Here is a 195,066-nt window from a genome sequence, read left to right as displayed (position 1 = left end):
CTCTTCGGCCAGCCGGTCACGGAACTCGCTCAGCACCGAGAAGTCGAAGCCCGCATCGTCCAGCTCCAGGCCCAGGCAGTACTTCCAGTCCAGGCGGCACCGGACGGCCTCTGCCGCCTGCCGGTCGGTCAGATTCTCCGTGTATTGCAGCACCGATACCAGCGCGAGCCGAGCCGGCGACAGACCCCGGCGCCCGTCCGCCGGATACCAAGCAGCGAAGTCCTCGTCGACGAACAACTCGTCCAGGCGGTCACGTATCCACATCGCTGCCGTGCCCCGCGGATTGCTCGCCCGGGCCATCTTCACCGTCAGCGGCGGAATCACCCGACCGGAACCACACCCCATTGCCATCCCGGCCCCCTCCGACCGGCAGAACTACCCCGCTCGACAACAGCAGCACACCAACCGCCAGCACGAAAGCACGTCGAAGGGGGTTCACCCCACCGAGCGAAGATCACCAACAGCATCCAGAAGTTGAGCCAGAACCACAACCCGTGAACAAAGCCAGCTGCGAGACCCCCAGCAGACCGGCAACGGCTTTGGTGGAGCCCTTGTGCTGCTTGACCAGGTACCGCATCTGCGCACCTGCGCTGCGCGGGATCGACCGCGTCCCGACCGCTTGCGCGGCCCGCTCACACCAGGACACCGGAACCACACCGCCACAGTCGTACCGGCGGCACGCACACGACTCCCCCGAGGCCGCGTACGGCACCCCATGCCGGACCACCCCGCCCGCCGACCCTTCCGCAGCAGCACAGGGTGCCCGGAGATCGCTTCCCCCGCGCACGATTGCTTCCCGGGGGTAGGGATGGGCGGCCGTGGTGGTGTGGAAGATGATTAGGTCCCGGCGACCGCGCCGCCGCGCGAGCGGCACGGCGATCCCGGTGCAGCCGCGCACCGCGGGCAGGGGTGGCGCTCGACGTCGTCGGCATCGGCCGGGGCGGGGTCGTGAGGGTCTGCCGCTGGGTTCTCACAACTCGGTTCTCAGGACGGGGTGTCGCCCGCTCGTGAGTGAGAACGGGCTGTGAAAACCATTCCGGTGCCCGTGGGGCCAGCCTCCCACGCCTTCCGTTGATCTTGCTCTCGGAAAGGACCGGTAGTGAGGGGACGCGAGGGTGGAGTTGGGCGATCTGCCTCCGTCGGTGCCGCAGAGCCGATAGCTTGATCATCTGTCGACAGTGGGAAGAGGATTGATCATGGCTAAGAAGAAGACCGAGGCCGTGCCGGGTCTGACCCCGGTCCAGGCCGACGACACCACCAGCAGCAACGGGGAGCAGCCTGCGCCGGCGGGTTCGGGCCTGGTGCTGACTTCCGTGCCGCAGACGCGCGCCGCTGACGCCCGCGAGGAACTCCTCAAGGCAATCGCCAGCGAAGCCACTGCCATCAGCGCGGCCAAGGACAAGGGCAAGTCCTCTGCCGCGCTGGAGGCACTCGCCCGCGCCTACACCCTCGTCGCCACAGGCCAGCCTCAAGCCATCAACGCTCCGGTCGCAACGAGGGCCGGGGAAATCGTTGCGGTCGGCAGTGCCTACGGGTCCCTTACTGTGTAGGTAGGACCTCATCACGATGGCTGTGGCCCCGCTGAAGGCGGGGCCACAGCCATCCTCAGCCCCAGACCTGGTCAGCGAGGAACCGCTTCCGCAAGCGCTCCGCCGAGGAGGTCCAGGGCGTCGTCCACGCGACGCCAGATACCGCACCGTCGCGGTCTTCCGGCTCTCCTCCAGGTCCCGCAGCGTCGGCGCCTTGGAGCCCATCCCGTACCGGGCCAGCCCCGCCATTCGCGCCGCCGACACCACCGGGGTGGGCACCAGGTGCGCCCCGAGTCCACGAACGTACTTGGCCCGCTCCAGGGCGGCCGTCATCGCCGTACCGGACACCCGGACCGGGGGTGTCCGCAGCCGCTCCGGCTCCGAGAACCACTTGCCCTCGGGCACCTTCAGCAGGTCCCGCATCGACTGCCGCAGCTCGTCGGGGACCGCCTCGTCAAGCGTCCACGCCACCAGTGCCGACACACCTTGGCTTTGTCCGCGAGAACGGGGTTCTGGCACACATTTCGTGAGGACGATCAACGACGCTGGAGTTCGTCACCACCCGCAGGCCATGGCGTTCAATCAGCCCAGCCCTCGGTGTTGGAGCAGGATTCGTAGGAGTAGCGGGTATCGCGGTCCCACTCCTCCCCGGTGATTCGCTTGTATGCCCGGTCCGGTGTGTAGAGCAGGGGCTCGGCCCAGATGAGGTCGATGGCGTAAGGAGTGAAGACCGAAGGGTCTTGGAGGACGCTGTCGAACTCGGTGCGGCCGGCGGCGACGACCGCGGCACGGGTGTAAAGGAAGGCGTCATCGGACAAGTCGTGTCCGTACTCCTTGCGGTCCAGCCGGTAGAGCGCCCATGACAGTTGTTCGGCAAAGCCGATGACCAGCGACAACGGGGACTGGGCAAGCCGCTCGGTGAGCGTGGCTGCAAGGAGTTCGGCGTCCGGGTCAGGTTCCGTGGGCCTGCAGTCCTCGATGAGCTGCCAGAAGGCGTCTTCGTTCATGCTGGCGAGCATGCCGCAGCGGTCTGACACTCCTGGCTCCGGGTCACCAGTTTGCTGCGGCTGTGAGAAGGACGCGTTTGCGGAGCAGGGGGAGCTTGGCGCGTCCGAACATCTGGCGTTTGACCATCTTGATCTGATTTACGCGGCCCTCGACGGGGCCGGAGTTCCAGCGTGTGCTCAGGCCCTGGAGCACGGCATCCCAGTCCCTCTCCAGACCGGTGGCGAAGGCATGCAATCGGGGCAGGTCTGCAGTGCGGACGGCGGTGATCCAGTCTTTGAGGTGCTGACCGGAGCGGGTTTGAAGGATCTCTGCGAAGCTGCGGACGTGCTCGTGGAGGGCCTTCAGCTCAGGGCAGTGGGCAAGTAGGGCGACGAACTGTTGGCGTTCTGCGTCAGCGAGATGCTCGGGGTGCCGCATCATCCATCTGGTGATCCGGCGGACTCCTGGTGGTGCGGGTGGGACAACGCGGATGCGTCGGCGGCGCCTCGGCCGCAGATAGTCGCTGATGATCTGGTAACTCCCGCGGTAGCCGAGGATCTGGAGCTCGGCAAGCAGCTGGATGGCGTTGGTGTGTCCTTCGGCCCAGCGATTGTCCAGGTGGGACTTGTAGGGGTCGAGCTGGCTGGCCCGGGGCTGGTGCCTTCCGGTCAGCAGCTGTTCGGGGACTGCCGCGCGGGCGTTCCGGCGGACGGTGTTACCGCCCATGTGCAGTTCCCTGGCGATCTCCCTGATCCCGTGCCCCTGGGCCAGCAGGGCATGGATGGTCGCGTGCCGCTCTCGGATGCGAGCTTCGATCGGCGACATCGTCTTCGTTGCATCCGCGCTGTCGCCATCGCTCGTAGGGCCATCTGAGCTGGTGAAAGCCGTCTTGAGGCACGTGCTGTGGAGTCTGACTGTGGCTTCGACGGCGGTGCCGAGGTTCTGCCAGAGGTGGAAGCGGTCGGCCACTTGGATCGCGTTCGGTGCACCGGTCCGGGCGCCGTCGGCGTAGGAGCCGGCCCGGTCACGACAGATGATCTCGGCGCCAGGATGCTCGCGCAGCCAGCCCGCGAGGGTGGAGGCGTCCCGGCCCGGCAGCAGGTCGAGAGGCCGGCCGGTCTCGCAGTCGATGAGGACAGTGCCGTAGTGGTGCCCGCGACGGGTGGCGAAGTCATCGACACCCAGGACCTTGGGAACGGCCCAGAGCGGATCAGGCACGGCCATGATCGCCCGCAGCAGCGTTGTCCGGCTCGCCCTCGTCTGCAGGACTGCTGCCAGACGGGCCCCGGCCCGGCCTGCAAGGGCAACTGCAACGACTGTAAGGACACGGCGCGAGGCCGGAGTCCTTCTCCCGTACCTGAACGTCAGACCCGCGACCTGCTCAACGAACGTACGACGCCCGCACAAGGCGTTATCGCAGTACAGCCGCCGCACGGTCAGCGCGATCACCACCGGCTGGTCACCGACCGGAGTGTCGGCCAGTCGGCGTTCGTAGCAGCTGTGCACATGGCTCGACGGAAGCTCGCAATCCGGGCACGAAGCCGTGCCATCGAGGGTTCTCGCAACGATGTGCACCACACCGCACTCCGTGAACACCCGCTCCACCAAGACCGACCTGAACTGCGGAAACAGCACCCCTATGAGGTCATCACACCGCACCACGGTCCCAGATGACGCGACGTCACCGTGGCAGAACGCCGGTGATCGTCCTCACGGAATGTGTGCCAGAACCTCTTTCTCGTGAACAAAGCCAGGCCGGCCCGGTCGCTGCGTTTCAGGGGCTCGGACATGACGCGGGGCCATTGCAAGCCAGCGGCCCCGCTACGAGTTCCTGAGATTTGCATTTCAAGGCGTGGGATGCCGCTCCGGCCAGTTACGCCGACTAGCTACGGCCCGGTCTTGGGCGGCGCTCCGACGTCGAATTTCGGATGCGAATCCTCCGTACTGCTCGGAGAAATCGTAGTGATCAACTCTGATTCCCGGCCTGGCGACTAGAGCGAGGAGTCACTCGTGGCCTGCGGCCAGACGGCGTGCGTCCTCCAGGCGGGCCGAGGGGTCCTGCCGCCGCCCATGCGGACATCGTCGACACAGAGGCCTGACCTGCGTTGCAGAGTCTGCAACCCTCCACACTCTGGCCGGTTTCCGGGTCGAGCGGGGTGGGTCGGTTTCACCTTGATCAGGGCCGCTTTCCACGCTTAAGCCCGCCATATTCATGATCAGTGGAACGTCCGTCGATCACCTTCGGATAAATTGGAAACTGCGCAATTTCTGCAACTCTTGATTGCAGAATGTGCAATGCTCAGGATTTCCCCCGGTCGCCCGAGCGAGGCGACCGAAAGGGGTTTTCCAATGCCTGGTATGCGAAATCTGGTGCCCAGCATTCTGTTCGGGGTTAGCGGTTTGGCGCAGGCGTTGGTCGGTGCCCCGGCGTGGTGCATCGTTACGTGTCTGGCCCTGAGCCTGGGCCTTGGCTTGGCACAGGCGGTCTTCCCGCAGGAGTCGGCCGACCGCCTGGCGTGGTGGGAAGGGCGGCGGTCGTACCTGACGCGTCGCAGGCAGCTGCGCAACTCACGGGCAAAGGAGCGCGATGAGCGCAAGGAGCGGGCCCGGCTGCTGCGCCGCAGCGGCAGCTGAAGGTTGCGGGGTGCGGCTCGCAGGAGCCGCACCCCTCGGCGCGGTGGGCCCGGTCCACGGGCCGGGCCCCCGCGTTTCGGCAACTGCTCCCCCCACCATGTGCTGTGGGTCACAATTTGTAGGACCGGGCCGTTCACGGCGTTTGCCCGGAGGGCGAGGGGGAGGCGAGCGATGTCGCAGCCAGAAGAAGCGATCACAGACGCCAGGGTCTACGCAGAAGCACTGCGGGAGGCTCTACAGAAGGGCAAGGCCCAGGGTGCCACCCAAAAGGGCCTCTCCGAGTCGTCGGGGGCGCACACTTCCACGGTGTCGCGATACCTCTCGGGGCAGCTCACGGCTCCGGAAACGTTCGTGAACGAGCTGGTCTCCTACTTGGCCGCTCTGGGCGTTCGCCTGTCCGCAAGCGAGGTGAAGCAGCTCCACGAACGGCGGAGCGCGGCGCAGGAGAAAAGTCTGGAGACCGCGGCCCAGATCGCCTACTGGAAGGAGCAGGTCAAGCAGCTGCAGCACGCCGCGAAGACCGGGTCGAGAGCAGAAGCGGCCTTGTTGCAAGAGGCGGCCGAAGCCAAGGCTGAGCTCGATGTCCTGGTCGGCGACTTGGCTGGTGCGCTGGAGCGTGCCCGTCGGGCCGAGCTTGAGCGCGGCGCCTGGCATCTGGCGACCTTGCAGCAGCGCAAGCGGCACGAGCACACGCAGCGCGAGCTGGCGAGTACACAGGAGGCGGTAGAGCTGCTGCTGCGAGAGATCGAGGTGCTACGCGCGCTCCTGGAGGAGCAGGTCGTCTTCGTAGAGGTGGAGGTCTACGAGCTGCGTAGGCAGCCTGGGTTCGCCAACTACATCATGGAACCGTTCAGGGCAAGGCGCTCCCTGGAGTACCGGAAGGTCGACACCGCGCTGAAGATGTTGCGCATGGAGTTCGATTCCGCACGCCAGTACTACAACCTCGATAACCGCAAGGGCACGGTCCAGATCAGCGAGAAGATCGCAGAACTGACGGGCAATAAGCACTGGATCACGGTTGGCAAGAACGTCGACCACCTCACCACGATCGGCAGCGCTATCTACGCGAGCCAAGAACACGGCTTCGCCGGGACAGACAACAAACCGCCCATGACGCCTACCATCGAAAGCGTCAACTCGTTCGTGGCCGGCGCCGAAACTGTACTGGCACAGATCAAGCACCTGCGGCAACTGACCGTCCTCTGAGCCCGAGTTCAGACCCGAGTCCGCACGTGACGCCGGGCTGGTGATGCTCAAGCCGGCTCCGAAGCATGGGGCGCCATGCCACCTCGCTCACACCGAAGCGGGCCAGATGTCAGGCGGTGGTGCTCCGGCCGGCTCCCACCACACGACCGACCGTGCTGGCTTGAAGCGCTACGGCCCGGTAGCCGGCGCCGGGGCCTCATCGCTCTGGCCGGTCTCGGTGGCACCGATGGCCTGGAAGAGCGCGGGAATGTCGCCCGTGGCGGCCTTGTCGACAGGCCGCCCGACCCCGACCGGAACCGGTCGATCACACCCGAACCTCGCCGAGCACCGCCAACGGCCCCCTGCCCGGAGCGGTCAGCCGGTTCACAAACGTCCCGAACTCTCCGGCGGCCAGCTCAGCCAACGCGTCGGCGTCGTCGGTGGACCAGCCGGACAAACAGTCCTCGCGGGCGGTGGCGCCAGCCTCATAGGCGGCAGCTTCCGCCGCCGCTGACCGCCACCACCGCGCACGGCGCGGGGGTGAACTCCACGGTGCCGCCGCAGCCCGCCGCGATGTCGAGCAGGCGGTCCCGCTCCGCTGCGTCGACTGCCAGGCCCCAGCGGAGCTTCGTCGCGGTCCACTCCGCGCCGTACCGGCACAGGGCATCTCCCGTCGGCGGGAGCCACTGGGACGGGTCCTGGTCCGCCTTCGACCGGTTCGAACGGGCCGAGACCTCCACCAGCGACGCCTCCTGACCGAGATCGTTGGCGTACGCCTCCCGCCGGGCTGGCGTCCACGCCGAGGCTCCAGCTGGCGGGGAGCGTCATTCGAGACGTGCGGTATTCCTCTGCTGTTGTGCTCCCTGCGGGGTGGGCATCCGACCGGGTGGGCATCCGACCGGGTGGTTCATCCGGGGAATCAGTGGACTACCCGTTGCGGGCGGGCTGCCGCCCGCTGGCGTCCGGTATCGGTGGGGTCAGCGGGTGAACTGTCATCCGACATCGTCGCCGGCGAGCCGAGCTTGCCGGCCGGCTTCCCCGTGGAGGGACATATGACGAGCACTGCGGGTTTCGCAAGTTCATCAGTAACGGCCCAGTCGTGGGAACCCCACGTTGAGGACGGCCGGGCAACGGGCGAGGTTCATTGGCTCGTCCAGTCAGAAGACGGCACGATGTCGGGACTGTGGAGGATTGGGCTCGAGGAGGGCGCAGAGTTCCCCTACAAGCCCGAGGCCAGCGACACGTTCCACGCCATCGAGGGTGAGGCGGAGCTGGAAACGCCCGACGGCGAGAAGATCGAGCTCGTCGCCGGGGGTATCTACTCGTTCCCGGCCGGGTTCACGGCCACCTGGAGAACCCGCTCCCCGTTCTTGAAGTTCTTCGTCGTGGCCTAGGAACGGGCCCTGTACGTGGCGCGACGTTTTCCCCCAGGGCAGTCTTGTCGTGGGCCCCGGATGGGCGTACTCAGTGCATCACCCGCAACGCGGTTTCCCAGGTCAGGACCGGGGGCTTCCTGATTTTCCAGGACAAAGCGTGGCGTGCGGCTGGCTGCTGCCCGTTCCCGGATAGTGGCTCGCGAGTCAGGCGAGACGACGGTAAGGGAGCAGATTGTGGCGGCGTCAGATTCTGAAGTGGATGTCGTGATCGTGGGCGGCGGTTTCGCCGGTGTGACGGCCGCGCGTGAATTGTCGGCGCGCGGGCGTCGGGTGGTACTGGTCGAGGCGCGTGACCGGCTGGGCGGCCGGACCTGGACGAAGGACCACGACGGGCATCCGATGGAGTTCGGCGGTACGTGGGTCCACCCGCTGCAGCCTCACGTGTGGTCTGAGATCGAGCGGTACGGGGTCGAGACCGAGACGTTCCCGGTGATGGAGGGGCTGCGGCAGGCGGTGGTGTCCGAGGGCCGCATCGTGGAGTTGTCCGACGACGATGTCGTACGGGCGCTGGAGACGTTCGACCAGTTCTGTGCCCCTGCCGTGGACCTGTTCCCGGAGCCGTTCTCGGAAACGCTGGGCCCGGACCCGGACGGCCTGGCTGACCGGTCGTTGCGTGAGCAGTTCGACAGCTTCAAGGCCGAGCCGGCGCTGCGTGACTGGGTGGAGGGCATGTGCTGCACGATCGTGTGCGGCCCGCTCGATCAGTGCGGCGTGACCGAGGTCTTCCGGATCTATGCCCTGTCGGGGCACGACGCTGCGCAGACTATGGCCGCCGTGTCGGCAACAAAGCTCCTGAAGGGGACACGGGAGCTGATCAATTCCATCGCGGGACAGGCCACCCTGGCCGATATCCGTCTCAACTCGCCCGTGCAGCGTGTCGCCCAGACCGATGACGGAGTGCGGGTAGAGCTGGAGAGCGGCGAGACCGTCAGCGCGCCGACCGCCCTGATCGCGCTGCCGATGAACGTCCTGAACAGCGTGGAGTTCGAGCCTGCCCTGTCCGAGATCAAGCGGACCGCGTCGGCCGAGCGGCACGCGGGCGCCGGCGTGAAGTGCTTCGTCCGCGTCAAGGGCGACATCGGCAACGTGAGCATCGCGGCCCCCGAGCCCCACGCGGTCAACTGGGTGGTGACCTACGCCCACGACCCGCAGGGCTCGTGGCTGATCATGTTCTCCAACAACCCGGACAAGCTGGAGATGACCGCGTTCGACGACGTCCAGGGCATGCAGACTGCGCTGCAGCCGCTCCTGCCGGGCGTCGAGGTGGAAGCCATCGTCGGCTGGGACTGGAGGCACGACCCGCACGCTCTCGGCACGTGGTGCATCTACCGGCCCGGACAGCTGACACGGGTACTGCCGGACCTCCGTACCACCGAAGGACGGCTGTTCTTCGCCGGCAGCGACTCGGTGAGCACGTGGCGCTGCTTCATCGACGGGGCGATCGCGAGCGGCTACTACTCCGCCCGCGACATCGACGGCTATCTGACCGCCGGCGGGACTACGGCCGCCCAAGGCTGAAATCGAACTCCTGGGATTCAGCTGACCGTGCGCTGCTGACGGACATGCCGCCGTACGGGGACGGGTCGGCCCGGCGGTACTGCCCCCAACGAGTGGGCACCGGGCCTGACCCGCGCACGCCATATCGGCACGGGCTGCAGCGACTCTAACCGGGCCCTGCCCGGTGTCCCACCCGCCTTGTGGGCCCCGGGCGGGACGGCCCCGGGCGCTACTGCGGATCATCCGAATCGAAAGGGCCGCTACCCCTTGGTGGGTGGCGGCCCTCAGCCCGTCTGCGTTCGGTCTACGGGGCGGGCGTGAACTCCACGTCCGTGCCGCCGCAGCCGGCCGCGATGTCAAACAGCCGGTCCCGCTCCAGCTCGTCCACCGCGAGACCCCACCGCAGCTTCGTCGCCGTCCACTCCGCCCCGTACCGGCACAGCGCGTCCGCGGACGGCGGCAGCCACTCCGCCGGGTCCTGGTCCGCCTTGCTCCGGTTCGAGCGTGCTGTCACCGCGACCAGGGAGGCCGGCTGGCCCTGATCGTTCGCGTACGCCTCCCGCCGCGCCGCCGTCCAGCCGGAAGCGCCGCTGTCCCAGGCCTCGGCGAGCGGGACCATGTGGTCGATGTCCAGCGCACCGGCCGGCGTCACCTCACGCTCGTCGTAGTACGACCACCAGGTCCCGCCGGTCAGAGTGCAGCCCGGCCCGATCTCCGGGTACACGACCGCCTCGGCCAGGAGGACCTCCTGGCGGGTGTTGCAGCCGTCGGCCGGGACGTCGCCGGCATTCCAGTGCTTGAAGGAGGTCCGCTGGTAGCCGGTCCGGTCCTCCACCGCCAGCGGCAGCGCGGACACCGCGACCCCGATGGGCAACACCTGCGGCACGGCAGCAGCCGGAGCTGGGGCGGCGGGTTGTGCGGCGGCGTGTGCGGCCGTGGGCAGAGACAAGGTCAGGGCGAGAGCAGCGGCGACCGCGGCAGCGGACCGCGTCATGATCATCATGAGCCGGTTGTACCGGCCGCCGCACCGTCAGTAACAGGTCAGCCCGGCCCGGTTCACCCGCCCGAGCACGCCGGTTCACCGGCGAAACGCCACTGCACCCCCGCCCGGTCAGCCGGCGGCCGTCGCCGGACCCTCGCCGAACCGGGGTACGTCTTCGAGCCCAACGTCCAGGCGCAGCCGTTGGAAGCGGAGTGGGTGGCGGTAGATGCTGCCGTGGTCGATGGCGCGGTCGGCGCTGACTTCGGCGACCAGGGCGGGGTGGACGGGGGTGGTGTCGAGGACGTCGCGGCTCCCCCACGTCGCCGAGAAGCGCACGCCCTGCCACGGGTGCCCGGGCGCGGCCGCGGTGAGGTGCTCGGCGACCTGCCGGGCGGCGTCCGGGCGCAGCGGTACGGTCCGGCCGACGGCGCGCAGCCGGCCGTTCTGGTCGTGGCGGCCGAGAACGAGGAGCTGCGGGCGGGTCAGGGTACCGGTGATCGCGCCGACGATCGTCTCCGTGGTGTCGCGCCTTCTGATCTTGGTCCAGCCTCGATATCCGGGCTGGTAGCGGCTGGTCAGGGGCTTGATCAGGATCCCCTCCACCCCGGACACGTCCGTCCAGGACTCCAGCCATTCCCGCGCCTTGGCCAGGTCCGCCGTCTGCGGGCAGAGCGTCCACGGGGCCGTCAGTGCATGCTCGGCGAACAGGTTCTCCAGCAGTGCGCGCCGCTCGACGTACGGGTGGGTGAGGAGTTCCTGGCCGTCGTGCTGCAAGAGGTCGAAGGCGACGAAGTAGGCCGGCCACTTCGCGGCGAGGGCCAGGGCGCCGCGGGCTCGGGCGGCGGCCCGGCGCTGCAACGCCTCGAAGGACAGGCGGCCGGCTTCGGTGTCCCAGACGACCAGTTCGCCATCGAGGACCAGGCCGTGCGGCAACTGCGCGTCGGCGGCTGCCACCAGGTCCGGCCATCGGTCCTGGACCAGCGCTCCGCGACGGGTCTGCACCAGCACGGTGCCGCCGGGGGCGGACGCGGTGAACAGCAGCGCCCGGTGGCCGTCCAGCTTCTGCTCGTAGGCCACCCCCGCCCGCAAAGCTGCCGGGCCCGGCACGGCTTCTGCGGCCTGTGCCAGCATCGGCTCCACCGGCGGTCTGAGCGTCACGGGGCCTCCCTCACGGCTGTCGGCCCCCTCTTCCAGGGTCCGCCCGACCAGCCGGAGGCGGCCCTGCAGGACGGCCGTCGCGTCATCCATCCGAGGGGCTCAGCGGGCCCGTCTAAGGCGTCCTGCGGGGCGTGTGCGGCACGGTGACGGCATGCGTCGCTGGTCCCTTCCTCTGCTCCTTGTCGCGCTGCTCGCGGCCCCGGGATGCGTCACCGTCCACCCCGCACCCACCCAGCCCGCCGAGGCCTCGCCCGTCACGGTCCCGGAAGACCACAAGCACCCCGTCGACCCCCGGCCCGCACGGCCGAACACGGAAGCAGCGCTACCCCTCTCACCCATGCCCGAGTCTGCGGCCCCTTCGGCCGACGCCGTTCCGGAGGCCGGCCGTGCTCCCGCGCCGGCCCGTCCCGCGCCCGCGGCCCGGGAGACGGCCGCCGAGACTCAGCCCGCCCGCCGGGCTCCCGAGCGCAGGGCCGAAGGCCCGGTTCGGCCGCGCCGGACGACCCCGCCCCGGCCCGCCGTGCGCCCCGCCGCCAAGCCCAAGCCCAGGAAGGCGAAGGGGCCGAGCCGTACGCCCGCACCGCACCGCCCGGTACGCGCCCCAGGGGCGGGGGCGGCGGACATGAGGGAGCTGTGCCGCGCCGCGCACGGCGTCACCAGCCCCGCTGTGGCCGCGCTCTGTCACCAGACCTACGGCCGATGACCGGAGCGTGGCGCTCTCGGCATCGCTGATCAGTGGGTCTGCGCTGCGGGCGGCCGGTGGCAGGGTAGGAGTGGGTGATGACCGCTTCTGGTTCTGCCCGTGAGGTGCCGGCGTCGAGTGGGTGGGAGCCCCGCCTGTACTGGCGCTGGATCGTCTACAACTCGATCGCATTCGTCATCGTTCTGAGCGTGGGCATCGCGCTGGCACTCCTCGGAAGTGACGTGCTGCACCTGCGCCTGGCCAGTGGTCACGTGTGGGTGGCTCTGGTGATCGCGACACTGGGAGCTGTGCTGTTCGGGGGCGTCCTCGGCTCGCTGCAGTGGCTGGTCGTGCGGGAGCGGGTGGCCGTTCCCCGCAAGGCGTGGGTGACCGCCAACATCGGCCCGGCGTTGCTGGCCTGGCTGCTGGTGATCATGCCTGCGGTGATCGGCGCCCAGAAGTCGGACCAGGACGTGTCGATGGCCTATCTCCTGGCCGCCAGCCAGAGCCTGGCGCTGGGTCCCCTGCTCGGCCTGTCGCAGTCACTGGTACTGCGCAAGGTCACCAGCCGCTGGGCGTGGTGGATCGGCGCCAACCTGGCCTCATGGCTCATCGTCGACATCGCCCTGCTCCTGTTGTCACGGCTGTCCGGCGACCTCGACGTCCTGCGGGGCGACGGAGCAGTGGCCGAGGTCTACCTCTCCCTCATCGCCACCACGCCACTCACCGGCCGGGCCCTGCTGTGGGTGCTCGCCCCCTCCGCCCTGACCCCGTTGCCCGAGGACCCGTAGCCAGAGCACGGTGCAGGGTCTGCGGCAGGCCCCGCCGCCGGTGATCAGCTGGTCAGGTAGCTGCGCTGTCACGGGAACAGCAGTGTGCCAACCGGATAGGCCGTACATCCTCGGCATCTCCAGGACCGGGCCGTGGGGTGTGAGGTGGTCTGCGGCGGTGAGTTCGGCGGCGTCGCTTCATCTCGCACACGGTGAGGATGACCCAGCAGTACGGGAAGTCGGCCACGTGCCGTCCACACCGGCGCCGCCATGCCGGCGACCCCATGGTGCGCCTGCTGCGCGGCAACCGGTTCACCCGAGAGGCTGGCGGCGGAGCAGGCCCAGCGGAGCACCCAGGCCATCTCCGGTGCGATCGGGGAGGAACCCTTGAACAGGACAAGTGGCCGTAGACAGGCGCTGTTCGCCTCGCTGCGTGCGCTGGTGACAGCCGGCGCACTCGTCGCCTCCTACTACCTGTTGCCGCTGGGTTCGGCCTTCACCGCCGGCCCCGTCCTTGCGCTGGTCGGCGGCATCGCGGTGCTGGCCCTGCTTCTGGCGTGGCAGATCCGCAGGATCACGCTGTCCCCGTGGCCCGGACTGCGCGCCATGGAGGCACTGGCGGTGACCGTCCCGCTCGTCGTACTACTGTTCGCAACGACCTATTGGCTGATGGAGCGCAGTGTCTCGGGCAGCTTCAGCGAAGAACTCTCGCGGACCGATGCGCTGTATTTCTCCATGACCGTGTTCAGCACGGTCGGGTTCGGAGACATCACCGCGCGCAGCCAAACCGCCCGGCTGCTCACCACGGGGCAGATGACGGTCAACTTCCTGTTGGTCGGCGTGGCAGCCCGGCTCCTGCTCAACGCGGTTCAGGAAGGCAGGCGGCAGCGGGACCGGTCGGCAGCCGGTGGGGACGATGCCCCACCCGCCGCCCGGTGAACCCGCCTTGGACCGCACCCCGTGGGATGGTCTGCCGTCTCGGCCCTGGGCCGCAGCCCCGTCTCAGGTCAGGTAGTTGTCGATGTCGCGGGCGGAGCGGTAGCCGCTCTCGATCGCCCCGTCGATGAAACCGCGCCACGTACTCGCCGAGTCGGCGCCCGCGAAGAACAGCCGGCCTTCGGTGGTACGCAGGTCCGGCAGCACCTTCGCCAGCTGCCCCGGCCTAAAGATGCACCACGTGCCCAGTGCGTGCGGGTCGCTGGCCCAGTCCCAGCCGACGATGCTCTCCACCTCGACGCCCGGCAGGAGCGGCTGCAGCGCTGTCTGCATGCCCTGGACGTCGTCGAACTGGCTCATCTGCAGCTTGTCCGGGTTGGAGGAGAACACGATCAGCCACGAGCCTTCCGAGTCGTGGGTGTAGGTCACCAGATAGTTGACCGCCTGGGCCTCGGGGGCCACGACGCTCACGTTGCCGATGTCGCCCTTGACGCGGACGAAGCACTTCCTGCCGGCACCCGCGTGCCGGTCGGCCGACGCAGTCCGCTTGATCTCGGACAGCTCAGGTTCGAACTTCACGCTGTTCAGGACGTTCATCGGCAGCGCGATCAGCGCGGTCCGCGCGCTGACGCTCTCGCCGCTCTCCAGCTCCACCTGCACGCCGCCGTCGGCCTGGACGACACGCCGCACGGGCGAGTTGAGGCGGATGTCGGCGAGCGTGGCCTGCCCGGCGATCGAGTTGATCAGCTCCCGTGTCCCCTTCACCAGCTTCGTTGCCGACAGGGAGGCCATGGCCTGCGCCGCGCTGTACCCGGCCAGCGCGTAGCAGCGGAAGATCTCGGAGGCGCCGGACTTCTCGAGGGGACCGAACGCGACCAGGCAGCACATCCCCTCCACCCAGTCATGCAGCACCGGCTCGGTCTTGAAGGAGTCGAGCAGGTCACGCATCGACCGTCCGCCCAGGCCGTCCGGGTCCGAACTCACCGTTTCCAGGAACGGCTCCGGGAACAGGCTCATGCCCGGGGCGCAGAACTCGTCGAACGCCTCCAGCGCCCGCTCGACGTCCTCGTCGGACAGGTCCACGACGCGGCCGTCGGAGACGACCATCTGCCGCAGCCCCTCCAGCACCGGGAACGTCTCCGTCTCGACCGCGTACCGGTCGACCTCCGACCACACGTGCGGCTGCATGGGATGGACCCACGTACCGCCGAACTCCATCGGATGCCCGTCGTGGTCCTTCGTGTACGTCCGGCCGCCCAGCCGGTCACGCGCCTCGACCAGGACCGCCCGCCGCCCGCGCGCCGACAATTCACGCGCGGCCGTCACACCGGCGAAACCGCCGCCCACGATCACGACATCCACTTCAGAATCTGACGTCGCCACGATCTGCTCCCTTTCGTCGTCTGGCCTGACTCGCGAGCCACTATCCGGGAAGGGCCCGCAGCTGGCCGGGCGCCACGCTCTGCCTGAATTTCGTGTCTTCGCGGTTGATCTCCTGTGGGTACGCCGACGCCGGTGTGCTGCGTGCGTGCCGTTTTCAGCCCACGACGAAGAACTTCATGAACGGCGAGCGGGTTCTCCAGGTGGCCGTGAACCCGGCGGGGAAGGAGTAGATGCCCCCGGCGACGACCTCGATCTTCTCGCCGTCAGGGGTCTCCAGCTCGGCCTCACCCTCGATCACGTGGAACGTGTCGGTGGCCGCGGGCTTGTAGGGGAACTCCGCGCCCTCCGCGGGGCCGATCCTCCACAGCCCCGACAGCTGGCCCTCTTCCGCCTTGACGAGCCAGTGAATCTCCCCCGTCTCCCGGCCATCCTCGAAATAGGGCTCCCACAACTCAGCCGTTACCGATGAGCTTGCATAACCCTCATTGTTCGTCATTTGTCTCTCCACGGGATGGAACTCTCGGCCGCCGGAGACGGCGATGCCGAGTTGCTTTCATCCGATGACATCACCGATACCGGGCCTTCCCGCGAAGGCGCGGGCGGCGACCCCACCAGGTGGGGCAACGGATGAGCAAATGAATTTTCCGGTCGGTTCCGCACACCGCCCAGACCACCGTCCCACGCCTCGGGGCGTCGAGCCCGCTGGGCCCGGACCGTGCCGGGACGCGGCTGTCGCCGAGGGTCGGTGCTCGGCCGCCGACATCACCGCGGTCACGTTCGGCACCGGCCGCAGCGCCACCAGCCTGTCGTGCACCGCGACCTCCTTGACGCCCAACGGCCCGGCCGCTTCGTCTATCTCCTGCCACGCCCGGTAGTCGGCCCTGATGGGCACTCCCGCGCCTCGGAGCGGGGCCATCCGATGACATCCGGGGCCGTTCGGCGGCAGTCCAGGCCCTCCGTAGCCGTCCGCCCCCGCTCGCGGCGTGGAGGGAACGGCCTGCCGGGGAAGGCGTGCCAGGTACCCGTACACCCGAGAAGGGACGGACACCATGGCACGACCGAGGATCGTGGTCGTCGGCGCGGGATTCGCCGGCGTCTCCTGCGTACGCCGCCTGGAGCGGACGCTGACACCCGGAGAGGCGGAGATCCTGCTGGTCACCCCGTCCTCCTACCAGCTCTACCTGCCCCTGCTCCCACAGGTGGCCTCCGGGGTACTCACCCCCCAGTCCGTGGCGGTCTCGCTGCGCCGCAGCCGCCGCCACCGGACCCGGATCGTGCCCGGCGCGGCCGTGGGCATCGACACCCGGGCCAAGGTCTGCGTCATCCGGAAGATCACCGGGGAGCTGGTGGACCAGCCGTACGACCACCTGGTGCTCGCACCCGGGAGCGTGACCCGCACCTTCGACATCCCCGGCCTGGCGGAACACGGCCGCGGCATGAAGTCGCTCGCGGAGGCGGCCCACCTGCGCGACCACGTGATCGCCCAGCTCGACCTGGCCGACGCCGCCGCACCCGGCTCGTCGGAGCGGGCCTCACGGCTCGGCTTCGTCGTGGTGGGCGGCGGCTACGCGGGTACCGAGACGGCCGCCTCCCTGCAGCGGCTCACCACGAACGCCGTCGGCCGCTACCCCCGGCTGGACCGGCGCGAGATCAGCTGGCACCTCGTGGACGTGGCCCCGAAACTGATGCCCGAGCTCGGCGACCGGCTGGGCCGGGCAGCCCTCGACGTGCTGCGCGGCCGCGGCATCGAGGTCTCGCTCGGCGCCTCCGTCGCCAAGGCGGGCCCCGAGGCCGTCACGCTCACCGACGGGCGCGTACTGCCCTGCCGCACCCTCATCTGGACCGCCGGCGTCGCCGCGAGCCCACTCATCGCCACCCTGGGCGCCGAGACCGCCAAGAGCGGCCGGCTCGTCGTCACACCGGACCTGCGGGTGCCGGGGGCGGACGGCGCCTTCGCGCTCGGCGACGCGGCCGCCGTACCCGACCTCGCCGCCGGCGGCGACGACGCGGTGTGCCCGCCCACCGCGCAGCACGCCGCGCGCCAGGGCAGGGTCGCCGCCGACAACGTCGTCGCCACGCTGCGCGGCACACCGCTGCGTCGGTACGTCCACAAGGACCTCGGACTGGTCGTGGACCTCGGCGGCCGCGACGGCGTCTCCCGGCCGCTCGGCATCGACCTGCGCGGCATGCCCGCCCAGGCCGTCGCCCGCGGCTACCACTGGGCTGCCCTGCGCACCGGCGCCGCGAAAACCCGCGTGATGACCAACTGGCTCCTGAACGCCGTGGCCGGCGACGACTTCGTCCGAACCGGACTCCAGACGAACAAGCCACCGACACTGCGCGACTTCGAGCACACCGACCAATACCTCACCCCAGAAGAGGTACGGGCCCGCACCGCGGCCCACGGAGGCGGACAGTAGCTCCGAAAACCGGGAGCCCTCCGGCGTCTTCAGCGTCGCCACCAGGTCACCAGGCAACCCGGGGTCCACCCGGCGGGCGTACCCGCGACCGTGACGTGCAACCGCTTCTCCGGTACGCGCCCCAGGGGCGGGGCCATGGGCATGACGGAGCTGTGACGGAGCTGCACCGCGCCGCTCACAGCGTCACCAGCCCTGCCGTGGCCGCGCTCTGCCACCAGACCTACCGCCGATAACGGAGCGTGGCATTCGCGGAGAAAATCGAACACGTGTTTCACTAGAGGTGTGAGACCCCCGTTCCGCTACCCCGAGGACCTGATCACGCTCCAACGGGCGTGGCAGCAGACGTACGTCGAGCTCGCGCAGGCCGGGGCCGGTACGACCGTGCTGCGGCGCCGGCTGATCACCCTCTCCGGAACCTTGTGCACCCACCCCTACTGGGCGGCCCCCGCCGGCAGCGTCGAGCTGCGGCGCGCCGCCCGCACCCACACCTCCGCCCCGGCGGAAGGGGAGGAAGCAGCATGAGCGAGCAGACCATCGCCAAGCCCCGCCCGCAGGTCGTCACCTGGGCTCCCAGCCAGACCGGCCCCTGCGCCCGGTGTGGTACCCCGACCTGCCGCTACGGAGTCGGCGCCTCGCCCTTGTGCGCGGCTTGCAAGGCCGCACGGAAGGCGCAGTACGGGGGCTGAACATGTCCGAGCTCCCTCCGGACCTGCCGCGCCTGCGCACCGTCGTGACCTACCTGCGCGGCGAGCTCGGCCGCGCCGAGCGCGCGCTGAACATCGCAGAGGAGCGCGAGGCTCTCGCCGTGCGGCGCCAGCCGCTGCCCGAGCCGCCCGCGTGGCTGATCGAGCGCGGTATCGGAGCGGGCCGGCTCCCGGTCCGCGTCCATGCCGGAGGCTGCTGGGATGCCCGTAGGCGCTGCACGGCCATGAGCATGGAGGAGGCGCGGCGGGCATTGGCCGAGGGCGTGCAAGCCTGTCCGCACTGCCGGCCCGACGCCGCACTCGGCATGGAGTGACGCAGTCGCCCGACACGGCGAACAACGCACCCTGCTGCCTGTTTCGTGCGGGCTAGCGGGCGGTTCGCTGCTGGTCGGTGCGGTGGGCGAATGCACGATCGGCACGGCGACGGTGGTAAACGGCCTCGGGCCGGATGCCGGCGGCAAGAGCAGCCTGCCGCAGGGCGACGCCGGGGTGCAGGTTGCCGAAGAAGGCTTCCCAGTCATCGGCGCCGGGTGTCCTGTCCGGGGTGCGCGGGTGCGCGTGGTGGGCGGCGTCCATGGCGGCGGCGAACGCGCGATCGCGTTTACGGCGCTGGTAGATCACAGCGGTGGTGATTCCGACCTCGGCCGCCGCGGCGGTGACGGACAGCCCCGCTTCCAAGTGGTCGAGGAAGGCACGCCGGCGCTCGGGCGTGAAGCGGGGCGCCCGAACGGGCGCGGGCTGCCCGGCACCAAGATCCTTGACCGCGTCGCAGGCCCTCGCGAACGCCGGATCATCTCGGCGCCAATGACTCGCCTTGCCAGCGCCGTCGAAGAGGATCTGCGCGGCCAGGCTCGGGGTGCAGCCCAGAGCGAGGAGCCGCAGGTATTCGGCGCGGTCGGTGATGCCGGTGGCGCCGACTTCGTCGGGGTCGGTGCCAGCCAGGAGCAGTGCGAGGGCGGTGTCGGTGCGGGCGGCGGTGAACACCTCCCGCACCTCGAGGCCCGCGGCCTGCGCGGCGGTGGGAACGTCCTGCCCGTTCCGCAGCCGGTCGAAGAGCGTTGACCGTTTCCGGGCGGGCAGGGCATCAGGCATGACCGCACGCTACGGGCGCCCTCACCGGTGCACCCCTACGACAGGCCGATGACGGCGATGCCGTGGATGCAATCGCGGTGCGCGCGAGCCTTGCGGTCACGGTGCCGGGCTGCAAGGGCTTGGTGGTCAGAGCCGCGGCCGGGGTGTCAGGGGCGGCCGAGGGTGCGGGTGAGCCAGCCGGCGGTACGCCACTGGTCGGTGTCGAGGGTGCCGCGGGCGTCGATGACCTTCGGGGTGTGAGTGAGGGTGGCCAGCCGCTTGGGGTCGATGTGGGAGTAGTGCGTCCACTCGGTGAGGTGGAGGAGCAGGTCAGCGTCCTGGGCGGCGGCTACGGGGTCCTCGATGTAGTCGAGCCGGGGGCCTTGCGGGCGTTGTCGAGGGCCTTGGGGTCGGTGACGGTGACGGTGGCGCCGAGGTCGTGGAGGGCCTGGGCGACGACGAGGGCACGGGAGTCACGGATGCCGCTCCCGTCGCGCTCCCGGTCCCCCGCTGGAAGCAGCGTCCAGCCCCCTGTCCAGCTCCCCCTCCGGTACAACTCTCTCCACCGCGCGCTACCCCTCCCGAACTCACGCCAGCCCATCCCCCTGCACCGTCTGCGCCCGCCTCCCCACGCACCTCAGCCCCAGCCCCGCCCGACACCCAGCAACAGCCTCCACAACCAGCACCCCACCCCCTCCATAGATATAGGTCTGAGAACTCACCAGTCTGGAAATGGGGCCTGACCTGCATGAACGCAGAGCGGATCCCGGATGCGGTTCCCCCTATGTCTCCCTTCCAGGTTCCCCCCTTGTTTTCCCCTCTGGGTTCCCCCGATGTTTCCCCCCTTGTGTGCCCGGTTCCCAGCGCGGCAGGCCTGTTCCCCGAGCCGTCTCGCGAGTGCGAACAGCGAGCGGGACCGCCGTCGTTCTCGGAGGCGGCTTTGCCTCCCGCCCGCCGGGTTCGGGCTTCCACGAACTCCCCGGCTGACCTGCGATGGGGAGGTGTAGTGGTGACTACAAAACCCGTCACTCACCGGTGGGTGACTGGCTTGCCCACTCACCCACCGGCGCGCGGAGCGCCTGGGCCTGAGAGCCCCCTCCCGCACGGGAAGCGGTCGGTGCTCAGAGGGAGGGTTCCCACTCCTCGGGGCCAGCGCCGCGCCCCTCCACGAAGTCGGGGTCGGTAAGGTCCACGTCCTCGGCGTTCTCCAGCCCGGCGGTAGCGAGGAAGACACGGATGCCGGCCGGACGGTGGGCGACCCCGATGGCGACGCCGTCGTAGCGCACCCGGCGCCATCCCCGCTCGTCGGGCGAGCTGTGATCATCAGGCGAGCGGACCGGTGTCCTCTGCAGCGCCGTCGAAGTTGGACCGCCGGCGGGTGTTTGCTCTGAAGAACCTCAGATCCCCCGCACGTGCCGCGAGGCTGGGGTGCAATCGGCTCATGCTGGTTCATCGTCCCCAACGCCCGAGCTCGCCCGAAGGTCCCTTTCGGTGGCTGAGGCCACGCGTTGTGCTGCCGGGCACTGTGCTAGCGGCCACGGCTGTCGTACTCGGGCTGTGGTACGAACCGATATTGCACGCTCTGTTCCCGATGGCTGACAATTCCTGGTCGTCTCTCCCCGCAGGCGACCGCGCTCAGATCATCGGGCAGTGGCGGCTGTTCCTCATTCAGGGCATCGCGGCCCTCGGGGCCGCTGTCGCACTTCTGTACACCGCCCGGAACTACCGGCTTACGCGTCGCGGCCAGGTAACCGACCGATTCATCAAGGCCCTCGAGCGCATCGGCCACACCGAGGAGTACGTGCGCAGCGGTGGGGTTCTGGCCATGGAGCAAGTCCTCAAGGACGATGTCGGCCACACCGCCGACGCTGCTCAGGTCCTCACCTCCCTGGTACGGCAACGCACAGCCTCTGTTGCCGTGCGAAAGAGCCCGCCACGTATGCCCAAAGCGGCCAGTTACGTTCGGCGTCCGTTGCCAGATCCTCCGCGGCCTGACGTTCAGCTTGCTTTGACCGTCCTGGGCCGCAACCCCACACCAGCCATGGATCTCAGCGGACGTTGCCTTGCCCGGGCTGACCTTTGCGAGGCAGACCTGCGCGGCGCCGACCTGCGAGCGGCCGACCTGCGAGGGGCAAAGCTCGAGCGGGGCGTGTCAGCGATCTTGTGTAAGTCGGTTGGTGTCATTGGATGCTGAGCCGGTCCTCGAAGAAGAGTGAGAACTGGTTCAGCGCTTCCTTCCAGTGTGGGGCGACGTGGTTGGCATCGCGCGCTTTGGGGTTGATCTGCTCGCGGACTGCGAGGTAGAGGACCTTCAACGCTGCCTGTTCCGAGGGGAAATGGCCGCGGTTGCGGGTGGCTTTGCGGAGCCGCGAGTTGATCGATTCGACCATGTTCGTGGAGTAGACCACCGTCCTTATGGCCGGTGGGAACGCCAGGTAGGGAGTGAACTCCGGCCAGGCCGACCGCCAGGTCCGCACGATCGCCGGGTAGCGTTCGCCCAGGTCAGAGGCCTCGAACGCGTCAAGGGCCTGTTCGGCGGCCGTCTCGGTCGGCGCTGTGTAGATCGCTCTCAGAGCCGGCACCAGCTTCGGGTGGTCCCGCACGGACGACAGTCTGAGCGAGGCCCTGGTCAGGTGAATCACGCACGTCTGGACCGTGGCCTTGGGCCAGGTCGCGGTGACGGCGTCGGGCAGGCCCTTCAGACCATCGCAGACGACGATGCACACGTCCTCGATACCCCGGTTCCGCAGTTCCGACAGCACCGCCATCCACGTGGTCGCGCCTTCACCCTCGGCTCCAACCCACAAGCCGAGGACGTCTTTGCGGCCGTCCATGTCGACGCCGACGGCCAGGTAGACCGGCTTCGATGTCACCGAGCCAGAACGGATCTTCACCCACAATGCGTCGATGTAGATGATCGGCCAGACCGCGTCGAGGGGCCGGTTCTGCCAGGTCACGAGCTCGTCGATCACGGCGTCGGTGACCTTGCTGATCAGGTCTGGGCTGACCTCGACTCCGTAGATCTGGGCGAGGTGGGAGCGGATGTCGCGCACGCTCATCCCGCGCGCGTAGAGCGAGAGGATCCGGTCGTTGAATCCCGCCAGCCGGCGGGCGTTCTTCGGGACCAGACGCGGCTCGAACTCACCGTTGCGGTCTCTGGGCACCGCCAAAGTGACGGCGCCGGCATCGGTCAGGACCGTCTTGGGCGACGTCCCGTTCCGGGAGTTTCCAGAGCCGTGACCTGCGGAATCTCCGCGTTCGTAGCCGAGGTGTTCACTCATCTCGGCTTCCAGAGCCCGCTCCAGAACAGCCTTGGTGATCTCCGTCAGGAGCCCGCCCTCGCCGAGCAGGGCCGCTCCCGAGGAGTCAGCTTTGTCGAGCAGCCGCTCGACCACCTCGTCGACCGTCTTGTCGCCGGCCACGGACGCGGCCGCTTCGTCTTTGTCTGCCATGACTCGTCCGATCCGCCTGGCCCACAGGCCCGAGGCCGAGCCCCGGGCCAGGCTGTCACATCACGGACTTACACGATCTTTCAGACACGCTCCTCGAGCGTGCCGACCTGAGAGAGGCCGACCTGCGTGGGGCCTGCCTCCGTTACGCGGACCTCAGCAACGCGGAGCTGGACGGATGCGACGCGCAGGGCGCAGACCTGGTCGCAGCCACGATGCGTGGGTGCAGTCTCGTCGATGCTGTATTGGATAGTGCTGATCTCACAGCAACCGACCTGTGGCAGGCCGATCTCTCCAGGGCGCGACTTGATGAAGCGCTACTCACAGGAGCCTCTCTATCCGATGCCAAGCTCAGGGAGGCCGATCTCAGCGGGGCATGGCTGCCTGACGCCGATCTACTTGGCGCTGATCTGACCGGAGCGAAACTTCTGGGCGCGCATCTGACCGCCGAAAGCTGGGGTGGCCGTCGCCTGCTGAGTGCTTGGAGGGCTGCCAATCGCTTACTGAAGATTTCAGGGTGGGGTCGGTGGGTTGATGGCCAGACCGGTGGCGGTGAGGCAGCCGTCGACAAGGTGGGGCCGGAGTTGGATTCTGCGTAGCTCGCGGCGGAGTGTGCGGTCGAGGTCGTCGGGTGTGTCGAAGGCGGTGTTGGCCATCGCTCTGCGCACGAGTGACCAGACGGCCTCGACCGGGTTCAGGTCTGGTGAGTATGCCGGGAGGCGGATGGTGGTGAGCCAGTCGTGCTCCGCCTCGTACCGCTTCAGCCCGGCGGCCAGGTGGGTGTTGAGATTGTCCCAAACCACCACGATGGGGCCGTCGAGTTGGATGTGCGCGCGGACCAGGAGGTCGCGGTAGTCCTTCCAGGAGAAGCTCTTGCGGGCGCCCTTGAGCAGGAGATGGTTGCGGGGTCGGTGGATGAGGCGGCTCTTCTCGCCGAGTTTGTAGCAGCACAGCGCGGCGACCGAGGTCCGGCGGCGGGAACGGCCGCGGACGCGGATGACGGGGGTCTGTCCGCGTCGGCCCCAGGTGCGGGCCCGGGGCGGAGTCATCGAGAAGCCGGCCTCGTCCTCGAAGACGAGCCATGCCCCGGACGCCGCCGCGAGGCTTTTACCCGTGGCCAGACCTCCTTCTTCCACAGTTCCACCGCGTGCTCGTCACGCTCGAGGGCTCTGCGGGCGGGTGCCTGCCAGGACCAGCCGTGCCGTTTCAGCAGCCGCCACACCGTCGGCACCGACAGGGTCAGCCGCAGCCGGCGGCGGATCAGCGTCTGGACCCGGGCCAGCGTCCAGCGTTCGTCGTCGAAGCCGTGCGCCGAGGGGCCTTTGCCGAGTTCCTCCTCGAGCACGGCGAACTGGGCGTCGGTGACGGTCGGGGCGTTCGCCGGACCCGCCGAGCGCAAGCCCTCCATGCCGCCCTCGCGCCAGGCACGACGCCAGCGTTCCACCGACCGCACACTCACCCGCAGATCCTTCGCGATCACCGCGGTCTTCTCACCCGCCGCGAACCGCATCCCGGCCTGAAGCCGGATCCCCTCACGAAACGCCCGACGCTCAGCCGTCAGGCCCCCACCCTCTGGATACCTCACCTCACCGGCATACCGCAGGGATCATGAACCGTCACTACCCGACGACAACGCGAAATCCTCAGTAAACGGGCAGCCTGACTTCACCGCGACCCCAGCCATATGGGCGAGCCTGCTCTTGCGCGACGAACAGCGCCTTGATGCCCACTTGGCTGCCTGGGTACGGAGCAAGATGGAACGGCCCAACGAGGAGGAGTCTGTACAAGGGGGTCGTCTGCTGATGGCTCTGCGGGCGCTCGTGTACCAAGCCCGCTACCCTCGGCCTGCCCCTCGGAAAATCAGCCTCGCGCAGCAGCGCGAGTGGAACATCCATCATCCGGAATCCTTCGGACGTACCAAGCTGACGAAAGCGGTGCTATCGAACGCCGAGTTGGCGGGCGCCGACCTTGCCGGAGCTGATCTCACGCAGGCAGTTCTCAAGCAGTGCAACCTGTCAAAGGTGAAGGGTCTGACCGTCGAACAAGTCCAAGCGGCGCAGGTCGACGCCACTACCATCCTGCCGTCTTCCTTGTCGCTCCCCAGCCGGTGAGCCAGGCTGCCTCCACGAGGCCAAGGCCACAATCCTATGTTCTGTGGACCGCCTCACAGATGGGCGGTATGTCGCATGTAGAGAACCTGGCCAAAGGGAAACGCTCCCCGCCTGAACGGGGACAAGGGACTTGCTGCTCACCGTTGATGCGCAGACTCTGTCCACATGCTCCTCTCCAAAATCGATCTTGAGGTCGCCGCGATCAACGCGGCGGCCTGTAGGTGAAGAGTCATCCATGTCCCAGACGCCGTTGCTCCGCAGCTCGCCCCGATGACCAGCCTCCACGGCGTTGGGGGTAGCCGCAGTGCCCGCCTCGTGCGGCTGGCACGCCCGTTCGGGACGCAGTCGGCGCCCTCGCCCGCGTACAGGCATCGATCTTGTAGTAGAAGGTGAACGTGAGGGGCGTGTCGACGCCGGGGTTCAGCGCGAGGAACGCGACGAGTTTGGTCCCGATCTTGAGCCGGTTGGAGTCGATGCGGCCGGTGGCGCCAGTGCGGCTGACGGGGCCAAGCAGCAGGGTTCTCTCGTGGTGTCTTCTTCGGTCGGCCGACGCCCTTACCACCCGCTCTCAGCGGAAGTAGGCGCTGGCACATGCATTTCAACCCCCACCGCCCTTCCCCCCATCACTCCCCCTCTGCCCTTCCCTACACCCGCTCCTCTCCCCCACTTCCTCTCCGCTCGGCCCCCCCTTTCCCTCAGCCCTCACATCTCCTGCAACGTGCCTCCCTCACTCACCCTCTCCTCTCTCCCTTGCCCCTCCTACCTATAAGTCCGGCTAGTCACCAGCTGTATTTTGGGGCCTGTCCAGGGGCGATGCAGCCAGACCCCAGAAACCGTTTCCCCTCTTGTTTCCCCCCATGTCTCCCCCCTTGTTTGCCCCTATGTCTCCCCCTGCGTTTACCCCTCGTGGTGCATGCCCGACCAGGCCGCAGGCAACGCTCCAAGCGCCCCCCGCCAGCTCTCCCGATGGGGTGGACTGCCGAGCCCACCGACGCGGCGACACTCCAGGTATTGGCTGGCTGATCTTCGTCACGCCGTCTTCGAGCGTCCGCACCCAGCAGGGTTGGCCAGGTGGGCATTCCCTCGCTTCCTCATTCCTTCCGGCTGCTCGTGACGGGCGGAGGAACCGGTGGTCACACCTACCCGGCCCTGACCGCGATCCGTACCTTGCAAGGGCGTCTCACGGCCGCAGGAGCGTGTCTGAAAGATCGTGTAAGTCCGTGATGTGGAAGCCTGGCCCGGGGCTCGGCCTCGGGCCTGTGGGCCAGGCGGATCGGACGAGTCATGGCAGACAAAGACGAAGCGGCCGCGTCCGTGGCCGGCGACAAGACGGTCGACGAGGTGGTCGAGCGGCTGCTCGACAAAGCTGACTCCTCGGGAGCGGCCCTGCTCGGCGAGGGCGGGCTCCTGACGGAGATCACCAAGGCTGTTCTGGAGCGGGCTCTGGAAGCCGAGATGAGTGAACACCTCGGCTACGAACGCGGAGATTCCGCAGGTCACGGCTCTGGAAACTCCCGGAACGGGACGTCGCCCAAGAGGGTCCTGACCGATGCCGGCGCCGTCACTTTGGCGGTGCCCAGAGACCGCAACGGTGAGTTCGAGCCGCGTCTGGTCCCGAAGAACGCCCGCCGGCTGGCGGGATTCAACGACCGGATCCTCTCGCTCTACGCGCGCGGGATGAGCGTGCGCGACATCCGCTCCCACCTCGCCCAGATCTACGGAGTCGAGGTCAGCCCAGACCTGATCAGCAAGGTCACCGACGCCGTGATCGACGAGCTCGTGACCTGGCAGAACCGGCCCCTCGACGCGGTCTGGCCGATCATCTACATCGACGCATTGTGGGTGAAGATCCGTTCTGGCTCGGTGACATCGAAGCCGGTTTACCTGGCCGTCGGCGTCGACATGGACGGCCGCAAAGACGTCCTCGGCTTGTGGGTTGGAGCCGAGGGTGAAGGCGCGACCACGTGGATGGCGGTGCTGTCGGAACTGCGGAACCGGGGTATCGAGGACGTGTGCATCGTCGTCTGCGATGGTCTGAAGGGCCTGCCCGACGCCGTCACCGCGACCTGGCCCAAGGCCACGGTCCAGACGTGCGTGATTCACCTGACCAGGGCCTCGCTCAGACTGTCGTCCGTGCGGGACCACCCGAAGCTGGTGCCGGCTCTGAGAGCGATCTACACAGCGCCGACCGAGACGGCCGCCGAACAGGCCCTTGACGCGTTCGAGGCCTCTGACCTGGGCGAACGCTACCCGGCGATCGTGCGGACCTGGCGGTCGGCCTGGCCGGAGTTCACTCCCTACCTGGCGTTCCCACCGGCCATAAGGACGGTGGTCTACTCCACGAACATGGTCGAATCGATCAACTCGCGGCTCCGCAAAGCCACCCGCAACCGCGGCCATTCCCCCTCGGAACAGGCAGCGTTGAAGGTCCTCTACCTCGCAGTCCGCGAGCAGATCAACCCCAAAGCGCGCGATGCCAACCACGTCGCCCCACACTGGAAGGAAGCGCTGAACCAGTTCTCACTCTTCTTCGAGGACCGGCTCAGCATCCAATGACACCAACCGACTTACACAAGATCGCTGACACGCCCCCTCGTCCGGCTTGCTCCGGGCCACGGGGCCACGGGGGGCCCGGGGCCGGTGTAGTCCGGTACTGAGGTTTTCAGGGTGGGGTCGGTGGGTCGATGGCCAGATGTATGGCCGTGAGGCAGCCGTCGACCAAGTGGGGTCGGAGTTGGATTCTGCGTAACTCGCGGCGGAGTGTGCGGTCGAGGTCGTCGGGTGTGGCGAAGGCGGTGTTGGCCATCGCTCTGCGCACGAGTGACCAGACGGCCTCGGCGGGGTTCAGGTCGGGTGCATAGGGCGGGAGCCGGACGGTGGTGAGCCAGTCGTGCTCGGCCTCGTAATGTTTCATCCCCGCGGCCAGGTGGGTGTTGAGATTGTCCCAGACCACCACGATCGGGCCGCCGAGCTGGATGTGAGCCCGCACCAGCAGGTCGCGGTAGTCCTTCCAGGAGAAGCTCTTGCGTGCACCCTTGAGCAGGAGATGAGTGCGGGGCCGGTGGATGAGACGGCTGTGTTCACCGGGTTTGTAGCAGCACAGGGCGGCGACCGAGGTCCGGCGGCGGGACCTGCCGCGCACACGGATGACAGGGGTCTGTCCGCGCCGGTCCCAGGTGCGGGCACGGGGCGGAGTCATCGAGAAGCCGGCTTCGTCCTCGAAGACGATCCAGGCACCGGACGCCGCCGCGAGGCTTTTACCCCCGGCCAGACCTCCTTCTTCCACAGCTCCACCGCGTGCTCGTCGCGTTCGAGTGCTCTGCGGGCGGGTGCCTGCCAGGACCAGCCCGTTTCAGCAGCCTCCACACCGTCGCCACCGACAGACTCAGCCCGAACCGGCGGCGGATCACCGTCCGCACACGTGCCAGAGTCCACCGCTGGTCGTCGAAACCGTGCGCGGCCGGACCCTTGCCGAGTTCCTCCTCGAGCACGGCGAACTGGGCATCGGTGACGGTCGGGGAGTTCACCGGACCCGCCGATTGCAGGCCTTCCTGGCCGCCTTCGCGCCAGGCACGGCGCCAGCGTTCCACCGACCGCACACTCACCCGCAGATCCTTCGCGATCACCCCGGTCTTCTCACCCGCCGCTGACCGTTCACCGGCCTGGAGCCGGATCGCTTCCCGAAACGCTCTACGCTCAGCGGTCAGGCCCCCACCCTCCGGATATCGCATACCCCCGGCATACCGCAGGGATCATGAACCGTCCCTACCCGACGACAACCCGAATAGCTCAATAGTGGGCGCAGCCGAGTCAGATGTACGTCGGAACCTCCTGCGGGGCCGCAGCTTCGGTCACCTCCGGCCAGACAGCACGGTGCCGGCGCGTTCGGCCGCTGCACGGCGGCGATGCAGCGCCGTGCAGCGGATACCGCCGCCGGGTGCCACTCCATCACCGGCCCGACAGCCCGCCCGTGCTCGACCCTGGGCGGTGCCCGGGTCGGCTGCCGACCCGGGCACCCGGTTCACGCCTCTACTCCATGAACTCGAAGGTCCACGCCTGGCTTCGGTCGCTGACGTCGAGTGGCCTCAGGGCGATACGGGGCGGGAAGATCCGCAGCAGGCTGAGGTCCAGGGCCAGCTCCACGCCGTCGACGGGGCCTCCGGGGACGACGACGTGGAAGGTGTGCGGCTGGTCGCTCTGGTAGAGCGCCCACTCGCGGGGCTCGGGGTATCCGACGACCGGCTTGTTCGTCTCCGGGTCGCCATCGTAGGAGACATAGGTTTCGCTGCGGAGATTGCGGATCGTGCAGTTGCCGTTGCTGAGTTTCTCCAGCTGCCATTCCTGCTCGCCGGGGTTGCCGGTGGGCGGCAGCAGGACAACGGGTGTCTTGGGTTCCGATGCCCCGTCCAGCAGCGTGAGCAGTTGCTCACGAGGGCGGGTGATCGTGTAGGTGCCGTTCGGTACGGGTGCCATGGACGACTCCACTTCTGACACGCGGCGCCCGCGCGGGTCGCCGCTGATCTTTTGGGCCAGGCGAATCCCTTCCCTGCCAACGTGCGACAGAGGGTCGGAAAGGCTTGCACCACCCTTCAGGAGTACAGCGAATGCCTTCCCGACCGGAACCGGTCGATCACACGTGCCTCACCATGGACGGCAAGGGGCGCCGTCCCGGGCGCGGACAGGTGCTTGACGGGCAGCCCGAACGCGCCCGCGGACAGAGCGGCGAGCGCGTCGGCGTCCTCGTCGGTGGACCAGCCGGACAGGCGGTCCTCGTCTTCGGCCTCGTTGGCCAGGAGCAGGTGCGGGTCCTCGAGCCGGAACCGGCGCGTCCCGCCGCCTGCTCCGGCGACGACGGGTGGACGGTTGTGCAGCCGCGTGCGCGGCTGTGGGCAGAGACAGGGTCAGGGCGAAGGCGGCGGCCGCGACAGCAGCCGGTTCTTCCGGCCACGACACCCTCAGCAACAGGCCGTGCGGACCGGGTTCACCCGCCCGAGCACGCCGGTTCACCAGCGAAACGCCACTGCACACTCCCCTGTCCGTCACCCTGCGGCCGGGGACGGACCCTCGCCGAACCGGGGCACGTCCACGAGCCCGACGTCCAGGCGCAGCCGCTGGAACCGGAGCGGGTGCCGGAAGACGCCGCCGTGGTCGATGGCCCGGTCGGCCCTGACCTCGGCGACCAGAGCGGGGTGGACGAGGGTGGTGTCCAGGACGTCGCGGCTCCCCCACGTTGCGGAGAAGCGCACGCCCTCCCGCGGGCGCCCGGGCGCGGCCGCGGTGAGATGTTCGGCGACCTGCCGGGCGACGTCCGGGCGCAGCGGTACGGTGCGGCCGACCGCGCGCAGTCGGCCGTTCTGGTCGTGGCGGCCGAGGACGAGGAGCTGCGGGCGGGTCAGGGTGCCGGTGATCGCGCCGACGATCGTCTCCGTGGTGTCCCGCCTTCTGATCTTGGTCCAGCCGCGATATCCGGGCAGATAGCGGCTGTTCAGGGGCTTGACCAGGATTTCCTCCCCGCCCGACACGTCCGTCCAGGACTGAAGCCATTCCCGCGCCTTGGCCAGGTCCGTCGTCTGCGGGCAGAGCGTCCACGGAGCTGTCAGGGCGCGGCTGGAGAACAGGTTCTCCAGCAGTGCGCGCCGCTCGATGTACGGGCGCGCGAGGAGTTCCTGGCCGTCCTGCTGCAAGAGGTCGAAGGCGACGAAGTAGGCGGGCCACCGGGCGGCCAGGGTCCGGGCGCCGCGGGCGCGGGTGGCGGCTCGGCGCTGCAATGCCTCGAAGGACAGGCGGCCTGCCTCGGTGTCCCAGACGACCAGTTCGCCATCGAGGACCAGGCCGTGGGGCAACTGTGCCTCGGCGGCCGCTACCAGGTCCGGCCACCGGCCTTGGACCAGCGCCCCGCGGCGGGTCTGCACCAGCACCGTGCCGCCGGGGTCGGCTGCGGTGAACAGGAGCGCCCGGTGGCCGTCCAGCTTCTGCTCGTAGGCCACCCCCGCCCCCAGCGCGGCCGGGCCCGGCACGGCTGATGAGGCTTCGTCCGTTCCCCACTTCGTTGACTTGTCATCGGTCTGCCGGCGTCGCCCGACCTGAGCCGGTCCGGACCGTTCCTCGCCTTTGGCGTTAACAGCTTGAAGCACCCCCGGACCGACCCGGGATTCCACCGCGAACGGGGCCTCCCGCGGGCGGGATGATCTCTCGTGACGGACCCGAGCGACACGGAATGCCAACGGTTTGTGCGGGGAATGCTCCACCCTTCCGTGAGGTTGACCGTGCTGGCAGACACTCACCGACAAGCGGGGGCCAACAAGGTGACACAGACAAGGGAGCTCTACCTCAGCGTGGCGGACACGGCGGCAAAGCTGCTGGGCGCACCAGAGATCGCACTCCGCTGGCACCAGCCCTCGGCACTGGCGAAGCTCAGCGTCAAGGGGCTGGCGGGCCACCTGGCCGGTCAGGTCTTCTTCATTCCCGCGGTGCTGGCCGAGGCGGTCCCCTTCGAGCCCGCCATCTCGATCCACGAGTACTACGCGCGGGTGAGCTGGATCGGCTCGGACCTCGATACGCCGTTCAACCAGGGCATCCGTTCCGGCGGCGAGGAGGAGGCAGCTGACGGCCCCGCCGAGCTGGCAGCGAGGGTCGCGGGGTGTGTCGAGGAACTGCGCGGCACTCTGCCCACCGCGCCGCATCGCCTGGTCCGCCGCCCCAGCTGGGGGCCCTGGTCGATCACACTCGACGACTTCATCACCAGCCGGATCCTGGAGATCGTCGTCCACTCCGACGACCTTGCCTTCAGTGTCGGAATGCCGACGCCGGAGTTCCCCGCACAGGCCGTCGAGACGGTCGTGGACGTACTGTCGCGGATTGCGCTGCGACGGCACGGCGCGACCAACATCCTGCGCGCGCTGAGCCGCACCGAACGCGCACCGGCGTCCATTTCGGCACTGTAGGTCAGAGTTCGCCCGGCTGGCTCATGGCTTAGAAGTCATCTCATTTGGATGATTGGGTAGGCTGCCGGTCGTGGTGGGGATTGTTGAGCGGCTGGTGCCGGATGAGTTGTGGGTACTGTTCCAGCGGGTGGTGCCGGAGGCGCCGTCGCGGCCTCAGGGCGGCGGTCGGCGCCGGCATGGTGACCGGGAAGTGCTCGCCGCGATCGTGTTCGTCGCCACCTCGGGCTGCACCTGGCAGCAGCTGCCCGCGGCGTCGTTCGGGCCGTCGGGGGCGACAGCCCACCGGCGGTTCTCCGAGTGGAGCAAGGCCCGGGTGTGGGCCAGGCTCCACCGCCTGGTCCTTGACGAGCTCGGTGCCCGCGGCGAGCTGGACTGGTCGCGCTGCGCGATCGACTCGGTGAACATGCGGGCCCTGAAAAGGGGGACCTGACGGGTCCGAATCCTGTCGACAGGGGCAAGTTCGGATCGAAGATCCACTTGATCACCGAGCGGACCGGTCTGCCCCTGTCCGTCGGAATCTCTGGCGCGAACCTGCACGACAGTCAGGCCCTCGAGCCCCTCGTGCGTGGCATACCGCCCATCCATTCACGCCGCGGGCGCCGTCGGCGCAAGCCGGCCAAGCTCCACGCGCACAAGGGCTACGACTATGCCCACCTGCGGAAATGGTTACGTCAGCGCGGTATCAAGCACCGCATAGCCCGCCGTGGCATCGAGTCCTCGCTGCGACTGGGCCGTCACCGCTGGACCATCGAACGCACCATGGCCTGGCTCGCTGGCTGCCGCCGCCTCCACCGCCGCTACGAACGCATGGCCGAACACTTCCTCGCCTTCACCAGCATCGCCTGCACCCTCATCTGCTACCGCAGACTCGCCAAATGAGATGACCTCTAAAAGCGCGCTCGCAGCCGCCCCGAGCTGGCGTTGCCACCCGATCGGCAGCGGTCCCGATGCGCCGACCGGAGGGGTGCTTGACCCTGGCTTCATGGAGAACAAGCCCAGGGTGGTCGTGGAGCCGCCCGATAGGCGGGGGCTACGCCAGATCAGCGTCGGTGGCGAGACCGTGGGAAGCGCTTGGTCGCTTCAGGGGCTGCGGAGAACCCTCAAACACCTCGGGTACCCGAAAGATGTGGATGTGCATGACAGGGCATCCGTCTGCTGGCGAGGAGGGGGCAGTCAGACGTGGCCCGATCGCAGATGGCCGAGACGGATCACCGGCGCCATCCTGATCATCGGACTCCTTTGTTCGATGGTCCTACTCGTCCTCATTGGCTTGCCGGACGCATTCGGTGCAGTTACTTTTTCCCAACGAATTGCTGGCGGCATGTTCATTGCGGCCGGTGCGTTGGCGGGAGTGGCGGCGCTGGCGGTCCTCGACTTCTGGGGCAAACGTGAATCGAAATTCTCGGGAGCTGCGGTTTTGCTCGGGGTGCTCGTTACGCTGGGCACGACCTCACTACTTCTTTTCTTGTGGCTTGAGGAAAGGGAATACACTCGCTATCTCCTAGCCTTTCTCCCGCTCTGGTTCTGGTCCGCTTGGGCACTCCGACCCCTCCTGCGGGAGAAGGCGTGGAGGGGGATACCTCACCCGAAGCAACTTGCTGCTGGAGTAGCGGCCACGGCAGTTCTAGCCGCAGTCAATCTGTCCTACTCCGTCGTGTACCAACCCAGCTCTGCGCCTGCCCTTTTCGAACTAAAGACCCATTTCGGAACGCCAACCCAGGACACTAGTCACCAGATGCTCCAAATCCCACTGACCATTCATATGAAAAATATCGGGACGGTTCCCGTGTACACCCTCGGCGCCGATTTCAAGGTTTGGGGTGGGACGGCAGAATTCTCTGAAAGCCCCGAGGGCGGACTCAAAGCGCGAAAGGAAGCCGTCGCAGGAGATGCGGTCACCGCGGACCTCTACGCCGGGCCACACGAATGGCAGACCATAAGTGCCGGACAGGCCGCCGATCCAGGAGCCCCCTTCGAACCCGGCGAAGAATTCAATTACGAGGCGCTGATCCAATTGCCAAGGGGCGCTAAGTATGACTCACTGTGGGCCCATCTCGACATCACATTCATGAGGAAAGATCACGGAAAGATCGACAGCGAATTCGCCATTCCGTATTACTCGTGGGAAGGGGAATCGAAAGAGTGTCCACCTGAGGATTGCGGGGAGTTTGTCACTCACCGGGGCAGGCTGCGCCATAACAATAATCTCATCAACGTAACGCGTAGGCCAGTATACGTCAATACAGTCTGGGCGGTGAAGCCCGACGGCTCATACACGGATACGTACTTTTCATCCTCCCCTGATTTCATATCCTCAGATCCGGCCAGGGCGGCAAGGGAAACCGGTATGGAAGCTGAGAGGTACGGCGTTTTCTCGGGTTCCGCCGATGCGGTGCTGCCATTTTCGGCTCTCTTAAAGTCTGCGGCGAGGTAGCCCCCAATTCCACCCCACCGCCACTCCGTAGAACCTGGTGGCCTTCCTTGGCCTCGCAGCAGCCATCTGCTGTCACACACGCCTACTCAAACCCACTACATAGGGCACGGCCTTACTGAGCTTTTCGTTGATTCAGTGGGTGTGGTGGCGTTGTTGGTGGGAGGCTGTCGGGGTGTCCTACAGGTCTTCGTCTGGTGTATCCGGTTCTCCTGTTCCTCCTTTGAAGCGGCCTGAGTTGGCGGAAGCTCGCCGTGTTCATGCGGTCGAGTTGTTCGGGCAGGGCTGCTCGAACGCCGAGATCGCGGGGATGGTGGGGGTCCATGCGGAGAGTGTCCGAAGGTGGAGACGCGCGTGGGAGAACGGCGGGGCCCAAGCACTGAGGCGGCGGCCGGCACCCGGGCGCCGGCCGAAGCTGGACGACGCCCAGGTGGAACAGGTGCGGGCCGCGTTGGAGCGGGGTGCTCAGGCGCATGGGTTCGAGGCAGATCTGTGGACCTTGGAACGGGTTGGCCTGGTCGTCGAGCGGGTGACGGGCGCGTCGTTGTCGCGGGCGTCGGTCTGGCGCCTGCTGACCGGCCGGCTGGGGTGGAGCCTGCAACGGCCCGAGCGCCGGGCGGTGGAACGGGACGAGTCTGAGATCGCCCGCTGGATCGCGCACGAATGGCCGCGCATCAAAAAGGGGCGGTGAACACGCGTGCCTGGATCGTCTTCCTCGACGCGGGCTGGCAGCTGGCCCCGAGGGCGGCATCGCGGACCTGGAACAGGCGATGGGGCTGGTCCGCGGCACACCGTTCGACGGCCGGACCCTGCCCTGGGCCGACCCCGTTACCCAGGACATACTGTCGCGGATCACCGATACCGCCCACACCCTCGCCCGCTGGCACACCGACGGACCCGCCCCCGACCTCGACGCCGCCCGCCACACGATCCAGCAAGCCCTCGACATCGAGGAATCCTCCGAAGTCCTCTACCGCGACCTCCTCCACATCGAATGGGCCGCCGGCAACCAGGCCGCCATCCGCAAGACAATCGCCCGCCTGCAGCAGATGGCCCGCACCTACGAAATCACCCTCGACAGCCTCACCGAGGACACCATCAGCCTCGTCCTGTCCGGCCGCCCCACCCCCACCGTTAGCATCACAACAACCTGACAAGCAGCGCGGCAGAAATGGGTGTGGGCCCTGCAGAAAGTGCAGGGCCCTCGGGCGCGGGTTCGACTAGGGAGCGCCCCAGCATGGAGCAGGTGCGGCGTCGACTCGTTCCGGGGTTCTACATCGAGCTGCGGTTCCAAGCACCCCCGCAAGCGCGGGGTCGACTCGGGCATGAGGGCGCCGGCTTGGTCGAGGAGCGGACCATCCCCGCGGGCGCGGGGTCGATGGGGCGGCTGCCGGTGCAGCCGGCCGCTGGCTCGGACCATCCCCGCGGGCGCGGGGTCGACACTGACTGATCTGGGGTTTTGTCGGCCCAGGCGGCTGTTCTCGTTCAGTTGCTTCGAGGTGGAGAGGACCGGCCCCGACGTGGTGCCACCACGTTACCTCCCACTCTCAAGGACCGGAATCCGCTCCGTCGAATCCTGAAGCCAACCGGGCGGATCGTGTGCGTGCCGTTGCCGTAGTGCCCTGTCAGAAGCGCGGACCAGGGCCTTGCCTCGATCCGACCCACCGCGTGCCGGGCCGCCTCCACCGTGAGGCGTCATCAGCCGCGCCATGGCCTGCCTCGTCTCAGCCCGACTCGTCTACGTCGTGGGCCGCGGAAAACTGCAACTGAACCCCGTGTTCACCGCCTACCCGACGGCGCAGGATCGGCATGCGGCTCTGGCCGCTCTCGCTCCCGAGGACCGCCTCGACGCGAGCCACTTCGAGGACGAGTATGAGCGTCGCCTGGCCTTCTACATGGAAGAGTAGGCGCGCAGGAAAGCCGAACAGCGCAAGGGTCAGTCGGCATTGGGCACTTGCGCAGGGTGTGCTGATCCAGATCACTGCACACGAAGGGGCCGCATCCCCGTACGCGCCTTCGCGCATGAGACTTCCTTCATGGCATGACGGAACGGGAGTCGGGCGACAACAGACCTCCTGTCCATGATCTTGGGTACCGGAGAGCCCACCAAGAGCCAATCAGGCAGGTCTCATGGCCGTCGCGGAAGACGGAACTGGTGCGCATGCCGAGGGCAGGGGCGGTCATAGCGCCTTCTCCAGCACGGCTCGGAGGCCGTAGGTCAATGATCGAGTGTCAGGCGGCAGCCACAGCGAGAAGTTCGGGGACACCGGGAGCGTGCTGGTATGGCTGGAAGTCAGGCAGGAGTTCCTGTACGAGGTATTCGCATCGGGGTGCTCCGATGCGGCGGGCGAGCTGTAGCGCTTCGCTGGCCGCGTGGGCTGCCAGCTCGGGTTCCTTGAGTCCCAGGTGGCTTGCTGCCTGATAGGCGAGGAAGACTCCTCGGGTCTTGTCGCGCGCAGGTGGCAGGAGGGCTTGACCTTCGGCGATGAGCTGGTGGGCGCGGCGGGTGTCGCCGAGGTCGAGGAGAGCCTGGCCGGAGTCGACGGCGAGGTCGGCTTCGGACATCCACGCGCACCAGGCTGGCAAGGGGCGGCCAGAGGTGGCCCCGAGGTGGTGCTCGGCTGCTGCGAGGGCGCGCAGGGTTGCCCGCTTCTCGTTCTGGGCAGCGAGGGTGCGGGCGAGACGTAGGTGGAGGAGGGAGCGGGCGGCCGGGTGTTCGGTGCGGGTGAGGGCGTGTTGGAGGATCCCGGTTGCTGTGGTGTGGTCCTTGCGCCACGCGGCCTGGTAGGCGAGGTCGCCGAGCATGGCGGCGCCCAGGTCGGGGTCGTTGGTGGCGTGGGCGCTGTGGAGCCCGGCGATCCAGAGCTTGGTGGCGGCTGTGTGCTGGCCGTGGTCGAAGCGGGACCAGGCGACAGTCTGGGCGAGGAAGGCTGCCAGATTGTGGAGGCGCAAGCCGGTGGCCCGGTCATAGCGGCCATGGGCGATGAGGTCGGTGACCGTGGCCAGGTGGGCATCCACGAGGGCGGAGACGTGCTGACGTTGGTCGGTTGCCAGGCTGTTCAGCTGTCGGCTGGTGTTCTCCAGCAGGGTAACCATGTCGTCGCCGACGAGTTTGCCGCCCTCCATCTGCGCGGCGAGTGGGGTTCCTCGGCCGGTTGCCCAGGCTGCGGCCAGGGCGGTGATGGCGGTACCGGAGATGGTCAGGAAGGCACGGCGTTCCAGGCGTTCCATGGCAGTGATGAGGGCCTCTCGCAGGGCTGTGACGGTGCTGGATGGTCCGAAAGGGACGACTCCTCCGTCGCTGCCGGCGAGCCAGTTCGGCCAGTCGTCGGGGTCGACTAGCTCGACGGGCAGTTGCAGGGCTTCGGCGATGTAGACCTGTGTTTCTGCCTCCGGGGTGACCCCCAGGGCCTCCCATTTGCGGACCCGGTGTTTGTCGGTGCCCGAGCGCAGGCCACGGCGCTGCGCCGCCGCGCAGATGAGGTTCGCCAGGTCGACCCGGGTCTGTCCCTTGAGCGAGCGGCGATAGGCCAGTGGATGGGTGTGCTCAGTCACGTGGCCAGTCAAGCACTCTGCGTGGCCGGGCGGGGCCTGATCCGAAGGGCGGGACCCCCGGGGGACCCCCGCCGACCCGTCGCATCGTCCGTACGGCTGCCAGACACTCGATCTCCCAAGCGACTGCGTCAGCCGGCCTGATGGTGAGTTGGCTTTCTCGTCCTCGCTTCCCTGCGAAATGAATGGACACCCCATGCGATCCGCCACCGCTCGTCCGCCCACGCTGCCCCTGCTATCCGGCCAGTACCCGGTAGAAGCCGCCGGTGTGGCGGTGCTGCAGACCTCGCCGTACCTCTCGAGCGTCCGGCCCGGCACCGACCCGCTTCTGGTGTACCTGTCGGACACCGCCGGTCCCGGGGCCCCCACTGGCGGGCCTCCTCCGGATGGAACCGCGTTCGGGATCGTGGGGCTGGATCGGACGATCGTCTGGCAGGACGACCCCGAGATCCTCCAGCTCCTGCGGTACGCCGCCGGTGCCCCGCGGCCGACGGGTGCACTCGCGGCCCGGTTCGGGGCCCTCCGGGTGGCTACGGTCGTCGGCCGGGGGTGGCTGCAGGACCCCGCGGAGCTGTGCCGGGAGTACCGGCTCGTCTCGGGGGAGGTCGAGGTGACGGCCCACTGCAACTGGGGCTGCCTCTCCTGCCCGGTGGCCACCGATCCCAAGCCGCGCCGCACCATGCCGATGCCGTTGTTCAAGGAGATCATCGGCAAGCTCGCCGCGGCTGGCGTCGCGTACGTGACGTTCCAGTTCTTCAATGAGCCCACGTTGGACCGGTACTTCTCGGAGCGGCTGGAAGTTCTGGCCGGGCACGGGATGCCGCTGGCCCTGTACTCGAATGCCTCGGCACTGACCGCGGCGAAGATCGCCGACCTGAAGCGGACCGGGGTACTCAAGCACCTCATCGTGAATATCCCTTCCGTCAACGAGGCCGAGTTCGCGGAACTCACCGGGTCGCGAAGCTACCGCCACTGCTTGGGCAACACGGAGAAGGCCTTGGAGGCGGGGCTGCCCGTGCAGGTGGTCGTCAACGGGGTCGGTGAGCGGCTGGAGCGCAACCTCGCCGGGGTTGAGCGGCACTTCACGCGGCTGGGCGCTGAGGTGTATCCGAGCCTGACGTGCGACCGGGCTGGCGAGCTGGGCGGCGAATACGCCCAGGGCATCCGTGTGGAGGGTCGGCTGTCCGGCTGCGGCTGGCCGGTGCAGCACATAAACGTCTCCGTCGCCGGCGACCTGTTTCTGTGCTGCAACGACTACTACCAGCGCGAGGTCTTCGGGCATATCGGCGACGGCACGATCGACGAGCTGATGTCCGCCGAGCGGGCGGTTGTCCTGCGCCGGAAGGTCTTCGGTGTCGACGATGCCCCGGACGATTTCCTGTGCCGGCGTTGCCACAACCAGCAGTCCGACTTCCCTGGCCGGGACTTCCGGCCGATCGCGACCTTCGGATAGGAGGGGCTACCCATGCGTCGTCCGGTGCGGTTCTGGTACGTGGCTGGCCAACGGCTGTGCAACCTGGAGTGCGAGTACTGTGTGTCTATCGGCGACTGGGCCAAGAGTCGACGGCACGACTGGAAGAACCCCGAAGACCGACACACCTACGAACAGGTCGTGACGTGGATCGGGTCGCGCCCCTACCCCGTGAAGGTCCGGCTTGGCACTCTCGGCGAGCCGTTCGCGAGCCCGTTCTTCCTCGAACGCGCGGCCTGGCTGACCCTGCAGTTAGGCGTCGAGCACGTCGAGCTGCTCTCCAATGCGGTCCTGCTGCCGCGGCGGCTGCCCAAGCTGGAGGCGGCGGCGAACCTTGGCAAGCTTTCCCTGTGGTTGACGTGGCACGACGGCCAGGCGGACCTGGACCGGTTCATCAAGGCCGCCGCGTTCGCTCAGGAGGCATACGGGTGCTTCGTCGTCATCAACGCTCTGCTGTTCGAGGACAACATCGACGCCGTGGCCCGCGCGCGCGACGCCGCCCGCGCTGCCGGGCTCCGGTTCAATGTCGACCTCGGCTACGACCCCAGCGCTCCCGCTAAGAACCAGCGGGAGACTTCCGCGGCTGTCCCCGCGCTCAAGGCCGAAGGCGCCCTCGACACTCTGGCCGAGCTCGGCGGAAACCGAGCGCTGGCCGAAACTGCCCTGATCGGGCTGACCTCCTGCCAGGGAATGCTCTGCCGGGCCGGCTACGACGCGGTGTTCATCGACATCCACGGCCAGGTCTTCCGCTGCTCCAACTACTCCACCCAGGAGCACCCGCCGCTAGGCAGTGTTCTCACCCCTGAATTCGAACTGCCGCTGCGCGCGGAGCAGTGGGCGCCCTGCGCGGCAGCCGGCGGCTGCGGCAACAAGGAGGACTTCCTCAACCTCCAAATCGCCGCCCCGCTGCGTCCTGAGACGGTCCCCAGCCTCGGATGGACCGACGCCTGACCACCCCATGCCTCACGGAGGGAAACTTCTCGTGTTCATCAGCGACATGACCTGGCCCGACCTCACTCCAGGCCCCGGCGATCACGTCATCGTGCCGATCGGTACGCTCGAGCCGCACGGACCGCACCTGCCGCTCGGCTCCGACACGATGATCAGCGACCACTTCGCCCTCCGCCTCGCCGATGACATCGGCGGCCACATCGCACCGACCATCTCGTACGGCGTGGCCACCCCTACCCGGCGGGTCGGGGGCGCCTTCCCCGGCATCATCAACATCACCGGCAGCACCTTCACCACTCTGGTCACCGAGATCCTCGCCTGTCTGGCTCAGCACGGCTACCGCCGCGTGGTCCTTCTCAACTCAGCCATCGACAACCTCAGCTTCCTGTGCGAGGCAGCCCGCGAACTCACCAACCGCGCCCCCGATGTGCGGATCATGATTGTCAGCTGGTGGGACGTCGTCGGCGAGGACTTCCGCGACGCCCTCGCCGAGGAGACCGGCACCGCCCGCCGAGACGACCACCACGCCGGGATGGTCGAGTCCAGCCTGGTGATGCACATCAGCCCCCACACGATCCGCCCCGATCGGCTACCCGGCGACGGCGGCACCGAGCACCCGCGCCGGATCAGCTACCACGTCTACCCGCAGCCGGCCGACACGACCACCACCCGCGGCATCGTCTACACCGCCGCCCATTCCAGCGCCGAGCTCGGAAAGTACGTCGCCGACCAAGTCACCCGCGAACTCGCCAACGCCGTACGCCGCGAGTTCGCTGCGCCGATTCCCAGCTGACCCGAGCAGCCTGACCCCTCGGACCTCACAGAAGGAGAACCCTCATGCCGTCCTCCAACGACAACCTGTTCCTGTTCTCCCCGTCCGCTTCCTATCCCCGCCCGTTCGCCTGCGTCATCGACGACCAGGCCCGCCTCGTCCACGCCTGGTCCAGCCCTATCGGCCAGCCGGACATCGAGACCAGCCCGCCGACCTACCTGCGTGGCTGGAACCACGTCGAAGTCGGCCCCGACGGCAGCCTGTACGCAATGGTGCCGCTGCATGCCCTGCTCAAGCTCGCCCCGGACTCCACCCTCAACTGGCGGGCCGACCTCCCTGTCCACCACGACCTCGACATCGGCCGCACCGGCGAGATCCACGTCTTGACCGAGGAACCCCGGCCAGTCCCCTGCACCGGCGGCACCCACCTCCTGCTGGACAACTCCATCACCGTCCTCGGCGCGGACGGGCAACTACGCAACGCGTACTCCCTGTACGAGATCCTCACCACCACGCCCCAGCTGGAGATGCTGATCACCGGCGCGATCGACCAGCACCGCTCCGCCGGCCGGACCGCTAGCCCGGTCGCCCTCGCCCCTCGGCTGGAGGGAGCGGACGGCTGGACGCGGGGCCGCGGCGTCTCCCGCTTCCTGCGGTCCCGTCCCGGATCGCCCAGCGATATCCTCCACACCAACACCGTCGAGATCCTCACTATCGCCCACCCCGCCGGCCTGTGGGCAGCCGGAGATGTGCTGATCTCGCTGCGCAACCTCGACCTGATCGCCGTCATCGACCTCCGTGCCCGCGCAGTGCGATGGTGGTGGGGACCCGGCGAGCTGTCCGGCCAGCACCAGCCCTCAGCCCAGCCGGACGGCACCATCCTAGTTTTCGACAACGGCCGCGCCCGCGGCCGCTCCCGAGTCATGGAGATCGAGCCGCTCACCGGCACCATCCTCTGGCAGCACGAGCCCGGGCTGTTCTGCGAGATGGCCGGAGGCTGCGAGCGGCTCGCGAACGGCACTGTTCTTATCAGCGACGCCCAGGCAGGGCGGGCCCTGATCATCGACCGCGACGGCTGTGAGCGGTGGAGTATGCAGGTCTCCACCAGCGCCCCGGCGGCCAGCCGATCCCGGGCGGAGTTCTACCGCCTTTCGGCGATCCCCCCTTCCGCCGCCCGCTTCCTCGGCGCCGGCGACCGCCCGGCCCGCGCCCTGGCCGAGTCCCGCGTCAGCTACCGCCTCGGCCAAACCGGACGGAGTGCCCAGTGATCAGCGTGATCATCCCAACCCGGGACCGCCCGGGCCCACTGCACCGCGCTCTACGCAGCCTCGCCCGCCAGACCTACCGCCGCTTCGAGGTCGTGATCGTCCGCGACGGCGGCGCCCCCATCGAGCAAGTCGTGGGTCGCTGGCAGCGCGAGATGCCCATCACCCTCATCGACACCGGCAACCGACACGGCGTCTCCCACGCCCGCAACCTCGCACTGGCAGCGGCCCATGGCGACCACGTCGCATTCCTCGACGACGATGATGTCTTCCTTCCCCACCACCTCCAGGCCGCCGTCGACGCCCTGCGCACCGGTCGTGCAGACGCCGTCTATGGCCAGGCACTCATCAGCCCCACCTGGATCGAGGACCTGCCCCGGAGCCCGGGCGGCCTCCCAAGGAAGGACTACGCCTTCGACCCGGTGTTCCTCGGCATCGCCAACACCATCCACACCGGCTCCCTCGTCACCCGCAACCCCGCTTCCACCCGGGTCCGCTTCGACGAGACCATGCACCACTGCGAGGACTGGGACTTCCTCCTCGCGCTCCACCACACCGCCGGCTACCAACTCGCCAGCCTCGACGACGTCACCTGCGTCTACCACCAAGTCCCCCGACCCGGAGCGGTCACTACCGCCTACCAGACCAGCCCAACCCCCTTCACCCGCGCCCGGGCCACCGTCTACAGGCGCTGGCCCGTGACGGAAGATCGGGCCGAGGCATACCGCGAGTGGTTCCGCAGCTTCGATCAGCGCCTGGACACCCGCATCGCCCTGGGCCTGCCCGTCCCCCTCTACGTCTACGAGCGGGCTGTCCGCGGCCTGCACACCGCGTTTACCGCACGCCGCGGACCGGATCCTGCCCTCCTCGACCGCCTGTTACCCAGCACCGCCGCGTCCTGGCCCGTACAGAGTTCCGACACCGTTCCTATCTCGGCGCTGACGGGAGGAGAGCATGCCGCCCACTGACGCACCGTACGACGGATTCGCCGACACCTTTGCCCGCGAGGCAGCTGCCAGTGCTTACAACGCCCATTACGACCGGCCCACCGTCCTCCAATTTCTGGGCGACGTGAACGGGCTGCGCGTCCTCGATGCCGGCTGCGGCCCCGGCCTATACCTCGCGGAACTCGCCGTCCGCGGCGCCGACCTGGTCGGCATCGACCAGAGCGCGGATATGGTCCGCCTCGCCCGCGACCGCCTCGGCCAGCACGCCGAGATCCGGCAGCACGACCTCGACGAGCCCCTAACCTGGGTCGCGGATGCAACCTTCGACATCGTCCTGCTGACTCTGGTCATCCACTACACCCGCAACCGCGTCCGCACGCTGACCGAACTCACTCGCGTCCTGCGACCCGGCGGCCGGATTGTCATCTCTACCAGCCACCCCACCGCCGACTGGCTCTCCGGCGGCGGCAGCTATTTCGACGCCCGGTACGTCGAGGAAGCGTGGTCTGACGGCATGACCCACCGCTACTGGCGCCAGCCCCTGCAGGCGTGGGTCGACGAATTCACTACGGCCGGCCTCTTGGTCGAGCGCCTCGTCGAGCACCGACCCGCCGCCTCAATGCGCCGACATGACCCGACCGCATACGAGAAACTGACTCACCAGCCCGGGTTCATCGCTTTCCAACTGGTCAAGAAGCCGGGTGCCTCGTAGGCTCCGCCCGCCCCCCTCCGCCCGTTCCGCTGCATCCGATACCGGAGAACCGCAAATGCCAACCCGCCCGACTCTCGTCGTGGTCAGCGGCCCGCCCGCTACTGGCAAGACCACCCTTGCCCACATCCTCGCCCATGAGCTGGGCTGCCCCGCGATCATCCGCGACGAAATCAAACAGGGCATGGTCATCAACGTGCCCGACCACCAGGCAAACGGCGACGACACACTCAACATCCCCACCATGGCAGCCTTCTTCAGGACCATCACCGTACTCCTCGAGGCGGGCGTCACTCTCGTCGCTGAGGCCGCATTCCAGGACCGGCTCTGGCGCCCTGGCCTCGAACCGCTCATGAACATCGCCGACCTCCGAATCGTCCGCTGCACCACCGCCGCCCCAACCATCGTCGAACGCATCACCGAACGCGCCCGCACCGACAGCCACCGAACCGCCCATGGCGACCACGCGCTACTCGCCGACATCGCCACCGGCACCTACAGCCCAGACCACTTCGTCCCCATCTCCCTTGATGCGCCCACCCTGCTCGTGGACACATCCGACGGATACCAGCCGAGCACGAAGGAAATCACCGCCTTTATCCAGACAGCCTGACCGCCGGCTGGCATACCGCGCCGTCGACAGCAGGGCTGCCCTTCGCCGCGGCCGCGAAATACAGTCCTGCCGAAGATCACCTGTGGCACAGTCCGCGCGGGCGGTGCCGGGCGGCCCGCCGCTTCCGTGGTCAGTGCCCTGCCGGGGAACTCTCCATATCAGCGGTCCCCGGATAGCTCACCAGCCCTGGCACGGCCGCGCCTCGCTTCCGTCGACCGGTGAGCACGCTGCCAGGCACCAGGCATGCTGTCCCGTCTCAAATGATCTGGTCCGGATCCAGGGCCGTGACCTGCGGCGATCAGATCAACTGAGACGCCAGGCCGCCGGCAATCTCAAGCGATCTGGTCCTAGAAGCCTGACTGTTGGGTTTTATCTCAGTTGATCTGGTCCATCCCTGATGTCCCGGCGCCCGGCGTGTGCGGACCCGAGGCCAGTGACTTGGGAATCCGCAGCTGGGATTCTCGCAGTAGACAGCGACGTCAGGCTTGGCGGGCAGAGGCTGTGAAACGGTCGGCGAGCGCGATGACGAGGTCTCGGAGTTCGTCCGGTCGCTCGATGACGAACGGCCGGTCGAGCGAGGCGAGTACAGGAGGCAACCAGTCGAGCCGCTCTGCCCGCAATTCAACGTGGATCCAACGCTCGGTGTGCGGATCGGTGTCTTCCACGGGCGCGGGCTCCTCCAGGCTCGCGACGCTGGCGGGAAGGCGGGCGCGGATCTGTTCGACCGTCCCGTGGATCCGCAGGGTCACTTCGTGCTGGTACGCGGCCTTGGCGAGCCCTGACAGGACGCGCTGTGCCGGATCGAGTCCGGCGGGCGGCTCGAAGGAGCCGGGCAGGGTCCTCGCGTCCGCGATGCGATCGAGCCGGAATGTCCGGTCCTGGCCGATCCCGGGATCGGTGCCCGTGACGTACCACCGGCCCGCATGGGTGACGATCCCGTACGGGTGCAGCGTGCGTTCGCTTCGTCGGCCGTCTCGGGTGGTGTACCTGATCGAGATCGGGCGGCGATGGCGTACCGCATCGGCAATGGCGAGCAGGATCCCGGTCTCCGGGGTGGCCAACTCGCCAGGCGGAGTCGTGAAGGCGAGGGATTCCATGACAGCGTCGAGCCGACGGGCCAGCCTCTCGGGCAGAGCCCGGCGGATCTTGGCCGCTGCCGTCTCACCCGCGGTCTCGGTCGCCGTCAGCAACCCCGTCCTGCGGCCGGCGACGAGCCCGAGCAGCACGGCGAGCGCCTCGTCATCGTTGAGCATGAGCGGAGGCAAGCGGTACCCGGGGGCGAGCCGGTACCCGCCATAACGGCCACGGACCGCCTCAACGGGGATGTCGAGATCGACCAGGTGGCCCACATACCGCCGCACGGTGCGCCCGTCGACGCCGAGCCGGTCGGCGAGTTCGGTCACCGTTCTGATGCCGCCCGACTGCAGGAGTTCCAGGAGAGCGAGCACGCGGCCAGTAGGTCGAGCCATGTCCACCAGCCTAGCGCTGATACCGGACCGATTCTGTCCACTATTTGCTCTAGCGTCCGAAGCGCAACGGCTCCACCAACCCCGAGGAGAGCACCATGGACTTCGTTTCGACCCGGATCATCACAGGCAACGTCGCGCGCCTCGTCGACTTCTACGAGCGAGCCACCGGAGTGCGGGCGGACTGGTCCACCGAGGACTTCGCCGAACTGCGAACCGCCAGCGGGACCCTCGCGATCGGCAGCACCCGCACCGTGGCACTGTTCGCACCCGGCTCCGCCCGTCCGGCCGACAACAACACCGTGATCATCGAATTCCTCGTCGCCGACGTGGACGACGTGCACCGGAACCTGGCCGATTTCGTCGCCGACTTCGTGACCGAGCCCACCACGATGCCCTGGGGCAACCGGTCCCTCCTGCTCCGTGACCCCGACGGCAACCTCGTCAACTTCTTCACCCCCGTCACGCCGGCGGCCATCGAGAAGTTCGCTCGCTGACATAGCGCGGCCCCCTGGCGGGGCCAGTCCCGGCGGCACGCTCGATAGGGACCAAATCATCTGAGACGCCGAGCATCGGACCAGGTCAAATGAGCCGGACACATGCACCGATGTAGGGGGTTGGTGACTTTGGAAGATCGGTCATGACCGATGACCGATGGAGGTCGGATCGGTCACCGGTCATCCTGACATCGGTCATCGGTCATCGGTCAAACCGCAGGTCAACGGGGTGCGGCTGTTGGACCGGTCACGGCGGAAACAGCCGAGCACGACGACATGCCGGGCCTCGCCCACACGGGGCTCGCGGCGAATGGGGCTCCGGACTCGGCGTGCTGGTGACTCGCACCGGTGAGGTGATAGGCGGTCACTCACCGATTTAGTCACCGGATAGGTCACCGAATCAGTCACCAGTCGCGCCGTCACCAGCGCCGGTCAGGCGGTGACCGGTCACGAGTTCAGCAGTCGTCGGCCACCGGTCGCGGAGGCATCGGTCACGCCGGGGGCGGTCAGCCTCAGACCGAGCGGAGGTGAGACCGCCCCTGCTGCCGGCGCTGCTCGGTGAGGTGCTTGCCAGCGTCGATCACGCGGCGCTGACCTGTCTTAGGGGATACCCCCAGGCGGCGGCCCACTTCGGCTCCGGAGAGTTTCACGCCGGTCTCCTCGGCCTCGGTGAGCCAGGCGGCGACGGTGAGGATCTGCTGCTGGACCGGATCCAGGACAGGCTCCTCGGTCTCCTGCTGCGGCAGCCGAGCAGCGGTCGCTCCGGTGTCGGTGACCGTTGCCTCCCAGCGCTCGGTCTCCCCTGCAGGCGCCGGGACCGGATCGGTCAGCACGTCAGGAGACATCTGCTCACGTCGTGCGGCAGGCAGCCGGTCACCGGCCGACGCCAATGGCGCCGGTACCTGACCGGACAACGGGGCCTGCACGGCGGGCGCATGAACGTCGCCTCGGGCCGAGAAGGGTTCAAAGAAAGGATCGGGTTCGCCACGGTGACCGGTCACCGAATCGTCACCGGTCACAGCCGTCGGGCTTCCGGGGAACCGGGCGAGTAGCTCCTCCACCTGTGTCGCGGGCAGCGGCCCACCGGTCACCGGGTCCACCAGCCCGTACGCCTCGGCCAGGTGCACGACGAAAGCGGCAGCATCAGGGGCAGCGCCGGTGCGCGCCGCGTACGAGCGGCATGCCTCCCAGAGCTCCGCCTCCGTCATACGGGCCGGCTCGGCGGCCACCGGAACGGCCGGCTGCGCCGGGGGCAGCGCTCCGGGGAATTCAGGACCATAGGGATGATCCTGACCGAACTCGTCAGGTGCGGGGCCGACGTCCGGCTGCAGCCCGTGGGCGAGGCTCTCACCCATATCCGCGGACCTCTCCAAGGCCTGCTCCCCCAATACGGCTGGTGCCCCGAGCGGAACGCCCTGCGGTGCATCGGCCCGCTCCACCGCCAGGTGTTCGGCCGTTGTCGGCGCCGGGGGCAGCAGCGCCGGGTCGATGCCCGCCGCCGCCAGGCCTTCCGGGGCCGTCTGGGAGAGGGGGACGCCGATCCGGGCCAGCCGGAGCGGCATCAGCGCCTCCACCGGGGCCTTGCGGCGCCAGGCCCGCCCGTACCGGGCCTGAAGCCGCGCCTGGTAGATCAGCCGGTCCTGCTCCATGCCGACCGCCTGCTCGTACGACCGCAGCTCCCACAGCTTCATCCGGCGCCACAGCTTGAACGTCGGGACGGGGGAGAGGAGCCAGCGCGTGATGCGCACGCCCTCCATGTGCCGGTCCGCCGTGATGTCCGCGATCCGGCCCACCGCGTGCCGGGCCGCCTCCACCGTGACCACGAACAGGATCGGGATCACGGCGTGCATGCCCACGCCCAGCGGGTCCGGCCAGGCCGCCGCGCCGTTGAACGCGATCGTCGCCGCGGTCAGCAGCCACGCCGTCTGGCGCAGCAGCGGGAACGGGATCCGGATCCACGTCAGGAGCAGGTCCAGCGCCAGCAGCACGCAGATGCCCGCGTCGATGCCGATCGGGAACACCAGCGAGAAGCTCCCGAACCCCTTCTGCAGGGCGAGCGCGCGGACCGCGGCGTACGAACCGGCGAAACCGATCCCCGCGATGACCACGGCTCCTGCGACCACGACGCCGATGAGTATCCGGTGCGTACGAGTCAGCTGCATGCGAGTAGGGCCGCCTCTCTGCCGGTCGGATCTGCATGCTGATCACGATCACCGTCTCACGAACGGCTGACAGGTGGACCAGATTCCGAGCCCAGAGCGTTTTCTATGCAGACCGGACGCCCGAACTCTGTCGGCAAGGGCTCCGCGAGCGGCTCGCATAACTCGGTTGCCGCTGTGCAGGGTTCCGCGCAGGATGCGCTGACTCGATCCCCGATGAGCGGTTCACCCTCGAGCGCGGGCGGAAGATGTACCGAAGGATCCGACGTGGCTTGCTCGCCAGCAATACGATCGAGCTGCAGCAGCGGACCCTCTCTGGCATCGCCCGGCAGAGCCCGCCGCTCCAGAGCCAAGCAGCCTTGCAGAGGGGAAGCCTTTGCCCCGTTTTAGCTTGGCGCTTCAGTTCGCCGTTGACTGCTTCATCTGGTCATCCCTGCTGGAGCCTTCAGCATGGCGAACCGGCTCCTGAGCAGTCACTCATGGGCCTGCGAACCTTTCTGCCTCGAATGCCGACTGTCCCGGTGAGTCGTGGCGCGAGACAGGGAGGCGCGGTGGGCGGGGACGGGCGTCGCGACGGGCTATTGGCAGTGCGCTGCCAGCTCGGGGAGCGGGAAGCACTTCGCGATCTGGTGCGGGTCTGGCAAAGCCCGCTATGGCGCTACATGCAGGGCGTGGTCGGCGTGGGTCACCGTGGTACGCAGGCTGTCACGGCTGCGGCAGCCGGAGCGGTTCGCCCCGTGGCTGTTCACCATCGCTCGCCGCACGGTGGCCAGCCACCTGCGGCAGGTGTACCAGGCTTCGGAGTCGTCCGTGGAGGAGGCGGGTGCCGTCGTCGATGACGATGACTCTCTCAGCGGCGTGCTGACCACGATGCAGGTGGAAGCGGGGCGGGGCGCGGATCCTCACCGGTGACTCACCGGCCGCGCCGTTGCCCGGCTGTGATGCCACGCTGGGTGCATCGGTGATCAGGCTGGTGGCATCGGTGCCGTTGTGTAGGGCGTGACGATGCTCCCGAACATGCGAGCCCCGCCATGGGTGGTGGGGCTCGCATGTTCTCGTACAGGCCTGGACCGTCTGCACGAGGAAGGGCACCCAGTTGCGTGAACTGAGAGGTGCGCTGAGCCATGAGCGTATGCGGAACGAGCCCGAGGCCGCCACAAGCCCGCTTGCACGACGTCAACGGGTTCGCCCTGGATGTGGTGGTGCACGGTGGCGCTTGAGCCAATCCTGTGGGCTTTGCATGACAGCCCCGTGAACAGTACGACGGACCGGATGCTGCTGGCCGGCCTGGCAGAGAAAGCGGATCCGGACGGTACCAATGCCTTCCCGTCCCGGCGGACGCTGGCCCGGATCGCGCTCTGCGACGTCAAGACCGTGCAGCGGCGTCTGGCCTGGCTTGCCGAGCGGGGTGTGATCACGCTGGGAGACCAGGAAGCCGCCCGATACATCCCCGCGCACGCCCGCCCCAAGGTCTACGACCTGCAGATCCCGGCATCCTGGTACGGACCTGAAAGGCTGGCACGGGTCAACGAGGACCGGGCACACCGCGGCCTGCCCCCACTCACACAGCACACCCGCCCCACGCTGCCGCCGGCACCGCCGCGAACAGAGCGCAGCGACAAGGGAAGGCCGCGCCAGAAAGGAGGGGACTCTCAGTCCCCTCCCGCGAAACCCCTCGAATCCGGCGGACGGGGGGACTCTGAGTCCCGGGGAAGGGGGGACTGTCAATCCCCGCAGGGGGGACTGGCAGTCCCCCAACCCTCCCCTATAACCCTCCCCTCTCCAGAAACCCCGATAGCGCCTGCGGCGCGTAGCGCCGATGACGCCCGCAGGGCCACTACAGGTAGTAGGCCGCGTAGAGCCGCCGGCTGCGCCGCGTCCCCGGGCGCTGGCGCGCCCATCCCGGCAGCCAGGTCGCGGAAGAGGACCCGGCTGCGGATGTCTCCGGGACTGGCCGACTCGGTCAGAGCCGTTGAGGCGGGATGGCCGCGGGAGCTGGCAGCTCTGCTGCCGCCCCACCTCCCGGCCGTGCTGCGTGAGGCGATCCTGCACGCCCTGGACGCAGGACGGACCCCCCCGCAGCTACTCGAGCGGATCCAACGCCGTTGGTGGACACACGGCTACGCCCGTGATCTGGCCGAAGGAGAGCTCTCCTCCCCCGTCGGGGTCGCCGTGGGGTTGGTGCGCCCGTCCACGGACTGCCCTGACCCGATGTGCGAGGACGGAGTGACTCTGCACCTGGAGGACGCATGCCCCAAGTGCGCAGAACGCCGGGCGGACCGCCGACGAGGCCCAGTGCCTGCGCAACGGGAGAACGCCCCTGAGCTCCGGTGGTGGGAATGCGAGGGCAAGGACTGCTCGGCGGCTGGCAAGGGACCACGACCCGACGACGGGCTGTGCCGGCAGTGCCGGGACCGGGCGGAGCAGACTGAGATCCGGCGCGCGACGCCAGGACTCGTCGCCGAGGCCGAGGCAGCACGGGAAGCCGAACGGCTACGACCGGCAATCCGGTGGGAACGCATGCTCGATGAAGCCCATGCCGAGCAGGCCGAGCGGTCCCGCTCAGCGCAGGACCAGACCAAAGCCGAACAACGCGCCGCCGCCGAGGCCGCGGAAGTACGCCGACTACGCGAACAACTCATACGGGAGCACCCCGAACTCGCGGCCTACGCCCAACAACAGACATGACCGCCACAACCCCGAACACGCTGCTGGCGCATGGACTACGTCACACCCTAATAGGACTCCGTTAGGTCTGCCGGTTCGGGTTGTTCGTGGGCGGGCATGTCGGATGTATGGATGCACGCGAAGTGGAGCGTGTACGAGTTGAGTTGGCGTCGTATGTGGCTGACGTGTTCGTCTCTCTGAGGCGCAAGGACCAGCGGGCCAAGAGGGCTGTTACCTGCGTGGCCTGATGCTGGACGGTCGCCGAAAGTCGATCCAGGCCATGGCCGCTCGGCTGCCGGACGGCAACGAGCACAACCTGTAGCAGTTCGTGAACCAGTCCACCTGGGATCCGGTGCCGGTGCAGCGTCGGATCTGTGAACGCGTGCTGCCGCTCATCGCCCCGTCGGCCTGGGTAATCGATGACGTGTCGCTGCCGAAGGACGGAAGAATGTCGGCCGGGGTGGCCCCCAGTACTGCGGGGCCCTGGGTAAACGCGCCAACTGCCAGGTCGCGGTCAGCGTTCACGCCGCGACCGACAGCGCCTCTTGCCCGCTGCTATGGAGGCTGTTCCTGCCTCGTTCATGGGAAACAGACGACGACCGCAGGACGTCCATCCATACGCATTCCGTCCGAGGTCGCGCACCGCGAGAAATGGCGGTTGGCCTTGGACATGCTCGACACGCTGGCCGAGTGGGGCATGAGGCCACCGGTCGTCGTGGCCAACGCTGCCTACGGCACCTATGCACACCTGCGGGCCGCCCTCACCGACCGGGGAATCCACTAAGGCGGGAGGGGGCCGTGTTCAGCAAACTTGCGGTAAAGGTCCATCTCCTCGGAGGTGAGTTCTCTGGGCCGGTCGCGGTCCTGCGGGCGCTGCAGTGCGGCTGTTTCCATGTCGCTGCTCTCTCGTTCGCATCCGTCGCGACCGCGATGCTAGAAGACTCCCGGCCGCTGCGGGGCACAAGGAACCTGTATCGGACACGCTTCTCCGGCGGGGACGGCGTTCCGGTGAGGGCATCAAATCCGGCCCTCGGGCGGGCATTTGGCGGGCAGAGCAGGGCGACCGAGCGGACGGCGGCCCTCCGGACGGTTGGCCGGGATCCGCACAGAAAGCGGCTGAAAATTTCTGAAAGAGCTTGCTGTCATCTTTCCGACAGTCCAGAAGACGACGGTCGGACCCGGTTGGCGGCGGCGATCCGCTCCCCGATGCTGAACGAGGTTCTCCGATCCCGGGACGTGCCGCACAGGAAAGGCGCACCGACGTGAAGCTCAGACGACCAGCCGAATCCGTCCCGGCCGTGCGGTTCAGCCGTTCGCCGGATGGACCACCTCGACCCCCAGCTCCCTCAGCGCTTCGACCGCTGGGGAGTCGGCGGGGGCGTCCGTGACGACGAGGGCGATCTCCTCCATCGAGCAGATGCGGCCCAGCGCGGTGCGGCCGATCTTGTCGGCAGTGGCGACCAGGACGACCCGCTGCGCCGCGGCCACCGCGGCCCGCTTCACCTGCACGTCGTCGAGGTTGTAGGCGGTGGCGCCCTGTACCGGGTCGATACCGCAGCAACCCAGGACGAACGTGTCGAAGCACAGGTCCTTGAAGGTCTGCACAGGGGCGTGTCCGTAAAACGACAACTCCTCGGGGCGTACCTGACCGCCGGGCATCACCAGTTGGATGCCGGAATGCCCGGAGAGGGCGAAGGCGGCATGCAGGGAGAGAGGGGCGACCGTGAACTGGCGGCCGGCCATGGCCTTGGCGACGGCCACAGCGGTGGTGCCGGTGTCCAGGGCGACGGTCTCGCCCTCGGTGAGCAGATCGACCACGGCGCGAGCCAGCCGCTCCTTGGCCTGCGCCCCGGACATGGCCCGGACCGCATAGGGCGGCTCGACGCCGCCGGGCAGGCTGCTCACGGCGCCGCCGCGCACCCGGCGCAGGGCGCCCCGGGACTCCAGCACCTCCAGGTCCCGCCGGATGGTCATCTCGGACGCCCCGGTGGCCTGGGCCAGCTCAGCCACGGTCGCGCGGTTCTGCTGCACGAGCAGCCCCACGACGAACTTCTGCCTCTCCATCACGTTCATGTGTCTGCTTTTAGCACAGACGGAGCACGCAAGCGCCCCTGATATGCGTTCCGCACATCGCAACTGTTGAAACGAACATTTGGAATGAGTAATGTGAGCGAGACAGTGTGAATTTCAGGCTGTTATGAACGTTGAACATGTTCATTCGACTATGACCGATGAGGAGAGCGATGTCCTCCACCAGTGAGGCCGACCTGCCGGAAGCGGGGAGGCCCCTCCTCACCACCGTCGCGATCATCGCCTCGTGCGTGGCGTTTGTGGTGATCGGCGCCCTGCAGGCCCTCTACGGACCGGCGATCCCGGCCCTGCGGGAGGAGTACGGCATCAGCCCCGCCGTGGCCGGGCTCAGTCTCAGCGCCCACTTCGTCGGCGCACTGGTGGGCGTGCTGGTCTACCATCTCCTGCGGGGCCGGCTGAACAACCGGATGCTGCTCGGCGGCTCCTACGTGCTCATGGCGGCCGGTGCGGCCGTCTTCGCCTTCTCGCCGAACTGGGCACTGGCGCTCGCCGGCACGTTCGTCATCGGCCTCGGCTTCGGCGGCATCGACTACGGCCTCAACCAGCTCTTCGCCGTCGGGTTCGGCCGCCGCAGCACCGCCATGCTCAACCTGCTCAACGGACACTTCGGTGTCGGCGCCATCGCCGGCCCGGCCCTGATCGGCTGGCTCGGCGCGGACCACTACCCCGAGATCTTCCTCGGCATCGGCGCGATCAGCCTGCTGATCCTGTTCACCCTGGGCGGAGTGGCCCTCCGGGAGCCCCGACCGGCCCCGGCCGAGGACGCCTCGACGGGCGGCGCCCGGGTGCTCCCGATCATCGCGGTGTTCATCGGCATCTACGTGCTCCACGTCGCCATCGAGACCGGCGTCGGCGGCTGGGAGCCCACTCACCTCGAAGCCGTCGGATACGGTGCGGCCACCGCCGCCACCGCGACCTCCGCCTATTGGGCGGCGATGACCGTCGGCCGGTTCGTCGTCGCGCCCCTCAGCCTGCGCTGGTCCGCGCCTTCGATCCTGATCGTCTGCTGCGCCGGCATGGCTGGCTTCCTGCTCCTGGCGACGGTGCCCGCCCTCGCCCCGTACGCGTACTTCGGCGTCGGCCTGATGATCGCGCCGATCTTCCCGACCTGCCTGCCCTGGCTGAACCGCGCCGTCCCCAGCGTGGCCGCGGCCGGTGCCTACGTGATCGCCGCCTCGATGATCGGCGGCGTGGCCTTCCCGCCGCTGCTGGGCGGTGTCATCGACACGATGGACGTGAAGACGGTGCCGCTGGTCCTGTTCGTGCTCGCCGCGGTGTGCGGCGTCCTGAGCCTGTGGCTGCGGCGCAACGCCCCCGATCCCGGTGGGGTGGACCGCCCCGGCACGACCGAACGCACCGACGCCGTCGCCGCCCCCCGAACCTGAGGAAGACGAGGACCAAGAGGACCATGCGGAACTTGCGGAACACGAGCAGCACCAGCGACACGAGGAAGTCCGAAACATGAAAGCCGTTCTCTTCGACATGTTCGGCGTCATCGCACGGGTTCAGTCAGCCGAGTCGCAGGGCGTACTCGAGCGCACGGCCGGCGGCGACCCCGGCCGCTTCTGGGAGGCGTACTGGGCGCAGCGCGCCCCCTACGACCGCGGGGAACTGACCGGCCCCGGCTACTGGCAGAAGGTCTGCGCGCAGCTGGGACTCCCCCTCGACGCCCGCCTGACCGCGGATCTGATCGCCGCCGACCTCGCCAGCTGGAGCGAGATCGACCAGCACACCGTGGACCTGCTCGGCCACCTCGCCGACCAGGGGTTCATCCTCGGGCTCCTCTCCAACATCCCCGAGGAACTGGCCGCCCGGTACGAGGCCACCCAGCCCTGGCTCGAGAGATTCGCGGTGCGCGGACTCTCCTGCCGGATCGGCAGCGCGAAGCCGGAGGCTGCCGCCTACCAGTGGTGCATCCGGGAACTCGGGCTGCCCCCCGAGGAGATCCTGTTCGTCGACGACCGCGCGGACAACGTGCGGGCGGCACGCGAAGTCGGACTTCAGGGACACGTGTTCAGCTCCCCGGAAGACCTGCGAGCCGCCTTGGAGGCCGTGTCGCCGTGATGGCGACACCGCAGCTCTTCGTCCTGTGTGCCACCGTGGACGGCTGTTTTCCGCCCCCGCGCCGGGAGATCGAGACCGGCCGGGGACTCGTCGGCGCGCTGCTGGTCCAGGGCGCGCTGGCGGGCCGGCTGGAACTGCACCGTGACCGCGCCCGCTTGACCGGGCACGGCCCTGGTACCCCGGCGACACCATGTACCGCAAGCACCGGGAAGGCATGGTCGTGCACGTCCAGACCACCCGGGGCGGTGTGGTCGAGGCCGTGGACGAGGCCGCCCTCGCGCGGATCAGTGCCCTCGGGACGGTGCAACTGGCCGTACCGCGGCTGGCCCCCGGGGACCGGATGCGGCCCACCACCGATCTGCTGTCCAGTCCGCTGCGCGTCTTCCTGACCGGGGACAGCCAGGAGCAGCTCCTCGCCGACCACCGCCGGATCCGGCTGCTCGCCGACGCCGTGTTCCGGCTCACCCCCCGCTGACCGGCCGACACCACCGACCGACCATCCCACCCCGAGGAGCCCCGTGGCCGTGCCCGTCCGCGCCGACCTGGTCGCCGTCCCCGACTACAACATCCCCGCCACCGCACCCGACGCCGTCCTGCTCAACTCCAACGAGGTGCCGCTGCCCCCGCCGCCCTGCGTGGTGGAGGCGATCGCGCGCGCCGCGGTCGACGGCCACCGCTATCCCGAGTGGTTCTCCGACACCCTGGTGAGCCGGCTGGCGGCCGAGCTCGCGGTCCCCCCCGGCTGGATCGCCGTCGGGTGCGGTTCGACCAGCCTGTGCCGCGACCTGATCCAGGCCTTCTGCAGCCCCGGCGACGAAATCCTCTGCGCCTGGCGCTCCTTCGACGCCTACCCCGTCTTCGCCCGGGTCGCCGGGGTCCGCGCGCGCACCGTCCCCCTCGACGCGGAGCGCCGGCACGATCTGCGGGCGATGCTCGACGCTCACGCCGGCCACCCGTATCGTCTTCGTCTGCAACCCGAACAACCCCACCGGGACGGCCGTGGGCAGCCGTGAACTGCTCGACTTCCTCGACCGCCTGCCGGAGCGGATCCTGGTCGTACTGGACGAGGCGTACCGGGAGTTCGTCGACGACCCGGACGTGCCGGACGGGCTCGCCCTGGTCCGGGAACGCCCGAACGTCGCGGTGGTGCGCACCTTTTCCAAGGCGTACGGGCTGGCCGGAGTACGCATCGGCTACTGCGTGGCGGCACCTGCGGTGGTGTCCGCGGTGCACAAGGTGTCCGTCCCGTTCGCGGTCAGCAGGCTCGCCCAGGCCGCACCCCCTCGACCGCCCCGAGGACGTACGCGCGCGCTCAGCGGCGGTGATCCGGGAGCGGAACCGGCTGTACGCCCGGCTCGTCCGGACCGGGCAGCTGGCGACCCCCTCGCAGGCCAACTTCGTGTGGATGCCCCTGGGGGAACGAGCCGCCGAGTTCGCCGCGTTCTGCGCCCGCCACGGTGTGTTGGTCCGCGCGTTCCCGGGAGCCGGGGTACGCGTCACGGTCGGCCTCCGAGAGGAGAACGACGCCTTCCTCTCGGCCGTCGCCCGCTACCGGGAACCCTGAGCCGCCGGAGCGCGTCGCAGCGCTGCGCCGCCTGCCGGCTGCCCGTCGGCCCCCGGCAGGCACGGTCTCCGGCGGCGCCGCCGGTGTTCCTCCGCGACGTCGCCCGCGGGCGCGACGGGCTCCTCAACGTATTCACCCCGCACGCGACGGCCGGGCTCGCCGTCATCGAGACGGGCGCCGGGAGCGACGACGACCTGCTGGACGCCCTGCGCACGCTGCTCCCCGCCGACGACCGCTGGCGCCACCGGCACGGCTCCCCCGGCCACGGCCGCGACCACATGCTCCCGGCGTTCGTACCGCCGCACGCCACGCTGCCGGTCGTCGGGGGCGAACTCGCGCTGGGAACCTGGCAGTCGGTCGTCCTGGTGGACACCAACGGGGACAACCCGCAGCGGGGCCTTGACCCCGGATTTTGAACACCTCTATGCGGCTTGGGCCAGGGTACTTGCTGTTGCTTGGAAGTCGTTCTCGTGGCGATCGGGGACCACTGGCCGAGGCGGGAGGGCCGGCGTCGGGTGTTGTATCGGGTCAGCCATCGGAAGGCGCCGAGCCTGGCCTCGCGCTTGCTGGACCAGCCTTTGCGGCTTTTGACCATGCCTAGCGACTACCGAGATCCGTCCGGTTCGTAGCCAGCGAGAAGGAGTTGGCGCACGGACTCCGTGCGCGCCTGGAGCTGGTACCGGGCAGGGCCGGTGATGACGGAGCGGTTCCTCAGTGATGACGCGGTTCCGGCGCTTGAAGGTTCACGGCCTCAGGGTTGCTTGACGAGACGGCCGAGACAGTGCAGCGGCGGGGAGTCCGGCGAAGGCTGTTGGCTGCCGATCTGGACGTACCCCCAGCCCTCGTAGAGCCTCATCACCTTGCCGTCGCCAGCGGCCGGGTTGACGAGGAGGGACACGTAGTCCTCGTCGCGGTGCCTTAGGAGTTCGTCGTGCATGGTCTGGGCGAGTCCTTGGCCTCGCCAGGGCTTGACGACGCCGATCTCCTTGATCGCCAGGGACGTCGAGCCCGCGTACTCGGCAGGGGCTGGAGCATCCATTCGAGTCCACCAGCGGTTTCCGGGCTCCACCGTGTTGGCGTAGGCGTAGCCGATGGGTTCGCCGTCGGGAGCGTGGGCCATGACGGCTTCCCAGCCGGGATCGTTGCCGTGCCGGTCGAGTCGTTCGGTGAACGTCTCGACCTGGTAGTTCGGCAGGTGAAGCAGGTCGCCTCGTACGCTGGCGTAGACCTTGATCAGGTCTTCTCGCACGTCGTCGAGGTCGGTGTGGTGCTTCAGGATGACGGAGTGCGTCATTTCGTGGTTCCTTTCAGCGACCTGGTGTACTCCGTCCACAGTCGGGCGTGCGGGGTCCTCGGCGCGTTCTTGCGCAGTTCGCTTCCGAGGGTCGCCAGCATCTCTACGACGCGGGGATGGGATGTGGCCGCGTCCCGGGGGACGCGCATCGCGGAGGTCACGGCCGGCTCCAGGTCGCCTTGGCCCAGTTGGGCGAGGGCGAGGCGCGAGGTGGTGATGGCCCGCGACCTGTGCATGTGGGGTCGTAGGTTCGCCAGGCATCGGTGGGCGTGTGCCTCGGCGGCGTCGTATTGGGCTAGGGACATGAAGGCGGAGAGGGCGAGGCTGTCGAGTTCGGCTTGGTCGTAGAAGGCCCGCATCCAGACCGGGCGGTCCGCGTCGGGATCTGCTCGCTGCATCGCTTCCTGTGCTGTGTCGAGTGCTCGGCGGGTGGCTTTGAGGTCGCCGGCGGTGGCGTGGATGGCTGCGTGCCGGGCGTGGCCGAGGGAGGCGAACATGGGGTCGCGGCGGGTGATCGCGAGGGTGCGGGCGACGTCGTTGGCCGCTGCGGCGTCGGCGGGTCGCTTCATGTGCCGGTACATGGTGCCGGCGTGGGACCAGATGCGGAATTGGATGGCCTGGTCGCCGGACATCGCGGCGAGTTGCTGGGCGTGGCGCATGTGCTCGATGGCTCGGTTGTACCGGCGTCCGTCGATGGCGGCCCACATGGCGGAGGAGCGGAACGCGGCGGCGCTAGCGTAGAGGTATCCGCGTACGCGCTGGCTGGCGGTCCCACTGGCTTGTAGTCGAAGGGCTTCCTCGCTGAGGGCGGCGGCCTGCTGTTCGATGGTCTGCTGGCCGCCATGACGGTGATCGCTGGCGACGACTTCGGCGAAGCGTTGCTGGAGACACTCGACGTCGGTGACGCCGATGCGGGGCGAGGCCGCGTAGCTGGGCGTGGCGGCGGTGGCCGCGATCGCGGCGGCTCCCTGGATGAGGTGACGGCGGAGCACTGGCGGTTCCTCCTTCGCTGGTGCGGGTGCCGGGGTACGAGTGCGGCGTTCGAACCCTAAGTCGGTGGCTGACTTTCCACTGACGAGTTCCAGGGCTCGCAGTTGCACGTTCTTGGGGCAGCGGACACGTCCGGAGCGCCAGGCGCGGATGTTGCTGTCGTCCAGTCCCCCATGCCGGCCGGTGAGTTGGGCGACAGCCCCGTTGACCAGCTCAGCAAGTTCACGGGAGCTCAGTTGCTGGTCGTGCATCCATGCGACGAGTACGTGGTTCGGCAGCACGCTCATCGCTCCACAGTAGGACCGATCGCGACCCTCATGCAGGTAAACGAATGACCAAATCGCCCTAGGGTACGCGGAGATGAAGGAGTCACATCGCCCTACTCGCGGCCCGGCAGAAGGCGTTTATCTGAGCGAGCTGACGACGGATACTCCGCCGAAAGGACCGATGATGACCAGTCTCAGGGTGCCGAACACAATGCGTGCCGGCGAGGCCCCGGAGCCAGCCCACGTTGCGCCGTTACCAGCCACCGCCGTCCTGTCCTCGGATCGGGTGCCGCCGACTTTGGGGTTCCGCGACGGGGCGGAGACCGTTGTCTGGTGCGCGCGCCCCGCTGGGCCCGGCTCGTTTCGCCCGGAGGATGCCCGGTACGTGCAGGACGTTCGGCGCTTTACGACGTCCCATATGCGCCGCTGGGGCGTCGAAGGCACTGTGGCGTCGGCTGCCGAGCTGATGGCGAGCGAGCTGCTCACCAACGAACTCCAGCACGGTTCCAGCAGCTCGATCCGTGTCCGGTTGGTCGTCGCCTGTGGCGCTCTCATGCTGGCCGTGACAGGTGGCGGATCGTACGTTCCCAAGGTGAAGATGGCGGACCCGGAGGATATCGGCCAGCGAGGCCTCTTCCTGGTGGATCATCTCGCGCATGAGCACCGCGGATGCTGGGGCGTCTCCGCGGATGGCACCACCTGGTGCGTACTGGGCTCGGCCACCCTCTGGGAGTAGGCATGAGCCCCGGCCACCGTATCTACTTCTCCGTCGAGCGACCGGTATCCGACACCTGCCACATCGCCGTTGTGGTTCGCCGACTGCTGTACCTGGAGGCCAGCGGCGAAGTGGAGAGTCGGCTCGCTGCGCTACCTCTACGTCGTGCACCTACCCTGGCCCCCGGTCCCTCCCGGCGCTGGCCTCTCCACTTTGGAAGTGGCAATCTCCAACAACCCCTTCCCCTGGAACACGCTCGCTCCGCCGTCGGCGCGTGCTGAGCGCCCATAGGGGGTGCGATGCGCCGCGCTGCCACTGCCTTCGTTGCCAGGTTGCGCCCCAGCCTCCCATCGCCATGCATCTCGGCGGTCGGCCAACCGCTTCGAGGCCAGCGCCGCCGCACGCTGCTGCGGCAGGCAGTCTCCCTGTCGGTGCTCGCGCCGACTCCGACCACAACCTCACTATTCAAGGTCCCCATGTATGTGATGACGCTGCTGACCTCCGACCACGTCCCAGCTGTCGACGAGTTGATCCGCTTGCGCATGTACTGGCTGTTGGATCATCGGCTCCCGTTGAGCGGGGAGAGCTCCAACCTCGTCGATCTCGTCCGCCTCCCGGAGCCCGAGCCTGGCATGCTGCCCGTCGGGATGTGGGACGGCGAGACCCTCGTTGCTGCACTCGCGGTGCAGTCCGCAGCTCCCATGGCCGGCTGGACACTCGAGGAGCGGCAGGAATCGAGCCTGACGGTCTCCCTGGCTCACACCCACCCCGAGCAGCAGGGCCTGGGGCGACTGCTGACGCACTGGCTCTGCGACTATGCCGCACGCAGGCCTTCTCCCCCGGCGTGGATTCGCTGCACCGTGCGGGTGAAGAGTCTGGCTGACTATCTCGAGCATGCCTGTGGCTGGGAGAAGGTCCGCGAAGTCACAGGCTGGAAGGGTGACTCCCACCTGTTTCAGCGCGCCCCGCGCAGAGACCCGCACATGCGGTTATTGGTCCGCGGTGAAGGCGAGTTGGCGTGATGGTTCAGGCGCTCTCTCAGGAGGTGCGGCAAGCTGACTCTATTGATCTTGCTGCTTCGAAGGTGACGGTCGAAGAGGTCTGTGAGCTGATCACCTCTGATATTGAGCTCGGCCGCTACGTGCCGGGGATGGTGCTGTCGGCTAAGGTCGTCGCCGCCGACCTCGGTGTGCCTGCGGCCCTGCTGCCGCGCGCATTCGCAGACCTGGCGCAGGCCGGGACATTGGCCCGAAGCGGCCACCACATCGCCGTGCCTCATACGTCGGATGAGCGGGCCTTGCGGGCCCGCCACCTGGCCGACCGGTTCCTCGACCAGGTCGCGGCCAGGCTCTACCCTCCCGAGGCGCCGCTGCCGGGGATCGCCGAGCTCGCCCGCGACCGCGTCACCGAACCATCGCTCATGCGCATGGCCCTCAGCCTCCTCGAGGAGGGGGGATGGGTAGGACGAAAGCCGGGGCGGGGCCGCGTAGTCCTGCCCTCAGGGTGGCTGCTCGCCCCGCCCCGGACCGAGGCCCTTCCACCCTGCGCCACCGGGACAGCGGGGCTGGCCGAGCACGCGATCCGGGATGCTGTCAGGTTGGCGTATACCCGGTGGCGCAGCCGGCAGTTCCTGCCGCCCGAGGACGTCGAGCGGGCATGGCAGGAGATGCGCGTCATAGCCGCTCATGTCCTGCCGTCCACCCTGCCCGGGACTCTTCCTTCGGCTTACCGCGGGGATCGGGCAGTGGCCCTTGTGCGGGAGGCGGCGTCGGCTCCGCTCCCCGACACCGCCCTGCTGGGCCTGTGGCACACCGCCTGTCTGGCCATGGCCATCAGGGGCCTTCTGGCCTACTCCTGCCGGAGGACGCCATGACCGCAAACCGCGGCCACCGGTTGCTCCGGCTGCTTCGCCGGCTGGCCGGTGTGCCGCTGGTGGGACCGATCGCAGCGGGCATCGCGGCTGCGTACGGCAGATGGCGTGTCCGGCAGATGCTCTCTCGCACCCGCCTCCGGGTCGATCCGGAGAACGGTGGGGCTATACGCCCCGGCCCTTCGCGGCGCTGGCCTGGGGAGTGACCGGCGCCGACGGCCGGCGCAGTGTGCGGTCACGTGCGTGGTTCTCGGGACGGGACTGGGGATGCTTGCTTCTGACGCGGGGTCCCGCCGGGCTCTTGGGTTCGGGGGTGGCTGATGGCGTTGCGATCCGCCCGCTTCTGCAGCAGCCGGGCGCGCTGGGACTCCACGATGCTGGGGTGGTTGAGCGTGCGGCTGAAGGTGGCGATGACTTCGTTGAGTGGGGTTGGGATGGGCTGCTTTGTGGGTGGTTGGGCGAGTGTCGCGGTGGTGCGGTCGCTGGTTTGCGATGTCAGGACGGCTGGGCTTGCACCGTGCTCGTCGGCGGCCTGGTCGAGAAGGCGGCGGAAGTGGGTGGCATCTCCGCCGAGGAGGTCGACGAACAGCTTCAAGACGCGCCAGGCGGGAAGTTGGGTGCCCTCGATGAGGTGGGCGACTTCGTCGGTGGTGAGAGTCCAGCGGCTGGCGACGGCGATGTCCTGGGCCGCGGGCTGGCCGGCTCGTGAGTGGAGGGTGTGGACGGCTTTGTGGAGCGCGTCGGCCGCAGGAACGGGTGATTCCTCATCCTCGGTGAGAGTGATGTCGCGGGTTCGTTCGCTGCACCGCTCGGTTACCCATACGGTCCGCAACACGCCGGGGTCGGCTCCGCAGGCGTGCGCGAACTTCTCGGTCATGGGCCAGGTCGGGAGGCGCTCGCCAGAGAGAATCCGTGACAGGAATGAGGGAGAGCAGCCGATCTTGGCGCTGACCTCGGTGTTGGTCTGCTTGGACGTGCGCACCAACATCGACAGGACGGGGGCCAGTCTGTTGTACGCAGCCCCCGACGGCGTGGGGGTGGTGGTGGGAGTGGGTTGATTGTCGGGGGATGCGGGCTGCGGGGCTCGAGCGGCGGAGGTGCGGTGTGGCCTGGGGCTGACCGGCGGGGAGTTCTTGGGTGAGGTTCGTGGGGCGAGTGCTGGGGTGGGGTTGCCGGTGAGGCGGGCGAGGCGGCGCGTGATGAAGTCGTCGGAGTAGCGGTGGCGGGCGGTGTCCTGGCTGATGCCGAGGACTTCGCTGACACGGCCCCAGGTGACTTGGTGGTTGCGGGCGCGCCCGACGAGTCCGGCGGTGAGTCCTTCGAGTTGCTGCTGCATCTGCGCCGCGAGTTTGAGGGGCTCCTCGCCGTCGGCGTCTGGGAGCAGCCGCAGGAGTTCGCGGGCGGATTCCCTCAGGTCATGGGCGATCTCGGTGACGGGGTCCTTGGTGGAGTTGCTTCCGATGGCGGGTGTGGGCGGGGTCGGGCGTTGGGGGGTGTCGGTTGGCTGCGGTGAGGCTGGGTCGGTGCCGACCGGCTCGGGTTGGGTCTTGCGGGCTCGGTGGGCGGCCTGTCGGCAGGCGGCGCCGCAGTACTTCTGAGGGCGCCCTGCCCTGACGCCGGAATGGGTAAGTGGGGTGCCGCAGTGGTCGCAGGTCATGGTGTCCGTCCGTGTCACGAAAAGGGTTCAAGTCGGCGGTGTGCAAGCGCATGGTGTGGAAGATTCGCCGGATTTCGTGACGGCTCTCGGGCCGCGGGAGTGGTCCTGGAGCCGTTTTTGCGGTTGCACGCGGGGTGCGTGGGCGGGGGCGTGGCTCCCGCCCACGGTGGTACTAGCGCCGGCGGCGGCGAGCCTGGTGTACACCGGCGAACGCGCCGGTCGTGGCTGCAGCGACGGAGTAGAGGGCCCCTGCGGGGACGGTGACTTGAACGGACGTCTGGTTGATCAGGATGAGTCCCAGAACGGGAATCGCGAGAAACGCGAAAGTCACGCCCTTGCCAATCCGGTTCATGGAACGAAATGTTTCGTGACGGCGGATACGCTGGCTTCCAGCCGAGCGGCCAATGGACGGTTTCGTTCGGCGGCGCCGACGGGTACGTGCCATGTGCACAGTCCTTTCGGTGTTGCGTGGAAGGCGTGCGGGGCTCCGAACAGAGGTTTCCAGGCCATGTAATGAGGCCCCGCACGCACCTGCGAGTGACCGTACAGACACGATGCGCTAGCCGGGAAATCTACTCATACGAGACGGCAGCGCTCTTTTTGCACGTTGCTGCAGGACAGGTTGACGTTTCGTCACCCGGCTGGCCGAAATCTTCCTGAAGTCGAGCAAACGCGCCCCGCGCGCGCCCGCGCACTGGTAAAGCACCCAATCCGCCGGAGAGTCCAGGGGCGTCCGGAAGGCAAGGGGTAGATGTATCTAGGACCGCCACACGGCTTCAACCCGTGGCCGGAGGATGACGCCGTTGTCTCACGTGCGGAGCCGATGAAGCGATCCGGGTCAGCCCGCAACCGCCGGTCAACCCGGCGACTTGGCGACCCGGCGACCCGGCGCCCGATCACGATCGGTCGCCGAATGATCCGAAATCATTCACAAGCCATCTCTTGTGGTCTTCTGGTGTGTGCCCTCCTGCGTTGCTCCGAGGATGGAGCGGGGCTTCGCCATTCGGTTGAAGCCGAGCCCGCCTGACGAAGGGGAGCCCATGCAGCGGTGCACTGGGATCTGGACTGCGCCCGCAGCCTGCATTCGCGTACAGCGACGGGCGTCGCCCCGCCGTACGCGCGGCTCGTACCCGTCGAGGCCGTCCGATGAGCGACGTCACTGACGAGGCTGACGGCGCAGTCCGTTTGCCCGAGCCGCCGGCTGCCACGCACCGGTGGGCGCCCGAGGAGTGGGACCGGTTCCTGGCCTTCGAGCAGACGCACCGGGCGCGCTTCACCCGCTACGCCTGGATGGACCTGGACTCCCAGGTCGACGCTGAGGAGGCAGTGGAGCGGACTTGGGACGAGTTGATCGAGGAATGGCCGAGCCTGGCCTTCGGGTTGAACCTCAACCATCATGCCTGGCAAGTCCTCAAGCGGCACGTTGCCATCCAGATGCGCCTGCGCCATGACAGGTACCCGGTCGACCCTCAACTCCTCCACGCCGTCGCCCCCGACGGCTCGGATCTTCTGGACCAGGTCCGGCTGGCCATCGCCCGCCTGCCGGAACGGCAGCGCATCACCCTGCGCATGCGCTACCTCCTGGACTACAGCAACGACGAGATCGCCGACATGATGTCCATCCCCAAGGCCACCGTGCGCTCAAATCTGCGCCATGCCCACAACCGGCTGGCCCGGATCCTCGATCTGCCCACTGACGACACCAGGAAAGGCAAGGCCCGGCCATGAGCGAGACCCACGGGAGCTACGGAACCGTGGAGGAGCTTCTCGCTGCCGCGCTGAAACCAAGCCTGTTCCACGGCGAGGAGACCCTCTCCCCACCCGTACCTGCCGAAACGCCGAACCGGGCGGGTCAGATCCGTCTCGCAGCAGCCAGGGCCCAGCTTCGCCAGGCACGCCACGCATACGGGTTCGCCGGACAGGCGTGGCAACAGCTTGTGCACAACGAGGAAGCTGGGGAGGAGCTGGAGGCGCTGTGTGCCGAGACCGTCTCCCACCCGAGCGCCGGCCCCAGCATCGCCGTGTTTATCAGCAGCCACCACACCGACGGGACTGGAGCGCAGGTGTTCGCGTGCCTCCTGCACGCCGCCGGGGACAGCGAAGGGGCACGCTTTTGGTGGCAGTACGCAGCCGGTATGGGTATCGACAAGGCCGCCTACTGCCTGGTCCTGGATCACTCCCGGCGTGGTGAGTACGAGGACGCCCAATTGTGGGCGGACCTTTTGGCCCACTCCGACTTCACCCCCGACCCGCGCTGGCGTCAACGCCCGCTCTCTCCCGGCGTACGGGACGTACTCACTGGCCTCCTCGCGTGTATCCGGCAGGAGTCTCACGAGGATCTGGGCCTAATCCCGCTACCGGCAACGAGGTTCGCGAAGGCAGTGTTCGCCCTCGCCCTTCACCCGCAGCAACCCCGCCCCGGCTACTGGATGATCCGCCCGCCCGGCACCCCTCACCCGACGCCCCCCGGCGCCAAGGCACCCAACCGGCTCGCACACGAGCAAGACCTCCCCTTCAGCCCCAGCCCCAGCCCCAGCCCCAGCCCCAGCCCCGAAGCAAACAGGCGACCGGCCCACATCGCTGCGGCGGCTCCATCCGAACCAGAGGCACCCGGCTGGGTGATGGGCACCCCGCACCTGCTGCCCAGGAGCGGAAGGCAAGCCTCGGCTGACGACAGCGCCGCCATGCGCCAGGCACGACACGCCCACAACGTCGTTGGCGTACTGCAGAAGCACCGCCTCGGGATCAGCGCGAGCCAGATCGCCACGAAGACCGGCCTGGACGATGCTGCACTCGCCCCGCTACTCGAGATGCTGTGCGAGGAAGACTTCGCAGAGCCCGTCCACGGCGCCGTAGGCGTCTACGCACCCGGGCTGGCCCTGGACCGGCTCGCCTTGCCGGGCGGAAGCGGCATCGGAGCCCAGCTCCAGCGCACTCTTGCCATCGCCCGCGACCACATCGGCGCCGCGATCTACCTCTCCAGATACAGCGATGGCGACGTCCTCGTCACGCAGGCTTCCACCAGCACCAACGCCCCACCCGTCGAGGAACACACCCCCTTCCACCAAGCTCCGCACGCCAGCGCCCTCGGCAAATGCCTCATCGGCCAGCTCCGCCACGACCAGCAAGCCGAACACATCACCCGCTACACGATGGAGAGCTTCACGGCACGGACCTGCAAAGACCCCCGTACCTTCCTTGAGCGCCTAGGCCGAACCCGCCCAGGCGACCCCGCTTACGACATTCGCGAGTACGACCAACTCGTCGTCTGCTCAGCCGTACCCGCCAGCCTCAGCAGCCAAATCGGAGGCCTCGCACTGTCCCTGCCCTCCCACCACGCCCACCGCCTGAGAGAAGCAACGAAAGCCCTCCAGGCCAAAGCCGTCCCCATCCTCCTCGTCCTCCTCCTCACCGGCGCCATCCCCACCAACACCTCTGCAGGCGACCTCCACACAGCAGATCTCCTCGCCACCCCAGGCGACGCCCCGCTCAACGAACGCGGCCTCAACCACCTACGCCGCATGTTCGCCACCCCCCTCACCAGCCCGGCTGCTATCCGCAACGCCGCCGGCACGACCGCGCCCCACCTCGTGACCGACACCGCCTCCAGCACCTTCTACCTCTTCGATGCTGCACCCCCCGAATCCGTCAACGCCCTTGCCCTGCCCCACCCCATCACCGCTCCCATCCCCGGCACCCAGCTACTCGACAGCGTCACCACCTTCCCTAGCCCTCCGGGAGACCTCCTCGTCTACAGCACCTGACCGCCACCAGCCATGGACGCCGAGAGCACGATGCCCGTGAGGTGGCGCGCCCGATCACCCACAAGCGACGCTCCTCAGCATCGCCAGCAGATCGGAGCGATCCCCTGCCTTCCTGGGCAAGGGGCGGACGCAGGACATGGCCGCCTATGGGCGCTCATTCACGATTGCGGGTGGCGAGGAGGACGGGGTGCTGTTGGAGACGCCAACCCGCCAGGCCCAGAAGCGCCCGTAGACCGCGGAGAGCATCTCCCGCCACTTGGCGCTGGTCCGCAGCCGCCAGACCAGCCCCTCGAACTGCGCCCGCAGTTGGTCCGGGTACCGTCCTTGCCGCGCGGCGGCCGCCCCGCCCCGCCCCGCCCCGACTGAGCGACGGATTTCAGCCACTCATGAAACGTGATCGCCGCAGGTGGTTCGTCGGGCGGTGGGGTGTTTCACAGGTGACATCACCTATGAAACAGCCACCAAGCCCACACCATGATCAATCTCAGCGCCAACCACGATGCCCTTAATCCCCGAGGCCGAGTGACGGATCGGCCATGCGGCCGCATCCTCCAGCGGGTGGCCTGGTTCCCGGCGTACTCCACCGAAGAGCCCGCAACGGGGGGCCTCAGCGCAGGACGCTGGCCCAGTGGGCCAGGACCGAGGGAAGCTCGTTGGCGTCCACCCATGCCCGGAACAGTTGGTCACCTTCGACCCGCCGCTCTGGAGTGCCGGTGTACGCGGCGACAATCGCTCGGTCGTGCATCAGCGCGTCCCCCCTCTGTCCGTCCAGCTCCTTCCACACGATCACGTACCCCTGGCGGTACGTCAGCGGTCCTACCTCGTACACGTCTTTGACCTCGGGGGCCCCGGGATCTCCGTTTATGTTCATGGACCCGGAGCCTATGCCCGCTCCGCGCGCTTCGGGGCGAGATCAGCAATCGAGGGGGCTAAAACGGTCGTCTGCGCCCCCTCAGAACCGACTGAAGCAGCAAAGTCCGAGCGGCTGGCCAAGGGGGCGCCGTACGCGCTCTGGAGTGCCGTTTCTGCGGTGAATCCGTGCCCCCGCCCGGGTGACGGGCACGCTGCCCGCCTTCCGGACAGGCTGACGGGGCGGCTACAACCCGGGGCGTGATTAAGAACCTGTTGCTGCGCGGTCTGCCCGCGCTCGCCCTCGCCGCCCTGCCCCTACTCGCCACCGCCGCGCCGGCCTCCGCTGACGGCCCGGCCTCGGCCGTCACCCTGCCCGCCGCGCTAGAGACGACGTCCCTATTCGAGGGCATCGACCGCATCCCCGCGGCCGCCGAATCCCGCGAGGGATACGTCCGCACCGCCTTCAAGCACTGGAACGCCGGCGCCATCCCGGACGATGGATGTAACACTCGAGCCGAGGTCATCCTGCAGGAAGCCGTCGAGTACCCCGAGATCGCCCCGGGCTGCAAGCTCACCGGCGGACGCTGGTTCTCCCCGTACGACGACACCTGGGTCACCTCCGCCTCCGGCCTGGATGTGGACCACCTCGTCCCGCTCGCCGAGAGCTGGGACTCCGGGGCCTCAGCCTGGACCGCCAAGCGCCGCGAGGCCTACGCCAACGACCTCGCCACCCCGACCTCGCTGATCGCGGTCACCGCCAAGTCCAACCGCGCCAAGGCCGACAAAGACCCAGCCGAGTGGCTGCCCCCGACCGCCACCTACCACTGCACCTACGTCACCGGCTGGGTCGAGACCAAGCTCCGCTGGTCCCTGACCGCTGATGACCGCGAGCGCGAAGCGCTCCTGGGCCTCGCCGAAGACTGCCCCGGCGCCACCGTCACCTACGAGACCGTCCCCTTCGACACCGCGAAGTAGGCACACCCCGTCTACAGGGGCACAGCCAGGCGGGACCCGATGCGAAAGCGCATCTCCCCGGCCGCATGACGGACCTCCTCAGGCTGCTGCTCATCATCGAGCATTCCGAGGAGGACCATCAGAGCTCTCGCCTCGTCCTCGCTGATCAGCCTCAGGCGCGGCTCGGTGACCCCGTCGAGGAGTACATAAAGCAACTCGTTGTCCATGCCCGGAACAACGCGAAGCCGGCTCGGCCGTCACGACGGGGCACCTAGGCAGCCCGGCCGAGAGTGTGAATCGATCACGCGTGCGGGCGTGTGACGTCCTGGGTGGTAGTCGGGCAGATCACCATTCGGGCATGGCGGCGAATATCTCGTGGCGGATGTGCAGTGTGACGGCGTGCCAGAACGCGGCGCAGACGCGCGGATGGTGCCCCAAGCACTACTGGAGGTGGCGGAAGTACGGCGACCCGGACGCCGTGGTGCGCGTATACGCGACCGCTCCGGAGGCGCCGCGGTCTCGGCAGTGCACGGTTCCAGGTTGCGAGCGGCCGCGGCGGACCAGGCAGTGGTGTGGCACCCACTACGCCAGGTGGCGCAGCGAGGGTGACGTCGTTGGAGGGCGCCGCATCCGCGAGCGCTACGCGTCGGACGTCTGCCGGTCCCCGGTGTGCGACCGTCCGCGTCGCACCAGGGGGCTGTGTCTCGCGCACTACCAGCGCTATCAGAAGCAGGGGGAGGTCGGGCTGGCCACGCCCATCACGGTGGCGGTGCCGGCGGCGGTGCGGGGGTGCGACGTCGAGGGCTGCGCGCGGCCCCACCAGGCCCAGGGCTTCTGTGCCGGCCACTACATCCGCTTCCGGAACACGGGTGATCCGGGGGCGGCGGAGTTGCAGCCGAAGACGAAGCAGACGGGCTGGTGCCATGCCCCGGGCTGTTCGGACCGGGCCCGCTCGAAGAACATGTGCGCCGCCCACTACCGGCGGCTCGCCCTGGGGCAGCCGCTGGGCGAGAAGAGGAAGTACGCGGCCGCTGGCAGCGGGTACATCAACGGCGGCGGCTACCGGGTGATCCGGGTCGACGGCAAGAGCGTGATGGAGCACCGGCACTTCGTGCAGGAGCTCCTGGGCAGGCCCTTGCTGGCGACGGAGACGGTCCACCACGTCAACGGAATCAAGACGGACAACCGGACGGACGGTCCTCTGGTCGAGGACTCGCAGGGGCGGCGCAGGTCAGGGAACCTTGAGCTCTGGTCTCATGCGCATCCGTACGGACAGGAGATCGGGCCGAAGTCCGACTGGGCGCGGGGCTGGCTCGCGGTGTACGGAACCCCCGAGGAGTAGGCGGCCTACGCCAGCTTCGCCGACCGGCTGGCCGAAGAGGGACCAACACCGGGCCCGACTCGGGGCTAGAGGAACATTGAACCGGAAACTGGCGCTAAGTCAGGTCGGTCCTCACCGACGAGCTGGGCTTTCGACTTCATGGCTCGCTGCCGTCCGCGCGCAGGGCGCCCGCCCAGCCCCCATGCGACGGCCCGTACTCCTCGCTCTTCCATCCCATAACCGCTCTCCTTGCTCAACCGGCCTGAGACGGGCTGCCAGGACGACGTGCAGCCGCGGGAAGGTCTTGGAGCGGGTGTAGCGGTGGCGCTGCCAGAACGGGTACGTCCCGCCGATGGTGCCGCGGGCTCCCTCCCAGACGCGGTGCCCGGCGTAGCGCTCGTAGTCCCAGACCTCCTTGGCGAGGCGGGCCTGGGACATGGTGCCGTTGTCGAGTTCGAAGGGGCGGACCTCGCTGGTCGGGGTCGGCACGGCGAGGACGGCGTCGGTGTTGAAGCTCAGGCCGGTCTCCTTGATGGCGTGGTTGACCTCCACCTGCCAGTCGGTCAGGTGACCCGCAGCACCTATGCGCGGTGTTCAACATCACTCCGGAGACCGGACTCCGCTACACCCGCTTCTTCCACCCCGACCCCACGGACAGCGACGACGTATCCGGCTGCAACATGGAGACATCGTGACCGACCACCACGCTCACCTGGCGCCGCCATCGTCGAGGTCGGCGGTGAGCTGGAGCTCCCAGCTACCCGTAACGGGCGCTTCAGGGGGCGGTCATCCCAGAAGGCTGCGCGGTCAGCGCCGGCCGCCGCCGATGCGGCGATCGTCGGCCAGTGCGGTCAGCGGGCCGAACTCGCGGGCAAGCTGGTTCCACGTCAGAACCTCGCCACAGCGGGCCGGGAACTCCTTCGGGTTGAACTCGGGCATGGTCCAGGTGCCAGTGCCCCGGTCCCGCAGCCACAGGTCCCCGTCACCGTCGACCACAGTCGGCGGGACCGGTACGGGCTCGGCCTGATCGGTGGGCTCCCAGGTGACCCGGCCCGGGTGGGAAACGCGGCGCAGCTCGGTGGTGGCCAGCCGCGCGGCCAAGTCACGGGTGGACTCTTCGGCGTCCTTGACCGACGCGAGTCGGAATGCGTCGTCAAGTACGGGCAGGGCTGGATTCTTGCTGCGCTTTGAACTCATACGCTGACTACCTCCGGCGGGGGGCGTCACATCCGTTATGGCACCCCGTAGAGGAACACGGTATCCGAGGCGGGAGCCGGGCCGGCTACGACCACTGTCCAGGTGGAGGCGCTGGCACACCGGGCGGTGGGGCTAGAGCGTGTCTCTCAGGGCTGCCTGTGAGTCGGTCAGCAGTGGGCGTACCCAGTCCGTGGCCGGTGGGCAACTCGCTCGACAGGTCTCGGGAGGCCATGGCCCGCTACACGGGGTCGGGTCAAGCGGGCCAGCCTCTCGCGTGATGGTGCGGTCGCACCAGTCGCAAAGCACCGTTGCGTGGGCACCTGCGGCCTCAAGGGCACCGGCCGCGTCCTGGGCGGCTTCGAGCCAGTCGGGTTCTGTGACCGCTACGGGCGCACTGTCCAGCAGGAGCTTGCTGTTCCAAAGGCTGAGGCCGGTGATCGTTCGGATCGCACGGATCGCCTCCGCCTTCCGGTCTCCTGACTCCGTGAGCAGAACTCGGAATCCTGGCTCTTCCATACACCCTCCCCGGCGGCCTTACGCTGTCCAGCCAGTGAACCATCCCCGCAGCTGAGCGCGATGGGGCGGACTATCGCCGGGCCCAGACAAGGATGGCGACGAGGTGGAGTGCGGCCTGGAAGGCGATGGCGAGCTTGTCCGTCCGCATGGCCAGGCCGCGCCACTGCTTGAACCGGTTGATGCATCGCTCGACCGCGTTGCGCTGCTTGTATGCCTCGGCATCGAAGGCGGGCGGGCGGCCGCCGGTGCGGCCTCGCCGCAGACGGTGACCGACCTGATCGGACGGCTGGGGAATGACAGCCCGGATTCCACGACGTCGTAGATGCTTTCGGATCGCGCGGGATGAGTACGCGCGGTCCGCCAGGACGGCCTCCGGCCGAGTCCTCGGTCGCCCCGGACCGGTACGAGGAACACGGATGCTCGCCATGACGATCTCGAAGGCCGGCGCGTCACCCGCCTGGCCTGCGGTGACCCGGAGGGCCAGAGGCCGTGCACGGCTGTCGCTGACGAGGTGAACTTTCGTACTCAGGCTCAGGCCGCATGCGCACCCCGCCCGCAGGGCCTCGGCGCGCGGGCAGCGGGCCCGGCCGTCGTAGGCCGACCAGTGCGTGGTCGACGGCGCGGTCGGACCGCTCCCGACGTCGAAGTACACCGGACCCGGCTCGCGGCCGCCGACAAGGACAGTCGCCGCACCTGCGTGCGCGTCCCCGAACTCCACCGTCCACTCGCGCAGATCGCGGCCGGCTTCGGCATATATGTCGGCACCGCCCACACTAACGTCAAGGCCGTCGTCCAGCACTTGTCCGGCCAGGCACCCGGGCTGCTGCGGATCCTGCGTGAGACCGGTCCTGATCACGTCCTGCTCGACGGGACGCTCGCCGAGTGCGACCGTGTCGGCGACAGCCAGGCCGACTTCTCGCAGCTGACGGGCCTTACGGTAGTTTATGTGATACCGGTCATTCGATTTGAGTGACCAATGGAAAAAGTGGGCGGCTCCGCCAGGTAGATGAATTTCGATCCAATTCATACCCGGCGAGAGCCGCCGCCCGTTCATTTCGTTCACGCCGAAAATGGTGAGCGAAAATCAAGCTTCACAGATCGGCGCGTGCTGACGTTCTCCTCAGAGGGTGTCAGCACCCCTTGTAGATGCCTACCACGTCGTCGATGAGGCCCTTGCTGAACTTGTGGTAGCTCTTCGTGTTGGGGTAGGCCGTGACACAAGGAGAGATGCGTGTCACTCGGTCCTTCGTGTTGAGGATCCGCAGGTGGTACTTCACCTGGTGGCTGCAGTGGTTGTTGAAGTAGACGGTGACAGAGTTGAGGCCGGACGAGTACGACGTGTTGAAGGTCTCCCACGCCGGGCTGGTGCAGGCCCACGAAGACGTCGCGGTGGCCGCAACGGCGCCAGGCTGCGGCGCGGCGTAGGCGGTGCTTCCGAGCATGGGCACGGCCAGCACTGCAATGGCCGCGGCCTTGCCTCCGATACGAATAGCGCTCATTGTGAAAATTCCCCCCCGGGAAAGAGATTGGTTGCGCCCGGTGTTTTCCGGGCCGAGGTGGACTCTCGCACGCAGAGAAGGTCGTTAGCAATCCGTTTTAGCGGAACTCGAGGTGCTAATTTTGGCCGAAAATTGTGCATAGCTCACCGACCTCGTTCCTGACGTGCTCATGCCGGATATACGTAAAAACGCGGATCACACCTCCGACTGGAGGTGTGATCCGCACTCTCGAACACGAAGGGGCTAGCCGCGCAAGTCCAAGAAAACCGCAGGTCAGAGCACACATGCGTGAAAATCGCGGCACGTGATACACCATCAACCCCCAAGCCCGACAAGCCCCTTCAACGAGACCCCGATCACATGCCGGACATACCCGCGGCTCCACCGACAGCGCGAAGGACCCCCACCCCGGCAACCCGATGGGAGCCCTTCGGTCTGTACGGCTCAGCTACGGGGCAGGGGTGAACTCCACCTCCGTGCCACCGCAGCCGGCGGCGATGTCCAGCAGCCGCTCCCGCTCCGCCCCGTCCGCCGCCAGGCCCCAGCGGAGCTTGGTCGCCGTCCACTCCGCGCCGTACCGGCACAGTGCGTCCGGCGTCGGCGGCAGCCACTCGGCCGGGTCCTGGTCCGCCTTGGAGCTGTTCGAGCGGGCGGTGACCGCGACCAGGGAGGACAGCTGGCCCTGGTCGTTGGCGTACGCCTCCCGACGCTTCGCGGTCCACGCGCTGGCGCCAGCTGGCGGGGAGCGCTATTCGAAGCGTGCGGTATTCCCCCGATGGCGGTACGACTCCCCTGGGCGACGACGTCGGTGTCCGGGAGGGCCGAGAGCGCACCCCCACGAAGCCAGACGTCAAGTTGACGATGTCTCTCGGGAAGGCGTTGGGGTCCGGCGTCGACTCGAAGCTCGCGGGACGGTTCAATGCCTGGGTGGTGAACTGGGCACTGATGTACGACGGTCACTTTGACGTAGATCGTGTCCCTGAGCTTCTCGCTCGGGTGGAGCGTGGGTACGACTCGGAAGCGTGGACGGAGTTGGGACACCGGCTGATCCTCGAGCATGACCTGGTCTCGCCCGCCAGCATCGCTGCCCTGCCCTGGCTGGTGCGCCTCGCATCGGGGAGCAGGGAGGCACGCCACCTGGCCGGAAAGATCATGGAGCGTGCGGCGAGCCACCATGGCAGCGACGAACTGCTGGCTGAGGGCGCCGACGTGATCGCCGAGTTCGGCGCTCTCCTGGACCGGCACCTGCAGTCGCGACCATCCGATTACCTGGTTACCTTCCGCTCACTGCTTGCGGTCGAGGAGCAGTACCACTGGGCCAACGTCCTGGGGGACTTCGCGGACGACTTCTACGACCTGCAATGCCCTCACTGCGGTGTGGAGGTGACCGTCGCCATCGGCGACTACGGGCGCTACTCGGCGATCCGGGACTGGAACCTGGGCGACGTGGACCGGCGTGATCTGCGGCCGAGGCCCGGCGAGGAGCTCACGGGCGTCGGCCGGTGGATGCACGAGATTGCTGTCCGCGACGAGGAAGTCGCACTCGCTGAAGGAATCGCGCATCTCTTCGGCAAGGCCGAGTGCCCCAGATGTGCCAGCGTCTTCACCATCGCGGACGAGTATGAGGCTGCCAACTGCCCAGTCCTGCGCCAGCGCCATTGCTGCATTGCCTCTGCGCCCCACCGGAACCGGCTGAAGCGGCTTCTCCTCTCACGCCGCCTGCGAGACCTGGATGACCGAGGCCGGCAACGATCACGGCCCGGACGGTCGTCTGTCCGCGAGCGCGCGCTGGCGTGCCTGGAGGTAGGCGGTCCAGTCGGTTGCGGCTCGGCGGCGCCATTGCAGCGCGGTGATGACGTGGAGCCCGAGGAGCGGGGCCAGGACCGCCGGCGGCATCTCCTCGGCGAGCTGGACCAAGGCGTCTCGGCCCACGCTGGCTCTACATGCACTGGAAGATGCCCGCGGAGACAGGCACCCGAGACGAGTGCCTGTCCACAATGACCCGGGAGTACGCCGGGCATCGCTACTTCTTCCCCACCGTCGCGGGCCTGCCACGTGAACTCCACACGCTAATGGCGTGGTGGGCAGTGCTGTACGCGCTGTCGATGCTCGCCCGCTACCAGCCCGCCCAGTGGGCGAACCACATCAACGTGGACGGCAGCCGACACGCGGTGCCCGTCGAGAAGATCCTGAAACGGGCCAGGAACACCTACCCGTACTGATCGCGGACACCATCGAGGAAGTCGCCGCCTGGTCGTAGACGCCGAAAGCGAAGCTCACGCCCTGCCCCACCGACCGACTCCTCCAGGGCGCGGCGCTGCTGTTGTACGGTCCCGGCCACGGACGGATGGGCGCCCCCGGCAGCAGCGAACACCCACCTTCCCTGCGGGCCCAGGGGCTGACGGGACTGAAATCCGGGATTGTGTTCACGGGCGCGGGTGGCGCCCCCTCCCGCTCATCACCACCCCCCTGCAACCGACTGCGGCCACCGCCGTCCAGCTGACGCGGCCACCCTCCCACCCTGTCGCCCCAAACCGCACTCCCCGTCACCGCCGGAAGTCCCGCCCCCTTTCAAGGGCGCGGCTACGGCCGGTTCGGCGGACTCGGCAAGGACCCCGTAGGCGCCGAGCGGCGAGCCGCCGCCCTCGCCGCCATCGGCATCGGCTGGGCGCAGCCTTGATTGCGCAGATAGGTCGCGTGAATGCGCGCATGGGTAGCGATGCGGTCCTGGTTCATGGCCTCCGCGTCATGAACCAGGACACTGACGGCAAACGCCCTCGGGGGTCCTTGGCCGGCCACCCGGCCAGGAGGACCCTGGTGGTGTGGCAAGGAAGATCGTTCGACGGTGTTCTCAGTGCGGTAGCACGCTTCCGCCGGAATCGAGGAAGTCGCGCCGGTACTGCTCGGCGACATGCCGCACGCGGGCCTGGCAGCGATCGACGCCGGCGGCGAGGCGATGAAGGCCCTGCTCGCAGGCCGCCCCCACCCCTGGCCCCGGTTCACCTGCCCGGAGTGCGGCTCGACCTGGTACGCCAGCGACACCCCGTTCGAACTGCGGAAACGATCGGACAGCCGGTACTGCTCACCGAAATGCAGAACAAGAGCCTGGCGCCGGCGACAATCACGTTCAGGAGAATCACGGCGTGACGCTTCTCAGTGACGCTACTGCGCCATCCCAGCAATCACTGAACTGATCACCCGGCTGCTGTCCTGTCTCAGCGAAGGTTCACCGCTCTCACCGAAGATTGACGACCGCCCTGTCCGTCTCATCGAAGTTTGACGAGCCAGCTGGCCGGCCGCTGTTCCGTGGCGGGCGATCTGGGGCTGAAGCCGATGAACTGATTCGTCTTGACGGGCGAAGGCTGGAGCCCGCGGCGCGCCATACTGCACATCGTGAATCGCGAAGACCTGGCTGCTGCCCTCGAACAACATGCCGCGCGGGAGATGACCCAGTCGCCCTGGGACGAGTCGATACCGCTGAAGGCACCCACGTGGTCGTCCTGGCCGCCGATCTGAAGTCAGTCGTTGCCGTGCTGTAGGGGCGGGCACTCGTGACGGTGCTACTGCCGCCCGCCGGCCCGTCGCAAGCGCAGTAGCCCCGAACTTGGAGCAGCAGGCGGTCAAACTTCGGTGAGGACGGTCAATCTTCGTTGAGACAGGACAACAATCACCGCATGATCCGCAACCGCGTCACCTATCGCACCGTGGACGGCGTCCGTATACCCGGAACCTGGCGGCACGTCTTCATCCGCAACGGCCGCTACTTCCTGACCGACCTCAGCATCTATGCCGACGGGCTCGTCGACTGCTGGGGCCTGGTCACCCTCGAGGAGTTCGGGGAGAAGCTCCGCTCCGGATGGGTCGCCACAGACCTGCCGGACGGCGCCCCGGCGGCCGCACACGGCATGGCGCGCTGGAAGTTCAGTGAGCCCCAGAGCCAGCTCACGCCTGAAGTGCTCCTCTCTGAAGTCCGCGACACCATCGACCAGCTGAACAATCGGCCCGACTCGACCGGTCGTTGCCTGGCCGCCGTCCTCGCGTTCCTCGAGGACCGGACGGAGGAGAACCGGGCCGTGGCCCGCGAGGCGTTCCTGGCCATCCCCGTCACGAAGCGCCGCTTTGCCCTGAGCGACATGGACCGCAAGGACTGGCCGCTGCGCGTGCTGGTGGCCGGGCCCGGAGGCCGGACGTACCTGTCCTTCGACGAGCCGGTCACGCAGGAGGACTACGACAGGGCCCTCGCGTACTTCGAGGAGCGTTCCCGCTCGAAGGCCGAGTGGCGGACCCGCACCTCGGCGGGCGGTCCGACAACTCCGCATACTCCGGCGGTCTACCTGCCCCCCCTTCGCGGCGGAGGAGCGGGCGACAGAGCCAGGCCTGCCCGGTCTGCGCAACGACTACCCCGCACGGATCTCGATAGGCGAGGTCGACTACCCCTCGGTCGCACACGCCTACTGGGCCCTGTCGCTCGCACGCCAGGAGGACCACGACGCGGTCGCGTCGGCGGATTCCGGCGCCGCCGCACAGGAGATCGCTGCCGACGCGCCGCGGCGCGATGGCTGGGAGCACGCCCGTACCGCCGTCATGACCAGCTTGCTCCGAGCGAAGTACGACCAACATCCCGAGCTGGCCGAGATCCTGCTGGCGACGAACGACGCCACCCTGCTCTACGAGGACGTGTACTCGAGCTTCTGGGGTGAGAGCGGCGGTCGGGGCCGCAACTGGCTCGGCCGGCTCCTCGAGCTCGTCCGCTCCGAACTCCACACGCACCGATCCGGGATGCCAGTGCTGTAGGCGGACCGCGGTACCGGTCGTCCCTCAGGGAGACGGGACACCGGCACCCCTCCCGGCGTGGCGGCGTCGCTCACAGGTCCTCGACGAGCACGTTGACGGCTCGGCCGCGCAGGCCCTCGGCAAGGTACGCCATCTCAACCGCCGTGCCCATCAGGCCCGCTCCGGCCAGGTCGGCGGCCGCCCGTCGTGCCTCGCCACATCGTCTGATGCACGAAGCGACTGACCGAGCGGGGTGAACGTGAACACCTCCGGAAGCAGTGTGCCGCCGACTCGGGAAGCGATTACGGCCGGCTGTGGACGGCCGGAGTCGTAGTCGTTCCACAAGTGAAGGACGAGCATGGGGTCCTCAGGTCTGGCGGTGGCGTAGGCGAGAGCCTTGCTGGTGCGGGGGTTAGGGCCGCCGAAGACGGCGGAAGGTTGACCGAACGCCGCTACGACGTCAGGCCATTCCCGGTCCGCTGCGCACCAGCCGGGCAACGTTTCCCGCATGGCCTGGTACTCCGTGTCCGACAGCACGCGGTCGAGGGTCAGCCACCCGCGGCGGTGGGCGAGTTCGGCATAGACGGAAGCGGTGTGCGTATCGCGGGCCGACTCCTGCGGCAGCAGCCTCCCGAAGGCGCCCTGGACCCCGTCCGTGTACCAGGCACCGCACTCGGCGAGACGAGACTGCTCTTTCTGCCATGCTCCAGGGTCCCCTTCGATCATCAATAGATGGTCCATCAGGAACCAGATAGCAGTGTCGAGGTCGCCGTATGCGGCTGGGCGACGCAGGACGCTGCCCAACTGCTCAACGAAGTGAGCTCGTATCTCATCAGCGGATGCAAGGTGCGGAGTGCTCGGCATAGGTACGAGTGTGCAGATTCTTCGCTGCGAGCCCTGCACAGGCAAACGGTGCGGCGCCGGTTTCGCAGCTCGGCCGAGGTGCGAGGCGACCCACTGCCGACCGGTGTACCCATATTCGTGGCGCTTTGACGGGTTTGCCGGATTTAGTGAAACTGTTCGAAAATTCTCGGCCGCCAAGATAGAGTCGCAGGTCAGGAATACTGCTCCCCACACCCGCGGGGACTCCGCTGGAATGCCGGAGGCGGAGACCGATTTCGACGGCCGCACCCTGCACTACGTTCACGCCGTGGCCGGTCGGCTGGTCGCCCGTACCAACGCGGCGGGCCAGGCGGCCCGCATGGAGTACGACGTCCTCGACAACCGGGTCCTGAAGGCGACGGACGGCCAGGCAACACGCTACGAGTACGACTATTCCCGCCGGATCGCAGCGATCACCGGGCCGGAGGGCACCGTGACGTACCTCCGCGACCGCTGCGGCTGGATCCGGAAGGAGTCGGTCGACGGGCGAACCCTGACTCGTACGTACGACGAGCTCAGCCGCGTCGCCTCCCGGACCACCCCCTCCGGCGCCACGGCCGACTGGTCGCCTCGTGGACGTAGCCGCTGACGGCTGCCGATTCGGCATCCTCGCCTGCCCATAATCTGGCGAACAAGCAGGACGCAGATCCTCTGGAGTGGGGCTGGCGACGCATCGACCCCACCGGTCTGGCCGAAGTCCGGCGCTCCGCGATCATCGGTGCGGCGGCGGTAATCGAGCGTGGCTCTGACCGCACCGAGACGGAGTCCCTGACGCCGGGCTGGTCGGCTACGGCGGGGACACCGGGCGGGTCTACCTGCTGCTGACCGAGAACCCTGACCTCCCGTACCGCCCGCCCCTGCGCGTGGCGAAGGCGGAGGCGGGCAGAAGCCGTCCGTGATGGCAGCCTGCCCGCTACACTCCCAACGCTCGACGTTTCCCCAGGTCAAGCCACAAAATACTGCTGGAGTACTCGCTCTTGCCGAAGCTCCCGAAGACGCGCGGCACCCACTGATCGAGCTGGGTGCCGAAGGCTGCTGCTGAGTTGATGTCGAACGCCGGTATCGGTCCGCCGTCGTCGACGCCGTCGAAGTAGTCCACGTCAGCCCAGCCACCCCGGAACAACACCACGGACAGCCCAGCGTTCCCGGGGCCGGAGATGAGCACGCCGACGGAATCGGGATCACGCACGAGAGTTCTGTCAGTCTCAAGCCTCTGAGGCCACGGCGCCGTCTCGTCCCGCCACGTCACCTGCCCAACCTTGAGACCGGCCGCCAGCCATCCCGCAGCCCGCTCAGAGATTGCTGCGGCTGCCCGATCAAGATCGATGACACGCTCCATCAACGGATCATGCCCCACTCCAACGGACCATTCCACTGACTTCCACACGCCCTCCGGTCGGGACGCACACCACCGAACTGAATACGGTGCTCTCAATTCCCGACGACATTTTCAGAGCGCCCTGCCATCAACCGCTCTTGGAAGCCACCGACAAACGCTCTCCGGTCTCGGTCTCACCTACGCAGCCAGCCGGAGCGGCGGCCGGACGCGGCGTGATCAAACCGTGGCCTGCTCGGCGTCGGTCAAACGTATGGCATGTCCGTGCCGATCGGTACGCTGTACAGGCTTTCGAACTCGTTCAATCAACAACGAAAATTGGGGGGCCGGTGCGCAGTCGCCGACTCGTTGTCTCAGCTGCCGCTCTCGCAGTCGGCGTGGGTCTCATACCGGGCGTGGCGCAGGCCAACGGCCCTGCGACGCCCGGGGTCTCCGCACTGCCCCCCGAAGCCGCTCCCGACGGGGCTGCTGCCGCCGATGACGCTGGGACTTTCCGTAGCCCGGGCGAAAACACGGTCCGCACGGTCCTGCCCTCCGACACCGCGGGGGGCGGGTCGGCACAGGCCTCCGCCGACGCCTCGAACCTTGAACTCCACATGTGGGGCGAAGCCATGACCGCGCGTAGCATCTCCGTCGGCGTCAACCTCTACCAAGGGGCGCCCGTCCCCCACGAGGTCGTCATCGCCTGGGGCGACGGCACGACGCACACGGCCACCGTCACCGGCGGTGAGATCCTGTACGACGTCAGGCACACCTACCCCCGGCCGGGCGAGTACACCGTCACCGTGACGGCCACGGACACCATGAACAACGTCCAGGCGGTCAACCGGCTCCCGTTCACGACGCCGGGTTCCTTCTTCGCACCGCATGCTCCCACCCGGCTGCTCGACACCCGGGCCGGTATCGGCGCGGCCAAGGCGAAAGTCGGTGCGTACATGCCGGTACGGCTGAAGATCGCGGGTAACGCGAACGTGCCGGCCGGGGTCACCGCGGTGGTCCTCAACGTCACGGCGACCAGTACCACCGCCGGGGGGCACGTCAGCGTCTATCCCTCGGGCAGAGACAGGCCGAAAACCTCGAACGTGAACTACACAGCAGGCCAAACCGTCCCGAACCAAGTGATCGTGCCGGTCGGCAAGGACGGGTACATCGAGCTGTACAACGGCGGCTGGAACGCCGTGGACCTGATCGCGGACGTCACCGGCTACTTCGACCGTGCGGCGGCCGATGGCTACACCGCGCTGAACCCGGCCCGTTTCGTCGACACCCGCGAAGGCCTCGGCGCGGCGCGCGGGCAGGTCGCCGGACAGGGCACCTTCGGAGTCCAGATCACCGGCCGGAACGGCGTCCCCGCCGGGGCGACCGCCGTGGCGCTCAACGTGACGGTCACCAACCCCCGGGAGGCGGGGCACCTGACGGTCTTTCCGAGCGGTCAGCCCGCCCCGTCCACCTCCAGTCTGAACTTCACTGGTGGACAGACCCTCGCCAACTCGGTCATCGTCCCTGTCAGCACCGACGGAAAGATCAACGTCCGCAACGGGGCCTGGGCCGGAACCGACGTGATCATCGACGTCGTCGGCTACTACGGTGCTGGCAGCAAGGCGGCCTTCGCCACGTGGAGGCGCGGCCTCCCGGCGGAAGGCGGCCCGGTCCGTCACATCGACTCCAGGAGCCTGCCTCCCAACACCTGGCCCTGTCTCGCCGGCGGTTACTACGCCCTGCACCTGAACTCGGGGAACCGCGGCGACCTCCCAATCGAGGCCCACGTCACGAACCTCACCGTCACCACCACGACCGGAGCGGGACACCTCTCCGTCGCCCCCGACCCGAACTCGGCCCACGCGTACCAGTACGGGTACGCGGTCAAGCCGCCCCGCCCCATCACCTCCGCGCTGAACTGGACGGCGGGCAAGGACGTCTCCAACCTGGCCCAGGCCAAGACCGGCCCTCACGGTGTCATCGACCTCTGGAACCAGAGCAGCCGGGAGGTCCACTACATCGTCGACTGGTTCGGCGAGTACGACGCCTACTGATCCACAGGGCGGGCTTCCGAAGACGGGCGCGCGCGGGTATGAGGTGCCCGCAGGGCCGAGCGCGAAGTAGGCGGTGGTCGAGATGACGAGCCCTGCCGAGGTGGCCGCGCGCTCCCTCGCTTGCACTCTGACCTGCGGTTGCCACTCGGCCTCAGTCTCCTGCTCCAGAGCGGCCTGGAGGCGCTTCTGCGGCGTCTTCGTGGTTCCGGAGACGTAGCGCCACCGTCTTGCGAGAGACGCCCAGACGCTCCGCCAGGGACCGCAGGTCGGGCTTGCCTGTGAAGGTCCAGCGAGCCGCGCAGCCCCGCCGGCGCCTCCCGGGCCTGCGCCACGGTGGATGGTGGGTGGGTTGGCGGGGAGCTGATCACTGGTCGCCGAGATGTGTGCGTTGGCGGGTTCGTGATCACCAGGGGACGACGCCGTCGTCCTCGAAGAACAAACCGGTCGGGCCGCCGTTGGGCAGGGTGGCGAGCCGGATCGCCGTGGTCGCGCCCTGTTCAGGAGTGCGGGGCCCTTGGAAGCCTGTGAAGTCGGTCGCGACCAGGCCCGGGCAGGCGGCGTTGATCAGGATGTTCGTACCAGCTAACTGCCGGGCGTACTGCACGGTGAGGGCGTTGAGGAACGCTTCGACGGCGCGTAGGCCGCCATGATCGGGCCGATCTCGATGTCCGGGTCCGATTGCCGGGTCAGGGAGCCGACGCTACTGGAGACGTTGACGATGCGTGGCGAGGCCGAGCGCCGCAGCAGTGGCAGCATCGCGTTGGTGGCCCGGACGACACCCATGACGTTGGTATCCACGACCGTGCGGAGCACCTCCAGGTCGAGCGCGGTCGGGTCCTGCACCCATCCCGGGTCCATCTCGCGCGAGATGCCGGCATTGTTGACCAGGGCGTCCAGGCGCCCGGCCAGCCGTTCGATCAGTTCCGCAGCATCAGTGACGCTCTGGTCGTCGGTCACGTCCAGCGGGTACCCCGAACGCGTCCACGCCGCCGGCGCGCAGCTTCCCGACGGCGGTTTCGCGTCGCGTGGCGTCGCGGGCTCCCACGCCCACGTGGTACCCGAGGCTGCCCAGCCCGGCCGCGATCTCGTACCCGATGCCCTTGTTCGCGCCGGTCACCAGCGCGATCATCGTTTCGCTCATGCTGATGATGTTGGCTCGCGGACGAGTGGCGCGGCCAACACCGATACGGTGTTCTGTCATACCTGCCAGGTATCACCGCGTATGCTGCGGCCGTGGACACCCTGGAGACCCGCGAGTTGAGGTACTTCGTGGCGGTCGCCGAGGAACTGCACTTCGGGCGGGCTGCCGAGCGCCTCGGCATGGCCCAGCCCCCGCTGTCGCGGGCGATCCAGCAGCTCGAACGGCGCCTCGGGGTCTGCCTGCTGCAGCGCAACCGCCGTGGTGTCAGCCTGACCGGTGCCGGAGAGGTGCTGTTGCACGAGGGCCGGGCGGCCCTCGACGCGACCGCTGCCGCTGCTCGCCGTACCCGGCGCGCCGGCGGTGCCGACAGCCCTGGCGGCTCCCGCGGCCGGCTGGTCCTTGCGGTGAAGGCCGCCGCGTCGCACGAACTGCTGCGGAATCTTCTCGACGCCTACGCGGCCGAGCCCGGCAGTGCCGAGATCGAGGTGCTGCTGTGCGGTATGTGCGAGCAGGAGGAGTTACTCCGCGACGGACGTGCTGATGTCGCGCTCATGCACGCGCCGTGGAACTCCCTCGCGGGGTTCGACAGCGAGGCACTGACGACCGAGGGACAGGTCGCCGTCCTGCCTGCCGGGCACCCGCTCGCCGCCCGCGAGACCTTGTCGCTGGCTGATGTCAGGGATGTCCCCGATCTGCCGCTCGCCCGCTGGCCCACCCACGGCACCTACGCACCCTGCCCGGGCCCCGAGATCCACAACCAGACGCAACTGGCTCAGTTGATCGCCCTCGGACGCACCGTGGCGGTCGTCCCCGACTCCGCCCGCTCCTGGCTGTGGGCCGAGCACACGGCCGTCCCCTTGACCGACGCACCTCCCGTCGTGACCCACATCGCCTGGCCCGCGCACAGCCGCTCCCTCGCCCTGGCCGGCCTGGTCCGCACGGCCGCACGGCTATGACCAGGTCCTGCCCCCATCGGCCACCACCCGGGACAGCTCAGACGCCACCAGGGCCGGTGGGACCCGGTCGTGAGACTGGTAGGAGGATCCGACCGGGTTTTGGCGATAGGGCCAGCAACGGAACGGTCAGTAGCGATTCGGCTGGCCGCGGGCGCTTTGATTTCGCGGGCCGCGGCAAGCGCCAAGGCCGCGGGCGTAGGCTCTCAAGGATGCGGATAGGCGAGCTTGCCAAGCGCACGGGCGTGAGTCCGCGCTCACTGCGGTACTACGAAGACCAGGGGCTGCTGACCAGCTCACGCTCCGATGCGGGCCAGCGTCACTATTCCGATGCTGCGGTCCAGCGCGTGTCGCTCATCCGACAGCTGTTCGACGCGGGGATGTCCAGCCGGGTGATCGCGACTGTGCTGCCGTGTGTGGACATCCCGGGTGACCAGGGGGTCGCCGAGGAGACGTTCGCGGCGAGGATGCGCGAGCGCGACCGGATCGACGCCGACATCGCGCACCTGATCGAGACCCGGGATGCACTCGACGCGCTGATCAGGGCCAACAGCCGGCACCGGGCGGAGCTGTCCATGGCCCCGGAACCGGCGGCGCAGTCGACCTGATGCTGTGATCTGCATCTCAGCCGGTTGCCCCTGACATCAATGATGCTCCTATTGGTTGTCAAGCAGCGGTGAGCCAGTCCCGGTAGGTGTGGGCAAGGTCGTCGTCTCGGCGGATTCCTCGTTCCAGGGCGGAGATCGTGGCTGGCCAGAGGCCGAAGTGCCGTGCGGCGGCGGTGAGGGTGATGTTCTTGGACTGCCGTAGAGGTCTCAGATCGGCGATGCCGGGGACGGCGACTGTAGTGGTCAGGCAGCGGAACATCTCCCGGGCGATCGCTCGCTTCAGGAGCCGGATGATCTCCTTCTTCGTGCGGCCCGCGGCCGTCTGTCGGGCCACGTATTCGCGGGTGCGGGAGTCTGCGGCCATGCGGACGAGTGCGATGCGGTAGAGGGCGGCGTTGGCAGCCCGGTCGCCGCCTCGTGAGAGGCGGTGGCGGTTCGTTCTGCCGCTGGAGGCCGGCACCGGTGCGGCTCCGCAGAGGGCGGCGAAGGAGGCCTCGGTCCGCATGCGTTCGGGGTTGCCGCCCGCCGTGATCAGTAGCTGGGCCGCGGTGTCGGGGCCGACTCCGTAGGTGGCCCGCAGGCCGGGGTTCTGGACGGTCACCTGGCTGTCCAGGGCTTTGGTCAGGGCCGCGTGCTCGGCGGTCAGCTCTTTGACGCGTCGGGCGAGGATCTTGAGGGCGGCGAGGACCGCGGTGTGGACCGCGTCCCCGGCGGGCCGTAGCCGGGCCAGCGCGTCGGTGCGGTCCGTTCCCCGAAGTTGTCCGTATTTGGCGCGGATGCTCTCGGGGGCTGCGAAGAGGATGTGGGTGATCTGGTTCAGGGCGGCGGTGCGGGCCTTGACTGCGGAGCGGGCGGCGTTGTGCAGGGCGCATATGCCGGCGACGGTGTCGTCCTTGGGCGCGCTGGAGGCCCGTCCGGACATGGCGGCGCGGGCGGCGGCGTAGGCGTCGATGGGGTCGGACTTGCCGATGCGGCGGCGTTCGGCGCGGTCGGGCCGGTTGACCTCGACGACCGTGTGCCCGTGTGAGCGAGCGGCGCGGGTGAAGCCGGCGCCGTATGAGGAGGTGCCTTCCACGCCGATCGCGATCACGTGGCCGTGGGCATCCAGGAAGGCCAGGGCCGCGGTGTATCCGGCGGCGGTGGTGGTGAACTCGGCGTCTGCGAGGTGGCCGCCGTTGTCGCTGATGACCGCGACGTGGACGGTGTCGGCATGGGAGTCGACCCCGCCGAACACATCCTGGTCCGCGATGTCCTGCGCAATCTCTGATGTCATGCTGATGATGCCTTCCCAACCGAAGGTGGGCACCGGCCGGGTGGCGCAGACAGGACATTGAGGGGGCTTATGACCAAGCTCCTATCAGGTCATGTTCCGCCCGGCCGGAGCCGTAAGAACAGGCTCCGGCGGCCGGACAGAACAACCGTAGGACAACCCAGCAGGGCGTCAGTCAGTGCCCGAGCCACGACCACCGGAACCTGAGTATCAGCATCAATGTCAGTGGCCCCTGTCACGATCGGTGCGGCGGCCCATCGTGGCCGTGTGGCGAGCGGAGGCCAGCATGCCCAACCGGTACGTGCGACTGGCAGGATTCGACCAACGACTAGATCTGACGAAACCGGACCTCGGAGTGGCCGGCGGCGCTGGACTGCTCGAACAGCTGCTCCATGACCGCCGGTTGCCCGTACAACGCCGCGGCCTCACGTGCGCGGAGGTATGCGAGAAGCGGGGCTTCATCGAGCCGATGTCGGTGTACCGGCGACTGGGCAAGGTCGTCGCTGCCCACATGCGAAGCGACGCCGAGGACCGGCACCACGGCGGTGGAGAGTCTGACGAGCACAAGGCGTACAAAGACCGGGCGGTCCGCGCCGCAGAGGAAGGCGGGCACGCTGCCGTCCAGGAACAATCGAGCAAGGACCGCGCAGTCCGCAGCGACGTCCTGATCCATGGTGTGGACGGGGTACTCCTCGGGTTCGAGTCACAACTGTCCCCGCGCAACCCGCGTGAGATTCAAGCACGGGACGTGGCGGCCCGACGGGCCGGCGTGCTGGACGCATGGCAGACGGACAGCCAGGACATGGCGCGGGACACGACGGTGCCGTGGTTGCGTACCGACCGCGTCCCCTTGGAACTGATCATGAAGCGGGACTCCCCCATCCCGTTCCGCGGTGGTATCCGACGCATCGAACTCGCCAAGTGCGACAAGCGGTTCCCGGGGCCGTGTCCGAAGAAGCGGACAGGGAAATGCGGAGCCTGGCATCCGACCACGCGACCTGCGGAACGCCCCTTCGACGAATTCATCCGAGATGCCGCCTCCGGGCTTTACGTACGAGCGATCGTCAAGGTGAAGCGGACGGCGTTCGAGTTCTGGACCCCCACTGCCGATCACACTGCGTATCTCGACGCGACATCAGGCGAACCGCCTGCCGTCATGCCGAGGCAACGTCAGGTACGGCGTCCTATGGAGGACGGCGACCCGACGTGCCGCGTCCGACCGCCAGCCGCGTCGGACCACGAGACGGCGCCGCTCCCCTACATCCCGGCACCCCGGTCGCCGGAGTCCGTCCCGAGCACAAGGCCTGCGGTGACGGGGGCACCGCCGATCGCCTACCGGGGCAAGTGCGGGGCTGGGGTACAGCTATGCGGGGCGCCCGCTCGTCTCTATCCCGCCGGATGGCTCTGCGACGACCACCGGCCGTAGCCGACAGGACGGGACACCCGCGGGAGGGCCCTCCCTGCTCCCGATCGCTCCCACGACCCGCTCTTGACCGACCCCTACCGCGATCCGGACCATTTCCGGACCAGCCTCCGCCCGAGAGCCTTACGAAGCGCCGTTTTCCCAGGTCAGCATGGGTGCATCTGCTGTACCACCAGGAGACGAAAAACGTCCTGGTGTCGTACTCGCCGAAGAAGCTCGGCTTCTTCTAGGAGCACGAAAGAGGGGGAATTCGCAGTCTGTGAAGAACGTGCCCATGCCGTGGGCGAGGGTTGTGGCTGCCATGGTGCGGGACTCCTCGGGAAGCGATGCTGACCATTTGCGGCCGCACCGACTACGAGATCCGCAAGGCCCGCGAGGAGTCCCGCTGGTCGAAGTGCCCGCACACCCGCACGATCCCCTACCGCAATGCAGGTTGTCGGCTTCCGTCGGACTCGAGCCGAGTTCTGCCACCGACGGGCCCCACGCGAAACGGCGCACGCTGTGGGCCGTCAGCCGGTACCGATCGTCACCCCGGCGTACGCCACCGCCGTCAGGGCCAGGACGACGGCGGGCAGGGCCCGCGCGGGCGGGTCGCCGTGGCGCAGGTGGGCCACGGCGGCCGCGGTCATCAGCAGCGCCAGCCCGATCGCGGCGGCCATCCCGAGTGGGGTGGAAGCCAGTCCGAGTACCAGTCCGAGGGCTCCGGACACTTCCAGGGTGCCGACGACGCGGTAGAGGCCCGGCGACATGCCGAGGTGTGCTGCCGCCTGGCGCATGAACGGCACCGCGGCGATCTTCGCCGCTCCCAGTGGCAGGAAGAGCAGGGTCAGGATGACGGCGAGGGTGATCTGCGCGGCTGTCATGTCGACCGGCCCCGGCGCTCGGCGCCCATCTGGGCGAAGTAGTCGATGAGGTCGGGGGCGTCCACGGCTGCCGGATTGACGACCTGCTCGACCGGGGCGCCCTGGAGGAGGCGTTTGACGGGGACTTCGAGTTTCTTGCCGGTGCGGGTGTGCGGGATGCCGGGGACTTCGAGGATCTCGTCGGGGACGTGGCGGGGTGAGGCGCCGGTCCGGATCGCCTCCTTGATCTTCACGCGGAGCTGGTCGTCCAGGGTCGCGTCGACGGCGAGGACCACGAACAGGGGCATCCAGTAGCCGCCGTCGGGTTCTTCCGCGCCGATGACGAGGGCCTCGGTGATCTCGGGGAGGCGTTCGACGACGTCGTGGATGTCGGCGCTGCCCAGGCGTACGCCGTTGCGGTTGAGCGTGCTGTCGGAGCGGCCGTGGACGACCACCGAGCCGTGAGAGGTGAGGGTGATCCAGTCGCCGTGGCGCCACACGCCGGGGTGGGAGGAGAAGTAGGCGTCGCGGTAGCGGGCGCCGTCGGGGTCGTTCCAGAAGTACAGCGGCATGGACGGCATCGGGCGGGTGACGACCAGCTCCCCGACCTGGTCCACGATCGGGACGCCCTCGGCGTCGTACGCGGCCAGGGCGACGCCCAGGTGGGGTGCTGAGAGCTCTCCCGCCCAGACCGGTGTGTTGGGGGCGCTGCCGGCGAATCCGGAGACGACGTCCGTGCCGCCGCTGATGGACGCGAGCAGGACGTGGTCGCCGACGTGGTGGCGGACCCAGGGGTAGGCGGAGGCCGGCAGGGCGGAGCCGGTGGAGCCGACTACGCGGATCGACGACAGGTCGTGCGCCGAGGGGTCGATGCCGTACTTGGCCATGCCCAGCAGGTACTGGGGGCTGGTGCCGAAGACGGTCACCCGGTGGCGCGCGGCCAGCTCCCATAGGACGTCGAGCTTGGCACAGGGCGCCGGACTGCCGTCGTAGGTGCACGTGGTGGCGCCGGTGAGCAGCGTGGAGGCGACCAGGTTCCACATCATCCAGTGGGTGGTGGTGTACCACAGGAGGCGGTCGCCGGGACCGAGGTCGGAGTGCAGTCCGAGGGTTTTGAGGTGTTCGAGCAGGACGCCGCCGTGGCCGTGGACGATGCCCTTGGGCAGGCCGGTGGTGCCCGAGGAGAACACGACCCACAGCGGGTGGTCGAACGGCACCGGCGTGCAGGTGAGTTCCTCGGTGCGGGTGGCGGCGTCCTCCCACGGCACCACCAGTGACGGGTATGCGCGTGACGGCCACGGCAGGCCCACGTGGTCCAACAGCAGCGCGGCCTTCAGCGTCGGCAGCGCGCCGGCGAGTTCGAGGGCGGCCTCGCGGCGGTCGTGGGTGATGCCGTTGAAGAGGTAGCCGTTGGCGGAGATCAGGACGGTGGGTTCGAGCTGGGCGAAGCGGTCGGCGGCGGCCTTGGGGGCGTAGTCCTGCCCGCAGACCGACCACACCGCGCCCAGGCTCGCGGCGGCGAGAAACGCGACGATTGCGTGCGGGGTGTTGGGGAGGTAGCCGACGACCCGGTCCCCCTTGCCGACGCCCAGGTCGCGCAGGGTGGCGGCGACGGAAGCGACCTGTGCGCGCAGCCGGTTGCCGGTCACCTCGTGGCTGGAGCCGGTCTCGTCGAGGGCGATGATCGCCACGGTGTCGTCGGTGAGGTTGCGCAGAGCGTGGTGGGTGTAGTTGAGGGTGGCGCCCGGGAACCAGCGGGCGCCCGGCATCCGCTCCTCGGCCAGCACCTGGTCGTACGGGGAGTCCGCGTCGATGTCGAAGTACTCCCACACCGCGCCCCAGAAGCCTTCCAGGTCGGTGACCGACCAGTGGTGCAGGGCGGCGTAGTCGGTGCCGTCCACGCCGGCGCGGCGGGCGAAGTCCATGATGCGGCTGTCGGCGACGGCCTGCGGATCGGGCGTCGTGAAGGGTTCCGGGTACGGCCTGGTCATCGTGTGGCGCTCCTCAGCAGGCTTTTCTCGACGGTCCGTGGGGAAGGGTGGGGGCTGCGCGTGGTGTGCAGGAGAGAGGCCCAGGCGGCGGTGTCCGTGAAGCCGTGGCCCCCGGCTGGGACGATGTCCATGACGACGCGGTCGGGGCGGAGCAGGACGGCGTCCGCCCGGCCGGCGCGCAGCCAGGCGGTGAGGGTGCCGTCGTCACCGAGGTCGGTGACGGGGATCGCCGGGACGCCGAGCCCGTGGGCGAGGGCGCGCAGCAAGGGCCAGGGTTCGGCGGCGGTCAGGACGCTGAAGGTGTCGCCGAGCAGTTCGTCGAGACGGGAGCGCCGGCCGTCGAGTCCCACCACCCACGGTTGCGGGCAGTGGGTGCCCACGAGGCTCCTGCGCATACGGCGCCGGACGAGGGGCCCGGCGGCTAGGGGTGGGCTGAGGTCGCGGCCCGCCGCCGCCGAGAGGCCGGGTATGCGGCAGGCCGCGGCCAGGATCCTGCGGCGCAGTGCGGCGGCGCCGTCCTGGCCGCCGGTCATGGCCCAGCCCATGGCGACCGCGAGCCGGATCGCGTGCCGCGCGTGTGGCTTGCGCTCGCTCTCGTAGGTGTCCAGCAGCCGCTCGTCGCCGCCCTGCTGGAGGACTCGGGCGAGCTTCCAGGTGAGGTTGTGGGCGTCCCGCAGGCCCGAGCAGAGTCCCTGCCCGATGAACGGCGGGGTGAGGTGGGCGGCGTCGCCGAGGAGGAAGACCCGTCCGCTGCGCCACCGGTCGGCCACCCGCGCCCGGAAGGTGTACTGCGTCTCCCGTACGACTTCGAAGTCCCCGTCGTACGAGGGCGACAGCCACGGGGCGATCAGTTCGCGGACCGGTTGCTGCCCGTCTTGCAGCCGGAACTCCCAGCGGTAGCGGTCCTCACCGACGCGCATGAACGTCGCCGGCCGGTGCGGGTCGCAGACCTGGTCGACGCCTTCCCAGCAGCGGACGTCGGCCTTCGTGCGGACGTCGATGACGGTCCAGCGTTCCTCGAACCGCAGGTCCTCCCATGCGGCGCCTATCGCGTCGCGGGTGAGGCTGCCCGCGCCATCGCAGCCGAGGACCGCCTCGGCCCACAGATGATGCTCGCCGTCGTCGTCACGGTAGGTCACCCGAACGGGGCCGGCCGGGTCCCTGACGACGCCGGTGACCTCGACACCACCCCGCAGTTCGCACTCCGGGCTGCGGGCGAGGGCGTCGCGCAGCAGTCGCTCCAGCTCGGGCTGGTCGAACATGCTGGTCTGCGGGTAGCCGTGATGGCCGTGCTCGGAGCGCCGGAACTCGGCCATCACCCGGTGGCGGGCGTCCAGCAGCCGAAGTCCGTTCGCGGGGCGGGCGATCGCGTCGAACTCCTCGCCCACGCCCGCGGCCTGGAGGATGCGGCGCACCTCGTCGTCGGTGGCGACGGCACGCGGGAGCGGGTAGACGTCCCGGTGGCGTTCCAGGATGAGGGTGCGGATACCGCGCCGGGCGAGGAGGAGGGCGGCGGTCACGCCCACCGGCCCGGCGCCGATGATCACGACGGGTGCGGGGTCTGTCTGCGCGGGCCCGGGTGCGGGAGCGGGTGTGGTGTCCCGGGGTCCGGCCTGGTCGGCGGTCATGTGCGGCTCACCTCGGGTCCTACTTCGCGTCCGTGACGGGCGTGCGCTGCTCGCCGAGGTCGATCCGCCCGTCCGCGGTCGAGATCGTCGCCGTGATCACGTCACCCGTGTGCAGGTAGTGCGGGTTACGGGCCTGGCTCTTGAAGAACGCCTTCCACTTCACGGCGGGCGGCAGCAGCGCGCCGATCTTCTCGACGGCCTTGGGCGGGGCCTTGAGGGCCGTGCCGCCGGGGGTCCCGGTGAGCAGCAGGTCGCCGGGGTCGAGGGTCTGGAAGCGGGCCAGCAAGGTCAGCGCCTGTGCCGGGCGGACGATCATGTCGGCGAGGGTGCGGTCCTGACGCAGCTCGCCGTTGACCGACAGCCGCAGCCTCAGATCGAGGAAACGGGCGAAGTCCTCGGGCTCCAGCAACGCCAGGTAGGGCCCGGCCGGTGTGAAGGTCGGGTACGACTTGCTCTCGTAGAACTGCGTCTTGGTCAGCTGCACCTCACGGGCGCTTACGTCGTTCGTGATCACCAGCCCGGCGACATACGACGGCAGGTCACGCTCCTCGACCACAGTGCCGACGGGCAGGGGTGCGCCCATGACGAGCCCGAGCTCGATCTCGTAGTCGAGGAACTTCACGTGCGACGGGCGGACGATCGCCTCACCCGGGCCACTCACCGACCCGGACGCCTTGCGGAAAAAGGCGGGCGGAATGTCGCCGGTGAAGCCCGAGTCGCGGGCGTGGCTGCGGTAGTTGACCATCTGTGCGACCACCCGGCAGGGAGTGGTCACCGGCGAGAGGGCGACCAGGTCGGCGACGGGCGTGCCCGCCTCCCCGGAGAGGGCGGCCTCGCGCACGGCCGCCCGGTCGGCGATCAGCTCGGCGGTGGTCGCGGCCTTGGTGTCGACGGGGACGGCCCGGTCGCCGCGGAGGACCCACCATCCGTCGGCGGTGCGCAGGACGTTGGTGCTCATATCAGTACCTTCGTGAGGGGGTTGGGTTTCAGGACTTGGCGGCTTTGAGCAGGCCCAGCAGGCGTGCCGGGTCCATCTCGTTGTCGCCTCGCAGGGCTTCGATGACGTCACGGACCCGCTGCGGGGAGGGGCTCGCGCCGAGGAAGTCACGGGTGGCAGGAGGTCCCCACTGGGCGAGGCCGGTGGTCGACATGGGTGCCCAGCCGGGCTCCAGGTCGCAGGAGAACAGGTCGCCGTCTGCGAAGTGCTCCAGCATGAAACGGTCGGGGTCGCGCCAGTAGTCGAAGAGCTGGCTGCCCTGGATGTGCCGGCCGATGCCCCAGCTGCGCTGGTAGCCGCGCTCGGCCAGGTACTCGCCGCCTGCGGCGATCGAGTCGAGGTCGGTCACCTGGTAGGCGGAGTGGACGTAGCCGTTGCCCGGGCCCAGGTGCATGGCCAGCGTGTGGTGGTCAACGGCCCGGCTGCCCTGGTCACAGCGGATGAACGCCATCGTCGGGCCACGGCCGCGCTGGCCGTCCAGGAACAGGAAGTCGGACACGATCATCCCGAGGGTGTCCAGGTACCAGTCCAGGGCGCGCCCGAACACCCTTGTCTCCAGGACCACATGGCCCAGGCGCTGGATGCGGGAGGGTTCACGCGGCGGGCGCTGGGTGACGTTCGTGCGACGGTGATCGGTGCCGAAGTTGAGCAGAAGCGGCTGCTGCTCGGGCAGCGCCGGAAGTTCCTGACCGCAGTGCACGACCCGGACTGGGAAGCCGGAGGGGTCGATCAGGTCGACCGCCTTGCCGCCGCCGGGCACGTCCGCGTCCCGTACGGACGCGCCCGTGGCTCGGGCCAGCCGGTCCAGGTCGGCCCGCTCGGCGGCGCGGAACGCCGGGCCGATGAAATGGGAGGTCCGGCCGCGCCGGATCACCATGCACGGCGAGCCGGCGAAGGTGCCCCGCAGCCACAGCTCGCTCTCGCTCCGGGCGGCGATACCGAAGCCGAAGTCCCGGGCGAAGACCTCGGCCCGGTCCAGGTCGCGCTTCTCGAACTCCAGCCATGCCAGGTCGGCCACCTTGATCAGGGGGTTGCGGGAGCGCCCGGGATGTTCGCCGCGCAGGGCGCCCTGCGCGCTGTGGAGGTCCTGATGGGCCGTCCTGACGTCCGGGACGCCGACTGCGTTGACGCGGGTTTCGGACATGGTGTCCTCCAAGCGACATTGCCGTAATGAGGAAATCATCAAGTGTGAGAGTTCTATCGTCAAGGTGTTCGCGGCAGGAGATGATGAATTCATCAGGACTGCGATCATCATCGTCTCCACGGTTAGACTCTGCGTATGCCTACGTCAGCCCGGCCCAGCAACCGATTCGAGCGGCGTCGCGCCGAGACCCGCGGAGCTCTCGTCCGCGCGGCCCGCCAGATACTCGCCGAGACCGGGGACACCAGCGTCAGCATCCAGGTGATCGCCGAGCGCGCAGACGTCGGCTTCGGCTCGTTCTACAACCACTTCGACTCCAAGACGGAGCTGTTCGAGGCCGCGGTGCAGGACGCGCTGGAGGAGTTCGGCCAGACCTTCGACGAGCGCCTGGCCGGCATCGACGACCCCGCGGAGCTCGTCGCGACGGGCTTCCGGCTCAGCGCCCGCATGGCCGAGTCGCACCCGGAGTTGATGCAGGTGCTGCGCCGTCGCGGCCTGGGCCACATCCACTCGGACAACGGCCTGGCCCGACGGGCCCGCCGGGACGTCGAGGTCGGCATGGCCTCCGGCCGCTTCACCGCCGTCGACCCGATAGTGGCCCTGTCCGCACTGGGTGGAACCCTGCTGTCCCTGGTAGAGCTGAGATTCGCCCGCCCCGACGTGGACGGCGATGACGCCGCGGTGAACCTCGCCGAGATGGTCCTGCGCATGCTGGGCGTCCCGCCGGACGACGCCCACGAGGTCGCCCGGCGCCCCCTCCCCGACCTCGCCTGACCGACCACCGGACCGCGTCGACGCCAACGGTCCGCGCGGCGCCCTCTCGGTCTGGGGCGGCTTCACCCTGGCACGGTGCGGCCGTGCCCGTAGCGCTATCGAAGCCACCGAGGACTGCGGTGCGTTCATCCAGATGTCTGGGGTACTCGAGCGCATCGCTGTCACGTCGACGTCGCCGCTGATGACGTTCATGGCGGTCACCTTCCCGCCAAGGCGCCGCCCGCAGAGGTGCCCGCGTACTACGACACCTGGGACTGGGAGGGGTCGCGGGCCTGTTCCGTGGAGAGTCTGCGTGGTGGAGCATCCCGCATGCTGAGGTCAGCATCATGTCGGCCGGGGCCATGCCGTTCAGTTGGCAACGTCACCGTCGTGACCGTGTGGTTGAAGCGTTTCGCCGGGCCTGCGAAGCGCTCAATGATGCCGTGTCAGGACGGTCCGAGACCGAAGGAGAGCTCCCAGCTCGCCCCTGGACCGTCCGCGACCTGCTCGGGCGCGTGTGTGTCGTGATCGATTGCCTTCCGGGCATGTCGGACGGACCGGCCCCGAGCCAGGGCAAGGTGTCCGCGGTGGAGTACCACCACCCGGAGGACCGCTTGCCCGCTCGACACCAGACCGCGTGGAACTGGAGACGGCTGGCCATCTGGATGCACGCACGGGGCCTAGGATCGCTGCGCTCGTGCGACAGCAAGACACTGGATAGGTACGGAAGTTTCCTGCTGGAAAACGGAACCGCCCGCAACACCGTACACAAGGCGCTCATCGCGCTGACCCGGCTGTGGGTGTTCGACGGCCTTGGCCCCAGCCCCCTGGGCGTCGGCAGACCACCCTGGGACGTCCACGGCGTCGATGACTACCTGCCGCCCGCGACAAGCACCCAGGGCGGGGAGAAGGATGGTCGATGACTACGCCGAGGACATCCTGACTGCGGCCGCCGTGCGCCGCCAGCTCAGCGCCGCGGCAAACAGCAACGTCGGCACCCCCGCCTCCCTGGCCGCGTTGCATTCGTACGTCGACGGGCTCCTCGCCGCCGGCCACCCGCTACCCACTCGCATGCACGCCGGTCGCCGGTGCCTGAACGTCCAGTACGTCGCGGGTATCACCGGCGCCTCCATCGACCAGGTCTCCAAGCGCGCCGGGACCACGTGGAGGCAGGCCGGTAGCCGGCAGCCGGGCCCCAGCCCCCTACAGAGTCCCGTCATGGGCACGATCGGCGGGCTGCCCTGGCGTGAGGCCATCGACTTCACGGAGGGCCACCCCGCGAAGCTGTGGACGGGGTGGCTGCGCGGCCAGCACGAGGCCGAACACCGGGCCGACGTGCTCGCGGACTTCGGCCGCCGCGCCGGCCGCGCCGTGCTCTCAAATTGCCGCGTTTTGGGCGAAGGCGTCGATATTCGAGCCGTGGACAGTGTGGCCCTGATCGACCCCAAGGGGTCGGCCGTCGACATCGTCCAGGCCATCGGCCGCGCCCTCCGCCAAAAGCCCGGAGAGGGCAAGGTGGCCACCCTGATCGTGCCGGTATTTCTGGACGCTGACGAAGATCCCGAGGACATTCTTTCTTCGAAGACATCGTTTCATTTGGTGAGGTGGCGGTGGCAGATCAGGGCAGCGGCTATGCCAACAAAGGCGAGGAAGTGTTCGGCCTTGCGCTCGTATCGGCGGTGGAGCCGACGGCAGCCGGCGAGCCAGGACACGGTTCTCTCAACGACCCAGCGGTGTCGGCCGAGCCGCTTTGAGGACTCGATCCCCTTGCGCGCGATGCGATGGCGGATGCCGCGTTTGCGTAGCCATCGACGCAGATGGGGATAGTCGTACCCCTTGTCGGCGTGCAACTTCGCCGGCCTTCGTCGCCGTGGGCCGCGGCGGGACCGGATGGGCGGGATCCCGCGCACGAGCGGTTCAAGGCCGAGACTGTCGTGCATGTTGGCGCTCGAGATCCCCAGCGAGATCGGCAGTCCATTCCGGTCGGTGATCAGGTGGATTTTCGATCCCGGCTTGCCGCGGTCGGTCGGATTCGGTCCTGTCAGTGGCCCCCTTTTGCGGCCCTGAGACTGACGGAGTCGATCGCGCACCGAGACCAGTCCAGATCGCCTCGAGCTCCGAGTTCGTCGAGGATCACTCGGTGGAGCCGAGCCCAGACACGGGCCCTGCTCCACTGGGCGAAGCGTCGGTAGACCGTCTGCCAGCTCGGGCCGAACACCGGCGGGAGCTGCCGCCACGTGCAGCCCGACGTCGCCACGAAGATGATTGCCGCCAGCGCCTCGCGGTCACCCGCCCGCCGTCGGCCCCCGCCCTGCGGGCGTATCACCTCAGTCGGCGGCACCACCCGCCGAAACAGGACCCACAACTCATCCGGCACCAGCCGCTCAACCAAGTCCGTCATGCACGGTTCAACGAACGATCACGCCATAAGAAACGACGTCTTAGTGTGCGCGGCTACGGTGTCGCCCATGAATCGGACCCTGGTCGTCGGCCTGGAGGCTTGCCTGCACTGTCGACCCGGTATCGAGCTCGGAATGATCGCCCGCTGGGCGACTGTCACCGCGGCAGCTAGACTTGTGGAGAATTCAAATATTGTGGATCCTGTAAAGCAGGACGATAATAGGTGCGGGGGTTGCAGATTAGTTGAACGCTCGTAGAGTGGCTGGTGATCCCATGGCAATGGAGAGCGTGGATCAACTCTTCGATCGGCTCCCGCGTTTGAAGCTCAAGCGAAATCCGCAAGTGGCAGCAGTCTGGGGGTTCCTGCTCGGCGGCCTCGCTCTGGGGATTTATTTCAGATCTTTCATTGACTTCATCATGCCTGTTGCCCTCGGCGTAGTGCTACTTCGCCTCGTCGGTGACCCTGGACTACTTATTACAGCGGCACTTGTGTCCGTTTATGGGTATTTTCGAGCGGAGAATTCCAACAAGAGGCTGGAAGTCGAAGAAAATCAGGATCCTTCGGCGTCAACGAGACCCTAATCTCACTCCAGCCCCTGATGGCCCTCCGCTGAGTGCGGCCCGGCTACCGGTTCGACTCGGCGGATGCCGCCGCGAATAGGAGGGATCGGCATGGGTGCCCTCCACCTGTATTCCGAACTCGACTTCGAGGACTTCATCTCGGACCGCGAGGCTGAGATCCTCGATTCGAACACTTTCCAGGCCGGGCAGTGACGCGATCTCACGCGGCAAGCAAACTTTAGGCCTCGATCAACAAGTATGTGATCCCAGTCGACATGTCGAGCGTCAAGTTCCTGGTTCTGACCGAGTGCGAAGGGCCGTCAGATGTAGCGGCCCATCAACACGATGAAGCAATCTTGCGGTTCGTTATCGCTGGCGCATTCGGACGCAATGGAAAGAGTTATAGTCCAAATGACTGGGTTTACGTACCGGCGGGCGTCGAGTATGAAATGAGAACACAAGGTGGCTACACGACAATTGCCGGTTATGGCGAACCGTGCAATCCTCCAGCCTAAATCTTGATCAGGCAATCGGATGGTGGATGGCTCCAGCGCTCCGAACCTTGGCTGAGCGGGGCTTCGCGCCGTAGGCCGATCAGGCGACGCCTCTTCACCACCGTGGCGTGCTCCCCGCCGACGCGGGGTGGACCGCCGCCATTGGTGGCCGTGTTGGTCGCAGAGCCGTGCTCACTTGCCGACGCTGGGGTGCACCGACCTGGGTCGGCCCGTCGTTCACGGTCAGCCGTGCTCCCCCGCCGACGCGGGAGTGGCGGGGGTGGACCGAGAGAACCTGATGGAATCGGAGATCGAAGGCGGGGGCTGCCATCCGCCAGCCGCAGCACCCTGCCAACCCAAGTGGCAGTGTCCCAAGCCTATTACTGAGGTCGCGGCCACACACCGCCAGAAACTGCCCAACCGTCACAGCAAGCACCGTTGCAGTACTAGGCATCGTCCGGGACGGAGTGCTCCGTGGCTGCCGTTGGGGTACGGCAGATTCTGAGCATCGGATTTGTCCATCCGAGCCAACTATCGTGCTCAGTCACAGGGGCTGCTTGTGGTCGGCCACACCCGCGGCGGGGAGACCTTGCGGGCTGGGTAGGCATGGGGTGGATGGTGACGTATCCGGATGCCTCGAGCAGGCCCTGGCGCTGGCCCTGACGGCCCCGCCGGGCCCCTCGGATGGGGTCCACGGCCGTCCCGCCGGACCGTGTGGAGCCGGCCTGGCCGACTCTGGAAGAGGGGCAAGTCGTGAGGGAGGCCCCGGGATGGTGCTTCGACCGCCGGTGGAGCCGATGCTGGCGCAGGCCGCCGAGTCCGTGCCGGGCCCAGCTGCGCTGCGTGCCGGGGTGGCGTATGAGCAGAAGCTGGACGGTCACCGGGCGCTGCTGTTCACCGGGGCCGAGCCGGGCGGGCGGGTGCTGGTGCAGACCCGGCGCGGTTCGCTGGTCCAGGACCGGTTCCCGGACCTGGTGACGGCCGCCGAGCAGCAGCTGCCGCACGGCCTGGTCCTCGATGGCGAACTGCTCGTCTGGGATGTGGAGGCGGGCCGGTTGTCGTTCGAGGCGTTGCAGCGCCGGGCCGCCGCCCGCGCCCGCGGCGCCGGCAGCCTCGCCGTCCGGTGGCCGGCCTACTTCGTCGCGTTCGACGTCCTGCAGCTGGACGGCCAGGAGCTGCTATCGCGCCCGTACAAGGAGCGGCGCGCTCTCCTGGAACAGCTGTTCACCGACCACGCCCTGACAGCCCCGTGGACGCTGTGCCCGATGACGACAGACCTGGCCAAGGCCCGGGAGTGGCTGGAGACCTGGACGGATGTGTCCGGGGTGGAGGGCATCGTGGTCAAGCCCCTGACCAGCCGCTATCTCCCCTCGTACCGCGGGTGGACCAAGATCCGCCGACGAGACACCACCGAAGCCATCACCGGCGCCATCACCGGCACCCTGACCCGCCCGCAGCTCCTGATCCTCGGCCGCCACGACCAGGCCGGCCGGCTGCGCGAGGTCGGCCGCACCGTACCGCTGCGCCCGGAGGTGTCCCGGCAGGTCGGGGAGTACCTGGCCGCCGCCGACCCCGGGCACCCCTGGACCGGCGTGCGGTTCGCGGCGGCCTGGGGGTCGCGGGAGGCCCTGGACGCGATCCTGGTCCGCCCCGAGCTGGTGGCGGAGATCAGCGCCGACCGGGCCACCGACAGGGGCGGCGTATTCCGGCATCCGCTCCGGTACAGGCGGCTGCGCCTGGACATGGAGGCTGAGGACGTGCCCCGGTTCGGGGCCGGTTCGGCCGCCGCGGCCGGTTGAGCGCAGCCGGGCGCCAGCGGCCGGTCGCCCGTCACCCGTTTGACTTGTCCCCCTCAGCTACCACGAGTTGCGACGCCTGATTCACCGCCTCACCCACCGCCGGCCGGCACTCATCCAGCACGTCCTGCACTGGGTCACGGCGACGCAGATGACAGCACCAAACCCGCACCAGCCACTACGGATTGACGCGGCCAGACTCCACCAGAAACTGCCCAACCGTCACGGCAAGCACCGTTGCAGTACTAGGGTCTGTGTGATGTCGTGATCATTCGGCGGTCTTGAGTAGGTCATCGATCCAGATCATTGCGGCGCGGAGGTGGAGGCCGGCGAGGTAGCTGTCCGGGGTTTTGTCGTAGCGGGTGGCGATGCCTCGCCAGGCTTTCAGTTTGTTGATCAGGCGTTCGACCGTGTTCCGTTCCTTGTAGAGGTCGGCATCGTGGACGATGGGTCGGCCGCCTCGTGCGCCCTTCTTCTTGCGGTTGGCGGCCTGGTCCCGCTTTTCCGGGATGACGGCCTTGATTCCGCGTTTACGCAGGTAGGCGCGGTTTCCTCGGGACGAATAGGCCTTGTCCGCGGCGACTGCGTCGGGCTTGGTGCGGGGACGGCCGACCGGCAGGCGGACTTTCACTTTCGCGAGCACGGGGATGAACTGCGGGCTGTCCCCGGCCTGTCCGGCGGTCAAGACCAGCGCAAGCGGACGGCACCTGCGGTCAGCGGCGAGGTGAATCTTGCTGGTGAGGCCGCCCCGGGACCTGCCGAGCAGGGCTTCGGTCAGACGGAGCTTGCGTCTGCGCCGGATGCACCGGCGCTCTGCCTGTCCGTTCTGTTCCTCCGGTCCGCCCCTTTTTGCCGGGCCGTCTCCTGCTCCTGTGCGGCTTCTTCCAGGGCCTTCATGAGGTGCTTGCTGACGCGCATCCCCGCGGCGTCGTGGTGGGCGCGGACCGTTGTGGAGTCCACGCTGACCAGCGACAAGTCTGTTCTGCCCACCCGGGCCCCCTCGGCGATCAGGCCTTCCAGCAGGGCGGTGAACACACCGGCGTCCCGCCAGACGCGGAAGCGTCCGTAGACGGTGGCCCAGGGGCCGAACTCGGCAGGCATCTCGCGCCACTGGGCACTGGACCTAAACCGCCAGATCACCCCCTCGAACTGCTCCCGCAACCGCTCCGGGTACGGGCCGTACCTACCGATCGGCAGATACGGCTCGATGAACTTCCACTGGGCATGGGTGAGTTGCCTGCGCGTCACGCCCCCAGTCCTACCGGATCCCACCCCGCGAACAGGACAGAACCCAGAAGCTGATCACGACATCACACAGGCCCTAGTACTGCAACGGTGCTTGCCGTGACGGTTGGGCAGGTCGGTCGTTGTTCAGTTCATGGGTGGGGAACTTGTTGATGCCCGGTTGTGGGCGGGTGAACTGAAGGCTTTGCATGAGCGGTTCGTGCATCGTTTCTCCAGGTCGGAGCCGCGGGAGTCGGCTCTTGCCTATATGCGGGGGCTGATCGCTCCGTTGGAGCGGAAGAACGGGTGGACGCTTGCCGAGGAGGCCGGGCATGGGGGTCCGGACCGGATCCATCGGTTGCTGAACCGGATCGACTGGGACGCCGATGAGGTCCTGGACGACGTGCGGGACTACGTCGTGGAGCATCTCGGAGACCCGGATGCGGTGCTGATCGTGGACGACACGGGGTTCCTGAAGAAGGGTGTCCGCTCGGCCGGGGTCCAGCGCCAGTACTCCGGCACCGCCGGGCGGACAGAAAACTCCCAGATCGGAGTGTTCCTCGCCTATGCCGGCGGCCGGGGCCGCACGTTGATCGACCGCCGTCTGTATCTGCCCACGTCATGGACGGAAGACCGGGAACGGTGCCGGGCTGCCGGCATTGAGGACACGGTCGCCTTCGAGACGAAGGTGGTGATGGCCAAGGCCATGGTCCGCCGGGCGATCACAGGCCGGATTCCGTTCCGGTGGGTGACCGCGGATGCCGCTTACGGCTTCTCCAAGGGCTGGCGCACGGAGCTCGAGCGGGCGGATGTCTTCCATGTCATGGCCACCACCCGGCACGACACCGTCGTCACCCGCTGGGGGATCGACCACCCCGTCCACGACCTCTTTCCCGGGCTGCCCCGGCAGAAGTGGAAGCGTCGTTCCTGCGGGATGGGGGCCCATGGCCCGCGGGTCTACGACTGGGCGAGGGTCGAGGTGAGGCCCTGGCACCGCGAGGACCGCCGGCACTGGGTGATCGCCCGCCGCAGTGTCCGCCGGCCCGAGGAGATCTCCTACTACATCGCCTACTGCCCCGCCGAGACCACACTGGATGAGCTGATCCACGTCGCGGGAAGCCGGTGGGCGGTCGAGGAATGCTTCCAGACTGCGAAGCAGGAGTGCGGCCTGGACGACTACCAGGTCCGCCGCTACGACGGCTGGCACCGCCACATGACCCTGGCCATGGCCGCCCACGCCTGCCTCACCGTCCTGAGGGCCCGCGAACTCGACACCGGGAAAGCAGAAACGGATCCTCCCAGCTCATACCCCTCACCCTGCCCGAAATCCGACGCCTGATCAGCCGGCTCACCCGGCCCCGCCCGACCATCGACCACATCCTGCACTGGTCACACTGGCGCCGCAGACGTCAACACCAAGCCCGCGTCAGTCACTACAAACGACGCGGCCACACACCACCAGAAACTGCCCAACCATCACGACAAGCACCGTTGCAGTACTAAGGCGCTGGGGCCCATCGCCTAAGACATCGTTTCATTTGGTGAGGCGGCGGTGGCAGATCAGGGCAGCGGCGATGCCAACAAAGGCGAGGAAGTGTTCGGCCTTGCGCTCGTATCGGCGGTGGAGCCGACGGCAGCCGGCGAGCCAGGACACGGTTCTCTCAACGACCCAGCGGTGTCGGCCGAGCCGCATTGAGGACTCGATCCCCTTGCGCGCGATGCGATGGCGGATGCCGCGTTTGCGTAGCCATCGACGCAGATGGGGATAGTCGTAACCCTTGTCGGCGTGCAACTTCGCCGGCCTTCGTCGCCGTGGGCCGCGGCGGGACCGGATGGGCGGGATCCCGCGCACGAGCGGTTCAAGGCCGAGACTGTCGTGCATGTTGGCGCTCGAGATCCCCAGCGAGATCGGCAGTCCATTCCGGTCGGTGATCAGGTGGATTTTCGATCCCGGCTTGCCGCGGTCGGTCGGATTCGGTCCTGTCAGTGGCCCCCTTTTGCAGCCCTGAGACTGACCGAGTCGATCGCGCACCGCGACCAGTCCAGATCGCCTCGAGCTCCGAGTTCGTCGAGGATCACTCGGTGGAGCCGAGCCCAGACACGGGCCCTGCTCCACTGGGCGAAGCGTCGGTAGACCGTCTGCCAGCTCGGGCCGAACACCGGCGGGAGCTGCCGCCACGTGCAGCCCGACGTCGCCACGAAGATGATTGCCGCCAGCGCCTCGCGGTCACCCGCCCGCCGTCGGCCCCCGCCCTGCGGGCGTATCACCTCAGTCGGCGGCACCACCCGCCGAAACAGGACCCACAACTCATCCGGCACCAGCCGCTCAACCAAGTCCGTCATGCACGGTTCAACGAACGATCACGCCATAAGAAACGACGTCTAATAGGAGAAGCGTGGGTGCCCCGCACGCCGGCCACTCCGGAGCTGGCCTTCCTGTTGCTGCGGCTCGCCGAGAACATCGTCTTCCCCGTCACGGGGTTCCTGGGTGACGGGGAGCCGCACGCGGACTCCTTCACCCTGGACGAGGTCGGGTGCATCTTGCTGTCCGCCCTGCGGGACTGGACGCGCGACTCCCCTACTACGGCCGTGCTGGGCATCGCCCGCAGCATCATCCGCTTCGTCGAGAACGTCATCCCCGACCCCGACGACCACTGAGACACCCGCGCCGCCCTGGAGAGCATGCGCGATGAACACCTGGAGTGGGCCCGCACGGTGCAGTCCATGACTGGGCGTCCGTAGCCGCGCGCACGATGCGCACTGGCGCGGTGGTGCGCATCCACCCGGTGCGCATGTCAGTGAGTGAGGGAGGCGTTTGTTAGCGCTTGTGGGAGGCAGTCCTGACCGATCTAGTGGATGTTGCTTTGTTTTGACGGCGGCTGAGGCCTTGTGATGGGACGCTGCGTGTGCTTCTCCCATTGGGGGCTCCATGCGCCTGCCGAAGTCGAAGGTCGAGCTGTACGCGGCGATCCGTCGTGACCACCGTCAGGGCAACGTGTCGATGCGTGCTCTGGAGCACAAGTACGGCGTGACCTGGCGAACCGTCCGCAGGGCTCTGGATGCTCAGTGGCCGGAGCCGCGCAAGAAACACCGTCCCCGGACGACCCGGCTGGACCCCTACAAGCGGATCATCGACGGCTTCCTTCAGGCAGATCTGGACGCTCCGCCGAAGCAGAAGCACACTGCGAAGCGGATCTTTGACAAAACCGCACGTCGTGGGTCCCGGCATCGGCACTCCCGCGGCGCTGTTCGCCGCGGCCCGGCACCCGGACCGGTTCGAGACCCCAGCTCCCGGCCCTTGGCCGCCGGCCCGGAGCGCGCCCGCTTCTTCGCGGCCGGCGCCTTCTTTCCGTCGGCCGCGCGGGCGCCGGGGGAGGCGGCCTTCTCGCCGGTGTCCTTGGGACTCCGGGCCCGCTCGACACTGGCGCGCAGGGCCTCCATGAGGTCGACGGCACCGGTCGGCTCCGCCGCCGGTTCGGCCTTCTCCACCGTCTCTCCGGCCGCCGAATTGGTCGTCAGTGAACTGGTCACCAACGCCTACCGGTACGGCGGCGGGTCGGGGACCCTGCGGCTCATCCGCGACCGCAGCCTGATCTGCGAGGTTTCCGACGGCAGCAGCACGGCTCCGCACCTACGACGGGCGCGCACCACCGATGAGGGCGGCCGCGGACTCTTCCTGGTGGCCCAGCTCACCGAGCGGTGGGGCACCCGCTACACCCGGGACGGCAAGACCGTCTGGACGGAGTTCCCCCTTGCCGCGGGCGAGTCGTAGCCTCACGGAACATTTGCGCGAAGCGTTCGGCGGCTGGGCGGGATGTGCCATGTCAACGGGGGAACTCCGCCACGGCCGTGCCGAGGTCGCGTTCGGTCTCGCCCGCGCGCTGGAGTCCTCGGTGGGTCAGGTGCTCCAGGCGCTCGCGGGTTTCGGGCAGGGTGATCAGGGCCTGGAAGGTGGCGGCGTCGGAGCGGATGTGCGCGGGCTCCGCCAGCGTGAGGTCGTTGATCGAGCGCTTGGCGGCCCGGACCCCCTGGGGCGGGAATCCGGCGATGCGCTTGGCCAGGTGCTCGACGAAGCCGTCCAGTTCGGCGTCGGGCAGGGCACGGTTGATCCAGCCGTAGCGCTCGGCGAGGTCGGCGGTGAAATCGGCCGCTCCTGCGACGGCCTCGATGGCGCGAGTGCGGCCGAGCCGCCGGGTCAGGTGCTGGATGCCGCCCGCGCCGGGAAGGGCGCCGGTCCCGCACTCGAACTGGCCGAAGACCGCGTTCTCGCGCGATGCGAAGGTCATGTCGCAGGCCAGTGCGAGTTCGTTGCCGCCGCCGCGGGCACGGCCGCGCACTTTGGCGATGGTGATCACGGGGACGCGCGACAGCCTGTGCAGGAACATGCCGAGCGAGGCGTCACCGGGGCCGCCGGCCTTGGCCGCCTCCGCGGTGTACTGCGGGACCGCGGTGAGATCCACGTGCGCCGAGAAGTAGTCCGGCGAGGCGCTGTCGATGACGAGGACGCGTACGTCGCCGGGGTCGTCGTCCAGGGTGTCGACAAGGGAGACCAGGTCACGCACCAGATCGACACCGAGGAGGTTGAGCGGGCCCGCGTCGAGGGTGGCCCACAGAACGCCCTCTTCGAGCCGGGTCCGGATCGAGGAGCAGGCGAAGGTCATGGGGACTCCGTTCGGTACCCGGCGACATTAGCCCTCTCCCCGGGTCCCGCGGGCGCGCCGTCGCCGCGTGTCGCTGTCCGTGTTGTCATAGACACGTTTGCGTCACGGCCCGGGGCGCGTGCCACGAAGGCCCCTGAGAGGACGGGTAAATGAGCGAGATCAGGCCCCGGTTCCGGACCATCGACGGACTGTCCATCCGGTACGCGGAGAGTGACGTGCCCCGCGCCCGCGAGGCTCTGCTGCTCAGCCCGTGGCCCGAGAGCCTGTACGCCTATGACGCGATCTGGTCGAAGCTGGCCCGGCACGCTCACCTGACTGCGGTGGACCTGCCCGGGTTCGGCCATTCCGAGCTGCGCGAGGACCTGCTGTCCCCGACCGCGATGGGTGACTTCATCGTGCGGGTGGCCGCTGGTGGTGGGCACCGGAGGGACGGCAGTCCCGCTGAACCTGGGAAGCCCCCTGAAGGACTGGGTGTTCGACGAGGACCTGTCCCCCTATCGGGCCATGAGCGCCAAGGCCGCCGTGACCGCCGCGATCGGCGGCATCCACGGCTACGAATTGCCGGACGTCGTGCGCGAGGACTACCTCGCGTCCTACACGGGTCAGCGGTTCGCCGACCAGCTGCCCTACGTCCGCGCGCACCCCGCTGAAATGCCCGTCCTCGGCGAGCTGCTGCCCCGCCTGGAGACGCCGGTCCAGATCCTGGCAGGCCGCAACGACGCGGTCGTACCGCCCGAGAACGCCGAGTATCTGGACCTGCACCTGCCCAACAGCAAGCTGGACCTCATCGACGTCGGCCACTTCGCCTGGGAGGAGGGCGCCGACGCCTACGCCGACGTCGTCACCCGCTGGTGGGAGGCCAACTGACCCGGATCGGCTTCCCGGCCGCCGCCGCCCGCTCCGAAGCCGGGCCCGGCGTGCTCCCCGGGCCACCCTCCACTGGGTTCCCGGGCGCGGCCCGCGTCCGGCCGTGCGAGTCTCGTCGAAGGCGGCATCTGCACGAACCAGGAGTGGTTAGTCATGGACATGAAACTCGAAGTCGTAGTGGTGCCGGTGTCCGACGTCGACCGGGCCAAGGACTTCTACACGCGGCTCGGCTGGAGGCTGGACGCGGACGTCGCCCCGGACGAGACCTTCAGGGTGGTGCAGGTGACGCCACCCGGCTCGCCGGCATCGGTCATCTTCGGCACCTCGGTCACCTCCCAGACGCCCGGCTCGGCCCAGGGCCTGCACCTGGTCGTGGACGACATCAACGCTGCACGCGAGGAGCTGAAACGGCTCGGCGCCGAGCCGAGCGAGGTGTTCCACGACGCCGGCGGCGTCTTCCACCACGCCGGGACGGAGGCCCGGGTGCCGGGGCCGGATCCCCAGCGCACGAGCTACGGCTCGTTCCTGTCATTCAGCGACCCGGACGGCAACGGCTGGCTGCTCCAGGAGATCACCACACGGCTCCCGGGACGCCTCGACCCCGCGGCCACGACGTTCGCCTCGGCCGAGGACCTGGCGAGCGCGCTGCGCCGTGCCGCGGCCGCACACGGGGAGCACGAGGCACGCATCGCTGCGGCGGACGAAAACTGGCCCGACTGGTACGCCCGGTACATGGTCCGGGAGCAGGCGGGGACCGAACTGCCGTCGTGACCTCGTCGCCCCGCGGGAGGACAAGGCCCGCGCGCCCATTTCCGGCTGCTGGTGCACGGCAGTGGGCGGAGGCGCACCCTGGGAGGTGGAGGCGGTCATCTCGAACCAGGGAGCAGGTCATGCCTTCCCTACACTTCCACGTGAACTCTTCGATGAGCCCGGACGAGGTGATGGGCGTGCTGACGAACTTCAGCCCCTCCCGCGTCGACGAGTGGTCTTCCATCGATGCCGAGCACTTCCAGGTCCACGAGCGGGGCGACACCTGGGCGGAGGTGACCGAGGGCAACGACAAGTCCTGGGAGCGTGCACGCTACGAATGGGACCGCTCGGCGAACAGCGTCAGCGTCACCACCCGTGACTCGGTGCCCTTCGGCCCGGGCGGCTGGCAGTTTCACATGACTCCCACGGACAACGGCACCCGCGTCGACGTAAGACTCGAACGGCACCCCACCTCGTTCACGTCGAAGGTGAAGTCCTCGATCATCCCCTTCGCGGGTCCGGTCTTCCGCAGGTCCTTCAAGGAACCTCTGCACACCACATGACCGCGCTGCTCCCGCACGGCGCGCCGCGTCGCCCGCTCGTCAGCCAGCCCCAGTCCCGGCGCCGTGTGACGCCGACGGTCTCGGCACGCGTATGGCGCTGCGGTTCCGAACGAATGGCGCGGAGGTTCAAGTACGCGCGACCTGCCCGTCACCCCGCCGTCAGGTGACCGCGGACGTCGGGAGTTCCGGCGATAGCGGCGGGGCGTCCCATGGCGGCGCTGACGAAGGCCGAGCTGTACGAGAAGGCGGCCGCGGCCGGCATCCCGGGCCGCTCGTCCATGAACCACGACCAGCTCGCCGACGCCCTCGCCCACACCGGCCGCGCCCGGCGCAAGGCCTGACCGCCACGTAGTGGGCGGTCTGACGGGCACAACCGTGGTCAGGCCACCGTGACGCGCAGGACGTACGGCTCGCCCGTGCTGATCGCCTGTGCCTGTTCCCGGAGGTCCGCGTCCGTGAAGCCGAGCAGCGCTTCGTCGGAGGCCCGGCGCAGCAGCGGGAGGATCTCGGCGACGGGCCGGCCTCGGTGCGCTGCGGCGAGCTCGGCGAAGGCCCGCTGGTAGGGGGCTCCGTACGTGCTCGCGCTGTCGGCCAGCAGGTGGTCAAGGTGCTGTCGCTCGATGCTGATCTCGCCCATGGCCCGCTCCTTCGGTCCTCCGGGGTCCCGTCCGGTCCGGGGCCTCGTCTTCGACGCTACGAGGCCGGTCTGACATCGCCCCCTACCCGGCAAGGGGCGCGTCCCGGCCGATGAGGTCCTGGAGCTGCTCGCGGACGGGTGGCGGCAGCAGCCCCTCGGTGGCGAGGAGGTGCCACTGGCAGCCGGGAATGCGCTGGTCGAGCCGGTGGAACTCCCCGAGCTGGTAGAAGCGAGCTGGCGCCCCGGTAGCGCTATGGCCGGCGCCTCCAGGGGCCGCACCTCGGGCGTTGAGTCCACAAGCAGGTCAGGACTGGCGGCATCCTCCATCACAGCCACCCCCCACCCCATGCGACTCGGGAGCGAACCAGACCCGCCGGTGCCCTGCCGATTCCTGCATCGCACCTCGCGGTACGGCATACCGGACTCGCGCGGTGGTGCCCTCGTCCGCGATGCGCGCGAGCTCCACCTCCGTGCGCAACCAGCGATGTGCGATCTTCACCGCGCCACTCACCATGCTGACGAGAACGGTCACAACCGCTCCTGCCACAACCGGATCCACCCTGTTTCCCTTCGCGTAAGGCGTTGCCGTGAGGCATACGTGTAACAACAGAGCGCGAAGCAGAGCCAGTTGTGACATTCCGCAGGTCAGGACGGCGCGGTGCGGGACCTGCGCAGAGGTTGGCCGGCGCGTACGCCTTCCGTGCCGCTTGAGTGCGTGTTTTTGAAGGCTGGCCTGCCGGAGCCCACCCTGCTCGGCCCCGCCTCGACGTGCGGCATAGGCTCGGCCCATGGATGACTCGATATGGGTGGGGGTGCGGGAGCGGGTGCAATCCCTCATTGCCGCGCCGGCCGGTGATCGTGTTTTTGGCGCAATCGGGCACAAGTTCTTCCTTGAGGACCCTTTGACCCCGGCAGAGCTGGCCGACCTCGAAGGTCAGATGGGTGTGTCGCTGCCCGGGGAGTACCGCGACTTCCTCCTCTGGGTGGGCGCCGGAGGTGCCGGGCCCTCGTATGGGGTGTATCCGGTACGACTCATTCAGGGTCGCTGGCGGTGGGAGGGGGATGGAGCCGATCTGGCTGACCTATCCCGTCTGGCCAAGCCCTTTCCGCGTGAAGGTGCCGATCCTGAAGCTGTCCAGTCGCTGCTGGCCGAGCACCCCGAAGAAGAGGACTTCGAGGACATCGAGGACTTCGATGACGCTATTGAGGCATGGGAAGAGCGCTGGGAACCCGTGATGTGGTCGGCGGACCGCACTGTCGGCGCGGTCGTGATCTCAACGCTGGGGTGTGCCGCCCGCGAGTGGTTGATCATCAGCGGCCCGGAGCGTGGGCGAATCTGGTCCGACAACAGGGCGGATGACGAGGACCTGAAGCCGCTCCTCGATGAGCACGATGCTCCGATGACTTTCACCCGCTGGTATCTGACGTGGCTTGAGAGGGCGGAACGTCAGCTGGCACCAGTCCCCGCGGCGGACTGAGCTGCGGGCTCTGCGGAGGATGTCTCGGGCTTCCTTGTCCAGCTGTCGGTGCGGGGGCCTTTGCGGGTCAGTCGCCTGGTCATGAGCGTGATGGCGGCCCAGGTGATCAGCATCTCGGAGTGTTGGACGAGCCGTTCGTAGTCACGTGCATGACGGCGGGCATGCATCATCCAGGCCCAGGTCCGCTCGACGACCCAGCGCCGGGGCAGGAATAGACCTCTGCGATGTCGGCACCGCACCACGGGCGTGCCCCCTCTGGGCGCCCAGGTGCGTGAGCGGTGCGACGTCATCGAGACGGCGGCCTCGTCCTCGAAGACCAGCCATGCCCCGAGCGCCGCCGCGGTGGCTTTGCCTGGGGCCAGGTCTCCTTCACCCAGCCGGCCACCGCCGCATCGTCCCGTTCCACTGCCCGCCGCGCAGGCTGCTGACACGACCAGCCGTGCCGCCGCAGCAACTCCCACACTCCGCGGATCGACAACGACACCCCCAGCTGGTCCGCGATCAGCATGCGCACCCTTTGAGAGCGTCCACCGCTCATCCGCCCAGCCCTCGGCCATCGCGCCATCCAGCAGGAGCGGCTCGAGCACGGCGAAATCACTGTCGTCGACCTTCGGCCGCCCGGCTGGGCCCGAAATGCACAGTGCCTGCCGTCCTCCCTCCCGCCAGGACCGGCGCCACCGTTCCACCGACCGCACACTGACCCGAAGCCGTTTGGCTATCACCACGTTCTTCTCATCCCGCGCAAAGTCGTCGGCGGCGAGCATGCGCACCCGCTCCCGCGCGGCCTGCCTCTGCGGAGTGAGACCACCACCCTGGGCATACCTCATGGTCACGAACTACCGCAGGGATCATGCGATGTCACCCCCGACAACTCAACGGAAAAGTCAGTAACAAAGGCGTTGGTCGTGCCGGTGGGTGATGAGGCAGGTGGCAAGGCCGAGGAACGCCTCGTGGATGTCGTCGCGTCGTTCCCACCGGATCCGTAGCCGGCGGAAGCCGTGGAGCCAGGCGATGCTCCGCTCCACAACCCACCGGTAGACGCCGAGGCCGGAGCCGTGCGGGACTCCGCGGCGGGCGATCACGGGTTTGACTCCGGTCGCCCAGACCAGGCGGCGGTACTTGTCGTGGTCGTAGCCACGGTCGGCCAGGAGCATGTCTGGGCGTCTGCGGGGCCGGCCGGCGAGCTGGTGCGCTGGTAGCCGGTCCGGTCCTCGGCCGCGACCGGCAACACAGTCACCGCGACGCCCATCGGGAGAACCTGCGGCACAGTGCGCTCCCCAGCAGCATGCGCGGGCGCCGCAGCGACAGGGAGGGACAGGGCAAGAGCAGCGGCGGTCGCAGTGGCGGCCCGCATCATCATGATCATCACGAGAGCGGTTCTACCGGCCCCACCGCCCCGGCAACAGGCCCCGAGCAGTCAGTTCACCCACCCGGGCAACCCCATTCACCTGCAAAAACCCCACTGTACCCACGGACGCGCCGGGGTGCAGTCTTTGTAGTCCGCGAGCAGCTGGAGACGGGCGGGACGGTGGGCTGCGCGTCGAGGTAGCCGCGGGCGGCGACATAGACGTGGGCATGGCAGGTGCCGTGCAGCAGGTCGTACACGTTTTTCGCGTACAGCTCGGCCTGCGCCACGGATTCGCTGTCACGGCAGAGGGAGCGGCATTGGTCGACGAATTGGCCGCAGGCTGATTCCAGGGCGGTGAGCCGGTCCAGATACATAGTGCGGGCTGGCAGGAGGGCGTGTTCGGTTCCTTTGCCGTGTTGGCGTTCGAGGGCTGCGACGATGTTGACGGTGCCGTCGGAGTCGCCGGTGAGCCGGTCGCGGTGAATGAAGAAGACGTCGTTCTGGATGGCGGTGGCCTCGTCGAGTTGGATACGCATCCGCACGTAGCCGCTGGTGGCCTTCGCGAGCAGCGGGAGCTCGAAGCCGTCGAAGTACTCGATGTCGTTGGTGAACATCGTCATTCCGTCGTCCACGGGGACGGCCAGGGCGGCCTCGACGTCCGGCGGTTCAGGAAAGGCCCCGATCAGGAACTTGTGCACGATTCCTCGCAGGAGTACCCCCACGTCGGTCCGATGCTGGCCCAGCCACTCCTTGGACATGTGGTCGGCTGCGCGGGTCATCAGGTCCCACAGGCCCTGGCTGGCCCCACGTAGCGGCTCGGGGACGGGGCCGCGTGGGTCGGCGTGCAGGACACGGAAGGTGTCGGCGATGACGGCTGCCACGACCGACAGGGCGCATCGGCACGGTTGACGGTGTCGTCAAGGGCGAACCCCCATGTGACCCAGTCGGTCACGAAGTTCAGTCCGCGCCCGCGGGCGCGCGGGTAACCGGCAGCTACAAGCTGCCGTTGGCCAGGGCGACACGCAGCGGAACGGGAGGTGTGGTCATGGTGATTTCCTTCGCATCGACGCTGCTGAAAGGCACCACCGATCGGCCGCGTCTGCTGCGTGCCATGATGAAGCCGGAACACGCCGCAAGGGCACCGGACAGGGCCTGAACACGTAAAGTGACGAAGGCAGGGGCTCGGCCAATCCCGCGTGCGGGGGTTTGCGGAATCCGCCCTCGAACCGCTCCCGCCACACCGTCACGCATCACGCCGCAGGCCCGCCGCCCCCGCTGCGTCGCTCCCTCCCCGCCCACCCCGTCATGACCGAAAGCCTCCGTCAAACGCCACACATCCACCACGCTTGCGGGTGAATCAACCTGCGGTGAAGTTGACGCTCTTGGCGCGGTGACACCGCCGCGCGACAGCAACACAGTGACCGCACGTGACGGACGACAGCCTCCGCATCCACCCGCATGTGACCGTCGGCGCGCGCGATCGGGACGGAGCTGTTCTGCTGGAATGCGGGGGCGCCGAATCGTGTCTGAGAGAGGGTCGGATGGGTACGTATCGAGTCGCGCAGGTCACCTCCCCCGACGGACGGTTCGAGATCGTCGAGCGGGAGGTGCCGCAGCCGGGGCCCGACCACGTGCGCATCGCCGTCGATGCCTGCGGGATCTGCCACAGCGATGCCGTCTTCGTGGGCGCCAAGGTGCCGGGCGTGCGGTTCCCGCTCGTCCCCGGCCATGAGGTCGCCGGCCGGATCGAAGCCTTGGGCGAAGGGGCAGAGGACAGGGGCTGGCAGGTCGGTGACAGGGTCGCCGTCGGCTGGTTCGGCGGGAGCTGCGGCCACTGCACTCCTTGCAGACAGGGCGACTTCATCGTCTGCGAGAACCTCAAGGTCCCGGGCTGGGCATACGACGGGGGGTTCGCGGAGGCGGTGATCGCGCCGTCCGACGCCCTGGCCCGGATCCCCGACGCGCTGGCCGCCACCGATGCGGCACCGATGGCCTGCGCGGGAGTGACCACGTACAACGGGTTGCGGCGCAGTTCCGCGCGGCCGGGTGACTTGGTCGCCGTACTCGGCATCGGCGGCCTAGGCCATCTCGCCGTGCAGTATGCGGTGGCGATGGGCTTCGAGACCGTGGCCATCGCCCGCGGGGCCGACAAGGCGGAATTCGCCGAGCAGCTCGGCGCACACCACTACGTCGACAGCACGGCAGGTACGAGCGTTGCGGACGCACTGCGGTCCCTCGGGGGCGCCAAGGTCGTGCTGGCCACCGCCGCCAATTCCGGTGCCATCACCGCGACCGTGGACGGCCTGGCGCAGCGGGGGGAGTTGGTGGTGATCGGCGCGGCCCCCGAGCCGCTGGAAATCAGCCCGATGCAGGTACTCATGAGCGGACGCGTCGTGCGCGGCCACCCGTCTGGCACCTCGCAGGACGTCGAGGACACCATGGCCTTCAGCGCGCTGCACGGAATCCGCCCGATCGTCGAGGCGGTACCGCTGAGCCGGACCGATGAGGCGTACCGGAAGATGCTCTCGGGTGCCGCGCGCTTCCGGATGGTCCTCACCGGCTGACCCGGGTACGCCGCCCCGTGGGGCGCGGGAGGATCACGCCCACGCCGCCAGGCCTCTGCCTCGCGGCGTTGTCACGGGCGGAGTCACAGGGTCCGAGGCCCAGGGCGCCGAGCCGTCGTCCGCCTTGCAGGCGGCGCCGCGGCGCGGCCCGCGCCCGGGATGGGCGCGGGCTGGTACATCCAACACCGTCCCCCTCCTGCCGGGCTGTCGAAACGGTCACTCAGGACACGGCTCCCGCAGGGCCGAGTGTCGTTGCGGAACCGGCCGGTCCGGCGTGGTCACCCTGTGATCGTGAATGAGCATTCACCTTCAGTCACGGATGAGACCCCTGCGCCGGGCAACCTGCGATCCGGACGAAAATGCCCTGACCACCAGCACGCACCCTGCAGATCCGAGGGCCTGGTCGGCCCACAGGACGCAGAGGTCCGCGGCGGCGGCTTGTGGTGCAGTACCGCGCGGTGTCAGCCTTCGTCCCCGTCGAGCTGGTGGGCATTCAGCTGGAGCATGCTGCTGCCTTCGGGGACATTTTGGCATTTTCGCGCCGCCGGGCAGGCTCGAGGCCAGGAGGCTCCAGCCGGACTTCCGGTAGGTGAGGATGTTGCCTTCCACTCGGGCCGGCTTCCAGCCCGCGCGCTCCAGTTCGGCCCCCATCTTGGGAAGAGCCTGCTCGGCCTCTGCGGATTTCACGACGGCGATCCAGTCGACCATGTCCGGGCGCTTCACGCCGTTGCGCTCGGAGGTGGTCATCCCCTTCGCGGGGTCCAGGCCCGCCTTGGCGAGGGCCTTGCGGGAGTCCTCGTCCACGGCGTCCCGGCCGAGGACCGTGCCGCCCTTCCCCGGATCCGTTATCAGGACCGCGCAGAACTGACCGTGGTCGAGCAGCCGGACGGCGGCCTGCGGCGCTGGCTGCAGTACAACGCAATGGCCTTCGACCTCCCCGTGATCAGCGAACTGGCATGGAAGTGCACCGCCGCACTGACGGCCGCCTGCGGATGCCCCCCGGCGCGCCGCCGGTCCGGGCTCATGGACTGGCGGTCGCCGTACGGGCCGAGGCGGACGAGGTGGAACGGCGCAGGTCCGGCGTCGTGATGCCCACGAAAGCCACGGCACCGACGCAGAGCAGGCCGCCGCTGACGAGGGCCACCGCTCCTGACGAAACGTCCGCCACGAGGCCCCCTCGCATGTTGCCGATGTCGGGCCCGGCTTGCCCCACGATCTGTTCGGCCGCGCTGACGCGGCCGAGCAGATCGCTCGGCGTGTTCATCTGGACGACGGTGCTCCGCGAGACCACGGAGACGGTGTCCGCCGCGCCGGCCACGACGAGGAAGGCCAGGCCGACCCATCGGTTGGATGCCGTGCCGAACAGCGTCAGCGCCGCGCCCCAGGTAGCGGAACCGCCGAGCATCACCAGGCCGGGCCGTGGGAACCGGGTGAAGGATCCGGAGAACAGTGACGCCGCGACGCCCCCGACGGCGAGCGCGGTGAGGAACAGCCCGAGGGTGCGCGGGTTGCCGCCGAACCGTTCGGCGTTGATCAGGGGAAACAGACTGATGGGCATCGACAGCACGGTGGCGGCCAGGTCGGTGAGCAGGGCCCCGCGAATGACGGGGGTGCGTCCCAGGAAGACGAGGCCGTCCAGCATCCCCCGCAGGCCGGGGCGCGCCGGCTCGTCTCCGGGAGTCATCTTCGGCAGGGCGAAGGCACCGTAGAACGCGGCGGCGAACGTTAGGGCGTCGATCAGGTAGCAGGCTCCGACACCCAGCCCGCCCACGATCAGTCCGCCGAGCACGGGACCGAGCAGCATGGCGCCCTGGAAGGCGATTCGGCTCAACGCCAGTCCCGCGGCCAGCTGTTCCTTAGCGAGAAGGTGCGGGATGAAGGTGCGCGAGGTCGGGCCGCTGCCCGCGACGAAGCACGACTGAAGCGCGACGAGCCCCAGGACGGCGGCGACGGGAGCGTGCCCGAAGAAGGCCTGGAGCGCGAGGAGCAGCGAGCACACGGCTTGTCCGCTGGTCATGAGCAGGTAGAACTTCCGCCGGTCCACCCTGTCGACGAGCGATCCGGCGAACAGGCCGAGCACGACGAGCGGAACCGCTTGGGCCAGTCCGACGGCGCCCGTCCAGGCGGGGCTCTTCGTCATCTGCCAGACCTGGAACATGACGGCGATGAGTGTCATCTGGCTGCCGAAACCCGACAGGGTCTGGCCGATCCACAGCCTCCGGAAGGGTGGCGACGACCGTAACGGAGCCACGTCGATGAGTGCGCCCTTCAGCCCCATGCGGGATCCTCCGCCAGCTTCTCGGCGATCCGGTCGCGGAAGCTCTTCCGCTCCAGAGCGGCTTCGACATCGGTGACGACCCGGGAGAGCGGGTAGGGAATGTCCTCTTCCAGCTCGGCGATGGCGGCCTCGGTGGCTCGCCATTCCGCCGCCAGGCGACCGACAATGCCGCGGGCTTTGTCGGTGAGCGTCACCTTCCTGGTGCGCGCGTCGTCGCCCACGACGGTCTGGACCCAGCCGGCCTTCCGCATCGCGGCGACCTTCTGGCTGAGTGCGGAATGCGTGAGCTGAACGGACTCCGCCAGTTCCGCGATGGTCAGGGGTCCGCGGGCGTGAAGCCGGAGCAGCTCCATGACGAAGCTGGGCTTGAGCCCTTCGATCTGCTGGCTGGAATAGACCTGTGCGATGTCGGCGTCCATGGACGCCTGCAGCAGACGCAGGGGCCGCCAGAGGCTCTGCTGCGTCGGGTCGAGCGCGTGGGTGTCGGCCATGCCGTCCATCGTAACAGCATTTATATAAGCGCTGTCACTTCCCACGCACCGACCGCCGGTGGGATGTCGACATAGGAGTCCTTCGGCGTCCGCTCCAGCGTCCGCCTGGTACCGCGACGTGATCGCCACGCACCGGATGCGGCAGGGCCGATAATCGGCCTGCCCGGGGGCATGGAGGAGCGCGCTGGCGGCAGCGGACAGTCGCACCGCGACGGACTGCGGTGCTACCTGTTCCCGGGCGGGGTCTCGTTGCGCTCGGCCACCCGCCGAGCGGGGACCTGCGGGCTGAAGCCGAGCCGGTGCATCAGCCTCGTCGCCCCGGAGACGCTGTAGGAGACGTGGAACTTCCGGCCGATCAGCGTGGCCACCCGCGCCGCGGTCCACACCTGGTCCTCCACTCAACCGTGCACGGCCGGACCCTGCTCCAGATACGTAGCCAGTTTCTCCAGACACCGCGGGGACAGACGGCACCGCGACCCGCCCGGCCCGCGGGAGGCCAGAGCCCGCACACCATCGTCCCGCCACAACTCATGCCAGTAGTAAGCCGATTTCCGGCTCACCCGCAGGGCCGTGCCACTTCCGACGGCCTGATCCCCTGCTCGAACAGCTCAACCGCCTGCATCCGCACCGATTCCCGGCGCAGCCGACCCTCAGCTGTCAGCCCGCCCCCATCCGCATACCTCACACACCATCAGATAAAGCCACCACACCACGCCCATCAGGGACTTCGGGACAGTTCACCCTGATGCGCCGAAGTCAGTAACCCACAACACCCCAGGCCAGCCAACGGCCAGCACACCAACCACCACCCCCTCCAGCGTCAGAAATAGTAGCCATGGACATAGTATCCATGTACTCTATCTGCCATGAGCAAGGGTTCCCCGGGCCCCACGCCCGGTTTCCTGGTGTGGCGGCTCGCCAACAAGTGGCGCGTCGCAGTCGATCGCGCAGTGGCTCCGGTGGGCCTCACCCACGCGCAGTACTCACTGGTCGCGTCGCTGCACGGCATGCAGCGCGCCGGCGAGCGGCCCAGCCAGCGCCAACTCGCCGACCACACCGGCTTGGAGGCGCTGTACGTCTCGAAGCTGGCGCGCGCCCTGGAGTCGGCCGGCCTGGTGGAGCGAACCCGTGATCCCCGCGACCCGCGCGCCGTACAGCTCGCCCTCACCGATCAGGGCCAGACCGTCACACGGCAGGCCATCGCAGTGGTCCAGGAACTGCATCAGCAGTTGCTGGAGCCGCTCGGCGGCCTCGACGCTCCGCGGACGGGCGTGTTCACCGAAGAGCTGACAACCCTGCTCGATGTACCTCTCGCTCCATCCCTGCCGATCAATAAGAGCACTCAGGAGCCAACACCATGACCACCACCGCATCCACCGCCACTGCGCCCGCCGCCGACGCCCGCGTCCTCGGCCTGGCCCACTACGCCGCCCGCGGCCTCCTGGAGCACGTCCTGGCCCTCCACGGCATCACCTTCCAGCAGCAGGTCACCCTGCGTGCCGCCGTCACCGCCGACGCCCCGCGGACGCCGGATGATCTCGTCACCCAGGTCCGGGACACCCTCAAGGCCGATCCGGCCAACATCCGCGCAACCCTCGACGAACTGCTCGCCAAGCAACTACTGGTCGCGGACGGCGCGCACCTTCGCCCCACGGATACGGGGCGCGAACTGCTCGCCGCCGTCGGCGCGCAGACCGCCCCGATCACCGCCCGCGTCTGGGGCGGCATCCCCGACGAGGACCTGGCCGCCGCCGGCCGCGTCCTCGCCCTGGTCACCGAGCGCGCGAACACGGAGCTCGCGACGCTGACCGCCTGAGCGGCCGCATTGGTGTGTGCCGTCGTCGGTGCCGTGATGATGACCGTACATGCGGTGGCGCCCCTCAGCGGTCGATCGGGGGAATGCTGTCCAGGCCGCTCTCGGAGAGGATCTGTTGGACCGTGTCGTCCAGGGTGCTGGCCGCGTCGATGACGGTTTCCAGGCTGTTGGGGAGCAGGTCTTTCTTTCGGTACCAGTCGCGTAGGTGGCCCTCGTTGACGTGCGCGAGGTATTCGGCGTCTGGTTTCGTCGCGTGGCGGAGCACCGTCTCCTCGAAGGGCACGTGGAGGTAGTAGCACCGTGTGACGCCCTGGTGGGCGCGCTCCAGGTCCTGGAGCATCGTGCCGTAGCGGTCGGCGTACAGGATGCCTTCGACGACGACGTGGAAGCCGTGGTCCAGGGCGTAGCGGGTGGTGAGGTCGATCAGGCCGATGTTGGCGCCGCCGGGCCGGTCGCGTTCGCGTAGCACGATGCGGCGGAGGTTGTCCTGGGCGACGATGGCGAGGTTGCGGCCGAACTTCTCGCGCAGGCCGGACGCGACGGAGGACTTGCCCGAGGCGCTGTTGCCTCGGAGCACGATCAGGCGCGTGTCGCTGGTCCCCACGGTGCCGTGCGTGGCCTCAGTCACGCGCGGCTCACCTGGATGCGGTTCTCGTGGAAGTGCTCCCAGTCCATGACCAGACGGAAGCGGCGGTTGGCCTCCTGGCGCTCAGCGTCGGCCGGCTCCTCGCCGCGCTGGACACGGGCGTCGCCGGATTTCACGAGTTCCGCGAGAGCGAGCCGGACGTCGTCGACGTCCTGGCCCGTGGCTGCCGCCAGCCGGTCCAGGGAGGTGAGGGTCTCTGCCGGTTCACCCAGATCGTTGACCAGGTGGTCGATGAGGGTGTCGAGGAGCGGGCCGGTGCGCAGGGTCCAGCGGATCCCGTCGAGGCGCTGGGTGAGTTCGGGGTCCAGGGGCAGCAGGTCTCCGGGCAGTGGCAGCACGGCGGGCATGGACCATCGGGTGCCGTCCGGCGTCTCTTCGCGGCTGGCCAGGCCCCACGTCAGGTAGAGCTCGGACAGGTCCCGCACGGTGGTGGGCACCGGGAAGCCGGCTGTCGTCAGCATGGTGCTGAACTGCTCCCAGCGGGCCGCCTCGCATGCCTCGCGGCCCTCCGGCGCGGCCTCGTAGTCCCATTCCTCATCGGGCCAGGAGAAGGTGAGGGGACCGTCGAGGTCGCCGCCGATCATGTCCCAGCGGCCGTCGAAGATTTCTTGCAGGAGGTCGTTCAGGGGTCCGGTGAAGCCGGGCTGGCTCGCGGTTCCGATCAGCATGGTCAGCGGGAAGCCCTGGCGGGGCAGGACGTGGTCCCAGCCCGAAGCCCACCAGTCGTTGTGCATCGCCATGTTCCGGCGCGGCCCGGGCACGAGCGGGTTGTCAGTCATCTGGTGAACTCTTCCTCGAAAGGGCATGCCAAACGCGTGCAGCGTAGGCACTACGCGGGCGCTGGTTCAGATGCCGCCGGTCTCCAGCACGTACAACTCGTAGGGGACGGTTCCGGTCTCGGTGTCTCGGTCGGCCGTGCCGATGCGGGTGAACCCGACTTTGGTCAGGACGCGGCCGGAGGCGGGGTTGTCGGGGTGGTGCATGGCCTCCAGCCGGTTGAGGCCGGCGGTGGTGAAGGCGGCTGTGACGACCTGGCGGGTGGCTTGGGTGGCGTAGCCGTTGCCCCAGCTGTCGTCCCGGAGGATGTAGCTGATGGTGCCCATGGTCGGGGTGCGTCGGCGTAGGGAGATCAGGCCGATCACCTCGGCTTCGTGGAGGATGCCCCAGCTCCACTGCGCGCGGGGGGGTCGGCTGCTCGGGCGAGGGCGGTGCGGATCTTGTCGTGCGCCTGGTTGAGGGTGAGCGGCCTGCCGGTGGTGTGCCGGATGGAGGCCCCGCTGTAAATGCGGGTGAGGGCAGGTGCGTCGTCGAGGGCCAGGGCGCGCAGGGTCACCATGCGGCGGTCAGCTCCTTCGCGGTGGGCCGGTCGGCGGGGTCGGGGGCCAGGCACGCGGTGATGGCGTCCTCGAACGTGGGGAAGGGCCACGGCCGGACGTCGCGCAGCGCGGTGGTGGTGCCGCGGGCGATGGCGGCCAGCTTCTCCAGCCGGTCGAGGCCGTCGTCGTAGGCGACGGCGCGCCGGCCGGTCCAGCACCAGAACAGGGAGGCGCCCAGGCTCCAGATGTCGGCGGGCGGTTGGGCGGGGATGTGGGTGTCGGCGGGGGTGTCGAGGATCTGTGTGGCGAGCTCGGGGGCGGTGGTGTGGGTGAGGGCGCCCCGGTACGGGACGCGGCGGTGGCCGTCGGCGGGGCCGCAGGCGAGGGCGTAGTCGATGACGGCGGCGTTGCCGTCGCTGGTGACGAGGGTGTTGGTCGGCTGGACGTCGGCGTGGGCCCACCCGGCGGCGTGCATGCGGGCCAGGTGTTCCGTCCAGGTGCGGGCGATGCTCGCGAGCCAGGGGCGGACCGAGGCGCGGTCTCCTTCCGGCCCGCGGGCGAGGGCGAGGGCCCGCCACAGAGGCGCCCCGTCGATCCAGTTGACGGCCAGCCACCGGCCGCCGTCCCACGGCCCGGCGCTCACCCGGTAGTCGGGGTGGAGGGCGCCGGCGCCGGTGAGGCGAAGGAGGTGGTCGTCTTCCTGGGCCATCTCGGCGGCCTTGTCGCGGGCGTCGTCGCCGTCGGGGTTGTTGGCTTCAGCGCGACGGCACGCTTGGGGCCCTGGAGTTTCCAGGCGCGGGAGCCGCGCCGGTCGCTCAGGAGCTGGATCGCGGTGGGCTCGCCGGTGTGTCCGGTGAGGAGGGCGACGGCTTCGCCGGGGGGAGCAGGTGCCTGGCCCATGTGCGGATCTCCGTCCACTCGGTGGGGATGTGCTCGAACACGTCGCGGCCGTCGTCGTCGGCCGCGGCGAGCGCGGCGGCCAGGTCGGGCGTCGCGCTCAGGAAGCGTGGGTCGCGGCGACGGACGGCGGCCCTCACGGGGAGGAACGAGGCGGGGGCGGCCGGGATCCGGTGGCCGGCCGCGACGACTTCCTCTTCTCCCGCGTAGAACTTGCCGAACATCACCCCGACCGGGCCGTAGAGGTTCTTCAACACCCAGTGCGGCCAGGCGAGCAAATCACGGTGCCGGGTACCGGGTACGTCGCCCAGCAGAACGATGTTCTCGCACCGCAGCAGGCCGTGCGGCCGGTTCAGCAAGGGTCGCAGCCATTCCGCGGCCTGGACGCCCCCGTGGAACAGCTCCGCCTGGACGGCTTCGGCGTCGCCGTCGGCGCGGTAGACCGTCCAGGACGTCAGCCCCCGCTGGAGGGACGGGGCCAGGGGGCAGTGAGCAGTCATCTGCCGCGCGTAGTCGCTGATGTCCACCGTTCGCGGCCGGGTGGTGCTGGCCTCAACGAGGCGCAGCGCCCCGGCGGTGGACCGGAGCGCTGCGCTGGTGCGGCCGGTGGTCACCGGCGGGCGGTGACCGGCTGGTCGGGCGCGACGTCGTCGCCGTCGCCGCCGGCGGGGCCGCAGTCCCACTCCGCGACCACGGCCGCCTACTGAGGATTTCAGGCTGGAGTCGGTGGGTTGATGGGGGCCGGCAGCCTGGTCCCGGGCGTGACCGTGGGCGAGGACCTCGCCCCGCACCGGGCGAGCGCGGCCGGGCCGGCCACCGCCGCCGGACCGACCCCGGCGGGCAACGGGATCCCGGTCTCCGGTGGAGTCCCGGCGCGCCCCGCCACGACGGGCGGCGCCGCGGCCGCTCCCGCCTTCGGGACGTCCTCTGCCAGGCGGGGCCGCCCGACCACGTCCTCGGGCTGAACCGCTCCGCTGCGCGACGGGGCGGCCTCGGCCGGGCGGAGCCGGGGGCGCGCGAAAGCCCGCATTGTGGCAGACGCGGGCGCGGGGGTCATGCCACGCGTTCCCGGGGCATGACCCCCGGATGCCGCGGGTGGACTAATGAGGGCAACGAACCGGGCGGAACCGCCGCCCATCCCACCCCGAAGGAGGACAGCCATGGCTGCCCTGATCCCCCTCCGCAAGTCGCTCCTCATCGTCGCCTCCGCCGTCGCCGCGCTCCTCAGCGCCGGATCGGCCCAGGCCGCGTCGAGCTCCGCCCACCTGGCCAACGATCCCTCCGGGGCGAAGGTGCAACGCAGCAGCACGCTCGGAGGGTCGGACCACTCCAGTGCGTATTACTACTACTACGTACAGGCGCGGTAGCAGATGCTGTCTTCCCGTGTGCCGCCCGGCCCCTCGGGGGCCGGGCGGCACGGCAACCGGCGCGCGTTCGAGCGGGACCACCTCGGCTTCCTCCTCGACCAGCAGCAGTACGGCGACCTGGTCCGCTTCGACGACGACCTGTACATCGTGAACTCGCCCGCCCTGGCGGAGGAGGTCCTCAAGCACACCAACACCACCTACGGCATCTCCAGCGACCTGCTGGGCGAGGCGACCGACGGAAGCCGCGCCTCCGAAGACCTGGCCCTGTGGATGCGGGCCCGCAGCCTGGCGGGACGCGGCCTGAACCGGACCAGCATGCGCGCCGCCCGGGACAGCCTCGCGTCGACCGTCGTCCGCCACGCGGACACCTGGCACGCACGCGGCAGGATCGAAGCGATCCCCGCACTGGAAGACCTCACCGCCCACCTGATCGCCGAGTTCTGCCTCGGGCCCGAGACCGGCGACGTCCCCGACCTCTTGGCCCGCCTGCAGGACGCGCTGCTGCCCCCCACACTGCCCCTGCCGGCCCGCTGGCACGCGCTGCGCCGACGCCGCCTCCAGCGCGCCGGCCGCGACCTAGCCGACGAAGTCTCCTCCCTGATACGCCGGCGGCGTACGACGAGGCGGGACGACTCGCCCTCCGTGGTCGCGGACCTCCTGAACACCGCGTGCGACGAAGGCGCCCTCACCCACGAGGGCGCGACCAGCGTCATCGTCGCCAACCTCTTCGCCGCCCACGAGACCACCGCCGCCGCGCTCGCCTGGCTGCTCCTCCTCCTCGACCGGCACCCGGAAGTCCGTCGGCGGGTACGGGACGAGGCCGACCGGGAACTCGCCGGCGCGCTCCCCACCGCGGCCGTCGTGCCCCGGCTGGCCGTCACCGAAGCCGTCGTGAAGGAGACCCTGCGCCTCTACCCCCCGCTCTGGTTCCTCCAGCGGACCATCGAGGAACCCACCGAACTCGCCGGCTACCCCCTGCGCCCCGGCCAGAAGGTCGCCGTCAGCCCCTTCGTCCTCCACCGCGACCCCCGCCACTACCACCGGCCCACCACGTTCGACCCGGACCGCTGGACCGACCGCGCCGCCAACCCGCTGCCCAAGTACGCGTTCATGCCGTTCGGCGGAGGGCCGCGCAACTGCCTCGGAACCCACTTCGCCACCACCGCCATGACCATCGTCACCGCAACCCTCACCCCCCACTACGAGGTCACCCGATCACCCGGCACGACACCCGTCTTCCACACGCGCACCATCCTCCAGCCCCACGACCTCACCCTCGACGTCTCGGTCCGTCCCCACCCACCCGGCGACCGGCCCGGCGACCACCGGCCCGCTGCGGACCCACAGCCCGAAGACCACCGGGCAGCCCGGTGTCCGTTCACCGCCAACACCCCCGCCGCACCGTGACGGACCGGCGTCCCCGAGCGTGTCTGAAAGATCGTGTAAGTCCGTGATGTGGAAGCCTGGCCCGGGGCTCGGCCTCGGGCCTGTGGGCCAGGAGGATCGGACGAGTCATGGCAGACAAAGACGAAGCGGCCGCGTCCGTGGCCGGCGACAAGACGGTCGACGAGGTGGTCGAGCGGCTGCTCGACAAAGCTGACTCCTCGGGAGCGGCCCTGCTCGGCGAGGGCGGGCTCCTGACGGAGATCACCAAGGCTGTTCTGGAGCGGGCTCTGGAAGCCGAGATGAGTGAACACCTCGGCTACGAACGCGGAGATTCCGCAGGTCACGGCTCTGGAAACTCCCGGAACGGGACGTCGCCCAAGAGGGTCCTGACCGATGCCGGCGCCGTCACTTTGGCGGTGCCCAGAGACCGCAACGGTGAGTTCGAGCCGCGTCTGGTCCCGAAGAACGCCCGCCGGCTGGCGGGATTCAACGACCGGATCCTCTCGCTCTACGCGCGCGGGATGAGCGTGCGCGACATCCGCTCCCACCTCGCCCAGATCTACGGAGTCGAGGTCAGCCCAGACCTGATCAGCAAGGTCACCGACGCCGTGATCGACGAGCTCGTGACCTGGCAGAACCGGCCCCTCGACGCGGTCTGGCCGATCATCTACATCGACGCATTGTGGGTGAAGATCCGTTCTGGCTCGGTGACATCGAAGCCGGTTTACCTGGCCGTCGGCGTCGACATGGACGGCCGCAAAGACGTCCTCGGCTTGTGGGTTGGAGCCGAGGGTGAAGGCGCGACCACGTGGATGGCGGTGCTGTCGGAACTGCGGAACCGGGGTATCGAGGACGTGTGCATCGTCGTCTGCGATGGTCTGAAGGGCCTGCCCGACGCCGTCACCGCGACCTGGCCCAAGGCCACGGTCCAGACGTGCGTGATTCACCTGACCAGGGCCTCGCTCAGACTGTCGTCCGTGCGGGACCACCCGAAGCTGGTGCCGGCTCTGAGAGCGATCTACACAGCGCCGACCGAGACGGCCGCCGAACAGGCCCTTGACGCGTTCGAGGCCTCTGACCTGGGCGAACGCTACCCGGCGATCGTGCGGACCTGGCGGTCGGCCTGGCCGGAGTTCACTCCCTACCTGGCGTTCCCACCGGCCATAAGGACGGTGGTCTACTCCACGAACATGGTCGAATCGATCAACTCGCGGCTCCGCAAAGCCACCCGCAACCGCGGCCATTCCCCCTCGGAACAGGCAGCGTTGAAGGTCCTCTACCTCGCAGTCCGCGAGCAGATCAACCCCAAAGCGCGCGATGCCAACCACGTCGCCCCACACTGGAAGGAAGCGCTGAACCAGTTCTCACTCTTCTTCGAGGACCGGCTCAGCATCCAATGACACCAACCGACTTACACAAGATCGCTGACACGCCCGCGTCCCCGCCTCCTCGTCCGGCTTGCTCGGGACTGTAAAGAGAACGGTGTAACTCCGATCATGGAAGAGTGCACCTGTGACCAGCGAGAACATAGCCAAGCCGTCTGAGGCGGGGGCTGCGCCTGCAGCTGTGGATGACCAGTTCCTGAACGAGCTCGTGGCCCGGGCTCAGGCCGAGGGGCTGCAGCTGACGGGTGAGGGCGGGCTGCTCCAGCAGCTGACGAAGCGGCTGCTGGAGTCCGCCCTCGAAGGCGAGATGAGCGATCACCTCGGCTATGACCGGCACGATCCGGCGGGGAAGAACGGCGAGAACTCCCGGAACGGAAAACGCTCCAAGACCGTCGTCACCGACGTCGGGCCGGTCGAAATCGAGGTCCCGCGGGACCGGGAGGGCTCGTTCGAGCCGCAGATCGTCAAGAAGCGTCAGCGCCGGCTGACCGGCGTCGACGAGATGGTCCTCTCGTTGTCAGCGAAGGGCCTGACCCATGGTGAGATCTCCTCTCATCTGGCCGAGGTCTATGGCGCCGAGGTGTCGAAGCAGACGATCTCCACGATCACCGATTCGGTGATGGAGGGCATGGCCGAATGGCAGGCCCGTCCACTCGACCGCGTTTACCCGGTCGTCTTCATCGACTGCATCAACGTGAAGATCCGCGAGGGCCAGGTCGCCAACCGCCCGATCTATATGGCCCTGGCGGTCACGGCCGAGGGCCACCGCGACATCCTCGGCTTGTGGGCCGGCGGCGAGGGAGGCGAAGGCGCCAAACACTGGCTCCGGGTCCTGACCGAGCTGAAGAACCGCGGCCTCGAGGACGTCCTGATGCTGGTCTGCGACGGGTTGAAGGGCCTGCCCGACGCGGTCGGCGAGGTCTGGCCCAAGACCGTCGTCCAGACCTGCGTCGTCCATCTGCTGCGGGCCTCGTTCCGCTATGCCGCCCGCCAGGACTGGGACAAGATCGCCAAAGCCTTGAAGCCCGTCTACACAGCTCCGACCGAGGACGCCGCGACGAGCCGGTTCCTCGAGTTCTGCGAGGATTGGGGCCAGAAGTATCCGGCGATCGTCCGGCTATGGGAGAACGCCTGGGCGGAGTTCGTCCCGTTCCTGCAGTTCGACGCCGAGATCCGCCGGATCGTCTGCACCACCAACGCCATCGAGTCGGTGAACGCCCGCATCCGCCGGGCCGTCAGGGCCCGCGGCCACTTCCCCTCGGAGAACGCCGCCCTGAAGTGCATCTACCTCGCGGTGATGTCCCTCGACCCGACTGGCACCGGCCGCAAACGCTGGACCAGCCGCTGGAAGCGGGCCCTGCAAGCCTTCGACATCGCCTTCGACGGCCGCCTCACCAACAACCGAATCTAACCCGAGACCAACCCAGTTACACCGTTTACTGGGCCCTGTCTCACATTCGGTGGTGACGCAGAGTGGTGTAGGTCGTTGATGTGAGCGTGGAGAATCTCAACGAGCTGGTGGCGACGGTGTTTTCGGGGATATCCCCGCTGGTCATCGAGGATGTGGTCGACGAGGGTGAGCGCGTGGTCGTGAGGGCACGGACTCCGGGATCGACCGCGGTCTGCCCGGTGTGCGGGGTGTTGTCGGTGCGGGTGCACGGCTATCACTGGCGGACGGTCGCCGACCTGCCGATCGACGGCCGGCGGGTCGTGGTCCGTGTCCGGGTTCGGCGTCTGGTGTGTCCTACCCGCGGTTGCCGCCACACTTTTCGCGAGCAGCTGCCTGGGGTGCTGGAGCGATACCAGCGGCGCACAACCCGCCTGACCAGGCAGATCAAGGCTGTGGTCAAGGAGTTAGCGGGCCGTGCGGGATCGCGTCTGCTGGCGGTACTCGCGATGGGCCTGTCGCGTCACACGGCCCTGCGCACCCTGCTGCGCATTGCGCTGCCCACCGGGCGGGTGCCCCGCGTGATCGGTGTCGACGATTTCGCTCTGCGCCGGCGGCACCGATACGCCACCGTGGTGATCGACGCGGAAACGCATGAGCGGATTGACGTGCTGCCCGACCGCACGGCCGACACGCTGGAAACGTGGCTGCGCGAGAATCCGGGCGTCGAGGTCGTGTGCCGTGACGGTTCAGCGACCTACGCGGAGGCCATCCGCCGTGCCCTGCCCGACGCAGTGCAGGTCGCCGACCGGTGGCACTTGTGGCACAACCTCTGCGAAACCGCCCTGAGTGAGGTCAAGGCACACAGCGCCTGCTGGGCCGCCGTGCTGGACACTCCAATTTACGAAGGACCACGAGCCGAGACTACGCTCGAGCGTTGGCACCAGGTCCACGGCCTCCTCCAGCAGCGTGTGAGCCTGCTGGAATGCGCCCGTCGACTGCAACTGTCCCTGAACACTGTCAAACGTTATGCCCGCGCCGACCGACCCGAGCGCATGCTCCGCGTCCCCAAGTACCGGGCCAGTCTCGTCGATCCCTATCGCGAGCACCTGCGCAGACGCCGAGCTGATGACCCTGCTGTTCCCGTCCAGCACCTCTTCGAGGAGATCAAGGCCCTCGGGTTCACGGGCTGCCTCAACCTCCTGCACAAGTACATCAACCAAGGCCGCGCGGACGCCGACCGCAGCCACATCTCCCCGCGCAGGCTGGCCCGGATGCTCCTGACCAGGCCCGAGAACCTCAAGACCGGACATCGCGATCTCCTCGATCAGCTGACCGCCGCCTGCCCCGAGATGACCGACCTGGCCACCGCCGTCCGGACTTTCGCCCAGCTCCTGAAGCCTCGGCCCGAGAACGTCGACGCGCTCGATCACTGGATCACCCAGGTCCGCGCAGCGGACCTGCCACACCTGCACGCCTTCACCCGCGGCCTCGAGCGAGACCACGACGCCGTGATCGCCGCGGTCACACTTCCGTACAGCAACGGCCCCGCCGAAGGCGTCAACACCAAGACCAAGCGGATCTCACGCCAGATGCACGGACGCGCAGGCTTCAACCTCCTCCGTCACCGCATCCTTCTCGGATAGCGACACACTCCGTCACCACCGAATGTCAGACAGGGCCGTTTACTGGACAGACCCGCTTGCTCCGGGCGAGGAGAGCTGACCGCATCCGCGAGGTACTAAGTGAGCGTTTTGGTTATGTTCGCGCTGGTCTGATGCGGTTCTGAACCGCCGGTGCCGCAGAGTTGTCGTGCCATCTGTGCTGGAATACGGCTTTTCTGAAGAGCAGTCGGCAGACGAAGTGACCCCGTTAACCCCGGAACATCCCGTCTCAATTACACATACCCTACTTCGCGACATATCCAGGACACCTGCCAACGCTCCCGATGCCACCGCACACGCCCTCCCCGACAGCTCCAAGCGCCGGTATCCCCACATCATGCGACCACCCCCGCCCTACCCCAGCGACCTGTCCGACGCGCGATGGGAACTGATCCGCCCCACTCTCGAAACCTGGCGCCAGGCCCGCGCCGGAATCCGCCGGCCCCACCACGACCTGCGGGCCCTCATGAACGCCATCCTCTACGTCGACCGCACCGGCATCCCCTGGCGCTACCTACCGCACGACTTCCCACCCTGGCAGAGCGTCTACGGCTACTTCGCCCACTGGCAAAACGACGGCATCTTCGACCACCTCAACGGCCTCCTGCGCAGCCTGCTCCGCCAGGCCGAAGGCCGCGAACCAGAGCCCACCGCCTGCCTGCTCGACTCCCAAAGCATCAAGACCTCAGCCAACGTCCACCTCACCGACCAGGGAATCGACCCCGCGAAAAAGATCATCGGACGCAAACGGCACATCGCCACCGACACCCTCGGCCTCCTCCTGGCCGTCCTCGTCACCGCCGCCAGCGTCCACGACTCCACCGCCGGCACCCATCTCATCGACCACCTCGCAGCCCGCCATCCCACCATCACCAAAGCCTGGGCCGACAACGGCTACAAGAACAAAGCCATCGAACACGCCGCCACCCGCGGCATCGACCTCGAGATCGTCCAACGCGACCCCCACACCCGCGGCTTCACCGTCCAACCCCGCCGCTGGGTCGTCGAAAGAACCCTCGGCTGGCTCATGCACCACCGCCGCCTGGCCCGCGACTACGAAACCCACCCACACCGATCAGCAGCCATGATCCAAATCGCCGCCATCAACCTCATGACCCGACGCCTCACCCACCAAAACACCCCCAACTGGCGCGACACCTGACCCAAATGAAACAGACAACCGAGAATCAAACGCTCACTTACCCACTTGGCGTCGGTGAGCGGGCCCAGCAGCGGGAACGCCCGCTCCAGCGGTGCGGTGTCGGTGTGCCGCTCCCCCTTGGCCCCGTTCGCCACCTGACGCATGGCCGACCAGGCGGGTAGGGCCGCCAGCCCACCCCCGGATCCCGATCGCCTTCGACCCTCGCATTCCGCACGGGCGGGCCGACTCCCCTGGTCAACGGCCCTGAGCCGACCTGCGCGTACTACGGCCTGCCCAACGGTGCCGTCGGCAGGCCGTCCTGCGCGGCGCGAGGTGCCGGCAGCGCCCCTGGCAGGGTCCAGGTATAGACGTCCGGCGAGAAGGCGTGCAGACGCCTGACGAGCCTGGCGGTCGACCAGGGCCACCAGAAGGTGTTGACGCCCGGGAGGCCGAAGTAGTACCCGCCTCCGTTCACGGGGCTGTAGACGGTGGTGCGCAGCGCCTTGTGCAGGGCCTGCTGATGGGTTTCCTCGGCTTCGGAAGTGACGTCGAGCGCGGCGTAACCGCGGGTGCGCAAGTGGGTGAGGGCCGTCGAGATGTAGCGGAGCTGGGCCTCGAGGACGGTGGGTACTGCGGTGGTACCGGTGAGCAGGTTCGGGCCAGAGGAAGAGGTTGGGGTAGCCGCTGACGCTGGTGCCCAGATAGGCGCGGCGGTTGTCGGCCCAGGTCCGGGCGAGCGTGGTGCCGCTAGGTCGTGTCGTCAAAGTGATCTTGGATTGTGGATCATGAGTGGTGATACGTCGCCATGAACTGTCCGATGCCGAGTGGGACCTCATATGTCCGTTGCTGCCCCGGCCTGTGCTGGGGCGGCCCCGGCTGGACGACCGGATGGTCCTCAACGGGATCGTGTGGAAGTTCCGCACTGGTGTCCCCTGGCGGGACGTGCCCGAGCGATACGGCCCGTGGACCAGCATCCACACCCGTTTTCGCCGCTGGGCGGCGGACGGCACGTTCGACCGGATACTGCGGGCCGCGCAGGCGAAGGCGGACGCCGCGGGTGACATCGACTGGCTGGTGTCGGTCGACTCCACCATCGTCCGCGCCCACCAGCACGCCGCCGCGGCCCGAAAAGGGGGCGCCAAAGCCCGGCCCTCGGCCGGTCCCGGGGCGGTCTGACCAGCAAGATCCACCTCGCCTGCGACGCGGTCGGCCGCCCGCTCGCTTTCGTCCTGACCGGCGGGCACACCAACGACTGCACCCAGTTCACCGCGGTGATGGACGCCATCCGAGTGCCTCGCCTCGGTCCGGGCCGGCCCCGGACCAGGCCCGATCACGTCATCGGCGACAAGGGCTACAGCTCGAAGGCGATCCGCACCTGGCTGCGGCGCCGCGACATCAGGCACACCATCCCCGAGCGGGCCGACCAGGTGCGCAACCGAAGCCGGAAAGGCAGCCTCGGCGGCCGCCCTCGGCCTTCGACAAGGAGGTCTACAAGCATCGCAACGTCGTGGAACGGTGCTTCAACCGCCTCAAGCAGTGGCGAGGCATCGCCACCCGCTACGACAAGACCGCCCAGTCCTACAAAGCAGCCGTCACCCTCGCATCGATCCTGATGTGGGCCTGACACTTTGACGACAACTCCTAGGCCGGGGTGCGGTGGCTGCCAAGATGCAAGCGGCTCGCCCAAGGCAGAGCTGGGCGAGCCGCTGTGACTCATTACCTGCTATTCGTGGTGGCGGACTGCAGGACCGTGCAGCGGGAGGTCCACGCCGGCAGGTCCTGCTGAACCTCATCGAGGTGGCGCCCAGGGTAACTGGGTGGCGCTTCAGAAATCCCGTGGGCTTCCAGAAGATAGAATTCCGCAGATCCTCCACCGATGGTGGACTCACCATCAGGGAAGAATTGCAAGCTCAATCGCCATCCACCATCAGTCGTCTGAGAAGGCTGACTTGACATCACCGAGAAGGCCATCAGCTGATTCTGCTGCGGGAGTCCATCCCAGAACAGAGATTTCAGCCCCCTGACGACGATGATTGCAGCGTTTCCCAAGGGATAACACGCAGCAGTACGCATGTCGAAAAGCAGTGCCGCACGATTCGCCGTCGGAGAAAATCGCAAGTCCAAGAGCTGTGCATCCAGCAGGGCATCCTGCTCTTGTAGCGGATCCCAGCCGACAGGCTCCACCGCCTGAAAATGACCTCGGGACGTGAAGAGGTCTTCAATTAGACTCATGGGATACCAATATGCCAGTAGGGATCAGACTTGGTGATGGTTTTTCCAGTGATTGGGTTGATGATCTGGCCTGCATCATTGAGGTAGTTTACATACCCATTGGGGTACGGGTACGGGCCGCTGGTGACCGGATCCATGACGCGCACATACCGGACGTTTGCGTGCAGTCCGTTGGCCGCGGCCTCTGCCGCCTTGATGTCATAGATCCAGCCCTTCAGATTATTGGCGGTTGCAATAGCCTGACGGCCCTTGGGGAGCCACAGTTTCTCGCCCTGAGGCCCGACAACATCGGCGATCAGGCATCGACTGTTGTGGACCAGCACAGGAGTACTGCCAGCGAGCACATAGTACGTGTGGAGATCGTTGACCGTGAGGTTGTAGGCCGGCTGAAGGCCCTTCCAGTGGGTCACCTTGCCGATGTGAACCGTGGTGCCCACCGGAGTGCGCAGAGCGTCGCCGACCTTCAGGTCGGCGGCGTCAGTCCAGCGCCTGCGGTTCTCCACCCAGTAGGGGTGGTGATCGGTCGAGGTCAGGGGCGCTGCCGTCCAGCCACCGCGCAGCTCTATATCAGTGAATTCCCGATCGTCTGGAGTGTAGATCGTGGCCTCGACACGGCGTGAGCCGGTGACGCCGGTATCCGGGTCGGTTGCCCGGACGAAATCGCCGATCGCAATCCGTTCGATCGGTTTGACAGATCCGTCTCCCATCAAGACCCGCGTGCCGGCCGGGAAGCTGTTCGTCCCGCAGCTGGGCGCCTTCTTCAGCAGGTTGGCAAGTTGGTCGAAGACTTCCTTCGCCTTGGGTCCGTATTTTTCTCCCCACTTGGCGAACTTGACGCCAGCGGCGCCCCATCCGGCAATCGGGATGGCAGAGGCACAGGAAAGCGCCGCGTCCGTCCACATGCCTTCGCGGCCGGTGGGGGTGAAGTAGTCGACCGTCCCCTCCGTCGCGTACATCGCACAGTTCGCTCCGTCAGCAATCTCTCCCCAGCCCGGAACGAGACCGATGATGTCGAGCTTGATGTGGATGTAGTCCAGCTGGGTGTTGAGAGAGACACCCATGCACATGCCCTTTGTGAAGCATTTCCAGTGGTTAAGGCCCTTGAGGCCCAGCTGGAGAAGGTCCGCCCACTTCTTCTTGCTTTCGGCCCGCAGGCGCTCCTGCTCCTTGAGGTACTGGTCCGTCATGTACCGATCGACGGTTGCCTCGTACTTGTCCTGCGCGTCCTTTGCGCTCGCCCCGGCGTTCGTCGCGGACTGGCGTGCTTCACGGGCAGCCTGGTACGCGCTGGCCGCGTAGTCGGCCGCGACGTCGGCGCTGGCCCTGGCTGTGGTCGCGGAGCTGGTGGCCTGCTGCGCGCTGGCGGCAGCACGTGATTCGGCGTTGCGGGCCGCGGTCGCGGAGGCTGCGGCCTCGGTGGCCGAGGTTGCGGCGCTATTCGCGGACTTCTTGGCGGCGTCGGCGTAGCCGGCGGCCTTGGTCGCGTAGCCGTCGGCGGTCTGCGCGTGCCGGGAGGCCTCGTCGGCGTACCCCTGCGCGTTGGCGGCGGCCTGGGCGGCGTAGTAGGCGTCCTGGAAGGCCTTGGACGAGATGGCGCTGGCCTCGGCGATGACGCCTTCGACTTGTGCGATATGGGCGGCGTTGAGCTGGTCCCGCCGCTTGGCCCGGCTCTGGCCGGACTCGATGAACGTGCGCAGTTGCGTCTCGGGGCTGGCGAGCGCGGCTTCTGCGGCGGCCTTGAGCTCGGGCGTGCCGCCCTCGGCGAGGCGGGCTGCCTCGACCCGGTCGTCCTCGAGGCGCGCTTGGTGCTGACCGACCAGGACGAATTCCGCCAGGGCCTTGGGGTTCGAGGACTCGAGGGCGGCCTTGGCCGCTTCCTTGACGCCGGTGCCGCCGGCTTCGGCGATGCGCGCGACCTCGATGCGGTTGTCGGGGGCCGCGGCCTGGTACTGGCCGTCGGTCAGGAACGTGTGGACCTGCGTGCCATCGCCCTTGAGCGCGTTTGTCGAGGCAGTGCGCACATCCGCGTGCGGCGACTCCTGAGCGAGTTGGTTGACCATCTCGCGTTCGTCCTGCTCCGCGGCCTTCTTCCAGCCGATGGTGACGAACTCGACCACAGCCGCGTCGTCGCCCGTGAGGGCTGCTTCTGCAGCAGTCCGGCTCCAGGGGCCGCGGGTCTGCATGACCGTCAGAGCCATCTTGCGACCGGTGGCGGCGACGTCCACAGGATTGGAGCCAGGCTGGGTGGCCTGCTGGGCAAGCGTGGCGACGTCGGCGTCGAGCTTGACGGCGTCCTGCTCCAGGCGGGTGACTTCAGCCTTGGTGGCGTCGTACTGGGCCTTGTCGTCACGCGCCTGGTTGACCAGGACCTTCGTGCGGGCGGCGACTTCTTCGGCTTCGTTCGCCCGGGCTGCTGCCTGGACGTCCTGGGCTTTCTTGACCGCGGCGTCCGCGGCCTGGGCGGACTTGAGGGCCTCAGCGGCGTCGGTCTTGGCCTGGGTGGCGGCCTTCTGGGCATCATTTGCGTAGTCGGCAGCGTGCCGGGCGGCTTCTGCCGCCTTGCGGGCGTGCCCTGCAGCGGAGCGGGCTGCGGCGGCAGCCTCCCGCGCTTGGGTGGCGGCTGCTGCGGCATGGCCCTGTGCGGCGGTGGCGGATCGCTTCGCTTCAGCGGCGTGCCGACGGGCCGAGGCCGCGGCCGCTTCGGCTTCGTCGGCGTTGAGGCCGGCCTTGGACGCCCATTGGCCGGACTGCGTCGCGTTGTCCGCCGCAGCGTTCATGTCTGCGATCGCGTCGAGTGACGCCTGCAGGGCTGTGTTGGTGGCAGTGAGGGCCTGCTGCACGGCTTCGGCCGACTCGGCGATCTTCTCGGCCTGTTCGGCGGCCTTGTCCGCGTCGGCGGCGATCTTCTCGTTGACCTTGCCGGACGCGGCGGCGTTCCAGGCTCGGGTCGCGGCCTGCGAGGCGTACAGGGCCGCGTTCGACGCGTTGTACGCGGCAATGGCAGCCGTCTGAGCGGCGGCGTTGGCGGCCCGGGCCGAGGCGATAGCTGCCTGAGCGGCGGAGGCGGCGCGGCGGGCGGACTCGGCCGCTCGGCGAGATGCGTCCTTGGCCTTGATCGAGTCCTTCTGGGCTGCCTGAGTTTCGGCAGCGGCCTTGACGGACTCTTCCTTGGCCAGGCGCGCGGCGTTCTTGGCCTTGTCGGCCTGCTCCAACGCGCTCTTCTTCGCCTTTTCGGCTGCCGCGCCCGCGTCAGCCGTCTGCTTGGCCAGGTCGGTGATGGTGGCGTGTTCCTGGTCCTGGGCGGCTGCGATGTACTGCCCGTAGGTCAGGAAGTCACGTACGTCTTCGATCGAGCCCTTGAGCGCTGCTGCGGCTGCGCGCTTGGTGGAGGGCCCACCGCTGGCCTCCAGCTGAGAGACCCGTACGCGCGCGTCGTCGTCGCGCTGTTTGTACTGGCCTTCGGTCAGGAAGGCGCGGATGTCGTCGATCGAGCCGCGCATCGCGGCGTCGCCCGCTTCCCGGGTGCCCGCGCCACCGGCCTCGGTGATCATGGCCGCCTGGACCCGCTCGTCCTCGGCCAGGGGAGCCTTCCAGCCGTCCTTCATGAAGACCGCGAGGTCGGCGGGCGTGCCGTCCAGCGCCCGCTGTGCAGCTTCCCGCACTCCCGCGCCGGCGTCGGTGACGAGCTTGAGCGCGGCCTCGCGGAGGTCGAGCTCCTCGGCAACCTTCTGGCCAGACTCCAGGTAGATGCGGATCTGCTCGTCCTTGCCCGCGAGGGCTTGGCCGGCAGCCGATTTCACGGCCGGGCCGCCCGCCTTCCACTGCTGGAGTACCTGCTGGCGCGGGGTCAGCGGTGGTGTGGCCGGGTCATCGGCGGCAGCTGGCGCTGCTGATGCAAGTCCGGCCAGCAAAGCCAGTGGAAGCAGGAAACGTACGGCCTTGAAGGCCGTCACGGCTCCCCTCCCCCGGGCTCTGCCGGACCGCACTGGGTTGTGACGCACGGGACGTTCCCCCTGTTGTGATGTGAGGTGTGCGTGCACACGGGCAGGCCGGCGCCCCTCCTCGATGCGGGAAGGGGCCGGTGGCGTCGTTGCGTCCTGCCTGCATGCGCGGGCGGTCCCACCGTCTTCCTTGAAATCGGCTTCCCCAGGCCGAAGACAGCGGTTCCCGCCCCGGGCCGTTGGACGGTCCGGTGCAGCAGTTGTCGATCGGGACTCTAGATCATCGCGACCGGATGATGGTTGTGCAGCTTGCCGGTGTGGCTCTCTCGCCGTTGTCCACGGTCCGACCTGGCGTAGTTCGGCCAGTACCCGCCGGTGCTGCTTTGCCAGCGCCCCGTTGGAACCCGCCGCCCCGGGCTCCCGTTTTGCAATGCGCGCACAGTTTCTTGATGGTCCGTGCAGCAGCGTCTACAGCCGCCGTTGTAGTGGGTACGTGATCGACGGCGAAGTCGTTTCGTGACGGGCGAAGGTGCGGAGCTCGTGTCCGAGGAGCTACTGTTCCCTCGGCCCCCAGGCAATCACGACCGTCCGCACCGTCGCGGCGCGGTCAATTCCGCTCATCCCACCCTCGCGTACTGTTCAGCGAGGGTTGCCTGGAAGGCTTGACACACATCGTGCGTATTCGCAGATGGCTGCCTGCAGCCACGCTGACCGCTGCCTCTGCCGTTGCCGCCGCCGCAGGGGCGCCGCTGGCATCGGCCGACCCGGTGTCGCCGGCCAACGGCAATGCACCCTTCACGGTCGAAGACGGCGCCTACCCGTCACGCTCCGACGTGCTCGGCATCACCGGGGCCGATCTGATCGCGGGCGACGGAAACATCGCCCTCACCTCGTGCTCCGGTCCTTACCAGATCATGGTGTGGGCGCGGAACCTCAAGACCGAGGACTCCAGGATCTGCTTCAGTGCCGCAAACACCGGCTACCTGGCAGTGAACATCCCGCGTGCTTTCCGAATCGAGACCAACGGGCGTGATCTGAGTGCGCAGGTAACGATCAATGGCCAGACCTCAAGCCTCGCCGTGCCGAAGGACACCGCCAAGGGGTTTGGCGAGTCCAATCCGACGGATCCTCAGCGGGCCACGCTGCTGGAGATGCGGGTGACCGGATCCGCGACCGCACCCGCCCAGCCCTCCGGGGACCAGACGTACGCGTTCGCGGGCAAGCTGACCATCGGGGACAACAAGCGGTTCTGCACCGCGACGCTGGTGGACCCGCGCTGGGTGCTCGCGGCGAAGAGCTGCTTCGCCGACAAGCCCGCCGAGAACAACACGGTGGCGGCCGGGGCGCCGAAGGAGAAGACGACCGTCACCGTCGGCCGGACCGACCTGGCGACGTCCAGCGGTCACACCACCGAGATCGTCGAGGTCGTGCCGCGCGAGGACCGGGACCTGGTGATGGCCCGTCTGGAGAAGCCCGCCTTCGGCGTCACCCCGGCTGCCGTGTCCGCGACCGCGCCCACGGCAGGCCAGGAACTGACCGTCGCCGGCTTCGGGCGCACTCAGTCCGAATGGGCGCCCAGCAAGATCCACACCGCGGTCTTCACCGTCGGCACCGTCGCGGCCACCGGCATCGATGTGGCCGCGAAGACCCCGGCGGACGCCACCGTCTGCAAGGGTGACGCCGGCGCCCCTGCCGTGCGCACCGAAAACGGCAAGCCGGCCATCGTCGCCATCGGCAGCCGGTCCTGGCAGGGCAACTGCCTCGACAACACCGAGACGAAGACCGGGGCGTACGACAGCCGCGTCGACGACCTGGGCCAGTGGATCAGCTCGCTGACCTCGCGCCGGTCCACGGCGGTCAACGAGGCCGGCGGCAACGACCGCATCCGCTGGGCCGACTTCGACGGCGACCGCAAGCCCGACTACATCAGCGTCGCCGACAACGGCGAGGTCTCCGTCTGGCTCAACCGCGGCGGCGACCCGGCCGGCGCCAACGGCTGGCAGGGCATCGGCCGGGTGGCCACCGGCCTGACCAACGACCGCAACCGGGTCCGTTTCGCCGACTTCGACGGTGACGGCAAGGCCGACTACATCCTGATCAACACCGACGGCTCCGTCGAGGTCTACCTCAACCAGGGCGGCGACCCCGGCACCGGCTGGAAGCACCTGGGCAAGGTCGCCTCCGGTGTGACGAACGACGCCACCAAGGTCCGCTTCGCGGACTGGGACGGCGACGGCCGCTCCGACTACATGGTCTTCAACGACTCCGGTGCGCTCTCGGTCTTCCTCAACCGCGGCGGCGACCAGTCCGGCAACGGCTGGCCCGCAGCCGGCACGGTCGCCTCCGGCGTGACCAGCGACCGCTCCCGTATCCGCCTCGCCGACAACGACGGCGACGGCAAGGCCGACTACATCCAGGTCAAGGCCGACGGCAAGGTCGACCTCTACCTCAACCGCGGCGGCGACCCGGCCGGCGGCAACGGCTGGAACACGGTCGGCCAGATCGCCAGCGGCGTCACCACCGACCACACCAAGATCCAGTTCGTCGACTTCAACGCCGACACCCACGCCGACTACCTCGTCGCCGGCACCGGCGGCAGCGCCTCCGTCTGGCTGTGGAACGGCGGCGACAAGTCCGGCCCCAACGGCTGGACCGGCATCGGCAAGGTCGCCAGCGGCACCTGACCGGCACCGCAACTACCGCCCCGAGGCGCGCCGGCTCATCGTCGGTGCCCGAGGGCTGACCGTCTGCCCGGCCTTCGAAAGCCGGGCATATGGGCCCGCCCGGTTCCGGTGAGCCGGGCGGGCCCGCTCGACTCCTACCCGAAAGACTCATCGATCGTGGCAAGACTGACCCGCCTCGCCCTCGTGGCCGCCGTCGCCGGTGCCGTCCTGACCGGCATCGCGGCGAGCCCTGCCGCAGCCACCGCACAGCCTTCGCCTCCGCTGATGAGGATCATGCCGCTGGGCGACTCCATCACGGCCGGCGCCGGCAGCTCCGGCGGTGCCGGCTACCGCGCGCCCCTGTGGGACCGGCTCGTGCAGCAGAACCGGTTCGTGCCCGACTTCGTGGGCTCCGGGTCCGTCGGCGCCGTCGGCGATCCCGACAACGAGGGGCACAGCGGCTGGACGATCGACCAGGTCCGAGCCGAGATAGACCGGTGGCAGGACGCCGCCCGGCCCGATGTCGTCCTGCTGCACCTGGGCATCAACGACCTGAAGTGGCATGCCGCCGATCCCGAGGACGCGGCCCGCCGACTGCTCGGGCTCGTCGACCGCCTGCAGGCCCAACGGCCCGGTACCGCCGTCATCGTCCTCGGGCTGTTGCCCGATACGCCGGGCCTGGAACGGCAGACCGCCGCGTTCAACGCAGTCGTCCAAGGGCAGGAGGCGAGCCGGCAGGCGGCCGGGCAGCACTTCCGGTACGTGGCCCCGCCCCGGCTGGACCTGGCCGCCGAACTGCCGGACGGGCTGCACCCCAACGACGCCGGCTACCTCAAGGTGGCCACCGCCTACGACGCGGCCATCGAGCAGACGGTCAGCGACGGCTGGGCCCGCCGGCGCCCGGCGCCCCGCGCAGGTACCGAAGCTGGCGGCATCGGGCCCGTGCGGTGGGCCGACTTCGACGGCGACGGCCGGTCGGACCAGCTCACCATCGCCGACAACGGCGAGGTACGCGCACGCCTGAACCGCACCTCCGGCTGGCAGGACGTGGGGCGCGTCGCAACGGGCGTGACCACCGACCGCACGAGGGTTCGCTTCGCCGACTTCGACGGCGACGGCAGGGCCGACTACCTCCTCATCTCGGCCGACGGAGGGGTCACCGTCTACCTCAACAAGGGAGGTGACGTCTCCGGCCCCAACGGCTGGCAGCACATCGGCCAGGTCGCCTGGGGCACCACCACCCGCCACGAGCAGGTCCGCTTCGCGGACTTCGACGGCGACGGCCGCACCGACTACCTCGCCATCGCTGACGACGGCGCCGTCCACGCCTACCTCAACCGCGGCGGCGACGCGGCGGGCAGCACCGGCTGGCGTGACATCGGCCAGATCGCCACCGGCACCACGACGGACCGGACCCGGGTACGTCTGGCCGACTACGACGGCGACGGCAGGGCCGACTACTGGATGATCAGCCCCAGCGGCGCCGTGACCACCTACCTCAACCGCGGCGGGGACAGCCACGGCGGCTGGCAGTACCTCGGTCAGACCGCGACCGGTCTGACCACTGACCACGGCAAGGTCCAACTGGCCGACTTCGACGCGGACAGCCACGCCGACTACCTCCTCACCGGCTCCGACGGCAGCATCAGCATCCACCTCTTCGACGGCGGCGACCCCTCCGGACCCCACGGCTGGAACCCCATCGGCACCGTCATCGACGCCAAGCCCACAGAAACCCGCAACCTCCCGCCTTCACTCGGCTGACCAGAGCGCTGCGGGCAAAGTCCCGTTGAACGGCTCGGGACGGCAACGGTTGCACCTTTCGCTGCCGAGGCCCTGAGCGGGACGGTCGATGACCCGCACCTCGCCCAGCATCACAAGGGGGTTCCGCGTCGGGCGCGGAAAGGCGATACACCGAGGGAGCGGGCCGGCTGCCGGTCCGTGTCCACGCCGGGACCTGCTGTGCCCCCCCCGTTATCTTTTTCGCGGTCCTGCAATGGGGCCGCTGGCCTCCGGGCCCGGTATGGCTGTGTCCCCTCTGTCGAAGGCATGACCTGGGGGGTGGTGTCGCCGGGTCCGTGGGGTGCCGTCGGAGACGCTGATGAGAGACCCGGCCACCGCCCGGCCTGGCGCAATGCCGGGCAGTTCGCGGGCGGCAGGTCTGCATAACGTGGATGCGCGAGCACGGTGCCGCCGCCGAGGCCGGCAGGATCCAACCACCCTGGAGGGGTGCGATGTTAGACACCGGCGATGTGGCCGTCTTCCTGGGTATGGACGTCGGCAAGAGCGCCCATCACGGTCACGGGCTGACGCCGGCGGGCAAGAAAGTCTTCGACAAGCCGATGCCCAACAGCGAACCGAAACTGCGGGCCGTCTTCGACAAGCTGATCGCGAAGTTCGGCACGGTGCTGGTGATCGTGGACCAGCCGGCCTCAATCGGCGCTCTGCCGCTGACCGTCGCCCGCGACGCCGGCTGCGAGGTCGCCTACCTGCCCGGACTCGCAATGCGGCGGATCGCTGACCTGTATCCGGGCGAGGCGAAAACCGACGCGAAGGACGCGGCGGTGATCGCGGACGCCGCTCGCACCATGCCGCACGTCCTGCGGTCGCTGGAACTGACCGACGAGATCACCGCCGAGCTCACGGTGCTGACCGGCTTCGACCAGGACCTCGCCGCCGAAGCCACCCGCACCAGCAACCGGATACGCGGCCTGCTGACCCAGTTCCACCCGTCGCTGGAGCGCGTGCTCGGGCCCCGGCTGGACCACCCGGCCGTCACCTGGCTCCTCGAACGCTACGGATCCCCGGCCACACTGCGGAAAGCCGGCCGCCGCAGACTCGTCGACCTCATCCGCCCGAAAGCCCCGCGGATGGCCGCCCGGCTGATCGACGAGGTCTTCGACGCCCTGGACGAACAGACCGTCGTGGTCCCGGGAACCGGCACCCTCGACATCGTGATCCCGTCACTGGCCGCCTCGCTCACCGCGGTCCACGACCAGCGCCGGGCGCTCGAAGCCCAGATCAGCACCCTGCTGGAGGCCCACCCTCTTCACCAGGTCCTGACCTCGATGCCCGGAGTTGGGGTCAGGACCGCCGCCGTCCTGCTGGTAACCGTCGGCGACGGCACCAGCTTCCCCAGCGCTGCCCACCTCGCCTCCTACGCTGGCCTCGCCCCCACGACCAGATCCTCGGGGACCTCGATCCACGGCGAACACGCACCACGAGGCGGAAACCGGCAGCTCAAACGCGCCATGTTCCTCTCCGCCTTCGCCTGCATGAACGCCGACCCCGCCTCCCGCACCTACTACGACCGCCAACGCGCCCGCGGGAAAACCCACACCCAGGCGCTCCTCCGCCTCGCCCGCCAACGCATCAGCGTCCTGTTCGCCATGCTCCGCGACGGCACCTTCTACGAGTCCAGAGTCCCCGCCGTCACCCTCGCTGCATGACCATCCCAAACAGCCTCATACCTGGCATCACGTCCTTGACGAAAGACATAGAGACACCCCCCCGGAAACGCTCCACCATGGCTCCCGGAAGCCTCCCGGCCTGCCAAGACGTGTACCGAAGCGGCAGTACCCTGCTAGATTCCGGCGATTTGATCACTTGGGGTGGGTGGGAGGTGTGCTGAGGTGACCAACTCCGGGATCCCATGCGTGGCTGGACTTGTGATGCTTGCGTCACTCACAGCTTGTGGAAGCTCGACGCAGCCTCAACAACCGATACCGTCCGCTGAGCTGCCACCGTTGTCGGCTGCTGAGCTGCTCGGCGATTGGCTGGAAGACATAACCCTCACCGATGGCGGCGCCGATCGCCCATCGCCGACGGCCCGCCCGATCTGGGCGCAGTGGTATCAGGGCCCACCGGCAGCCCCCAACATGTGGGCGCCGTACGACTCACAGGGCAGGGCCGCGTGGCTCGACCTCACCACCCGTGCCTGGCGGGTGCCCACGCCCCGACCGGACCGCTCCGGCGGCGAGTACCACCTCGACGGCCGGTTCGTCACGGACGTCCCCGGGCTGCACTGCGCAATCGCCGAGGCCCTGCTCGGACCTGGCCGCTACTTCGGCCGGGAGTGGAACGCCTTCAAGGACTGCCTGTGCGGTGGATTCGGAGTGGCCCCGCCCTTCACCTTGACCTGGCATGACTCCGAAGTCGCACACCGCGCACTGGCGGACGTTGTGGAGGATCCGGAGGGCCAGCTCTCCTACTTCGAGGAAATCGTGCAACTCCTCGAGCGGCGCGGCGTCACGGTCGTGCTCCGGTAGCCCGCAGGCCCCCCGACTACGACTCGGGGACGGGCGTGCCGGGCTTCAGCGCCTGCTGTTGCCGGGCGCGAGCAGACTGGCGATCTCGGCGGTCGCCTCAGGGGACGGCTTGAAGTCCCAATCCGGCGCCTTCCTCTCATGGCTGGCCGACCGAGGACGCGCAATCGGGCAGTGCCAGCAGGCCGACATCGACGCCTGACACAGTTCAACGTGTGGTGGGGCCGGAGCGGGGTGCGGCGCGCCGGGTGTTCACCCGGACGCCTGACTCGGCCCTCAGCCGCCGCAACCTCCGCAGCCGTTCAGCCCCCGCGAGCTGAGTTCGCAGTCGTCGGACACCCCGCCGCCGATCTCGTCGTCGTCGAAGAAGAGCAGGCCGATGCCGCCGAACATGGGGGGTGCGAAGGCGATGGGTATCAACCACCAGCCGAGGAGATCCTCGGTGCTCTGGAGGTCCGCGTCCAGCACGATCCAGCCCAGTACCCCCCATGCCCCGGCCCACAGCACCGCGCTGAACGCGACCCACCAGTCCACTCGTCTCATGCCCCCACCGCCCCTTCCGCCGCACCCCGTGTGGTGTCTCTGTGCCCGGCGCACGGCGGCGGAACACCCAGCTCCGTCAGCTGTCTCCGGCTGCGGTGCCCGGCTCCCCGCGATGGTGTTCACCGCCGCCCAGGCGAAGGCCATCGCGGGGCCGATGGTCGCGCCCGGGCCCGGTGCGGGGCAATCACTAACCGCCGCGACGGCTTGCCCGGCAGCGTCCGACGGCGCCCGAATAGCGGGGGGTCATCCCCGCGGGTGCGGGGAGCAGACTTTCTGACCTGCAACTCTAGGCGAGCGACAGGGCGTTCTCGAGCACTTTCGCCGAATCCGGAAAACGACGCATAATTCCCATCACACACAAAGCACCACGGTCGTGGGTGCCCCGGGCGGTGCGTGAGTCGCCGGCTCACTGCGGTGCGCTGAAGCGCGCAAGAACGTTGCGTGACCCAACTGCCCCGCCTCCGCCGCTCCGCAGGATCCAACGACGCGCAGGCTCCCGCGCGTCCTCAATAGGATGATTTGCCGATCAAGGTATGGTTCCCTCCGGGTGTCGACCGCCCTGAAGGGGGATGCAGACCGTGGAACTAACCGCAGAGATAGCCGCATATCGAACGGGCACCGGGGATCCCGGTCGTCTGGTGGGTGAGTTCCGGCGGGCAGTACTACTCGTGCCCCTTGCCGGTGGTTCCACCGACGGTGACGGCGGGTTGCTGTCCGCCGTCTCCGGTGGGATCCGGTGGTTCTACGCGTTCACGGACGAGGAAGCCCTGGCCCGGTTCGCTGAGGCCCGTGGGGAAGCCGAGCGCGAATGGCCCTACTTGGCGGTTCTGGGTGCGCGTCTGGTGGATGCGGTCGTTCCGGAGGTGGACGGCCCCGCCGGAGTGGCGGTGAACGTGGCGGATGCGGACGGGTCGATGTTGTTCCCGCCCGTCGCCGGGATCGTGCCCGATGGGTGTGCCGTGGACGTCGAGTCCGAGTCTGCGGGGGTGGCCTGATGGCCGGTGACGGTGACCTCGAGGTGTCCCCGCAGGCGGTTGCCCTGGTGCAGAAGGGGCTGCGGGCGGCGATAGCGGAGTTGCGCGAGTCGGGGGATGCGGCGGGGGCCTCGCAGGGGGCGGGGTTCGAGAACCTGTCGATGACCGCGATGGAGGCCGGGCACGGCACGCTGTCGAAGGATTTCGAGGACTTCTGTGAGCGCTGGGAGTGGGGCGTGCGCAGCCTGATCCAGAACGCCTCCGCCCTCGCGGGCAATCTCGGGATCGCCGCGGGGACGGTGTGGGAGGAGGACCAGTACGTGCAGGGCGCGTTCAAGGTGGTCGCGAACGCCGCGTACGGCAACCCGCATGCCAGTGAGGACGAGATCGAGCAGAAGTCCTGGGACGACATCTTCAGCGCGGACGTCTACAAGCCGGACTACAGCGCCGAATCGTTCGAGAAGGGCGCGCAGGACATCAAGCAGACCTGGTCGGACACCAAGGACACGGTGACCTCCACCGGCAAGATCGGGTCGCTCAAGGACCTGCTGGAGCAGACGAAGGGCAACGGGGGCGGTAACTGATGGGCTGGCGGGACTTCATACCGGACTCGATCGAGGACAAGGCCGAGCACGCGGTCGAGAAGGTCGGCGACGCCATCGAGTGGGCCGGCGACAAGACGGCCGACCTGGCCGAGGAAGTCGGCCTCGACGAGGCCGGCGACTGGATCCGCGACAAGAGCCGCTCGGCGGCCAACCAGCTCGGCGCGGACGTCTCCGAGCTGGAGCTCGGGCAGACCGACGACCCGAAGAAACTCATCTACGGCAGCGTCTCCAAGATCCGCGCGCAGGTTTCGCACCTGGACGACTTCAAGACGGCCTTCGAGTCGGTCGGCAACGGTCTGAAGGCCATGACCCAGCCCGAAGGCCTCAAGGGCAAGACCGCGGACACGTTCCGCGAGACGGTGGCCAAGGAGCCGCCGCGCTGGTTCAAGGCCGCCGACGCCTTCGGCAAGGCCGCCGACGCGATGAATCGTTTCGCCGAGACCGTGGAGTGGGCCCAGGGCAAGGCCAAGGAGGCCCTGGAGGAGTACCAGCACGCCCAGAAGGTCTCCACCGACGCTCGCAGCGCCCACAACAAGAAGGTCACCGCCTACAAGGAAGCGGTGGAAGCGAAGAAGGACCCGCTGCCGCCCAGGCCCGTCGACGCCAAGGACTTCGTCGACCCCGGCGAGACGCTGGCCACCGCAGCCCAGGACAAGCTCGACAGCGCCCGCAAGCAGCGCAACGAGGTCGCCGACACCACCGCCGCGGCCGTCCGCGCCGCCCGCGACGCCGCCCCGCCCAAGCCCTCCTACGCCCAGCAGCTCGGCGACGGCATGGACTATTTGGACCTCGCCTCCACCCACCTGGTGGGCGGCGTGGTCAAGGGCACGGCGGGTATCGTCAACTTCGCCCGGGCGCTGAACCCGATGGATCCGTACAACCTGACCCATCCCGCCGAGTACCTCACGAACCTGAACTCCACGGCCGCGGGCCTGGTCACCATGGCCAACGACCCCATGGGCGCGGGCAAGCAGATGCTCGACGAGTTCATGAAGGACCCCTCCGAGGGCATCGGCAAGCTCATACCCGAACTCGTCGGCTCCAAGGGCCTCGGCTCACTGAAGAAGCTCGGCACCGCCGCCAAGCACGTGGACGACCTCAAGGGCCCGGCCCGCGCCGGGCACACCGCGGACGGTCCGCACGTGAGCGAGACACCGGACCTCGCCAAGCGGTACGACAACACCGACCCGATCGACCTGGCCACCGGCCGGATGTTCCTGCCGCAGACCGACATCGTGCTCCCGGGCACCCTGCCGCTGGTCTTCGTCCGCCGCGCGGAATCGGGTTACACCGCAGGCCGCTGGTTCGGCCCCACGTGGACTTCGACGGTCGACCAGCACCTGGAGATCGATGCCGAGGGTGCCGTGCTCGTCACCGAGGACGGCTTGGTGGTGGCGTACCCGCATCCGGCACCTGGTGTTCCCGTCGTACCGCTGTCCGCCTCCGCACCGCGCCACCCTCTGGAGCGCACCCCTGACGGGGACTGGACCCTCACCGATCCCGAGACCGGACACGTCCGCCGCTTCACCCCGCCTGCCGGCGACCCGGACGGCGACGGCATCGCACCGATCTCCCAGCTCGAGGACCGCAACGGCAACCTCGTCACCTTCGAGTACGACGAACACGGCACCCCGCTCGGCATCACCCACTCCGCCGGCCACCGCCTCCGCTTCGACACCGCCGACGGCCGCATCACCGCCCTGCACCTCGACGGCGGCCCGCGCATCCTCGCCTACGGCTACACCGACGGGAACCTGACCGAGGTCACCAACTCCTCCGGGCTGCCGTTGCGCTTCGCCTACGACGACCGCGCCCGCATCACCTCGTGGACCGACACCAACGACCGGTCCTACACGTACGAGTACGACGAGCAGAACCGCTGCATCGCGGAGGGCGGCGGCGACGGGCACATGGTGCTCAACCTGGCCTATGACGCCGTCGACGAGGCGACGGGCCACCGGGTCACCGAAACCGTCACGGGCGAGGGCCACACCCGCCGGTACCTCGTCGATGACCGGTACAGGATCGTGGCCGACGTCGACCCCCTCGGTCACACGACGCGCTACGTACGCGACCGCCACAACCGTCTGCTCGCGCAGACCGACGCGCTCGGCCGCACGACCTCCTACGGCTATGACGACGAGGGCCATCTGGTCAGCGTGACACGCCCCGACGGGCGCGGAACGACGGCCCGGCACAACGAGCTCGGCCTGCCCGTCCACGTCAAACGGGCCGACGGCCAGGTAGTCCGGTACTCCTATGACGAGCGCGGCAACCGCGTCGCGACCACCGACTCGATGGGCAGAACCACCCTCTTCGCCTACAACGAAGCCGGTGCCCTCACTTCCGTCACCGACCCCCTGGGCCACACGACCACCATCCGCTGCGACGGCGCCGGGCTCCCCGTCGAGGTCACGGATCCGCTCGGGGCCACGACACGCTTCGTGCGGGACGCCTTCGGCCGCCCGACCTCCATCACGGACGGGACTGGCGCCACCACGTGCCTTCAGTGGACGGTCGAAGGCCGGCTCGCCCGCCGCGTCCACGCGGACGGCGCCGCCGAGAGCTGGACCTGGGACGGTGAGGGGAACTGCACCAGCCATACCGACCGGCTCGGCGGGGTCACCCGGTTCGAATACACGGAATTCGACGTCCTCACGGCGCGCACCGGCCCCGACGGCGTCCGCCACGCCTTCCGGCACGACGCCGAGCTGCGTCTCACGGAAGTCACCAACCCGCAGGGCCTGACCTGGAACTACACGTACGACGCCGCGGGACGCCTCACCTCCGAGACGGACTTCGACGACCGTACGGTCACCTATACGTACGAGGCCACCGGAGCTCTCGCCTCCCGCACGAACGCACTGGGCCAGACGACCGCGTTCGAGCGCAATGCCATCGGCCAGATCATCCGCAAGGACGCGGCCGGCAGCATCACCAGCTACGCCTACGACCTCACCGACCAACTCGCCGAGGCCCAGGGACCCGACGGCACGAGAGTCACTCTGCTGCGCGACCGCGAGGGCAAGCTGCTGTCGGAGACCGTCGACGGACGCACACTCGCGTACACCTACGACGGCCTGGGGCGCCGTACCAGCCGTACCACGCCGACCGGCGCGACGGCGACATGGAGCTACGACCGTGCCGGCCGCCGCACGGCGATGACGGCCTCCGGCCGCTCCATCGCCTTCACGTACGACGCCGCAGGCCGCGAGGTGGCGCGGCGGATCGGCGACTCCCTCGTCCTCAGCCACGCCTTCAGCCCCGCCGGGCTGCTCACGGCGCAGTCCGTGACCGGCCCGACCGGTGCCCGCGTGCTCCAGCGCGACTACAGCTACCGTGCGGACGGCCACCTCACCGCTGTCGACGACGCAGCCGGCGGGCGCTTCGAGTACGAGCTCGACCCGGCCGGGCGGGTCACCGCGGTGCACGCTGCCGGCTGGAACGAGAGCTATGCCTACGACCAGGCGGGGAACCAGACCTTCGCCTCCTGGCCGACGGACCATCCCGGCAACGAGGCGAACGGCGCGCGCACCTACGACGGGAACCGCCTCACCCGCGCCGGGGCCGTGCGCTACGAACACGACGGGCTCGGCCGCGTCACCATGCGACGCAAATCCCGTCTGTCACGGAAGCCGGACGTATGGCACTACGTGTGGGACGCCGAGGACCGCCTCGTCTCCGCGACCACCCCTGACGGCACCCAGTGGCGCTATCTCTACGACCCGCTCGGCCGCCGCACGGCCAAGCTCCGTCTGGCGCAAGACGGCGAGAGGGTAGCCGAGCGGATCGACTTCACCTGGGACGGAAACACGCTGTGCGAGCAGATCAGCAGCTCGACTGAGCAGCCCCACGTCGTGGCCCTCACGTGGGACCACGAGGACATTCGGCCGATCGCCCAGACGGAACGCATCCTCGACGCATCGAGGGAAGAGGTGGACTCGCGGTTCTTCGCGATCGTCACCGACCTGGTCGGGGCTCCCACCGAGATGGTCGACGACTCCGGCAACGTGGCATGGCACACCAGGTCCACGCTGTGGGGCCTCACGACGTGGGCGGCGAACAGCACCGCCTACACGCCGCTCCGCTTCCCGGGCCAGTACGCCGATCCCGAGACGGGCCTCCACTACAACTACTTCCGCCATTACGACCCCGAGAACGGCCGCTACCTCACCTCGGATCCCCTCGGCCTCACCCCGGCGCCGAACCCCTTCACCTACGTGGCGAACCCGCATGCGTGGACGGACTACCTGGGCCTCGCACCGGACTACGTCCCGATCTACCGCACGCCGAAGGGGGCCCACGCCCAGTACGAGCTGGACCACGGCCCGAACCCTGCCAACCACCAGCCGGGGGTGGACATCGGCGGCGGCATCATCTCGGACGGCAAGATCTACTTCGGCGAACGGGCGGTGGCCGCCGAGTACGCTGGGCCGACCGGAGCCAACTTCGCCAAGGGGATGGTGAAGTACGAGATGCATCCGCGGTTCCTCGAGGAATTCGGCGACCACGTAAAGGTTCATGACAGGAACGGGCCGAACGGCGCTGTCCGGCTGGAGTTTGAGATACCGGTGGAAAAGCTCGACCGGTTCAACGAACTGACCCAGCGTCGCAGCTGGGTCGACGTCTATGGAGGACCGAGTTGAGATTCCACGATCACCAAGAACTCGACGTGACGATCGTCGGGGTAGCGCCCGTGGGCTCGAAGGTCGAGGTGGACGGGCACGAGGGCGTATTCGGCTTCATCGACCAGGTGAAGCACCCGTCCTGGTGGGACGAGAACGTGGCGGCGCCCTGCGCCGGCGACAAGCTCCACGTCTGCGTCCTGGACGCCACCCGCGAGCCGTACCCCCGCCTCAGCGCACTGCAGAACGACATCGACATCGCCCGACGCCTGCGCGGGGAGGCGTAGCGGAAGCGGGGCGAGCCGTCGTCATCCTGAGGCGCCGGTAAGAACGCTGCCACCAGCTGCAAGCAAGGGGCGTCGCGTTCGGCACCGCAAGCGGTGGAAGCCGACCGCTGCAGCGCTCTCGCCGCCCTCAGGACCGTCCGGGGTGAACCCCACCCGTCCGGGCCCGCCGGCCGCTAGGTTCGATGGACGGCCCAGGGACGGGCCGGCCCGGAAGGACAGCTGGACAAGGGGGTTCGGGTGGCGAGGCGGAAGGCGTGGGCGGCTGTTGCGGTGATGTGCGCCGTGGTGGTCGTGGGACTGGTGCTGGTCGTGGGATTGGCGGACCTGGAGACGGCGGACAAGGTCGCCAGCGTGGTGGGGGCCGGCGTGGGGGTGATCGGGCTGGCTGTGTCGGTGTTCGTGCTCACCCGCGGCGAGGGCACTCCGCCAGTGGCCGGTGCCCGGTCCGTGCAGGCCCGCGGCGGGATCGGGCGGGCGGTGACCGGCGACAACAACCAGCTCACCACGCCTGCCCCCGGGCCCCAACCGCCAGCAGCCGCAGGGGGCGCCGTCGGCGCCGGCGGCGGCCTGGCCGTTCCCGGAGAACGCGGCGTGGCCGCGGACGGCAGTATCGGCGAGGCCGTCACCGGCGACGGGAACCAGCACCCATGAGCACCTTCCGACGCAGCAAGAACGAGGGCGGCCCGGGGAAGACGGTGCCGGGCGAGCGCGGACTGTCAGCCGGCGGTGACATCGGCCTCGGAGTCTCCGGCGACGGCAACGAGATCACGGTCCGGGACCTCCTCACCGGCGACAACAACTCCATCACCCACCAGTACCACCTGCCCGCGAAGAGCAGCCCGGCTTGGCCGCACCAGGTCGGTGTGATCCCGTTGCCGGCACGGTCTTTTCAGCACCGCGGGGAGGGAGACCGGCTGCGGGAGGCGGTCGAGGGCGGCGGTACCGCGGTGCTCTCCCAGGTGCTGACTGGGATGGGCGGCGTCGGCAAGACCCAGCTCGCCGCCGACTATGCCCGCGCGGCCTGGGACGACGGCGGCCTGGACGTCCTGGTCTGGGTGACCGCGAGCGCCCGGTCGGCCGTGGTGAGCGGGTTCGCGCAAGCCGGTGTCGAGTTATGCCGGGCCGACACCGACAACCCCGAACAGCTGCGAAACAGTTCCTGGCCTGGCTGGCTCCCAAGCCCGGGCAGCGGCCGTGCCGATGGCTGATCGTCCTGGACGACCTCGCCGATCCCGGCGACCTCATCGTCCACCCCGACGATCCCGCCCACCGCTACAGCCTGTGGCCGCCGGCCAGTCCCCACGGCCGGGTACTGCTCACCACCCGCCGCCGCGACGCCGCCCGCTTCAGTGAAGGCCGTCGGCGTATCGAAGTCGGCCTGTTCACCCCCGACGAATCCCTCGCCTACCTCACCGCATCCCTGGACGCTCAGGGCCGCACCGAGCCCGCAGACCAGCTCACCGCCCTCGCACACGACCTCGGACACCTGCCCCTGGCCCTGGCCCAAGCCACCGCCTACCTCATCGACTCCGGCGAATCCGCTGCCGCCTACCGACATCTACTGGCCGACCGCGCCACCACCCTCGACCACCTCACCCCCGACACCCTGCCCGACGAGCAGGCCACCGCCCTCGCTGCCGCCTGGTCCCTGTCCATCGACCGCGCCGACACACTGCGCCCCGCCGGCCTGGCCCGCCCCATGCTCCACCTCGCCGCACTCCTCGACGCCAACGGCATCCCCCAAGACGTCCTCACCGGCCAGAGCGCCCGAACCCACCTCGCCGCACACCGCACCACAACCGGCCCCACCCCGCAACAAACCCCTGTCTCCCCCGCGGACGCGGTACGCACCCTGCGCGCCCTGGACCGGCTCAGCCTCATCGACCACCAACCGGGCACCCCCCACCAGGCCGTCCGCGTCCACCAGCTCATCCAGCGCACCACCCGCGACACCCTCACCCCCCACCAGTACGACCAGGCCGCGCGTACCGCCGCCGACGCACTGGGGGCCGCCTGGCCCGCCGTCGAGCGCGACACCGACCTCGCCCAGGCCCTACGCGCCAACACCGACGCCCTCACTCGCTACGCCGAAGACGCCCTGTACCAGCCGGACGCGCACCCAGTGCTGTACCGCCTCGGCCGCAGCCTCGGTGAATCCGGTCAGGTCACTACCGCCATCGACCACTTCCAGCACCTCACCGACACCACCGGCAGCCGCTTGGGTGAAGACCACCCCGGCGCCCTCACCGCCCGGAACAACCTCGCCATCTTGCGAGGGGAGGCAGGGGACGCGGCCGGGGCCGCGCAGGCCCTCACCGACCTCCTGGCCGACCAGACCCGGGTGCTGGGCAACGACCACCCCCACACCCTCGCCACCCGGGGCAACCTCGCCACCTGGCGGGGGGAGGCGGGGGATGCGGCCGGAGCCGCACAGGACCTCGCCGACCTCGCGGCCGACCAGACCCGGGTGCTGGGCAACGACCACCCCCACACCCTCACCACCCGAAGCCAACTCGCCACCTGGCGGGGGCAGGCGGGGGATGCCGCCGGAGCCGCACAGGACCTCACCGACGTCCTGGCCGACCGAGTGAGGGTGCTGGGCGAAGAACACCCCGAGACCCTCACCGCCCGAGGCAACCTCGCCATCATGCTGGGGGAGGCGGGGGATGCGGCCGGAGCCGCACAGGCCCTCGCCGACCTCCTGGCCGACCGAGAGAGGGTGCTGGGCAAAAACCACCCCCACACCCTCACCACCCGGAACAACCTCGCCACCATGCGGGGGCGGGCGGGGGATGCGGCCGGAGCCGCACAGGCCCTCGCCAGCCTGCTGGAGTCCACGGTGCGGGTACTGGGCCCGGAACACCTTCACGTGCAGATCATTCGACAGAACCTCGACCACTGGCGGAAGGAAGCGGAGAGGACTCCTGGGACGTCGGGTAACGATCACTCGTGAGACACCAAGATCACCTCGGTGTCGGAGCCTGCCGCGACTGCCACGCGCGCCGCGTCCACGTGAAGCCCACCACCCCAAACTCCACCGGCACGAGCCGAACCGTAGCCAGAACCGACGGCTGCCCGGCGATCTTTTCCGCTACCTCCAGCGCGTCCCCTCGGAGGTAGTCACGGCAGTGAGCCGGTGATCCGTGTCCCACTCATAGCACCAGGTACACGGCTTGCGGGAGAACCGGGTCCCCTGTCGCAAGATGATCCTGCCGAGGGCGTCGTCTCGAGGTATGGATGCCAGAACCCGCCGCGGGACACGATCGGCATGCACGGCGTAATCCAACTGTCCCGACCCGGGCCGCAGCGGATATAGTGGAGGTACCAAGTTACTCAGGCGCGGAAGGCCCTCCACCACGGTGGAAGGCCTTCCGTCTTGTGCGGCTCTCGCCCAGGTCAGGCGACCTGGAGCTTCGGGCGGCCCGTCGGGGTGGGCGGCGCCTGGTGGTACGTCGGCAGCTTCAGGTTCGGCAGGTCCCCCGCCTGGATGCGGACGAGCGCTGCACGGAGCGCAGCCTCCATCGCCTCAGGGCTCCCGTCCTTCGCCGCGAGCGGGTGGAGCCGGTAGGAGTTGCCGTTGCGCTCCTCGCTGCGCGGCCTGAGCACGATGTTCAGGTCGCACAGGGGCGCCATGAGCCCGCTGACCGCCTGCGGGGTGACCCCGTACTCGGCCGCCATGTCCTTCTGCCGGACCGGCAGTGTGCCCCCGAAGTCGCTGCGAGCGACGAGGTACTGGAGGAACTTGACGGCAGACCCTGACAGCGGCAGGGCCCAGATGCGCTCCGCGACGATCGGAGACATGACGTTAGCCATGGGACAGCCTTCCTCGAGAACGGTTGCCCGTTACAGGGGCATGGCAGCACTATCACCCGGTACGTCTCCTTCCGCGAACGTCGGCTTCGGTCCCGAAGTCGAGGTCCAGCTCCTCCTGATGGGCGCCTTCCGGTCCCACCGAGTACGGGAACACCGCGCACTCAGTTACTGGTATGCGGGCCGGGGTGGAGAACCCCGATGCTCACAACCGGCCCCGCAGCCGACCGAGGAACCGGCCGGCACGAGCGCGGTGCAGTCAAAACGTCTGTCGCCCGACGGCTGGAGCGGCGTTCCCCGGGGAAATCGGCTCGACGGCACCTTGCACAGCGGGGAGTATGCGACGCGACCGATCAAGCGCCCGGAGACGCACGTGGGAAACCGACAAGCAGACATCGACTTCACCTTCCAGCACCCAACCACCATGCGCGCCCTGCTGGAGGTGCTCACCCCCGCGGGCTGGTGCGCCGAGGAACGTCCCGGCTACATCTCGTACATGGTCAATGACGCAGACGACATGCACGACTGGTACGACAGCACCCCCGATCGTCTCAACGCCGTGCTCGCGGAACTGGACGCCACGGCGAACCTGCCCTACACCGTCGCTCTGAACGTGTACCACCCACAGGCCGGCACCGGCGGCATGCTCGTGCTCCAGCCCCAGCGCAGGGAACTCTCCTTCCTCCCCACGATCTACCGCCGAGGCATCCCGGGCGCGCCGAAATTCACCGACCTCGCCTGGTACCTGCACGCCCTTGTCCCGTCCCTCCTCAGAGTCGGCCTGACAGACTACGAGGCCCGGGAAAACGGCAACTAAGACCTGTTTACCGCGACGTACGCGAGGCGCCCGGCTCCGCTTCGCGGAGGAGGATCACGCCGCGGGCGAGGCGGGGTGGATGTGATGCTCCAAGCTCTCGCTGCCCCGGCGGGCACGGGGCCGAGTTCGAGCGCCAGCCCGCCCCGGAGGAGGTGCTCTGGATCCGGGACCGGATGCGACACATCAAGCGGCTGCGGTCCGCCCGCTGCTGGCGGCCCGCGGCTTCGCCGTCCCAGACCGTCCAAGCGTCCGGCTGCGCACGCTGGAGGACCTGTTCGCCTGCGCCGATGCGGAAGGCGTGGAGCTGCGGATCTACGGGACCGAGGTGTAGGTCCGCCGCCCGCGCGGGCCGCCCCGGCCGCAAGGCGGCCGGGACAGCCGTCACAGGCGATGAGCCTGTTCGAGATGCGCGGATGAAGCCCGCCTCACCTGGCGGGTGATGACCGCCGTGCACATCACCAGGGCACTACGCCGGCGTCCTCAAAGAACTGGCCGGTCGGGCCGTCGTCGGGCAGGGTCGCGAGTTTGATGGCGATCGCCGCGCCCTGTTCGGGGGTGCGCACGCCGCGGTAGCCGTTGAGGTCGGTCGCGACGTAGCCGGGGCAGCCGGCATTGATCAGGATTTTCGTGCCGCTCAGCTCCCGGGCGTACTGGAGGGTGACGGCGTTCAGGAACGTCTTCGACGGCGCGTACGCCACGGCCACCGGACCCGTCGTCTGCTCAGCAGCGGTTCCTGACTGCCGGGTGAGGGAGCCGACGCTGCTGGACATGTTCACGATCCGGGGTGAAGCAGAGCGGCGCAGCATCGGCAGCATCGCGTTGGTGACGCGGATGACGCCGATCACGTTGGTCTCCACGACCGTCCGGATGGTGGCGGGATCGACCCGGGTGGGCTCCTGCGGCCAACCGCCGGTGATGGCGGCGTTGTTAACGAGCACGTCGAGGCGCCCGGCCTGTTCCTCGATCAGCCGTGCGGCGGCGGTGACGCTCGCGTCGTCGGTCACATCCAGTGGTACGCCGAACGCATCGACGCCGACCTCGCGAAGTCTTTCCACTGCCGCTTTACGGCGCTGATCGTCGCGGGCGCCGACGCCGACGCTCCAGCCGAGGGCGCCCAGGCCCGCGGCGATCTCGTGGCCGATTCCCTTGTTCGCGCCGGTGATCAGCGCAATCGTTCGTTCGCTCATGGGGACCATGCTGCCCTCGGACTCCGGCGGGGGTCCAAGACCGATCGGGTGGGCAACGATACCGTCCGGGTATTGATCGGGGGTAACGTGGCCGTATGGAGACCCGGGAACTGCGCTATTTCGTCACTGTCGCTGAAGAGCTGCACTTCGGTCGCGCCGCGCAGCGGCTCGGGATCGCGCAGCCGCCCCTGTCACGGGCGATCCAGCAGCTCGAACGCCGGCTCGGGGCAACGCTGCTGGATCGGACCAGCCGCACCGTCACGCTGACCGAGGCCGGTTCGGTGCTGCTGGCCGAGGGCCGGGCGGCCCTCGGCGCGGTCGATGCTGCTGAGCGCCGGACGCGCCGCGCTGCCCTTTCCGCGACCGGGCGTCCCGGCCTGGTCCTGGTGACGAAGGCCAGCGCGTCCCGCGAACTGCTGGCGAAACTGCTCGACGCGTACGCCGCCGAACCCGGCACGGTCGCCGTCGACGTCATCCTGTGCGGCCCGGCCGAGCAGGAACGACTTCTGCGCGAGGGCCGGGCCGACGTGGCGCTGCTGCACCGGCCGTTCGACTCGACGGCCGGGTTCGACACCGAAGAGCTCAGCACGGAGGGCCAGGTTGTGGTCCTGCCGGCCGGGCATCCGCTCACTGTCCGGGACCATGTGCACATGGCCGACATCACCGGGCTGCCGGGCCTTCCTCTGCCACGTTGGCCTGGCCCGGACGGCACCTACCCGCCCGGCCCCGGCCCGCAGGTCCGCGACCACGCGCAGTTGTTGCAGCTCGTCGCGCTCGGCCGGGCCTGCGCGGTCTCACCGGAGTCATGCCGAGCCCAACTGCCCGGTGACCTCGCCGCCGTACCCGTGCTGGACGCGCCGAAAGTCACCACCGTGATCGCCTGGCCACCGCACGGTCGGTCCAGAGCCGTCGCCGACCTTGTCCGCACTGCGACAAGTCTCCAGTAGTTCCAACATGCCTGGCCAGGTTCCACCTGACCTCGATCCGGCTCGTCAGCGGACCCGGTCCGTCAGCTTGGCGTACCGATCTGTTCTGCTTCGTCGTCGCTCATTGCCGTCTAAACCGTCACGATCGATGCCACGACGTCTACCTCGGCCGGGCCGCTGATACGAAGCCAGGCGAGCTCGTTCAATCCGTTGAATCGGCCGACGCGGCCAGCTGCGTCCTCCGGCCAGGGGTGTGGCATCACTGGCAGGTGCGTCAGGGAGATCGCGTCGATGAAGCAGCCGGAGATCTGAGGGGGCTTCGACACCACGACGTGGCGAAGGTCGGAGGGAGAGATCACGACGTCGGGCTTCGTCGGCCCGTCTCTCATGGCGATCTCCATGGAGTCACGTGACGCTCGGATCGAGCAGCTGCGCCGGGCACGACGAAAGGGCAGCCCGGCCAAGACCACCCGCGCCATCGCTGCCGTTCGTGACCTGCTCGCGGCCGGACAACGTATCGCTTCGGAGCCTTCGTCCGAGCGCGCTGACCCGCGTGCCGTGGACACGCACGCGGGTCCGTCCACACCGCCGGCCCTACCTCGGCAGGCAGGCCACGGGATCTCCGGCAGGCGGGCGTTGACCGATTCGGCCACGTTCGTGGACTGACGACGCCACGCCTGCCACCTCGTCAACCGCAGTCACCGAGGATCGACCCCGACCCGTCGGGGGTCTGCATGGCCCACACCATGAACAACTCCAGCAGGATCGCCGGCACATTGAGCGACACGCTGATGAGGGCCAGGAGCCCCGGCCAAGTGTCCCGGAGCCGGACACCGTGGCGTCGCCGGAGCCGTATGGCGAGCAGCACGCAGACGATCACCGCCGAGAGGCCGAGGGCCAGCCCCGCCCACCCGGCGACATGTTCCATTTTCGGGAAGGGCATGTGCCGGCAGGCTGCCTGTTGCCGGTCGACCCAATCTCCGTGGATGACCTGCACGTAGTAGGAACTGACCACGCCGAGAGTCGCTGTGGCCGGGACGAGCAGTGCGGAGATCACGGTGCCGGGCGTGACCGGACGCTGCCGCGTGGTGTCGCGGACCGCGGTGGTGGAGGGGGTGGTGTCCATCAGTACCAATTCGGGTGGGGTCGGACGATGTGTATGCGCTGCTCGCCGTGGTTCCTGGTGGCTACGTGTTCGCGGCTCTCCAGGCTCACGTTCTGGAACGAGCTGGTGTGCTGGGTCAGTTTGATGTCACCGTCAGGGGTCACAGAGGTGACGACGGCAGCGTGATAGATCTCGCCCTGGGGCTCGTCCGGATCGGGAGCCACCTGCTCGTAGAAGATGACGTCGCCGGGACGCGTGTCCGATCGTGTGACTTCTTCGCCGCCGTTGCGGACCAGGAACTCGTGCAACCCCTTGGCCTGTGCCCATGAACGGGAGTGGTAAGCCCGTTGATCGACCCAGTCCCACCCCAGGCCGCTCTCCCGTCCCCAGGTGTTGTCGCCGCGGGGCCCCAGCCAGAAGTCGAACTTCTTCTGCATACCTCCGGCCTCGAGGGCCGACGACGTGAAATTGGCGCAGTTGTTCTCGAACTTCAGGTCGTCCTTCTTGTCCCAGTGGTCGAGTGCGTACCGCACCATCTCGACCCTGTCGATCTTCCCGTCGGGTCCGCGGATCTCGCGCCCGACCTCGGGCGGGAGGCCCTTGAGGTCGGCGAGGGTCACGGGATCGGCCCGCATGAGGTCTTTCTGCTGTTGGGCCGTCAGGCCGTCCCACCAGGCGCGGACGAACTGCGGGTCCTTACCGACGGGGATGTCCGCCCTGAGGATGTCGAACTCGAGGTGGGACGCCTCGACGAGGAGCTCGTTGTGCGCTTGTGAGGTGTCGGAGACGTTGATGGTCTTCGCGAGCTTGTCCAGCTCGGCGGAGGCCTTCGCGTCCGCCTGGGAGGCCTCGCGCAGGGCTTCCTCGATCAGCGCGTTGACCGTGGCTATGTGCCCCTGTTCCTTGGTGTAGGCGTCGCGCACGTTCTGCGGGACGTTCGGACCGACGGGGGCGGCGCCGGTGTACGCGCCCACGGCGCGGCCGTCCTGGATGCTCAGCCCGTTCTCGCCCGCCAGCTCGACGGCGTGGGAGAGGGTGCGCTGGGCGTAGCCCATGGTGTGGGCCAAGGCGTCGAGGACCATGGCCACGCCCTTCATGATGTCGCCGCCGGACTCGAGCCGGTTGGCGAGGTCTTCGAGGCGCTGGCCAGCCGTCTTGCCGGTGGCGTCCGCCCAGTGCTCGTCGAGCGGCTTCTTGCCCTGCGCGCGAATGTCCTCGCAGGCCGAAGAGGAGCGCCGGGCGAGGTCGACCCAGTCGTCCGCCGCCTTCTGCCACTGGTCAACACGGCAGTCGTACAGGTCGTGATAGGTGACCACGGGTCAGTTCCTCCCGAAGTCAGCGAGACCGTGCTGGAGCCGGCTGAAGGCGTCCCTCGCCTGGGCGTCCGTGGTGTCGTAGGCTTTGGCCGTGGTGTGGAGGTTGTCGGCCATGGTGTTCATCTGCTTCCCCAGGTCGACCATGTGGTCCTCCCAGGCGGTCGCACACCGCTTCAACGCCGCGGCCGAGGCCCAGCCGTGGTGACCGTCCGCTGCCGTATCGCTCGAATCGAGCGACTTGCGAAGGTTCTCCAGTGCTTTTGCGGCCGCCTCGTTGGTTCCTCCTGCACCCTGCCGTACATAGTGCGTCTTGATGTCTATATCCACGAATTCCCCCATGCATGGTTCGATGGACACCCTAACCTCGACTGCATGTTCGGTTCGTCAGCTACGTGGCGGAGCGATCCACTGGCTTCTAAAGCATGGCCACGATGATGACAACCGCAGGCTGATCAGGCCTGATACACGCCGGTCCTGAGCCTCACCCGTCGAAGCGGGGCCAGCAGAAGTCGTGTTCGAGCAGCGGCGTCAGGTCCCGCGGTGGAGCGAGTCGAAACAGACGACCGACTCGTCCTCGTCGCCGCTGACCTGTACGAGCAGTCCCGGGGCTACGAAGAACCTTTTTCGCGGTGTAGGTCGGCAGGATCGGGCTCAGGGGGACGGGGCGCAGGATGTTCCACAGCGCGTCGAGGCGCGCGGTCGGCATGCAGTACGTCCATGCGTTGCACGTGGTTGCCCAGGTCGAGGGCGCGCTCGAAAGCGGGGAAGATGCCGGTCAGGAGGCCGCGAAGGCGGTTGACGGCTCGGGTGCGGTCGCAGACCAGGTCGGCACGGCGGCCTGTGAAAAGACGGAGCTCGATGATGGCTTCGTCGCCGGGCCTGATCGGCTGCACATCGCGCCGCATGCGGGCTTGGTCGGCGATGACGTGTGCGTCACGGGCATCGGTCTTGCCCTCGCCGCGGTAGCCGGCCGTGGCCCGGTTCACGGTCCGGCCGGGGATGTAGAGCACCTGCTGGTCGTGGTTGAGCAGGAGAGCGATGACCAGAGCGGCACCACCGTCGGCAAGGTCGATGGCCCAGATCACCTCGTCACCCAGAGCGAGAACATACATGATCAGCTGCAGAAGGTCTGGCTCGTCATTGGCCACCCGCCTCGATGACAGCTTGGCGCCCTCCCCGTCGATGACGAAGCAGTGGTGGTGGCCCTTACCGGCATCGATGCCGGCCCAGATGCGATTCAATCGTGATCCCGGATGATTCATGTCCGGCCGGCCGCCGTCCACGCCTGCCGCCATCGCTGGACCGACCGGACGCTGACGGCCTCCGCAATGCTGCCCGAGGCCGAAGCGCCTTCATCCCGGCGGTCAGGTGATGGGTGATCTTCGCCGACGCCCGGAAGTTCCCGTGGACGGCCTCGTCATCGCACATGGCGGTCAGGTCCGGGTCTGCGTCGGCCCAGAGGGGGTGAAAGGCCGGGATGACGGTGTAGGACCTCCTCCAGTGGCATGGGTTCGATCTCCTGCCACGCGTACGCCCGGGCCTCCAGCATCGGCTCGCTCTGCAGCATCTCGAAACAGCCGTCACCGCCCGTGAACACGATCGTCAGATCCAAGCCAATGTCATCCCACAAATAGCGCAGATAGCGGAACTGGATAGGGCGCGTCAGCCTCGGTGCGAGCTCACGCAGCGAAGTATTCACCGCCAACGACCTACCCCGGCCCGCCTGCCCGTAGATACAGATCATCGCCCGCGCCTCGGCAATCGCCGCCGCAGAGATGTGGGCGAGGCGACGAGCGTGAGGGTGAAGATCGCTTACGCCAACAGGAGGGAACGATTCTGTTCTGTGCGATGTGTGCGGGTGGCGATTCGATAACGATGATCCCTTGAATAATCCTATTTGAGCATGCTCACACCATTTAGCTTCACAACCTGATCCTTAGGCTCCGCTTAGGTCGCCCGCATGCCTGCGATGTGACTGTTTTCAATCGGAAAGTGGTCAGGGGAGATTGTGGAGTCCTTGGACAACATCGAAGAGCCGGTGACGGGGGGAACCAACGTCGGCATGAGCCCGGGCAGACTCCGTGTCACCGCCACAGGCGTGGCTCTGCTCATGTCGCTGTCGACCATCTACGGGGCCGAGGCCGCCGTGGCGCAGCAGTCCGCGAAGCGGGCCGCCGCCGCGCAGAAGCCGGCCGCCGTGACCGCCGCTGCGGACATCTCGTCGGCCCGTGTGGCTGCGCGTCTGTAGGGCAAGCGGGTGGAGGCGCTGTCGGAGCGTTCGGAGACGAACACGACGTGGGTGAACAAGGACGGTTCGCTCACCTCCGAGATAGCTGCCGGCCCGATCCGCTTCCGCGACCCGGCCACCGGCGAGTGGCGTGACGTGGATGTGAATCTCACCGCGGCATCCGATGGTTCGGTAGCCTCGAAGGCGCATCCGCTGGGCCTGCGGCTGGCGGGCAAGTCGGGGGCGAAGGCGCAGTCTCTGAGTGCGGCCCAGTCGGCCCCGGGGACTGATCTAGTGACCCTGGGGCAGGGTGATGAGGCGATCACGCTCCAGTGGCGTGGTGGTCTGCCCGCGCCGAAGCTCGAGGGCACGCGGGCTACCTACCCGGACGCGGTGCCGGGTGCGGACGTGGTCGTGGAGGCGACGCGTACCGGGTTCGAGCAGTTCGTCGAGGTCAAGGCCAAGCCCGCGGCCGGATTCTCGTACACGCTGCCGCTGAAGACCAAGGGTCTGAAGGTCGAGCAGCAGCCGGACGGCAGTGTGCTGTTTACCGACAAGAAGTCGAATAAAACGGCGACGATGCCGGCCCCGGTCATGTGGGACGCGAGCGTCGATCCGGTGTCGGGTGAGCACACCCGTCGGGCGAAAGTCGCTCTGAAGGTCGTCAAGACCAAAGACGGCGTCGACCTCGTCATCACCCCGGAGGCGGGTTTCCTCGCTGATCCGGCGACGAAGTACCCGGTCACCGTCGACCCCTCGACGTCCTCGTTGGGCAACCTGTTCGACACCTACGTCCAGCAGGGCGAGACGGTCGACTGGTCCAGCGACACCGAGCTGGACTTCGGCAACCCGGGCACGAAGAACGGCGACGGTACGTACCGCATCGCGCGTTCCTTCATCACCTGGAACACGGCGCCGGTCGCGGACGCGCTGATCTCGGACGCGAAGCTGTCGCTGTGGGACTTCCACTCGGGCAACACGGACTGCACCGCCCAGCCGTGGGACGTGTGGACTGCCAACGGTCCCACCACCGCCTCTCGCTGGACGAACCAGCCGGCGATGGTCACCAAGATGGCCACGTCGACGGAGACCAAGGGGAACCCCGGCTGCGCCTCGCAGCCCGACGGCTGGATCAACGCAGACGTCACCGGACTGGTCCAGCACTGGTCCAACAACAAGTGGACCTACTCCAGCATGGGTCTGCGGTCCACCGACGAGACGGACATCAAGGAGTGGAAGCGGGTCAACTCCGCCAACAACGCCTCGAACCCGCCGAAGCTGACGGTCACCTACAACTACCGGCCCAAGACCGGTACGAAGCAGGAAGCCGGCGCGCCGTTCTTCTCCTACGGCGGCGACTACGTCGTCAACACCGTCACCCCCGTCCTGCGCGACACGTTCGTGGACGCGAACGGTGACAAGGTCAACGGCACCTTCCAGATCTTCGACTCGGTGACGGACACGCAGGTCGGCAACGTCATCGTCTCGCCGTGGGTGAACTCCGGACAGTCGGCCTCCGTCACCGTCCCCGCCGGGGTGCTGACCAACGGCAAGACGTACACGTTCCGCACCTCCCCGTACGATGGCACGCACTACAACCTGGGCTGGTCGGCCTGGAAGACGTTCACCGTCGACACCGCGGCGCCGTCCGCCCCCACCGGCCTGGCCTCCACCGACTACCCGGCCACCGCCTGGGTCAAGGGCGCCGGGCAGGCCGGCAACTTCACCGTCACCCCGCCCACCTCCGACCACAACTGGCTCGAGTGGTCCCTGGACGGCGTGACCTGGACGAAGGTCGTCACCGGCGGCGTCAACGGCGCCAAGACCATCAGCATCACCCCGCCCAAGGACGGCACCCACACCCTCCAGGTGCGCACGGTCGACAAGGCCGACAACAAGTCCGAGCCGGTCTCGTACACCTTCCACGCCGGCCCGGGCGGCTTCGTCCAGCCCGCCGAGGGCGAGCGCACCGCCCGCCGCCTCCCGCTGGTCGCGGAGGCCGACGGCGCCAAGTACAACAACGTCTCCTTCTCCTGGCGGCGCTCCGAGGCCGACGCCTGGGTGACCATCCCGGCCGGTGACGTCACCTCCGGCGGCGCCCCGCTGACCGCCTGGCCCGCCCCGCTGGTCAATGGCAAGAACGCCGCACTGGTCTGGAACGCCACCGACACCGTCAACCCGGACGGCACCGTGCAGATCAAGGCCGACTTCACCGGCCCCAACTCCGCCACGGGCGCCACCCAGCCCCTCACCGTCGTCGTCGACCGCAACGCCACCGGCGCCGCGACCGACGAGATCGGCCCAGGTTCGGTGAACCTGCTGAACGGTGACTTCACCCTCAGCTCGACCGATGTCTCCTCCTTCGGTCTGACCGTCTCGCGCACGGCCTCCTCCCGCACCCCGGACAAGGCAGCCAAGCAGGACGGCCAGGCCGCCATCTTCGGCAAGGAGTGGGTCTCCGGCACGCTCGCCGAGGACACTGAGTCGGCCTACTCGCACGTCCGCAAGACCTCCGACACGGCCGTCGCGGTCGTGAGCACCGAGGGCGACGAGACGCACTTCACCGCGAATGCGGGCAAAACCGGCTGGATAGCCGAGCCGGGCTCCGAGGACCTGACCCTGACGGGCAGCGTCACCGGCTCCTTCACGCTCTCCGACACCGAGGGCACCGTCACCGAGTTCACCAAGCCGGATGCGGCCGCCACCACCTGGCCGGTCTCCTCCACCCTGCTGAACGGCCTGACGAACACCGCCACCACCGTGGTCTCGGAGACCGTGACCGTGAACGGCAAGAAGCTGGCCCGCCCCAAGCGAGTCATCGCCCCCACCTCGGCCGTCTCCGCCGACACCTGCACCGCCACGCCCGCCACCAAGGGCTGCCGCGCCATCGAGTTCGTCTACGGAGCCACCACCACCGCCACCGACCTCGTCTTCGGCGACGTCACCGGCCAGGTGAAGGAGATCCGCCTGTGGTCCACCGACCCGGGCGCCGCCTCCGCGACCTCCAAGGCCGTGCAGACCTACGTCTACGACGCCTCCGGCCGGCTGCGCCAGGCCTGGAGCCCGCTGATCAGCCCCGCGCTGAAGACGGAGTACGCGTACGACTCCGCGGGCCGCGTCACCACCCAGACCCCGGCCGGCGAGCTTCCGTGGACCTTCACCTACGGCCAGGCGGGCAACGCCGCGACCGCCGGTGACGGCATGCTGCTCAAGGCCTCCCGTTCCGGCCTCCACCAGGGCACCACCAACGTCGAGCAGGGCACGGCCAGCACCTCCGTCGTCTACAACGTCCCGCTGACCGGCACCAAGGCGCCGTACGCGATGGGCGCGACGGACGTGAAGGGCTGGGGCCAGACCGACGCCCCGACCGACGCCACCGCCGTCTTCCCGGCGGACCTGGTTCCCGCGTCCAACTCCGGTGACTCGCTCGCCAGCGGCTCGTACGGCCGTGCCGAGATCACCTACATGGGCGTCTCCGGGCGTTCGGTGAACTCCGCCGCTCCCGGCGGCCACATCTCGACCACCGAGTACGACCGCTACGGCAACACCGTCCGCGAGCTGAGCGCGGGCAACCGCGAGGTCGCGCTCGGCGTCAGCGCCGGGGACCGGGCCGTGCAGGCCGAGCTGGGCATCGGTGCGCTCTCCGCCGCCGACCGCGCGGACCTGCTGGCGACCCGCTCCGTCTACGACGGCAAGGGCGTCCGCGAGCTGGAGGAGTTCGGACCGCTGCGGCGGATCGACCTGACCGCCGACCTGAAGGACGGCGTCACCCTCCTCGTCCCCAAGGGCACCTCCGTGACCGCCCGCACCTGGACGGTCAACGAGTTCGACGCGGGCCGTCCCACCGACGGCACTGCCAAGGTCAAGGACCAGATCACCAAGACCACCACCGGCGCCCAGGTGCGCGAGCACCCGACCGTCCTCGGTGAGGGCCGCGCCAACCAGACGGTCTACGACTGGGCCAAGGGCGTCCCGACCCAGGCGATCAAGGACCCGGGCGGTCTGGCGATCACCACCACCACCGAGTACGACAACCAGGGCCGCATCACCAAGCAGCTGCTGCCCGGCGCCACCGGCACCGACGCGGGCACCCGCGTGACCACCTACTGGTCCGCGACCGGCACCGGCACCTGCCAGGGCCGCCCCGAATGGGCCGACCTGGTCTGCTCCACGGGTCCGGCCGGCGCCGTCACCGGCGGCGGCTCCAACCCGGCCCAGCTGCCGACCACCACCACCGAGTACGACTGGTGGGGCAACAACGCGAAGCTGAGCGACACCGCCAACGGGGTCACCCGTACGACCACCAACACGTACGACGCGGCCGGCCGCATCACCAAGGCGGTCATCTCCGGCGGCACCGGCACGGCGGTTCCCGAGGCGACCACCGAGTACGACCCGGCCACCGGCAAGGCCGTCAAGGCGGTCTCCCCGACCGGCGGCACGATCACCAAGGTCTACGACAAGCTGGGCCGCATGGTGTCCTACACGGACGCCGACGGCGGAGTCTCGACCTTCGAGTTCGACCTGCTCGACCGTCCGGTGAAGGTCGGCGACAACGCTCCGTCGACCGTCACGTACACCTACGACGCGGCCGCCGAGCCGCGCGGCATGGCCACCAGCACCACCGACTCCGTCGCGGGCACCTTCCAGGCCACCTACGACGCGGACGGCTCGGTCACCACCGAGAAGCTGCCCGGCGGCTACACCCTCAGCACCACCGAGGACACCACCGGCGCCACCCTGAAGCGGGTCTACACCCGCGACAGCGACGGCACCGTCGTCTACACCGACACGGTCGCGGAATCCATCCACGGCCAGGTCACCGACCACAACGGCTGGTCCGAGCAGCTGTACGGCTACGACGCCGCCGGCCGCCTGACCTCGGCGGAGGACACCGCGGACACGGTCTGCACGAAGCGCACCTACACCTTCGACAGCCGCACCAACCGCAAGTCCCTCACCACCGCCGCCGGGACCCCCGGCGCCGACTGCCCGACCACCGGTGGCACGACCGCCAACTCAACGTACGACAGCGGCGACCGCATCGTGGACGCCGGCTACACGTACGACGCGTTCGGCCGCACCACCGCCCTGCCGGGCACCACGCTGAGCTACTTCGCGAACGACCTCGTCCAGCAGCAGGTCGCCGGCAGCAACCGGCAGACCTGGCAGCTCGACGCGGCGCACCGTCTGCGCAACTGGAAGACCGAGACGGGTTCGGGTTCGACCTGGACGCAGACCGGTTCGAAGGTCAACCACTACGACGGTGACGACGACAAGCCGCGCTGGATCACCGAGGACACCGCCACCGGCGCACTCTCGCGCAATGTGGAGTCCGCCTCCGGTGACCTGGCCGCCACCACCAGCAAGACCGGCGACACGGTCCTACAGCTGACCACCATCCACGGCGACGTGGCGCTCCAGCTCCCGCTGGACGTGTCCAAGGCGCCGGTGGTCCTGGACAGCGACGAGTACGGCAACCCGCGCGCCGGGCAGCCGGCCACCCGCTACAGCTGGCTCGGCGGCAAGCAGCGCTCCGCCGAGACCCTCACCGGTCTCACCCTGATGGGTGTCCGTCTGTACAACCCGGTCAGCGGCCGCTTCCTGTCGCTCGACCCGGTCTACGGCGGCGGTGACAACGCGTACGGCTACCCGGGTGACCCGGTCAACGAGTTCGACCTCGACGGCAAGTCCTGGGGCAGCAAGCTCTGGGGCTGGACCAAGCGCCACAAGTGGGACATCGCACTGACAGCGGCCAGCTTCTTCGTGCCGGGCGCCGGCGCTGCCGTCTGGGCCTACCGCGCCTACCGCATCGTCCGTGTCGCGCGTGCCGCGAAGGGCATGGACGGTGGCCTCCGCGCCGGCCGCGCCACGTCCTGGCTGGCGGGCCGCATGTGGGTGGGCCGGGGCTCCAGCCGGTTCGGCGGCAACCTCGGCCGGATCTCCCGCGACAAGCTCCGTCAGTGGCGTCGTCCGACGCACAAGTCGGACGGACACTGGAAGTCCAACTTCCAGTGGCGCAACAAGTCGTCGCAGAAGTGGAAGAATAACTACCATGTCTACCACCGCCGCCCGTGGTGGCGCCGGTGGAGGTAGGGAAGGCACGAGGATGAGCCAGGACTACTCCACCCTGGACGGACTCCTGGGCATCGGCGCCGATGCCGAGGGCCGCGCCTTCTACCTGCGCGTGGCCGCAGGCAAGATGGCGTACGACCGCAGCGGGGAGACCTTCGACTACATTCAGGTCATCCGTCACGACACCGAGGCCCCCGGCAGGCCGGCGGACGCGAACGACATGTTCGAGACCGACTGCCTGGAGGAGATCGCCGACGAGCTGCGCCGCGGCGTGCTCGACTGGTACGACGAGCTGCTCGAGTTCCGTACGCCCACCGCCGAGGAGCTGGAGACGATCCGCTCCGCGACCGGCTGGACTCCGTAACCCGGCGGCCCGGCTGCTCTGAAAGACGACGGCCCTGGCATGCACCACATGGTGCATGCCAGGGCCGTCGGCGTTCCCGTGGGGTGCGGGCAGCGCCGGGTGGCCGGGCGGGTCAGCCTGCGGGTAGGCGCAGGCCGAGCCGGGCGCCCAGCGAGCGGGCGGTGGCGCGTACTGAGGTTGTTCCCGGGGAGTGGACACCGGGTTTCATGCGACGAGTGACAGCGTACGTGTCGTGATCAGTCGCTGTTCGAACTCTGCTGGTGTGAGGTAGCCGAGCGCGGAGTGGCGACGGCGCCGGTTGTAGTAGGAAAGCCAGCGGAACAGCTCGAGCCGGGTCTGTGCCTTTGAGGTCCAGCGGTGTCCGTGGAGCAATTCGCGCTTGAGGCCCTGGAAGAACGACTCGGCGAGGGCGTTGTCGGACCTCGAGCCGATCCGGCCCATGCTGCGGCAGATGCCGTGCCGGCGGCAGACGTCAGTGAAGGCGGCCGCGCTGTACTGCTTGGACTCAACCGGTCGTTGCAACACTGGTCTGTTGGAGCAACAGTAGCTGCTCGTTGAATGCTTCGGCCGGGGTCTTCCAACCGAGTGTCTTGCGTGGCCTGGTGTTCAGTGTGTGGGCGACGGCTTCGATTTCTTCGGCGGACCAGCGCGAGAGGTCGGTGCCCTTCGGGAAGTACTGGCGCAGGAGTCCGTTCGTGTTCTCGTTCGTGCCTCGCTGCCATGGGCTGTGGGGATCGGCGAAGAATACGGGGATGCCGGTCTCGATGCGGAACTGCGCGTGTGCCGACATTTCCTTGCCGCGGTCCCATGTCACGGACCGTGTCAGCTGCTCGGGCAGCGTCGACATAGTGTTGGCGAGTGCCTTCTTCATGGAGATCGCTCCGTAGCCGGCCAGCGCGGGGCCGTTCTTCGTTCGAGGGATCGTGCCGTATCCGTCCTCGCGGGGCAGATGGACTAGCATCGTGAACCGGGTCGACCGCTCGACCACGGTGCCGATCGCGGAACGCTCCAGCCCGATGATCAAATCACCTTCCCAGTGACCGGGAACAGCACGGTCCTCGGCCTCGGCGGGCCTTTCGCTGATCAACGCTTCCGGCGTGACGTGCGCCCAAGTCTTCCGCCGTGATCGCGCTCGCGGCACACGCAGAGCGCGACCGGTCCGAAGACACAGGATGAGCTCGCGTTTCAGCGCTCCGCGGCCCTGAATGTAGAGGGCCTGATAGATCGCCTCGTGGCTGATGCGCATGGACTCATCATCCGGGAAGTCAACCTTGATCCGGTTCGCGACCTGCTCCGGACTCCATGCCTGGACCCACGCCCGATCCTTGCGATGTGGCTTGTTCCGTCCCGTCCACTCGCCTGTCGCGGGACCCGCGATCGCCCTGCCGCGTGACGTGCTGATCTGACCGGACAGCCGCTCGTGGACGTAAGCGTGCAACCGCGGGTTGGCAACCAGCTTCGCCGTTTTCGGCCGGCGCGCGGCCATGTCGGCCTTCCACTGGGCGACTGATGCCCGATAGTCACTCCTGCCGCCTCTGGTGGCCGCGTTGCGCCGCAGTTCACGGGAAATCGTTCCCGGATCACGACCGACGTCTCGAGCGATCTGGCGAACTCCCTTGCCCTGGGCTTTGAGGAGCGCGATTTCCTCCCGCTCACGAAACGACAGGTACCTGCCCGAACAGGGCTTCGTATCGAACGGCCGCATACCGCCACACTGGCGGAACCAGCGCGTCGCGACCGCCGGCGCCACGCCGACAATGCCCGCGGCCTCCTCGGCAAGGAGGCCCTTCGCGATCTCCGCCCAGAACGCCACTTCGACGTGTCGCTGGTACTTCGGATGCCCCGGAGACCTCAGCTTCGGACGCACCGCCCGATCCGCTGCCCGCTGACGACGAACCACCCCACACCTCCATGATCATGAGGTGTTGCGACGACCAGTTGAATCCGCCCTGGGCGCCCCTGTCGGTGTGGAAAACGACACCGCGCACCCGGCCACCGCGGGTGGCCACGACCATCTCGATCGCGTCGGTGACCAGCGAAGCGCGCATGTGGTCCGCGATCGACCAGCCCACCACCCGCCACGAACAGATATCGATCACCGTGGCGAGATACAACCACGCCGACCCGACGGCTATGTAGGTGATGTCGCCGCACCACCTGGTGTTCAGGGCATCCGCGGTGAAGTCGCGCATCACCGGGTCCGGCACGGGCGGCACGGTCCTGTCCGCGATCGTCGTCCGCCTCCTCTTCCGCAAGTGCCGGCCGACGATGTCGTTTACCCTCATCAGCCGGGTCACGCGCTTGCGGTTGATCCTGCGCCCTCTCGCCCTCAGCTCGGCATGGACGCGCGGGGCGCCGTAGGCGCCGGGGTGCTCGTGGTGGATGGCGCGGATCTCGCTCACGGGCCGAGCCTCCTCGGCCCGTCGCTCGGCGCGGTCCTGCTCGGTGGCCAGATGCCGGTAGTAGCCGGCGCGAGATGCCCCGAGCACCTGGCAGATCCGCTCGACGCCGAAATCGGCACGGTCGTCGGAGATGAAGGCCCAGCGGCTGGGACTCACTTCACGTCCCGGGCGAAACAGGCGGCCGCCCGGCGAAGGATCTCGCGCTCCAGCCGCCACTCCTGCTCAGCCTTGAGCAGCCGGCCGCTCTCCGCCCGCAGCCGGGCCAGCTCTACTGCCTCGATCGCACCGCCGCGGCCCTCGGGCACGGCCTGGGCCTCGGCCTTGCGGACCCCCGTCCGCAGCGACTCCGCGGTGATACCGAGATCCGCGGCCACCGCGGCGTACGTCCGCTTGCCGGCCGCGGCGCGATACAGCGCAACCGCGTCCTTTCTGAACTCCTCCGGATACGGAGACTTACGCCCCACCTGGACATCCCTCCCTGAACCTCAAGATCCATTGTCAGGGTGTCCACTCCGAAGGACCAGCCTCCGTCACTGATTCGGCCCAGTGCCCGTGACGCGCGGGTGGCTAGGGCGGTTGTGGGGTGCGTCGTCCGTGCTGTCTTGCCCGGCAAATTGTGAGTGCAAGGAGATTTTGATGTTCCGTATCGCCAAGGCCGTAGCCGTTACCGCCGCTGCCGGTGCCGTTCTGGCAGGCGGGGCCGGCATGGCCGCCGCCGACGCCACCGCCGAAGGCGCCGCCATCGGCTCCCCCGGTGTCCTGTCCGGCAACGTCGTCCAGGTCCCCATCCACATCCCGGTCAACATCTGCGGCAACACCGTCAACATCGTCGGCCTCCTCAACCCCGCCTTCGGCAACGTGTGCATCAACGACGGCGGGCACAAGGACGGCCACTACAAGGGCGAGCAGCACGGCGAGTACTGACAAACGCCAGGCCCGGGGCCCGGCGCACTTCGCGCAGTCACCCCAGACCGCCATGTGAACCAGCCGCAACGCACAGCCCGGTACCGATCGGCCTGCCCCGCCTTCCAAGGGCAGGCCAACTTCCGTACCGGGCTGTGCGTTGCAGTGTGCGTGGTGAACGAAACGGCTCCGCCCTCGGGGAGTGGGAGCCGTTTGCCGTGTGCGGTTGGAGGCGTGGGTCAGGCGTGGCTGTGGTGGTGGCGCTTGTTGCCGATGACCAGGCGGTAGAGGGCGAGGAGGATGACGGAGCCGATGATGGCGGCGATCCAGGTGGAGAGGTCGAAGAAGCCGTCGATGGAGTCGACGCCGAAGATGACCTTGCCGAGCCAGCCACCGAGCAGGCCGCCCGCGATCCCGATCAGCATGGTGAGGATGAGGCCGCCCGGGTCCTTGCCCGGCATGATCGCCTTGGCGATGAGGCCCGCGAGCAGCCCTATGAGAATCCAAGCCAGAATGCCCATGGCGGGTCTCCTACCTCGATGTATAAAGCTCGTGTAAGCGGGGCGCTTGCCCAGCAGAGCGCGAACGGAACGAACAACGTGGCGGCCAAGTAGCCTATACCGGGCCCGGAAGGCAGGGCCGACGAGTGATCCAGGGTGCCCGCCCCCGGTCGGTCGACAGCCCGGGCAGTGCCTGGCTCGTTGTGCGGGTATGGACGACGCACCGAGAGTTGTAAACCAGCGGCCGTACGGGGCGGGACAGCAGCGCCGCACCCTGAGGTCCCACCTCGAGACCGACCTCGCCCGCCGCCTGGGAGTTATGGCCAAGCCATCGGCACGGCCCGCCCCGGCGGCGCCAAGCCGTGCGAGGGACGGTGCCGGGCTTTAGGCTGCGGCCACATAGCCACCGCCACGCCGCTGATCGCGGTCACCACAAGTCCAACGTTCTCGTCGTAGCGGTAGGCAGGATCGTTCTACAGGCTCCAGCTACCGTGCCGTACCTCCCGTCAGGCGGATCGCCGGCGCCGGCCACGTCCCTGTCGCGGGGCGTCGGATCGCTCCTTCCTGCCCGCAGGCGAAGCCCCTGCTGTGCGTACCGGCGGCCCCCATTCGAGTTCACGGTCGCGGGACGCACTTTCCACCTCGATGCGGCTGCGGCGGCGCACCGATGTGCTTCGCGAGTACGAGAAGAGCATCGCGAAGGTACGTGAGCGGGTCCATCCGGTGTTGTGGTCGTTCTGGGCAGCTGATCCGGCTGTGGTCTATCGGTGGCGGATTCAGCTGGACTGTTCCTGCGTGCGCGAGTACTACACCCGGGATGATCAGAGGCCTCCGAGTGAGCGTGCGATGCATAATGGGTATGGCAACACGCTGCCGCCTGGGCAGATGCTGTGCGTCCACGACGATGCCCTGGAAGCCGAGTACCGTCAGGTGACCGGATCCGGGGAAACGCTGCAGTGCCTGCAAAGTGCATGCACGACATCGCCCCGGAATGAACTGGCACCCCTCGAGTGGAGCCCGCGCCAACGGACTCAGCGGCCGGATGCCAGCCCGTGGTGGGGGTCCGGCTGCCGGAGGTGATGCGCCCCGCTGATCGTCCTCTCGCAACTGGTTCGGTGCGGGAGTGGTCTCGCTGTCGGTGTACCGGTCCACCGTTTTGCGGGCCTGGCCGGACGCCTTCGCGAAGACCTCCTGAAGGTGGCGTAGCGGCTCGTCGGTGAACTCCAGTGCTTCCACCGCCGGTGCGCGACCTCCTCGGGGCTTGTACGCCCGTGAGGTCGAGCACCGGCTTGTCGTCCAGGCGGTCCGGCTCGGCGGCGGGTTCGGCGGTGGGGAGCGGCGCGGCCCCGGCCCACGCCCGTGTGGCCGGGGCCGTGGCGGGGGGGGTCACTCCTGCGTGTCCTCGTGCGCGTCGCCGCGGTCTGCCTTGCGGGCTTCCATGCGGGCATGGCGGATTTCGAGGGTGATGGTGAGGGCCGATCCGATGATGGTGAGGATGTCGGCGGCGGCGGTGATGATCTCGTTCATGGGGGCTGCCCTTCCGATCGGGAACCGCCGTGTCGCGGCTCGGGGCAGACCTTGGTGGGGAGTTGGGCTGTCCGGACCGCTCGGGCAGGACATCGCAGGTAAGTTCCGGACACAGAGGTGGTTGTCCAGGACGAGGGACAACCGGCACGGGGCAAGGGGGCGCTTTATGCCGGGCAGGGGTTCCGCAGGAGGAAGGCCGTGGGGGCCGATCCGGCCCGAGAACACGCAGGCGGGGAAGCTGGCGGAGTTCCTGCGGGCGCGCGTGGACGAGTCGGGCAAGACCCTGGCGGTGCTGGCCGGCGAGGTGAACTTCTCCAAGTCCCAGGTCAGCGCCTACCTGGCCGGGAAGATCCCGCCGCAGCTGTTCGTGACGGCGCTCATCAACGCGACCGTGCCGCGCCAGTTACGCGAGCGGCGGCAGGAAGAGGCGGCCGGGATGCTGCGGGACGCGGTACATCCACCGCGCAATGCCGTGACGGTGGCCGCCGTCCGGCCCCCTGAGCCCCCTGAGCGGGTGGTGGATATCGCCACGGTCCAGGCACGGCAGATTGAGACTTACGACCGGCTGACCCGCTCTCTGGAACAGCAGGGAGAACTGCGGCAAGCCGCCGACAACTCAGCGAAGCTGATCATGGTGCTGCTGGGCATGATCAACCAGCTCCAGGACCGTGTCACCGGCCTCACCGAGGAGCGCGACCGCCTCTCCCAGAGCGATGCAGGCGCAGCGCTGGGCTCTGCCCAGCGCAGGCTCGCCCGCGCCGTTGCCCAGAAAGAGAGGGCCACGCAGGAGCTGAAGCGAGCGCAAGAAAAGCAGCGCCAGGCCGAAAATCTCGCCGCCCAGCTCCAGATAAGAATCGAAGAGCTGACGGACGAGCTCGACCGGCTCCGTGGCAACGATCGTTCTCCCCACGACCGTCTGCCCGACGCCGGCCAAGTGCGGCAGTCCGCCCCCGAATCCGAGGACCTGGAGGGCGATGACATCGACCGTGTGCTGGCTCGTGTCGAAGCGGTCAACGACAGCGACGCCGACATCGTGGACCGCATCACCACCGAACTCGGCAAGGCGCCGGGGAGCGTCCCGGACAACCCGTCCACCAGCCCGGACGTGCAGGACAAGGGCCAGCTCGCGCAGCCCGACGCCGATGCCCGCGGCACCAATGATGAGCGTGCCGCCAGCTCCGCCCGCTATTACGCCGAACGCACTGAGGTCTCAGTACGGGAGAACGGTCCAGCTCACCCCAAGACCCTCCGCACCCGCGTGTACCACGCCCGCTGGACCGGCCAGGCCGGAGACGCCATCGCCGCACGCGACCTCTTCACCGCCCTGGTCGCCGACCACGTCCATGTACTGGGACCCAAGCATTTCGAAACCCTCACCGCACGCGATGACCACGCCCGCTGGACCGGTAAAGCCGGGGACGCCGCCACCGCACGCGACCTCTACAAGACCCTGGTCGACGATCGAGCCCGCGTGCAAGGAGTCAACCACCCCGATACGCTCGCCGCGCGCGCTGCCCATGCCCGCTGGACCGGACAGGCGGGGGCCGCCGCCACCGCACGCCGCCTTTACTACGGCCTGGTCGCCGACCTCACCAGCCTGGTGGGAGCCGACGACCTCGACACCCTCGCCACACGCGATGACCACGCCCGCTGGACCGGCGAAGCCGGGGACGCCGCCACCGCACGCGACCTCTACGACACCCTGGTCGCCGACCGTACCCGCCTCCAGGGAATCAGTAGCCTCCACACTCTCGCCGCCCGAACGGCCCACGCCCGCTGGACCGGCAAAGCCGGCGACGCCTCCCTCGCTCGCGACCTCTACGACACCCTGGTCAACGATCGCACCAGCCTCCAGGGACCCGACGACCTCCACACCCTGGCCAACCGACGCAGTCACGCGTACTGGACCGGCCAGGCCGGAGACGCCGCCACCGCACGCGACCTATACACCCTCTTGGTGTTCGACCACATACGCCTGCTGGGCCCGGACCATCCCCACACCCTCACCACCCGCCATCAACGGGCCAATTGGACAGGCTGGGCAGGGAACCCCGCTCGCGCACGCCACCTCTCCGGCACCCTCACGGCCGACCGGAGGCGCCTGCAGGGTCACGATCACCCCGACACCCTCACCAGCCGCCACAACCACGCCCACTGGACTGGTGCGGCCGGAGAAGCAGGTGCCGCACGCGCCCTTTACACCACCCTGATCGCCGACCGCACCCGCGTCCTAGGACCCGATCACCCCGACACCCTCACCACGCGCCGCGCTCTCTCCCACTGGACACAGAAGGCAGCCGAAGAAGAAGCCTCTCCGGGGTAGCCGACGGGTGCCGCAAACGGAAAGCGGCACCCGCGCTGGACGCCTTACTCAATGCACCCTCTTCAAGCGGGCTGCCAAGGCTGGTAAGCGCCACCCACCGAGCGCAGAGCCGACCTCGACGCTGATACGCAGCGGCCCAGACAGGTTCCCTCAAGCCGGCCCCGTGCACAGTTGGCCAGTCTGTTTCGCGAAGTCGGATCTGTTCGGCGGACGCCTGGCCATCCCGCGTTTGCGGTGTCCTTGGAAGATGTCTCAATCGAGCACGGCGGCGACGGCCTCGATCTCGACGAGTTGGTCCTTGTAGCCGAGCACGGTGACGCCCATCAAGGTGCTGGGGACGTCATGGTCAGCGAACGAGTCCCGGACAACCTGCCAGGCGGCCACGAGGTCCTCCCGCCGGGCCGATGCGACGAGAACCCGTGTGCTAATGACGTCCTGGAGTGACGCGCCTGAGGCAGTAAGCGCGGCCTGCATGTTCTCGATGGCTTTCGCCGCTTGGCCCGCGTAGTCCCCGATCGCTGCTGTGGAGCCGTCATCGTTCAGCGGACACGCCCCTGCAAGGAAGATCAGGCGTGACTCGGCGGGCGCCGTGGCCGCGTAGGCGTACTCGGCGACGTCGGACAGGGCGGTGGAGCGGATCAAAGTGATGGCACGAGCCACGGTCGCGGGGTCCTTTCCCCTCGGGGGTTCAGCGCAGACATCCTGTCAACGGCCAGTTGGCTTCCGCCTTCCCATTTCTCGCCGCGCCGCGAGAACGCCGTCACTTCTGCTCGACATTCACGAACCGCATGATCACCAACTGACTGCGGAACCAGTCGACAAACGCTGTTCCTAAACATCAACGAAGCCACTGGGGCGAGTTGGGACCACACCGCACAAGCCGCCTACGCGTACGCGAGGGCCGAATTCACCCGCCTGGAGGACGCCTGGCGTCCGGCCCCGGACGCAGCGAAGCGGGGCCGCCACCTATCGGTGACGGCCCCGCTCAGGGACCTTGCAAGCCGGGCTACAGCACGGCCGTGCGCCCGGCCTAGACCTCGATGTACGCGACCACCACCACGGTGCGCAGGGCGGTGACGAAGTACAGGACGCGGACGGCTTCGAGTTCGTCGGCGTACTGCCGCAGTTGGGGGCCGGTGGTGTCGCCGGGGATAGGCTCGCCGATCTCAGGGTCGACGGAGATGACCACCAGCGTGCGGTCCAGCGCGTGGACCTCCGCCTCGCTGGTGATGTTCTCCAGCTGCTTGGCGGCGGAGTCGGTAAAGGCGATGCGGGCGCGGCGTGCGGGCATCAGGCGACGGCCGGGCGCTGTGCGGCAAGGCGGGCCAGGTGGGCCTCGCGGAGGTCCTCCCATGGGGTGCAGTCCTCCACTGCGGGCAGGCCGTTGGCGGCGATGTCCTCGAGGACGGCGGCGTAGTGGTCGGCGTTCGCGCGGGTCCTGGCCGCGTATGCGCGCACCGCGTCCGCGGCGGCGGGCTCCAGCAGCTGCCGGGTGTCGGCGAGGGCCGGCTGTTCGCTCATCGAAGGCTCCAGGGGACGGACTGGCGGGTTCCCCCACCGTATCGGCCCGCCCGCGCGCCAGGCATCCCCTCAGGCGAACCGGTTCGGGGACCTGGCAGACGGCCCTACCAGATGGCAAACACCGGAAGCCTCCCGCCGCTTCGCCGTCCACGAACTGGCGCCCGAATCCCACGCCTCGGCGAGGGGCACCATGTGGTCGATGTCCAGCTTGGACGCCTCGGTGACAGCGGTCTCGTCGTAGTACGACCACCACCCCCCCCAGACAGCGTGCGCCCGGGCCCGATCTCCGGGTACTCGACCGCCTCGGTCAGCAGGACCTCCGCCCTCGTGTTGCAGCCGTCCGCCGGGATGTCACCGGCGTTCCAGTGCTTGAAGCTGGTCCGCTGGTAGCCGGTCCGGTCCTCGACCGCGAGGGGAAGCGCGGAGACGGCTGCCCCCATCCGCAGGACCCGCAGTACGGCCGCCGGCGCGGGCTGTTCGGTGGCGTACGCCGCGGTGGGCGCGGACAGAGCGAAGGCTGCGGCCGTCACGACGGCCCGCATCATGATCATCATGACGCCGGTTCTACCGGCCCCGCCCCCGCGACGACAGGCCCCGGGCAGGCAGTTCACCCGCCCGGGGCGCCCGGTTCACCGGCGAAACGCCACTGCACGCCCTCCCGCAGGCTCAGCCCGCGGCCAACCCCGCCCCGAGCCGCGGGACGTCATCCGTGCTCGCGTCCAGGCGTAGCCGTTGGAAGCGCACCGGGTGGCGGAAGACGCCGCCGTGGTCGATCGCGCGGTCGGCGCTGATCTCCGCCACCAGCTCGGGGTGGACCAAGACCGCGTCCAGGGCCTCCCGCGACCCCCAGGACGCGGCGAACCGGACGCCGGTCCACGGGTGTCCGGGGCCGGCGGCGGCCAGGTGCTCGCCGACCTGCCGGGCGGCGTCCGGGCGCAGGGGTGCGATGCGGCCGACCGCGCGCAGTCGGCCCGTCTGGTCGTGGCGGCCGAGGTTCAGGAGCTGCGGGCGTGCCAGGGTTCCGGTGATGGCGCCGATGACCGCTTCGGTGGTGTCCCGTCTTCTGATCTTGGTCCACCCTCTGTATGCGGGGAGGTAGCGGCTGGTCAGGGGCTTGACCACGATGCCCTCGACACCGAAGACGTCAGTCCAGGTCTGTAGCCATTCCCGGGCCTTGGCCAGGTCTGTGGTCATCGGGCACAGCGTCCAGGGGGCCGTCAGGGCGTGGTCGGTGAACAGCTGCTCCAGGAGAGCGCGCCGCTCCTTGTACGGGCTCGTCAGCAGCTCCTGGCCGTCGAGCTGCAGGACGTCGAACGCGACGAAGTAGGCCGGCCACCGGGCGGCCAGGCTTGCGGCGCCGCGGGCCCGGGTGGCGGCCCGGCGCTGCAACGCCTCGAACGACAACCGGCCTGCCTCCACGTCCCAGACGACCAGTTCGCCATCGAGGACCAGGCCGTGCGGCAGCTGCTGCTCGGCGGCCGCAACGAGATCGGGGAACCGGTCCTGGACCAGCGAACCGCGCCGGGTCTGCACCAGCACCCCGCCCGCCCGGGCCGGCCGCGGTAAACAGCAGCGCCCGGTGTCCATGCAGCTTCGGTTATGCCCTGTTGGACAGTCCGTGTCTGCGGCCCTCGCGGCTAAGCGTCCGTGGCGCCCCGTGCCGCCGCCGGATCGAGAGAGTCGATGTCCTCCATGAAGCTCAGCATCCGGGCGTTGACCAGGTCGGGGTGGTCGATCTGCGGGCCGTGGCCGGTGGCTGCGACGATCTCGGCGCGGGCGCCGGGGATCAGGCGCGGTACGCGTTCCAGCTGCCGCTTGGGGTGTACGAGCAGGCTGCGCTTGCCCATGATCAGGTAGAACGGCGTCCGGATGGAGCCCAGTTCCGCGTCCGACAGCGGCAGTGGCGCGGGGCGGCGGATCTTGAAGGCCTTCACGCCAGCCTGGATCCACGTACGCAGCTCGGGAACGATGATCACCGGCTGTTCCAGCCACTTGGCGAGGCGGGGGCGCCACGCCTTGGGGGCGTATGTGGCGAAGAGGCTGGCGAAGATCCACACGAAGAAGCGCAGGCCGACCTTCTCCAGACCGCCCGGGTCGAGGGCGGTGACCGAGGCGAGCCGCCCGGGCCGAAGGTGGGCCTGGTTGATGACCAGCCAGCCACCGTATGAGGAACCGACCAGGTGGACCTTGTCGAGGCCCAGCGCATCGAGGGCCTCGTCCATCCACTGCGCCGCGCGCTCGGGCTGCCACATCGGTTCGCGTTGGACGCTCCGGCCGGGGTCGCCGGGCGTGTCGAGAGCGTAAACGGGGCGCTCGGCGCTGAGGGCAAGGGTGTTGGGATACCACTGGGCGGAGCAGCCTCCCGAACCGTGTATGAGGACCACGGGTGTGCGTGAGTCGGCTGCCGGGTCGGCGGGGCCGTAGCGGTAGACGTGGGTGGTGCCGAAGCTCGTCTCGACGTCCGTCTCGGAGCGAGCGGGCGCTCCCTTCGCGTAGAGGACGTCGCAGGTGGCGAAGTACCGGTCGCGCAGTTCGTCGCTCACGTAGTGGCCGATGTCGCGGCGTACTCGGGTCGTGTTCTCGGGCACGGGGCACCTCCAGGAAGATCGGTCCTTCGTGATACGAACGTACCATATTGTTGATACGGCGGTACCATGAAGATGTTCGGACCGAGCCGGACTGTGAGCCCCTGAAGCACCCACCCCACCCCCATGGCCGGAGACAGCACTGATGCCAAAGCGCGTGGACCACGAGGAACGGCGCACGCAGATCGCCGAAGCGCTCATCCAAGTCGCGGGGCGGCGAGGGCTGCACGCCGTCGGCATGCGCGACGTGGCCGCCGAGGCCGGTGTATCCCTCCGGCTCGTGCAGTACTACTTCGAGACCAAAGAGAAGCTGCTCTTCTATGGACTCCAGCACCTGACCGACCGCTTCACTGCCCGCGTGGGCGCCCGACTGGCCGCCGCCGGCCCGGACCCGGGCCCGCGCGTGACGATCGAGGCGCTGTTGCTGGCATCCCTGCCGACCGACCAGGAGAGCCGGACCTTCCACCTCCTGTACAGCTCCTACTCGATCCTGTCCGTAACCGACGGAGCACTCGCCGCCCAGCCCTTCATCGACAACCCCGACGCGGCCGAGAACGCCCTCGCCGGCCTGATCGAAGGAGCCCAAGTGGCAGGCCTGGCCGATCCCGGCACCGACGCACGCACCGAGGCGATCAGCCTGCTCGCCATGACCGCGACCATGGGCACCAGCATCCTCGTCGCCCAACGAACACCGGAGTCAGCCATCGCCGTACTCCGCCACCACCTCGACCGCATCTTCACCGCCGGCGGCCACACCACCCCGGACGCCAGACAACGGACAGACGCCAATACCTGTACATAGCTTCTGCTCAAAGGCCACCTCGGCCGAAAGCGGGCGCGCAGGCGGGATCGCCTGGGCGGCCTGGGCCAGCACCGGCTCCACCGGGGGCGCAGCGTCAACCGGGCCTCCGTTTCGGGTGTGTTACCTCTCCCAGCCTGCACCATCATGGGCTCCATGGGAGAACGCGATCCTGTACCAAGCCCGCACCGGCGTGCAGTGGCGATACCTGCCGCACGATCTCCCGCCGCCCAGTGCGGTCTACTACTACTTCGGTAAGTGGCGTGATGACGGCACCGACCAGACCATCCACGACCTGCTGCGCTGGCAGGTCCGCGAGAGCCGGGGCCAGCATGAGGACCCCACCGCGGTCGTGCTGGACACCCAGACCGTCCGTGCCTCGGTCAACGCACCCAAAGACACGACCGGCCTGGATCCCGGGAAGAAGAGCCCCGGCCGGAAACGGGGCATCGCCACCGACGCGCTCGGCCTGCTGATCGCGGTGCTCGTGGTCGCCGCAAACGTCCACGACAACGCGATCGGCACCGCCCTGCTCGACAAGACCGCCACCGGGGCGCCCACCGTGACCAAGGCATGGGGGGACGCCGGTTTCAAGAACACCGTCATCGAGCACGGCGCCAAACTCGGCATCTACGTCGAGGTCGTTCAGCGGGATCCGCAGGTCAAGGGGTTCGTGCCGGCGCCAAAGTGGTGGGTGGTCGAGCAGACCCTGGGCACCTTGATGCTCCACCGGCGCCTGGGCCGCGACTACGAGACTCTCCCGGCCAGTTCGGCCTCGATGATCTACTGGTCGATGACCGACATCATGACCCGCCGACTCACCGGCACGGCCACACTGACCTGGCGCGATCCGACAAGACCGGGAACGAGCGGGAGTGCGCATGCGCGAGCTGCTGGAGAAGATCGAGGCCCGGCAAACCGCGGCCCGTGACGAGGCCGGCCGGCTCCACGAACAGATCGCCCACCTCACCGACCAGTTGGCCAGGGCAGAGCGGGTCCTCGAGCGCCTTCAGATCACCCGCGAAACGCTGCTGGAGCTCGCCGGCGAGGACGACCGAACCTCCGGCCCTCTCCCATCGGCCTACCGCCAGATCCTCACCCTGTTCGAGAACGCCGACGACGGTCTGCATGCCAGGGACGTCTGCCGGGCGCTCGACCTCGGAGCCGAACCCCGCCACACCGAAGGCACCCGCGCCAAGCTGAAGCGCCTGGTCAGCCGCGGCGTCCTCATCGAGCCCGAGCCGGGCCTGTTCGCGATGCCGCACCAGTGATGGAGTGCGTGACGGGGGGCTGGGAGGCGCGCTACTCAGCAGATCGTGTGTTCACCGATGATCTCGGCGCCCACCTGCGCAGCAACCCACACGGCGCGCTCCTCCTCGCCGACATGGACGAAGAGCGTGTGGTCTTCCGTCCATGGGCTGTCGAGGTCAGTGCCGTTGTGGTGCAGGCTCACCTGAAGGCGGGCGTACTTCCAGGTCCACTTCAGCCCGAGGTCCGGTACCTCCGGCCAGCAGAAGGCGTCCCAGTACACCTCGAGCCGATCATGGACGCCGAGTGCGGCGAGGGCCGCGCTTCTTGCACGGTCTACGCCGGGGAGCTCCATGAAGAGCAGGCAGGGCCCGAACGGGAGAGGGCCGTCTCCCGGGGTCGCCGCGTCCTCCCGAGCCGCTTCGCCGACCTCGGCTTCAGGCACAGCCCCCAGCAGTCGCCTGACCTCTGCCCGGCTCGACACCTCAGCCCAGACCTCGGTGCCACCCCGTGAATCCGGCACCGACAGTGCCAGAATCCGGTCGGCGAGCGAGAAGATCGCATCAAGGTCGGTCGTCCTCAGCAGCGGAAACGCCGCGGTCTGTCCCATGGGCACCAGTACTACCGCTCTGCCCGCCCCTTGGCCACCAGTTAACCCGGTCACCCAACCGCACCGCTCTGATCGCGCGAATCCGTAGAGGGGAGCTATGACCGAGCGCCCAACGAAAGGCCCGCCAAAGGCTCGCAAAACGCCCACTCAGAGATCTGACGACAGTTGAATAGGCGAGCTCACCAGCACCGAGGCTGGTACAGCGGGACCTCCCTGACGCTGCCCTGCCGCCCTACTACCACCCGCACTCACCGGACCGGCTCCTGCCGCAGGTGGCCGCGATGACCCGGAACGCCCGGCTCGCACGGGGTGGCGGCAGCGTACGGGCAGGGGCGGCGCGACAGGACGGTCAGCCGGCATCGCGTCTGATCGGCTGCTCTGCCGAGGCCTCGTGGTCAGCAGCAATACGCCAGCGGGCCTCGCAGAACGAGTAGAGGCCGAACAGCAGAAGGCCCACCGCCGCTGCGATCAGCAGCACGGGACCTGCGGGCGTGTCGGCGAACGATCGCAGCGTCTCGTCCAGGCCTTTGGCCTCGCCGGCGTCGAAGCGCACCGCGGCCAGGAGAAGGAACAGACCGGTCGCCACAGCGACCACTCCGCATGCCACCCCGCCGATGATTCCCAGCGCCGCGACGATGCGCCGCGTCGTCTGGCTCATACGTTCCGTGCGGAGGTTCTTCTCGAACTTCCGCATCAGGCTGCGTACCACGATCACCACGCCCACGATGGCCAGCACGGCCCCGAACACGCCAACGAGTACCCGGCCGTAGGGCCATTCCAGCACTCGCGCGGTGTAGTCCTTCGACGACTCGTCACCACCCCGGGTCCCGCCGGACCCGCCGGCCAGCGCGGTCTGCACCACGCCGATACAAACCACGAGGTAGAAGACGGCCAGGCCCAAAGAACCCAGGCGCCGGGTCCACTTGTCACCACCTTCCGTCGCCTGCCCGAAGGCGGCCTCGGAAAGGCGCCACAACGCCATCGCCGCCAGCCCCACCACCAACGCCCACAGCAGCACCTGACCGTAGGGCTGCTCGGCAATCGTCCGCACAGCACCAGACCGGTCGGCCTCCTTGCCGCCCCCTTCACCGCCGAAACCGATCCGCACGGCGAGGAGACCGACAAGAACGTAGATCACTCCCCGCGCGCAGAGCCCGACCCTGGATGCGACCTCCATGGCCCGGCTGTCGGCCACACGCTGCCCCGGCGTCTTGGCCTGGGCGGCATCCTTCTCGGTCGCCATACCCGACACCTCCCCGTGCGCGGACTCGATGGCACCCGGTCACAGCTGCTATCCCCACCATGGCACCAGGCAGCGCACCCGACCAGCGCAGTCCGTCGCTTCCAGAGAGGTGGAAGGTCATGGCATCCGGGTGAACGCTGCTCGGGCAATGCACGCGGCTGTACTCGCGCGCCGTGACACTCGCTGACAGGGCCCCGTTGATCATCACTGCGCGGCGAAGGCATCTTCCCGGGGCCTGGCCGCGGCGATCCTGTGGCTGGCAGTCAGTGTCCCGAGCCGGAGGTAGACCGCCCGTGGCGGTAAACGGAAACCCGACCGCCAGACGATCCCGCGCCGCTGAGGAGCTGCTGGGCGCCGCATCGCTGGCCGACCGGGCGTGATCGCCGCCGCACCGGCCGCAGGTCACAGCGTCGCGTACAGCCGCTCGCGGAGGTAGAGCAGGGCGGCGGAGTCCGCGACGGCGGCCAGGTCAGCCAATGCGGACGGCCGCGTCGTCGCCAGCGCGGACCGCCTGAAGGATCTGCTCGACCGTCTTGCGTACGGACGGATCGATGCCTGCCGAACGGCCGGGGTCGGGGCCACGGCCGGCCGGTCCGGCAGCCTCGCCCGGCCCGGCGCCCACCGGGGGGTTTGGCACTGGCGTCAGTCATCGCCTAACCGATCGCCCCCGTCGCGAGTCACTGCCCACCCGACGGGCCGGCGAACCGGCACGCTCGCGTGCTCTAGACGAGTAAGTCCGAAGTCTTCGAGCGCATGAAGCGAGGGTCTCGTTGGTTCGCTTGTGACGACAAACCTCGAAACCCTCGCGACAGCACTGTACGTGAGGATCGATGACTCTCTGGCAGGCACGCGGCGGCCGGGCCGTCCTCCGAGGCTGACGGATGCCGAGCTGTTGACGCTTGCGGTGATGCAGGCCGTGCTCGGCTTCGTCTCCGAGGCCAGGTGGCTGCGTTTCGCTCGCTGCCATCTGGCCGCCGAGTTCCCCTACCTGCCCGGGCAGTCCGGCTACAACAAGCGCCTGCGGGCCGCGAACAGACTGATCGGCCGGTTCATCCGAACCCTGGCCCGGGACACCGATCTGTGGCACGACGACGTGTGGATCGTGGACTCCACCCCGGTGGAGTGCGCCCGGTCCCGGCCCACCGTCAAGCGGTCCGACCTGGCCGGCTGGGCCGCCTACTCCTACTGCCCCTCGCACTCGCGGTTCTTCTGGGGTCTTCGCCTGCACCTGCTCTGCACCCCCGGCGGACTCCCGGTCGCCTGGGCCCTGGCCAACCCGAAAACGGACGAGCGGGAAGTCCTGGCCGCCATGCTCACCCAGGACGCCGATCTGCTGGCCACACACCCCGGGCAGACCGTCATCGGCGACAAGGGCTACGTCTCCAAGCACCTCGACGCCTTCATGACCGACCACGGCCTGACCCTGCTCCGGCCCAGCTACCGCAACCGCACACCCCGGCCCGGCGAGCACCTGCTCAAGCCGGTCCGCCAGCTGATCGAGTCGGTCAACGACACCCTCAAGGGCCAGCTCGACCTCGAACGCCACGGAGCCAGGACCCCAGCCGGAGTCCTGGCCCGCGTCGGGCAACGGATCCTGGCCCTGACCGCGGCGATCTGGCACAACCGGGCCAACGGAACACCGTTAACCAGGTCACTCATCGCCTACGACCACTGACCAGCACTTCGGACTTACTCGTCTAGCCCCCCAGCCCGGAGAGCGTGGTATCAGATTGCCCGCCGGTGAGAAGGAGCCTCGGGACGCGGAGGTGGGGACGTGCACGGCGCCGGCGCCGTACGCGCCGGTGACGAAGGGCGTACACGGTGCGGCACGTCGACCTGCCGTTGTTCCCCAGGCAGGGCTGAGCTGCTGAGCCGTCAGGCGTACGCGGAGATCAGGCGGGCGAGGTGGCGGCCGGCGACCAGGACGGGGTTTGGCTCTGGCTGACCTGGGCGGCCATTTCCGCGCCTTCCAGGGTGCTGATGACGGTGAGGGCCAGGTCGCGGCCGTTGTCTTTGGAGTGGCCGTGTGCGAGCAGCTTCTGCTGGACCAGCAGGCGCCAGTTCGCGAAGGCCGCCGCGCAGGCGGTCTGGAGGTCGGGCATGCGGCCCACCGACTCCAGGGCCGTGGCCGTAACCGGGCAGCCGTCGAGCCAGGTGGAGTCCCGTAGGGCTTCCGCGAGGAGGACGGCCACGGCTTCGACTGCCTCGGCGGGATCGGTGCGTGAGTCGAGGCCGCGTGCGAGGAGGGCGGCGAACTCCTGGTCGCCGAAGGCGATGGCGGCGACCGCGAGCTCCTGCTTGCCGCCGGGGAAGAAGTGGTAGAGCGAGCCGAGGGTGGCTTCTGCCTCCTTGACCAGCTGCTTCACCGGGGTGCTCTCGTACCCGCCGTGCTGCATGAGGCGGGACGCGGTGCGGACCAGGCGGTCGCGGGTGCCGGGGCGGCGGGGGTGGTCGCGGGCGTCATGGGTGCGATCTCTCGGTTTTGTGTCAGTGCGCCACCTGCACGGATACCACCCCATGACAGTGGAATCGCCGAGAACTCTCACATCCATGACAGTGAGACCTGCCCCGAAAACAGACTCCGACCAGCACCAACGCACAAGCCCTCGCCGTCTCTCACACCACTGTCACGAAACCGAGAGATCGCATCTGGGGTTGTGAACCTAATCTCGCAGGTCAGCCCAGGAGCAGACGTTCTGTCACATGAGGCACGTTCAGTGGATATACGCCGACAGTGTGATCTGTTTCAGTCAGCTTGACCCGTTTGATGCCGTTCCCTCCCCGCTGCTGGATAGCCTCCTGAACGGTGTGCGGGCCAACCATGAGCCTGCGCAGGAGGACAAGGGGACAGCTATGGCCAATGAGCTGAAGTACGGGGACGCGGTCACCCTGCAGAACGGCTTCGCGAGCTGGACGGGCGGCTACCTGGAGGTCAACGGGCCCGGGCCGTCCAGTCCTGGCTACGAGGTGGACACGGCCTCGACCGCCACATGCGAGGGCCTCAGCGGCACCTGGAAGATCGCCTCTGCGAGCGGTAAGGCCGACGGGGCAACGGTGACCTCGGGAGACCTCGTCTTCCTGGTGAGCCAGTACAACAACAGCACCCCGTCCTACCTCGACGTGAGCGGGGGCGCGGGCTACAACTCCGGCAAGTACAGCGTCTCCGCGTCGGGGAAGCAGAACCGCGAGGGCTACAGCGGCGAGTGGTTCCTGTTCGCCGAGACCTCCTCGACCCAGGACGGCGCGATCCGCACCGGGGACGTGGTGCACATCCTGAGCAACTACGGCACGGCCAACGGGGGCTGGCTGGAAATCATGGGCGGCGCGCCCGCGCCTGCCACCGGGCTGCACGGTGTCTACACCAACGCCTACGCCAACCGCGACAACGGCTCCGGGTCCTGGCGCTTCGCCCGGGCGTAGCCCGCCCGCCGCACGCTTATAGGCGTCCCGCTTCCCGTCCGTGGGAGCGGGACGCCCGCGTCTACGAGGGGGGCCGGTTTCCGCCAGGGCGGGTACGGGCCGCGGCGCCGTCGAATTCCGCTGACGGGCCGAACCTGACCGTGGGAGGGCTGATAAGCAGCCGGGGACCGATCTCATCGAACTTTGTGTGCGGCACCGGGAGGCCGGCGCCGCACAGGGAGCCAGCGTCAGCCGATCAGCCGCGCGTAGGCGGCGGCGTCGATGAGCTTGTGGGTCGAGGCTCCGGATGCCAGCTTGATCTTGAAGATCCAGCACGCATACGCGTCGCTGTTCACGGCCTCGGGGGTGTCCGCGACCGCCCCGTTGACCTCGACGATCTCGCCGCTGACCGGGCTGTAGTAGTCAGAGGCGGTCTTGACCGACTCCACGACGCCGATAGCGTCCCCGCTGTACACGTTCTTGCCTACCTCGGGCAGCTCCAGGAAAACGATGTCGCCCAGCGCTTCCTGCGCCCAGTCGGTGATGCCGACCGTCAACGTGCCGTCGGCCTCCGTTCGAATCCACTCGTGCTCATCGGTGTACTTGAGGTCAGCAGGCACATTCGACATGCCGGTATTCATCCGAACGTTGACGCACCGTCGACCGTCCGATGCGGACGATCACCAGAGATAGCTTGCTACGCCAACCACCCGCCCCTGCGCTCTTGATGAACCTGTCGGAGAGACGACCGCAACCAGTTCACCTTCAAGCTCACCGCGGCCTAAGGGCTGTCCCGTAATCCCTGGCGGATCAGCGCACGGCGTCAGATGCGGTGCATCGCAAGGCGGAGGGGCGTCCGCATACTGGGCGTATGCGGACGTTCCGACAACGCAGCGAGGCGCCGTAGCTGTCGTCGTGCGCCCGCCGGGGATTACGGGACAGCCTTTAGACATCGTTTCATTTGGTGAGGCGGCGGTGGCAGATCAGGGCAGCGGCGATGCCAACAAAGGCGAGGAAGTGTTCGGCCTTGCGCTCGTATCGGCGGTGGAGCCGACGGCAGCCGGCGAGCCAGGACACGGTTCTCTCAACGACCCAGCGGTGTCGGCCGAGCCGCATTGAGGACTCGATCCCCTTGCGCGCGATGCGATGGCGGATGCCGCGTTTGCGTAGCCATCGACGCAGATGGGGATAGTCGTAACCCTTGTCGGCGTGCAACTTCGCCGGCCTTCGTCGCCGTGGGCCGCGGCGGGACCGGATGGGCGGGATCCCGCGCACGAGCGGTTCAAGGCCGAGACTGTCGTGCATGTTGGCGCTCGAGATCCCCAGCGAGATCGGCAGTCCATTCCGGTCGGTGATCAGGTGGATTTTCGATCCCGGCTTGCCGCGGTCGGTCGGATTCGGTCCTGTCAGTGGCCCCCTTTTGCAGCCCTGAGACTGACCGAGTCGATCGCGCACCGCGACCAGTCCAGATCGCCTCGAGCTCCGAGTTCGTCGAGGATCACTCGGTGGAGCCGAGCCCAGACACGGGCCCTGCTCCACTGGGCGAAGCGTCGGTAGACCGTCTGCCAGCTCGGGCCGAACACCGGCGGGAGCTGCCGCCACGTGCAGCCCGACGTCGCCACGAAGATGATTGCCGCCAGCGCCTCGCGGTCACCCGCCCGCCGTCGGCCCCCGCCCTGCGGGCGTATCACCTCAGTCGGCGGCACCACCCGCCGAAACAGGACCCACAACTCATCCGGCACCAGCCGCTCAACCAAGTCCGTCATGCACGGTTCAACGAACGATCACGCCATAAGAAACGACGTCTTAGTCGCTGATGGCGTCGCACAGACGACGAAGAGGCCGGAGCATCTCGCACCGGCCCCTTCATGCTGAAGCCGAGACGGCAGTATCCGGCTGTCGCAGCCATCCAGACGGCCGGCCACGCTCCCCTCACCTCGATCTCTGGATGCGGACCTGACTGATCTTGCTCGCCAAAGGCCGTTTGTGCGAGTCTCCGGACCCCGGATCTGTGATCGAGCCGTCGACATATCCGGCTGGGAACCTCGCCCGCGCACCATGCCGGAATCGAGCGAAGGAGTTGCGCCCATCTGACTGAATCGCCACATGATGAAACGATCCTGCCTTCGCGTGACGAATATCCGCATCGGGCTGCGGATAACGAACCTTCGCTAATCAGCTACCACGACAGACACCTGGTAGCTGTCCCCCGACGTGCAGAATGAGGTGCTCAAACTCCATGCCCACTGCCATCGGAAAAATCCGCTGCCCGATTCCCAGAAGGATCGAGGCCACGTTCGTCCTGAACGGAAAACGGTTTCTTTCCAAGCGTCAGTCAACCTTCCCCTGGAGAGTTTCACGAGTGACGTAACCCTTACCTACTCCTCAGAAGACGACCTGACCGGCAACCGCAGCTACGCAGGCACGGTGGGAAAACAGACCATCGAGCTCAGCTTCAACAACGGGCCCGCACTGACAGGACCGCTCGATGCTCCTGGTCTCGACCACGCGAACTCGGTGGTCGGCACGGGCAGCTGGCAGCACGCAGTGACCTGAAGGCTGTCTCGTGACCCTTGACTGACCGGGGCTACTCCTCCTCGTCACCGTCCTCGGGCGCGTCCGGGTCGCGGAAGGGACGCTGGCGGTGATGTTGAACAGGTAGCGGCCGAGGAAGTTGATGTGCCGGTCCTTGAGCATGGAGAGGCGGCCGACGTCCTCGTCCTTGATCTCGTGGCCCTCGGCGCGTAGCCGCGCGACGGCAGCGTCCAGGCAGCGGGTGTTCCACAGCACCGCGGCGTTGAGAGGACCAGGCTGAGAGCGGCGAGCTGGTCCTCCTGGCCCTCGCGGTACGCCTGGCGGATCTGGCCCCGGCCGCCGTGGCAGATCGCGCGGGCGAGCCGATGGCGGGATTCCTGCACGGTCAGCTGCCGGTTCATCAGGCGCCGGGAGGCCGGCGCCGCAGAGGGAGCCAGCGTCAGCTGATCAACCGCGCGTAGGCGGCGGCGTCGATGAGCCTGTCGGTGGAGGCTGCTCGACCCTGGGTGCCCGGGTCGGCTGCCGACCCGGGCACCCGGTTCACGCCTCTACTCCATGAACTCGAAGGTCCACGCCTGGCTTCGGTCGCTGACGTCGAGCGGCCTCAGGGCGATACGGGGCGGGAAGATCCGCAGCAGGCTGAGGTCCAGGGCCAGCTCCACGCCGTCGACGGGGCCTCCGGGGACGACGACGTGGAAGGTGTGCGGCTGGTCGCTCTGGTAGAGCGCCCACTCGCGGGGCTCGGGGTATCCGACGACCGGCTTGTTCGTCTCCGGCTCGCCATCGTAGGAGACATAGGTTTCGCTGCGGAGATTGCGGATCGTGCAGTTGCCGTTGCTGAGTTTCTCCAGCTGCCATTCCTGCTCGCCGGGGTTGCCGGTGGGCGGCAGCAGGACAACGGGTGTCTTGGGTTCCGATGCCCCGTCCAGCAGCGTGAGCAGTTGCTCACGAGGGCGGGTGATCGTGTAGGTGCCGTTCGGTACGGGTGCCATGGACGACTCCACTTCTGACACGCGGCGCCCGCGCGGGTCGCCGCTGATCTTTTGGGCCAGGCGAATCCCTTCCCTGCCAACGTGCGACAGAGGGTCGGAAAGGCTTGCACCACCCTTCAGGAGTACAGCGAATGCCTTCCCGACCGGAACCGGTCGATCACACGTGCCTCACCATGGACGGCAAGGGGCGCCGTCCCGGGCGCGGACAGGTGCTTGACGGGCAGCCCGAACGCGCCCGCGGACAGAGCGGCGAGCGCGTCGGCGTCCTCGTCGGTGGACCAGCCGGACAGGCGGTCCTCGTCTTCGGCCTCGTTGGCCAGGAGCAGGTGCGGGTCCTCGAGCCGGAACCGGCGCGTCCCGCCGCCTGCTCCGGCGACGACGGGTGGACGGTTGTGCAGCCGCGTGCGCGGCTGTGGGCAGAGACAGGGTCAGGGCGAAGGCGGCGGCCGCGACAGCAGCCGGTTCTTCCGGCCACGACACCCTCAGCAACAGGCCGTGCGGACCGGGTTCACCCGCCCGAGCACGCCGGTTCACCAGCGAAACGCCACTGCACACTCCCCTGTCCGTCACCCTGCGGCCGGGGACGGACCCTCGCCGAACCGGGGCACGTCCACGAGCCCGACGTCCAGGCGCAGCCGCTGGAACCGGAGCGGGTGCCGGAAGACGCCGCCGTGGTCGATGGCCCGGTCGGCCCTGACCTCGGCGACCAGAGCGGGGTGGACGAGGGTGGTGTCCAGGACGTCGCGGCTCCCCCACGTTGCGGAGAAGCGCACGCCCTCCCGCGGGCGCCCGGGCGCGGCCGCGGTGAGATGTTCGGCGACCTGCCGGGCGACGTCCGGGCGCAGCGGTACGGTGCGGCCGACCGCGCGCAGTCGGCCGTTCTGGTCGTGGCGGCCGAGGACGAGGAGCTGCGGGCGGGTCAGGGTGCCGGTGATCGCGCCGACGATCGTCTCCGTGGTGTCCCGCCTTCTGATCTTGGTCCAGCCGCGATATCCGGGCAGATAGCGGCTGTTCAGGGGCTTGACCAGGATTTCCTCCCCGCCCGACACGTCCGTCCAGGACTGAAGCCATTCCCGCGCCTTGGCCAGGTCCGTCGTCTGCGGGCAGAGCGTCCACGGAGCTGTCAGGGCGCGGCTGCTTCGGGAAACGCCGGCGCGAGATCTACCGGCGGATGGCCGACCGCACCCGGGTCCGCCAGCCGCTCCTGCCCGTCCTCGTCGAGCACGTCGAGTCCCGGCACGAGCACCTGAGCAGTCTCCTGGAAGCCGCCCGCCTCGTCCCGCTCGGGACGGCATTCGTCCACCGCGGCCGTCACTACACCCGCAGCGATTCCCCGGAAGACCGCCGCCGGATCAACACCGAGGCGGGCCCGACCATGCGGATCGTCGTCCAGGACACCGGCAAGACGATCTACCTGGACCAGGTCGAAGAACTTGCCTTCTGGGAGTGGGCCGCGGTCGAGATCCTCCGGCACAGCGGGATCCGAATCGAGGAGCTGACCGAGCTCACGCACCTCAGCGTCCGCCAGTATCAGCGGCCCAACGAAGAGGTCATCGCCCTCTTGGTGATTGCTCCCTCCAAGGGCGAACGGGAACGCGTCATCCCGATGTCTCCCGATCTCTTCCACGCCATCGCTCAGGTCGTCCGCCGCCAAACCCGAAACCGGCGGGCCATCCCACTCGTTAGCCGCTACGACCCACAGGAACGACTCTGGTCGGACCCCATGCCCTTCCTGTTCCAGCGCCAGCTCGGAACAGCCCACAACGTTCTTGCAGCACGCACCATCGCGGGCATGTTCAGGCGAAGCTGCAACGAGATCGCTCAGACGAATCCCGTATTCGCCGACACGAGGTTCACCCCGCACGACTTCCGCCGGCTCTTCGCCACCGACATCGTCAACGGCGGCCTGCCCATTCACATCGGCGCCGCCCTGCTCGGACACCTGCACCTGCAGACCACCCAGGGCTACGTCGCGGTCTTCGCCGAGGACATCGTGCAGCACTACCAGAAGTTCCTGAACCACCGGCGGAGCCAGCGGCCGGACGGCGAATACGTCGATGTCACGCCGGAGGAGTGGGCGGAGTTCGAGGAGCACTTCGACAAGCGCAAGGTTGAACTCGGGAACTGCGGCCGACCTTACGGCTCACCCTGCCAGCATGAACACGCCTGCATCCGATGCCCCATGCTGCGGGTTAACCCAAAGATGCTGCCCCGGCTCGCAGAGATCGAGAAGGACCTGGTCCTGCGTCGCAAACGCGCCGAGGAGGAGCAGTGGCTCGGCGAGATCGAAGGCATCGACATGACCCTGACCTTCGTCCGCACCAAACAGGCCGACGCCGCTCGAACCGCCCAACGGGCACCCGTCGCCCTGGGCATCCCGACCACCCGCCGGCCCGAGTGAGCCTGAAGCTCGTCGATCCGAACGCTCGATCTCTGCTGGCGCCTGATCGACGTGGCTGACCACAACCGCCCATGGCACCGAGACCGTCTCTCGGACCCAGGGCCGTCTACGGACTGTCACAGGCGGGTGAGACTCTGGCCCAGTGCTGATAAAGGGATTCGAGAACGCCCCGATTGTCGCGGGGGAGGAACTGCTGGCACTGCCAGGGTTCTGGGCGGCCTACCTGATGTGGCTGAGCCAGACGGAGGAGCACGACGCTTCTCTATATCCGTTCGGTGTCGACGGGGCTGATGCCGATGCGGCCTGCGATGCGCTCGGCGACGAAGATCACTGGCCTGTCTTCCGGATCCCGTTTGATGATGGCCACACCGCGCTGGTCCTCGGACGCAACTTTCCCGACGATCCGGAGACGGAGTACTTCATCACCCACCCCGAGTGGGGACGGCACGGCCACTTGGCCACCGTCAGCGGCCACCAGGCTGGCCCCGGCTTGTCGTGGCGAGAGCTCCACCACATCGCCCGCACGCCTGACCTCAACGCTCCGGGAGTCCACGCCGAATATGCGCGCCTGCTTCTCCTACTGCCTGCCCTCGGCGACCAGGATCTGCCCGAGGACGCCGCAGCCGTGGTCGGTGGCGCGCTGACGCAAGCGGGCGCACCCGCAGCGCTGGCCCCGCATCTCGCGGCAGCGCTCCTCGCCGACCACCCCTTGTGGGAGCCGGCTGAATGGACGCTTCCTACCACCTCTCCGCTCTCAGCCAGCCAAGAGCCCTTCCTCGGAATTCTGCACTGTGACGGATACATGAGTTCGCGGTGTGGGACCCGCCTCGCCCAGGGCATCACCCGAGAGCAGAGCAACCGCCTGGCCCACGCACTCGGCACCTGGCCCGCCTGAACGGCCCACCCCCACAGCCACGGGATGGGAGCAGCATCAGGCAGGCAGCCTCGGAACCTCCGATCTCCCGGGGAGGTTGACGCACGGTTGGCTACGACTGAGTACCTGATCCATATCCCCGTGATGCTCCTCTGCCGACGTGGACCGGGTCCATGTAGCGTCAGCGCCAGGGGGATGAGATGAACTTCGACGAGAACGAACCGCAGTCTGTTCGAGAGGAGCGCTTCGCCGCAGAACGGGCCGAACGCAGAGAGGCACGCAAGGCTGCGTCGCTCGACTCGCGGGGAGCCCACCTCGGCGTGGCCATCGTGACCCTCGCCCTGGTCCTCCTCAGCTGGAAC

The 195,066-nt window shown here is 68.5% G+C and carries 179 protein-coding genes and 25 pseudogenes (1 of these 204 only partly in view); 108 read left to right on the top strand and 96 right to left on the bottom strand.

The genetic code is table 11. The features are described from left to right. The coding region (locus tag AB5J51_RS40355) for a transposase (RefSeq protein WP_369780176.1) at nt 1-351 on the bottom strand (351 nt) is incomplete at its 3' end. 845 nt (nt 352-1,196) lie between these two features. Here AB5J51_RS40355 and AB5J51_RS40350 point away from each other — a divergent pair. Continuing rightward, nucleotides 1,197-1,550 (top strand): hypothetical protein, encoded by a 354-nt coding sequence (locus AB5J51_RS40350; RefSeq protein WP_369780175.1) that lies wholly within the window; start codon nt 1,197-1,199, stop codon nt 1,548-1,550. A gap of 557 nt (nt 1,551-2,107) precedes the next feature. On the opposite strand, the gene AB5J51_RS40345 is transcribed toward AB5J51_RS40350, so the two are convergent. Further along, a complete protein-coding gene (locus AB5J51_RS40345; RefSeq protein ID WP_369780174.1) occupies nt 2,108-2,536 on the bottom strand; it encodes a DUF4240 domain-containing protein in 429 nt (142 codons plus the stop codon). A gap of 43 nt (nt 2,537-2,579) precedes the next feature. Then, nucleotides 2,580-4,094 (bottom strand): ISL3 family transposase, encoded by a 1,515-nt coding sequence (locus AB5J51_RS40340; protein WP_369780173.1) that lies wholly within the window; start codon nt 4,092-4,094, stop codon nt 2,580-2,582. A 780-nt stretch (nt 4,095-4,874) separates the two neighbouring features. On the opposite strand from AB5J51_RS40340, the gene AB5J51_RS40335 reads away from it, so the two are divergent. After that, a complete protein-coding gene (locus AB5J51_RS40335) occupies nt 4,875-5,150 on the top strand; it encodes a hypothetical protein (RefSeq protein ID WP_369780172.1) in 276 nt (91 codons plus the stop codon). Nucleotides 5,151-5,321: 171 nt separating this feature from the next. Then, nucleotides 5,322-6,356 (top strand): hypothetical protein, encoded by a 1,035-nt coding sequence (locus tag AB5J51_RS40330; protein WP_369780171.1) that lies wholly within the window; start codon nt 5,322-5,324, stop codon nt 6,354-6,356. 464 nt (nt 6,357-6,820) lie between these two features. Here the strand turns inward: AB5J51_RS40330 and AB5J51_RS40325 are convergent. Further along, nucleotides 6,821-7,147 (bottom strand): annotated as a pseudogene (locus tag AB5J51_RS40325) (hypothetical protein); the annotation flags it as partial. A gap of 240 nt (nt 7,148-7,387) precedes the next feature. Between AB5J51_RS40325 and AB5J51_RS40320 the strand changes: the two are divergent. Both AB5J51_RS40320 and AB5J51_RS40315 read left to right on the top strand, forming a co-directional pair. Continuing rightward, nucleotides 7,388-7,729, top strand: coding sequence for a cupin domain-containing protein (locus tag AB5J51_RS40320; protein ID WP_369780170.1), 342 nt, complete (start codon nt 7,388-7,390; stop codon nt 7,727-7,729). A 144-nt stretch (nt 7,730-7,873) separates the two neighbouring features. Beyond that, nucleotides 7,874-9,289 (top strand): flavin monoamine oxidase family protein, encoded by a 1,416-nt coding sequence (locus AB5J51_RS40315; RefSeq protein WP_369780169.1) that lies wholly within the window; start codon nt 7,874-7,876, stop codon nt 9,287-9,289. 283 nt (nt 9,290-9,572) lie between these two features. On the opposite strand, the gene AB5J51_RS40310 is transcribed toward AB5J51_RS40315, so the two are convergent. Together AB5J51_RS40310 and AB5J51_RS40305 are read right to left on the bottom strand one after the other, a co-directional pair. Beyond that, on the bottom strand, nt 9,573-10,271 hold the full coding sequence (locus AB5J51_RS40310; protein WP_369780168.1) for an HNH endonuclease family protein: 699 nt from the start codon (nt 10,269-10,271) through the stop codon (nt 9,573-9,575). A 108-nt stretch (nt 10,272-10,379) separates the two neighbouring features. After that, complete coding sequence (locus AB5J51_RS40305) at nt 10,380-11,408, bottom strand: ATP-dependent DNA ligase (protein WP_369780167.1); 1,029 nt, start codon at nt 11,406-11,408, stop codon at nt 10,380-10,382. Between the two features lie 780 nt (nt 11,409-12,188). Between AB5J51_RS40305 and AB5J51_RS40300 the strand changes: the two genes are divergently transcribed. Next, nucleotides 12,189-12,881 (top strand): hypothetical protein, encoded by a 693-nt coding sequence (locus AB5J51_RS40300; protein ID WP_266793912.1) that lies wholly within the window; start codon nt 12,189-12,191, stop codon nt 12,879-12,881. Between the two features lie 249 nt (nt 12,882-13,130). Continuing rightward, complete coding sequence (locus tag AB5J51_RS40295) at nt 13,131-13,799, top strand: potassium channel family protein (protein ID WP_369780166.1); 669 nt, start codon at nt 13,131-13,133, stop codon at nt 13,797-13,799. A gap of 63 nt (nt 13,800-13,862) precedes the next feature. Here AB5J51_RS40295 and AB5J51_RS40290 read toward each other — a convergent pair whose 3' ends face one another. After that, nucleotides 13,863-15,179, bottom strand: coding sequence for a flavin monoamine oxidase family protein (locus AB5J51_RS40290; protein ID WP_369780165.1), 1,317 nt, complete (start codon nt 15,177-15,179; stop codon nt 13,863-13,865). A 154-nt stretch (nt 15,180-15,333) separates the two neighbouring features. Beyond that, nucleotides 15,334-15,675, bottom strand: a complete 342-nt coding sequence (locus AB5J51_RS40285; RefSeq protein WP_369780164.1) for a cupin domain-containing protein — start codon at nt 15,673-15,675, stop codon at nt 15,334-15,336. Nucleotides 15,676-16,228: 553 nt separating this feature from the next. Between AB5J51_RS40285 and AB5J51_RS40280 the strand changes: the two genes are divergently transcribed. The 4 genes from AB5J51_RS40280 to AB5J51_RS40265 all read left to right on the top strand — a co-directional run bounded on the left by AB5J51_RS40280 (nt 16,229) and on the right by AB5J51_RS40265 (nt 18,617). After that, entirely contained in the window at nt 16,229-17,599 is a 1,371-nt protein-coding gene (locus AB5J51_RS40280) for an NAD(P)/FAD-dependent oxidoreductase (protein ID WP_369780163.1), read from the top strand. A 282-nt stretch (nt 17,600-17,881) separates the two neighbouring features. Next, on the top strand, nt 17,882-18,121 hold the full coding sequence (locus AB5J51_RS40275; RefSeq protein ID WP_369780162.1) for a hypothetical protein: 240 nt from the start codon (nt 17,882-17,884) through the stop codon (nt 18,119-18,121). Next, complete coding sequence (locus tag AB5J51_RS40270; RefSeq protein WP_369780161.1) at nt 18,118-18,285, top strand: hypothetical protein; 168 nt, start codon at nt 18,118-18,120, stop codon at nt 18,283-18,285. Before AB5J51_RS40275 ends, AB5J51_RS40270 begins: the two co-directional genes overlap by 4 nt. Nucleotides 18,286-18,287: 2 nt before the next feature. Beyond that, nucleotides 18,288-18,617 (top strand): DUF6233 domain-containing protein, encoded by a 330-nt coding sequence (locus AB5J51_RS40265; RefSeq protein ID WP_369780160.1) that lies wholly within the window; start codon nt 18,288-18,290, stop codon nt 18,615-18,617. A gap of 52 nt (nt 18,618-18,669) precedes the next feature. On the opposite strand, the gene AB5J51_RS40260 is transcribed toward AB5J51_RS40265, so the two are convergent. The 4 genes from AB5J51_RS40260 to AB5J51_RS40245 form a co-directional block, all read right to left on the bottom strand. Next, nucleotides 18,670-19,395: a hypothetical protein gene (locus AB5J51_RS40260; RefSeq protein ID WP_369780159.1), complete on the bottom strand. Its 726-nt coding sequence runs from the start codon at nt 19,393-19,395 to the stop codon at nt 18,670-18,672. A 146-nt stretch (nt 19,396-19,541) separates the two neighbouring features. Further along, a complete protein-coding gene (locus tag AB5J51_RS40255; protein WP_369780409.1) occupies nt 19,542-19,739 on the bottom strand; it encodes a hypothetical protein in 198 nt (65 codons plus the stop codon). Continuing rightward, entirely contained in the window at nt 19,724-19,930 is a 207-nt protein-coding gene (locus tag AB5J51_RS40250) for a hypothetical protein (RefSeq protein WP_369780158.1), read from the bottom strand. Before AB5J51_RS40250 ends, AB5J51_RS40255 begins: the two co-directional genes overlap by 16 nt. 565 nt (nt 19,931-20,495) lie before the next feature. Then, entirely contained in the window at nt 20,496-20,660 is a 165-nt protein-coding gene (locus AB5J51_RS40245) for a hypothetical protein (RefSeq protein WP_369780157.1), read from the bottom strand. Nucleotides 20,661-20,965: 305 nt separating this feature from the next. Here AB5J51_RS40245 and AB5J51_RS40240 point away from each other — a divergent pair, with 305 nt between their 5' ends. Beyond that, a complete protein-coding gene (locus AB5J51_RS40240; RefSeq protein WP_369780156.1) occupies nt 20,966-21,568 on the top strand; it encodes a pentapeptide repeat-containing protein in 603 nt (200 codons plus the stop codon). Here the strand turns inward: AB5J51_RS40240 and AB5J51_RS40235 are convergent. Next, on the bottom strand, nt 21,555-22,826 hold the full coding sequence (locus AB5J51_RS40235) for an IS256 family transposase (RefSeq protein ID WP_369776429.1): 1,272 nt from the start codon (nt 22,824-22,826) through the stop codon (nt 21,555-21,557). The genes AB5J51_RS40240 and AB5J51_RS40235 overlap by 14 nt on opposite strands. Before the next feature lie 59 nt (nt 22,827-22,885). On the opposite strand from AB5J51_RS40235, the gene AB5J51_RS40230 reads away from it, so the two are divergent. Then, nucleotides 22,886-23,422 carry a pentapeptide repeat-containing protein gene (locus tag AB5J51_RS40230; protein ID WP_369780408.1) on the top strand — a complete coding sequence of 179 codons (537 nt, stop codon included), beginning with the start codon at nt 22,886-22,888 and terminating at the stop codon, nt 23,420-23,422. Here the strand turns inward: AB5J51_RS40230 and AB5J51_RS40225 are convergent. Then, nucleotides 23,336-23,872, bottom strand: a complete 537-nt coding sequence (locus AB5J51_RS40225; protein WP_369780380.1) for a transposase — start codon at nt 23,870-23,872, stop codon at nt 23,336-23,338. The genes AB5J51_RS40230 and AB5J51_RS40225 overlap by 87 nt on opposite strands. Continuing rightward, a complete protein-coding gene (locus tag AB5J51_RS40220; RefSeq protein ID WP_369779849.1) occupies nt 23,869-24,408 on the bottom strand; it encodes a winged helix-turn-helix domain-containing protein in 540 nt (179 codons plus the stop codon). The genes AB5J51_RS40225 and AB5J51_RS40220 overlap by 4 nt, the downstream gene beginning before the upstream one ends. A 115-nt stretch (nt 24,409-24,523) precedes the next feature. Between AB5J51_RS40220 and AB5J51_RS40215 the strand changes: the two genes are divergently transcribed. The 3 genes and pseudogenes from AB5J51_RS40215 to AB5J51_RS40205 all read left to right on the top strand — a co-directional run bounded on the left by AB5J51_RS40215 (nt 24,524) and on the right by AB5J51_RS40205 (nt 27,490). Then, nucleotides 24,524-24,934, top strand: a complete 411-nt coding sequence (locus AB5J51_RS40215; protein WP_369780155.1) for a pentapeptide repeat-containing protein — start codon at nt 24,524-24,526, stop codon at nt 24,932-24,934. Nucleotides 24,935-26,005: 1,071 nt separating this feature from the next. After that, nucleotides 26,006-26,137, top strand: a pseudogene (locus tag AB5J51_RS40210) (UDP-N-acetylglucosamine--N-acetylmuramyl-(pentapeptide) pyrophosphoryl-undecaprenol N-acetylglucosamine transferase); the annotation flags it as partial. A gap of 81 nt (nt 26,138-26,218) precedes the next feature. Further along, nucleotides 26,219-27,490, top strand: a complete 1,272-nt coding sequence (locus AB5J51_RS40205; RefSeq protein WP_369780078.1) for an IS256 family transposase — start codon at nt 26,219-26,221, stop codon at nt 27,488-27,490. Between the two features lie 106 nt (nt 27,491-27,596). On the opposite strand, the gene AB5J51_RS40200 is transcribed toward AB5J51_RS40205, so the two are convergent. From AB5J51_RS40200 to AB5J51_RS40185, 4 genes and pseudogenes are all read right to left on the bottom strand, one after another. Further along, nucleotides 27,597-28,133, bottom strand: coding sequence for a transposase (locus tag AB5J51_RS40200; RefSeq protein ID WP_369780407.1), 537 nt, complete (start codon nt 28,131-28,133; stop codon nt 27,597-27,599). Then, nucleotides 28,130-28,665: pseudogene (locus AB5J51_RS40195) on the bottom strand (winged helix-turn-helix domain-containing protein). The gene AB5J51_RS40200 and the pseudogene AB5J51_RS40195 overlap by 4 nt, the downstream one beginning before the upstream one ends. Before the next feature lie 298 nt (nt 28,666-28,963). Continuing rightward, nucleotides 28,964-29,407 carry an RICIN domain-containing protein gene (locus AB5J51_RS40190; protein ID WP_136227470.1) on the bottom strand — a complete coding sequence of 148 codons (444 nt, stop codon included), beginning with the start codon at nt 29,405-29,407 and terminating at the stop codon, nt 28,964-28,966. A 566-nt stretch (nt 29,408-29,973) separates the two neighbouring features. Next, entirely contained in the window at nt 29,974-30,951 is a 978-nt protein-coding gene (locus AB5J51_RS40185) for an ATP-dependent DNA ligase (protein WP_369780154.1), read from the bottom strand. Nucleotides 30,952-31,239: 288 nt separating this feature from the next. On the opposite strand from AB5J51_RS40185, the gene AB5J51_RS40180 reads away from it, so the two are divergent. The 6 genes from AB5J51_RS40180 (at nt 31,240) to AB5J51_RS40155 (ending at nt 36,216) form a co-directional block, all read left to right on the top strand. Beyond that, the gene (locus AB5J51_RS40180; RefSeq protein ID WP_136227467.1) at nt 31,240-31,878 is read left to right on the top strand and encodes a maleylpyruvate isomerase N-terminal domain-containing protein; all 639 of its coding nucleotides are present in this window, start codon (nt 31,240-31,242) and stop codon (nt 31,876-31,878) included. Nucleotides 31,879-31,957: 79 nt separating this feature from the next. Then, nucleotides 31,958-32,757, top strand: a protein-coding gene (locus tag AB5J51_RS40175) for an IS5 family transposase (RefSeq protein ID WP_369780406.1) whose coding sequence is annotated in 2 segments (ribosomal slippage) — nt 31,958-32,297 and nt 32,297-32,757 — 801 coding nt in all. Because the reading frame shifts where the segments join, the coding sequence is not laid out codon by codon here. A gap of 103 nt (nt 32,758-32,860) precedes the next feature. Further along, entirely contained in the window at nt 32,861-34,312 is a 1,452-nt protein-coding gene (locus AB5J51_RS40170) for a hypothetical protein (RefSeq protein WP_369780153.1), read from the top strand. 139 nt (nt 34,313-34,451) lie between these two features. Beyond that, entirely contained in the window at nt 34,452-35,000 is a 549-nt protein-coding gene (locus tag AB5J51_RS40165) for a winged helix-turn-helix domain-containing protein (RefSeq protein ID WP_369780405.1), read from the top strand. Nucleotides 35,001-35,079: 79 nt separating this feature from the next. Then, entirely contained in the window at nt 35,080-35,463 is a 384-nt protein-coding gene (locus AB5J51_RS40160; RefSeq protein ID WP_369780152.1) for a hypothetical protein, read from the top strand. A gap of 555 nt (nt 35,464-36,018) precedes the next feature. Continuing rightward, nucleotides 36,019-36,216 (top strand): hypothetical protein, encoded by a 198-nt coding sequence (locus AB5J51_RS40155; protein WP_369780151.1) that lies wholly within the window; start codon nt 36,019-36,021, stop codon nt 36,214-36,216. A gap of 325 nt (nt 36,217-36,541) precedes the next feature. Here AB5J51_RS40155 and AB5J51_RS40150 read toward each other — a convergent pair whose 3' ends face one another. Continuing rightward, nucleotides 36,542-37,864 (bottom strand): XRE family transcriptional regulator, encoded by a 1,323-nt coding sequence (locus tag AB5J51_RS40150; protein ID WP_369780150.1) that lies wholly within the window; start codon nt 37,862-37,864, stop codon nt 36,542-36,544. Between the two features lie 148 nt (nt 37,865-38,012). Between AB5J51_RS40150 and AB5J51_RS40145 the strand changes: the two genes are divergently transcribed. Genes AB5J51_RS40145 through AB5J51_RS40115 form a run of 7 tightly spaced genes read left to right on the top strand, consistent with a single transcriptional unit; the run spans nt 38,013 to nt 44,589 of the window. Next, entirely contained in the window at nt 38,013-39,314 is a 1,302-nt protein-coding gene (locus tag AB5J51_RS40145; protein ID WP_369780149.1) for a radical SAM/SPASM domain-containing protein, read from the top strand. A gap of 12 nt (nt 39,315-39,326) precedes the next feature. Beyond that, entirely contained in the window at nt 39,327-40,283 is a 957-nt protein-coding gene (locus AB5J51_RS40140) for a hypothetical protein (RefSeq protein WP_369780148.1), read from the top strand. A gap of 31 nt (nt 40,284-40,314) precedes the next feature. Then, nucleotides 40,315-41,076 carry a creatininase family protein gene (locus AB5J51_RS40135; RefSeq protein ID WP_369780147.1) on the top strand — a complete coding sequence of 254 codons (762 nt, stop codon included), beginning with the start codon at nt 40,315-40,317 and terminating at the stop codon, nt 41,074-41,076. A gap of 44 nt (nt 41,077-41,120) precedes the next feature. Continuing rightward, the gene (locus AB5J51_RS40130; protein WP_369780146.1) at nt 41,121-42,323 is read left to right on the top strand and encodes an arylsulfotransferase family protein; all 1,203 of its coding nucleotides are present in this window, start codon (nt 41,121-41,123) and stop codon (nt 42,321-42,323) included. 5 nt (nt 42,324-42,328) lie between these two features. Continuing rightward, a complete protein-coding gene (locus AB5J51_RS40125; RefSeq protein WP_369780145.1) occupies nt 42,329-43,288 on the top strand; it encodes a glycosyltransferase family 2 protein in 960 nt (319 codons plus the stop codon). Further along, nucleotides 43,275-43,979: a class I SAM-dependent methyltransferase gene (locus AB5J51_RS40120; protein ID WP_369780144.1), complete on the top strand. Its 705-nt coding sequence runs from the start codon at nt 43,275-43,277 to the stop codon at nt 43,977-43,979. The genes AB5J51_RS40125 and AB5J51_RS40120 overlap by 14 nt, the downstream gene beginning before the upstream one ends. A gap of 55 nt (nt 43,980-44,034) precedes the next feature. Next, nucleotides 44,035-44,589, top strand: a complete 555-nt coding sequence (locus tag AB5J51_RS40115) for an AAA family ATPase (protein WP_369780143.1) — start codon at nt 44,035-44,037, stop codon at nt 44,587-44,589. A 479-nt stretch (nt 44,590-45,068) separates the two neighbouring features. Here the strand turns inward: AB5J51_RS40115 and AB5J51_RS40110 are convergent, their stop codons facing one another. Continuing rightward, nucleotides 45,069-46,058, bottom strand: coding sequence for a helix-turn-helix transcriptional regulator (locus tag AB5J51_RS40110; RefSeq protein ID WP_369780142.1), 990 nt, complete (start codon nt 46,056-46,058; stop codon nt 45,069-45,071). Between the two features lie 95 nt (nt 46,059-46,153). Between AB5J51_RS40110 and AB5J51_RS40105 the strand changes: the two genes are divergently transcribed. Beyond that, the gene (locus AB5J51_RS40105; protein WP_369780141.1) at nt 46,154-46,552 is read left to right on the top strand and encodes a VOC family protein; all 399 of its coding nucleotides are present in this window, start codon (nt 46,154-46,156) and stop codon (nt 46,550-46,552) included. 512 nt (nt 46,553-47,064) lie between these two features. Here AB5J51_RS40105 and AB5J51_RS40100 read toward each other — a convergent pair. Beyond that, a complete protein-coding gene (locus tag AB5J51_RS40100; protein WP_369780140.1) occupies nt 47,065-48,714 on the bottom strand; it encodes a DUF2637 domain-containing protein in 1,650 nt (549 codons plus the stop codon). A gap of 1,191 nt (nt 48,715-49,905) precedes the next feature. Here AB5J51_RS40100 and AB5J51_RS40095 point away from each other — a divergent pair. The 4 genes and pseudogenes from AB5J51_RS40095 to AB5J51_RS40080 form a co-directional block, all read left to right on the top strand. Beyond that, nucleotides 49,906-50,112: pseudogene (locus AB5J51_RS40095) on the top strand (helix-turn-helix domain-containing protein); the annotation flags it as partial. Nucleotides 50,113-51,231: 1,119 nt separating this feature from the next. Continuing rightward, entirely contained in the window at nt 51,232-51,399 is a 168-nt protein-coding gene (locus tag AB5J51_RS40090; protein WP_369780421.1) for a hypothetical protein, read from the top strand. A gap of 107 nt (nt 51,400-51,506) precedes the next feature. After that, nucleotides 51,507-52,156: pseudogene (locus AB5J51_RS40085) on the top strand (IS701 family transposase); the annotation flags it as partial. A gap of 20 nt (nt 52,157-52,176) precedes the next feature. Further along, nucleotides 52,177-52,644, top strand: coding sequence for a hypothetical protein (locus AB5J51_RS40080; RefSeq protein ID WP_369780139.1), 468 nt, complete (start codon nt 52,177-52,179; stop codon nt 52,642-52,644). Nucleotides 52,645-52,683: 39 nt separating this feature from the next. On the opposite strand, the gene AB5J51_RS40075 is transcribed toward AB5J51_RS40080, so the two are convergent. Further along, on the bottom strand, nt 52,684-53,451 hold the full coding sequence (locus tag AB5J51_RS40075; RefSeq protein WP_369780138.1) for a DeoR/GlpR family DNA-binding transcription regulator: 768 nt from the start codon (nt 53,449-53,451) through the stop codon (nt 52,684-52,686). Nucleotides 53,452-53,621: 170 nt separating this feature from the next. Here AB5J51_RS40075 and AB5J51_RS40070 point away from each other — a divergent pair, with 170 nt between their 5' ends. The 5 genes and pseudogenes from AB5J51_RS40070 to AB5J51_RS40050 form a co-directional block, all read left to right on the top strand. After that, complete coding sequence (locus AB5J51_RS40070) at nt 53,622-54,854, top strand: sugar MFS transporter (RefSeq protein WP_369780137.1); 1,233 nt, start codon at nt 53,622-53,624, stop codon at nt 54,852-54,854. Between the two features lie 76 nt (nt 54,855-54,930). Further along, nucleotides 54,931-55,533, top strand: coding sequence for an HAD family hydrolase (locus tag AB5J51_RS40065; RefSeq protein ID WP_369780136.1), 603 nt, complete (start codon nt 54,931-54,933; stop codon nt 55,531-55,533). A 190-nt stretch (nt 55,534-55,723) separates the two neighbouring features. Next, nucleotides 55,724-56,008, top strand: a complete 285-nt coding sequence (locus AB5J51_RS40060) for a hypothetical protein (protein WP_369780135.1) — start codon at nt 55,724-55,726, stop codon at nt 56,006-56,008. A 43-nt stretch (nt 56,009-56,051) separates the two neighbouring features. Further along, nucleotides 56,052-57,097, top strand: a pseudogene (gene hisC / locus AB5J51_RS40055) (histidinol-phosphate transaminase). An 86-nt stretch (nt 57,098-57,183) separates the two neighbouring features. Further along, nucleotides 57,184-57,513: pseudogene (locus tag AB5J51_RS40050) on the top strand (YjbQ family protein); the annotation flags it as partial. A 335-nt stretch (nt 57,514-57,848) separates the two neighbouring features. On the opposite strand, the gene AB5J51_RS40045 reads toward AB5J51_RS40050, so the two are convergent. Next, a complete protein-coding gene (locus AB5J51_RS40045; protein ID WP_369780134.1) occupies nt 57,849-58,391 on the bottom strand; it encodes a GNAT family N-acetyltransferase in 543 nt (180 codons plus the stop codon). Beyond that, nucleotides 58,388-59,668 (bottom strand): XRE family transcriptional regulator, encoded by a 1,281-nt coding sequence (locus tag AB5J51_RS40040; RefSeq protein ID WP_369780133.1) that lies wholly within the window; start codon nt 59,666-59,668, stop codon nt 58,388-58,390. Before AB5J51_RS40040 ends, AB5J51_RS40045 begins: the two co-directional genes overlap by 4 nt. 160 nt (nt 59,669-59,828) lie before the next feature. Between AB5J51_RS40040 and AB5J51_RS40035 the strand changes: the two genes are divergently transcribed. From AB5J51_RS40035 to AB5J51_RS40025, 3 genes are all read left to right on the top strand, one after another. Continuing rightward, complete coding sequence (locus tag AB5J51_RS40035) at nt 59,829-60,383, top strand: ATP-binding protein (RefSeq protein WP_369780132.1); 555 nt, start codon at nt 59,829-59,831, stop codon at nt 60,381-60,383. A 464-nt stretch (nt 60,384-60,847) separates the two neighbouring features. Further along, entirely contained in the window at nt 60,848-61,384 is a 537-nt protein-coding gene (locus tag AB5J51_RS40030; protein WP_369780131.1) for a hypothetical protein, read from the top strand. Continuing rightward, entirely contained in the window at nt 61,381-62,235 is an 855-nt protein-coding gene (locus AB5J51_RS40025) for a hypothetical protein (RefSeq protein WP_369780130.1), read from the top strand. Before AB5J51_RS40030 ends, AB5J51_RS40025 begins: the two co-directional genes overlap by 4 nt. Before the next feature lie 232 nt (nt 62,236-62,467). Here the strand turns inward: AB5J51_RS40025 and AB5J51_RS40020 are convergent, their stop codons facing one another. Both AB5J51_RS40020 and AB5J51_RS40015 read right to left on the bottom strand, forming a co-directional pair. After that, on the bottom strand, nt 62,468-63,568 hold the full coding sequence (locus AB5J51_RS40020; protein ID WP_369780129.1) for a helix-turn-helix domain-containing protein: 1,101 nt from the start codon (nt 63,566-63,568) through the stop codon (nt 62,468-62,470). A gap of 493 nt (nt 63,569-64,061) precedes the next feature. Further along, nucleotides 64,062-64,241: a hypothetical protein gene (locus AB5J51_RS40015; RefSeq protein ID WP_369780128.1), complete on the bottom strand. Its 180-nt coding sequence runs from the start codon at nt 64,239-64,241 to the stop codon at nt 64,062-64,064. Between the two features lie 794 nt (nt 64,242-65,035). On the opposite strand from AB5J51_RS40015, the gene AB5J51_RS40010 reads away from it, so the two are divergent. Together AB5J51_RS40010 and AB5J51_RS40005 are read left to right on the top strand one after the other, a co-directional pair. Next, nucleotides 65,036-65,617, top strand: a complete 582-nt coding sequence (locus AB5J51_RS40010; protein ID WP_369780127.1) for an RNA polymerase sigma factor — start codon at nt 65,036-65,038, stop codon at nt 65,615-65,617. Beyond that, nucleotides 65,614-67,653 carry an IclR family transcriptional regulator C-terminal domain-containing protein gene (locus AB5J51_RS40005; protein WP_369780126.1) on the top strand — a complete coding sequence of 680 codons (2,040 nt, stop codon included), beginning with the start codon at nt 65,614-65,616 and terminating at the stop codon, nt 67,651-67,653. The genes AB5J51_RS40010 and AB5J51_RS40005 overlap by 4 nt, the downstream gene beginning before the upstream one ends. A gap of 144 nt (nt 67,654-67,797) precedes the next feature. Here AB5J51_RS40005 and AB5J51_RS40000 read toward each other — a convergent pair whose 3' ends face one another. Together AB5J51_RS40000 and AB5J51_RS39995 are read right to left on the bottom strand one after the other, a co-directional pair. After that, nucleotides 67,798-68,037 (bottom strand): hypothetical protein, encoded by a 240-nt coding sequence (locus tag AB5J51_RS40000; protein WP_369780125.1) that lies wholly within the window; start codon nt 68,035-68,037, stop codon nt 67,798-67,800. 223 nt (nt 68,038-68,260) lie between these two features. Then, on the bottom strand, nt 68,261-68,524 hold the full coding sequence (locus AB5J51_RS39995) for a hypothetical protein (protein ID WP_369780124.1): 264 nt from the start codon (nt 68,522-68,524) through the stop codon (nt 68,261-68,263). Between the two features lie 242 nt (nt 68,525-68,766). On the opposite strand from AB5J51_RS39995, the gene AB5J51_RS39990 reads away from it, so the two are divergent. Then, nucleotides 68,767-69,480, top strand: a complete 714-nt coding sequence (locus AB5J51_RS39990; RefSeq protein ID WP_369780404.1) for an HNH endonuclease family protein — start codon at nt 68,767-68,769, stop codon at nt 69,478-69,480. A gap of 11 nt (nt 69,481-69,491) precedes the next feature. Here the strand turns inward: AB5J51_RS39990 and AB5J51_RS39985 are convergent, their stop codons facing one another. Continuing rightward, nucleotides 69,492-69,686 carry a hypothetical protein gene (locus AB5J51_RS39985; RefSeq protein WP_369780123.1) on the bottom strand — a complete coding sequence of 65 codons (195 nt, stop codon included), beginning with the start codon at nt 69,684-69,686 and terminating at the stop codon, nt 69,492-69,494. A gap of 440 nt (nt 69,687-70,126) precedes the next feature. On the opposite strand from AB5J51_RS39985, the gene AB5J51_RS39980 reads away from it, so the two are divergent. Continuing rightward, the gene (locus AB5J51_RS39980) at nt 70,127-70,801 is read left to right on the top strand and encodes a hypothetical protein (protein ID WP_369780122.1); all 675 of its coding nucleotides are present in this window, start codon (nt 70,127-70,129) and stop codon (nt 70,799-70,801) included. Between the two features lie 111 nt (nt 70,802-70,912). On the opposite strand, the gene AB5J51_RS39975 is transcribed toward AB5J51_RS39980, so the two are convergent. The 4 genes and pseudogenes from AB5J51_RS39975 to AB5J51_RS39960 all read right to left on the bottom strand — a co-directional run. Continuing rightward, nucleotides 70,913-71,347: a replication-relaxation family protein gene (locus AB5J51_RS39975; RefSeq protein WP_369780403.1), complete on the bottom strand. Its 435-nt coding sequence runs from the start codon at nt 71,345-71,347 to the stop codon at nt 70,913-70,915. A gap of 240 nt (nt 71,348-71,587) precedes the next feature. After that, a complete protein-coding gene (locus AB5J51_RS39970) occupies nt 71,588-71,977 on the bottom strand; it encodes a hypothetical protein (protein ID WP_079403197.1) in 390 nt (129 codons plus the stop codon). 132 nt (nt 71,978-72,109) lie between these two features. Next, nucleotides 72,110-72,493, bottom strand: coding sequence for a ribosomal protein L7/L12 (locus AB5J51_RS39965; protein WP_369776401.1), 384 nt, complete (start codon nt 72,491-72,493; stop codon nt 72,110-72,112). 70 nt (nt 72,494-72,563) lie between these two features. Next, nucleotides 72,564-73,136: pseudogene (locus tag AB5J51_RS39960) on the bottom strand (IS5 family transposase); the annotation flags it as partial. A gap of 72 nt (nt 73,137-73,208) precedes the next feature. Here AB5J51_RS39960 and AB5J51_RS39955 point away from each other — a divergent pair. Then, nucleotides 73,209-73,412, top strand: a pseudogene (locus tag AB5J51_RS39955) (IS5/IS1182 family transposase); the annotation flags it as partial. Nucleotides 73,413-73,623: 211 nt separating this feature from the next. On the opposite strand, the gene AB5J51_RS39950 reads toward AB5J51_RS39955, so the two are convergent. After that, the gene (locus tag AB5J51_RS39950; RefSeq protein WP_369780121.1) at nt 73,624-73,992 is read right to left on the bottom strand and encodes a hypothetical protein; all 369 of its coding nucleotides are present in this window, start codon (nt 73,990-73,992) and stop codon (nt 73,624-73,626) included. A 448-nt stretch (nt 73,993-74,440) separates the two neighbouring features. Beyond that, nucleotides 74,441-74,728 (bottom strand): annotated as a pseudogene (locus AB5J51_RS39945) (HNH endonuclease); the annotation flags it as partial. Between the two features lie 125 nt (nt 74,729-74,853). Between AB5J51_RS39945 and AB5J51_RS39940 the strand changes: the two are divergent. The 4 genes from AB5J51_RS39940 (at nt 74,854) to AB5J51_RS39925 (ending at nt 78,786) form a co-directional block, all read left to right on the top strand. Then, entirely contained in the window at nt 74,854-75,993 is a 1,140-nt protein-coding gene (locus AB5J51_RS39940; protein WP_369780120.1) for a hypothetical protein, read from the top strand. Next, nucleotides 75,936-76,214 carry a YaaC family protein gene (locus AB5J51_RS39935; RefSeq protein WP_369780119.1) on the top strand — a complete coding sequence of 93 codons (279 nt, stop codon included), beginning with the start codon at nt 75,936-75,938 and terminating at the stop codon, nt 76,212-76,214. The genes AB5J51_RS39940 and AB5J51_RS39935 overlap by 58 nt, the downstream gene beginning before the upstream one ends. 1,171 nt (nt 76,215-77,385) lie before the next feature. After that, entirely contained in the window at nt 77,386-77,508 is a 123-nt protein-coding gene (locus AB5J51_RS39930; protein WP_369780118.1) for a hypothetical protein, read from the top strand. An 801-nt stretch (nt 77,509-78,309) separates the two neighbouring features. Beyond that, the gene (locus AB5J51_RS39925) at nt 78,310-78,786 is read left to right on the top strand and encodes an NADAR family protein (protein ID WP_369780402.1); all 477 of its coding nucleotides are present in this window, start codon (nt 78,310-78,312) and stop codon (nt 78,784-78,786) included. A 150-nt stretch (nt 78,787-78,936) separates the two neighbouring features. On the opposite strand, the gene AB5J51_RS39920 is transcribed toward AB5J51_RS39925, so the two are convergent. Next, on the bottom strand, nt 78,937-79,629 hold the full coding sequence (locus AB5J51_RS39920) for a hypothetical protein (RefSeq protein ID WP_369780117.1): 693 nt from the start codon (nt 79,627-79,629) through the stop codon (nt 78,937-78,939). A 232-nt stretch (nt 79,630-79,861) separates the two neighbouring features. On the opposite strand from AB5J51_RS39920, the gene AB5J51_RS39915 reads away from it, so the two are divergent. Next, a complete protein-coding gene (locus tag AB5J51_RS39915) occupies nt 79,862-80,236 on the top strand; it encodes a hypothetical protein (RefSeq protein WP_369780116.1) in 375 nt (124 codons plus the stop codon). A gap of 324 nt (nt 80,237-80,560) precedes the next feature. Here the strand turns inward: AB5J51_RS39915 and AB5J51_RS39910 are convergent, their stop codons facing one another. After that, nucleotides 80,561-80,986 (bottom strand): hypothetical protein, encoded by a 426-nt coding sequence (locus AB5J51_RS39910; RefSeq protein WP_369780115.1) that lies wholly within the window; start codon nt 80,984-80,986, stop codon nt 80,561-80,563. A 608-nt stretch (nt 80,987-81,594) separates the two neighbouring features. On the opposite strand from AB5J51_RS39910, the gene AB5J51_RS39905 reads away from it, so the two are divergent. Continuing rightward, nucleotides 81,595-83,016: a PKD domain-containing protein gene (locus tag AB5J51_RS39905; RefSeq protein WP_369780114.1), complete on the top strand. Its 1,422-nt coding sequence runs from the start codon at nt 81,595-81,597 to the stop codon at nt 83,014-83,016. 403 nt (nt 83,017-83,419) lie between these two features. Here AB5J51_RS39905 and AB5J51_RS39900 read toward each other — a convergent pair. Beyond that, nucleotides 83,420-84,157 (bottom strand): annotated as a pseudogene (locus tag AB5J51_RS39900) (SDR family oxidoreductase). A gap of 92 nt (nt 84,158-84,249) precedes the next feature. Here AB5J51_RS39900 and AB5J51_RS39895 point away from each other — a divergent pair. After that, nucleotides 84,250-85,113: a LysR family transcriptional regulator gene (locus tag AB5J51_RS39895; protein WP_369780113.1), complete on the top strand. Its 864-nt coding sequence runs from the start codon at nt 84,250-84,252 to the stop codon at nt 85,111-85,113. Between the two features lie 209 nt (nt 85,114-85,322). Then, entirely contained in the window at nt 85,323-85,718 is a 396-nt protein-coding gene (locus AB5J51_RS39890) for a MerR family transcriptional regulator (protein WP_369780112.1), read from the top strand. Nucleotides 85,719-85,776: 58 nt separating this feature from the next. On the opposite strand, the gene AB5J51_RS39885 is transcribed toward AB5J51_RS39890, so the two are convergent. Then, nucleotides 85,777-86,991, bottom strand: coding sequence for an IS110 family transposase (locus AB5J51_RS39885; protein ID WP_369780111.1), 1,215 nt, complete (start codon nt 86,989-86,991; stop codon nt 85,777-85,779). Nucleotides 86,992-87,274: 283 nt separating this feature from the next. Here AB5J51_RS39885 and AB5J51_RS39880 point away from each other — a divergent pair, with 283 nt between their 5' ends. Next, complete coding sequence (locus tag AB5J51_RS39880; RefSeq protein WP_369780110.1) at nt 87,275-88,414, top strand: hypothetical protein; 1,140 nt, start codon at nt 87,275-87,277, stop codon at nt 88,412-88,414. 506 nt (nt 88,415-88,920) lie between these two features. Here AB5J51_RS39880 and AB5J51_RS39875 read toward each other — a convergent pair. Genes AB5J51_RS39875 through AB5J51_RS39855 form a run of 5 tightly spaced genes read right to left on the bottom strand, consistent with a single transcriptional unit; the run spans nt 88,921 to nt 95,013 of the window. Then, nucleotides 88,921-89,274, bottom strand: coding sequence for a DoxX family protein (locus tag AB5J51_RS39875; protein WP_369780109.1), 354 nt, complete (start codon nt 89,272-89,274; stop codon nt 88,921-88,923). After that, nucleotides 89,271-91,244: an acetoacetate--CoA ligase gene (locus AB5J51_RS39870; RefSeq protein WP_369780108.1), complete on the bottom strand. Its 1,974-nt coding sequence runs from the start codon at nt 91,242-91,244 to the stop codon at nt 89,271-89,273. The genes AB5J51_RS39875 and AB5J51_RS39870 overlap by 4 nt, the downstream gene beginning before the upstream one ends. Then, nucleotides 91,241-92,872: a bifunctional 3-(3-hydroxy-phenyl)propionate/3-hydroxycinnamic acid hydroxylase gene (locus AB5J51_RS39865; RefSeq protein WP_369780107.1), complete on the bottom strand. Its 1,632-nt coding sequence runs from the start codon at nt 92,870-92,872 to the stop codon at nt 91,241-91,243. Before AB5J51_RS39865 ends, AB5J51_RS39870 begins: the two co-directional genes overlap by 4 nt. Before the next feature lie 19 nt (nt 92,873-92,891). Beyond that, nucleotides 92,892-93,830, bottom strand: coding sequence for a fumarylacetoacetate hydrolase family protein (locus AB5J51_RS39860; RefSeq protein ID WP_369780106.1), 939 nt, complete (start codon nt 93,828-93,830; stop codon nt 92,892-92,894). Nucleotides 93,831-93,858: 28 nt separating this feature from the next. Further along, nucleotides 93,859-95,013 carry a VOC family protein gene (locus AB5J51_RS39855; protein ID WP_369780105.1) on the bottom strand — a complete coding sequence of 385 codons (1,155 nt, stop codon included), beginning with the start codon at nt 95,011-95,013 and terminating at the stop codon, nt 93,859-93,861. Between the two features lie 135 nt (nt 95,014-95,148). Here AB5J51_RS39855 and AB5J51_RS39850 point away from each other — a divergent pair, with 135 nt between their 5' ends. From AB5J51_RS39850 to AB5J51_RS39840, 3 genes and pseudogenes are all read left to right on the top strand, one after another. Then, nucleotides 95,149-95,784 carry a TetR/AcrR family transcriptional regulator gene (locus tag AB5J51_RS39850; protein ID WP_369780104.1) on the top strand — a complete coding sequence of 212 codons (636 nt, stop codon included), beginning with the start codon at nt 95,149-95,151 and terminating at the stop codon, nt 95,782-95,784. Between the two features lie 341 nt (nt 95,785-96,125). After that, nucleotides 96,126-96,686, top strand: coding sequence for a hypothetical protein (locus AB5J51_RS39845; protein ID WP_369780103.1), 561 nt, complete (start codon nt 96,126-96,128; stop codon nt 96,684-96,686). Beyond that, nucleotides 96,631-97,248: pseudogene (locus AB5J51_RS39840) on the top strand (helicase-related protein); the annotation flags it as partial. The gene AB5J51_RS39845 and the pseudogene AB5J51_RS39840, both read left to right, overlap by 56 nt. 107 nt (nt 97,249-97,355) lie before the next feature. On the opposite strand, the gene AB5J51_RS39835 reads toward AB5J51_RS39840, so the two are convergent. Beyond that, nucleotides 97,356-98,164, bottom strand: a protein-coding gene (locus AB5J51_RS39835) for an IS5 family transposase (RefSeq protein ID WP_369780102.1) whose coding sequence is annotated in 2 segments (ribosomal slippage) — nt 97,356-97,807 and nt 97,807-98,164 — 810 coding nt in all. Because the reading frame shifts where the segments join, the coding sequence is not laid out codon by codon here. A gap of 1,824 nt (nt 98,165-99,988) precedes the next feature. On the opposite strand from AB5J51_RS39835, the gene AB5J51_RS39830 reads away from it, so the two are divergent. Next, nucleotides 99,989-101,017 (top strand): ATP-dependent DNA ligase, encoded by a 1,029-nt coding sequence (locus AB5J51_RS39830; RefSeq protein ID WP_369780101.1) that lies wholly within the window; start codon nt 99,989-99,991, stop codon nt 101,015-101,017. 265 nt (nt 101,018-101,282) lie between these two features. Here the strand turns inward: AB5J51_RS39830 and AB5J51_RS39825 are convergent. Next, a pseudogene (locus AB5J51_RS39825) lies at nt 101,283-102,262 on the bottom strand (IS5 family transposase). A 130-nt stretch (nt 102,263-102,392) separates the two neighbouring features. Between AB5J51_RS39825 and AB5J51_RS39820 the strand changes: the two are divergent. Continuing rightward, entirely contained in the window at nt 102,393-103,577 is a 1,185-nt protein-coding gene (locus tag AB5J51_RS39820; RefSeq protein WP_369780100.1) for an IS701 family transposase, read from the top strand. Between the two features lie 195 nt (nt 103,578-103,772). Here the strand turns inward: AB5J51_RS39820 and AB5J51_RS39815 are convergent. Continuing rightward, nucleotides 103,773-104,581, bottom strand: a protein-coding gene (locus AB5J51_RS39815) for an IS5 family transposase (RefSeq protein WP_369780033.1) whose coding sequence is annotated in 2 segments (ribosomal slippage) — nt 103,773-104,224 and nt 104,224-104,581 — 810 coding nt in all. Because the reading frame shifts where the segments join, the coding sequence is not laid out codon by codon here. 57 nt (nt 104,582-104,638) lie between these two features. On the opposite strand from AB5J51_RS39815, the gene AB5J51_RS39810 reads away from it, so the two are divergent. Together AB5J51_RS39810 and AB5J51_RS39805 are read left to right on the top strand one after the other, a co-directional pair. Then, nucleotides 104,639-104,896 carry a hypothetical protein gene (locus AB5J51_RS39810; RefSeq protein ID WP_369780099.1) on the top strand — a complete coding sequence of 86 codons (258 nt, stop codon included), beginning with the start codon at nt 104,639-104,641 and terminating at the stop codon, nt 104,894-104,896. 844 nt (nt 104,897-105,740) lie between these two features. Beyond that, nucleotides 105,741-106,010 (top strand): annotated as a pseudogene (locus AB5J51_RS39805) (ATP-binding protein); the annotation flags it as partial. 52 nt (nt 106,011-106,062) lie between these two features. Here the strand turns inward: AB5J51_RS39805 and AB5J51_RS39800 are convergent. Further along, entirely contained in the window at nt 106,063-106,899 is an 837-nt protein-coding gene (locus tag AB5J51_RS39800; RefSeq protein WP_369780098.1) for an enoyl-CoA hydratase/isomerase family protein, read from the bottom strand. Nucleotides 106,900-107,310: 411 nt separating this feature from the next. Between AB5J51_RS39800 and AB5J51_RS39795 the strand changes: the two genes are divergently transcribed. From AB5J51_RS39795 to AB5J51_RS39780, 4 genes are all read left to right on the top strand, one after another. Beyond that, nucleotides 107,311-107,766, top strand: coding sequence for an alpha/beta fold hydrolase (locus AB5J51_RS39795; protein WP_369780097.1), 456 nt, complete (start codon nt 107,311-107,313; stop codon nt 107,764-107,766). Nucleotides 107,767-107,919: 153 nt separating this feature from the next. Continuing rightward, on the top strand, nt 107,920-108,537 hold the full coding sequence (locus AB5J51_RS39790; protein ID WP_369780096.1) for a VOC family protein: 618 nt from the start codon (nt 107,920-107,922) through the stop codon (nt 108,535-108,537). A 119-nt stretch (nt 108,538-108,656) separates the two neighbouring features. Then, on the top strand, nt 108,657-109,079 hold the full coding sequence (locus AB5J51_RS39785) for a hypothetical protein (RefSeq protein ID WP_369780095.1): 423 nt from the start codon (nt 108,657-108,659) through the stop codon (nt 109,077-109,079). Nucleotides 109,080-109,288: 209 nt separating this feature from the next. Continuing rightward, nucleotides 109,289-109,420, top strand: a complete 132-nt coding sequence (locus AB5J51_RS39780) for a hypothetical protein (RefSeq protein WP_369780094.1) — start codon at nt 109,289-109,291, stop codon at nt 109,418-109,420. Between the two features lie 38 nt (nt 109,421-109,458). On the opposite strand, the gene AB5J51_RS39775 is transcribed toward AB5J51_RS39780, so the two are convergent. Beyond that, nucleotides 109,459-109,716, bottom strand: a complete 258-nt coding sequence (locus tag AB5J51_RS39775) for a hypothetical protein (RefSeq protein WP_369780093.1) — start codon at nt 109,714-109,716, stop codon at nt 109,459-109,461. 788 nt (nt 109,717-110,504) lie between these two features. Here AB5J51_RS39775 and AB5J51_RS39770 point away from each other — a divergent pair. After that, complete coding sequence (locus AB5J51_RS39770) at nt 110,505-111,194, top strand: SMI1/KNR4 family protein (protein ID WP_369780092.1); 690 nt, start codon at nt 110,505-110,507, stop codon at nt 111,192-111,194. Here the strand turns inward: AB5J51_RS39770 and AB5J51_RS39765 are convergent. From AB5J51_RS39765 to AB5J51_RS39745, 5 genes and pseudogenes are all read right to left on the bottom strand, one after another. Beyond that, nucleotides 111,164-111,409: pseudogene (locus AB5J51_RS39765) on the bottom strand (IS5/IS1182 family transposase); the annotation flags it as partial. The gene AB5J51_RS39770 and the pseudogene AB5J51_RS39765 sit on opposite strands and share 31 nt — an antisense overlap. Nucleotides 111,410-111,480: 71 nt before the next feature. Next, complete coding sequence (locus tag AB5J51_RS39760) at nt 111,481-111,702, bottom strand: winged helix-turn-helix domain-containing protein (RefSeq protein WP_369780401.1); 222 nt, start codon at nt 111,700-111,702, stop codon at nt 111,481-111,483. Nucleotides 111,703-111,877: 175 nt separating this feature from the next. Then, a pseudogene (locus AB5J51_RS39755) lies at nt 111,878-111,958 on the bottom strand (hypothetical protein); the annotation flags it as partial. A gap of 120 nt (nt 111,959-112,078) precedes the next feature. Next, a pseudogene (locus tag AB5J51_RS39750) lies at nt 112,079-112,375 on the bottom strand (transposase); the annotation flags it as partial. Nucleotides 112,376-112,616: 241 nt separating this feature from the next. Beyond that, nucleotides 112,617-113,423 carry a hypothetical protein gene (locus tag AB5J51_RS39745; RefSeq protein ID WP_369780091.1) on the bottom strand — a complete coding sequence of 269 codons (807 nt, stop codon included), beginning with the start codon at nt 113,421-113,423 and terminating at the stop codon, nt 112,617-112,619. Nucleotides 113,424-114,083: 660 nt separating this feature from the next. On the opposite strand from AB5J51_RS39745, the gene AB5J51_RS39740 reads away from it, so the two are divergent. Next, nucleotides 114,084-115,106 carry an alcohol dehydrogenase gene (locus AB5J51_RS39740; protein WP_369780090.1) on the top strand — a complete coding sequence of 341 codons (1,023 nt, stop codon included), beginning with the start codon at nt 114,084-114,086 and terminating at the stop codon, nt 115,104-115,106. A gap of 309 nt (nt 115,107-115,415) precedes the next feature. Here AB5J51_RS39740 and AB5J51_RS39735 read toward each other — a convergent pair whose 3' ends face one another. The 4 genes and pseudogenes from AB5J51_RS39735 to AB5J51_RS39720 form a co-directional block, all read right to left on the bottom strand. Beyond that, on the bottom strand, nt 115,416-115,910 hold the full coding sequence (locus AB5J51_RS39735; protein WP_136227481.1) for a hypothetical protein: 495 nt from the start codon (nt 115,908-115,910) through the stop codon (nt 115,416-115,418). A gap of 217 nt (nt 115,911-116,127) precedes the next feature. Beyond that, nucleotides 116,128-117,384 (bottom strand): MFS transporter, encoded by a 1,257-nt coding sequence (locus AB5J51_RS39730; RefSeq protein ID WP_369780089.1) that lies wholly within the window; start codon nt 117,382-117,384, stop codon nt 116,128-116,130. Continuing rightward, nucleotides 117,375-117,875, bottom strand: coding sequence for a MarR family transcriptional regulator (locus AB5J51_RS39725; protein WP_346766506.1), 501 nt, complete (start codon nt 117,873-117,875; stop codon nt 117,375-117,377). The genes AB5J51_RS39730 and AB5J51_RS39725 overlap by 10 nt, the downstream gene beginning before the upstream one ends. Nucleotides 117,876-118,099: 224 nt before the next feature. Beyond that, nucleotides 118,100-118,497 (bottom strand): annotated as a pseudogene (locus tag AB5J51_RS39720) (winged helix-turn-helix domain-containing protein). Between the two features lie 244 nt (nt 118,498-118,741). On the opposite strand from AB5J51_RS39720, the gene AB5J51_RS39715 reads away from it, so the two are divergent. Next, entirely contained in the window at nt 118,742-119,236 is a 495-nt protein-coding gene (locus AB5J51_RS39715; protein ID WP_369780088.1) for a MarR family winged helix-turn-helix transcriptional regulator, read from the top strand. Further along, complete coding sequence (locus AB5J51_RS39710) at nt 119,233-119,691, top strand: MarR family transcriptional regulator (protein ID WP_369780087.1); 459 nt, start codon at nt 119,233-119,235, stop codon at nt 119,689-119,691. Before AB5J51_RS39715 ends, AB5J51_RS39710 begins: the two co-directional genes overlap by 4 nt. Nucleotides 119,692-119,755: 64 nt before the next feature. Here the strand turns inward: AB5J51_RS39710 and AB5J51_RS39705 are convergent, their stop codons facing one another. The 6 genes from AB5J51_RS39705 to AB5J51_RS39680 all read right to left on the bottom strand — a co-directional run bounded on the left by AB5J51_RS39705 (nt 119,756) and on the right by AB5J51_RS39680 (nt 123,164). After that, nucleotides 119,756-120,319 (bottom strand): kinase, encoded by a 564-nt coding sequence (locus AB5J51_RS39705; RefSeq protein WP_369780086.1) that lies wholly within the window; start codon nt 120,317-120,319, stop codon nt 119,756-119,758. Continuing rightward, nucleotides 120,316-121,116 (bottom strand): DUF6042 family protein, encoded by an 801-nt coding sequence (locus AB5J51_RS39700; protein WP_369780085.1) that lies wholly within the window; start codon nt 121,114-121,116, stop codon nt 120,316-120,318. Before AB5J51_RS39700 ends, AB5J51_RS39705 begins: the two co-directional genes overlap by 4 nt. A 66-nt stretch (nt 121,117-121,182) precedes the next feature. Further along, a complete protein-coding gene (locus AB5J51_RS39695) occupies nt 121,183-121,479 on the bottom strand; it encodes a GNAT family N-acetyltransferase (protein WP_369780084.1) in 297 nt (98 codons plus the stop codon). Further along, nucleotides 121,476-121,673, bottom strand: a complete 198-nt coding sequence (locus AB5J51_RS39690) for a hypothetical protein (protein ID WP_369780083.1) — start codon at nt 121,671-121,673, stop codon at nt 121,476-121,478. The genes AB5J51_RS39695 and AB5J51_RS39690 overlap by 4 nt, the downstream gene beginning before the upstream one ends. Next, nucleotides 121,667-122,362: a hypothetical protein gene (locus tag AB5J51_RS39685; protein ID WP_369780082.1), complete on the bottom strand. Its 696-nt coding sequence runs from the start codon at nt 122,360-122,362 to the stop codon at nt 121,667-121,669. Before AB5J51_RS39685 ends, AB5J51_RS39690 begins: the two co-directional genes overlap by 7 nt. 106 nt (nt 122,363-122,468) lie before the next feature. After that, the gene (locus AB5J51_RS39680; RefSeq protein WP_369780081.1) at nt 122,469-123,164 is read right to left on the bottom strand and encodes a hypothetical protein; all 696 of its coding nucleotides are present in this window, start codon (nt 123,162-123,164) and stop codon (nt 122,469-122,471) included. Between the two features lie 120 nt (nt 123,165-123,284). On the opposite strand from AB5J51_RS39680, the gene AB5J51_RS39675 reads away from it, so the two are divergent. From AB5J51_RS39675 to AB5J51_RS39645, 7 genes are all read left to right on the top strand, one after another. Next, entirely contained in the window at nt 123,285-123,515 is a 231-nt protein-coding gene (locus AB5J51_RS39675; protein ID WP_369780080.1) for a hypothetical protein, read from the top strand. Between the two features lie 195 nt (nt 123,516-123,710). After that, nucleotides 123,711-123,917 carry a hypothetical protein gene (locus AB5J51_RS39670; protein WP_136227472.1) on the top strand — a complete coding sequence of 69 codons (207 nt, stop codon included), beginning with the start codon at nt 123,711-123,713 and terminating at the stop codon, nt 123,915-123,917. 3 nt (nt 123,918-123,920) lie between these two features. Continuing rightward, entirely contained in the window at nt 123,921-125,324 is a 1,404-nt protein-coding gene (locus tag AB5J51_RS39665) for a cytochrome P450 (RefSeq protein ID WP_369780079.1), read from the top strand. A gap of 107 nt (nt 125,325-125,431) precedes the next feature. Beyond that, nucleotides 125,432-126,703: an IS256 family transposase gene (locus AB5J51_RS39660; RefSeq protein WP_369780078.1), complete on the top strand. Its 1,272-nt coding sequence runs from the start codon at nt 125,432-125,434 to the stop codon at nt 126,701-126,703. A 166-nt stretch (nt 126,704-126,869) separates the two neighbouring features. Then, nucleotides 126,870-128,099 (top strand): IS256 family transposase, encoded by a 1,230-nt coding sequence (locus tag AB5J51_RS39655; protein ID WP_369780077.1) that lies wholly within the window; start codon nt 126,870-126,872, stop codon nt 128,097-128,099. 80 nt (nt 128,100-128,179) lie between these two features. Then, on the top strand, nt 128,180-129,721 hold the full coding sequence (locus tag AB5J51_RS39650) for an ISL3 family transposase (protein WP_369776355.1): 1,542 nt from the start codon (nt 128,180-128,182) through the stop codon (nt 129,719-129,721). 355 nt (nt 129,722-130,076) lie between these two features. Further along, nucleotides 130,077-130,901: an IS5 family transposase gene (locus AB5J51_RS39645; RefSeq protein WP_369780076.1), complete on the top strand. Its 825-nt coding sequence runs from the start codon at nt 130,077-130,079 to the stop codon at nt 130,899-130,901. A 262-nt stretch (nt 130,902-131,163) separates the two neighbouring features. Here the strand turns inward: AB5J51_RS39645 and AB5J51_RS39640 are convergent, their stop codons facing one another. Beyond that, entirely contained in the window at nt 131,164-131,457 is a 294-nt protein-coding gene (locus tag AB5J51_RS39640; protein WP_369780075.1) for a hypothetical protein, read from the bottom strand. A gap of 215 nt (nt 131,458-131,672) precedes the next feature. Here AB5J51_RS39640 and AB5J51_RS39635 point away from each other — a divergent pair, with 215 nt between their 5' ends. Next, nucleotides 131,673-132,056, top strand: a complete 384-nt coding sequence (locus tag AB5J51_RS39635) for an IS5 family transposase (RefSeq protein WP_369780074.1) — start codon at nt 131,673-131,675, stop codon at nt 132,054-132,056. Continuing rightward, nucleotides 131,948-132,504, top strand: a pseudogene (locus AB5J51_RS39630) (IS5 family transposase). Before AB5J51_RS39635 ends, AB5J51_RS39630 begins: the two are co-directional and overlap by 109 nt. Before the next feature lie 92 nt (nt 132,505-132,596). On the opposite strand, the gene AB5J51_RS39625 reads toward AB5J51_RS39630, so the two are convergent. Next, entirely contained in the window at nt 132,597-133,112 is a 516-nt protein-coding gene (locus AB5J51_RS39625; protein ID WP_369780073.1) for a hypothetical protein, read from the bottom strand. Next, entirely contained in the window at nt 133,109-137,065 is a 3,957-nt protein-coding gene (locus AB5J51_RS39620; protein ID WP_369780072.1) for a polymorphic toxin-type HINT domain-containing protein, read from the bottom strand. Before AB5J51_RS39620 ends, AB5J51_RS39625 begins: the two co-directional genes overlap by 4 nt. A 662-nt stretch (nt 137,066-137,727) precedes the next feature. On the opposite strand from AB5J51_RS39620, the gene AB5J51_RS39615 reads away from it, so the two are divergent. From AB5J51_RS39615 to AB5J51_RS39600, 4 genes are all read left to right on the top strand, one after another. Next, nucleotides 137,728-139,737 carry an FG-GAP-like repeat-containing protein gene (locus AB5J51_RS39615; protein WP_369780071.1) on the top strand — a complete coding sequence of 670 codons (2,010 nt, stop codon included), beginning with the start codon at nt 137,728-137,730 and terminating at the stop codon, nt 139,735-139,737. Nucleotides 139,738-139,893: 156 nt separating this feature from the next. Continuing rightward, a complete protein-coding gene (locus AB5J51_RS39610; protein ID WP_369780070.1) occupies nt 139,894-141,480 on the top strand; it encodes an FG-GAP-like repeat-containing protein in 1,587 nt (528 codons plus the stop codon). Between the two features lie 470 nt (nt 141,481-141,950). After that, a complete protein-coding gene (locus AB5J51_RS39605; RefSeq protein ID WP_369776508.1) occupies nt 141,951-143,165 on the top strand; it encodes an IS110 family transposase in 1,215 nt (404 codons plus the stop codon). Nucleotides 143,166-143,594: 429 nt separating this feature from the next. Then, the gene (locus tag AB5J51_RS39600; RefSeq protein WP_369780069.1) at nt 143,595-143,984 is read left to right on the top strand and encodes a barstar family protein; all 390 of its coding nucleotides are present in this window, start codon (nt 143,595-143,597) and stop codon (nt 143,982-143,984) included. 273 nt (nt 143,985-144,257) lie between these two features. Here the strand turns inward: AB5J51_RS39600 and AB5J51_RS39595 are convergent, their stop codons facing one another. Then, on the bottom strand, nt 144,258-144,524 hold the full coding sequence (locus AB5J51_RS39595; protein ID WP_369780068.1) for a hypothetical protein: 267 nt from the start codon (nt 144,522-144,524) through the stop codon (nt 144,258-144,260). A 569-nt stretch (nt 144,525-145,093) separates the two neighbouring features. Here AB5J51_RS39595 and AB5J51_RS39590 point away from each other — a divergent pair. The 7 genes from AB5J51_RS39590 to AB5J51_RS39560 all read left to right on the top strand — a co-directional run bounded on the left by AB5J51_RS39590 (nt 145,094) and on the right by AB5J51_RS39560 (nt 153,968). Further along, nucleotides 145,094-145,519 carry a hypothetical protein gene (locus tag AB5J51_RS39590; protein WP_369780067.1) on the top strand — a complete coding sequence of 142 codons (426 nt, stop codon included), beginning with the start codon at nt 145,094-145,096 and terminating at the stop codon, nt 145,517-145,519. Continuing rightward, nucleotides 145,519-146,082 (top strand): hypothetical protein, encoded by a 564-nt coding sequence (locus AB5J51_RS39585; protein WP_369780066.1) that lies wholly within the window; start codon nt 145,519-145,521, stop codon nt 146,080-146,082. Before AB5J51_RS39590 ends, AB5J51_RS39585 begins: the two co-directional genes overlap by 1 nt. Then, nucleotides 146,082-150,749: a putative T7SS-secreted protein gene (locus AB5J51_RS39580; RefSeq protein WP_369780065.1), complete on the top strand. Its 4,668-nt coding sequence runs from the start codon at nt 146,082-146,084 to the stop codon at nt 150,747-150,749. Before AB5J51_RS39585 ends, AB5J51_RS39580 begins: the two co-directional genes overlap by 1 nt. Then, nucleotides 150,746-151,015, top strand: coding sequence for a hypothetical protein (locus AB5J51_RS39575; protein WP_369780064.1), 270 nt, complete (start codon nt 150,746-150,748; stop codon nt 151,013-151,015). The genes AB5J51_RS39580 and AB5J51_RS39575 overlap by 4 nt, the downstream gene beginning before the upstream one ends. Nucleotides 151,016-151,252: 237 nt before the next feature. Further along, the gene (locus AB5J51_RS39570) at nt 151,253-151,666 is read left to right on the top strand and encodes a hypothetical protein (protein WP_369780063.1); all 414 of its coding nucleotides are present in this window, start codon (nt 151,253-151,255) and stop codon (nt 151,664-151,666) included. Then, entirely contained in the window at nt 151,663-152,223 is a 561-nt protein-coding gene (locus AB5J51_RS39565; RefSeq protein WP_369780062.1) for a hypothetical protein, read from the top strand. The genes AB5J51_RS39570 and AB5J51_RS39565 overlap by 4 nt, the downstream gene beginning before the upstream one ends. After that, nucleotides 152,130-153,968, top strand: a complete 1,839-nt coding sequence (locus tag AB5J51_RS39560; RefSeq protein ID WP_369780061.1) for a tetratricopeptide repeat protein — start codon at nt 152,130-152,132, stop codon at nt 153,966-153,968. The genes AB5J51_RS39565 and AB5J51_RS39560 overlap by 94 nt, the downstream gene beginning before the upstream one ends. A gap of 443 nt (nt 153,969-154,411) precedes the next feature. Here AB5J51_RS39560 and AB5J51_RS39555 read toward each other — a convergent pair whose 3' ends face one another. Then, nucleotides 154,412-154,828, bottom strand: a complete 417-nt coding sequence (locus AB5J51_RS39555; protein WP_369780060.1) for a hypothetical protein — start codon at nt 154,826-154,828, stop codon at nt 154,412-154,414. A 370-nt stretch (nt 154,829-155,198) separates the two neighbouring features. On the opposite strand from AB5J51_RS39555, the gene AB5J51_RS39550 reads away from it, so the two are divergent. Further along, nucleotides 155,199-155,642 (top strand): hypothetical protein, encoded by a 444-nt coding sequence (locus AB5J51_RS39550; protein WP_369780059.1) that lies wholly within the window; start codon nt 155,199-155,201, stop codon nt 155,640-155,642. 178 nt (nt 155,643-155,820) lie between these two features. Then, nucleotides 155,821-155,970: pseudogene (locus AB5J51_RS39545) on the top strand (IS5/IS1182 family transposase); the annotation flags it as partial. Between the two features lie 127 nt (nt 155,971-156,097). Here the strand turns inward: AB5J51_RS39545 and AB5J51_RS39540 are convergent. Beyond that, nucleotides 156,098-156,829 (bottom strand): SDR family oxidoreductase, encoded by a 732-nt coding sequence (locus tag AB5J51_RS39540; protein ID WP_369780058.1) that lies wholly within the window; start codon nt 156,827-156,829, stop codon nt 156,098-156,100. A 95-nt stretch (nt 156,830-156,924) separates the two neighbouring features. Between AB5J51_RS39540 and AB5J51_RS39535 the strand changes: the two genes are divergently transcribed. Next, nucleotides 156,925-157,776: a LysR family transcriptional regulator gene (locus AB5J51_RS39535; RefSeq protein WP_369780057.1), complete on the top strand. Its 852-nt coding sequence runs from the start codon at nt 156,925-156,927 to the stop codon at nt 157,774-157,776. Nucleotides 157,777-157,886: 110 nt separating this feature from the next. Here the strand turns inward: AB5J51_RS39535 and AB5J51_RS39530 are convergent, their stop codons facing one another. The 6 genes and pseudogenes from AB5J51_RS39530 to AB5J51_RS39505 all read right to left on the bottom strand — a co-directional run bounded on the left by AB5J51_RS39530 (nt 157,887) and on the right by AB5J51_RS39505 (nt 161,920). Then, the gene (locus AB5J51_RS39530; protein WP_369780056.1) at nt 157,887-158,156 is read right to left on the bottom strand and encodes a hypothetical protein; all 270 of its coding nucleotides are present in this window, start codon (nt 158,154-158,156) and stop codon (nt 157,887-157,889) included. Between the two features lie 287 nt (nt 158,157-158,443). Beyond that, the gene (locus tag AB5J51_RS39525; RefSeq protein ID WP_369780055.1) at nt 158,444-158,881 is read right to left on the bottom strand and encodes a hypothetical protein; all 438 of its coding nucleotides are present in this window, start codon (nt 158,879-158,881) and stop codon (nt 158,444-158,446) included. Continuing rightward, on the bottom strand, nt 158,881-160,176 hold the full coding sequence (locus tag AB5J51_RS39520) for an amidase domain-containing protein (RefSeq protein WP_369780054.1): 1,296 nt from the start codon (nt 160,174-160,176) through the stop codon (nt 158,881-158,883). Before AB5J51_RS39520 ends, AB5J51_RS39525 begins: the two co-directional genes overlap by 1 nt. A gap of 3 nt (nt 160,177-160,179) precedes the next feature. Then, a complete protein-coding gene (locus AB5J51_RS39515) occupies nt 160,180-160,515 on the bottom strand; it encodes a type VII secretion target (protein ID WP_369780053.1) in 336 nt (111 codons plus the stop codon). A 401-nt stretch (nt 160,516-160,916) separates the two neighbouring features. Continuing rightward, a pseudogene (locus AB5J51_RS39510) lies at nt 160,917-161,438 on the bottom strand (IS110 family transposase); the annotation flags it as partial. A gap of 155 nt (nt 161,439-161,593) precedes the next feature. Continuing rightward, nucleotides 161,594-161,920, bottom strand: coding sequence for a hypothetical protein (locus AB5J51_RS39505; RefSeq protein WP_369780052.1), 327 nt, complete (start codon nt 161,918-161,920; stop codon nt 161,594-161,596). A 273-nt stretch (nt 161,921-162,193) separates the two neighbouring features. On the opposite strand from AB5J51_RS39505, the gene AB5J51_RS39500 reads away from it, so the two are divergent. From AB5J51_RS39500 to AB5J51_RS39490, 3 genes are read left to right on the top strand one after another with little or no spacing between them, the layout of a single operon-like run. After that, complete coding sequence (locus AB5J51_RS39500; RefSeq protein ID WP_369780051.1) at nt 162,194-162,424, top strand: hypothetical protein; 231 nt, start codon at nt 162,194-162,196, stop codon at nt 162,422-162,424. 9 nt (nt 162,425-162,433) lie between these two features. Continuing rightward, the gene (locus AB5J51_RS39495; protein ID WP_369780050.1) at nt 162,434-168,499 is read left to right on the top strand and encodes an RHS repeat-associated core domain-containing protein; all 6,066 of its coding nucleotides are present in this window, start codon (nt 162,434-162,436) and stop codon (nt 168,497-168,499) included. 13 nt (nt 168,500-168,512) lie between these two features. Continuing rightward, nucleotides 168,513-168,842, top strand: coding sequence for a hypothetical protein (locus AB5J51_RS39490; RefSeq protein ID WP_369780049.1), 330 nt, complete (start codon nt 168,513-168,515; stop codon nt 168,840-168,842). A 204-nt stretch (nt 168,843-169,046) separates the two neighbouring features. On the opposite strand, the pseudogene AB5J51_RS39485 reads toward AB5J51_RS39490, so the two are convergent. The 3 genes and pseudogenes from AB5J51_RS39485 to AB5J51_RS39475 all read right to left on the bottom strand — a co-directional run. Then, nucleotides 169,047-169,340: pseudogene (locus AB5J51_RS39485) on the bottom strand (integrase core domain-containing protein); the annotation flags it as partial. A gap of 7 nt (nt 169,341-169,347) precedes the next feature. Continuing rightward, complete coding sequence (locus AB5J51_RS39480; RefSeq protein ID WP_369776403.1) at nt 169,348-170,547, bottom strand: IS30 family transposase; 1,200 nt, start codon at nt 170,545-170,547, stop codon at nt 169,348-169,350. Nucleotides 170,548-170,791: 244 nt separating this feature from the next. Continuing rightward, nucleotides 170,792-171,708 (bottom strand): annotated as a pseudogene (locus tag AB5J51_RS39475) (IS3 family transposase); the annotation flags it as partial. A gap of 172 nt (nt 171,709-171,880) precedes the next feature. On the opposite strand from AB5J51_RS39475, the gene AB5J51_RS39470 reads away from it, so the two are divergent. After that, nucleotides 171,881-172,168 carry a chaplin gene (locus AB5J51_RS39470; protein WP_369780048.1) on the top strand — a complete coding sequence of 96 codons (288 nt, stop codon included), beginning with the start codon at nt 171,881-171,883 and terminating at the stop codon, nt 172,166-172,168. Nucleotides 172,169-172,386: 218 nt separating this feature from the next. Here the strand turns inward: AB5J51_RS39470 and AB5J51_RS39465 are convergent, their stop codons facing one another. Both AB5J51_RS39465 and AB5J51_RS39460 read right to left on the bottom strand, forming a co-directional pair. After that, nucleotides 172,387-172,668 (bottom strand): GlsB/YeaQ/YmgE family stress response membrane protein, encoded by a 282-nt coding sequence (locus tag AB5J51_RS39465; protein ID WP_369780047.1) that lies wholly within the window; start codon nt 172,666-172,668, stop codon nt 172,387-172,389. Nucleotides 172,669-174,033: 1,365 nt separating this feature from the next. Further along, nucleotides 174,034-174,174, bottom strand: a complete 141-nt coding sequence (locus AB5J51_RS39460) for a hypothetical protein (protein WP_369780046.1) — start codon at nt 174,172-174,174, stop codon at nt 174,034-174,036. 166 nt (nt 174,175-174,340) lie between these two features. Between AB5J51_RS39460 and AB5J51_RS39455 the strand changes: the two genes are divergently transcribed. Continuing rightward, nucleotides 174,341-176,497, top strand: a complete 2,157-nt coding sequence (locus AB5J51_RS39455; protein ID WP_369780045.1) for a helix-turn-helix domain-containing protein — start codon at nt 174,341-174,343, stop codon at nt 176,495-176,497. 252 nt (nt 176,498-176,749) lie between these two features. Here the strand turns inward: AB5J51_RS39455 and AB5J51_RS39450 are convergent, their stop codons facing one another. The 6 genes and pseudogenes from AB5J51_RS39450 to AB5J51_RS39425 form a co-directional block, all read right to left on the bottom strand. Further along, nucleotides 176,750-177,157, bottom strand: coding sequence for a RidA family protein (locus AB5J51_RS39450; protein ID WP_133899432.1), 408 nt, complete (start codon nt 177,155-177,157; stop codon nt 176,750-176,752). 370 nt (nt 177,158-177,527) lie between these two features. Continuing rightward, nucleotides 177,528-177,788, bottom strand: a complete 261-nt coding sequence (locus AB5J51_RS39445) for a hypothetical protein (RefSeq protein WP_136227402.1) — start codon at nt 177,786-177,788, stop codon at nt 177,528-177,530. Beyond that, nucleotides 177,788-178,018: a hypothetical protein gene (locus AB5J51_RS39440; RefSeq protein WP_133899430.1), complete on the bottom strand. Its 231-nt coding sequence runs from the start codon at nt 178,016-178,018 to the stop codon at nt 177,788-177,790. Before AB5J51_RS39440 ends, AB5J51_RS39445 begins: the two co-directional genes overlap by 1 nt. A 126-nt stretch (nt 178,019-178,144) precedes the next feature. Beyond that, a pseudogene (locus AB5J51_RS39435) lies at nt 178,145-178,572 on the bottom strand (HNH endonuclease); the annotation flags it as partial. A 112-nt stretch (nt 178,573-178,684) separates the two neighbouring features. Then, nucleotides 178,685-179,605, bottom strand: a complete 921-nt coding sequence (locus tag AB5J51_RS39430) for an ATP-dependent DNA ligase (RefSeq protein WP_369780044.1) — start codon at nt 179,603-179,605, stop codon at nt 178,685-178,687. Between the two features lie 50 nt (nt 179,606-179,655). Further along, nucleotides 179,656-180,606 carry an alpha/beta fold hydrolase gene (locus tag AB5J51_RS39425; RefSeq protein ID WP_369780043.1) on the bottom strand — a complete coding sequence of 317 codons (951 nt, stop codon included), beginning with the start codon at nt 180,604-180,606 and terminating at the stop codon, nt 179,656-179,658. A 142-nt stretch (nt 180,607-180,748) separates the two neighbouring features. Here AB5J51_RS39425 and AB5J51_RS39420 point away from each other — a divergent pair, with 142 nt between their 5' ends. From AB5J51_RS39420 to AB5J51_RS39410, 3 genes are all read left to right on the top strand, one after another. Continuing rightward, nucleotides 180,749-181,405: a TetR/AcrR family transcriptional regulator gene (locus tag AB5J51_RS39420; RefSeq protein ID WP_369780042.1), complete on the top strand. Its 657-nt coding sequence runs from the start codon at nt 180,749-180,751 to the stop codon at nt 181,403-181,405. Between the two features lie 115 nt (nt 181,406-181,520). Continuing rightward, nucleotides 181,521-182,333 carry an IS5 family transposase gene (locus AB5J51_RS39415; RefSeq protein WP_369780041.1) on the top strand — a complete coding sequence of 271 codons (813 nt, stop codon included), beginning with the start codon at nt 181,521-181,523 and terminating at the stop codon, nt 182,331-182,333. Next, the gene (locus tag AB5J51_RS39410) at nt 182,284-182,673 is read left to right on the top strand and encodes a hypothetical protein (RefSeq protein ID WP_369780040.1); all 390 of its coding nucleotides are present in this window, start codon (nt 182,284-182,286) and stop codon (nt 182,671-182,673) included. The genes AB5J51_RS39415 and AB5J51_RS39410 overlap by 50 nt, the downstream gene beginning before the upstream one ends. A 35-nt stretch (nt 182,674-182,708) precedes the next feature. Here the strand turns inward: AB5J51_RS39410 and AB5J51_RS39405 are convergent, their stop codons facing one another. Together AB5J51_RS39405 and AB5J51_RS39400 are read right to left on the bottom strand one after the other, a co-directional pair. Beyond that, nucleotides 182,709-183,260: a hypothetical protein gene (locus tag AB5J51_RS39405; protein WP_369780039.1), complete on the bottom strand. Its 552-nt coding sequence runs from the start codon at nt 183,258-183,260 to the stop codon at nt 182,709-182,711. A 349-nt stretch (nt 183,261-183,609) separates the two neighbouring features. Next, nucleotides 183,610-184,503, bottom strand: coding sequence for a DUF1206 domain-containing protein (locus tag AB5J51_RS39400; protein WP_369780038.1), 894 nt, complete (start codon nt 184,501-184,503; stop codon nt 183,610-183,612). Between the two features lie 781 nt (nt 184,504-185,284). Here AB5J51_RS39400 and AB5J51_RS39395 point away from each other — a divergent pair. Beyond that, nucleotides 185,285-186,178 (top strand): IS982 family transposase, encoded by an 894-nt coding sequence (locus AB5J51_RS39395; RefSeq protein WP_369780037.1) that lies wholly within the window; start codon nt 185,285-185,287, stop codon nt 186,176-186,178. Nucleotides 186,179-186,395: 217 nt separating this feature from the next. Here AB5J51_RS39395 and AB5J51_RS39390 read toward each other — a convergent pair whose 3' ends face one another. Further along, nucleotides 186,396-186,899, bottom strand: a complete 504-nt coding sequence (locus tag AB5J51_RS39390) for a TetR/AcrR family transcriptional regulator (protein ID WP_369780036.1) — start codon at nt 186,897-186,899, stop codon at nt 186,396-186,398. Nucleotides 186,900-187,356: 457 nt separating this feature from the next. Here AB5J51_RS39390 and AB5J51_RS39385 point away from each other — a divergent pair, with 457 nt between their 5' ends. Further along, nucleotides 187,357-187,923 carry a hypothetical protein gene (locus tag AB5J51_RS39385; RefSeq protein ID WP_369780035.1) on the top strand — a complete coding sequence of 189 codons (567 nt, stop codon included), beginning with the start codon at nt 187,357-187,359 and terminating at the stop codon, nt 187,921-187,923. 227 nt (nt 187,924-188,150) lie between these two features. Here the strand turns inward: AB5J51_RS39385 and gcvH are convergent, their stop codons facing one another. Both gcvH and AB5J51_RS39375 read right to left on the bottom strand, forming a co-directional pair. Beyond that, nucleotides 188,151-188,531: a glycine cleavage system protein GcvH gene (gene gcvH / locus AB5J51_RS39380; protein ID WP_369780034.1), complete on the bottom strand. Its 381-nt coding sequence runs from the start codon at nt 188,529-188,531 to the stop codon at nt 188,151-188,153. 328 nt (nt 188,532-188,859) lie between these two features. Next, nucleotides 188,860-189,668 (bottom strand): IS5 family transposase gene (locus AB5J51_RS39375; RefSeq protein WP_369780033.1). Its coding sequence is split into 2 segments (ribosomal slippage): nt 188,860-189,311 and nt 189,311-189,668, totalling 810 coding nucleotides; the frame shifts between segments, so codons are not numbered across the junction. Nucleotides 189,669-190,116: 448 nt separating this feature from the next. Here AB5J51_RS39375 and AB5J51_RS39370 point away from each other — a divergent pair. Next, nucleotides 190,117-190,458 carry a hypothetical protein gene (locus AB5J51_RS39370; RefSeq protein ID WP_369780032.1) on the top strand — a complete coding sequence of 114 codons (342 nt, stop codon included), beginning with the start codon at nt 190,117-190,119 and terminating at the stop codon, nt 190,456-190,458. Between the two features lie 31 nt (nt 190,459-190,489). On the opposite strand, the pseudogene AB5J51_RS39365 reads toward AB5J51_RS39370, so the two are convergent. The 3 genes and pseudogenes from AB5J51_RS39365 to AB5J51_RS39355 all read right to left on the bottom strand — a co-directional run. Beyond that, nucleotides 190,490-190,847: pseudogene (locus AB5J51_RS39365) on the bottom strand (Tn3 family transposase); the annotation flags it as partial. A gap of 138 nt (nt 190,848-190,985) precedes the next feature. Continuing rightward, nucleotides 190,986-191,429, bottom strand: a complete 444-nt coding sequence (locus AB5J51_RS39360; protein WP_369780031.1) for a hypothetical protein — start codon at nt 191,427-191,429, stop codon at nt 190,986-190,988. A 566-nt stretch (nt 191,430-191,995) separates the two neighbouring features. After that, nucleotides 191,996-192,478 (bottom strand): hypothetical protein, encoded by a 483-nt coding sequence (locus tag AB5J51_RS39355; protein WP_369780030.1) that lies wholly within the window; start codon nt 192,476-192,478, stop codon nt 191,996-191,998. Between the two features lie 122 nt (nt 192,479-192,600). Between AB5J51_RS39355 and AB5J51_RS39350 the strand changes: the two genes are divergently transcribed. The 3 genes from AB5J51_RS39350 to AB5J51_RS39340 all read left to right on the top strand — a co-directional run. After that, nucleotides 192,601-193,830, top strand: a complete 1,230-nt coding sequence (locus AB5J51_RS39350; protein WP_369780029.1) for a tyrosine-type recombinase/integrase — start codon at nt 192,601-192,603, stop codon at nt 193,828-193,830. Between the two features lie 142 nt (nt 193,831-193,972). Next, nucleotides 193,973-194,725, top strand: coding sequence for a hypothetical protein (locus AB5J51_RS39345; RefSeq protein WP_369780028.1), 753 nt, complete (start codon nt 193,973-193,975; stop codon nt 194,723-194,725). 179 nt (nt 194,726-194,904) lie between these two features. Continuing rightward, nucleotides 194,905-195,066 carry the 5' portion of a hypothetical protein gene (locus AB5J51_RS39340; protein WP_369780027.1) on the top strand. 150 nt of this gene lie beyond the right edge of the window, so 162 of the gene's 312 nt are visible here — the first part of the coding sequence; it begins with the start codon at nt 194,905-194,907; its stop codon lies beyond the right edge, outside the window.

Source organism: Streptomyces sp. R33, from assembly GCF_041200175.1.
Taxonomy (GTDB): Bacteria; Actinomycetota; Actinomycetes; order Streptomycetales; family Streptomycetaceae; genus Streptomyces; species Streptomyces katrae_B.
The sequence above is the reverse complement of the archived record's forward strand: the minus strand, read 5'-3'. Positions and strand labels throughout refer to the sequence as shown.

Bases quoted from the DNA above. Each gene is read 5' to 3' on its own strand.
- AB5J51_RS40350 (WP_369780175.1), top strand. From the start codon at position 1,197: ATGGCTAAGAAGAAGACCGAGGCCGTGCCGGGTCTGACCCCGGTCCAG.
- AB5J51_RS40345 (WP_369780174.1), bottom strand. From the start codon at position 2,536: ATGAACGAAGACGCCTTCTGGCAGCTCATCGAGGACTGCAGGCCCACG.
- AB5J51_RS40335 (WP_369780172.1), top strand. From the start codon at position 4,875: ATGCGAAATCTGGTGCCCAGCATTCTGTTCGGGGTTAGCGGTTTGGCG.
- AB5J51_RS40330 (WP_369780171.1), top strand. From the start codon at position 5,322: ATGTCGCAGCCAGAAGAAGCGATCACAGACGCCAGGGTCTACGCAGAA.
- AB5J51_RS40320 (WP_369780170.1), top strand. From the start codon at position 7,388: ATGACGAGCACTGCGGGTTTCGCAAGTTCATCAGTAACGGCCCAGTCG.
- AB5J51_RS40310 (WP_369780168.1), bottom strand. From the start codon at position 10,271: ATGATGATCATGACGCGGTCCGCTGCCGCGGTCGCCGCTGCTCTCGCC.
- AB5J51_RS40300 (WP_266793912.1), top strand. From the start codon at position 12,189: ATGACCGCTTCTGGTTCTGCCCGTGAGGTGCCGGCGTCGAGTGGGTGG.
- AB5J51_RS40295 (WP_369780166.1), top strand. From the start codon at position 13,131: ATGCCGGCGACCCCATGGTGCGCCTGCTGCGCGGCAACCGGTTCACCC.
- AB5J51_RS40285 (WP_369780164.1), bottom strand. From the start codon at position 15,675: ATGACGAACAATGAGGGTTATGCAAGCTCATCGGTAACGGCTGAGTTG.
- AB5J51_RS40280 (WP_369780163.1), top strand. From the start codon at position 16,229: ATGGCACGACCGAGGATCGTGGTCGTCGGCGCGGGATTCGCCGGCGTC.
- AB5J51_RS40270 (WP_369780161.1), top strand. From the start codon at position 18,118: ATGAGCGAGCAGACCATCGCCAAGCCCCGCCCGCAGGTCGTCACCTGG.
- AB5J51_RS40265 (WP_369780160.1), top strand. From the start codon at position 18,288: ATGTCCGAGCTCCCTCCGGACCTGCCGCGCCTGCGCACCGTCGTGACC.
- AB5J51_RS40260 (WP_369780159.1), bottom strand. From the start codon at position 19,395: ATGCCTGATGCCCTGCCCGCCCGGAAACGGTCAACGCTCTTCGACCGG.
- AB5J51_RS40240 (WP_369780156.1), top strand. From the start codon at position 20,966: ATGGCTGACAATTCCTGGTCGTCTCTCCCCGCAGGCGACCGCGCTCAG.
- AB5J51_RS40235 (WP_369776429.1), bottom strand. From the start codon at position 22,826: ATGGCAGACAAAGACGAAGCGGCCGCGTCCGTGGCCGGCGACAAGACG.
- AB5J51_RS40225 (WP_369780380.1), bottom strand. From the start codon at position 23,872: ATGACTCCGCCCCGGGCCCGCACCTGGGGCCGACGCGGACAGACCCCC.
- AB5J51_RS40205 (WP_369780078.1), top strand. From the start codon at position 26,219: ATGGCAGACAAAGACGAAGCGGCCGCGTCCGTGGCCGGCGACAAGACG.
- AB5J51_RS40200 (WP_369780407.1), bottom strand. From the start codon at position 28,133: ATGACTCCGCCCCGTGCCCGCACCTGGGACCGGCGCGGACAGACCCCT.
- AB5J51_RS40190 (WP_136227470.1), bottom strand. From the start codon at position 29,407: ATGGCACCCGTACCGAACGGCACCTACACGATCACCCGCCCTCGTGAG.
- AB5J51_RS40170 (WP_369780153.1), top strand. From the start codon at position 32,861: ATGGAGAACAAGCCCAGGGTGGTCGTGGAGCCGCCCGATAGGCGGGGG.
- AB5J51_RS40160 (WP_369780152.1), top strand. From the start codon at position 35,080: ATGGGGCTGGTCCGCGGCACACCGTTCGACGGCCGGACCCTGCCCTGG.
- AB5J51_RS40155 (WP_369780151.1), top strand. From the start codon at position 36,019: ATGGCCTGCCTCGTCTCAGCCCGACTCGTCTACGTCGTGGGCCGCGGA.
- AB5J51_RS40140 (WP_369780148.1), top strand. From the start codon at position 39,327: ATGCGTCGTCCGGTGCGGTTCTGGTACGTGGCTGGCCAACGGCTGTGC.
- AB5J51_RS40130 (WP_369780146.1), top strand. From the start codon at position 41,121: ATGCCGTCCTCCAACGACAACCTGTTCCTGTTCTCCCCGTCCGCTTCC.
- AB5J51_RS40120 (WP_369780144.1), top strand. From the start codon at position 43,275: ATGCCGCCCACTGACGCACCGTACGACGGATTCGCCGACACCTTTGCC.
- AB5J51_RS40115 (WP_369780143.1), top strand. From the start codon at position 44,035: ATGCCAACCCGCCCGACTCTCGTCGTGGTCAGCGGCCCGCCCGCTACT.
- AB5J51_RS40110 (WP_369780142.1), bottom strand. From the start codon at position 46,058: ATGGCTCGACCTACTGGCCGCGTGCTCGCTCTCCTGGAACTCCTGCAG.
- AB5J51_RS40105 (WP_369780141.1), top strand. From the start codon at position 46,154: ATGGACTTCGTTTCGACCCGGATCATCACAGGCAACGTCGCGCGCCTC.
- AB5J51_RS40100 (WP_369780140.1), bottom strand. From the start codon at position 48,714: ATGCAGCTGACTCGTACGCACCGGATACTCATCGGCGTCGTGGTCGCA.
- AB5J51_RS40090 (WP_369780421.1), top strand. From the start codon at position 51,232: ATGCTCGATGAAGCCCATGCCGAGCAGGCCGAGCGGTCCCGCTCAGCG.
- AB5J51_RS40075 (WP_369780138.1), bottom strand. From the start codon at position 53,451: ATGAACGTGATGGAGAGGCAGAAGTTCGTCGTGGGGCTGCTCGTGCAG.
- AB5J51_RS40070 (WP_369780137.1), top strand. From the start codon at position 53,622: ATGTCCTCCACCAGTGAGGCCGACCTGCCGGAAGCGGGGAGGCCCCTC.
- AB5J51_RS40065 (WP_369780136.1), top strand. From the start codon at position 54,931: ATGAAAGCCGTTCTCTTCGACATGTTCGGCGTCATCGCACGGGTTCAG.
- AB5J51_RS40060 (WP_369780135.1), top strand. From the start codon at position 55,724: ATGTACCGCAAGCACCGGGAAGGCATGGTCGTGCACGTCCAGACCACC.
- AB5J51_RS40045 (WP_369780134.1), bottom strand. From the start codon at position 58,391: ATGACGCACTCCGTCATCCTGAAGCACCACACCGACCTCGACGACGTG.
- AB5J51_RS40040 (WP_369780133.1), bottom strand. From the start codon at position 59,668: ATGAGCGTGCTGCCGAACCACGTACTCGTCGCATGGATGCACGACCAG.
- AB5J51_RS40035 (WP_369780132.1), top strand. From the start codon at position 59,829: ATGATGACCAGTCTCAGGGTGCCGAACACAATGCGTGCCGGCGAGGCC.
- AB5J51_RS40030 (WP_369780131.1), top strand. From the start codon at position 60,848: ATGACGCTGCTGACCTCCGACCACGTCCCAGCTGTCGACGAGTTGATC.
- AB5J51_RS40020 (WP_369780129.1), bottom strand. From the start codon at position 63,568: ATGCAGCAGCAACTCGAAGGACTCACCGCCGGACTCGTCGGGCGCGCC.
- AB5J51_RS40015 (WP_369780128.1), bottom strand. From the start codon at position 64,241: ATGAACCGGATTGGCAAGGGCGTGACTTTCGCGTTTCTCGCGATTCCC.
- AB5J51_RS40010 (WP_369780127.1), top strand. From the start codon at position 65,036: ATGAGCGACGTCACTGACGAGGCTGACGGCGCAGTCCGTTTGCCCGAG.
- AB5J51_RS40005 (WP_369780126.1), top strand. From the start codon at position 65,614: ATGAGCGAGACCCACGGGAGCTACGGAACCGTGGAGGAGCTTCTCGCT.
- AB5J51_RS39995 (WP_369780124.1), bottom strand. From the start codon at position 68,524: ATGAACATAAACGGAGATCCCGGGGCCCCCGAGGTCAAAGACGTGTAC.
- AB5J51_RS39985 (WP_369780123.1), bottom strand. From the start codon at position 69,686: ATGGACAACGAGTTGCTTTATGTACTCCTCGACGGGGTCACCGAGCCG.
- AB5J51_RS39970 (WP_079403197.1), bottom strand. From the start codon at position 71,977: ATGAGTTCAAAGCGCAGCAAGAATCCAGCCCTGCCCGTACTTGACGAC.
- AB5J51_RS39965 (WP_369776401.1), bottom strand. From the start codon at position 72,493: ATGGAAGAGCCAGGATTCCGAGTTCTGCTCACGGAGTCAGGAGACCGG.
- AB5J51_RS39950 (WP_369780121.1), bottom strand. From the start codon at position 73,992: ATGAGCGCTATTCGTATCGGAGGCAAGGCCGCGGCCATTGCAGTGCTG.
- AB5J51_RS39940 (WP_369780120.1), top strand. From the start codon at position 74,854: ATGTCTCTCGGGAAGGCGTTGGGGTCCGGCGTCGACTCGAAGCTCGCG.
- AB5J51_RS39935 (WP_369780119.1), top strand. From the start codon at position 75,936: ATGCACTGGAAGATGCCCGCGGAGACAGGCACCCGAGACGAGTGCCTG.
- AB5J51_RS39920 (WP_369780117.1), bottom strand. From the start codon at position 79,629: ATGCCGAGCACTCCGCACCTTGCATCCGCTGATGAGATACGAGCTCAC.
- AB5J51_RS39915 (WP_369780116.1), top strand. From the start codon at position 79,862: ATGCCGGAGGCGGAGACCGATTTCGACGGCCGCACCCTGCACTACGTT.
- AB5J51_RS39910 (WP_369780115.1), bottom strand. From the start codon at position 80,986: ATGGAGCGTGTCATCGATCTTGATCGGGCAGCCGCAGCAATCTCTGAG.
- AB5J51_RS39905 (WP_369780114.1), top strand. From the start codon at position 81,595: ATGACCGCGCGTAGCATCTCCGTCGGCGTCAACCTCTACCAAGGGGCG.
- AB5J51_RS39890 (WP_369780112.1), top strand. From the start codon at position 85,323: ATGCGGATAGGCGAGCTTGCCAAGCGCACGGGCGTGAGTCCGCGCTCA.
- AB5J51_RS39885 (WP_369780111.1), bottom strand. From the start codon at position 86,991: ATGACATCAGAGATTGCGCAGGACATCGCGGACCAGGATGTGTTCGGC.
- AB5J51_RS39880 (WP_369780110.1), top strand. From the start codon at position 87,275: ATGCCCAACCGGTACGTGCGACTGGCAGGATTCGACCAACGACTAGAT.
- AB5J51_RS39875 (WP_369780109.1), bottom strand. From the start codon at position 89,274: ATGACAGCCGCGCAGATCACCCTCGCCGTCATCCTGACCCTGCTCTTC.
- AB5J51_RS39870 (WP_369780108.1), bottom strand. From the start codon at position 91,244: ATGACCAGGCCGTACCCGGAACCCTTCACGACGCCCGATCCGCAGGCC.
- AB5J51_RS39865 (WP_369780107.1), bottom strand. From the start codon at position 92,872: ATGACCGCCGACCAGGCCGGACCCCGGGACACCACACCCGCTCCCGCA.
- AB5J51_RS39860 (WP_369780106.1), bottom strand. From the start codon at position 93,830: ATGAGCACCAACGTCCTGCGCACCGCCGACGGATGGTGGGTCCTCCGC.
- AB5J51_RS39855 (WP_369780105.1), bottom strand. From the start codon at position 95,013: ATGTCCGAAACCCGCGTCAACGCAGTCGGCGTCCCGGACGTCAGGACG.
- AB5J51_RS39850 (WP_369780104.1), top strand. From the start codon at position 95,149: ATGCCTACGTCAGCCCGGCCCAGCAACCGATTCGAGCGGCGTCGCGCC.
- AB5J51_RS39845 (WP_369780103.1), top strand. From the start codon at position 96,126: ATGCCGTTCAGTTGGCAACGTCACCGTCGTGACCGTGTGGTTGAAGCG.
- AB5J51_RS39830 (WP_369780101.1), top strand. From the start codon at position 99,989: ATGGTGCTTCGACCGCCGGTGGAGCCGATGCTGGCGCAGGCCGCCGAG.
- AB5J51_RS39820 (WP_369780100.1), top strand. From the start codon at position 102,393: ATGGGTGGGGAACTTGTTGATGCCCGGTTGTGGGCGGGTGAACTGAAG.
- AB5J51_RS39800 (WP_369780098.1), bottom strand. From the start codon at position 106,899: ATGACCTTCGCCTGCTCCTCGATCCGGACCCGGCTCGAAGAGGGCGTT.
- AB5J51_RS39790 (WP_369780096.1), top strand. From the start codon at position 107,920: ATGGACATGAAACTCGAAGTCGTAGTGGTGCCGGTGTCCGACGTCGAC.
- AB5J51_RS39785 (WP_369780095.1), top strand. From the start codon at position 108,657: ATGCCTTCCCTACACTTCCACGTGAACTCTTCGATGAGCCCGGACGAG.
- AB5J51_RS39780 (WP_369780094.1), top strand. From the start codon at position 109,289: ATGGCGGCGCTGACGAAGGCCGAGCTGTACGAGAAGGCGGCCGCGGCC.
- AB5J51_RS39775 (WP_369780093.1), bottom strand. From the start codon at position 109,716: ATGGGCGAGATCAGCATCGAGCGACAGCACCTTGACCACCTGCTGGCC.
- AB5J51_RS39770 (WP_369780092.1), top strand. From the start codon at position 110,505: ATGGATGACTCGATATGGGTGGGGGTGCGGGAGCGGGTGCAATCCCTC.
- AB5J51_RS39760 (WP_369780401.1), bottom strand. From the start codon at position 111,702: ATGCTGATCGCGGACCAGCTGGGGGTGTCGTTGTCGATCCGCGGAGTG.
- AB5J51_RS39740 (WP_369780090.1), top strand. From the start codon at position 114,084: ATGGGTACGTATCGAGTCGCGCAGGTCACCTCCCCCGACGGACGGTTC.
- AB5J51_RS39730 (WP_369780089.1), bottom strand. From the start codon at position 117,384: ATGGGGCTGAAGGGCGCACTCATCGACGTGGCTCCGTTACGGTCGTCG.
- AB5J51_RS39725 (WP_346766506.1), bottom strand. From the start codon at position 117,875: ATGGCCGACACCCACGCGCTCGACCCGACGCAGCAGAGCCTCTGGCGG.
- AB5J51_RS39715 (WP_369780088.1), top strand. From the start codon at position 118,742: ATGAGCAAGGGTTCCCCGGGCCCCACGCCCGGTTTCCTGGTGTGGCGG.
- AB5J51_RS39710 (WP_369780087.1), top strand. From the start codon at position 119,233: ATGACCACCACCGCATCCACCGCCACTGCGCCCGCCGCCGACGCCCGC.
- AB5J51_RS39700 (WP_369780085.1), bottom strand. From the start codon at position 121,116: ATGACTGACAACCCGCTCGTGCCCGGGCCGCGCCGGAACATGGCGATG.
- AB5J51_RS39690 (WP_369780083.1), bottom strand. From the start codon at position 121,673: ATGGTGACCCTGCGCGCCCTGGCCCTCGACGACGCACCTGCCCTCACC.
- AB5J51_RS39685 (WP_369780082.1), bottom strand. From the start codon at position 122,362: ATGGCCCAGGAAGACGACCACCTCCTTCGCCTCACCGGCGCCGGCGCC.
- AB5J51_RS39675 (WP_369780080.1), top strand. From the start codon at position 123,285: ATGGGGGCCGGCAGCCTGGTCCCGGGCGTGACCGTGGGCGAGGACCTC.
- AB5J51_RS39670 (WP_136227472.1), top strand. From the start codon at position 123,711: ATGGCTGCCCTGATCCCCCTCCGCAAGTCGCTCCTCATCGTCGCCTCC.
- AB5J51_RS39665 (WP_369780079.1), top strand. From the start codon at position 123,921: ATGCTGTCTTCCCGTGTGCCGCCCGGCCCCTCGGGGGCCGGGCGGCAC.
- AB5J51_RS39660 (WP_369780078.1), top strand. From the start codon at position 125,432: ATGGCAGACAAAGACGAAGCGGCCGCGTCCGTGGCCGGCGACAAGACG.
- AB5J51_RS39645 (WP_369780076.1), top strand. From the start codon at position 130,077: ATGCGACCACCCCCGCCCTACCCCAGCGACCTGTCCGACGCGCGATGG.
- AB5J51_RS39625 (WP_369780073.1), bottom strand. From the start codon at position 133,112: ATGAGTCTAATTGAAGACCTCTTCACGTCCCGAGGTCATTTTCAGGCG.
- AB5J51_RS39605 (WP_369776508.1), top strand. From the start codon at position 141,951: ATGTTAGACACCGGCGATGTGGCCGTCTTCCTGGGTATGGACGTCGGC.
- AB5J51_RS39600 (WP_369780069.1), top strand. From the start codon at position 143,595: ATGTGGGCGCCGTACGACTCACAGGGCAGGGCCGCGTGGCTCGACCTC.
- AB5J51_RS39595 (WP_369780068.1), bottom strand. From the start codon at position 144,524: ATGAGACGAGTGGACTGGTGGGTCGCGTTCAGCGCGGTGCTGTGGGCC.
- AB5J51_RS39590 (WP_369780067.1), top strand. From the start codon at position 145,094: ATGCAGACCGTGGAACTAACCGCAGAGATAGCCGCATATCGAACGGGC.
- AB5J51_RS39585 (WP_369780066.1), top strand. From the start codon at position 145,519: ATGGCCGGTGACGGTGACCTCGAGGTGTCCCCGCAGGCGGTTGCCCTG.
- AB5J51_RS39580 (WP_369780065.1), top strand. From the start codon at position 146,082: ATGGGCTGGCGGGACTTCATACCGGACTCGATCGAGGACAAGGCCGAG.
- AB5J51_RS39565 (WP_369780062.1), top strand. From the start codon at position 151,663: ATGAGCACCTTCCGACGCAGCAAGAACGAGGGCGGCCCGGGGAAGACG.
- AB5J51_RS39560 (WP_369780061.1), top strand. From the start codon at position 152,130: ATGCCGGGCCGACACCGACAACCCCGAACAGCTGCGAAACAGTTCCTG.
- AB5J51_RS39555 (WP_369780060.1), bottom strand. From the start codon at position 154,828: ATGGCTAACGTCATGTCTCCGATCGTCGCGGAGCGCATCTGGGCCCTG.
- AB5J51_RS39540 (WP_369780058.1), bottom strand. From the start codon at position 156,829: ATGAGCGAACGAACGATTGCGCTGATCACCGGCGCGAACAAGGGAATC.
- AB5J51_RS39535 (WP_369780057.1), top strand. From the start codon at position 156,925: ATGGAGACCCGGGAACTGCGCTATTTCGTCACTGTCGCTGAAGAGCTG.
- AB5J51_RS39530 (WP_369780056.1), bottom strand. From the start codon at position 158,156: ATGGAGATCGCCATGAGAGACGGGCCGACGAAGCCCGACGTCGTGATC.
- AB5J51_RS39525 (WP_369780055.1), bottom strand. From the start codon at position 158,881: ATGGACACCACCCCCTCCACCACCGCGGTCCGCGACACCACGCGGCAG.
- AB5J51_RS39515 (WP_369780053.1), bottom strand. From the start codon at position 160,515: ATGGGGGAATTCGTGGATATAGACATCAAGACGCACTATGTACGGCAG.
- AB5J51_RS39505 (WP_369780052.1), bottom strand. From the start codon at position 161,920: ATGATCTGTATCTACGGGCAGGCGGGCCGGGGTAGGTCGTTGGCGGTG.
- AB5J51_RS39490 (WP_369780049.1), top strand. From the start codon at position 168,513: ATGAGCCAGGACTACTCCACCCTGGACGGACTCCTGGGCATCGGCGCC.
- AB5J51_RS39480 (WP_369776403.1), bottom strand. From the start codon at position 170,547: ATGCGGCCGTTCGATACGAAGCCCTGTTCGGGCAGGTACCTGTCGTTT.
- AB5J51_RS39470 (WP_369780048.1), top strand. From the start codon at position 171,881: ATGTTCCGTATCGCCAAGGCCGTAGCCGTTACCGCCGCTGCCGGTGCC.
- AB5J51_RS39465 (WP_369780047.1), bottom strand. From the start codon at position 172,668: ATGGGCATTCTGGCTTGGATTCTCATAGGGCTGCTCGCGGGCCTCATC.
- AB5J51_RS39460 (WP_369780046.1), bottom strand. From the start codon at position 174,174: ATGAACGAGATCATCACCGCCGCCGCCGACATCCTCACCATCATCGGA.
- AB5J51_RS39455 (WP_369780045.1), top strand. From the start codon at position 174,341: ATGCCGGGCAGGGGTTCCGCAGGAGGAAGGCCGTGGGGGCCGATCCGG.
- AB5J51_RS39445 (WP_136227402.1), bottom strand. From the start codon at position 177,788: ATGCCCGCACGCCGCGCCCGCATCGCCTTTACCGACTCCGCCGCCAAG.
- AB5J51_RS39440 (WP_133899430.1), bottom strand. From the start codon at position 178,018: ATGAGCGAACAGCCGGCCCTCGCCGACACCCGGCAGCTGCTGGAGCCC.
- AB5J51_RS39430 (WP_369780044.1), bottom strand. From the start codon at position 179,605: ATGGACACCGGGCGCTGCTGTTTACCGCGGCCGGCCCGGGCGGGCGGG.
- AB5J51_RS39420 (WP_369780042.1), top strand. From the start codon at position 180,749: ATGCCAAAGCGCGTGGACCACGAGGAACGGCGCACGCAGATCGCCGAA.
- AB5J51_RS39410 (WP_369780040.1), top strand. From the start codon at position 182,284: ATGCGCGAGCTGCTGGAGAAGATCGAGGCCCGGCAAACCGCGGCCCGT.
- AB5J51_RS39405 (WP_369780039.1), bottom strand. From the start codon at position 183,260: ATGGGACAGACCGCGGCGTTTCCGCTGCTGAGGACGACCGACCTTGAT.
- AB5J51_RS39400 (WP_369780038.1), bottom strand. From the start codon at position 184,503: ATGGCGACCGAGAAGGATGCCGCCCAGGCCAAGACGCCGGGGCAGCGT.
- AB5J51_RS39390 (WP_369780036.1), bottom strand. From the start codon at position 186,899: ATGCAGCACGGCGGGTACGAGAGCACCCCGGTGAAGCAGCTGGTCAAG.
- AB5J51_RS39385 (WP_369780035.1), top strand. From the start codon at position 187,357: ATGGCCAATGAGCTGAAGTACGGGGACGCGGTCACCCTGCAGAACGGC.
- gcvH (WP_369780034.1), bottom strand. From the start codon at position 188,531: ATGTCGAATGTGCCTGCTGACCTCAAGTACACCGATGAGCACGAGTGG.
- AB5J51_RS39360 (WP_369780031.1), bottom strand. From the start codon at position 191,429: ATGGCACCCGTACCGAACGGCACCTACACGATCACCCGCCCTCGTGAG.
- AB5J51_RS39350 (WP_369780029.1), top strand. From the start codon at position 192,601: ATGGCCGACCGCACCCGGGTCCGCCAGCCGCTCCTGCCCGTCCTCGTC.